We start from the raw sequence: 230,686 nt of genomic DNA on the forward strand, positions 1-230,686 counted from the left end.
TTATGCCGAACATATGCCGGATTGTCTTCAACGGTGAATTATTATACTAAAAACCAAGCGAAGTATCGAACTAAGGAATTTGTAGAGTTGAATTATAAAAATGATTTTCAGCCAGATTTTGGCTCGGAAACTGATCAAAAGAATATAATAGGAGCCGGATCGATTTGGCTGACTTATAACGCAATGGAAGAAGTGAACAGACCCGAAGGAGATGAAGCCTGGAAATTTTATGACAGTTCGTTGAAAATTGCCTGGAAAACCGGAACAAGTTTTGGAAATAGAGATGCCTGGGCAATTGGTACTAATTCGAAATATGTAGTTGGAATCTGGGTTGGAAACGCAACTGGAGAAGGAAGGCCAACTTTGACAGGAGTTACAAGTGCGGCACCCATTTTATTTGATGTTTTTAATTTATTGCCGAGGCAAAGATGGTTTGAAACACCTTATAAAGATTTAGAAAATGTTGAGGTTTGCCGTTTAAGCGGTTATTTGGCTAAAGAAGATTGTCCGAAAATCAAACAGTGGGTTTCTAAAAAAGGAAAATCAACGGTCGTTTGTCCGTATCATAAAAAGGTTCATTTAGACAAATCGGAGCGATTTCAGGTAAATAGCAGTTGTGAAAGTGTTGATAATATTGTCACTAAAAGCTGGTTTGTTTTGCCTCCGGTTATGGCGTGGTATTACAAAAGCCAGCATATTGAATATTTGCCATTGCCTCCGTTTAAGGAAAATTGTCAGGGAACACAGACTACAACTATGGATTTTATTTACCCGAAAACAAACAGTAAAATTTATCTGACGAAAAATTTTAACAGCGAAGTACAGCCTGTAATTTTGAAAGTGGCTTATTCTGAAAGGGATAAAGAGCTTTTTTGGTATGTTGATGATGTTTATAAAGCAACAACCAAAACGTTTCATGAATTGCCTATTACGCCAACTTCGGGAATACATTATGTTACAGTTGTAGATGCTTTTGGAAATGAAATCAGAAGAAAAATTGAAATTGTGAGAGAATAGAAACTGAAAAGATTGATTTTCTTATGTATAAGTAAATACTGTTTTTTTGTTTACATTTAGCATTGTTTTTACCTTTTAAATTAAAAAAAAATGACTGAGAAAATTAAATCTACTTTAATAATAAGTATAGCGCTTATTATGATGGCTTTTGTGTTTGGTGGTGCTTTTAAAAATAGAAATGAAAATTTAGATTCAATTTCCGTTATCGGTTTAGGAACAAAAGATTTTGTTTCTGATGAAATACTATGGTCGGGAAGTTTTACAACAAATAGCTCAGATATAAAAGAGGCTTATAATAAGATTGTATCAGATCAGAAAATTGTAAAAGATTTTTTTATTTCTAAAGGATTCAGCCCAAGTGAGTTTGTTTTTGGAGCTGTAAATTTTGAAAAGAAATTTAAAGAAATAAGAAGTGAAAGCAATGAGAATAGCTTTCAGACAAAAATTGAACAAGTTTTTGTGGGATATCAGGCAACACAAACAATTTCATTTTCTGCAAAGAAAAACCCTGATTTAATGAAACGTATTGAGGAAGTTTCAAGCAAAACATCAGAACTTGTTAATTCAGGTATTGAATTGGCTTCAAACACAATTCAATATACATATTCGAATTTGCCAGGTCTAAAGCAGAGTTTGATCGAAAATGCAACGAAAGATGCCAATGAAAGGGCTTCTAAAATTGTAAAAACAGCAAACGGTAGTTTAGGTAAATTAAAAACCGCCAGTATGGGAGTTTTCCAAATTACTGGCCAGGGTTCAACCGAAGATGACAGTTATGGCGGCATTAATGATACTTACAGCAAAAATAAGACAGCCAGAATTACAGTTCGATTAGCTTATCAACTGGATTAAAAAAAACAAAGGCGTCCTCTTATTTGAATTTTAAGCACAAAAAAACCGCCAATCTTTCGAAAGGCGGTTTTTGTTTATTCTGAAATAACATTTCCTTTTTTATCGTAGAAATGATATTCTAAGTACGTGTAAGCGTCACGAGGTATGATTTTCACCCATTTTTTGTGTTCAAAAAACCATTTTGAACGCAATGATGGAAAACCTTTACTGAGGTATGCAGCCACAAAAGGATGTGTGTTAAGCACAACTTTATTGTGGGTTTTTAATAGTCTTTCTAAATCCAGAGCGATTTTATCAATGATTTGAATTGGCGCTTCAATTTCGCCATTTTCATTGTTTGGATCTTCTTCTCTGGTTTTAATGTTAACTTCTGGTCTTACTCTTTGTCTGGTAATTTGGACTAATCCAAATTTACTTGGAGGCAAGATTTTGTGTTTGGCCTTATCGTCACTCATTTCTTCTCTCAAGAAGTCAAATAGGACTTTGCGATTTTCAGGATTAGACATATCAATAAAATCAACTACTATGATTCCGCCCATATCACGCAAACGAAGTTGTCTGGCAATTTCAGCGGCAGCAATCATATTAACTTCCATGGCTGTGTCTTCCTGATTAGTTGCTTTATTTGAACGATTGCCGCTGTTTACGTCTATAACGTGCAAAGCTTCAGTATGTTCTATAATAAGATAAGCGCCTTTACTCATGGAAACAGTTCTTCCAAAAGAAGTTTTGATTTGTCTCTCTATATTGTATTTCTCAAAAATCGGTGTGTCATTTGATTGATAAAACTTCACAATTGATTGTTTTGAAGGTGCAATCTCTTGCAAATAATCCTTCGTTTGATGGTACAACTCTTCATCATCTATCTGAATACCGCTGAAGGTATCATTGAAAACATCTCTTAATATTGAAGAAGCTCTGTTGAGCTCTCCTAATACTTTTGATGGATGATGAGCAGTTGGTAATTTTTTACACATTGCAGTCCATCTGCTAAGCAGGTTCTGCAAATCTTTTTCTAATTCGGCTGTATTTTTGCCTTCGGCTACTGTGCGAACAATAACACCAAATCCTTTTGGTTTGATAGATAGTACAAGTTTTTTTAGACGATCCTTTTCCTTTTTGTCTTCTATTTTTTGTGAAATAGAAACACGGTCAGAAAACGGAACGAGAACAATAAATCTTCCTGCCAATGAAAGCTCAGCGCTTATTCTTGGACCTTTGGTAGATATAGGTTCTTTTACAACTTGGACTAAAACAGATTGATTGGCACTTAAAATATCAGTAATGATGCCATCTTTGTCAATCTCTTTTTCAAACTGAAAGTTTTTTAGGGAGAAATCTTTTAGTTTACCTGCGCTTACAAGTTTTATGAATTTCAGTTGGGAAGCTAAGTTAGGTCCTAAATCATGATAATGTAAAAAGGCGTCTTTTTCGAAGCCTACATTTACAAAAGCAGCATTAAGTCCGGCAACTGGTTTTCTTATTTTGGCAATAAAAATATCACCAACCTGAAAGTTGCTTTTCTCTTCTTCTTTGTGTAATTCAATTAGTTTTCCATCTTTTAATAAGGCAAAATCTACGAAATCTGAACTTGATCGAATGATTAATTCTTTATTCATTTGTAAATTTTTATCCGAACAATGGAGTTGTTGGCTAGTTGTTGGAAATCTCCGAAAACTATCAACCATCAACTTTAGTAGGGATGGATTAAACAATATTTTTAACAGGTATTGAACCCGGGGAAAGAAGACTAATAGAGTATAGATTTAAGAAAATAGACTTTCTTCAAGTCTTTGTTCTGTTTTCTTTGCTCTTTCATCTTTTTCAATTTCAATGAACGTTTAAAAAGAAAAAAGTAGTTTAAAACTACTTTTTCTTTTTGTGACGGTTAGCTCTCGCTCTTTTCTTTCTTTTGTGAGTAGCTACCTTATGTCTCTTTCTTTTTTTACCACTTGGCATATCGTATCGATTTTATGATTAATTAATAGTATTATTTTGCTTCGTTATTTGTTTTTACCCCCTCTACAAAAACTTTTGCAGGTTTAAAAGCAGGAATGTTGTGTGCAGGAATTTTGATTGTGGTATTTTTAGAGATGTTTCTCCCTGTTTTTTCAGCTCTTGTTTTTACGATAAAACTTCCAAAACCTCTTAGATAAACATTATCTCCGGTTTCTAAAGAAGTTTTCACCTCTTCCATAAAAGTTTCTACTGTTGCTTGAACATCTCCTTTTTCAAGACCTAGTTTCTCTGAAATTTTCGCTACGATATCTGCTTTCGTCATTTTCTTTCCTATTTTTATTTTATAAATGATGTACTATTTTTTTGAGGTTGCAAATATAGGAATTAAAAAAATAATTAATCAAGCTAATTCGTTAAATTTTAATTACATAAACATTTACTTTTGTATTCTAAGTATTTTGCAATGAATTTTCATAACATATTGATAAAATGGTATTTACAAAACAAACGAGATTTGCCATGGCGGAATACGACTGATCCGTACCTGATTTGGCTTTCAGAAATTATGCTGCAACAGACTCGGGTAGCTCAGGGAATGCCTTATTTTTTTGCTTTTACAAAGGAATTTCCTACGATATTTGATTTGGCAAATGCCGAAGAAGAAAAAGTTTTAAAACTTTGGCAGGGATTAGGATATTATTCCCGTGCACGGAATTTACATAAAACAGCACAATATGTCGCAAATGAACTCAATGGAGTTTTTCCGCCTGCTTATAAGGAACTATTGAAATTAAAAGGAGTTGGTGAATATACAGCGGCAGCAATTGCTTCTTTCTCTTATAATGAAACTGTTCCGGTTGTTGATGGAAATGTCTTCAGGGTGCTTTCACGGTATTTCAATATTGAATCTGATATAGCTTCGCCGGCTACTAAAAAAGAATTTACTGAACTTGCTTATGAATTAATGTCAAAAGATAATCCGGCAATTTTTAATCAGGCTATCATGGAATTTGGTGCTTTGCAATGTGTGCCTAAAAATCCTGACTGTTCTGTTTGTGTATTTAATGAGAGCTGTGCGGCTTTGCAAAAAAAGAAGGTTGCTGTTTTGCCTGTAAAATCTAAAAAAATAAAAGTCACAAATCGGTTTTTTAATTATCTGATTTTAGAAGATGTCTTAGGAAATACTTTAATTCAAAAACGTACCTCAAAAGGAATCTGGCATAATTTATATGAATTTCCTTTGATGGAAACGGATAAAATTGTCGATTTTGATTTTGTTTCAAAAACAGTTCAGGATGGCTTTTTTTCTTATAATGTTATAGGTATAGAGGAATGTTCACATGCAGCTGTAATTCATAAACTTTCACATCAGCATTTGCATATTCAATTTTGGAAAATTAAAATAGACCAGGTGATTGAGAATGGTTTAGATTTTAAGAAATTAAAAACATTTCCTTTTCCTATTGTAATCTACAATTTTATCGAAAAATTATAAAAAAAAGACTTCTGGAGAGAAGTCTTTTTTAGTTTTATGAGCCAAGAGTAGCATATTGAATGATTCTCACCACAATACCTACAGCAAAACCTATTAAAGCCATATTACAGGCTGATTTTGCAGCAACAGGTTCTTCATTCTTTTTTACAAAATAAATGATAGCTCCAGCCAACGGAATGCAAAATGATAATACTTTTAGCCCCGTACTTAAATCTTCCTGGGACTTGTCATTTTTGTTTTCAAATTCATCAAATTTTGAGTTTTCCTCTGACATAATATTTAATTTAGTTATTAATTTAAAAAGATATACTTGAAAGAAAATACAATCCAATACGCAATAAAATCAGACAAGCCTGCCAAGCCGTAACCCGCGAGAATTCCTGAAAAAAAGCGAAGGAGATTATTGCTTTCTCTATTATAATAAGCTTGTGTGAGACCGTCGATTAATGTTGGCAGAATAGATAATAGTGCCCAGTAAATATCTATTTTAATAAACCATAAAAGTGGTATAAAAATAAAGTAACCTACATATATACCCGTACATCGGGCGCATACGGGGAATTGTTTTCCTTTATAAAAAAATGACCTTTCAGGCAGCTTATGGCAGCTGACAAATTCTATTCTTTTCATAAATCAAAAATACACTATTATTTAAATTAACAAAAATTTTATAAGACTTTACTTCAGGTATTTTTGTTTTATTTTTTTAAAATCAAAACAATTAGTAGTAAAAAGAAAAATTTATGCTTTTTCAAATATGTTTTTTTTCTGATTTTAGGCCGTAATTTTATCAAAAAGGACGAAAATAAGTGTTAAGAAAAATGTATCTTTGATATAACTACAAATGTTTATATCATGAACGGGACATTAAATAAAGTGATGTTGATAGGTCATTTGGGCGATGATGTTAAAATGCATTATTTTGATGGAGGAAACTGCATCGGTCGTTTTCAATTGGCAACAAACGAAGTTTACATCAATAAAACTACAAACGAAAAAATCACTTCTACAGAGTGGCATAATTTAGTAGTACGTAATAAAGCTGCTGAGATCTGCGAAAAATATTTATCAAAAGGGGATAAAATTTATGTTGAAGGCCGTATAAAATCAAGACAATGGCAGGCTGAAGACGGAACTACAAAATATACTACCGAAATTCAGGTAACAGAGTTTACTTTTTTGACAACCAAAAAAGAAACGGATAGTCATAAACAGCATACTCCTGAATCGTCAAAAAACACTAACTTTGAAGCTCCTAATGAAGGCTTGCCAATAAATGATTTGCCTTTTTGATTGTTTAACTAACTTTTTTTGATTTGGACCCGGAGCCCAGTTTATTTTTCTTAACACTATTTGACACCAATTTAATTATTGGTTTTGTCGGAATATTTTTTTTACTCTTTTTATCAGCAATTATTTCAGGAGCAGAAGCAGCATTTTTTTCTTTATCCGTAAAAGATATTGAAGATACGTTGCAGGAAAATAGTTCTAAGGGGAAAATAATTTCGAAACTTTTAGATAAACCTAAAAAACTTTTGGCCACATTATCAGTGGCTAATAATTTTATCAATATAGGTGTAGTTATTTTATTCTCTTTTTTAAGCAAAAACATTTTTACTAATATTGATTCTCTGTTACTTAAGTTTATTTTAGAGGTCATTATAATTACTTTTCTGATTCTGTTTTTTGGAGAAGTTTTGCCAAAAGTATATGCCAGCCGTAATAATATAAAATTTGCAAAAAGGGTTGTTTATCCAATTGCTTTTTTAGATAAATTACTTTCTCCTGTAAGCTTGCCAATGCGTGCTGTTACTTTATATTTGCACAATAAATTAGGGAAACAAAAAACCAGTTTTTCGGTAGATCAGTTGTCTCAGGCATTAGAACTTACAGATTCTGAAGGAACATCAAGTGAGGAGCAAAAAATATTGGAAGGAATTGTTTCTTTTGGAAATACAGATACCAAACAGGTAATGAGCCCAAGAATTGATATTTTTGCATTGGAAATATCAGAATCTTTCGAAGCTATTTGTCCAAAAATAATCGAAAAAGGTTTTTCAAGAATTCCGATTTACAGAGATAATATTGATCAGATTGAAGGCGTTTTATTTGTTAAGGATTTATTGCCTCATATTGACAAGACCGAATTTGACTGGACAACCTTAATCAGGGAAGCTTTTTTTGTTCCTGAGAATAAAAAATTAGATAACTTGCTGAAAGATTTTCAGAATTTAAAAAGTCATTTAGCGATTGTAGTTGATGAATACGGAGGAACATCAGGTTTGGTTTCTTTAGAAGATGTAATAGAAGAAATCGTTGGTGATATCAGCGATGAGTTTGATGATGAGCACTTAAATTTCTCTCAAATTGATGATAAAAATTATCTTTTTGAAGGGAAAATAAATATGAAAGATTTTTACAGGATTATTGATGTCGATGAAGATGTTTTTGAATCGCAGAAAGGGGAAGCGGAAACATTAGCAGGATTTATTCTAGAAATTCTTGGAAACTTTCCTAAAAAAGACCAAAAAATAGTTTTTGAAAATTGTGTTTTTACCATTGAAACAGTAGATAAAAAACGTGTGAAACAAATAAAAGTAACAATAGAATAACAATGTTAAAAAGAATAATTTCAACAGCAGTCCTATTACTGGCATTAACTGTTTTGAGCTGTAAAGATGATGTCGTGCCTAAGCCGGAAAGTTTTTTGCGATTGGATTATCCCGAAGCAAAATATGTAAATTTTCAAAATACCTGCCCTTTTTCTTTTGAAATGAATGAGGCAGCAGTAATTAAAGGCGAGAAAGACTGTGGATTTGCGATTACGTATCCAAAAATGAAAGCGACTATTTATCTGACTTATAAACCGGTAAATAACAATATTGAAAAATTATTGAAAGATGCCCAAAAATTAACTTATGAGCATGTTATTAAAGCTGATGATATATTAGAGCAGCCTTATTTGAATCCTCAAAAAAAAGTTTATGGAATGTTTTATCAGGTAGATGGAAATGCTGCGACAAACTCACAGTTTTATGTGACCGATAGTACTAAACATTTTATAACGGGGTCAGTTTATTTTTATGCAAAACCAAACTTCGATTCCATTATGCCGGCTGCCAGCTATATCAAAAATGATATGCAGCGACTTATGGAAACATTGAAGTGGAAATAAAAGATATAAAAAAAGCGTTCAAATGAACGCTTTTTTTATGTAAAAATGATTTCGATTATGATTTCATATTCGAGACTTTATATGTTTTTCCGTCTCCGGTTTCCTGAACAGTTTTAGTCAAATTTTCAGGATTTTGAACTGTTTTATCAAATGTAACAGTGGCTGTTTTTTTATCAAAATCAACTGTAGCTTTTTCTACTCCGTCAAGACCTGATAATTCCTGTTCGATGGTTTTTGCACATCCAACGGCACAAGTCATTCCTTCGATAGTAAAACTTGCTGTTTGTACATTTTCAGGAGCTATTGCAACATGTTCTTTTGTTGCTTTTGTTTCAGATGTTACTGGTGTTAAAGTTTCAGTTTCAGTTTTTTTACATCCCGTTAATACTAAACCTGCTATCGCTAAAAATGTAATGATTTTTGTAAATTTCATTATAAATATATTTTAAGTTTATTGTTGAATTTCCTTGCAAAATTAATAAAAAAGAGAAGGCTAATTCATAAAAATAGTACAATTTTGTAACAAAATACGATTTATGGATGCTAAACAATTAAAATGGTTTTATTTATTATTGCTTTCACTGATTTGGGGAAGCTCTTTTATTTTAATTAAAAGAGGCTTAGTTGGTTTAACGGCTATTCAGGTAGGTTCATTCCGAATTATTTTTGCAGCTGTATTTTTGCTTATTGTTGGATTTTCGAGTTTAAAGAAAATCTCCCGTTATCAATGGAAATTCATTGCCCTGACATCTCTTTTTGGAACTTTTATTCCGGCTTTCTTTTTTGCAATTGCAGAAACCCAGGTTGACAGCTCTATTGTGGCTATTTTAAATTCGCTTACCCCTTTAAATACATTAGTTTTAGGAATAATTGCTTTTGGGATTCAGTTTCAAAGACGTCAGGTTTTGGGTGTTTTTATTGGATTGATTGGTTGTTTGTTGCTGGTTTTAAACGGTGCTTCAGATCATTCCGGACAAAATTATTATTGCTTGATTTTAGTAGTAATTGCAACGCTTTGTTATGCTATTAATGTAAATCTGATCAAAAAATACTTATCCGATTTAAATTCATTAAGTATTACAACCGGAAATTTTGCTGTCTTGCTTTTGCCGGCTTTGATTATTTTAAGTACAACTGATTTTACACAAAAAATAAATCTGGAAGCAACACAGCATTCTATTATGTTTGTGATGATATTAGGTATTTTAGGAACCGGAATTGCAAATGTTTTGTTTTTTAAACTAATACAGATGTCTTCGCCTGTTTTTGCAACATCGGTAACGTATTTAATTCCGATAGTAGCATTTTTTTGGGGATTATTAGATAATGAAATGCTGACACCAATTCAGTTTTTTGGAGCATTTGTTATTTTAATTGGAGTTTATTTATCTGCAAAAAAGTAAAAGTTTATTTTCAACGAATGTTAGGCTGAGCGAAGTCGAAGCCCGATCCAATTGGCCTGCCCTTCGACTTTGCTTAGGGTGACAAAAATAATAGGTAAAAAAAAGCTTTGTCAAAGGTTTAAATTTGACAAAGCTTCTAAAAAAAGTCTTAGTATCCCGGTAGCTTAGCAACTCAGAACCTTTCTATAAAAAATCAGTTTCAGAAACTCCTTCGTTAATTTTGATGTCTGACATTTTGATATCTAATTCAAAACCTACGTTCTGAACAATATTGAAAGGAACTTTTACACCTTTTACTTCCTTATAATCCTTAAAGTAAGTTGTGAGTGTTGTTGATTGTCCGCTTTGTTCTTTTACTTTTAGTTTGGCAACTTTTAAACCTGATTTTACATCATAATAGTAAATAGTTTTACCGTCTTTTATCGAATAGGCGTCATTACCATTTATGGATTCTATTCCTTCTACTTTAAGATCTGTTCTCTTGCTCAGTCTTAATTCTTCAAAAGGAGTTGCGCTTGCTTTCATTTCGGACAAATCATCGCCTTTCAGATCTTTACGCTGTCCTTGTTGCTCGATATAGGCACCTTTATCATTGACTACTTGTTTCATTAAAGCCATACTTCCCATGGAAAGTGAAACCATCATTTTTCCTTTTGAATCCAGTTTTGAAGTAAAACTTAAAGGAGTTGGAGCCTGCGGAATTGTTGTTGTACCATTCATAGCAAGCGTTTTTACAGCAGAAACTGCTTTTTCTCCGCCAATTGCTTTAATATAATTATCAAAAACAGTTTTTGCTGTAATTCCGGCCGGAGCTTCTTTTTTTAAACTGGGTTTTTCAGTTGGATTTCCGTATTTATCAAAATAGAAAATAGGAATTTGAAGTTTTTCTAAACCAGGAATTACTTCTGAACCTTTCCCCACAATTACGATTCGTAAATTATCAAGGAGGAAATATTTATTGGCTACACGATAAATATCGTCAGCAGAAACATTATTTATGGTTTGAATATATTTTTCATAGAAATCAGCGGGAAGTTTTTCTGTTTCAATATTCAATGCGTAACGGGCAACAGTTTGAGGTTTTTCAACCTGCATTACAAATCTTCCGATATAACCGGCCTTTACATTTTTTAATACATCCTCAGAAACTTTTTCGGTTCGGATTCTTTTGATTTCTTTTATGAATTCAACAACAGCACTATCTGTGACACTATTTCGAACTGCAGATGTAGCTTTGAATTTGGTTACGTATTTTCCGCTTCCAATATTAGAATTTGCTCCGTAAGTCCACGCGTGCTGCTCTCTTAAATTCATATTCAGGTAACTATTGAAATCCCCTCCTAAAATTTGATTTGCAATTACTGCAGGAAAAAAATCAGGATCGCTCATTTTTAAATTAACAGTGTTTACCAATGAAATTTCAGATTGTACTGCATTTGGAACATCAACAAAATCAATTTGAAGTTTAGAAACATTTTCCGGATCCGGATATGATTTTTTTGGAGCAGTTTGCTTTTTCCACGCACCAAAAAGTTTTTCTACAGTCTTCTTTACGTCTTTAAATTTTACATCTCCAATTATAACTAAATAAGCATTTTCAGGTACAAAGTAAGTATTGTAATTAGTTTGAATATCCTCTAATGTAACATTTTTTAATGTTTCTTCAGAGATATATTCTCCCGAAGGATGGCTTTTTCCAAAGGCTAAAACATCCACTACACGATTTGCAATTGCCGGGACACTTTTTTCATCGGCTTTAAGGCTTTCAAGTAATTTTGCTTTTTCTTTATCAAATTCTGATTGTGTAAAATTTGGCTGTAAAGCACCTTCAGCCAAAAGTTCTAAAACACGTCCTGAATATTTTGACAGAGAACTTGCTGATGCACCTTGTGATGAAAAGTTAAGACTTGCTCCGTAAAAATCAATTTCTTCGTTAAAAGCTTCTTTGGTTGTTTTTTTAGAACCGTTACCGATTAAACTACTGGTCAATTCGTTAACACCTTTTTTATCGCCTTCTGTAAAAGGGGCGTTGTCTAAAGTAAGATTGAAGCTTACTCTGGGTAATTTATGATTTTCAACTACCAAAACCTTCATGCCGTTTGCCAAAGTAAAAGTTTGCGGTTTTTTAATGTTGACTACCGGGGGATTGCCTGGTTTTGGTTGTGGACGATCTTGTGCTTGCATAATTCCAGTTAGGAATAAAAAGATTAAAAATGTATGTATTTTTTTCATGATTCTATATTCTTAGTTTTGAACTTTTTTGGAAGGAATATAATCCAAAATTAAACGCTGGTTAGGGTTTAAATACTTTTTGGCAACTTCTCTGATTTCTTCTCTTGTAATAGAGTGATAAAGGTCAATTTCAGTATTAATAAGGTTTACGTCTCCATAAAGCAAATAAAAAGAAGCTAAATTTTCAGCAATTCCTTCAACGCTGGCATTTGCATTGACAAAATTATTATCGAATTTATTTTGTAATTTTTCATAATCTTTCTCAGAAATCAAATCGGTTTGAATTTTTACGATTTCTTCATCCATTTCTTTTAAAATGTCTGTAGTTGTATACGTACCCATTGGCAAACCATATAAAATGTACATTCCGTAGTCTTCCTGATTAAATCCTACAGCACCAATTTGAAGTGCCATTTTTTTATCATCGACTATTTTCTTGTACAATTTAGAACTTTTTCCGTCGCTTAAATAGGAAGAAATTAAATCTAAAACTCTTGCATCTCTTGATTTCATTGATGGTGTTCTATACGAAGCAACCACCATCGGAATCTGGATATTCGGATCTTCGTAAGTTGCTTTTATCGTTTGAGTAATAGGCTCTTCGGTAAAAGTTTGTTTTTTCACTTCTTCACCTTTCGGGATTGGACCAAAGTATTTCTGAATCCATTCTTTGGTTTTGGCTTTGTCAAAATCGCCGGCAACAACTAAAACGGCATTATTTGGAGTGTAGAATTTTTTATTAAAAGCCTGGAATTCTTCAAGAGTTGCAGCATCTAAATCTTTCATGGAGCCAATTGTAGTCCAGCGATACGGATGGTTTTTGAACATATTTTCTTTTACAACCGGCAAAATGTTTCCGTAAGGCTGATTGTCGTAACGCAGTCTTTTTTCTTCTTTTACGACTTCATTTTGTGTATCAACTCCAATTTGGTTAATAATTGGATGCATCAGTCTCTCAGATTCCATCCACAAACCAAGTTCTAAGCTGTTAGAAGGGAAAACTTCGTAATAATAAGTTCTGTCGTCAGTGGTATTGGCATTGTTGACACCGCCATTTGCAGTAACAATTTTCATCCATTCGCCTCTTTTTATGTTTTTAGTTCCTTCAAATAATAAATGTTCAAAGAAATGTGCGAAACCTGTTCGGTCCGGTCGTTCGTCTTTAGATCCTACGTGATACATTACAGATGTAATAACAACAGGAGCAGAAGGGTCGTTGTGCAAAATAACGTGCATGCCGTTATCTAAATTGTATTCTTCAAAAGCTACTTTTTGAGCATGAGCTACTCCTCCGAGCATTAATGTAGCACTTAATATCATTATTGAATTTTTCATAAAGATTAATAATTTTTATTTACCTAAAATATTATAATAGGTAGCCAAGAGTTGATTATAGTTACATCAAAAATAACTTTTTTTAATTATCATTTAAAATTTCGTCTTTATTTTGATGATATTTTAACAATCTTTCATCTCTAAATCGCTTTAAAAATGCTAAAAATGTGTTGTAAAACCGACTTTAAACAGAAAAAAATATTTTTGAAATAAGGGATTGCACAGTAAATTATTAATTGTATATTTGCAACCTTAAAAATCAATAAATCAATTTGGTATGTATGCAATCGTAGAGATAGCAGGGCAACAATTTAAAGTAAGCAAAGACTTAAAGGTTTATGTTAACCGTTTGACTAACGAAGAAGGTTCAAAAGTTTCTTTTGACAAAGTTCTTTTAGTTGATGATAACGGAAGCATAACTTTAGGCGCCCCAGCTATAGAAGGTGCTTCAGTAGAAGCTAAAGTGTTACAACACTTAAAAGGAGATAAAGTTATCGTTTTCAAAAAGAAAAGAAGAAAAGGATACAAAAAAAGAAATGGTCACAGACAATATCTTACTCAAATTGTAATTGAAGGTATTACTGCAGCAGGAGGAACTAAAAAAGCAGCAGCTAAAAAAGCGGTTGTAGCAGAGGAAGCAGTTACTGAAGAAGTAGAAGCTCCAAAAGCGAAAAAAGCAGCTCCAAAAGCAAAAAAAGAAGCTACTAAAGAATAATAACAATATTTAAACTCATACGTCATGGCTCACAAGAAAGGTGTCGGTAGTTCGAAGAATGGTAGAGAATCAGAATCAAAACGTTTAGGCGTTAAGATTTTTGGAGGACAAGCTGCTATTGCTGGGAACATCATCGTTAGACAAAGAGGTTCAAAACATAATCCAGGTGAAAACGTTTACATCAGTAAAGATCACACTCTACACGCAAGAGTAGATGGAGTTGTTAAGTTCCAAAAGAAAAGAGATAACAAATCTTATGTATCTATCCTTCCATTCGAAGCATAATCATTAGATTACTTATTACAAAACCCGTTCTGAAAAGAACGGGTTTTTTTATATAATGTTTTTTGTTTATGCGCGATTTGTCTTCCCAGGTACGATCCGTAAGAAACTAACACAAAGTTTATCTACAATCGAGCTACTTGTGGAGATCCCTCGCGCTTCGGTATGAGAAGATTATGTGTGAAGTTGTTAGAAAAAAGCCTTTGTCAAAGTTTAAAACTTTGACAAAGGCTAATTTATGTTTGGTAGAAATCGGAATCTATTACTCTGTATCCTTCGTCTCTTCGAGATCTTCAGTCTTACTTCCCACTTTTATTTTCGGATTGTCTTGTGTTCCGGTAATGGTTAACGGAATTCCAAAAATACCTAAAGGAGGCAATCCTAAACGCATTTTTAAATTTAGTTTTCCGTCTAAACTTGTAGTTCCTTCAATTCGGGGCCTGAAACCTGCAAATTTAAATTTAAAACGTTCAATCGTCATAATATTATTCCTAATGGTGCTTTTGATTTCTACTTTTGAAAGGTCAGGGTTTTTAATCGCCTCAGAATTTGTTTTTTTACTGACGGCATTAAACATTTTTAATCCTCTTACTTTTACATCTTTTATTGAAAGTGTTCCTCCTCCACTAAGTGATGGATATACAGGGTCCATATTGCCATTTAAGCGCCCTTTTAGTTGATAATCCAAAGATACAATTCCTTGAGCTTTCCCGGCAGCGCTGGCCATTTTTCTGAAAGCTTCAATTTCATTATAGGCTCTTTTTATATCAAAATCAGTTGCTTTAATGTTGTAATCAAAGTTTGCTTTTTGAGTAGTTATCGATTGATAATTTGCATTCATAGCAACATTACAGCCAATTAAATTAAAACCGGTATTTTGCATGCTCAGTTTTCCTTTGCGCAATTTTAAATTTCCACTTGCATTTTGAATATTCAATTTATCAAAACCTACTTTTTGAGCATTGGCCAGTAACTGTAAATCTAAATTGTTCGGAATTATAATAACTCCCGTTTGTGTTTCTGTTTGAGAAGTTTTATTTTGAGTTTCGGTTTGTGGTACAGCTGTGTTTGTAGTTGTATTCGACATAAATTCATCAATATTTATGTATTGTGCAGAAACTTTAAAAGAGCCTTTTAGAATTCCGGTTTTACTGGTAGCGTAGTTAAAAACGTTCTGTAAATAACCATTCATCTTAAAATCTGATTCACCGTAAGCAGCCAAAAAGTTATTGAAAGACATTTTATCCTGATTAATTTTAAAAATACCTTCCTTGATTATAAATTTTTTAGGCAAATATTCAGAAACTATTCCGATGTTCCTAAGTTCAAGGGTTCCTTTATTGTTTAATTTATTGTAATTTCCTTTTTCAGCATCACTTTGTTTGCCTTTCAAAACCAAATCAGCTTTTACGAAACCGTCTAAATCAAGTCCTTTTTGAGAGAAAACTTTATATATTTTGTTAACATCAAGTTCGCCTTTTGCTTTGATATCATAATTTAAATCATCAAAATTGCTTAAATCTGCTTGTACAAAAACAGGTTTTCCTTCAAAAGTAAATTGAGCAGGTTTCAGGTTAACTTTCAAGTCCTGAAAAGTTCCTTTTTGATTCTCAATTTTAGTTTTTACAACAATATTGGTAATCGGATTTGGATAATATTTTGTTTTTAAATAGCCATTTTTCAAGTCAATTACTCCATTTGTAACCGGGAAAAGTTTTTTCTTCTGATCAAATTTCCCTTTTGCTTTAACCTCTCCCACTAAAATTCCTTTTAATGTTAAATCAGGTATTCCGAGTCCTTTATTTAATTTTTCAAGATCCATCTTAGCTTTAAAATCACCATTAATGTCAGGAGTATTCATACCTTTCATATAAAATTTCGATTTTAAATAATCCTTGCCTATATTTAAAGATAAATTTTTGGCATCAACAATTAAAAGGTCCGGATTTAAAGAAGGAACGGTGGTTTTTATCTCAATATTTAAATTTGAAACCGGAAAAGCACTTTTGTTATAGTTTACAAATCCGTTATCGATTTTTAAATCAAGATTTAAATCGGGAGCAATATTTTGTGAAGCAATGTAATTACCCTTTAAAGTAAAAAGTAAATTAGTGTTTCCTTTTATTTCTGTCTTAGAAAGCCAGGTAATGTATTTTGGAGGGAAAGCGGTAAAAACATCATATAAATCACTATTGTCTGATTTTATGACAAAATCCATATTGTAGCCATCTTTTAAGAACTCAAATTTCCCTTTGAAATCGACTAAAAGCTGATTGATTTTTAAGTTGTTTTGTTCAAAGAAGAAGGATAAAGAGTTTACATTCACTTTAGTAATCAAATCTGCATCGATCTGCTTATTCATTAAATAGGATTCATTTTCATAGATAACATTTAATTTTTCAATTTTTGCTTTCGAATATAAATCGAAAACTGCTTTATCTAAATTTCCTTTTCCTAAGTAATTAAATCCAAATGCATCAAAATGTACTTTTGTAGATTGATCATCATAAATGATTTTACTGTTTATGATTTCGATACTTTCCAGTTTTAATGCTGTGTCAGTAGTGTCTTTAGGCTTTTCCTGAGTTGATGAAGATTTATAAATATTATAATTCGCTTCTCCATTTTTATTTACTTTTACATTAATAAACGAATCAGATAAATAAATCTGGTCAATTTTTACTGACTTACTAAAAATCAAACTCGCGACATTTATTCCAAAAGAGATTTCTTTTGCTGTTATAAATTTTTCGTTCTTATAAGGTGCAGACCCATTTAAATTTAAGTCGTTTAATGTTAAAGTTAAAGATGGAAAATGGCGAAAAAATGATACGGAAACATCAGAATAATTAAGTTCCGCACTAAGTTTTTCGTTTGCAGTTTTTTTAATTTGCTCCTTAATTTTATCAGCAAAAACAATTGGTGTTAAAAATAAAAGCCCTAAAATTACGGCAAAAGTTATTCCGGTGTATTTTGCTATTTTAAAGAAGATGGATTTTTTTTTATTTTTTGACATTACAAAAATGTTATTTTTAAATGTGGAATACGTTGATGTTTAAATTAAAAAGGTGTCAGGTTATCCGTGTACGGTTTCGCTTTTTCCATAATTACTAATGATAGAACCTTCGTATTCAATCCATTCTTTCCAGCGCTTATCAATATCTATATTGTCTGTATATTTTCGGGCAAATCCTAAAAAAGTAGTATAATGCCCTGCTTCAGAAATCATCAAATCACGATAAAATTTAGCCAATTCTTCGTCTTTTATGTTTTCAGAAAGAACTTTAAAACGCTCACAGCTTCTGGCTTCGATCATCGCAGAAAATAATAAACGATCACAAAGTGCATCTTTTCGGCTGCCATCTTTTTTCATGAATTTAAAAAGCTCATTTACATAATGGTCTTTTCTTTCACGCCCCAGCGTCAGGCCTCTTTTTTTGATTAAGTCATGAACCATTTGCAGATGCTCTAATTCTTCTCTGGCAATAACCAGCATTTCAGTTACTAATTCTTCTAATTCAGAGTTGTAAGTGACCAGACTTATTGCATTTGAAGCTGCTTTTTGCTCACACCAAGCATGATCCGTTAGAATTTCTTCAATATTTGATTCTACAATATTTACCCAGCGAGGGTCTGTGGCTAATTTTAATCCCAGCATGATTTACAGAAATTTATTTGATGCAAAATTAGTCTTTTTATAACCGAAAATTCCGAAATATCGTGTAATTACGCGTAAAAAAGCATTATTTTGTATCTTCAAACAATTAAAATGAATCAAATAAAAAAACTCTTAATCATTGGTTTTGTCTGGCCCGAACCAAATTCATCCGCGGCTGGTGGCAGAATGATGCAATTGATTTCTATTTTTAAGGAAAATGGATTTGAAATTACATTTGCAAGCCCGGCTTTAGACAGTGATTTTATGGTTGATTTGGCTGCTTTTGGAATTGAAAAACGAGCTATCGAATTAAATAATTCGAATTTTGATGATTTTGTAATTGAATTAAATCCGAACGTGGTTTTGTTTGATCGTTTTATGATTGAAGAACAATTTGGCTGGAGAGTTTCTGAAAATTGCCCAAAAGCCATAAGATTATTAGATACTGAGGATTTACATTGTTTAAGGATTGCAAGACAAAAAGCATTTAAGGAAAACAGAATTTTTGAGCTATATGATTTATTGTCGGAAGAAGTGGCAAAGCGTGAAATCGCCAGTATTTTAAGATGTGATTTATCTTTGATTATTTCAGAGTTTGAGATAAAAATTTTAATGAATGTTTTTAAAATTGATCCTAAATTGTTGTTTTATCTGCCTTTTTTGGTTGATGAAATGAATGAAAAGAGTCTTCTGGATTTGCCTTTATTTGAATACCGCGAGAATTTTGTTTTTATCGGGAATTTTCTTCATGAGCCCAATTGGAATACCGTTCAATACTTGAAAGAAACAATCTGGCCATTAATTAGAAAAGACCTTCCAGAAGCTGTTTTGCAGGTTTATGGTGCCTATCCATCGCAAAAAGTCTTGCAATTGCATCAGCCTAAAAATGGCTTTTTTATTAAGGGAAGGGCTGCTGATGCGAATGAAATTGTAAAAAGTATCAGAGTTGTTTTGGCACCAATTCGTTTTGGCGCAGGTTTAAAAGGTAAATTATTAGAAGCCATGCAATGCGGAACGCCAAGTGTAACAACAGAAATTGGAGCAGAGGCAATGCATGCTGATTTGCCCTGGAACGGATTTATTACCAATGACATGGAGATTTTTGCCAAACAAGCTGTAGAATTGTATCAAAATAAAAATCTTTGGAAACAATCTCAAAAAAACGGAATAGCAATTGTAAATAAATGCTATCAAAAAAGTCAATTTGCTTCTTTATTAATTGATGAAGTTGATGCATTAATGCTTGATTCTGAAAACCATCGTCTCCATAATTTTATGGGAAGCCTGTTGCAGCATCATACTTTAAAAAGCACAAAATACATGGCAAAATGGATTGAAGCTAAAAATAAAAATTAGGCTTGCATTTTTCCAAACCCAACTGTTTCACGATAAATTTGAGGTGAAACATCTGCATTGGTTTTAAAGAAACGGCTGAAATAATGCTCGTCGTCATAACCTAATTCGTAGGCAATTTCTTTGACCGTTTTGTTGGTCATGTATAATTCTCTTTTCGCCTCAATAATGATTCTTTCCGAAATTAAATCGGTTAGTGTTTTGTTAAAATAATTCTTGGATAATTTGGCTAATGCCTTCGGAGAAATATTTAATAAATCAGCATAATTTCCTGCTGAATGTTTGGTTTTGAAATTCAGTTCAATCGCATCTTTTAGATTTTGAAGAATAAAAGGTTCTTTAGAATCAGAAATAGAATTCATTTCTTCTAATTGTTCTGTTTTTAATCTTGAAGCTGTAATTAAAAAGATTTTCAAATATGAAATAAGCAATTCATATTGTGCTAATTCTGTATTTTTAATCTCAGCTTTCATTTGTTCTAACACCATTTTAAAAGTCTGTGCAGCTTGTTCTGTAACCTTCACATAAGGCGGCTGATAAATGTTGTTGAATAAAACACCATTGCACGAAACTTCTTTTTGGTGCATGTGAATACAATAAAAATCGGGATGAAAGTGAATCGCAATTCCTTCAATTGATTCGTTTACACAAAGCATAAAGGGTTGATACGGAGAAAAGGCGAGGAGAGAGTTTTCTTCAAAAGAATGTTCTGCAAAATCGGCTTTGACTTTGCCTTTTCCTTTGGTTATCCATATTAAAGAGTAATGATTATTGCGCTGTAAATGATCAAAATGAATGTTGTCTTCAAATGGAAGAATTTTGAATGCTAAATTATCAGTTTGCGGATTTATTAAAGTGGAAACATTTTGAGAACCCATAAAGTGCTGTTTTTAAAAATATAAAGATAGTCATGAAAAGAATTCACAACTATCTTTATAAATTGTTTTTATTATAGTGATTGCATACTTCTTAATTAAACTGCAGGAAAGTCAATTTCAGTATTGGCAACGTTGTTGAAGTAGTTTGTTAGAACATTCAATGCTACGTGAGCTATTGTTTCTGTAATTTCTGCATCAGTAACTCCGATATTTTTTACTTTATTTACATCTTCATCGTTTACTAAACCATTTTTGCTGATTAATGTTTTAGCTAATTGTAAAATAGCTTCTGTTTTAAGGTCATTTGAATTTCCTGTTCTTGCTGCTTTTAAAACTGCCGGAGCTGCTTTAACTAATTTTTCTCCAATATAAGTATGAGCTGCTAAACAGTAATCACATGAATTGCTTTCTGAAACTGCCAAAGCAATTAATTCACCTGTTTTTACGCTTAATTTTCCGTGGCTTAATGCACCGCTTAAGTTTAAATATCCTTCAAGAACTGCCGGAGAATTTCCCATCGTTCTCATCATGTTTGGAACAACGCCTAATTTTGCTTGTACAGCGTTGAATAAATCTTTAGTTTTTCCTGTTGCTTCTTCCGGGTTTAATGCTGTTAATCGTGTCATCTTTATTTTAGTTTTTAAGTTATAATTATTTGTTGTCTTTTGACATTACAAAGTTGCGACGATTACAGATTTTAGAACATGGAGAATTCACGCTATGTGATGGATAATTTTCCCTGGCACTTTTTTGAATAAAAAATCCCCAACTATACAGAGATGATTGGGGGATTTAAGAATATTAAGTTGAATATTTTTATTTCAAAATGCCTTCAACAGCCTGAATTGTTGTTGCATGGTAGCCAGATTTAGCTTTTTCGAAGATTTGTTTTGCCCAAACTTTTCCTTCGGGAGTTTTGACCATTTCTTTATAAAGCATCATTACCGATCCTGTTCTGCTGATTGAAATTAAAAATTGTTCAATCGCTGGATAAGCTGGTTTGTATTGATGAATTAATGCCTGAACAAACCATTGACGTTTGATAATGAAATTTCCGCCTTTCGTAAAGTTGAATTCATTATCTATTGCTTCCATTTCTTTTGCTGTAATATCATTAGGAAGATGATCTATAAAATGTTGCTTTTCTGCAGTTGTCGTGATTTTTTTGCTTAAACCTGCAACACCAGTTTCTCTCCAGCTTTTTTGAATTTTATCAATAGCATCAAAATCGGCAGAACTTACAGGAACAATGTTTGATGGAATCCCAGGTTTGTAAATCCAGTCTTCTAATTTGATTTTATCTTCTAAACCTTTATCGTCTTTGATAAGATTTTCATTGATATATTTAACGAAATCCTCTGTTGTAATTGATTGGAAAGCGTGAGAATCAAAATAGTTTTTGATGAACGGATCGAATTTTTCACGTCCCACAGCATTTTCAATAACTCTTAAAAAAGCATATCCTTTTACATAAGGAATCATATTGATTCCGTCATCTGGATTTCTTCCTGTCAAACTAACTTTTAGTCTTGTGTCTGGACTTGTATTACCATATTCAGCAACGTTATCAGTTAATTCTTTATTTGTGATAACATTTTGCATTTCAAATTCTTTCTTTCCGAAAATAGCTTCTCCAATTCTGTGCTCTACATAAGTAGTAAAACCTTCGTTTAGCCAAATGTCATCCCAGGTTGCGTTTGTGACTAAATTTCCACTCCAGCTGTGGCCTAATTCATGTGCCAATAAACTCGTTAACGAGCGGTCGCCGGCAATAACTCCCGGTGTTAGAAACGTTAAATTTGGATTTTCCATTCCCCCATAAGGAAAGCTCGGAGGTAAAACCAATACATCGTAACGCCCCCAACGGTAAGGCCCGTAAAGTTTTTCAGCCGCTACAACCATTTTTCCGAGTTCTGCAAACTCCCATGCTGCTTTTTTTAGCATAGATGGTTCTGCGTAAACTCCGGTTCTGTTGTCGATCGATTGAAATTCAATATCTCCCACAGCAATCGCCATTAAATAAGACGGAATTGCTTTGTTTTGTTTGAAGGTGTAAACTCCCGTATCATTTTTCTTTTGAGGATTTACAGCGCTCATTACGGCTAATAAATCTTTAGGAACTGTAACTTTTGCGTTATAGGTAAAACGAATTCCCGGTGAATCCTGGCACGGAATCCAGGTACGTGACCAAATGCTTTCTCCCTGAGAAAAAAGAAATGGTTTCTTTTTATCTGCAGTTTGTTCCGGTTTCAGCCATTGTAAAGCTACAGCATCTTTAGTTGTACTGTAATAGATATTTACTTTGGTTGTATTGGGTTCAATTGTAATATGAAGCGGTTTTCCGTGAAATTCAACTTCGGAACCAAGTTCGAATTTGGTTTCTTTTTCGTCATCACCTAATGTTACTTTTGTAATATTAAGCGTGTTTTCATCGAAAATAATTTCGTTTCCTTTGCTGATGTTATCAATTTGCCAGGAAGCTTTTCCTGAAATAGTCTGTGTTTCAAAATCAACTTTGATATCAAGATCTAAATGTTTTACAACGGCTAAATCTGGCTTAGAGAAAGTGTGCTCATCTTTGACGATTACTGTTTCTGTATTAGTTTCTTTGGTGGTTTCTTTTTTCTGACAGGCTAGTGCTGTCAAAAATAAAGTCAGGAGAAATATTTTTTTCATAGTTCTAAAAGTTGAATTATGAATCTAAATTAAATAAAAAATCCCGTTTTGAAGTTCAAAACGGGATTTTAAAATAAATATAATAATCCTGACCCTGGTCAGGCTGACAAATTACGCCAACATAGTAACCGGGCTTTCGATGTATTGTTTTAATGTTTGTAAAAATTGAGCTCCGGTAGCACCGTCAATTGTTCTGTGGTCACAAGCCAATGATAACATCATTGTGTTTCCAACTACAATCTGACCATTTTTAACAACTGGTTTCTCAACAATTGCGCCTACAGAAAGTATGGCAGAGTTTGGCTGGTTAATAATTGAATTGAATTCAGTGATACCAAACATTCCAAGGTTAGAAACTGTAAAAGTGCTTCCTTCCATCTCCTGAGGTCCCAATTTTTTGTTTTTAGCTCTTCCGGCAAGATCTCTTACTGAAGCACCGATTTGAGATAAACTCATAGCATCTGTAAATTTCAATACAGGAACTACTAATCCGTCTTCAACTGCAACAGCAACTCCAATATTTACGTGGTGGTTGATGATGATAGCATCTTCTTTCCACTGAGAGTTAATTTTTGGATGTTTTTTCAATGCTAAAGCACAAGCCTTAATTACCATATCATTAAAAGATACTTTTGTATCCGGAACAGTATTGATTGTTGCTCTTGCTCCCATTGCTTCGTCCATGCTTACTTCAATCACTAAGTTGTAGTGAGGAGCTGTAAATAAAGATTCTGCCAAACGTTTTGCGATAATTTTACGCATTTGAGAGTTTTTGATCTCTTCTGTGAAAACTTCTCCGGCAGGAACAAATACTTTTGGTGCAGCAGCAGTTTCTTGTGGTTTTGCATCAGAAGCAGCTTTAGCAGCAGGTTGCGCAGATGGAGTAAAGTTTTCGATATCGCTTTTTACGATACGTCCGTTTTCTCCTGATCCTTTAACCTGATTTAATTGAATTCCTTTGTCAGAAGCAATTTTCTTTGCCAATGGCGAAGCTATAACTCTTCCGCCTGAAGTATCAGCAACAGTTTCTGTAGCTTTTTCAGCAGCAGGTGCCGCTTTTGTTTCTTCAGCAGGAGCACTTGCAGATGTAGTTCCTCCGGCAGTATAATTTTCAGCAATTCCGGAAATATCAGTTCCTGCAGGTCCTATAATAGCTAATAAGCTATCAACCGGAGCTGTATTTCCTTCCTGAATTCCTATGTATAATAAAGTTCCTTCATTGAAAGACTCAAACTCCATAGTAGCTTTGTCAGTTTCAATTTCGGCTAAAATATCACCTTCAGCAACAGCATCACCTACTTTTTTCAACCAGGTTGCTACTGTTCCTTCTGTCATTGTATCACTCAAACGTGGCATGGTTACAACAATAACACCTTTTGGTAGTTCGGTTGCAGCTTTTGCAGGAGCAGGAGCGTCAGTTTTTGTTTCAGCAGGAGCTTCTGTTTTTGGAGCTTCAGCAGCAGGAGTATCCCCACCGGCTAAAAGAGCAGAAATATCTTCTCCTTCATTTCCAATAATTGCTAATAAAGAATCTACAGGAGCAGTTTCTCCAGCCTGAATTCCGATATGTAAAAGAGTCCCTTCGTTGAAAGATTCGAACTCCATTGTTGCTTTATCTGTTTCAATTTCAGCTAAGATATCACCTTCACTGATTTTGTCGCCTACTTTTTTTAACCAAGTCGCTACCGTTCCTTCCGTCATAGTATCGCTCAAACGAGGCATTGTTACTTTTATCGCCATAATATTTTTATAGTTTATGAGGTGTAAATGGATAGTCTTCTTGTGCGTATACTACATCGTATAATTGTTGTAATTCAGGATATGGAGATTCTTCAGCGAATTTCACACATTCTTCAACCAGGTCTTTAACTCTTTGGTCAATTACTTCAATTTCTTCTTCTGTAGCATATTTTTGATCCATAATTACATCTAAGACTTGTGTAATAGGGTCAATTTTTTTGTATTCTTCCACCTCTTCTTTAGAACGGTATAATTGTGCATCAGACATAGAGTGTCCTCTGTAACGGTACGTTTTCATTTCAAGGAAAGTTGGTCCGTCACCACGACGTGCTCTTTCAATGGCTTCTGTCATTGCTTCAGCAACTTTTACAGGATTCATTCCGTCAACTGGTCCGCAAGGCATTTCGTACCCTAAACCTAGTTTCCAGATATCAGTATGATTTGCAGTTCTTTCTACAGAAGTTCCCATAGCATAACCATTGTTTTCAACGATAAATACAACCGGAAGTTTCCACAACATAGCCATGTTAAAAGCTTCGTGTAAAGAGCCCTGACGAGCAGCGCCATCACCAAAATAGGTCATTGTTACTCCTCCTGTATTGAAGTATTTATCTCCAAAAGCTAATCCTGCACCAACTGGAATCTGACCTCCAACAATACCGTGACCTCCGTAAAAACGGTGCTCTTTTGAGAAAATGTGCATAGAACCTCCCATGCCTTTAGAAGTTCCCGTTGCTTTTCCTAAAAGTTCAGCCATTACACGTCTGGGATCAACTCCCATACCAATTGGCTGTACGTGATTTCTGTATGCAGTAATCATCTTATCTTTTGTCAGGTCCATCGCATGTAAAGCTCCCGCTAATACTGCTTCCTGGCCATTGTAGAGGTGAAGAAATCCTCTTACTTTTTGTTGAATGTATAATGCTGCAAGTTTGTCTTCAAACTTTCTCCAAAGTAGCATGTCTTCATACCACTTTAAGTAAACCTCTTTTGTAACTTCTTTCATCTGAATTCTTTCTTTTGCTAAAGTTGTTTTTTTGTGTTATCAATTATTCCTATAACGCAAAATAGTTTCCTCCCACAAATTTGCGCCCGAAGGTCGGGATGCAAAAATAAGACATTAGATTTAAGAACTAAAATTTAAAAGCTACTTTTTGGTTTTTTTTACAAGAACTTTTTGTCAAACATGAAAGGAAGCAGATTTTTAAGGGATGCTGACTGATAAATTGCGCCTATTTCGCCCATAAAATAGATTTCTATAGGGGTATCTTGTTTAATTTCGTATTCTGCAATTGATTGTCGGCAAGAACCGCATGGAGGAATTGGTGCTTTTGTCTGGTTTGTATCTGAAGCTGCCGTGATAGCAATTTTTAAAATTTTCGCTTCAGGATACCTGCTTCCTGCATAAAAAATCGCTACACGCTCTGCACATAATCCTGATGGATACGCAGCATTTTCCTGATTTGATCCTAAAACTACTTTTCCATTATCCAAAAGTAAGGCAGCACCAACTCTAAATTGTGAGTATGGGGCATAAGCTTTTTTGCGAATCTCAACAGCCTGATCCATTAAGTTTTGAACGTCTTTTGGAAGCTCATCTAACGAATCGTATTCCGAAAATGATGATGTAATGCTTATTTCTTTCATTCTTTTTATGGGAAAAAAAATCCAAATTCCTAAAAAGTAGAAATTTGGATTGTTATTATTGTTTATTTTTTTGTTTAGTATTCTTCGTATTTGTCACCAAAATTAAAGGTTAATGAGAAACGAAGTGTATTTTCTAATGGATTTTTAACTTTTGAAGCAGAGAATAAATAAGATACATCCACTTTTACTATATTATATTTAAATCCGGCTCCTAAAGAGAAGAATTTCATAGCTCCCTTTTCAGGACTTTGATGAAAATATCCTAAACGCATTGAAAATGAGTCCTGATACAAATATTCAGCCCCTACGCTATAAGTGATTTCTTTTAGTTCTTCGCTGAAACCATCCGGTGCATCACCGAAGGATTTAAAAATTCCCGGAACCCATCCTATACTGTTATAATCATTATTTGCTTCCTGAACTCCATCAGTTTCACCCGGGTCTTGAGTATCTCCATCATCATTTAAATCAACCGGTACTGGTTTTTGTTGTGTAGGAACCAATAATTTTGCAAATTCTAAACTCACAGCGACTTTATTATAATCATCCAATATAAAATCAAAACCGGCACCTAATCTTAAATTAGCAGGCAGGAAGTTTGATCCATTATCAGAATCACTTAAATCGTAATTGATTTTTGGACCAAGGTTTTGAAAATTAAAACCGGCTCTCCATCTTCCGTTAAAATCACTGTAAGCGATTTCTTCAGATTGGTAAAATCCGGCAACATCAAAAGCAAATGATCTTGCAGCAGATAAACTTTGCCCTTCTGTAGTAAGACCTAAATTTGAGCTGATGAATCTGGCGCCAACAGCCATCGAAAACATTTCGCTTAACTTTAAGGAATAAGATCCGTCGATTGCATACTCTGATGGCTTAACAACATTTGGCTGATCAGTTTGATTCTCTCTTAATTCAATATCACCAATACTAAAATATCGAACGCTTCCCGCAAAAGCACTTCGTTCGTTAATTTTATTGTAATAGGTTAACTGACTTAAAGATATGTCATTTACCAGATCTGTTAAATAAGGAGTGTAACTCACAGAGAAACCCTGTTTGTCTACTGAAAAAGCATATTTAGCAGGATTCCATTGTTGTGAAAATGCATCTGCAGATGTTGCCACACCCTGATCGGCAAGACCGGCAGCCCTTGCATCAGCAGCAACTAGCAAAAAAGGCACACCGGTAGTAATTGGCCGGTCTTGTGCTTTTGCAAACGAAATGATAAGGAAACAGGATAGTAAGAGCGATATTTTTTTCATTTATGTGGTTAATGGTTGGTTAATATGTTGTTAATTGTACAAATATATATTATAGAATGACAAGTTTTTCATACTTCTCTGCTTTTTTGTTAGTTAAATTAGATTTTACGGTAAGTTTATATACATATACCCCTTTTCCAATTTTGTCTCCAAAATCATCTTTACCATCCCAGGTGATTTCTCGGGATAAAAAGCCCTCAGTAGTAATTGTCTGGTTTTTTGTCCAGACTACTTTTCCGGTTATGGTCATTACCTGAACCTGTACTTCTAAAGGTTCGTAAGGTCTGTTGTGAGAAAACCAAAATTGGGTATAATTGGAGAACGGATTAGGATAATTAAGAACATGAGTTAAGGTTAACGATTCGTCGCCAACCACAATAAATTGTATTTCACTTGTTACGGGATTGTTATAAACATCCCATGCCGTAAAGCTTATTGTATGCATTCCGGCACTCAAATTGCGTAATGGAAAACGTAAATTGCCATTAGTGTAATCATCTAATTTTGTTTGATAGTAATCATTTAAAACATAAGGATTACTAACATCTCCATCTAAAATTGCAACAATATCATGACCAATTCCACTTGCTGTATTGATCCCATTTTCATCTTCCAGAAAAGCTAAAAGAAATGGCGCATCATTTGTAATTCCTCCTGATACAAAAGTTTCATCATTCATATATAACTGCACTTTTGGGCTAATATTGTCCTGAGGTGCATTTTGGTTAATTCCGCCAATTTTTATAATATCATTATAACCCGATTGGTTTTCTAAAACCTCATTTTTTTTGGAATAAAAGCTGATTCTTCCATTGTTAACAGGAATTCTAATATCTCGGGGTACTATAAAACTAAACTCAAACTGACCATTGGTTACAGAAGCGTTTCCTCTAAAAATAGTTTCGCCAAGAGTTTTAAATTGCATTGCAGGACTATTGCCATCGTTATTTAGTGTAATGCTTGTGATAAATTTATCAAAGATAGAAGTTGAAAGCTCACCATTATAATTGCTCAATCTGTTATTATTTTCGTCTGTAATTTCACCTGAGATTTTAATTTTTGCTAATGATTTGAAATCTTCAATTGTTCCTGAAATTGGTACGTCATTTACTTTTGTCAGGTTAATTCGAGGTCTGGGGATGGCTAGCATTAGTGCCGGATCTCCTATGTAAAAAACAACATTGCTGGAAGAACTGGGGCTGTCATTTTTTGAAATTCTAAGAGCTTCAGAAATTGTTGTGTATTTATTTGTTCCAAAGGAAAGTAAATTTCTCATTAGATTATCATTGAAATTTTCAGCATTGTATTGGCCAATAGAACGTATGGTTGTCAGCATTGCAATAGCACCGCCTTTAGGATTCCAATAGGTATATTCGCCTGCTGTTGGTCTTGCTGGGTCATCAAAGCGGGAAAACTCACAGGTTATGGTTATAAACAAAGGATATTTGTATTGATTGTTTAAATTTTGGCTATCTGATTTTTCCCAAATACGTTCAGATGATAAACCGTCTTCTCCACCATGTCCTAAATAATTAAAAACTAAAGCACCTTTCTCAAAAGCATCAAAAAAATCAGTTTTTGCTTTCGGATATCTGGAGCCACCGGCTGATGCTTCTTGTGTATAAGAATCTAAAATAATTTTATCAATATTAAAAAATGGTTTTTCTGTAGCAATTACATCTGCTAAAGCATTTTGACGTGCTTGTAATGAAACATCAGAAGCTTTATCTGAATCATCGCTAATCAAGACAAAATTATTTCTCCAGTTCCCATAAGATTTCGTGTTGTGATATTCTAAAACTTTATTGACCATTTCTTCCGCCTGAGCGTTATCAGAAACTAACATTCTTCCAGCTGCAATGTCTATTCCGCCAAAAAAATAAGTTACATTTCCTTCGTCATTATCCATTAATCCATAGAAATCATCAGAAGCAAATGAAGACTCCCCTGAACTGTTACTGGATAAAGAATGATAAATAGGTACAATGTTGGAATTATTCGATATGCGATCTTTGTAGTCGAATGAAGCATCACCAAAGAGATTCAGGTATTTTATTCTTTTATCTGATGAAGAAGCATTTTTATAAATGTACTTAACACAATTTCGGATAGCAGAAATATCTTGTTTCCCTGATGAGAATTCCTCGTAAATGTTTTCAAGTGAAACAACTTTTACGTTTAGATTAGAATTGTTTCTGTGAAAGTTTGCCAATTTTTCAGCTTGAGTAAGTAAGGACTTTGGGGTAACAATTAAATAATCGATGTCCTGAAAAATATTTTGAGTATTCTTAAAAAGTGTTCCTTTTAAATTTTGATTAGCAATTTTTGATTGTCTTTCTTTTAAAGGAGTATAATAATCTCCCGGATCAATTGCGATATATTTTCTAATTTCTCCTAAAGAAGATTTGAAGCTGAAATTAGATTGATTGTTGTTTTCTGTTTTGGTTACATTATATAGGTCAGTAATATCCCAAATTTGCGAAATTCCAGAAGCGTTTGAAATATTGTAATTTACAATTCCTGATACTGAACTGGCTAAGTCGTATTGAAACTGAAATTGCTTGCCTAGTCCCGTTAGTTTTCTTTTTGCAATTAAATTAATATAATCTAAATATCCTTTTGAGCCGGGAACACCATTATTATTGTAGATTAATTTGATTTTTACATTTTCAGATCCTGTAAAACTTGAGTTGGCAGGTAATTTTCCGGTATAAAATTTTGTATCAGAATTAGATACAATTTGGCCAAATATAATGCTCCCAACATTTTGTCCGTTCGCTGAAACGGTAAAAGAAGTATTTGTAAATGCAGCTGAAGCGCCAACCATTTCAATTTTTATTGGAGTTGTCGTTTCAAGATTTGGAAAATTAAACTCGAATTCCTGTTCCTGATCAATGTCAAAAGATTCTCCAAACCATTGACGTCCTAAATGTGCAATATTGATTTTGTCAATTTCATGAAATTGATGATCATCGAAAGTATTTAGTTCTAAAGTGCTATTTCCTGTGGGTTGATTTGTATTTGAAATTCTTTTTCCATTACCTCCTTGTGTTGTAATATAATAATAAGATTTAGTGTCGTATAAATTAATGTTAGTTTCACTTTCGGTATTCCAATTATTAGTTCCTTCAGCATAAAAAAGAATGTAATCTTCATTGTTGAAAGTACCATCGCTTTCTCCAATAACCTGAATTGCGTTTTCGATTAAATCTTCGGGATAATAAATAGCATTACTTAAAGGAAGCATCCTTCCTCCGTTTCCATAAATTTTAATTTTTTTCGGATCGCTTTTGCTTGTGTCAAAGCCCAGATTTTGTAAAAAAGATCTTGAAATTTTATAAACACCTGATTTTTCAACATAAAAACGGTACCAATCTCCGGATGCTAAAACCGAATTTGAAATAATAGCAGATTTTAAAGCAGATGCTGAATTGTTGTTTTTTGAAGTATTATTTATTGAATAGGAAAAAGATTTAATTCGTTTAAAACTATTTCCTTCTGATATAATTGGCGACAAAGAGATAAAACCTTGTTTTTGATCCCTTGAGATAGCTATTTTAAGTGTTTCGTTTGGTTGCTTTGGAATGTTTGCTAATGATAAATCTCCTAAATCACTAACTTGAACCTGCTCATATATAATATTAGTAATTTGAACACTGCTGCTGTTCGAAAAGTCAGAATAATTGGGTTTAAATAATAGCGATATACTTTTTTTAGCATTGTCATATCGAAAATTATCTCCTGTAAAGTAAGGTATGCTCGTTTTGAATTCACCAAAATTCATTTCTTTTTTGTTATGCCAATCTATCGTCAGCGTTCCATTTTTCTGAGAAAACAAGAAAAATGGAGCCAAAAAAAGGTATAAAAGTATGGTTTGTTTCATAGCTAAAGAAAACGAAATTAAATTTAATATATTTTAGTGAGTAAAAATATATTATTTAATGTAATAGTAATAATAAAAAGTATATTTTTGCGTTCGGAACTATAGGTTATTTTCTGGTAAAAAACAGCTAAATAAAATTATTAGAACAGATGTTGCTAATTAAATGTTAATTATTATATTGCAACACCTAAATTTATCACCTAAGAATGAGTATGAAAGTAAACAAAATTGTAGCCCTGCAAGTAATGATGTCAATAGTATTGATGTTTGGCACGGCTAGTTGTAGCAAAAAATCAAGTTCAAGCCGCGCTTCAAGAGCAACAGGTTGGGACGTCGATAGTCAAAACGGAACGGCTGCCAGAAATGCAGGAAAAAAACAACAGGCAGGACCTGGTTTGGTTTTTGTTGAAGGAGGTACATTTACTATGGGTAAAGTACAGGATGATGTTATGCACGATTGGAATAACACAGCAACTCAACAACACGTTCAGTCGTTTTACATGGATGAAACAGAAGTTACCAATGGTATGTATTTAGAATACCTTGAATGGTTGAAGAAAGTTTTTCCTCCTACAGAAGAAAGTTATAAAAATATTTATGCAGGAGCATCGCCAGATACTTTGGTATGGAGAAATCGTTTAGGATATAACGAAACCATGACAAATAATTATTTGAGACATCCTTCATATGCTAATTATCCGGTAGTTGGGGTTAATTGGATTCAAGCTGTTGAATTCAGTAAATGGAGAACTGACCGTGTAAATGAAGCAGTTTTAGAGAAAAATGGATATATTAAAAAAGGAGCAAAAACTCAGGATATAACTGCAGAAAGTTTATTTAATACTGAGGGATATCTAGCTTCTCCTTCTACAAGTTACGGAGGTAATGAAGAGGTAGTTTTGAAGAAAAGCCCTAATGGAAGAAGACCTAGAAAAGGAAAAGATGGTGCTGTAGAAGAACAAAAAAATGTTTATGCACAACGTTCTTCAGGGGTTATTTTACCTGAATACAGACTTCCTACTGAAGCAGAATGGGAGTATGCAGCAGCAGCAGATGTTGGGCAAAGAGAATATAATATCTATAAAGGACAAAAGAAATATCCTTGGTCCGGAGATTATACTCGTTCATCAAAACGTAAAAACAGAGGAGATCAATTGGCAAACTTTAAGCAAGGAAATGGTGATTATGGTGGAATTGCAGGTTGGTCAGATGATGGAGCAGATATTACAAATGCAATAAAAAGCTATCCTCCAAATGATTTTGGATTATACGATATGGCTGGAAACGTTGCAGAATGGGTAGCGGATGTTTACAGACCTATAATTGATAATGAAGCGAATGATTTTAATTATTTCAGAGGAAATCTTTACGGTAAAAATAAAATCGGTAAAGATGGAAAAATCGAAATAGTTACAAAAGAAAATATTAAATATGACACTTTGAGTAATGGTAAAGTTGTTGCCAGAAATCTTCCAGGTGAAATTGCTCAGGTTCCTGTTGATGAAAATGAGACCTATTTGAGACAAAATTTTAGCAAAAGCGATAATATCAATTACAGAGATGGGGATAAACAATCTTCGAAATATTATGATTTTGGAGATGCTACTGATGATAGTAAAAAGGAAGCAATGTATAATTCTCCGATGCATAATGTTACCACAGATAGTTTAGGTAACATGGTTAGAAAATATGATAATACAAGTAAAAGAACAACTTTAATAAACGATAAAACAAGAGTTTATAAAGGAGGTTCCTGGAGAGACAGAGCTTATTGGTTAGATCCTGCACAGAGAAGATATTTCCCTCAGGATATGGCAACAGACTATATCGGATTTAGATGTGCTATGTCTAGAGTAGGTGCTAAAACTGAAAGAAGAAAATCACCAAGGAATTAATTTTAGAAATTCCAATAAAAAATCCAAATTCCAAAAGCTGTTTTCAGTATGGAATTTGGATTTTTTTTTATAATTATAAAAAAAATTTATAAAATGAATATTCAGGAAATTCATGGCTTATTTTTAAAATGTAAATCTCTTTCAATTGATACACGTAAGATTGAAAAAGATTCTATGTTTTTTGCTATTAAAGGAGAAAATTTTGATGCTAATACTTTTGCGCAGGAAGCATTAGAGCGTGGCGCCTTATTTGTAATAATTGATAATCCGTCTTATTTAATTGATCATAGAACTATTCTGGTTCAAAACAGTTTAGAAACATTACAGAAATTGGCAAAATTTCACAGGTTGTATTTGAAAATCCCTATTATTGCCTTAACGGGAAGTAATGGAAAAACAACTACTAAAGAGCTTATCAATGTTGTTTTATCTCAAAAATACAATACTAAAGCTACCGTTGGAAACTTAAATAATCATATTGGAGTTCCGTTAACATTATTGTCTTTCACAAGTGAAACCGAAATTGGAATTGTGGAAATGGGAGCCAATCATAAAAAAGAAATTGAGTTTTTATGTGATATTGCACAGCCTGATTATGGTTATATTACCAATTTTGGAAAAGCACATTTAGAAGGATTTGGTGGAGTTGAAGGTGTAATTGAAGGGAAAAGTGAAATGTATAAATATCTGATAGATAACAATAAACTTGCTTTTGTTAATCTTGAAGACCCTATTCAGGTTGAAAAATCTAAGACAATAAAAACATTTACTTTTGGAATTAACAATAGTAACGCAGATGTTAAAATTAATTCAATTGAAGCTAATCCATTTGTGATTATTAGTTATGACAGCTTTATTGTAAATTCAAACTTAATAGGTCTTTATAATGCGAATAATATTAATGCGGCTGTTGCCATTGGCAATTATTTTAAAGTTGATATAAAAGATATTAAAGCCGCAATCGAAAATTATATACCAAGCAATAATAGATCACAGTTATTAAAAAAAGGAACCTTTCAGATTATTTTAGATGCCTACAATGCTAATCCGAGCAGTATGGCTGTAGCAATTACTAATTTTTTACAATTAGACAGTTCAAATAAAATAATGGTTTTAGGCGATATGTTTGAACTTGGTAATGAAAGTCAAGAAGAACATAAGATTATAGTTGATTCTTTATGCAATCAAAATGAGTCAGCTGTTTATCTGATTGGAAAATCTTTTTTCGAGAATTTTGTTCCTAATGAAAAACTCCATTTTTTTGAAACTTTTGAAGATTTTGCCGAATATTTAAAAATGAATAAATTCAAACAAGAAAGCACTATATTGATTAAAGGATCTCGTGGTATGGCTTTAGAAAGGACTTTAGATTATATATAAACCTTAAAAGTTGAGTTAAATAAAGAAGATTATGGTCTTAATTGATACTTTTAGAAAATTAGCAATGTCTTTTCCAGATGCTACTGAAGAACCTCACTTTGAGAAGACTTCTTTCCGTGTCAACAAAAAAATCTTCGCTACTTTTGATGAAAAGAATAATCGGGCAGTTTTAAAATTAAATGAAATTGATCAATCGGTTTTTTGTGCTTCGAGCGAAATGATCTTTTACCCCGTTCCAAATAGATGGGGCAAACAAGGCTGGACCATTGTAGAACTCTCAAAAGTAAGGCCGGAAATGTTCGAAGATGCGTTGATACTTTCTTATCAAAATGTTATTGCTAAAAAGAAATAATTTTATATTTCACCATTTAAGTATTCAGAAAAATTAAGAGTTAAAACTTAGTGAATCTGAATATCTAAATGGTTCAAAAAATATTCTATTTTAAATCAATAGTTCTAAATGTCAAATTTACTCTTGGCTTTGAAGTGGTTTTTGTTGAGGGCAAACGATGCAGCCAATGTGTTTGCGTAATATCTTTCATGACTAATAAACTTCCATGTTCCAGAATTAAAGAAACAGTTTCTTTGGTTTCTTTATGTTTGAAAGCAAACTTTCGTTCCGCACCAAAACTTACCGATGCAATTGCTCCGTTCTTTTTTAAGTCTTTTTCGGCATCACTATGCCATGCCATTCCTTCTTCGCCGGAATGATATAAATTCAGCAGACATGAATTGAATGTTTCTTGTGTTTTTTCTTCAATAGCAGCTTTTAATTTAAGTAATTCCTTTGTCCAGAGAAGTGCTTTTTTGGTGGTTTTGGAATAAGTATATTCAAATTCATGATCGCCATACCATGCTACTTTTCGTTTGGTTAGAATTAATTTTCCGAAGATTATGGCTTCATCGTTTTTCCATTCTATGGTATTCAATAAAATATCACGATAGAAATCGGCTTTTTCTTTCGTAAATAATTTTCCGTAATAGTTAACAGTCCCATTTTTGGGAAGCAAGTTTGCAGTTTCGTTTATTTCGGGATTAAATAAGTCCATTTTTCCAGTTTTGATATTCAGTTTTCATACAATGCCCACAAGGCCTGAAACCATTTTGTTTGGTTTCATTTTCAGATAAAAAGAATACGCGATTTTCTCTTTTCATCCTTTTTCCAGAGGAACATTTTAGCATTCCGTAGATTTTTAATTTTCGGTTTCCACCAAAACAAATTTCCGCATTTTTAATTTTAATTCGGAGATCTGAATCGGAAATTTTAATATGATAAATCATTATTTTATATGTTTGTTTATTGTAGAGGCGCACAGCAGTGCGTCTCCCGCAACAATTGTCGTCATGGATTATACGTGACGTTAGACGCACTGCCGTGCGCCTCTACAGATATATCATGCGTTGAATATTCTACATGATAACATTCTCTGCACCTTTGAACCTTAATTTAATGCATCATGAAAAATAATTCCCAATGTATGTCGTTCACCGGAATGAATTTCGCTCACACCATGTTTCATATTTACGCGATAATATCCTTTTGTTCCTTTTACAGGCCTGAAATTGGTTGTAAAAATTAAAACATCGCCTTTTTTTGGTTTTAATACAATTGCTTTAGATTGTGCTCTTGGAGTTTGCTGAGTCAATACAAATTCACCACCTGTAAAATCTCCGTCAGGCTCATTCAGGAAAAGTACAATTTGAATAGGAAAATAAATATCTCCGTATAAATCCTGATGTAAAGTATTAAAACCGCTTTTCCCATATTTTAAAATTAAAACAGTTGCTTTTAATTGATTATTGGCATGACATTGTTCCAATAATTTTTCGTGGGTTTCAGGGAAAATAGTATTGATATTAAGTGCTTTCATCCAGGTATTTGCAATTAGTGAAAGTTTTGGATAAACCGAAGTTCGAATTGTTTGAATCAAATCCGGAAGCGGATAATTGAAATATTTATATTCGCCCAAACCAAAACGATAACGTTCCATTACAACCGTTTTTCGATATAAAACGGGATTAGAATAATCTGCTTTTAAAGTTTCACATTGTTTATTATCGAGAAGATTTGGAATAATCGCAAAACCTTTCTCATGCATAGATTCAGTGATGCTTTCCCAGTCAAGAGAAGCTATTTTTTCTTTCATTATTTTGTTCTCGTTAATCCGCCATCAACTGTAAGTTCAATACCATGAATGTAAGAAGCATCATCTGAAGTAAGAAATACTACAGCTTTTGCTATTTCATATGGTTCTCCAAAACGTTTAAAAGGAAGTGTTGGGATAATCGACTCTATTGTACCTTTAATTTGTTCTTGCGAAAGACCTGTATTATTAAAAATATTAGTTTTAATATGGCCAGGACTTATGCCATTTACACGTATTTCTTTAGAAGTGCATTCAGCCGCAAATGTTTTAATAAACGATTGAACAGCAGCTTTGGCAGCTGTATAAACGGAGGTGTTAGGATGACCAACTTCGGTAAGAAATGTAGTGTTTAAAATTATTGAGCCGCCTTTTGATAGTATTGGCAGCATTTGTTGTACGGTAAAAAATGTACCTTTTACCAGCACATCAAATAACTCATCAAAATCGGTTTCAGTTACCATTTCGATAGGAGCAAATTTTCCATATCCGGCATTAACAAATAAAATATCTAATGTATTGGTATGTAAATTTATTTGATTTTTCAATTCAAAAATATCAGATAAACTTCCGGCGTTAGATACAATTCCTATTGCATTTGCTCCCAAATTACTGACCGCTTTATCTACTGTTTGCTGACTGCGTCCTGTAATAATTACTTTAGCACCATTGTCAATAAATTCTTTTGCAGTTGCAAACCCCATTCCGTTTGTGCCTCCCGTTATCAAAACGGTTTTGTTTTTAAATTTTTCCATTGTTTATTAATTTAGATTTGCAAATATTCTAAAAACAAATAAGCAGAAAAATCCGAAACTTGCGGTATTTAAATATCTGAATTAAACTGAGCACTTTCCCAACCAATTATGGCTGTTTTTCGGGTGTTTCCCCACATATAACCACCAAAAGTTCCCGATGATTGGATCACACGATGACACGGAATTAAAAATGCTACAGGATTACTTCCTATTGCAGTTCCGACAGCTCTTGAAGCATTTGGTTTTTCGATTTTTTGTGCAATCGAACCATAAGTAGACAATTGCCCCATTGGAATTTTGAGCAGCGTTTCCCAGACTTTCAATTGAAAATCTGTTCCTTTTAAATGTAGTTTTATTTCAGATAATTTACTCCAGTCATTCTGAAAAATAAATAAGGCATTTTGTTGCGCCAAATCGAGTTTTTGGGAAAATGCTGCATTAGGAAATTTATGTTTTAGATCTGCAAATCCCTTTTCTTCATTTTCAGAAAAAGCCATAAAACAAATTCCTTTTTCGGTCGAAGCCACAATGATATTCCCAAACGGACTTTTGGCAAAATTATAATTTATAAAAAGATTTTTACCTCCATTTTTGTATTCTGCGGGTGTCATTCCTTCGATATTTACGAATAAATCATGTAAACGGCTTGTACCCGAAAGCCCTGTTTCATAAGCAGCATCGAATAAAGTAGCGTGATTATTTTCTTTCAGGATTTTCTTGGCATGTTCGACACTGATATATTGTAAAAATTTCTTCGGACTTGTTCCTGCCCATTCTGTAAATAAACGTTGAAAGTGGAATGGGCTTAAATGTACTTTTTCGGCAACCTCATCAAGATTCGGTTGTTCCCGAAAGTTAGTTTTGATATAATCTATCGCTTCTGCAATGCGATTATAATTAATGTTTTCCTGTGTGTTCATTTTCATTCAATTTTATAATACAAATATCGGTTAGGTTTTGTGGTTATAAAATCCGAAACTTGCGCAAGTTTTGTGGTTTTGTACCAGTTCTGTAAAATCTAAAATTTTTTGAGTATTTAGAATTTCTTTAATGCATTGCAGTTTTAGAAAAACTATTAAAATTTACATTCACGTAAAAAGGAGGGTTGGATTACGGTTTTATTTTCTGTTTTTCCAAATTCAATTTCTCCAAAAGTTCAGCTTTGAAATTTTTTAATAAACTTTCATTAATATTAAAAGCAGTACACCAATCGATACTTTTATACAGTATATTTTCAGGTATGTAGACTGAAAGCTCTCGTATTAAATTGTCACATTCTATATCATACACATTCATTTTAAAATGAAGTATATCTTTTAGTGGATGATCTCCTGGTCCGCCTGCTGCCATGTTTTTATTTTATAAAGATGAATTGTGGATTACTTTTATTTTAATCAATTTTTCAACTATTTTAAGTCTTCATTTCCGAGTGAGATACTTATTAATTTATAACTACTTTCGGTTCTTAGAAACTCGAAATGATCTTGTTTGGCATTTTTATTTTTGGGGGTAATAACGATATTTTTTACCGGATACATCCATTCTTTTGGCTGATTGCAGTTGTTAAAATACTGCTGATATTCTTTTTCTTCGTAAATAAATTGATTCAGTCCTTCACTAAAAATGGCATAATCACAGTTTGCCGAATTCAGATCGGATAATTTCTTTTTGATTTGTTTGTAATTACGATTTAAGAATACAGTTTTTGACTCGCTTGTCCATCCGTTGGGTTCTTTCCAAAACGTTATTTTATCATTGGAAACCTGAAGAAGACTTTCTTTGGATACGTTTTTAAGCAAATTGTTTTTTACCCAGGATTTGAATTCCTTGTCAAAATTAATGAAGGAATAATATTGTCCGTCAACACCCATAAAATTATCCCGTATCGGATCCTGATTTTTTTCTTTAGATTTTTCTACCGAATAAAAATTCAATTCATCATTATAACCGAAATTTTCTATTAGAATTTTATTATTGGTGTCAATCAGATATTCTTTGCCTCCGGACCAGCTAAAGTGACCATCGTCACCAGGTTCCATTATTTTTTCTGCCCCTTTTAAGGTTATAATCATTCCGTTTCTAACTTTAGTTAAAGCACTGTATTGGGCTGGAATTATGATTTTACCATCATGATTAAATATTCCCATCTTGTCTGTTTTCGGATCTCTAAAACGGATAAAACCTTCATTCTCACAATCTGGACCATTGTCAAAAGTATACAAACTGTCAATACCTACTATTTTTCCTGTTTTGGTAAGATAATAGCTTTTCCATTTCTCATTAACTTCTTCTGTAACGGCAACAATATCATCAAATTTATTGGCAGAAGTCAATCCCATAAATTTAGGTTCAATTTTGATTTTGCCTTCCAGATCCTTAAAACCAATATGTGTAGTGTCCTTATCCCAAAAAGAAATCCAGGTGTTTTTATTTTGGGCGAATAGATTGCAGCCTGTAAAGAGAAATATATAGATAAAAATAAGTTGCTTCATTAAAAAGGTATTTCTAGTAAATATAAGACAAAGCTTTTGAAATGAAAATCCTTGCAGGAACTGAATTCATTCCAATTTTCTGTAAGAGCTTATTTGTATTATTGTGATAGTGTATATTTCGTTTTCTCCTTCTTCTTTTTCTCTTTTTCTTCTGTTTTGGTCTTTTTCTCTTCTTCGTGTTTTTTGGTTAATTCTTCTTTTTCCAGCTTAGCAGTTTCTACTTCTTTTTTTAGATCTTCAATTTTTTTAGAACGAGTTTCTATTTCAGTTTTTGTTTTACTTAATTTTTCTTCAGATTTAGCTATCTGCTTTTTAGATTTTTCGATACTTTTTTGTTGATTGTTATCTGGATTGTTTTGAAGATCGCTTAATTTATCTTGTTCATTTTTTAAATCAACTTCTTTTTCTTTTGATTTTTCTTCCAGTTTTTTCAGTCTTCGTTCTTCTGTAGTTAATTTGCTTTCTGCAGTTTCAATTCTATTTTTTGAATGCGACATCATGTACCGCATTTGTTGTTGTTGCATATTTATTTGTCGTTCACGGGCCCATTGTGCATTCTGATTGTTCATTTGTTGATGCATATTTCTTGATTGTTGTTGCTGAATTTGCATAGAATTATTTAGCGTGTTCATATTATACTGAGCTGTTGCAAGAAGTGGAAAGGTGATTAATATCATCAAAATAAGGCGTGTTCTCATAATTTGGTTTTCGGTTGTTTATTAATCAAATGTATATTTATATTTTAAAAAGTTATATAAAAAATCTGATTAATTTCAAAGTTCCTGATCACTGTTTGCGTGAGGGATAGCAGTAAGCTGCCGAAGCAGCACGAATAGCCCGACAGCATTTAAGAAAATGCCTAATGAGCACAAAGTATATTAGGCATTTTTTTAAATGGTGGCACGCCCAAATAAATTTGTAGATTCCTGATTTTAGATTAAAAGACAAAACCCGACAGGTTTTTAAAAACTGTCGGGTTTGAAATATGTATTAATTAAGAAATCCAGATTTAGAATCTAAATCTAAGATCAGAAATCTAAAATTTACTAGTATCTGTAATATTCCGGTTTGAAAGGGCCTTCCACCGGAACACCAATATAAGCAGCCTGATCATCACGCAAAGTTTCCAATTCAACTCCTAATTTAGCTAAGTGCAAAGCAGCCACTTTTTCATCTAAATGTTTTGGCAACATATAAACGTCATTGTTGTAAGCAGCGCTGTTTTTCCATAATTCGATTTGAGCCAAAGTCTGGTTTGTAAATGAGTTACTCATTACAAAACTTGGGTGACCTGTAGCGCAACCAAGGTTTACCAAACGACCTTCAGCCAAAATGATGATATCTTTTCCTGCAATAGTATATTTGTCAACCTGAGGTTTGATTTCGATTTTAGATTTACCGTGGTTTTTGTTTAACCAGGCCATATCAATTTCATTATCAAAGTGACCGATGTTACAAACAACCGTTTTGTCTTTCATTTGCTCGAAGTGCTCTCCAAGAACGATATCTTTGTTTCCTGTAGTAGTAATGATGATATCAGCAGTAGCAATTACAGTGTTTAATTTTTTAACTTCATAACCGTCCATTGCAGCTTGTAAAGCACAAATTGGGTCAATTTCAGTAACCGTTACAATAGATCCGGCACCTCTGAAAGAAGCAGCAGTTCCTTTTCCAACATCACCGTATCCGCAAACGATAACTCTTTTTCCGGCTAACATTAAGTCAGTTGCACGACGAACTGCATCTACAGCAGATTCTTTACAACCGTATTTGTTATCAAACTTAGATTTAGTAACAGAATCGTTAATGTTGATTGCAGGCATTGGCAACGTTCCGGCTTTTACTCTTTCGTAAAGTCTGTGAACACCAGTTGTAGTTTCTTCAGACAATCCTTTGATTCCAGGAACCAATTCAGGGAAACGGTCAATAACCATATTTGTTAAATCCCCGCCATCATCAAGAATCATGTTCAATGGTTTTCTGTCTTCACCAAAGAATAAAGTCTGCTCAATACACCAGTCAAATGATTCTTCGTCAAGACCTTTCCATGCATACACCTGAATTCCGGCAGCAGCAATAGCAGCAGCAGCCTGATCCTGAGTAGAGAAAATGTTACAGGAAGACCAGGTAACCTCAGCACCAAGAGCAATTAACGTTTCGATCAAAACAGCAGTTTGAATCGTCATGTGCAAACATCCTGCGATACGGGCACCTTTAAGAGGTTGTTCATCTTTATATTCAGCACGAAGCGCCATTAGACCCGGCATTTCAGCTTCAGCCAGTTCAATTTCTTTTCTTCCCCAAGCCGCTAGAGAAATGTCTTTTACTTTGAAAGCCACATAAGGCGTAGTTGTAGTACTCATTTATAGTATATTTGTATTGTAGAATTTTTTGCAAATTTACGGAATAGCTTTTGAATTTTTACTAAATTCTGTAAGATTTGTGAAATGTTTAATTTCTTAATCTTTAGAATATTAGTCGATTAGTACAATTATCATATTGGCGTAGTCGAAATAAGAAGCTAATCCTGCTGTCCGCTATATCTTTTCCCGGCTAAAGAAGCCGGAAAAAGGATGCCGTTCCCATCAGGGCTAAAAAAAAAAGACCAGACATTAAATTACAACTTAAATTTCCAAAAGAAAAATAATTCATAATTCACAACTCATAATTCATAATTAAAAGAAGTAATGCCTTTATTTAAAACCATACACTGCAACGAAACGACCAAAATTTTAATCTGGGAAATAACAGAATCTCTCGAGGAATTATTGAGCAAAGTGGTTTTAAAGGAAAAAACGCAGCGCAGGCTGGACGGAATGAAATCTCAGTCGCATCAACGTGCTTTTTTGAGCGTTCGGATGCTGATTCAGGAAATGGGTTTTACAGATAAAGATTTGCATTATGATGAATTCGGGAAACCATATTTTGATTGTCATAATTTTATTTCGATTACACACTCATACCACTTTGCAGCCATTATCATCAGTCATGAAACGGTTGGAATTGATATGGAATTACAGCGCGAAAAAATCCTCAAAATCGCTGATAAATTTGTCGATACCGAATTTGAGTACTTAAATGCAAATGTTTCAGAAGAATATGTAAAAAAACTTACTATAATCTGGGGTGCCAAAGAAGCAATTTTTAAAATCAGAAATGAAAAAGGTATCAGTTTTAAAGATCATATCAGGGTTGGAGATTTTTCTTTGGATAAAAAAGAAACCCTGGCCAGCCTTCATTTTGATGATTTGATTAAGGATTTTAACGTGTACTACGAAGAAATAAAATCCGATAATTCAGACCAGAATTTTACATTGGTTTACGCTTTCGAAAAGTAAAATTTCAATATAAAAAATTCCAAATTCCAAAACTCACGACAATCTTGTTATTTCGACCGAAGGGAGAAATGACAAAAATGAGCTTAATCTAAAAGTTCTAAAGTAGCTCATTCATTTTTTTTCGATGTTCAAACATACTCAAAAACAAAAATGTTCCCATTTTTTGGGCACGACGTTTTAGCGTTACTACATTTTCGCCTTCAAAATGTTCGTCTAAGGTTTGAAGCCAATAGTTCAGCCATATTCCAAATTCGTTTGAGGTAATTTTGCCTTCAAAATGCGCATCAACTTCATTATGAACAGCATTGGGATTTCCGCTGTATTTTTTTACTGCAAACAAATTGGTTTCCCAAAAATCAGTCAGTTTTTCTAAATGCGCGTCCCAATCTTTGATCATTGTATTAAAATAAAAACCAATTTCTTCATCGGCCCTTATTTTAGAATAGAACTGATGTACTAAAAATTCGATATCAGTTCTGTTTTCTATTTGTTTTTTCATAATATAAAACTGTTCAGAAATATAAATAAAACACTCAAAAAAGCACTTATAAGAATAAGGTTAAAAACCAATTTATGTTTCATTTGTGCCAAAATTGAAGTATTTACAAAGATACAAGCTAATACAATAATAGCCAATTGAATCATTTGACCAATTGATGTTCCGTGTGAAAGAATATACATGGCAGCTGCTGCACCCAAGCAGCTTTGGCCAATGACAGCCATTGTTGCAGAACCAATATAACTTTTGTTGAAATTTTCGAATGTTGTTTGATATAGTGTCATGATATTGAGATTTTTATATCACAAAGATACATGCACTATACCGCTGCATTTTATGACTTAAATCATAAAACAAGAACTGTTTTATCTGTATACTTTTCTATTAATTATCTTCAAAACACCTTTCTTTTCCAGAGCTTTGATTGTTCTGATTACGGTTTCTACACGTAATCCGGTCAAATCACCAATTTGTTGTCTTGTAAAATTGATGAGATAGCCATTTTCATCTTTTTTAAAGTTAAAATAAGCAATTCCGTGATCGATCAGTTTTAAAACCCGATGTTCCGGTTCCTGAGTTGACATTTCTGCCGCCATGACTGATTTATAATACAAACGCTGGGCTAAATTCTCAATTATTTTAAGGCTGACTGCAGGATTTTCTTCCAGCAGTTTCATGAAATTTGATTTTGGCAGACAAAGAATTTGTGTGTCTTCTACGGCAACCGCGCTTGCAGGATAATTTTGATTTAAAAATAACGGCGGCTCACCAAATGACTGATCTTTATAAAAAATTCCCTGAATAAATTCGCGTCCGTCATCATTGTAATTGTTCATTTTTATTTCACCGGAAACAATCTGATAATAATGTGCAGGCAGTTTTCCTTCTTCAAAAACAGTTGAAGTTTTTTCGTAAAACTTGTTTAGGGCACCATATTTTTCTAAAAGATCGACAGCAATCATACTTTGTTTCTTTGGTTATCAAAAGCTATTACGCAAATATAATTCATTCAAAATAGTTCTTCTGCATTAAAAAACTTTTACTTTTACGCCCAATTATGAGACAAAAAATATCCAATATCTACCAGCAAATTATTCAGGCCAAGATTGATGGGCAAAAACTGCTTGCCATACTTTTAGATCCGGACAAAATTGTTTGGGAAAATTTAGATCATCTTTTGCTTAAAATAAACCAATCGCCTGCAACCCATATTTTTGTTGGCGGGAGCATAGTTCAGACTACTATTTTAGAAGATTTAATGACGGAATTAAAACAAAAAACAATGTTGCCCGTTATTATATTTCCGGGAGATCCTTCGCAAATTTCATCTCAGGCTGATGCCATTTTGTTCTTGTCTTTATTGTCCGGCCGAAATGCTGATTATTTAATTGAATATCAGGTTCAGGCAGCACCAATTCTCAAAAAAACAAACCTCGAAGTTATTTCAACAGGTTATATTTTAATAGAAAGCGGTAATGAAACCGCAGTAGCAAGAATAAGCAAAACGCAGCCTCTCGATCGTCAGGATCTTGATTTGGTTTTGGCAACTGCACAGGCCGGCGAAATGTTAGGGAATAAATTAGTGTATCTCGAAGCGGGGAGTGGCGCAAAACAACCTGTTCCGTTGGAAATGATACAGCTAATCTCTCAAAATATTGAAATCCCGATAATCGTTGGAGGAGGAATTACAAATCTGAAAGGGATTCAAAAAGCATATAATGCAGGTGCGGATTTAGTGGTCATTGGAACAGCTTTTGAGAATAACAGCCATTTTTTTGAATTATAAGATTCAAAAATAACAACCAAAATAAAACCGCTAAAATGATAGATTTTTTTCTCGATAGTTATAAAAATGCACCTTTATGGCATATTGCTCTAGAGTTTTTGGTTTTTGTCTGCGGAATTTTAAGCGTTTGGTTTGCGAAAAAAGAAAATATCTGGGTATATCCTACAGGGTTAATTGCTACTGTGATTTCAGTGTATCTTTTATATGTTGCAGGTTATATAGGCGATATGATTATCAATGTGTATTTTTCTGTTATGAGTATATATGGATGGTATGTTTGGGCAAAAGGAGGAACAGCTGAGGACACTCTGCCAATTACCAGAACAAATCTTAACGAAAAAATCATAGGAGTTTTATTGTTTTTAGTCACGTTTTTTGTAGTTTTAGAAATCTATAAATATTTCGATTATGAAATTAAAACAGACAATTATGTCGATATGGTTTCATCAGGAATATTTTTTGCAGGAATGTGGTACATGGCAAGAAAAAAAATAGAAAATTGGACACTTTGGATAATAGGTGATATTATTGTAGTACCTCTTTATGCATACCGGGGCTTAGGAATGCTGTCATTTCAGTATTTAATTTTTACAATTTTGGCTATTTCAGCTTATTTAGAATGGAGAAAAATCTTAGACAGCAAAAAACAAACATTATAAAAATTGCTTTATTTGGTCCTGAAAGTACAGGTAAAACCACACTAGCAAAACAACTTGCCGCATTTTATAAAACGGAGTGGGTTCCTGAGTTTGCACGAGATTATTTGCAACAGAAATGGGAATTAAACAATCATATCTGTGTTGAAGAAGATATGATGCCGATTGCTTACGGGCAAGTAGCATTAGAAAATGAAAAGTTAGATACCGCCCAAAAATATTTGTTTTGCGATACCAATTTAATGGTGACTAAGGTATTCTCTGAAATGTATTATGGTTTTTGTAATCCATTATTAGAGAAAGCTGCCTTAGAACATGAGTATGACTTGTTTTTCCTCACAGATATTGACGTGCCTTGGGAAAAAGATGATATTCGTGACAGTCCGAATGAAAGGGAAACTGTTTTTTCAGTTTTTAAGCAAACTTTAATAGACAGCAAAAAACCATTTATTACACTTTCAGGAGATAAAGAAACCCGTCTGGCAAAAGCTACAGCTATAATTGATAATTTGGCTGTTGCTAAAAAAAAGGGATTTTCATCAAGTGACTTTGTTGAAATTTATGATCATGGAATTCCTTTTGAAAATATTCTGAAACAGCTTAAAATTTTCAAAAAAGGAATTTCGAAAAGCAATTTAATAAGCCCGGCAACAATCAATAACGGGATTTTAAGTTTGTCTGATCCTGATTTTGAAGAAAAAGCCATTTTTTTTGATGCTCATAAAGCTGATTTTAAAATATGTAAATTCATTCCGGCTTCGGGAGCAGCAACCAGGATGTTTAAGTTCTTAATTGCTTTTCTGAATAATTATGATATTCAAAAAGAAACAATCAACTCTTATATCAATAGGAAAAATGATAATGATTTGTCCATTTTTATTGTTGCAATGGATAAATTTCCTTTTTTTAAGGCAGTAGATAAAAAGCTGCGAATTATTTATCCTCATTTCGATACTTTAGACAGGGATCATAAAAATTATTATTTTATAAAATTATTACTGTCTTCAAATTATTTTGATTTTGCCAATAAGCCAAAAGCAGTTTTACCTTTCCATAAATATGAAACCCATATTGCAAATCCAATAGAAGAGCATTTAAATGAATGTGTGCATTATGCAGCTACGAATAAAACTTCGAATTTGCATTTTACAGTTTCCGAAGCTCATCTTGAATTGTTTGAAAAAGCTATTGAGGATGTCAGACAAAAAATAGAATCAGAATCCGGAACCGAAATACATATTAGTTTTTCCTATCAAAACAGGCGTACAGATTCTATTGTTGTGGATGTAAAAGATAATGTTTTCAGGAATCAAAAAGGATCATTTGTTTTTAGGCCCGGCGGACATGGAGCACTGATTGAAAATCTTAATAAAATTGATGCTGATATTATTTTTATAAAAAATATTGATAATGTAATTCAAAATCATATTAATCAAATTACATTGTATAAAAAAGGATTGGCCGGAATTTTAATAGAATTGCAGCAAAAAGTCTTTGGTTATTTAGAAGCTATAGAAAAAGAGCAGATTAAAAAGAAAGACATTGAGGAAATTGTCGATTTTTTAATGCAGAAGCTTTGTATAAAAATGACAAGTGATTTTAATAAATTTACTTTCGAAAATAAAATAAGCAAAATAAAAGAACTGTTGGACAAACCAATCCGGATTTGTGGAATGGTTAAAAATGAAGGTGAAGCTGGCGGCGGGCCATTTTGGACCAGAAATGATAAAGGCGAGGTTTCCTTGCAAATTGTAGAAACTTCACAAGTCGATTTAACGAATAAAAAGCAAAAATCAATTTTAGAAGAATCTACTCATTTTAATCCTGTCGATTTAGTCTGCAGCACTAAAAACTATAAAGGAGAGAAGTATGATCTGACTCAGTTTGTTGATCATAATACAGGATTTATTGTAGAAAAAAGTGCTGAAGGGAAAATAGTTAAAAATTATGAGCTGCCGGGATTATGGAATGGGGGAATGTCAAACTGGCTGACCATTTTTGTCGCAGTCCCATTAATAACTTTTAATCCGGTGAAAACAGTAAATGACTTATTAAAACAAGCACATCAACCACAAAAATGGATATCGGAAGAATAATAGCAGAGTTGAATTTTAAAGCCGTTAGAAGTAGCGGAGCCGGTGGACAAAACGTGAACAAAGTATCTTCAAAAATAGTTTTGACTTTTGATCTGAATGCATCTGAATATTTATCAGATGAGGAAAAACTGCTTTTAAAAACTAATCTGGCTTCACGCCTGACTTCAGAAGATATTCTGATCTTAAATTGTGACGAAGACAGAAGCCAGCTTAAAAACAAAGAGATTGTTGTGAAACGTTTTTTAGAAATTATCAAAAAAGGGCTGTTTGTTCCTAAAATTCGAAAAGCGACTAAGATTCCTAAATCAGTCATTAAAAAACGAATTAAAGACAAGAAAAATATCTCTGAGATAAAACAATCCCGTAGAAAGCCAAATTTAGAGTAACCGTTAAGAATTTGATTTTTCACATCGAATTTGATTTATTATAATTGATATTGATTTTTGCAATTGCTTTTTGATTTTTGCAATTTTTAATAGTACTTTTGCAGCGTCTCAAAGGGGTGCTCTAAATAACGAGCTGAGATCATACCCAAAGAACCTGAGCGAGTAATGTTGCTAAGGGAAAAAACGACATTTTTAGTTTGTACTATATATTGTCGTGAAACAATTTATTAATTAACAAAAGAATAATTACCCCTTTTATTCGTAATTCTTTACGGATGAAAACCATTTTTAAAGGTGCTGAGGTACTAAGTTACAAAGGTTCTAAGTTTCAAAAAACAACAAGAATCAAATCTATTTTCTTTACTCTATTCTCTATTTTCTTTACTCTGTTTTCTTTTTCACAAGAGCAGGATTCAACAAAAGTCAATCAATTGGATGATGTGTTGGTCTCGGCAGTTCGTGTTACTGCAAAAACGCCGGTAAGTTTTAATAATCTTAATAAAAAAGATATCAAATATAGAAATCTTGGTCAGGATATTCCAATCCTTATGAATTACCTGCCGTCTGTAGTTACAACTTCTGATGCAGGAAATGGAATGGGTTATACCGGAATCCGTGTGCGTGGAAGCGATGCAACGAGAGTCAATGTTACCATAAACGGAATTCCGTATAATGATGCCGAAAGTCAGGGAACATTTTGGGTAAACATGCCCGATTTTGCTTCTTCTGTCGAGAGTCTGCAATTACAAAGAGGAGTAGGGACATCGACTAACGGTTCAGGTGCTTTTGGTGCCAGTCTGAATATGCTGACCGACAATTATGCATCAAAAGCCAATGGTGAAATTTCGAATTCTTTTGGCAGTTTCAATTCACATAAACATACCGTGAAATTCAGTACAGGTTTATTAAATGACCATTTTGAATTGGCAGGACGTTTGTCGACTATAAAATCAGACGGATATGTTGACAGAGCGAGTTCTGACTTAAAATCTTATTTTTTACAGGGAACTTATGTTGGTAAAACCACTTTAATCAAAGCATTGGTTTTTGGCGGAACTGAAAAAACATACCAGTCCTGGAACGGAATTGATGCTGAAACTCTAAATACAGATCGTACTTTCAATTCTGCCGGAATGTATACGGATGAAGCTGGAAATGTTCGTTTTTATGATAATGAAACTGATAATTACCAACAAGATCATTATCAATTGCATTGGAGTGAGTCATTTTCTGATAAATGGAGTACGAACTTAGCTTTTCATTATACTAAAGGAAAAGGGTATTATGAAAATTATAAGGAAGATGCCGATATGTCTGATTACGGATTGCTTCCCGTTGGAACTGTAACTACAACCGATTTAGTACGTCAGAAATGGTTGGATAATGATTTTTACGGAGCTACATTTTCTTTAAAGTATAAGGATGAAAAATTAGACATTATTTTAGGAGAAGGCTGGAATAAATACGAAGGCGATCATTACGGAAAAGTAATTTGGGCAAGATATGCATCACAATCAGAACTGGGAGATCATTATTATGATGATTTTTCGACAAAAACAGATGGGAATATTTTCTTAAAAGCAAATTATCAGATAATCGAAAAATTAAGTTTATACGGAGATTTGCAATACCGAACAGTCCAATATAAAGCCAATAGCTGGGAAACCGGTTTGGTAAATGATACTTTTAATTTCTTTAATCCAAAAGCGGGTTTGAACTTTGAAATAAACCAAAAAAACACTTTGTACTTTTCTTACGCAAGAGCTAACCGCGAACCAAACAGGACCGATTATGAAGGCGGAAATGTAAAACCTGAAAAATTAAACGATTTTGAATTGGGATGGAGATTCAATTCAGAGAAATTTCAATTGACTTCTAATTTGTATTATATGGGATACAAAGACCAGTTGATTTTAACGGGAACATTGGACGATGTTGGATCCCCAATTCGTTCAAATAGTGAAAAAAGCTACCGTTTAGGATTTGAAGTTGATGCCACTATTAAGCTTTCAGAGAAATTTATTCTTAGACCAAATTTTACTTTAAGCAGCAATAAAAATGTTGATTTAGATGTAGAAGGTCAGAATTACGGAACAACAGATATTGCCTATTCTCCTTCAGTTATTGCAGGAAATATTATTGTGTATAGCCCGATTAAGAGTTTACATCTTTCGTTATTGCAGAAATTTGTTGGTGAGCAGTATATGAATAATATAGAATTGCCTTCAGCAAAACTAGCTGATTATTTTGTGAATGATTTTAATGTTTCGTATGAAATTCAGCCTAAATCTGTTTTCAAATCAATTATGGTTACCGGTTTAGTAAATAATATTTTAGATAAAAAATATGTTTCAAACGGATATATGTGGGATGTTTATCCATACTATTATCCACAGTCAGGAACCAATTTCTTAATTGGACTGACTTTGAAATTCTAAAAGATTCCTAAAAAATAGAAGAGCCTGAAAATTTAAATTTTCAGGCTCTTCTATTTTAGTTATAAACATGAATCACTGTTCCGCTAACTTCAACCCGATATTGTTTTAGAGGATATTCCTTTCCTCCTAATCCGGTAAATAAACTATATTCGGCCTTATCACAAGAACAAACAGCATTAATGCCATTAATAGTCATGGCAACACAAGAAGTTAATTCCTGATTTGGACATGCGGCATCAAAAGCATTATAACCACTTCCGGTATTAAAAATAATAACTCCTTTGGCCCCATAACCAGACATTATAATTCCATTGCTCGGATATTTAAGATTAGAATAAGCCGGTAAATTCATATCTATAGTAAAATTGATGCTATAATTGGGGATATAAGGATTTTTATTGTTTATGCCATTATCGCTACACGAAAAAAGTAGAGAAACAAATACGATCAGGAGCCAGATTTTTTTCATTATTTTAATAAGAATTAGTGAAACAAAAATAAATTATTTAGTTTTTGAATTTTATATGATTAACATATAATTATGTACTATAAAAAATAATAGTATATTTGTAATAAGAAATCCCGTTCCGATGGGATTTTTTGTATTTATATAAACGATGAAGTTATGAGTAAAGTATCTTATTATACAGCAGAAGGATTAAAAAAATTAAAAGATGAGTTGGAGCACTTAAAAAGTGTAATGCGTCCAAAGGCATCTCAGGATATAGCAGAAGCAAGAGACAAAGGTGATTTATCTGAAAATGCCGAATATGATGCAGCAAAAGAGGCTCAGGGTTTACTGGAAATGAGAATTTCTAAGTTAGAAGAAGTATATTCAAATGCCAGATTAATTGATGAATCACAACTGGATGTTTCTAAAGCATTGGTGCTTTCTAATGTAAAAATTAAGAACCAAAGCAACGGTATGGAAATGAAATACACATTGGTTGCAGAAAGTGAAGCTGATTTGAAAACAGGAAAAATTTCAGTGACATCTCCTATCGGCAAAGGTTTACTTGGAAAATCAGTTGGAGAAGTAGCTGAAATTACAGTACCAAATGGGGTTTTGAAATTTGAGATTTTAGAAATTTCACGTGACTAATTATTTCTAAATCGTAAATAATCGAAAAAGTTAATAAACTAAATGATGAGTTCAATTTTCACAAAAATAGTAAAGGGACAGATTCCGTGTTATAAAATAGCTGAAGATGAAAATTTTTTGGCTTTTTTAGATGTAAATCCAAATGCTAAAGGACACACGCTTTGTATTCCAAAACAAGAAATCGATAAGATTTTTGATATGGATGATGAGTTGTATTCAGGGTTAATGAAGTTTTCCAGGAAAATTGCAATTGCTCTGGAAAAAACAGTTCCCTGCAAAAGAGTAGGAATGGCAGTTGTTGGATTAGAAGTGCCTCATGCACATGTTCATTTGATTCCGTTAAACGAAATGGATGAAATGCGTTTCCTGAATAAAGTGTCACTTTCCAAAGAAGAATTTGAAACTTTGGCCAAAAGTATCCAGGCGAATTTGTAAAAAGATAATGTCAGATTTAGTAAGTCATGTCAGGCTGAGCGTAGTCGAAGCCCTTTTGTATTCAAAACATCTCGACTCCGCTCGATTTGACAATAAAAATGTAAAGTTGTAGCAAAAGCAATTTTCACTACACTTTTTTATTTAAAAGAATCTGAAAAGTCGTTCCTTTTCCTATTTCGGAATGTAAAACTTTTATTTTTCCGCTATGGTACTCCTCGACAATTCTTTTAGTTAAAGAAAGTCCAAGTCCCCAGCCTCTTTTTTTGGTAGTAAAACCGGGTTCAAATATCGTTTTAAATTGCTTTTTTGATATTCCGCTTCCGGAATCTTTTACGTTTATTTTTACGTGATGTGCGTCTTGTTCAATTTGAAGGTCTAAATTTCCTTTACCTTTCATGGCATCAATTGCATTTTTTACTAAATTTTCAATAGTCCAACTATGTAAAGTTGGGTTTATCATTGCTAAAATAGGTTCTTTTGGTGCATTATATGAAAATGCAACTTGTTTGGAAAAACGAGATTGCAAATATTCATAAGTATTCAGAGTTTCAGCAATAATATCATGTGGTTCTAAAACCGGAACAGATCCAATCTTTGAAAAACGATCTGTAATAGTCTGTAAGCGTTCAATATCTTTTTCTATTTCAGAGGTAATAGATTGGTCAATGTTTTCAGTTTTCAATATTTCAACCCATCCAATTAAAGAGGATAACGGTGTGCCAATCTGATGTGCAGTCTCTTTTGCCATACCTGCCCAAAGCTTGTTTTGGGTAGCCATTTTTGTGCTTTTGTAAAAATTATAAATCAAAGCGCCAAACAAAAAGATAATCAGTAATAAAGCAATCGGATAATATTTAAGTTTATTGAGTAATTCAGAATTTCCGTAATATAATTCCTGATATTTTCCAGGTGAATATTCAAAGATTATAGGGTCATTCTCATTTTTTAATTTTTTCAAAAAAGCCTTCGATTTTTTCTTGTCATTCAGGATTTCATCAGGAACATTCTTAGAGCTCACAATTTTATCATACATTGTCAATATCACAGGAATTGAAGTGTTATCACTGAAAATCTGAAGAGGAAGTTCTACATCAGTATTTTCGTTGGCATTCACTATCGAAATTTGGGCGTTAGCGAAAAGTTTCATTTTCAGCCGTTCTTCATTTTTAAAAATTTGAAAAAAAGTATAGGTATTCCAAAGTATCAGTGAGATGATTAAAAAGGAAATAAAAATAATAATCCATCGGGTAGTATTTCTTTTTTCAGAAAAAAGCATAAATATGATTTTGAGGTATAAATATAACGAAATAAACACATTTAATATTTTGTGTGCCTCTAAAGATTTTTTTGCTTTTAAGTCTGAAACTATTTCTTTGACTTAAACCATTTCTATACTTTTGTAGTTGCTTGAAATGAGATTCGGTTAAAAAGAAAAAAGATATGATTAGCATTAATCCAAAAGAGATATCAACGGCAAAATTACAAGGCTATTTGCAAAGTGCCATTGGACCACGACCAATTGCTTTTGCAAGTACAATCAGTGCAAAAGGAATTCCTAATTTGTCGCCTTTCAGCTTCTTTAATGTATTTAGTGCCAATCCGCCAATTTTGGTTTTTTCGCCTTCAAGACGTGTGCGCGATAATACGATTAAACACACTCTTATTAATGCTCAAGCAACACGGGAGGTTGTAATTAATGTAGTAAATTATGATTTGGTACAGCAAACTTCGCTGGCAAGTACCGAATATGGTGATGGAGTTAATGAGTTTATAAAAGCCGGATTAACGCAAATACCTTCCGATATAGTAAAACCTTATCGTGTAAAAGAATCTCCGGTACAGTTTGAGTGCAAAGTCACGCAGATTATTCCTTTAGGAGAAGAAGGCGGAGCAGGAAATCTTATTCTTTGTGAGGTAGTGAAAATTCATATTCACGAATCGATTTTGGATGAAAACGGAGCTATTGATCAGCATAAAATTGATTTGGTTTCAAGACTGGGAAATAATTGGTACTCAAGATCTAATCAGGGACTTTTTGAGGTGCAAAAACCGTTGACGACTTTAGGAGTTGGAGTAGATGTGATTCCGAATTTTATCAAAGAAAGTCCCGTTTTTAACGGAAATGATCTTGGAAAATTAGGCAATATTGAAGCCTTGCCTACAACAGAAGAAGTTAGTATATTTGTGAAAGAAAATTTTTCTGTAAAAGGGGTTTTAAGCTCCGATGATCAGGAAAAAATACATCTGGAAGCCAAAAAATATCTGAATAATGATGATATTGCATCGGCCTGGAAAGTGCTTTTAGCAAAGAAATAAGAAACGAAATAATAATTAATATAGAAGAAGATGGAAGTTATAGGAAAAGTAAAAGTGATTAACCCGGAGCAGCAGGTTAGTGCCTCATTCAAAAAAAGAGAATTAGTTGTTACTACTGATGAGCAGTACCCACAGCATATTTTAGTCGAATTTACACAAGATAAATGCGATTTATTAAATAGCTACAAACAAGGTGAAGCTGTAAAAGTTTCTATCAATTTAAGAGGAAGAGAATGGGTTAATCCACAAGGAGAAACCAAATATTTCAATAGTATTCAAGGTTGGAGAATCGAAAGGTTAGCGCCGGAAGGTCCTGGACAAACGCCTCCAATGCCGGCTGCAGAAGCTTTTGCTCCGGCGACTAATTTAAACGAAGACGAACCTGACGATTTACCTTTCTAAAAAGTAAATTTTAAGGTTGTAAATTCCAAATTCCAAATCATTAATGTGTATTTGGGATTTGGAATTTTGTTTTTTGTTTAACGAGATGAACAGACACAATATTGAGAAATTGGAATTTAATCTTATTGGAATTTAAAAAAATGCATTACATATTCAAAGATTTATTTTTTCCTCCAGTTTCAGAAGCCGATGAAGAAGGTATTCTGGCAATTGGCGGGGATTTAAGTTCAGAAAGATTGGAATTAGCTTACAAAAGCGGAATCTTCCCTTGGTTTAATGAAGGAGAACCTATTTTGTGGTGGTCACCGGACCCAAGGATGGTTTTGTTTCCGGATGAATTGATTGTTTCTAAAAGTATGCGGAATATTTTGAACCGAAATCAGTTTAAGGTTACTTTTAATCAGAACTTTGCAGCCGTAATTTTGAATTGCCAAAAAATAAAGCGTGATGGTCAAAACGGAACGTGGATTTCAAACGAAATGATCGATGCCTATTACAAATTAAATGCAGAAGGAATTGCAAAATCGGTTGAAGTTTGGCAGGATGAGGTTTTGGTTGGAGGCTTATACGGAATTGATTTAGGCCATGTTTTCTGTGGTGAAAGTATGTTTTCTAAAGTATCTAATGCTTCCAAAGTAGCTTTTATAGCTTTGGTAAATTTTTTAAAAGAGGGAAATTATAAATTGCTGGACTGTCAGGTTTATAATCCACATTTAGAAAGTTTAGGCTGTCGCGAAATTGACCGTGATGAATTTATGTCTATTTTAAAAAGTAAGTAAAATGAATGCTGTTCATGTTGTAAAAGAAATTTATATTTATCCAATTAAAAGTCTGGCCGGAATCAGCTGCCAACAAGCTTTTGCTGAAGAAATGGGTTTTGAAAACGACCGTCGATGGATGTTGCTGGATTCTGATAATCAACATATAACGCAGAGAGAATATCCCGTAATGAGCCAGTTTTATCCACAGATTTCAGAGGGAAAAATCAGAATTACTTTTAAAGATTATAAACATGAATTTTCAATTGATGAATATTTAGATCATCAGATTTACACAAAAGTGTGGGATGATAAAAGCTATGTTTTTGAAGTAAATAAAACAACTTCAGATTGGTTTAGCGAATGTCTAGGATTTGAATGTAAATTGGTTAAAATTATAAATATTGGAGATCGCAAACATGAAAGTTCAGTATCAAAAGAAACATATAATGTTAGTTTTGCCGATGCATATCCTTATTTGGTCATTGGAACGCAAAGTTTGGATTTTTTAAATGACAAACTGGAAGAAAAAATCACAATCAAAAGATTTCGTCCCAATATAGTTATCAGTAGCCAAAATCCTCATGAGGAAGACGATTTTAATACTTTTAAAATTGGAGAAGTTCAGTTTAAAAACGTAAAACCCTGTGGAAGATGTATAATGGTTAATAATGATCCGCAGAATGGAATTGTGAAAAAGGAACCGCTGAAAACCTTAAGTACTTACAGAAATGTCAACAATTCCGTTTTATTTGGAACGAATATTGTCAGTTTAAATTCAGGAATTATTAGTGTTGGAGATGAGGTTGTTTTTTAAAAATTCAATTTTGTAAAGCTATAATTCAAAGTATTAAAAAGCACCAATTCATTTTTTAAGGTTGGTAATTGTAATATCAATTTTAAAGTTTCATGCGCCATCATCGTGCCGATAATTCCGGGTAAAGTTCCAAGAACTCCGTTTAAATTACAATTTGGCACCTCTTTTGTGTCTGGCATTTCAGGAAATAAATCTCGCAGATTTTTGCCTCCGTTATGATTAAAAACAGCAAGCTGACCTTCAAATTTTAAAATACTTCCATAAACTAAAGGTTTCTGAAGTTCAACACAAGTATCGTTTACCAGATAACGGGTAGTAAAATTATCAGAGCCATCAACTACAATATCATATTGCTGAATAATTTTCGATGCATTTTCAGGTGTTAACTTTTCACGAATTGCTTCCACAGTTATCAAAGGATTAAGTTTCGAAACAACATTTTTGGCAACAATTGCTTTTTCCTGACCAATTTCGTTTTCAGTATATAAAATTTGTCGATGTAAATTATGGATTTCAATAGTGTCAAAATCCATTATTCCAATAAAACCTACGCCAGCCGTTGCTATATATTGAAGAATCGGACAGCCCAAGCCTCCGGCTCCTATTACCAAAACTTTTGCCTTTTTGAGTTTTTCCTGGCCTTCATCTCCAATTTCAGGGAGAATAGTTTGTCGGTTGTAACGTAGAAATTCTTGTATGATGCTCATTGTAAATATTAGAAGTTAAAGAGTTATGGTGTCAGGTTGAGCGGAGTCGAAACCCTAATACTGCGAAAATGATATATTAAAGCATGATAATTCAACTTGAAAATGTTAGAATTGATTACTAAAACTTTTATCCCAATCCTTCCAAACGGGTTCATAACCTTTTTTAGTAATGATTTCGGAAATTTCTCCTGCTGTACGCTCATCACTTATTTCAAATTGTTCCAGTGATTGCGGATCAACTACATAACCACCTGGATTTGTTTTAGAACCTGCACTCATACTCGTAACACCAATCGGAATAATATTGTTTCTGAATTTTTCGTTTTCACGAGTCGAAATGGAGATTTCCAGATCTTCATTCCATAAACGATAAGCACAGATTAGCTGTGTCAAATCTTTATCGTCCATAATAAAATTGGGTTCGATAATGCCTTCTGCCGGACGTAATCTGGGGAAAGAGACAGAATATTTGGTCTGCCAATATTTCTTTTGGAGATAATCGAGATGTAAGGCATTAAAAAAACTATCTGTTCGCCAATCTTCCAAACCTAACAAAACACCCAATCCTATTTTATGAATTCCGGCAGTTCCAATTCGGTCAGGAGTTTCAAGCCTGAAATCAAAATTGGATTTTTTGCCTTTCGTATGATATTTTTTGTAAACTTCCTGATGATATGTTTCCTGATAAACCAAAACTGAATAAACCCCAGCCTCATGCAAACGTCGATATTCTTCGATAGAAAGTGGCTGAACTTCGACCGAAATAATTGAAAACTGCTCTCTGATTAAATTAATTGCATTCAGAAAATAATTAATGTTTACCGTATAATTAGCCTCGCCCGTAACCAATAAAACATGATCGAAACCAACTTTTTTTAATTCTTCAACCTCGAGTTTAATCTCAGCATCAGTAAGTGTTTTTCGTTTTATTTTATTGTCCAGACTAAAACCGCAATACGTACAAATGTTCTGACATTCGTTGCTTAAATACAATGGAGCATACATTTGAATAGTTTTGCCAAAACGCTTTTTAGTAATTTCATGACATTCCTGTGCCATTTGCTCTAAATAATTTTGTGCAGCAGGAGAAATCAGAACTAAAAAATCATCCAGATTACGTTTGGTTCTAGCCAATGAATGCTCGACATCTTGTGATGAAGTCTGATATATTTTACTTTGAATGGTTTCCCAATCATATTGCTCAAAAATGGATTTGAATGTTTTCATTTTTTATTTTGTTTCCCGCAGATTTTGCAGATCGTGCAGATTAAATTTTATTAGCAACACGATGAATATTCTCAAGAATATTAGAGCAGTTGAAATTGACTAATAATCCGAGTTTTTTATTAGTTAATTTTAAATAAGTATTTAATTGTTTAAAGTGAATAGATTTTATTTGTTCTACTGATTTTAATTCTATTATTACTTTATCTTCTACTAAAATATCTAGCCTGAATGTAATGTCTAAGTAAACATCATCATATTTAACTGGCAGATCAATTTGTTTAATTACTTTTAGCCCATCCTTTTTCAATTGATAGTAAAGAGCACTTTAATATACAGATTCTAATAATCCAGGACCGAGAGTGTTATATACTTTAAAAATTGAACCCCTAACTTTATATGAAATTTCATTTTCTGACATAATTATGATTTGAGTTATTTAAATCAAATATAATGAAATTTCTTACTTTTATTAAAATGTTTTTCTCGCAGATTTTGGAGATTTAGCAGATTATTTTTGACTTGCTTATTTATATTTTTGAAATCTGCTAAATCTCCAAAATCTGCGAGAGATTAAAACTATTCATATAAAAAAGCTGTCAAAGGACTGGAGGCAACTGCTTGATTTTGCTTGTTTGCAATTTGAGCTTCAAAAGCTTTTCTTCCTGCTATTACAGCTTCTTTAAAAGCTTCAGCCATTAGTTTCGGATTTCCCGCAACAGCAATTGCAGTATTGACTAAAACGGCATCGGCACCAATTTCCATGGCTTTTGCTGCGTCAGATGGAGCACCAATTCCGGCATCTACAATTACAGGAACATTACTTTGTTCGATTATAATTTCCAAAAAATCAATGGTTTTTAAACCTTTGTTACTGCCAATTGGCGAACCTAAAGGCATGACAGCTGCTGTTCCAGCATTTTCCAAATGTTTGCACAAAACTGGATCTGCATGAATATATGGCAAAACAAAAAAACCAAGTTTTGCAAGTTCTTCAGTAGCTTTTAAAGTCTCAATTGGATCTGGCATTAAGTATTTTGGGTCCGGATGAATTTCAAGTTTGACCCAGTTGGTTTCGAGTGCTTCGCGTGCTAATTGCGAAGCAAAAACAGCTTCTTTTGCATTTCTGGCACCTGATGTATTGGGTAATAAATTGATATTGGGATGTTGTAAATGTGATAAAATAGCATCCGTATCGGTTTCGAGATCTATGCGTTTTAAGGCTACAGTAACCAATTCACTTCCTGAAGCTAAAATGGCTTCTTCCATTTGCAGGTTAGAACCGAATTTTCCTGTTCCCAGAAATAAGCGGGAAGTAAGGATTTTATCTCCAATTTTAAATAATGACGTTTGCATATAATTTGTCGTTAAGTTGTTGAACCAGTTTTTCTTTTTGAAGGCTTTTTGTAATCATTCCGGAAACGGCAATGCCATGAATACCTGTTTTTACAAGACTTTCTATATTTTCCAAGGTGATTCCGCCAATAGCGTAAACGGGTGTTAAAATGTTTTCAGTTTTCATTTTATTCAGAATTGAAGCATAACCTTCAGCACCTAAAATGGGGCTTAATTTTTCTTTGGTTTCAGTAAACTGAAAAGGCCCTAAACCAATATAATCGCAGCCGTTTTTAGATTGAAGCATAATATCTTCAAAAGTATTTGCTGTTGCACCAATAATTTTTCTGTCTCCTAAAATAGCTCTGGCTTCAGTGATGTTCATGTCGGTTAAACCCAAATGAACTCCATCTGCAGCAATTTTATGAGCGAGTAAAACATCATCATTTACGATGAAATTTGCCAGATACTCTTCGCATAAAGTTTTTACAGCTTCGGCCAAAATAAATCTTTTTTCAGGGGTTTGATTTTTGAATCGCATTTGTATCCAATTACAACCGGCATCAAGAGCCTGATGAATATTTTGTAATTGCTTTTCGACTGTTTCACCTTGTGAAATATATTGTAATTTGTTAAACATAATGATAACCAATTAGTGATGATGTGGAATTTAAATACTTTTCAATATATACTTTAGCTTCTGAACAAGCAGTTTTTATGTCATGTCCTAAAGCTAAATTTGCAGTAATTGCGGAAGATAATACACAGCCTGATCCGTGCTTCGGCTGGAAATTAATTTTTGTAGGCAAGAGTTCTATCAGATTACTTTTTAGAAATAAATAATCAGTGCCCAATGCAGTATGATTATGACCGCCTTTCAATAAAATAGCGGTTGGAAGCTCATTTTTTACCCAAAGTTTTTCTGAAATAAAATTGGGGTAAAGCTGGAGTATTTCCTCATAATTGGGCGTTATTAAATCAATTTTTGATAATGTTTTTTGTAAATCTGTTTGATTTTCAATTGTTAAAAACTCAAATTCTGTCGAAGATTTTAATACGGTATCCCAAACAATAATTGTATTTCGATTTAATTTTTTAATTAAGGAAACAACTTCATTTAAATAGAAAAAGGAAGGAACAACGCCAATTTTAACCGATTTTATAGGATAGTTTTTGAATAACTTTTTTACGGAGCGCAATACAAAATCAAGCGATGTCCATTCAATTTCGTAGAATTTACAGTCGGTTTGAATTGTATTTGCAGTGCTTATGGCTAATCCTTGTACCTGATGCTGTTCAAAAGTTTTAATATCAGCTAAAATTCCGGCACCTCCTGAAGGATCTAAACCAGCTATGCTAAGAGCGAAAGGGCGATTTTTTGACATAGTTTAAAATTTTTAATTGAATTTGGACTATTCCAGATTGTTCCTAAAAGGGCAACATCATCAAAACCATTTTGAAGTGATTTTTCAATATTGTCTGAATAAATTCCGCCTAAAGCAACTACTTTAGCATTAAAGTTTTTCCGCTTTGCTAAACCTTCAAAAAGGTTGATTTTTGGACTATAATTTTCTTTTGAAATGCTTGTAAAAACCGGGCTTAAAAAAGCATATTCAAAAATGTTTTTCAACGCATTGAAATCTTCAATTGAATGTATGGAAGTTGATAAAATCATGTTTGCAATTATTTGAAAATCATTCTTTTTTCTTTTTGTTTCTGAAAAATGTATTCTGTTAATTCCAAAATCCGCTGCTATTTCATGATGGTTGTGCAAAACCAGTTTCTTCCTATATTCATGTTTTATTTTATGAATAAATTTTGCTGTTTCTACTTCTGAGAAATCGGGTTTCCGAATGTGAAGCAAAGACAATCCTTCTTCAAATAAAGAATCAATAATGCTGATTTCATTTGCAATTGCAGAAGGATTTGTAATTACGATCATTTTTTTTGGTTTACAGTTGATGGTTTATAGTTAATAGTTTTTGTATAAGTGAAGTTATTAAGTTGATTAGGCAGAATATGATTTTGTTGTTTTTAACTAACAACTAACAACTAACAACTAACAACTAACAACTAACAACTAACTAGATATAAATCTCTTTCCCTTGCTCAATAAACTCTTCTGATTTTTCCTGCATGCCTTTTTCGGCGGCAGCCACATCACGAATTTCCTGCGATATTTTCATGGAGCAGAATTTCGGGCCACACATGGAGCAGAAATGGGCCACTTTTGCACCATCAGCAGGAAGGGTTTCATCGTGAAATTCTCTCGCGGTATCCGGGTCTAATGATAAATTAAACTGATCTTCCCAACGGAATTCAAATCGTGCTTTACTTAACGCATTGTCGCGATATTGTGCTCCCGGATGACCTTTGGCCAAATCTGCAGCATGAGCCGATATTTTATAAGTGATAACACCATCTTTAACGTCCTTTTTGTTGGGTAAACCCAGATGTTCTTTTGGCGTAACATAACACAACATGGCACAGCCATACCAACCAATCATTGCGGCTCCAATTGCTGATGTGATATGATCGTAACCTGGTGCAATATCTGTAGTTAAAGGTCCAAGTGTGTAAAACGGAGCTTCATGACAATGTTCTAATTGTTTCTCCATGTTTTCCTTAATCATGTGCATTGGTACATGTCCTGGGCCTTCAATAAACACCTGAACATCGTGTTTCCAGGCAATTTTTGTCAGTTCTCCTAAAGTTTCCAGTTCTGCGAATTGAGCAGCGTCATTGGCGTCTGCAATTGAACCAGGACGTAAACCATCACCTAATGAAAATGCAACATCATATTGTTTCATGATTTCGCAGATTTCTTCAAAATGTGTATATAAAAAGTTTTCTTTATGATGGAACAGACACCATTTTGCCATGATTGATCCACCACGCGAAACGATTCCGGTAACACGATCTGCCGTTAAATGAATGTAACGAAGTAAAACACCTGCATGAATCGTAAAATACGAGACACCTTGTTCTGCCTGTTCGATTAATGTATCGCGAAAAACTTCCCAGGTTAAATCTTCGGCTATTCCTTTTACTTTTTCCAAAGCCTGATAAATTGGCACTGTACCAATTGGAACCGGAGAATTACGAATAATCCATTCTCTGGTTTCGTGAATGTTTTTTCCTGTAGATAAATCCATGATGGTGTCGGCACCCCAGCGACAAGCCCAAACGGCTTTTTCAACTTCTTCTTCGATGCTTGAAGTCACTGCGCTGTTACCAATATTTGCGTTTATTTTCACTAAAAAGTTACGGCCAACTATCATGGGTTCACTTTCAGGATGGTTGATGTTGTTTGGAATTATGGCTCTTCCGCAGGCAACTTCGCTACGAACAAATTCTGGAGTGATTTTGCTTTTTGGCGTATTCGCACCAAAACTATGTCCTTGGTGCTGACATTGCATAGCTTTGGTTTGCTCGTTTATCAACTCAATTCGTTGGTTTTCACGAATTGCAATATATTCCATTTCGGGAGTGATAATTCCTTGTTTGGCGTAATACAATTGTGTGACATTTGCACCTTTTTTTGCTCTTTTTGGCTGGTGTAAATATTCAAATCGAAGGTGATTTAAGCTTTCGTCTTTTAAACGTGTCTGACCATAATCTGAGCTGATCTCGGTTAGGATTTCGACATCGTTTCTATTTAAAATCCATTCTTCTCTTAGTCGTGGAAGCCCTTTTCGAATGTTAATTTCAATGTTAGGATCCGTATAAGCGCCCGATGTGTCGTAAATAGTTACAGGTGGATTTTTTTCAATTCCTCCATTAGAAAGCTTGGTGTCATTTAAAATTACCTCGCGCATGGCTACTTTAATTGGGTGAATTTCGCCGTTTACGTATATTTTTCTGGAGTTTGTAAATGGTGTCCTTGATATTTGTTCTTCGTTTGTCATTGCTGATTTAGATTTGAAATTGCTATTGTTATTTTTATTGAAATTTTAAATTTTCTCGTAACCGATTTCTGCCAGGGATAGCAGTGTAAAAGCCCGTAAAGAAGGAAACCTTAGAAAACAAGGAATAAAAAAGCGACCAGCGGAAGCTTTGTTATGACTATGTTTTTGTGGTTGACGACTGCGGACTTGTAACGGATAGCCCGTTTCGTGCAGCCAAATTACCCTCCTTGTGTGGCAGAAATAATTAAAATTTCGTCAGTTTCGGATACAAAGTGTTGGCTCCAATTTGTTTTTGGAACAACGGTATTGTTAATGGCAACGGCGATTCCGTTTTGTTTGTTGGGAATTTCGAGATCAAGCAATGACTGAACGCTTAGCGATTCGGCATTGAATTGTTTGATTTGTTGGTTGATTTTTAGTTCCATTCCTTTCTAAAGTTTAGTTAATGTAGAGATGCACAGCAGTGCGTCTAAACCTTAGGAATGGCTGTAATTACGCATAAAAATGCGGTCAGAAGTCATCTTACTTTTCCCTACGCTAGTATTAACCAGATCAGGTTCAGAGGGTAAAATCTCAGCCTGCGCGATGCAGACACCCCTAAAGTGTGAAGCAAATATAGATAATTTTTGTTTAAAAGTTTCAAGTTTCAGGTTTCAAGTTGTGAAAAAACTGAAAACTGTCGTCAAATCTGAGACTGAAAACCTGATTTTATTTTATTCTTGTCCAGCAATCTTCGGCGTGATCATTGACCATTCCGGTGGCTTGCATGTGCGCGTAAACTACTGTTGAACCCACAAATTTAAAACCTCTTTTTTTTAAATCTTTACTGATTTCATCCGAAAGCGGAGTAGTAGCAACATCTTTTGAGGTTTTTGGATTGTTTATGATGGGTTTTCCGTTGGTGAATTTCCAGATATAATTTGAGAAACTTCCGAACTCTTCCTGAATTTTCATAAATGCCTGTGCGTTTGAAACGGCCGCTTTTATCTTCAGCTTATTTCGGATTATTCCGGTGTTTTGCATTAATTCTTCGATTTTGTCTTCAGAATAATCAGCAATTTTTTTATAGTCGAAATGATCAAAAGCATTCCTGAAATTTTCTCTTTTATTTAAAATCGTAATCCAACTGAGTCCTGCCTGAAAAGTTTCCAGAATCAAAAATTCGAATAGAGTAGGGTCATCATAAACCGGAACACCCCATTCTTCGTCATGGTATTTTTTATATAAATCGCTGGAAGTGCACCAGCTACATCTTACAGGACCTTGTGTCATTATTTTTAATTTTGATCATTTTTATTTTCGTCTTCTTCCAGATACTTCTTAATCAAATGATGCCCGAGATATATTAACGGAGTTAATAAAACAGCAACCGAAAGTTTGAAAACATAACCCGTTAATCCTGAAGAAATATAAGTGTTAAAATCAATTTTACCAGGCAGCCAAAAAGCAATTCCAAGAACAATAAAAGAATCGAATAATTGTGAAATTACTGTTGAACCAGTTGTTCTAAGCCATATTTTTTTATTTCCTGTTCTATTTTTGAAGAACCAAAATATCCAGACATCAATTAATTGTGAGATTATGAAAGCTATAATGCTTCCAACAATAATCCACATACTCTGACCAAAAACTGCCTGAAACTGTTCGTCGTTTACAGGGCTTATTCCTTTTGCTGCCGGAATTACAATTGCCATGAATAATATCAGGAATGCGTAAGCGATCAGGCAAGCTGTTATAAAAGAAAGTTTTTTAACTCCTTTTTCTCCAAAATATTCATTGATTAAATCTGTAGTCAGAAAAACAATTGGCCAGGGTAAAATTCCAATACTCATTACAAACGGGCCAATCTGAATTAATTTTCCTCCGATTAATTCGGCTACTACAGCATTAGTGATAAAAATTCCTGCAAGGATGACAAAAACGATTTCTTTTTTGGTTTTGAACATATTTATTTCGGTAAAGACATTTCAAATTTAAGATTTTTATATTTAAGTTGCAGATTCAGTTCATAAATAAAAAGGAGCAATTTTAAGGCAATAAAATGGTAAATTTGAATTTGATTATCTTACAGAATAAATGAACCATTTTTTAAAAAATTATGAATACAGACACTTCACTTAATTCTCAATTGGGTTATCAGAATCCATTGCTTCAAAAATGGACTGGACCTTATGGAGGAGTTCCTTCTTTTGATGAATATAAAGTTTCGGATTTTAAGCCTGCAATTGAAATTGCTATTGAGGAAAATTTACACGAATTAGATACGATTGCAAATAATAATGAAGCACCTTCTTTTGATAATACTATCACTGCTCTGGAACTTTCAGGTAAAACTATAAAAAGGATTTACGAAATCTATGAAGTTTACAGTTCAAATATTTTTACTCCGGAATTTGGAATTGTAGAAACTGAAATGTCTCCAAAATTGTCTGAGTTGAATGATAAAATGTATCAAAATCAAAAACTTTTTTTGAGAATAGAGGCTATATATAACTCAAAAGAGTACAAAGATTTAGATAGTGAACAACAGCGCCTGGTTTGGTGGTATTATACCAATTTTGTTCGTGAAGGAGCGAAATTAGATAACAGTGACAAGGAAAAAGTTGGGAAGATCAATCAGGAATTAGCAAGTCTTTTTACCAGATTTAGCCAGAATTTATTAGCGGAAGAACAAAATCAGTTTATTGAATTAACAACAGAAAATGATTTTGACGGTTTGCCGAATGAAATAAAAAATGCTGTTATTGCTGAAGCTAAAGCGAGAAAAATTGATACTTTAGGTTGTGTTGCAAATACACGGTCTTCTATTGAGCCATTTTTAACATTTTCTAATCGGAGAGATTTAAGACAAAAAGCATTTGATATTTTTGTAAAACGAGGAGATAATGGTAATGAAAATGACAATAATGCGATACTGGTTTCTATTTTGAAATTGCGTGGTGAAAAGGCAACATTATTAGGGTATTCTTCTTTTGCAGACTGGAGTCTGTCGAACAAGATGGCAAAAAGCCCCAAAGAAACATTAGAATTGATGGAATCAGTATGGAAACCTGCAGTAGAGAAGGTACATCAGGATGTTGATGCCATGCAAAAAATGGTGGATGTCGAAGGAGGTAATTTTAAAATTCAACCTTGGGATTATAGATATTATGCTGAAAAAGTTAGGAAATCCAAATATGATTTAGATCAGAATGAAGTAAAGCAATATTTGCAATTAGAAAATTTACGTGAAAGCATGTTTTGGGTAGCGGGCGAATTGTTTGATTTTAGTTTTAAACAAATTAATGATATCCCTGTATTTCATTCAGATGTGCGTGTTTGGGAAGTAAGTAATAAAGTGACAGGGAAAATTATTGGATTGTGGTATTTTGACCCATATGCAAGAGCAGGAAAACGTTCCGGAGCATGGATGAGTTCTTATCGTGATCAGCAAAAGTTAAGTGACGTACTTCCGATTGTATCAAATAATTGCAATTTTATAAAAGGAAATGCAAATGAACCTGTTTTGATTTCCTGGGATGATGCTACCACTTTATTTCACGAATTTGGACATGCACTTCATGGATTATGTTCTAATGTTACTTATCCGAGTTTGTCAGGAACAGCAGTTGCCAGAGATTATGTTGAATTTCCTTCGCAACTATTGGAGCATTGGCTTGCTACTCCTGAAGTATTGAATAAGTTTGCATTACATTATAAAACTAATGAGCCATTACCGAAATCAATGGTTGACAGAATAGAGCAAGCTGCAAATTTTAATGAAGGTTTTGCAACTGTAGAAACAATATCCAGTTCTTTTGTTGATATGAAACTTCACTTAACAACTGAAACCATAGATCCGGTTAAATTCGAAAAAGAGACATTAGAAAAGCTAAACATGCCTTCAGAAATTGTAATGCGTCACAGAATTCCACAATTTGCGCATATTTTTTCTGGTGATGGTTACGCTGCCGGATATTATAGTTATTTATGGGCGGATGTAATCAATGCAGACGCATACGAAGCTTTTATTGAAGGAAACGGACCTTATGATAAAGAAATAGCAAACAGACTATACAATACTGTTTTTAGTGTTGGAAATACGATCGACAATGAAAAGGGGTATGAAAATTTCAGAGGAAGAGCTCCTAAATCTGATGCCCTAATGAGAGCTAGAAATTTCCCGATTACAGACAAAAAGTAGAAATACAAAAATTACTTAAATACAAAAAAGCCCGAATAAATTAATATTCGGGCTTTATATTGAAATAATATATTAACCTAAAGTAACTCTTTTGAAACCTGTAATTTCAACGTTGAATCCTTTAACATAATCACTGACTTTTTTACTGTCATCTTTGATGAAGTTTTGGTCTAATAAGGCTTTCTCCTGGTCCAAAGTAGTATTGTCAGAGATGAAACGTTGAACTTTTCCTGGAATAATTTTATCCCAAATTTGTTCTGGTTTACCTTCAGCTTTTAATTCAGCTTTAGCATCTTCTTCAGCTTGTTTGATAACTTCTTCTGTTAATTGAGAGTAAGAAATATATTTAGGAACATTTTTTAAAGTTTTTCCTAAACGTTTTGCCTCTTCATTATCTTTTTCGATTACAGCAATACGAGCAGCAAGTTCAGATTCAACGAAAGCAGGATCAAAATCTTTGTAAGATAATGTATCAGCTCCCATAGAAGCAACTTGCATGGAAACATCTTTAGTTAAAACGTCAGCGTTAGGAATTGCAGCAGAAATTGCAGTTAATGCAGCAATTTTGTTAACGTGAACATACGATCCAACGAAAGCACCTTCTAAAATTTCAAAACCACCGATTTCGATTTTCTCACCGATAACACCAGTTTGCTCGATTAATTTTTCAGCAACAGTAATTCCGTTGAAATCTGAAGCTAAAAATTCTTCTTTAGAAGAGAAGTTAATAGCTCTTTCTACTAATTCTTTAGCTAACGTTACGAAAGCCTCATTTTTACCTACGAAATCTGTTTCGCAGTTTAAAGTGATGATAGCTCCTTTAGTTTTGTCAGCGTTAACAAAAGAAACAGCAGCTCCTTCAGAAGACTCACGATCAGAACGGTTAGCAGCAACTTTTTGTCCTTTTTCTCTAAGGTTTTGTATAGCTTTATCGAAATCTCCATCAGCTTCAACTAAAGCTTTTTTACAGTCCATCATTCCGGCACCTGTAGTTTGTCTTAATTTATTTACGTCTGCAGCAGTAATTGTTGCCATAATATTTTGAATTTTAATGTTAAAAGTAAAAATTCCATCTTTTAAATTCCAAAATCCAATTTTAATAAATTATCAACATAACGTTTTTAATTATTCTTGGATTTTGGAATTTAAAATTTGGAATTTAAAATTTGATTTATTCTTCAGTTGCAGGAGCAGCAGCTTCAACAGCTGGTGCATCCTCTACAGCCGGTGCAGCTTCAATAGCAGGAGCAGCAGCTTCAGTAGCAGGAGTCTCTTCTGTAAAAACGTCAGCTTCTTTTTCAGAACCTCTGTCAGAAAGACCGTCGATTACAGCAGCAGTAACTAAAGATAAAATTTTGTCAATTGATTTAGAAGCATCATCATTTGCAGGAATAACGTAATCAACCTCTCTTGGGTCAGAATTCGTATCAACCATTGCGAAAACTGGAATGTTTAATTTTTGAGCTTCTTTTATTGCGATATGTTCAGCTTTGATATCTACTACGAACAATGCAGCTGGTAGTCTTGACATGTCAGCAATTGAACCTAAGTTTTTCTCTAATTTAGCACGTAGACGATCAACTTGCAAACGCTCTTTTTTAGATAGAGTCATGAAAGTACCATCTTTCTTCATTTTATCAATAGAAGACATTTTTTTAACTGCCTTTCTGATAGTTACAAAGTTAGTTAGCATTCCACCAGGCCATCTTTCAGTGATGTAAGGCATGTTTGCAGCCTTTGCTTTTTCAGCAACGATGTCTTTTGCTTGTTTTTTGGTAGCTACGAATAAGATTTTTCTACCTGATGCAGCGATTTTTTTCAAAGCTTCATTAGCTTCTTCAATTTTTGCTGCAGTTTTATATAGATTGATAATGTGAATACCATTACGCTCCATATAAATGTAAGGGGCCATGTTTGGATCCCATTTTCTAGTCATGTGTCCAAAGTGAACACCTGCTTCTAGTAAGTCTTTTACTTCTATTTTGTTTGCCATTTTTGTACTAGTTTACGTTCTGTTGATTAGCAATGTATAAATGGCGGTTTCCCAGGCTTTATACATTTAGATGCTAAACTATTTCCTGCCTCGACAGGAGAGCAACAACAACTGTGTTTTTTAATTTCAATAAATAATTGATGATGTCCTGTACCAAATGTACAAGACAGGTAATATTAACGTTTAGAGAATTGGAATCTCTTACGAGCTTTCTTCTGACCGAATTTCTTACGTTCAACCATTCTTGGATCTCTTGTTAATAAACCTTCTGGTTTAAGGATAGCTCTGTTTTCAGCATTTACTTCACACATAACGCGTGCCAATGCCATTCTTACAGCTTCTGCCTGACCAGTTGAACCACCTCCGTAAACGTTTACTTTTACATCAAAATTGTTTACATTTTCTGTCATAGACATTGGTTGTAAAACTTTATATTGTAAAGTTGCAGTTGGAAAGTAAGTTGCGAATTCTTTTTTGTTTACAGTGATTTTTCCAGTTCCTTCAGAAACATATACACGTGCAACAGCGGTTTTTCTTCTACCGATTTTGTGAATAACTCCCATTACTTAAGATCGTTTAGGTTAACAGTTCTAGGTTTTTGAGCTCCTTGTTTGTGCTCAGATCCTACAACAACATTTAGATTTCTAAAAAGTTCAGCTCCTAATTTATTTTTAGGTAACATTCCTTTTACAGCTTTCTCTACTAATAATGCAGGGTTTTTAGATTGCAATACTTTAGCAGTTAAAGTTCTTTGTCCTCCTGGGTAACCTGTATGACGCATGTAAATTTTGTCATTCATTTTTGTACCTGTAAGGTTAATTTTTTCTGAGTTGATAACAATTACGTTATCTCCACAGTCAACGTGCGGTGTGTAACTTGGCTTGTACTTACCTCTTAAGATCATTGCAACCTTTGAAGCAAGACGTCCTAAGTTATGACCTTCAGCGTCAACAACAATCCACTCTTTCGTTACAGTGGCTTTGCTAGCTGAAATTGTCTTGTAGCTTAATGCGTCCATAATATTATTTTAATTAAACATTCCATCCCCAATAAAGGGGATGCAAAAGTACAATTAATTATTTTAAAACCAAATACCTTAAAAGATTATTTTAACTGCTGAAAATCAGGAGTTATTTTTTTATCTAAAACAATCAAAAAAACATTTTTGCTCCCTTTGGCAAAGATGGTTTAAGCAGATGATAAAAATAAATAAATTACATTATAATATATTGACTGTTTCTGCAACTTGTTGTTTGTTAAGTGATTCTTTATAATCTTCTAATTTTGTTAACTTAGGAGGTTTTGTAAAAAGCAATTTTAATCAGTGCTGGTTTTATCCTTTTTATGATTCAGTTAATATAAAGGTGACATAATAAAATTTTAATGTAGTGTTGTGTGGTTTTTGTTGTAATTTCAGTAATTCTACTATATTTGTATTAATTCCATAAATTATGATAGAATGAAAGCTAAAGCAACTTTAAAACAAATCGCGAAAGAACTCAGTGTTTCTGTATCAACAGTTTCTAAAGCGCTTAATGATAGCCCTGAAATTAGTGAGCAAACCAAAATTAAAATCAAAGAGTATGCGAAACTGAAAAATTACAAGCCAAACGTAATTGGTTTGAATTTGAAGAATCGTAAAACAAAAACAATTGGAGTTATTATACCTAATATATTAAACTCTTTTTTTGCAAAAGTTTTTAGCGGTATAGAAAAAGTAGCTGATAAAAAAGGATATAATGTTATTACATGCATTTCTAATGAATCTTTAGAGAAAGAAATACATACACTCGAAATGCTAAGCAATGGAACTATCGATGGATTTATTTTATCTGTTTCTCAAGAAGCTCAGACGTTGCAGGATTACAGTCATTTTTCAGCAATTATAAATGATGGGACGCCAATTGTTATGTTTGATCGAATTGCTGATGAGGTAGAATGTGATAAAGTTGTGGTAGATGATTTTGATTCAGCTTTAAACTCTACGCAGCATTTGATTAATTTGGGATGTAAAAACATTGCATTAATTTCTTCAGTAAATAATCTAAGTGTTGGAAAACTAAGAGCTGATGGATATCTTAAAGCTTTAAGAGATAATAATATTCCGGTAAACGAAAAAATTATTCTCCGTACCGATTCTGAAGATGATATGAAAAGTAAAATTGATGCCATTTTTGACAATAAAATTGATGCTATTTTTGCTTTGGATGAAAATGATTCAGTTGCCGCTTTACGAGTAAGTTTGAAAAAAGGATACAGAGTTCCTGAAGATATATCTATTATTGGTTTTGCTGATGGAATTTTGGCTTCAAGACGTTTGTCGCCCAGTTTAACTACTGTTAGCCAACACGGAATTGAAATTGGCGAAGTTGCTGCTAAACGATTAATTTCGAGACTCGAAGAAAAAGAAGGTGAAACCTCCGACTATGAAACTATTGTTATTAAAACAAAACTAAAAGAGAGAGAATCAACAAGGAAGCTGTAATTTTTGTAAACCGAAAATATAATTTCTCTCTGCGATATTTTTTTTCTCCAATAACAATTCAAAAGCTATTTCATTTTTTAATGCGATAGCTTTTATTTTTTCTAGTTCGCAATCTTCGGAAAGAATCATGAAAATGCTGTTTTCAGAGGTGATAAAATCAGGCAGCTGGAAAAATAGCTTTTCAAAATAATCAAAATTTTCACCGCAAAACCAAGCTTTTTCAGCAATCGTATTTGGATTTTTGGGATAATAAGGCGGATTTATTACAATGAAATCAAACGTCTGACTTTGAATATTTTCAAATAAATCTGAATGGATAATGTCTATTGAAACGGCATTGTTTAAAGCGTTTTTTCCTAAGGCTTCCAATGCAGTTGTATTGATATCAGTTGCAGTAACGATGGCTTCTTTTTTTGCTGCTAAAATTGAAATAATTCCGCATCCACAGCCTAATTCAAGCACTTTTTTTTCTTTTAATGAAATTGTTTCGAGAAATTCCAAAAGCAATTTTGTACTGAAAGTTATAAAAGGTGGAAAAACCGTAGGTTCTACCCAAACGATAATTTTTTTATAAGTATATTTTCTGGGTTTCGACAAGTAAACAGCACTCGCTTTTTTCAGAAAAGGACTGATTATTTTTTTTATTAATGTTTTCATTTGCGGCTATTATTCAGAATAAAACCCTTCGGTTTCAGGTTGACGGTATTTCCATATTTTATGTAAAACCTTGATTTCATAAGGATAATGATAAAAATTGTATTTATATCGGAAACCGGAAATGATTTTTAACAATCGTTTTTTATACCCATGAATCCTAAAATCGGAAACGGTGGGATAATAGCCATTCAAAACTGTTTCGAAATTTTTAATTGTGTCAATCATGTATGGCTTAAGCCAGGGAGTCAGTGGATTTTTTCGCAAATCAAAATTTTCCCAGGAGGGGGAGATCCATTCTTCAAGTTGTTCAGGGAATGAAAAACCGGCATCCAGAATCTGTCTATAAAGTTCCGAACCTTCTGTTGGCACAGGACTGAAAAGATAAATAATGATTTCCGCGTTTGGGTTGATGGTTTTGATTTCCTTGATGAAATTAATATCCCAAAGAATTTGATCGTAGACTTCTTTTTCGGTTTTGGCCGGCATACCCAAAACAAAAGACAGTTCAGGAATAATATCGGCATTTTTCATTCGGAGTACAAAATCTTTAATCATTTGTCCAGTTTGTGTTCCGCCTTTGTTCATTTGCTTTAGTACTGCATCATTACCTGTTTCGGCGCCAAGGAAAATCATTTTACAACCGGCTTTTCGCATCAGTTTTAATTCGTCGTCACTATACATATTGATGGTGTCAATACGACCTTCACCCCAATAACTGATATTGTCATTCATTATTAATTCTGAAAATTCCAGCACACGTTTCTTTGAAGTAAAGAAATTATTATCGTGAAATTCAATCGCATCAATGTTGTATTTTTCTTTGAAATATTTGACATCTTCATAAATTCGGGAAGCCGACATGCCTTTCCATTTAGCATTAAAGATAGGAACAATGGCGCAAAATGAACAGGAAAAAGGGCAGCCCATACTCGAATGGTAGGACAGGGTTTTATTTCCCATAAAGGTCTTAGCCAAATAATCCTGAACCGGATAAAACGAATTTAAATAGTTATACGGAAATTTAGGCAAAGTATCCTGATCCAGCAAAGCTTCGACGGCTGTTTTTACGATTTGATTTGCATTGTCTTTATAGATTAGGTTTTTAATAAGGCTTAAATTTTCATTCGCTTCCAATGCATTGACCAATTCAGGAAATGTATTGTCACCCGGGCCATTAATTACATAATCTACACAATCCGAATTTAGTGCAACCTTGTATTGATTTGAAGCAAAATAACCGCCCCAAACAGTAATTACATTTGGATAGATTTCTTTGATTTTTTTGGTGAACGGAATGGCTTGCCTTAATTGAGGTCCGGGCATAACGGTGGAGCCAAAATATTTGAATTCGCCTGTTTTTAAATAGTTTTCAATGGTGAGCCAAGGGTCTTTTTCCAGATTTCCATCGACGAAAACGTACTCGTATTTTCCATGAATGGATGCGCCAACCTGTAAAATCGAGTTGGGAATTCGATGCTTGCCATTGGCACTTCTGGGATTGAATATGATGATTTTGTTTTTCATAATTAAAAAGCACTACAACAACGGCTACAAGCTGGAAGTAATCCGCCATTTTTGATTAAATCTGATCTAAATTGTTTTAAAACAGAAGCGTTCCATATTTGTTTTAATGATTCGGTATGAATGTTTCCAAGTTTTAAGTTATAACATCTACCATGAGCAGGGATTACACTTCCGTCAGATTTGATCATAATGTTAGAAAATACATCATTGCATATTTTTCCAATTATTTTTTCTGGTTTATGATAAAATTCAAATAGTTTTTTCTGGGAAGAAATTTCAGGAGAAAAATGGATTGGGAAACTATGTTTTGTTTTTTTTATTTCTTGAATTTCACTCCAAAGCAACTTTAAATCATAGTTGTCAATAGTAATTTCTTCTATATTAGAGGCGGTGGCAGCATAGGTATCTCCCCAAATTAAATTATGTGTGTTAGCAACAGATTGAGGTGTAAAATTAGTATGCATAAAACCAATGGTTTTTAACGGATAATCTTTAAAAAAATCGGTAAATGCTCTTAAATTTCCAATATTCCATTCTGTTATAACACAAAAAATAGAAACAGATTGATTGGGGTTTAAACGATATATTTCTTCGATGCCTTCAATAGCTTTTTGAAAAGATTTTTGATGCCCTCGTATCTCATTGTGAATATCTTGTGTCCCATCTAATGAAATATATAATTCTGTTAAACCATTATTAACTAGTTTAGCTGCATTTTGTTTTAATGTAAGCGCATTAGTGGTAATAGAGGTTTTTATATTTTTACTTTTTGCATACAATAATGATTCTTCTAAATATGGGTAAACCAAAGGTTCTGTAAATGCATATCCTAATTTTGTTTTTGGGAAAAAGGTTGCTGTTTGATCGATAATTTTTTTAATCAAATCTAATGGCATATTTAACGGATGTGTACCAATAAGGTTTTGAGCAAAATTGGTTTCTATGTTTTTAGTTCCCACATCACACATTTTACAATGTAAATTGCAAACATTATTTACACCAAGAACTATCCATTCGGGTGAGAAAAAATAGTTTTTTGGAAGTATTTTTCGGTTTGTTTTTTTTAAGACTTCTATAAGCATTTGATAGATTTTATGTAAAAGTAGTGCTTTGAAAACTCAAAGAACCTTTGTTTCTTTTTTAAAACAAAATAAATATAAAGCAACAATTTGTGATAGGCAGCCACCTGATAATGCTCCGAGTATTCCATAACCTAGATACAAAAAAAGGGAACTAAAAAGCACATTGGTAATCGCACTATAAAATAAATATAAAATTACTAACTGTTCTTTCTTTGTTTTGAACTTATTTACTATTTGAATGCCATACATATAGGACGGATAAATATAGATGAATGCCAAGATATAAAACCAAACGCTTAATTTGAGTTTTAAATAGTAAAGAATGATAAAATAACAAAAAAATAATGAAATTGGAACAATGATAAGGCCTAATAAACTCAATACTTTTTCATATTTTTTGATGACGATTGTGTTATTCCTATAAATGTTTTTGGTAAATGGGGAGTAAATAAAAACAGAGATAGTGATGATGAAAACGAGTAAACTATTTAAAATTTGATAGTTGGCAGTGGTGGATTTATCACAAAAATACTGGACAAAATAGACGTCTGATTTTGAAATTAAAAAACCAAATACAGATAACAAAAGGAAAGGTAGAGCTTTTTTATAAAAGAGGTAATCAAATTGTAAATTTTTGAAGTTAATAAAACTTCTAAAAAAAAACAAAGAAATAATACCCTTAATAAATTGGTATAAGCTGTAAATAATTGATAATTCCATACTATTTAAGCGATCTTTAAACAAAAAGAGGGTGCCGAAAAAAAGCAAAAAAGTAATCATTTCAATTATTAAAAAGAGATTGAATTTTTTTTCAAAAAAAAGAAGAGGCTCTACGGAATAACTAAAATATCGCCCCAAAATCCATAAGAAAACAAAAAAAACATTTACTGTAGGAAAAACAAAAAGCGCAATTAAACTAAAAAGAAGGACTAAAGGTAATCGGGTGATCAATATTGATGAAAAATTGGTTCTGATTTTACTCGGTTCAATACTAAATAGGCGCAATAAATATTCTTTGTTTCCCCAATTGATAATTTGTAAAGTAAACAAAGTGAACAATAAAATGGACACAAATGAACCCCAAACTTCTTTCGAGGAATAATGAATTACCAGAAAAGGAATAGTCATGCCAAATGCAGAAACCAATATTTGCCGCATTGCATTTGACGAAATAAATCCGATTCTATTTATATGCTTCTTTTTCAATTAATATTGATTTTTCTCAATGTATAAAACCCAATTCCCCCTGTCATAATCCGAAAGATAAATAATTGTTTTGTTGTTTATCAATATTGGCTTTAGCTTATTGCTCTTGTCAAATGTAAACTGTTTTTTGTTATATAAAACCTGATATTTTTTTAGCAAAGATCAATAATTCAGCTAATCGATTTATTTTATGCAAAGTAATAAATCTACATTATTATTTATTTACTTTTGAAATAAAAACAATAAAAATTGAAAAAAAAAATTAAAAATACTGCCCAAGCAAACCATTACTTAATACTAATTTTTGGGTTGCTTTCTGTTTTTGTAAAACTGTATCAAATTAGTTATCGCAGTTTTTTTCAAGATGAATTGTATTCAGTTTCTGCTGCTTTTGAACCAAGCTATAATAAATTTATTGAAAATTGGGTTTTATACGATTCTAATCCACCTTTATATTACTTTTTTCTTCGTTTTTGGCTAAAAATTGTTCCTGCAACCGAGTTTTGGGTTCGTTTGCCCTCCGTTATTTTTATTTTGATAGCTTCTTTTATTTTTATAAGGGGAATAAAAAAGCGTTTCGAAAACTTCGAATGGTTTTATCTTTTATTATTTATTGGTTGCTGTTATGGTTTTTTGTTTTTTGCCCAAGAGGCAAGAGCTTATGGTTTATTATTACTTTTAACTTGTTTGCAATTGCTTCAATTTATTGATTTATTAAAATTAAATGAAGAGGAAAAAAAATTAAATCGCATTTTTGGTTTCGCTTTACTTTCAATTTTATCTTCTTATACGCATTATACGGGCATAATATTTAGTGGTATTCTATATTTTATATTGATTTTTGAGTTTAAAAATAATTTAGTTTTCTTAAAAAAGATTTTATTAGCAATTTTGATTTCATTAATGTTAGGTATATTTTGGGTAACTAACTTTTTATTTTTCTTTCGTTTAGATAAATCGTTTATCATTCATCAAAAGTTTAGCATTATAAAAAGTATTATTCCGATGTTGTTTTTTGGATATTCAACAGTTGGGAAAGTCCTTTCTATAATATGTTTTTTTCTTTTTTTGCTACTTCTTTTTTTCTTTGTTAAAAAGGAAGTTTTATTTTCAAAAGAAAATAAAGTAATAATAAGTCTAGGACTTACTTCTATTATTATACTAATCCTTTCGCCTTTTATACCCTATTTTTTTTCGTATAGACATTATATTGTTTTTATACCAATTATACTTTTATCTTTTTCTGTTTTACTCTCTAATTTGGTAAAAATTTCTGAAATTCAAAAGAGTTTTTTATTGATTATAGGAATTGTTGTTTTAGTATTTCAAAGCTTTACACATTATAAATCGGAACGAGAAAATTGGAGACAAGCTGTAAATTATTGTATTAAAATTGCAAATAATGAAAAAACAAAAGTTATTGTTATAGGTGAGCCTTGGGAAAAGACACCAAAAGAATACTTATTAAACAATCATGGAGATTTAAACCTTTCCATTAGAAGAAAAATTTATTATCTATACTATTTTAATCAACTTAATAAAAACAAAAATATTCATCTAATTGTATTGAGGTCTAACAATAAAATAATTGAGAAATATATTGAAAATGAACTTAAAACAAAGAATAAAGTTATTATATTGTCATATACAGCTGGTTTTTCTAAAGACATACAAAAACTAAATGTTCATTGTAAAGTTATTAAAAAACAGTTTTACGGACATGTAGTTTATTATTGTTTTAAAAATAAAATTATCACATTGAAGTAAAACTAATACCTATTTATGAAATAAATAAATGTTGAAATTGAAAGAACAATTGAAGCAACCAGAATATTTGTTTTTTAAGATTTTACGCATTACTAAAAACACTAATTTGGGTTTAGTAATGCGTAAAATCTTATTTTTGTAAAATTATTAATCTAAATTATAAATCAATAATGAAAAAAACAGTAATTTTATTTGTATTATTTGCAGCAAATACTGCATTTGCTCAATGGACGACAGGGACAAATATTCTTTATACAACTACACCAGTAGTTTCAATTGGAGCTACTACTATACAAGGGCAATATGGGAATCCTCCTAACGCCAGTGTTCTTGAAATTGTTTCCGCTCAAGGGTCAGCCTCATATATAAATCTAAAATCAGGAACTAAAGGATTATTTTTAAGTGCAGACTCCATTTATGGTTTGGGTATAAACATATCTGCTAACGATACGTTTGGATTTGCTTATGGAGCAACTAATGTAATGAAAGTTAACCCAATAACTACGGGTAATCCAGGAGGGAGCCTTTCTATAGGAACTAATTTAAATCCTTCAGGTTACAAACTTGCCGTTGGCGGAAAAATTATTGCCGAAGAATTAAAAGTACAGTTGCAAAGTGCACCATGGCCAGATTATGTTTTTAGAAATGATTATAAATTGCCAACACTTGAGGAGGTAGAAAAGCAAATTCAGGAAAAAGGGCATTTAATAAATATGCCTTCTGCAACAGAAGTAAAAGAAAATGGTTTTGAAGTGGGAGAAATGACACGCATTCAACAAGAAAAAATTGAAGAATTAACCCTATATATTATTAAGTTAAACCAGCAATTAGAGGCTCAGGAAAAAAGGATGCAGGCGCTAGAAGCCAAGGTTAACAACTAAACAAAATGATGTTGATTTTGAACTTGTAAGATTTTTTAAGCAATATTATCCCATAAATTGACAATGCTTTACTTTTTTTAAATTACTTTTCAAGGTTCAAATTTAATTCTCTCAAGGCATAAAACCCAATTCCCCTATCGTAATCCGAAAGATAAATAAGTTTTTTATTGTTTATTAGCATTGGCTTTAGCTTATTGCTTTTGTCAAATGTAAACTGTTTTTTGTTATAAAAAATTTGATTATTTTTTAATTCAACCTTAATTACGGTTTGTGTTTTCAGTGCAATAGATGCTGTTTTTTCGCCCTTTTCTGTCCAATAAAAATAAGTTAATTGGTTATTTAAAATTTTGTAATCATAAACCAAAATTGGAGCATTTTTATGAAGAAAATAAGTTGAATTTACAATTTCTGACTTTTTAAATAAAGCTATTAAAAGGCAGGGAACAATTGTGCTAAGTGTAATAATTTTCCGATTTACTTTTCGGTAAATTAATGATAAAAAGAGAATAAAAAATAATGCCAAAGCAAACAATCGAAGATAAGAGAACGGAAATCTATTTTCAATAAAATAGGCCAGCGGCAAATTATTTATCAGTAATAAAAGAGAAAGAAAAAAGATTTTTTTAACATTTGAAATATTACTTTTTGTCAAAACGAAAAATGGGAACAGGAGCAAAATGAAAGTATATGTACTTCCATAAGGCGAAATTAAAATTGTAGTCAAAATCCAATACGAGAAAACAAAAAGGGAATTAGATTCTCTCTTGCCAACGAAATAACCCGTGATTATTAGTCCAACTTTTAAGGCTGATGTTAATGCGAAAAATATAATGGGAGAATTAAAGAAAGCATCAGGATTTTCAATTTCATCAAAAATCATTAATCGTTTTAAAAACATAAAAACTGATTGGTAATTGTCAACAAAGACTCCGGAAATTTCTCCATTGGAAGCTTTTGTCAACACACTTTTAAAATAAAAAATCCAAATGTCAAATCTTGTAAAAAATACTGAAATTAAAAACAGCAATGAACAAGAAATCGCAATATAAATCAAGGGTTTAAATTGTTTTTTAAACAAAAAAACAAAAATTAAAAATATTGGAAACACTTTAAGAAATATTGCCAAGCTTAAAAAAAAAGCCATTTTTTTAGGCTGCTCTTTTTCGTAGGCCAACCAAAATTCACTTAATAAAAAGAAAAGTAAAAAATAAACTTGTCCAAACAGTAATTCGTTTTTTATGGGTACAAAAAATAATATTGGAACAAGTAAAACGTGCTTTGGATTTATTTTATAAAACAAAACCAATCGGTTCAAACTGTATATAAAAAGTAATACACTTATGCTGTTGAAAACCAGTTTGGCTGTGGGTAATGACAAAAAAGATATTGGGTAAAAAACTAAAGCTAAAAAAGGAGTATTTGGAGCATAACTTGTAAATAATCCGGAATATCCAAGATTCGAAATAGCTTTATTGAACTCATAAGGAAAATAGATGGTCGAATTAAATTTGCTATTGGCTAAAAACTTTCCTCCAAAATAGTAATTTGAAAAATCGTGAACAGGGAAATCAATCGCTTTGTATGTGTAAAAAGCACAAAGCAAAATCAGTGGAATTAATCCAAAATATTTTCCTGAAAAACCTTTCATAATTTTGAGAAAAGTGAAAATGAAAAAAGTTTAGTCATTTGCAAAAAGTAACACACTGAAACTCTCAAAACACCCAATCCATAAGTGATACTTCTTTTGAAATTAATGGAACTCGCTTCTTCAAAATAATTTGCCGGACATGAAATCTCGCCAATTCGGGCCTTTTTATAGCAACATTGCGCCAGAATTTCATTGTCAAAGACAAAATCATCCGAGTTGTTTTCGAAATCAATTTTTTGCAACAATTGGGTATTAAAACAACGATAACCGGTATGATATTCGGAAAGTTTTTGATTCATCAAAACATTTTGGATAAGGGTCAAAATCCTATTGGAAACATATTTATATAACGGCATACCGCCTTTTAATGCACCTTTACTTAAAATACGCGAACCCAAAACAACATCGTACAAGTCATTGGCGACTAACGTACACATTGCCGGAATGAGTTTTGGTGTGTATTGGTAATCGGGATGCAACATCACGATAATGTTGGCGTTGAGTTGTAAAGCTTTTTTATAACATGATTTTTGATTGGCGCCATAACCTTTGTTTTTATCGTGAACGATGATGTGTTTGATACCAATTTCTTTAGCGACAGCAATCGTATTGTCCTGGCTGAAATCATCGGTAATAATTATTTCATCAACAATATCAAACGGAATTTCTTCAAAGGTTTTTTGAAGTGTTTTGGCCGCATTATAGGCTGGTAGAACGACGATTATTGTTTTGTTATTTATCATCAATTCAAATGATTAACTTCAATTTCGGATTGTTCCCGAACGCTTGAAGAAACTGGCAATCCTTGAAATGGAGCAAAATTTTCGATATCTTTTCTATAATATAAATTGCCCAAGAAAGGGAATTCGGTATAAATATGGGTTGGTAAATTTGATAATAGACCTTGAACTTGCGTTATAGGCATTTTCCATTCCAGACTCAGGCGTTCTGCCGAAGGTTCCATAAATGAAATGTATAACAACTCTGTCAAGGTGTGCTGCTGTGTTTGTGAAAAATCAACACCATCGGTCAGGGCTAATTTTTGCTTTCGATTGCTTTCGCGGTAACTGATTAAAGTGTCTTGAAATTCGTTATATGTCAGGTAACCGGCATAATTATTTTGAGTACTAAACATTTGATTGATGGTTGATTCGTGACACCACATACATTTTCCCGGTTTTCCGGCATTGGAATGGGAGGGATCGGCATTGTTTTTTCGGTTGCCGTTAATATCAAAAATGCCAAAGCGTAATTGACCGTTGGGCAATAGTTCAATAGTTTCGTACTCAAAAATTTCACCCGAAACAGGATTTACTTCTTCAGATAGAAAAATCTGATTGAAACCATTTTGTTCTGAAAACTTAATGATTCTGTTTTCAAACGAAACACTCGAATTATTTATGTATCCTTTTTGTGGAAGCAGTGTATATCGATTCAGGACTTCTGTTAGAGTTTGAGGTGTTCCGATGATTTCATAATAATGTTCTGAAGCACCAAGCAACAAAGTGATATATCTTCCTAAATCTATAGTATTTGTAGTTTGATATTCTTGTGATTCTTTAATTTTAAAATTCAGTTTTGTTAGTTTTTCAATTGCACTTTCTGAAAAGCCCAGTTTGTTTATATCTATTGAAATGATATTGTTTGAAGTTGAAATTCCGTTTAATGTGGTAGGTAACATGGCACCAACATAGGACAATCCCCATTTGAGGCCAATCAAAGATTTATCAATTGTATCATCTGGATAGGCTTTGTTCCATTTTAAATGAAGAGCATCGTTGCGGTTTTGTAATTCATAATAAGTATCATTTTCACAAGATACAAATAACAGTAAAATCGAGATAAAAAGAAGTTTTTTCATAAGTCTCACTTGCTGATTTTCATCAATCCGCTTGCCAAAATCGATTTGGTTTTCAGTTTTAAAATTTTTACGAAATCCCGACTTCCTCCTTTGATTAATTCTCGGTGAAATTCAACCTCATTTACTACTTTTTTTACTGCATAATCGTAATATTTTCGACTATAACTTCTTTTGAAATCAATTTCCCTGTCGGTTGAGGTTTCCCAGTTTGGTTGTGCCGTAATGTTATTTTCGATTTCGTTATATAGCGAAGTCCCTTTTATTGGGTATGCAATCGTTATGGTATAATGTGTAGGATTTGCCTCTTTTAAATACTGAATTGTAGTAGAAATGTCTTCTTCGGTTTCGCCCGGATATCCAAGCATTATGAACGTTCCGGTTTCGATTCCGAGCGTATTTGTGTCTTGAATTACCTTTTTTACATGATTTACATCGACACGACGATCCATCAAATCGATAATTTTTTGAGAGCCACTTTCTGCACCAATCCAAATTCTAAAACATCCGGCTTCTTTCAAAAGTTGCAGAATTTCTTCGTTCAGTCGCTCTGCCCTGGTAATGCATTCAAACCGGATTTGGGCATTTTGCCTGACAACTTCTTCATGAAAAGCAATGAGCCATTTGTGGCTAATTGTGAACACGTCATCTACAAACCATATTGCGTCAGGATTGTATTTGTCTTTAAGCATTTTCATTTCTTGGGCGACCAAATGCGCCGGTCTTCGGCGGTAACTTTGCCCATAAACTGCGGTACTGCACCATTTGCAAGTATAAGGGCAACCCCTTTGAGTGGAAATGGTCATCGAGCTTTCACCATGATTTTTCTTCCAGGTTTCAAGATATTTCCCGATTGGTATTGCATCGCGGTTTGGCAATGGCAATTCATCCAATTCCCTAAATTTGGTTCTCGCCTGTGTTTGAATGACGCTGTTGTTTTCAAAAAAAGCTATTCCGTTTATTTGGTTAAAATCACCTTTATTGATGATGGCATTATACAATTCATAAGTAGTTTCTTCGCCCTCGCCAATAATAAGAAAATCGGCTCCGGATTTTAAATAGTTTTCTATATTATAAGTTATATCCGGACCACCGAGAATAATTTTTGGAAAACCATATGATGCGGTTTTTAGAATTTTTATGAGTTTTACAACTTCTATTTTCGTCATTAAATTGGTGTAAATAGAAATGACTTTTGGTTTTTTCTCTAATATATAGTTAAGTTGATCTTTTTGGGAATAAAAAGTAGTATCGTAGACATTATTAGGGATGTCTTTGCTTATTAAATATGCGGAAACATACAACAGCCCTAATGGGGGATAGGGTTTCATTATCTTTTGTTCCTTCAAATCTCCAGAGAGATAATAGGCGTGTGTAAATAGAATACTCATTTTTTTTGAAAAAGTATTAAATAATGATCGGCATATTTTGATAGAAATGAGCAGTTTTTAATTGCCGTATCCAATTTTTTTAAAATCCACAACAGTTTCAATTTATTTTTAAAAAAGGGTTCTAAATATGATGGCGGAATAAAAAAACCAATTGGTTTAATGGAAATCATTTCAAAATCATTTCCTGATAAATTTACAATATCTTTTGGATTATAATAGAAAGTGTTTACTTTTTCTCCGTCAACATTGGCAATCACACTTTCTTTTTTTCTTCTAAAAGCCAACGATAATTTTGCTTTCGCCAAAAAATAAAAGGATTCCCAAAGAGTGTTTTTAGGCATAATCGCCAAAACCAAATGTCCTTTTCCTGAAATTAGATTTGATACGTTTTCAAAAAATAATTTTAATTCTTCTTTCGATAAACAGTTCAAGCCTCCAAAATTAGAAAAGATCAAATCAAATTTTTCATCTCCAAAAGGTTTGCCGATTTCATTGATATTTAACCGTTCAAAAGTTAGGTTTGCCAATTTTTCTTTGCTTTTTGCAATTAAAATCATCTTTTCCGAAATGTCAGTTGCGACAATCTGAAAGTTTTGTTTTGCCAGCCAAATAGCATCTTCGCCAGTGCCGCAATTGATTTCGAGAATGGTTTTGGGAGTATTATTTTTTAGAAATTTCGATAAATGTAAGTAAATGACCTCACGTTGCGCTTTTCCAATAGCAGAATTGGTAAAAGTGGAGTCATAATTTGTGGCTGCATTATCAAAATCAGCTTTCATTTTTTGATAATTTTAAAATCAAACGATCAGCAAAAGAGCTTGGAACATAATATCCGAGTTTTGCAATTGATTTTATTTTTTGAAAATTTAAATTCAGAGGATTATTTAACAAGGTTCTTAAGGTGTAAATACCCTGACTTTTTCTATATTCTTTGTGGACAAATCGTTGTAGTTTTCGATAAAAATTAGAATCAAAACTTCCGTTGAACATCATTTCAAAATCGTCAGAATCTGTCCAATTGGCTTTTAATTTTAAATCTTCTTTCACTTTTTCGTAAAAAGGTGTTCCCGGCAAAGGATAAGAAATTGAAATTCCGATGTTGTCCGGCAGCAGTTCTTTTACCATTGCAATGGTTTTTCGAATATCTTCCTTGATTTCGGTTAAATAACCAAATTGCAAGAAAAAGGCAATTTTAATTTTATGAGCTTTTAATAATCGTGTTGCCTCATAAATTTCTTCCACTTTTGTGCCTTTATCCATTGCATCCAGAATTTTTTGCGAAGCGCTTTCGGCACCTACCCAAACTTCTTCGCATCCTGATTTTGCCAAGGCCTCTATCGTATCTTCTTTTAACAATAAATCTACACGACTTTGAATGTAATAACTGATTTTTAGGTCTTTCTTCTGTAATTCTGCATTGAATTCTTGAACCCAATTGGGTTTCAATCCAAAGATATCGTCACACATCCAAAAACGACTTACACCAAATTTTTCTTGTAAAACAGCTATTTCCTTCACAATATATTCTGGCGAATGAGCATTGTATCTATTCCCATAAATGGGTTTTGCACACCAATTGCATTTGAAAGGACAGCCTCGGGTGGTTGCTAAATTCAACGTGAATGATTGCTTGCTTTTAACCCAAATGTTTTTGTATGCATGCATGTCAACCAAATCCCAAGCGGGTAAAGGCAATTCATCTAAATTTTCGAGAACCGCACGTTTTGAATTAATGGTGATAATTCCTTTTGTTTGAAATACAATTCCATTAACGATTTCGATTTTATTTCCTCTTTCGATAGTGTTTATGAGTTCTAATAAGGTTAATTCACCCTCACCCTGAATGATATAATCTGCACCTTTTTCGAGATATTCTTTATAATGATCCGTCGCATCTGAACTACAAACAATCACGATACAGTTTTCTTTTTTGCCAAATGCAATCATTTCAAAACAAGCTTCACGCATCTTCGTAAGACACATTTTCGTGAGATAATTAAAGCCGTCATCATAAATTACTAAATATTTTGGTTTTTTTTCTTTTAAAACTGATTGAATTAAAAGAGGATTTTCTAATAAATTTACATCAAATAAATCCACCAAATAGTTATTTTCGCGCATTAATGAAGCCGCATACAAAGTCCCCAAAGGAGGAAAAGGTGTTTTGTTTTTCCATTGCTTAGGGTCTAGTTTATAGTAATATGAATGCGAAAAAAGAATGTCAAGCATGTTCTTCGGTTAATTCAATATTGTGGTTTTTTTGAAATTCGATGTATTTTTCGTTTAAAGCCAAGATTACTTTTTTCTGAAAATTTAAAGGATGAGACTTTGAAATATTTTGGGTTGATTTGAGTGCTATTTTAAAATCCTCCGTCGCAATATTTTTAAATTTTGATTTCCATTTTGCTATTATAATTTTTTTAAAACCAGAATCGACAAATTCGCCCATGGTATTGTTTAGGGCAAATTCTACTGTTTTAGCGAAAAATGGTTTTTTCAAATCTCCAATAGACGATAAATCGGGCTCAAATTTTGGAAAGTAATCGTTGACCCAAAGATTTTTAGTATAAAATATTTCAAAAATTTCTTTTCCCATAACTGGAACCAAGGTTTTTAATTCGGTGGCAGTAAATCTGTTTTTTTCTTCAATTTCAAGGTTGGAAGTTGAGATGAAGTAATTAATGCAGAAATATTTTCGTGAGTTTAGCAAAAATATTTTTTTAAATAACGCCAATAATGTTCGGCAAATCCATAATCTGCCTGGTTTTGTGATTACAAAAAAATCAATATCACTCTCTTCATCATGATATCCTTTTGAAAGAGAACCGGAAATGCCCACAGCTTCCACGTATGGGAATTTCGAAATTAATTTAGCTCTTTTATTGGCTTTTATCATCGCATTGGAGGCATATAAATTTCCTTTTAACCTTTTGGTTACACTGTCCAAATCGTTCCCATAAACATAGAATTCGTCTACTGTGAATAGAATTCCTTTTTCGATTAAATACTCTAATTCTTTAGCTGTATCGGCATCATTATTATGGTTTGTATAACTGTGTATTTCCTCCAGTTTTAAAGGATGACGGAAAATAGAGAAATACAGTATAGTTTTTAAGGTCTCCAAGAGGTAATGTGTTTAGAGTCTAAAGATAAAAATTAAATTTTATTAATTTTCTTTCTGCTCATTTTTTTGAGCTTCCAGAATAATATTCAAAAAGTCAGGTTGGTTAAAAATGTTTTTCTTATCAAGAAAGAAATTTAAAGGATTGAAGACTAAATTCTTTTAAAAGATAAACAGTGAGAATAACAATTCAAAAGACAGTTGCTGAATTTTGTTGTTAGGTTATAAGACTATGTTCGTGTTTTATAAATTCCCAAGTAAGTATTGAGATCTATGTGTTTGCTTTTTTTAGTTTATAAATTGATAAAGTTGCTGATAAACGATTAATTGTGCGACTAAAATCAGTCAAGTTTCTGATTATAATGCTATTGTTGGTAAATAAAGTTAAAAGAAATAGAGTCAGCCCCGAAAAGTATAAATTGAATAAAAAACCATCAGTGATACTGGTGGTTTTTTAAGTATTATAAACTATTAAGAGAATGTGTGTTTAAATTTTGAATGTTATAACCGGTCTTGCGGCATGGTTTACCAGGCCTTCGCTGATACTGCCATTAAAAAAGTGTGCAAATCCGGTTCTTCCATGTGTGCACATTCCGATAATATCAGCGTTTATGCTATTTGAGAAATTTATAATTCCTTTTTCAATATTATTGTCATTGTAAATTTGTGTGGTATAATTGGTAAGGTTGAATTCATTTATAAATTCGTTCATTGCTTTCTCAATCACATGGGTTGGCTTAAAACTGTTTGGAGTGCAAATAGTAACCAGATGTATTTTTGATTCAAAAAAGTTTGTAAAGTGTAAGAATTTTTCAAAAGGTTTTTTTGTTTCTTTTGAAAAGTCAGATGCAAATACAATATTTGCTGCGTTAAAATTTGAAGCATCTTTTTTAATAACCAAAACCGGAGTGTCTGAATTTCGAACAACTTTTTCAGTATTAGAACCAATTAAAAATTCCTGAATGCCTGAAGAGCCATGTGAGCCCATTACAATTAAATCGATGTCGTTCTCTTTGCTGACTTGTGAAATTCCATGAATTGTTTTATCGATTTTTAAGATTTCAGTCACAGGAATATCTTCGAGGTAAGGCTTTTCTGTGATTGTGTCCAGCATTTCGTTAGCTTTTTTTACGAACAAAATTGTTTCCGGAATGCTTTTTCCTCCGGTAATCGCATCATTCATCTGGGTTGGTAATTCCAGCATATGAAGCAGAACAATTTCTGAATTATGCTTTTTTGCTATTTGTGCGGCAACTTTTAAGGCGTCCTCAGCATGGTCGGAGAAGTCAGTGGGTACTAAAATTCGTTTCATAGTTTTTGGTGTTAAATAATATGAATAATCGGTTATTTTAATGCTCTTATAAAGATAAGAAATATTATTAGAGCAATCTAATTATTTTGATTATAAAAAAAACACTATATTTGCACCGTTATTTATTAAAATCTAAATAATGAGGGGACTAATTGTCCCCTCTTTTTATAAAACTATGACATTTAAAGAAAAAGTAAACACATTAATTACAGATGCTCTTTTAGAAAAGCCATCAATCTTTTTGATTGATTTAAGTATTTCTGATTCTTTTAAAATTAGTGTAGGTTTAGATGGGGATAATGGAGTAGCACTTCAGGATTGTATTGATATCAGTCGTGCAATTGAGAATAATCTGGATCGTGAAGAACAGGATTTTTCTCTTGAAGTAGCATCTGTAGGAGTAGGTTCGCCATTGAAATTTACAAGACAATACATAAAAAATATTGGTAGAACATTGATTGTTACTACAAATAGTAAAAAAATTGAAGCAGAATTAGTGGAAGCTAACGATGTTTTTATAATTTTGTCTTGGGAAGCAAGAGAACCGAAAAAAGTAGGAAAAGGAAAAGAAACAGTTCAAAAAAAGCAACAAATACCTTATACAGAAATTAAAGAGGCAATTGTTACAGTAACATTTTAATTAAAGAATTCGCATGGAAAATTTAGCATTAATCGATTCATTCTCAGAGTTTAAAGATAATAAACTTATTGATCGTGTAACGCTTATGGCAATTTTAGAGGACGTGTTTAGAAATGCATTGAAGAAAAAATACGGTTCTGATGATAACTTCGATATTATCATTAATCCTGATAAAGGAGATATGGAGATCTGGAGAAGAAGAGTAATTGTTGCTGATGAAGATCTTGATTTTGAGAACGAAGAAATTACCTTGACTGAAGCCAGAATGATTGAAGCGGATTTTGAAATTGGAGAAGAAGTTTCTGAAGAAGTTAAATTGATTGATTTAGGAAGAAGAGCTATTTTGGCTTTGCGTCAAAACTTAATATCTAAAATTCACGAACACGATAATACAAATCTTTATAAGCAATTTAAAGATATTATTGGCGATATTTACACCGCAGAAGTGCATCATGTACGTCCAAGAGTTGTTATACTTGTTGATGATGAAGGAAATGAGATTGTACTTCCAAAGGAAAAACAAATTCCATCTGACTTTTTCCGTAAAGGAGATAATGTTCGAGGAATTATTGAAAGCGTTGAATTAAAAGGAAATAAACCTCAAATTATTATGTCTAGAACTTCTGAAAAGTTTTTGGAGAAATTATTTGAACAGGAGATTCCTGAAGTATTTGATGGTTTGATTACAGTTAAAAATGTAGTGCGTATTCCTGGTGAAAAAGCAAAAGTAGCAGTAGATTCTTATGATGATAGAATTGACCCTGTTGGAGCTTGTGTTGGTATGAAAGGATCCCGTATTCACGGAATTGTTCGTGAGTTAGGAAACGAAAATATAGATGTAATCAATTATACGAGTAATATTCAATTGTTTATTACAAGAGCATTAAGTCCTGCAAAAGTTTCTTCTATCAAAATTGATGAAGAAAATAAAAGAGCCGAAGTTTTCTTGAAGTTAGAAGAAGTTTCTAAAGCAATTGGTAGAGGTGGCCACAATATAAAATTAGCTGGTCAGCTGACAGGTTACGAATTAGATGTTATTCGTGAAGGAGACGTTGCTGGTGCAACTGCAGATGAAGATGATGTTGAATTAACAGAATTTTCAGATGAAATCGAAGACTGGGTAATTGAAGAATTTGCTAAGATAGGTTTAGATACTGCAAAAAGTATTTTAAAACAAGAAGTAGAAGATTTAGTAAGAAGAACAGATTTGGAAGAGGAAACAATTCTTGACGTTATGAGAATACTAAAAGAAGAGTTTGATAGCTAGTATCTGCTCTAACAACACAACGAAAAAGGTAATAATAAAAAGGTTATATGTCTGAAGAGAGAGTAATAAGAATAAACAAGGTTTTAAGGGAATTAAATATTTCGTTAGAAAGAGCTGTTGATTATCTAAAAGATAAGGGGATTGCTATTGATGCAAATCCAAATGCGAAAATTTCTGATAGCGAATTTAATATCCTACAAAGCCAATTTGCGGGCGATAAGGGGAATAAGGAAGCTTCTAAAGAGGTAGGAGAAGAAAAGAGAAAAGAAAAAGAAGCTTTGCGTGTAGAACGTGAAAAAGAAATTGAAGACAAACGCAGACAGGACGATGAACGCCAAAAACAACAAGAAATTATAAAGGCAAAAGCCGTTGTAACTGGGCCTGTTCAGGTAGGTAAAATAGATTTAAATCCGAAGAAACCTACTGTTGCAGCGACTCCTTCTGAAGAGCCGGCTAAGGTTGTGGAAGGGCCTAAAGTGGTTGTTCCTCAGGCAGAAGTTGAAAAGCCTGTTCAAAAAGAAGAGGCAAAAGTTGAAGCTCTTGTGGTTCCTCAAGACAAAGCAGAAAAACCTATTATTACTGATAAAAAAGAAGTAAAAGTGCAAGCTCCTAAAGTGGTTCAGGAACCAGTTGTGTCAACTGATCCGGAAACTGCTGAAGAAACAATCACTACACAATATCAAAAGTTATCAGGAACTACTCTTACAGGTCAAACAATTGATTTATCTCAATTTAATAAACCTAAGAAAAAGAAAGAAGATCCTAAGATAACGCCAAATAAGCCAGGGGCTCAGGGAGCTGCAAATAACGCGAATAAAAATAAGCGTAAAAGAATTGCTCCGAAGCCAGGTACTCCGGGTGCGCCAAAACCTGCTACAGGTAATGCGCCGGGAACGCCAAACCCTAACAAAATTACACCAAATACAGGTGGTGGAGGTTTTAATGCTAACAGAAGCGCAAGACCAGGTTTCGTAAAGGGAAACCGTCCTGCTATCGTGGCTAAAGTTGAGCCAACTGAAGAGGAAGTTAAAAATCAGATTAGAGAAACTCTTGAAAAACTTCAAGGAAAAGGCGGAAAATCAAAAGCTGCTAAATACAGAAGAGATAAAAGAGATACACACCGTCAGAAATCTGATGAGGAGCAAAGAGCTCTTGACGAGGGAAGCAAAACTATTAAAGTTACTGAATTTGTTACTGTAGGGGAAATTGCCATCATGATGGATGTGCCTATTACAAAAGTAATTGGAACTTGTATGTCGCTTGGAATCATGGTTACCATGAATCAGCGTTTAGATGCTGAAACTTTAACTATCGTTGCCGATGAATTTGGTTACGAAGTTGAGTTTATCACAGTTGATATTGAAGAGGCTATTGAAGTCGTAGAGGATAAAGAAGAAGATTTAGTTACCAGAGCGCCAATTGTTACCGTAATGGGTCACGTCGATCACGGTAAAACATCTTTACTGGATTATATTCGTAAAGAAAATGTTATTGCTGGTGAGTCGGGAGGTATTACACAACATATTGGAGCCTACGGAGTAACTTTAGATAATGGTCAAAAAATAGCATTCTTAGATACACCGGGTCACGAGGCGTTTACCGCGATGCGTGCACGTGGAGCTCAGGTTACAGATATCGCTATTATTGTTGTTGCTGCGGATGATGATATCATGCCGCAAACAAAAGAAGCGATTTCTCACGCACAAGCTGCGGGAGTGCCAATTATATTTGCAATCAATAAAATTGATAAACCAAATGCTAATGTTGAGAAAATCAAAGAGCGTCTTGCTGGTATGAATTTACTTGTTGAAGATTGGGGTGGGAAAATTCAGTCACATGACATTTCTGCAAAAGTTGGTACAGGAGTAAAAGAATTATTGGAGAAAGTTTTACTGGAAGCAGAGATTTTAGATTTAAAATCTAATCCAAACAAAGCGGCACAGGGAACTGTTGTTGAAGCTTTCCTTGATAAAGGAAAAGGTTATGTTTCTACTATATTAGTACAACATGGAACTTTAAAAGTTGGAGATTATATGTTGGCTGGAAAACATCATGGTAAAATTAAAGCTATGCATGATGAAAGAGGACATATTGTTTTACAAGCAGGCCCTTCGACACCGGTATCAGTTTTAGGTTTAGATGGGGCAGCAACTGCAGGTGATAAGTTTAACGTTTTTGAAGATGAAAAGGAAGCAAAACAAATTGCATCTAAACGTTCTCAATTAATGCGTGAACAATCAGTACGTACGCAAAGGCATATTACACTTGATGAAATCGGCCGTCGTATTGCTCTTGGTCAGTTTAAAGAATTAAATGTAATTCTTAAAGGTGACGTTGATGGATCTGTTGAAGCTTTATCAGATTCGTTCTCTAAACTTTCTACAGAAGAAATCCAAATTAATATTATACATAAAGGTGTTGGAGCAATTACAGAGACTGACGTTATGTTGGCTTCTGCTTCTGATGCGATCATTATCGGGTTTAATGTTCGTCCTGCCGGAAATGCGAGACAACTTGCAGATAAAGAAGAAATTGATATCCGTTACTATTCTATTATTTACGCTGCAATCGATGACTTGAAAGACGCGATGGAAGGAATGTTAGCTCCTGAGATGAAAGAAGAAATTTTAGGAATGGCTGAGATTCGTGAGATTTTCAAAATCTCTAAAGTAGGTTCAATTGCCGGTTGTATGGTAATGGATGGTAAAATTATGAGAACTTCTAAAATTAGAGTTATCAGAGAAGGAGTAGTGGTGCATACAGGTGAGCTTGTTGCATTGAAACGTTTCAAAGATGATGTTAAAGAAGTTTCTAAAGGGTACGATTGTGGTATTCAGATTAAAGGATATAATGACATTGAAGAAAGAGATGTTATTGAAGCATACCATGAAGTTGCAATCAAAAAGAAATTGAAATAAAATTCAATAATAAATTAGATAAAATTAAAAGTCCCAATGAAAATTGGGACTTTTTTGGTTCTAATACAATTATAATGATTGTTGGAAAAGGATTAAGTTATTTTGAATGTTTTGATGTATGAAATTGATTTAAATAGATAAATAAGCTAAATCTGTCCAGATGTTGTGATATGATTTTCTTATCCTCAAGACATAAAAAGACCACTGTTAAGCGGTCTTTGAGTTTGTTATTCTGAATTTATTTGCTTGGTTTAATAAGGAAAACACTTTTGTATTTCTTTTTGATTTCTTCTAAATTTCTTTCAGCTTCTATCCTTGTTTTAAAATTTCCAACGATAACTTTATAATTTGGAGTATTGAAAATTATAGTGCCATCTATCGGATTAAATTCTCTTTTAAAATTAGATAAGGTCTTTTTTGCTTCCTCGCTTTTTCCGCTGAAAATTTGAATTTTGTAAGTGTCATTGGTACTAATTGACGTGTTAATTTTACGTTTGTCATTCAATAATTGTTCAAATTTAGGGTCTTGATTTAAGGTAATGTTTTGCTCTTGAGCATTAATATTACATGTTAAAGCAAACATTGATAGTGATAATAAAATTGTTTCTGATGGGGTTAAAATTCTCATAATGTGATGGTTTTTATGCAAAAGTAGTATTTAAACTTTATATGTGGAATGTTGTTATTATTTAGAATTGATATAAATTGATATTTAAGACTATTTTAAGGTTTTGAGAATAGCACTTAAATTGTATTTTTGTGCAGGTTTTAAAAAAAGGTATTCGGTTTTGACTGATTAGTTACAGAAAAAATCATACCAAAAATTAGTAGATAATTTTATACTATATGAAAAAGGTGGGTAACCATAATTCGATCTCAAGAAAATTGCTGCTTAGCTTATCGCTAACGCTGATTTTCTCCCTAACTTCATTTGCTCAAGATCCTGCTGCTCCTGCGGCAACTGAAACTGCTGCTGCTCCGGCCGCTACATCTGGTGGTGATCCGGTAAAAGGGAAAGAACTTTTTAATGCAAATTGCGCTGCATGTCACAAATTAGATGCTAAATCAACAGGTCCTGCTTTAAGAGGTGTTGCTGGTAAGCATGATATGGCTTGGATTTACAAGTGGGTGCATAACAGCTCTGAAGTAATTAAATCAGGTGATCCTGTTGCAGTAAAACTTTTTGAAGAAAACAACAAGTCTGTAATGACTCCTTTTCCTCAATTATCTGAAGGTGATATTGATAATATTATCGCTTATACTTCTGAAGTAAAAGCTGAGCCTGCTAAGGGAACTACGGCTACTTTGCCAACAGGTCCTCAGGAAGGTGGAAGTGGAATTTCTAATAACATTATTTTAGGCGCCCTTGCTCTTGTAATGGCTATTTTGGTTGTTATGTTGTTCATGGTGAACAAAGTATTGACTAAAGTTGCAAGTAATAATGGTATTGTGGTTGCTCCTAAAGAAGCAAGAACTCCAATCTGGAAAGCTTTTGCGAAAAATCAATTTTTAGTATTGGTTACTTCTATATTTTTGCTTTTGGCAAGTGGTTATTTTGTGTATGGCTTTTTAATGCAGGTTGGTGTTGATCAGAATTATGAACCAATTCAGCCAATTCACTATTCTCATAAAATTCACGCTGGAGATAATGAGATCAATTGTAAATATTGTCACTCTGCTGCCCGTGTTAGTAAAAATGCTGGAATTCCTTCCTTGAATGTTTGTATGAACTGTCATAAAAACATTTCTGAAGTTGCTGAAACTACAGCTACTGCTGAGTATAGTAAGGCGTTTTATGATGGTGAAATTCAAAAGTTATATAATGCTGTTGGTTGGGATAAAACTAAACAAGTGTATACTGGAAAAACTCAGCCTGTAAAATGGGTTCGTATTCATAATTTACCTGATTTTGTGTATTTCAATCACTCACAACACGTTTCTGTTGCCGGAATTGAATGTCAAACTTGTCACGGTCCGGTACAGGAATTTGAAATCATGAAACAATATTCTAAATTAACAATGGGATGGTGTGTTGATTGCCATAGAAAAACTGACGTTAAGATGGAAGGAAATGCATATTATGATAAAATTCATGCTGAACTTTCTAAAAAATACGGTGTAGAAAAATTGACTGCAGCGCAAATGGGAGGTTTAGAATGCGGTAAATGCCACTATTAATCGAATTATTAAGATTTTAATATTTATATACAATGTCATCAAACAAAAAATACTGGAAAAGTGTTGAAGAACTAGAAAATAGTTCTATTGTTGAGGCGCTTAGAAATAACGAATTTGTTGAAGAAATTCCTACTGATGAATTCTTAGGAAATGCAGATGCTTTAGCTTCATCTGGAACTTCACGTCGTGACTTTTTAAAGTACGTAGGATTTAGTACTGCAGCTGTTACACTTGCTGCCTGCGAAGGTCCTGTTCACAAATCGATACCTTATGTTTTACAACCGGAACAAATCATTCCTGGTGTTGCTGATTATTATGCAACTACCGTTTTTGATGGTTTTGATTTTGCTAACTTATTAGTAAAAACTCGTGAGGGTCGTCCAATTAAAATTGAGAACAATACTATTTCTGGAGCTAAATTTTCGGCTAATGCTAGGATTCATGCATCTATCTTATCTTTATATGATAGCATGCGTTTGAAAGAGCCTAAATTGGAAGGAAAAAATAGTAGCTGGTCTGCTGTTGATTTAAAAATTAAATCAAGTTTGGCTGATGCAAAAGCAAAAGGCGGACAAGTGGTATTGTTGACAAATACTTTAGCAAGTCCATCTACTGAGAAATTAATAGGTGAGTTTATTGCTAAAAACCCAAATGCTAAACATGTTGTTTATGATGCTGTTTCTTCATCTGAGGCATTAGATGCATTTGAAACAGTTTACGGAGAAAGAGCTTTGGTTGATTACGATTTTTCAAAAGCTTCTTTAATTGTTTCTGTTGGAGCTGATTTCTTAGGAGATTGGCAAGGGGGTAGTTATGATGCCGGATATGCTAAAGGGCGTATTCCTCAAAACGGTAAAATGTCCCGTCATTTTCAGTTTGAATCAAATATGACATTATCCGGAGCTGCTGCTGATAAGCGTGTTCCAATGACTCCGGCTAATCAAAAACAAGCTTTAGTTCAAATTTATAATATTGTTGTAGGTGCTTCTGTTCCTGTTTCTTTAGAAGGTGCTTATAAAGCGGAAGTTGTTAAAGCTGCCCAACAATTAAAAGCTGCCGGCTCAAAAGGGGTTTTAGTATCTGGAATTGAAGATAAAAACGCTCAATTATTAGTATTGGCTATCAATCAGGTATTGGCTAGTGAAGCTTTTAATACAGCAGGAATAAGACAAATTAGAAAAGGTTCTAATTTGGTTGTATCTCAATTAATAAAAGATATGAATGCTGGTAGTGTTCATACTTTAATCATGAGCGGAATTAATCCTGTTTATACATTAGCTGATTCAGCTTCTTTTGTATCTGGGTTGAAAAAAGTAAAAACTTCAGTTGCTTTTTCGTTAAAAGAAGATGAAACTGCATCAATTGCTACAATTGCTGCTCCTGCGCCTCATTATTTAGAGTCTTGGGGAGATGTTGAAATAACTAAAGGAACTTATAGTTTAACTCAGCCTACTATCCGTCCTATATTCAATACAAAACAATTTCAAGACGTTTTATTATCATTAAACGGAGTTTCTGGAAATTTCTACGATTACCTTAAAGCTAATTCAGCTGGGATTATTGCAGGTTCTTCTTGGAATAAAGTTTTGCATGATGGCGTATTTGTAATTGGTTCTACTCCTTTATCTGCTGGTTCTATTGATTATGCTTCTGCTGCAAATGCGGTTTCAAAATCAAAATCAACCGGAGAATTTGAATTAGTGTTGTATACTAAAACAGGTATGGGTGATGGACAACAGGCAAACAATCCTTGGTTGCAAGAATTTCCGGATCCAATTACAAGAGTTTCTTGGGATAACTATGTTACTGTTTCTAATGCAGATGCTAAAAAACTTGGTCTAACAAATGAAATTGTTGCAAACGGAGGTTTAAACGGAAGTTATGCTACAATTACTACTGCTGATGGAGCTAAGTTAGAAAACGTACCAGTAATTGTTCAGCCTGGACAAGCTGTTGGGACAGTTGGTTTAGCTGTAGGTTATGGTCGTAAAGCGGCTTTAAAAGATGAAATGCAGGTAGGTATAAATGCTTACGCTTTATATAAAAACTTCAATAGTGTTCAATCTGTTTCTATTGCAAAAGCAAATGGAGTTCATGAATTTGCTTGTGTTCAGGGACAGAAAACATTAATGGGTAGAGGGGATATTATTAAAGAAACTTCTCTTGAAATATTTAATACTAGAGATGCAGAACATTGGAATGAAAAACCAATGGTATCTTTAGATCACCAGGAAGTTGAAGCTACAACTGTCGATTTATGGGAATCATTTGATCGTTCGACAGGACATCACTTTAATCTTTCAATTGACTTAAACGCTTGTACAGGTTGTGGAGCATGTGTTATTGCTTGTCATGCTGAAAACAACGTGCCGGTTGTAGGAAAAGCTGAAGTAAGAAGAAGTCGTGATATGCACTGGTTGCGTATTGACAGGTATTATTCTTCTGAAAGTACTTTTGAAGGTGATAACGAAAGAAAAGAAAATATTGCAGGTTTGTCTAGTTCATTATCTACATTTAATGAAATGGAAAAAGCCGGAGATAATCCGCAGGTTTCATTCCAGCCGGTTATGTGTCAGCACTGTAATCACGCTCCATGTGAGACAGTTTGTCCGGTTGCTGCAACATCTCATGGTCGTGAAGGTCAAAACCATATGGCGTATAACAGATGTGTTGGTACTCGTTACTGTGCAAACAACTGTCCATATAAAGTGCGTCGTTTTAACTGGTTCTTGTATAACAAAAACAGTGAATTCGATTATCACATGAACGACGATTTAGGGCGTATGGTATTAAACCCAGACGTAAACGTTCGTTCTCGTGGTGTTATGGAAAAATGTTCAATGTGTATTCAAATGACACAAGCTACTAAATTGAAAGCTAAAAACGAAGGTCGCCCAGTTGCTGATGGTGAATTCCAAACAGCTTGTTCTAACGCTTGTTCTTCTGGAGCAATGATATTTGGTGATGTTAATGATACTGAAAGTAAAGTTGCTAAATTAGCTGCTGATGAAAGATCATATCACTTATTAGAGCATGTAGGAACAAAACCTAATGTGGTTTACCATGTTAAAGTTAGAAATACTTAGAAAAATTATTAATTAAGAAACAATATAAAGGATTATGTCGTCTCACTACGAAGCACCCATTAGAAAACCTTTAGTTATAGGTGATAAATCATATCACGATGTAACTGTAGATGTAGCTGCGCCTGTTGAAGGTCCTGCAAATAAGCATTGGTGGATTGTATTTTCAATCGCATTAACAGCCTTCCTTTGGGGATTAGGTTGTATAATTTACACCGTATCTACCGGTATCGGAACATGGGGATTAAATAAAACAGTTGGTTGGGCTTGGGATATCACGAACTTTGTTTGGTGGGTTGGTATTGGTCACGCAGGAACTTTGATTTCTGCAGTATTATTACTTTTCCGTCAACGTTGGAGAATGGCTATTAACCGTTCTGCAGAAGCAATGACTATCTTCTCAGTAGTTCAGGTAGGTTTATTTCCAATTATTCACATGGGACGTCCATGGTTAGCATACTGGGTTTTACCTATTCCAAATCAATTTGGATCTTTATGGGTAAACTTTAACTCACCATTACTTTGGGACGTGTTCGCAATTTCAACATATCTTTCAGTATCATTGGTTTTCTGGTGGACTGGTTTATTGCCTGATTTTGCCATGCTACGTGATAGAGCCGTAACTCCTTTTACAAAAAGGGTTTATTCTATCCTAAGTTTCGGATGGAGCGGTAGAGCAAAAGACTGGCAGCGTTTTGAAGAAGTATCTTTGGTATTGGCTGGTTTAGCTACGCCACTTGTACTTTCTGTACACACAATTGTATCGATGGACTTTGCTACTTCTGTAATACCGGGATGGCATACAACAATTTTTCCTCCGTACTTCGTTGCAGGGGCGGTATTCTCAGGATTTGCAATGGTAAATACATTGTTGATTATCATGAGAAAAGTTTCTAACTTAGAAGCTTATATTACATTACAGCATATTGAATTGATGAATATCATTATCATGATCACAGGTTCTATTGTTGGTGTAGCTTACATCACTGAGTTATTTGTGGCTTGGTATTCAGGTGTAGAATATGAGCAGTATGCATTCTTAAACAGAGCTACCGGACCTTACTGGTGGGCATATTGGTCAATGATGACTTGTAACGTTTTCTCTCCGCAATTTATGTGGTTCAAAAAACTAAGAACAAGTATAATGTTTTCATTTATTATTTCGATTGTAGTAAACATCGGAATGTGGTTTGAAAGATTCGTAATTATTGTTACTTCTTTACATAGAGATTACCTTCCATCTTCTTGGACAATGTTTTCACCAACATTTGTTGATATTGGAATTTTCATTGGAACAATTGGTTTCTTCTTTGTGTTGTTTTTATTATACTCCAGAACATTCCCGGTTATTGCTCAGGCAGAGGTAAAAACAATTTTGAAAGGAACAGGAGATAATTACATTAGAGAAAGAGCAAATAAAGATTCACATCATGAGTAATAAAGTAATATACGCCATTTATAATGACGATGATATTTTGATGGATGCAGTAAAGAAAACCAGAGCTGCTCATCATCATATTGAAGAAGTTTTTACTCCATTCCCAGTTCACGGATTGGATAAAGCTATGGGTTTAGCACCAACAAGATTAGCAATTTGTTCTTTTTTATATGGATGTGTTGGTATTTCTGTTGCAACAACAATGATGAGCTATATTATGATTCATGACTGGCCACAGGATATTGGTGGAAAACCAAGTTTTAGTTTCATTCAGAATATGCCTGCCTTTGTGCCGATTATGTTTGAGATGACTGTGTTTTTTGCTGCTCACTTAATGGTAATTACTTTTTATATGAGAAGTAGATTATGGCCATTTAAAGATGCTGAAAATCCTGATGTAAGAACAACAGATGACCATTTTTTAATGGAGGTTGCTGTAAACGATAACGAAGCAGAACTAGTTTCTTTTTTCGAAGGTACAGGAGCAGTTGAAGTTAAAGTAATTGAAAAGAATTAATTGTAGCTATGAAAAGGATATATAAAATAACACTTTTAGTTGGTATAACTATTTTAGTTTCATCTTGCCACAATAATTCGGCACCAAACTATCAGTATTTCCCTAATATGTATGAATCTGTTGCTTATGAAACTTACACAGAAGCAAAAGTATTTAAGGGTGGAAAAGAAGGACAGCTTCCTGTAAAAGGAACTATCAACAGAGGTTTTGAACCTTACGAATATGAAAATTCAACTGCAGGTTATGAATTGGCTAAGGCTAATTTAAAATCACCTTTGGATTCTATCGAAAGAAATTCTGGTAAAGGAAAAGAACTTTTCGAAATTTATTGTATCAGCTGCCATGGTGCTGCTGGTAATGGTAAAGGTAAATTGGTTGAAAGAGAAAAATTTCTTGGAGTACCTAGCTATAAAGACAGAGTAATTACTGAAGGAAGTATCTTTCACGTAGAAACTTATGGTTTAAATGCAATGGGTTCACATGCAAATCAATTAAGTGCCCACGAACGTTGGTTAGTTGCTGACTATGTTCTAAAACTAAAAAGCCAATTATAATTGTTGAACAAACTGATCGTAATAGATATGTATACATTTTCAAGTAAATTAAAAACTTTTTCTATCATTCTAATGGTTCTTGGCCTATTAGGAATTGGGTATGGTTTTTTAAGTGCGCCTAAAGATATTCAAGAAGTTGAAAAAATACTAGCAGCAGATGCTCATGGCTCTCATGGAACTGCACATGAGGAAACTGATAAGAGTTCTTTCAAAAATGGAGAGCTTCATGAAGTTACTGATGCTTCGCATGAAGGTCACAAAGTCTCAGAGCATGCAAAAGTTGATGCAGGTGATGGACATAATGAACATTTAACACATGTTTTGCACCAATTACAAAACAAACCATGGTCTGCTTTATATGTAGCTTGTATTTTCTTTTTACTGCTTTCTATGGGGGTTTTAGCATTTTATGCTATTCAACAAGTAGCTCAGGCAGGTTGGTCTCCGGTTTTGTTTAGAGTAATGCAGGGAATAACTGCTTATCTGCCTGTAGGGTCTGTAATTTTCTTTATTATTTTGGTTCTTTGCGGATTGCATTTTAATCATATTTTTGTATGGTTAGGTGAGGGGGTTACTGATCATAAAAGCCCAAACTATGATGAAATTATTGCTGGTAAGGCAGGTTATTTAAATTTCCCTTTCTGGATTGTCAGAGCTGGAATCTTTTTATTAGGATGGAACTTATATCGTTATTATTCCAGAAAAAATTGCTTGGCTCAAGACGATGCAAATGATGATTTATTCTACAAAAAGAATTTTAATATTTCTGCTGGATTTTTAGTTTTCTTTATTGTTTCTGAATCTATTATGTCGTGGGACTGGATTATGTCGATTGACCCGCATTGGTTTAGTACATTGTTTGGCTGGTACGTATTTGCTTCTTTCTTTGTAAGCGGTATTACTGCTATAGCATTGATTACTGTATACTTAAAATCTAAAGGGTATTTAGAATTTGTAAATACAAGTCATATTCATGATTTAGCTAAATTCATGTTTGGAATAAGTATTTTTTGGACTTATTTATGGTTCTCTCAGTTTATGTTGATTTGGTATGCAAACATTCCAGAGGAGGTTACTTATTTTATAACAAGAATTCAATTATACAATCTGCCTTTCTTTGGTGCAGTAGTTATGAATTTTGTTTTCCCATTATTGATATTAATCAATACAGATTTCAAGCGTCTTAGCTGGGTTATTGTAATGGCTGGTACTATTATTTTGTTAGGGCATTATGTTGACTTCTTTAATATGATTATGCCAGGTACGGTAGGAGATAAATGGTTTATTGGGGTTCCTGAAATTTCATCTATTCTTTTCTTCCTAGGATTATTCATTTTTGTAGTATTTACTGCATTGACTAAAGCTCCTTTATTGGCAAAAAGAAATCCTTTCATCGAAGAAAGTAAACATTTTCATTATTAATATTTAAAGAAATAAACAGATGACAAGTTTGTTGGTAATTATAGTTTTAGTTTTATTAGCAGTTGCATTGTGGCAATTGACCAAGATTTTTGATCTTACTCAGGTAGGGTCTTCTTCGGACGATTCGCAAGTTGCATCAGATAATGATAATAATATTCAGGGATATATTATGTTTGGCTTTTTAGCTTTCATTTATATATTTACTATTTATGGTTTACTAAAGTGGGGTCATTTGGCACTTCATACTCCTGCTTCTGAGCATGGAGTTTTAGTTGACAGTTTAATGAATATTACCTGGGTTTTAATTTTTACGGTTCAGGTTATTACACAAGGTCTATTATACTGGTTTTCTTTTAAAAATAGAGGAAATAAAGACAGAAAAGCATTATTCTTTGCAGATAGCAGTAAGTTAGAAGCAATCTGGAGTATTATTCCATCAATTGTTTTAGCCGTTTTAATTCTTTACGGATTGTATGCATGGAATAATATTATGTTTGTTGATAAAGATGAAGATGTAATTGAAATCGAAATATACGGGCAGCAATTTAAATGGACTGCAAGATATGCAGGACAGGATAATGTTTTAGGAAAAGCGAATGTTCGTTTAATCGAAGGTATTAATACGTTAGGTGTTGATATGTCTGATCCTTATGCTAAGGACGATATCATTGTTTCGGAATTGCATATACCTAAAGGTAAAAAAGTACATTTCAAAATGCGTTCTCAAGACGTTTTGCACTCAGCTTATATGCCTCACTTTAGAGCTCAAATGAATGTTGTTCCCGGAATGGTAACTGAGTTTGCTTTTATTCCTACTTATACAACTTCTGAATACAGAGAACTGCCTTTTATGGTTGAAAAAGTGTCAAATATTAATAAACTTAGAGCTGTAAAAAGTGCTGAATTAGTTGCTAAAGGCGGCACTGCTTTGGATCCTTATACATTTGATTATTTATTATTATGTAATAAAATTTGTGGTGCATCTCATTACAATATGCAAATGAAAGTGGTTGTTGATTCACCGGCTGATTACAAAAAATGGTTAAGTGAAAAAACTACTTTGGCTCAGGATATTAAAGCTGCAGCTGCAGCTGAGAAACCAGCAGAAGGAACTACTGAAACAGCCAAAGATAGCAGCATTGCTAAAGACACAGTTAAAACAGTTATCGATACTGTTGAAGCTGCTGTAGCCAAAGTTGCAGCGAAATAATATTTATTAAGAAATTTAAAGTATACATATATGTCAGCAGAACACGATCACGGACACGATCACGATCACGAGCACGAACATCACCATAAAGACACTTTCATTACTAAATATATATTTAGTATTGATCACAAAATGATTGCTAAGCAATACTTGATTACGGGTATTATAATGGGAGTAATTGGTGTTGCAATGTCCCTGCTTTTCAGAATGCAATTGGCGTGGCCTGAAGAGTCTTTCAAGATATTCAATGTTTTATTAGGAGATAAATTTGCACCGGATGGTGTAATGGCAAATGATATTTATTTGGCTTTAGTTACAATCCATGGTACTATAATGGTATTCTTTGTACTTACAGCCGGCTTAAGCGGAACTTTTAGTAATTTGCTTATTCCACTCCAAATTGGGGCAAGAGATATGGCTTCTGGTTTTATGAACATGATTTCATACTGGTTGTTCTTCTTATCAGCTGTAATAATGCTGTCTTCATTATTTGTTGAAGCTGGGCCGGCATCTGCAGGTTGGACAATTTATCCGCCATTAAGTGCATTGCCTCAAGCAATTCCAGGTTCTGGCACAGGTATGACTTTATGGTTAGTTTCAATGGCTATCTTTATTGCATCTTCTTTAATGGGATCTTTAAATTACATTGTAACAGTAATCAATTTAAGAACAAAAGGAATGTCTATGACCAGACTTCCTCTTACAATCTGGACATTTTTCGTAACAGCAATTATTGGTGTTATTTCGTTCCCGGTTTTATTATCGGCTGCTTTATTATTGATTTTTGACAGAAGCTTTGGTACTTCATTCTTCTTGTCTGATATTTATATTGCTGGAGAGGTTTTACATTATCAAGGTGGTTCTCCGGTATTATTTGAACACTTATTTTGGTTCTTAGGACACCCTGAAGTTTATATCGTAATCTTACCGGCAATGGGTCTTGTTTCTGAGATTATGGCTACGAACTCTCGTAAACCAATTTTCGGATACAGAGCGATGATTATGTCAGTTCTTGCAATTGCATTTTTATCAACAATTGTTTGGGGTCACCATATGTTTATTTCAGGTATGAATCCTTTCTTAGGATCTGTATTTACATTTACAACATTATTAATTGCAATCCCTTCTGCTGTAAAAGCTTTTAACTGGATTACAACTTTATGGAAAGGTAACTTGCAATTTAACCCTGCAATGTTATTCTCTATCGGGATGGTTTCTACTTTCATCACTGGAGGTTTAACAGGAATCATTTTAGGAGATAGTACTTTAGATATTAACGTTCACGACACTTACTTTGTAATTGCTCACTTTCACTTAGTAATGGGTATCTCAGCGCTTTACGGGATGTTTGCGGGAATTTACCACTGGTTTCCTAAAATGTACGGAAGAATGTTAAATAAAAACTTAGGTTATATTCACTTTTGGGTAACTGCAGTTTGTGCTTACGGAGTATTCTTTCCAATGCACTTTATCGGATTAGCAGGTTTACCAAGACGTTATTATACAAATACAAACTTTCCATTATTTGATGATTTACAAAATGTGAATGTTTTAATTACAACATTTGCTTTAGTTGGTGGAGCTTTCCAATTGGTATTCTTATACAACTTCTTTAGTAGTATTTTCTACGGTAAAAAAGCTGTTCAAAATCCATGGAGATCAACAACATTAGAATGGACTACTCCTGTAGAACATATGCATGGTAACTGGCCGGGCGAAATCCCTCACGTACACCGTTGGCCATATGACTATAGCAATCCGAATCATGACGTAGATTTTGTTCCACAAAATGTGCCGATGAAAGAAGGTGAAGAAGTTTTACATCACTAAAAAATATTTCAAAAAGACTGTCCGAAACGACAGTCTTTTTTGTTCTATAAAAAGTTGTTTTGCAAACTAATTAGTTTCTATATCTTTGTAGGATGAATGAAAACCTAGATCCTACTACAAAAGGATACAACCCGGAAGAATTAGATCTCGAAAAAAAATTGCGTCCCTTATCATTTGATGATTTTGCAGGACAGGATCAGGTATTGGAGAATTTAAAAGTTTTTGTTGCTGCTGCTAATCAACGAGGAGAAGCACTTGACCATACATTATTTCACGGACCTCCGGGATTGGGGAAAACAACTTTGGCGAATATCTTAGCAAATGAACTCGAGGTTGGAATCAAAATCACATCAGGACCAGTTTTAGATAAACCAGGCGATTTAGCAGGTTTGTTAACCAATCTTGACGAAAGAGATGTTTTATTTATCGATGAAATCCACCGTCTAAGTCCTATAGTCGAAGAATATCTCTACTCAGCTATGGAGGATTTCAAAATTGATATTATGATAGAATCCGGTCCAAATGCCAGAACGGTTCAAATCAATCTGAATCCTTTTACTTTAATAGGAGCCACAACACGTTCAGGATTACTAACAGCACCAATGCGAGCCCGTTTCGGGATTTCATCACGGCTACAATATTATACTACTGAACTTCTGACAACAATTGTAGAAAGAAGTGCTTCCATATTAAAAATGCCGATTGCGTTAGATGCTGCAATCGAAATTGCTGGTCGGAGCAGAGGAACACCACGTATTGCCAATGCATTATTACGCAGGGTTCGCGATTTTGCCCAAATTAAAGGTAACGGAACAATCGATCTGGTAATAGCCCGTTATGCATTAAAAGCACTCCATGTTGATGCTCATGGCCTTGACGAGATGGATAATAAAATCTTGCTGACCATTATCAATAAGTTCAAAGGAGGTCCGGTTGGACTTTCGACTCTGGCGACGGCAGTTTCAGAAAGCAGCGAAACCATCGAAGAAGTATATGAACCTTTTTTAATCCAGGAAGGTTTTATTATGCGTACCCCTCGTGGGCGTGAAGTGACTGACAAAGCCTATAAACATTTAGGTAAAATAAATACTAATATACAAGGCGATTTGTTTTAATTTTTCGAAGCTATTTCCAGTCATCCACTATATCTTTGCCTGCCTAAAGAAGGCAAGCAAAGGATGCCGTTGCTGTCTGGGCTAAGGCTTTCCTGTTAATATAATATTTTGTATTGATAAATTCAAAAGAGACATATTCTAAATTTATTAAATCTGAAGCAAAAAGACTTGGTTTTCTTTCTTGTGGCATATCTAAGGCTGGATTTTTAGAACAAGAAGCCCCACGACTTGAAAATTGGCTCAACAATAACCATCATGGGCAAATGGCCTATATGGAAAATCATTTTGACAAACGTTTAGACCCAACACTTTTGGTTGATGATGCAAAAAGCGTGATTTCGCTTTTACTTAATTATTACCCGAGTGAAACTCAAAATCAGGAGAGCTTCAAGATTTCAAAATACGCCTACGGTCAGGATTATCATTTTGTAATCAAAGAAAAACTAAAAGAATTTCTTTTTTCCATTCAGGAAAACATAGGGGAAGTTTCAGGCCGTGCATTTGTCGATTCAGCTCCCGTTCTGGATAAAGCCTGGGCTGCAAAAAGTGGTTTGGGATGGATTGGCAAAAACAGTAACCTGTTAACTCAAAAAGTAGGCTCTTTTTATTTTATTGCAGAACTTATTTTAGATCTGGATTTAGAATACGATCATGCAACCACAGATCATTGTGGTTCCTGTACTGCCTGTATCGATGCTTGCCCCACACAGGCTATTGTGGCTCCGTATGTTGTCGATGGAAGCAAATGTATTTCATATTATACCATCGAGCTTAAAGAAAATATTCCTTACGAAATGAAAGGGAAATTTGATGATTGGATGTTTGGTTGTGATACCTGTCAGGATGTTTGTCCGTGGAATAGATTCTCCAAATCTCATTCCGAACCATTATTTAATCCCAATCCGGAAGTACTTTCTTTCACCAAAAAAGATTGGATTGAAATTACTGAAGAAACTTTTCGAACTGTTTTTAAAAATTCTCCCATTAAAAGAACCAAGTTTGATGGCTTAAAGAGAAACGTTAAGTTTTTAGAGTAATTCTAAAATCTCATAATATTTTGAAATTAATTTAAGAAATATAAGCAACTAATAATAAGTAAAAATAGTCTTATAACCTCTTTTTCCTCTTTCATAACTTAGAATTTTCTTCTTGTAACATTTTTTTATTTAGAAATATTTATTTGATATAGTTTTGGGTTTTGAAAAAAACCAGCAAAAATTGTTTCCAATAATTATCAATGTATTATATAAATCTATTTAACAATCTTATTATTAACACAAAAGTTGTTACCTTGTTAAATATGAGGACCTAAGTATAAAAAAACGTATTTCGTCGTCTAATTAAGCCATTCAACGAAAAATGTAGTTAATGTTTTATGGTTTGTCTACTTTCGCTTGCCCAATATGTTGAATATTAAACCAATAAAGCTTTTTGGGCTTTTAAATTAACTTATGGGAGGTAATTTACTTTACTGTTATAAAAATCTCGTAGAAATCTTTTCGGGATTGTTATCCATTTTTTTAATTTTTTTATATAATCATTGTTTATTCTGGAATCTCTTTTAGATTTTCCAATTTTTCATTTTTAACTATTCCAATAAAAACTGTCTATGCATAACTTTACTTTCAAAGAGCTTACTTTTTTTAAGCCAACTTCTTTTAGTGTGTTTTTCATTTTCATTATAAAAATGACATTTCTGTTTTGTTCGTGTAAATTAAGAATTTTTCATTCCATAAAAACAGTTTTATTAAAAGAGTATTTCCTTGTTTTAGACTTATTGGATTTCTTACTTGTTTTTTCAAGAACAAATGATAAGAGTTCTAGGTTTTGTTTTAAGCAATAAATCACATAGGGTTACTTTAATAATGTCCATTTTATATTTTAATTATGAAAAATATTTTACTGCAAAAAAATATTTCATTTCTTTTTTTTAATATTATTTTAAAAAAAGGTTTCTTTTTAATATTGTATTTTGTTCTTTTTATCTTATCTATAAATAGGACATATGCTCAGACTCCAGGTTTAATTTATCAAAAATCCACAGGTGCAGGAGTTTTGGTTTTAGATCCAAATGGTGATGGATATACATCTGCATCAACAAGTGGTTTCGTTACTGATGATCAGTTGGAAAGTGAGATTCCTTATTCTTCTTTGGTTTTTCCAATGGTCGAGCCTAATAGTGACCTTAGTGCAGGGCCAAGTTGTAGTTTTACAGACTTTGTTGATCAAGGAGATCAGGATCCTGCTCAATCGTATCTGGATGCCAATGGCAACTGGCTTTTTAGGTTGAGAATGGGTGGTTCATCTCCTAATTCGAAAAGTTATAGTATTTTAATAGATACTGATGGTAAATTTGGAGGATCCGGACCGAATGCAGACCCTCAATATTCAAGTTCAAATCCGGGTTTTGAAATAGAAATTGTGCTGGCCACAAATTTTGGTGTTTACGTATATGATGTAAATAATAATAATTGTACTCCTGTTCTTTCATATGCAGGAACGACAAATTATCAAAAATCTGTAGCACTTACCACTAGGTGTGGTAATCCGGATTATTTTTATGATTTCTTTGTAAAAATGAGTGACTTGACCACTACATTTGCTAGTCGCCCAACGAATCCTACAACAATCAATTCCTCTACAGCAATGCGAATGGCTATTGTTGATAATATGGGGGCTCAAAAATCAACAATATGTAATCCGGCTTCTGCTTCAGATATTGCAGGTGTTGACAGTAGTTGTGGATCCCTTGAAAGCTGTTTAAACGTTATTGTTGATAATTATACTCCATGTGCTCCTGGGCAAGTGTGTCCTGATCGTTCCGTTTGTCCGACTATTAATGGGCCTATTGGTAATGGTGTTACATCTGTTAGTGTTACCACTACGGAAGCTGTTGGAACAATAATTAGAGTATACAGTGGAGTAACTTTAATAGGTACTTCAGTTGCAACTACTACCAGTCCGCAAACTTTGAATGTAACGGTATCGGCTGTTTCTAGTGGAAATGTTATAGGAGCAACTGCTCAGGCACCAGGTGAAGGGGCTTCGATAAGTAATTGTGATTTAGAAACTGTAGCATCATGTACGGGCAGTATAAATTCCCCAACTTTTACTCAGGTTAGGACAGGTGATAAAGAGATAGAATTTAAAACAGATGGTCCTGCGGGTACTATTATTAGTTTATATTCACAAACTACAAATTTATTAGCAGTTGGTTCAGGAGGCGCTTTAACAAATAATCCATATACAGTTGCAACAGCTGATGCTAACTTACTTAGAACAATAGGTCAAAATGCAGGAAGCAATTCAATATCAAATGGGGGGTATTATTTGATAGCTACTTATAATGGATGTCAATCTGCTCCAACTTATTTCTGCCACAATTCTACAAACTCAGTTGTTCCGGTAATTACGACAACTCCAATTTCTACGTCAACACTGTCTATTTCGGGTACAGGTATTACCGGATCGATAGTTTTTTTATATGCCAACGGAACTCAAATAGGATCAACTACCGTAAGTGCGGGTAATTGGTCTATTCCTGTTTCCGGGTTAATTGCTTGTCAAAGCATAACTGCTAAACAAGTTGAATCAGGAAAATGTATTTCTGCAGCCACGACGGGCATAATAGTTTCCGGAGGGGTTAGTTCAGCACCTGTTGTTACAGGTAATTATTGTGTCTCAACTACTGTAACTTCAGTGTCAGGGACTAGTTCGGAATCTAATGGAACTGTAATTCAGGTTTATAAAAATGGAATTGCACACGGTTCAACAACTACCGTTTCCGGAGGTGTATGGACGGCTTCAACAGGTATTAGTTTTGCTGTTGGAGATAAAATTACTGCAAGGGCTACAAATTCTACTACCTGTGAAACACAAAGTGTCGTTTCTAATGAAATAACTGTAAAAACCAATACAACCAATGCTGTAAGTATTTCTACTCCTGTAGTATATGAAGGAAGCACCTCTATTTCCGGAACAGGAACAAATGGAGATCTTATTCAACTTTATATAGATGATTCTTTAAGTACTTTTACAGCAGTAGTTGATGGTTCAGGTATATGGACAATTAGTGGTATTTCAAGTGATTTATATCTCAATGCAACTATTTATGTAACAGCAACTACAACTGGACGTTGTGAAGGAAATCCGTCAACAACAAAAATAGTTCAATGTGTAAATCCAATTCTCCAAACATATAGTGGTGGCAGTAAAAGTTATTGTTATGGACAAGCTGGATTTATAACTTTAAATTCATCAGAGTCAGGTGTAATTTATGAACTTGTTAATAACCTAGGGGTGAAAGTAGGTCCATCTGCTGCGGGAACAGGAGGTTCGATAAATCTATATACTTATGCATTAACGGCTAATTTGACAAATTTATTTGTAAAAGCATATAAAATATTAAATACAAGTTGTTCGATAACATCTTCTCTACAAATCAATTTTGACACTCAATTACCTTCTCCTGCTATTACTTTGGTAAGCCCAAATGTTTCAGTTTTACAAGGGGTTACAAATGCAGCATTTGCATATTCCAGTCCGACAAATTCACCAACAAATTATAGTATTGCTTTTTCAATAGCGGCAAAAAATCAAGGTTTTTTAGATGTTAATAGCACAGTACTACCTTCCAGTCCAATAAATGTCGCTGTTCCGGCAGCTGCAGCAGTTGGGTCTTATTCAGCAGTTTTAACAATAACAGGAGGATCATCCTGTTCAGGCACATATCCGATTTCAATAACTGTTTATTCTGCTTCTAGTCCACCAATAGTAAGTTCACAACCTTCAAGTGTTTCTATTTGTGCCGGAAGCAGTACTTCATTTAGTATTGGAGTTGCAAGTTCTGTTGCTCCAACCTATATATGGCAAATAAGTATAAATGGAGGATCTGTTTGGTCTACTATTTCGAATGGTGGTGTCTATTCAACTGCAACTACTGCAACATTGAATATTTCAAATGTGACTGGATTAAATGGATATTTATATAGAGCGATTGCTACAAATCCAAATGGTAGTGTTACATCAGTTGGTGCAACTTTAACAGTGTCAACAGCGCCAAGTGCAGGAACATTGTCTGGCGTGCAAGGCGTTTGTGCTGGTTTAACAACAACATTCAGTTCTACTGTTGCTGGTGGGATTTGGTCAAGTAGTGATACTGCAATAGCGACAGTTAACTTATCAACCGGAGTTGTTACAGGAGTAGCTTCAGGAACAGCAACCATTACTTATACAGTAGCAGGTACAGGAGGATGTCCTAATGAAACCAACACAAGAACAGTAACTGTGCCGGCAAATCCTGGTACATTAATCGGAAGTTGTACCGGAGTAAATAATTTGCAGTTCACCTTAAATCTTGATGGAACTACTATTGGGGCTAGCTATACTATGTCTGGAGCTACTCCTGCTACAGGTGTTTATGGAACTCCTACAATTTTTACTATAGCTTCTGGAGCAGATGGTACTAATAAGTCTGTAACAGTTACAGATGCTGCTACTTCTTTATGTACTTTGAATTTAACAGTAACAGGTTCTTCACCTTGTTTTTTTGATGTCGATAATGATACAATTGAAGATACAGTAGATTTAGACAATGATAATGATGGAATTCTGGATACGGTTGAATGTAGTACATCTGGAATAGCTAATAATATAGGTCTTGATGGCTTGACTTATTTAACTGGAACAGGTACTGCAAACAATATCAAAGTTGGTGATTATCTGTTAAAAACAAATGCTGTAAATTATTTAGGGACTATGTATGATGTAGTCGTTAAAATAGAAACAGGAAATATTCCAACTGGGGTTTTGGAAATTGTTAATGCATTACCAACGGGTTCCTTGCAATTGTTAGGAGCAAAACCAAATGAAAACCCTTATATTACTTATTCGATAAAAATAGTTCAATCGGGATCCGCTACTGTTGGAAATCCAAATGGAACATTAGCAAATATCAAAAAGTTGTGGGTTACAGCTACTGATATTGATGGAAATGGAGGTACTAATAATTTTGGGGATGTTGGAGGGTATGCAAATTCACTTGGAGCTGAATCAGTAATATTAGGTACTAACATAAATAATGCAGGTTTTCTTTCAGGAGGACCATCAGGGTTTAACAACTATAGACCTAATACTATACCAGCACCAAATGTTGTAGAAACAGATTTGTCATATGGATTTCAGATGTTGTTTAATACGTTTAGTTCGGGCCAATTTGTGTTTGGAATAACAGGTACACAAACTACTACAGTTAATAGAAAACAAGTTTTATATCTACGTTCTGAATATACCTGTGATATAGATGGTGACGGAATTCCAAATCAATTGGATTTAGATTCGGATGGAGATAATTGTTCAGATGCTAATGAATATTATAATTCTAGTACTGCAGATGGTGGAGATGATGGTGTCTATGGCACTGGAGTTCCTGTAGTAAATGGAACTGGTCAAGTAACTACTGCATCTTATACAGGAACTTATACAAATGCAGCAACCACTGGAAGTTTGAGCAGTGTGACTAATCCATCAAACCAAACTGCAACTGTTGGTGGAGCAGCTACTTTTTCAGTAACAGCTTCAGGAGGTGCAGGAACTACTACTTATCAATGGCAGAGAAGTACAAATGGAGGTGGTAGCTGGACAAATATAGCTGGTGAAACCACATCTTCTTTAAGCTTAACGGGAATAACTTGTTCGATGAATGGATATCAATATAGAATTATTGTAACAGAAAGTAATTATGTTTGCGGTAATGTGGTTTCAAACGCTGCAACATTAACAGTTCAAAATCCAACAACATACAATGTTACTGGAGGGGGAGTCTATTGTTCTGGAGGTTCAGGGGTTGCAGTTGGATTAAGTAATTCTCAAAGTGGAGTAAATTATCAATTACAAAAAGATGGTGTTAATGACGGTAGTGTAGTTGCCGGTAATGGCAGTGCAATCAGTTTTGGAAATAAAACTGCAGTAGGTACTTATACTGTTATAGCAACTAATACAACTACAACATGTAGTTCTAATATGACTGGAAGTGTTTCCGTAACAATTACAGCCCAGCCCAATGCCGGAACCAACGGCACTTTAACGATCTGCTCTGGAAGCACTGTTACATCCGCCCAGTTGTTTGCCCAGTTAGGAGGAACGCCAGCGGCAGGCGGAGCCTGGTCACCAGCACTGGCGGGAGCCGGAACGTACACTTATACGGTTGCTGCCACGGCACCTTGTACTGCTGATGCTACGGCAACGGTAGTGGTAAGCGCACAGGCACAGCCCAATGCCGGAACCAACGGCACTTTAACGATCTGCTCTGGAAGCACTGTTACATCCGCCCAGTTGTTTGCCCAGTTAGGAGGAACGCCAGCGGCAGGCGGAGCCTGGTCACCAGCACTGGCGGGAGCCGGAACGTACACTTATACGGTTGCTGCCACGGCACCTTGTACTGCTGATGCTACGGCAACGGTAGTGGTAAGCGCACAGGCACAGCCCAATGCCGGAACCAGCGGCACTTTAACGATCTGCCCTGGAAGCACTGTTACATCCGCCCAGTTGTTTGCCCAGTTAGGGGGAACGCCAGCGGCAGGCGGAGCCTGGTCACCAGCACTGGCGGGAGCCGGAACGTACACTTATACGGTTGCTGCCACGGCACCTTGTACTGCTGATGCTACGGCAACGGTAGTGGTAAGCGCACAGGCACAGCCCAATGCCGGAACCAGCGGCACTTTAACGATCTGCTCTGGAAGCACTGTTACATCCGCCCAGTTGTTTGCCCAGTTAGGAGGAACGCCAGCGGCAGGCGGAGCCTGGTCACCAGCACTGGCGGGAGCCGGAACGTACACTTATACGGTTGCTGCCACGGCACCTTGTACTGCTGATGCTACGGCAACGGTAGTGGTAAGCGCACAGGCACAGCCCAATGCCGGAACCAGCGGCACTTTAACGATCTGCTCTGGAAGCACTGTTACATCCGCCCAGTTGTTTGCCCAGTTAGGAGGAACGCCAGCGGCAGGCGGAGCCTGGTCACCAGCACTGGCGGGAGCCGGAACGTACACTTATACGGTTGCTGCCACGGCACCTTGTACTGCTGATGCTACGGCAACGGTAGTGGTAAGCGCACAGGCACAGCCCAATGCCGGAACCAGCGGCACTTTAACGATCTGCCCTGGAAGCACTGTTACATCCGCCCAGTTGTTTGCCCAGTTAGGAGGAACGCCAGCGGCAGGCGGAGCCTGGTCACCAGCACTGGCGGGAGCCGGAACGTACACTTATACGGTTGCTGCCACGGCACCTTGTACTGCTGATGCTACGGCAACGGTAGTGGTAAGCGCACAGGCACAGCCCAATGCCGGAACCAGCGGCACTTTAACGATCTGCTCTGGAAGCACTGTTACATCCGCCCAGTTGTTTGCCCAGTTAGGAGGAACGCCAGCGGCAGGCGGAGCCTGGTCACCAGCACTGGCGGGAGCCGGAACGTACACTTATACGGTTGCTGCCACGGCACCTTGTACTGCTGATGCTACGGCAACGGTAGTGGTAAGCGCACAGGCACAGCCCAATGCCGGAACCAGCGGCACTTTAACGATCTGCTCTGGAAGCACTGTTACATCCGCCCAGTTGTTTGCCCAGTTAGGAGGAACGCCAGCGGCAGGCGGAGCCTGGTCACCAGCACTGGCGGGAGCCGGAACGTACACTTATACGGTTGCTGCCACGGCACCTTGTACTGCTGATGCTACGGCAACGGTAGTGGTAAGCGCACAGGCACAGCCCAATGCCGGAACCAGCGGCACTTTAACGATCTGCTCTGGAAGCACTGTTACATCCGCCCAGTTGTTTGCCCAGTTAGGAGGAACGCCAGCGGCAGGCGGAGCCTGGTCACCAGCACTGGCGGGCGCCGGAACGTACACTTATACGGTTGCTGCCACGGCACCTTGTACTGCTGATGCTACGGCAACGGTAGTGGTAAGCGCACAGGCACAGCCCAATGCCGGAACCAACGGCACTTTGACGATCTGCTCTGGAAGCACTGTTACATCCGCCCAGTTGTTTGCCCAGTTAGGAGGAACGCCAGCGGCAGGCGGAGCCTGGTCACCAGCACTGGCGGGAGCCGGAACGTACACTTATACGGTTGCTGCCACGGCACCTTGTACTGCTGATGCTACGGCAACGGTAGTGGTAAGCGCACAGGCACAGCCCAATGCCGGAACCAGCGGCACTTTAACGATCTGCTCTGGAAGCACTGTTACATCCGCCCAGTTGTTTGCCCAGTTAGGAGGAACGCCAGCGGCAGGCGGAGCCTGGTCACCAGCACTGGCGGGCGCCGGAACGTACACTTATACGGTTGCTGCCACGGCACCTTGTACTGCTGATGCTACGGCAACGGTAGTGGTAAGCGCACAGGCACAGCCCAATGCCGGAACCAACGGCACTTTGACGATCTGCTCTGGAAGCACTGTTACATCCGCCCAGTTGTTTGCCCAGTTAGGAGGAACGCCAGCGGCAGGCGGAGCCTGGTCACCAGCACTGGCGGGCGCCGGAACGTACACTTATACGGTTGCTGCCACGGCACCTTGTACTGCTGATGCTACGGCAACGGTAGTGGTAAGCGCACAGGCACAGCCCAATGCCGGAACCAACGGCACTTTGACGATCTGCTCTGGAAGCACTGTTACATCCGCCCAGTTGTTTGCCCAGTTAGGGGGAACGCCAGCGGCAGGCGGAGCCTGGTCACCAGCACTGGCGGGCGCCGGAACGTACACTTATACGGTTGCTGCCACGGCACCTTGTACTGCTGATGCTACGGCAACGGTAGTGGTAAGCGCACAGGCACAGCCCAATGCCGGAACCAACGGCACTTTGACGATCTGCTCTGGAAGCACTGTTACATCCGCCCAGTTGTTTGCCCAGTTAGGAGGAACGCCAGCGGCAGGCGGAGCCTGGTCACCAGCACTGGCGGGCGCCGGAACGTACACTTATACGGTTGCTGCCACGGCACCTTGTACTGCTGATGCTACGGCAACGGTAGTGGTAAGCGCACAGGCACAGCCCAATGCCGGAACCAACGGCACTTTGACGATCTGCTCTGGAAGCACTGTTACATCCGCCCAGCTGTTCGCCCAGTTAGGGGGAACGCCAGCGGCAGGCGGAGCCTGGTCACCAGCACTGGCGGGCGCCGGAACGTACACTTATACGGTTGCTGCCACGGCACCTTGTACTGCTGATGCTACGGCAACGGTAGTGGTAAGCGCACAGGCACAGCCCAATGCCGGAACCAACGGCACTTTGACGATCTGCTCTGGAAGCACTGTTACATCCGCCCAGTTGTTTGCCCAGTTAGGGGGAACGCCAGCGGCAGGCGGAGCCTGGTCACCAGCACTGGCGGGCGCCGGAACGTACACTTATACGGTTGCTGCCACGGCACCTTGTACTGCTGATGCTACGGCAACGGTAGTGGTAAGCGCACAGGCACAGCCCAATGCCGGAACCAACGGCACTTTGACGATCTGCTCTGGAAGCACTGTTACATCCGCCCAGCTGTTCGCCCAGTTAGGGGGAACGCCAGCGGCAGGCGGAGCCTGGTCACCAGCACTGGCGGGCGCCGGAACGTACACTTATACGGTTGCTGCCACGGCACCTTGTACTGCTGATGCTACGGCAACGGTAGTGGTAAGCGCACAGGCACAGCCCAATGCCGGAACCAACGGCACTTTGACGATCTGCTCTGGAAGCACTGTTACATCCGCCCAGCTGTTCGCCCAGTTAGGGGGAACGCCAGCGGCAGGCGGAGCCTGGTCACCAGCACTGGCGGGCGCCGGAACGTACACTTATACGGTTGCTGCCACGGCACCTTGTACTGCTGATGCTACGGCAACGGTAGTGGTAAGCGCACAGGCACAGCCCAATGCCGGAACCAACGGCACTTTGACGATCTGCTCTGGAAGCACTGTTACATCCGCCCAGTTGTTCGCCCAGTTAGGGGGAACGCCAGCGGCAGGCGGAGCCTGGTCACCAGCACTGGCGGGCGCCGGAACGTACACTTATACGGTTGCTGCCACGGCACCTTGTACTGCTGATGCTACGGCAACGGTAGTGGTAAGCGCACAGGCACAGCCCAATGCCGGAACCAACGGCACTTTGACGATCTGCTCTGGAAGCACTGTTACATCCGCCCAGCTGTTCGCCCAGTTAGGGGGAACGCCAGCGGCAGGCGGAGCCTGGTCACCAGCACTGGCGGGCGCCGGAACGTACACTTATACGGTTGCTGCCACGGCACCTTGTACTGCTGATGCTACGGCAACGGTAGTGGTAAGCGCACAGGCACAGCCCAATGCCGGAACCAACGGCACTTTGACGATCTGCTCTGGAAGCACTGTTACATCCGCCCAGTTGTTTGCCCAGTTAGGGGGAACGCCAGCGGCAGGCGGAGCCTGGTCACCAGCACTGGCGGGCGCCGGAACGTACACTTATACGGTTGCTGCCACGGCACCTTGTACTGCTGATGCTACGGCAACGGTAGTGGTAAGCGCACAGGCACAGCCCAATGCCGGAACCAACGGCACTTTGACGATCTGCTCTGGAAGCACTGTTACATCCGCCCAGTTGTTTGCCCAGTTAGGGGGAACGCCAGCGGCAGGCGGAGCCTGGTCACCAGCACTGGCGGGCGCCGGAACGTACACTTATACGGTTGCTGCCACGGCACCTTGTACTGCTGATGCTACGGCAACGGTAGTGGTAACAGTAATTTCAAAACCAGCAGATGTAGTCACTACAGCAACTATCTGTTCAGGAGACAGCTATACTTGGTCAGCTAATGGAATAGTATACACGACCGATCAAGCAGGAACAAGAATCAATAATAATGGATGTACCGCAGATCAGGTGTTGAATTTGACAGTAGTCCCAAGACCTACTTTACCAAATACAACTGTAATCCAACCAACATGTATTTTATCTTCAGGTTCCATAACAATTACTCAACAAACGATAGGTGAAACTTATAGTTTTGATAATGGAGTTACTTTCCAAACGAGTAATGTTAAATCTAGCTTGGCAACAGGAAGTTATAATGTGATTATTAAAAGTGTTGACGGATGTGATTCTGCTGTTAATACAACAATTGTGGATGGTAAACCTAATTGTTCTCCTGTCGCGGTGGACGATACCTATACTGTTGCCGAAGAAGCAACGGTAATACTAAACCCACTGGCGCTGGACAGCGACCCTGACGGCGATACTTTGACCATTGTCTCTATCGGCGGTACCGCCCTGACCCCGGGCACTGCCCAGGTGATTGCGGTGAGCAACGGAACGGTGAATATCACGGCAGCAGGCGTGATCAGTTTCACGCCATCGGCGAATTTCAACTCCGCGACACCGCTGAGCATCCCTTATGTGATCAGCGACGGTACAGCGACGGCTACGGCCAATGAACTTATCACCGTGACAGCAGTAGATGATCCAATTGTGGCAATTAATGATGGTTTAATAACAGTCGATGGAATTAATGGTGCATTAGAATTTATTAATGTTTTAGATAATGATTCGTTATATGGATTACCGATAAATTCGTCAGATATGGTTATTTCATACCCAACGAGCCCTTATTTTGAATTTAACTCAGATGGAACAGTAAATGTAAAACCAAATACAGCTGGGGGTAATTATGCATTCACATATCAGGTGTGTGAGAAAGCAAATCCATCAAATTGTGGTTCGGCAACACTAAATGTTTTTGTAGAAGTGCCGGCAATAGCAATTATTAAAACGGCAACTTTTAATGATACTGATAATAGTGGTTTTGCAAATGCAGGAGAAACAATTACGTATAATTTCAAAGTAACAAACACAGGAAACGTTTCTTTATCAGGAATAATGATTACAGATCTTTTACCGGGAGTTGTAGTTTCAGGACAGCCAATTAGTTTGGCTGCAAACGAATCTGATGACCATACATTTAGTGCAGTATATACTATTTTGCAAAGTGATATTAATAATAAAAGTGTTACTAACCAGGCTATTGTAAAAGGTAGTAGCAGTGGAAAAGGAGTTGTTGTAGAGGATAAATCAGATAAGGAAAATAATCTTGAAGATAATCCAACAGTTACAGCTTTGGAAGGTTGTCTTATTAAAGTATTTAATGCAGTCTCTCCTAATGATGATGGAAATAATGATGAATTCTATATTCGGGGTATTGAATGTTATCCGGATAACACGGTAGAAATTTATAACCGTTGGGGTGTTTTAGTATTCGAAAAAGACCATTATGATAATATAAATAATGCTTTTAAAGGAAAGTCTGAAGGTCGTACAACAATTAAAAAATTAGAAGGATTACCTGTTGGGACTTACTTCTATATTTTGAAGTATAAGGATAGTGATGCTAAACAACATGAATCATCAGGTTATTTATATCTAAGCAATTAATAAAATAAATGGCTTGCTGTTTTTTATATGAGTAAGTCATTTAAATAAAAATAATTAAATGAAAAAGTTAGTTTTAGTTTTCATGTTTTTTTCTGCTATAGGTTTTGCGCAACAAGACTCGCAGTATACGCAATACATGTATAACACCATTACGGTTAATCCGGCATATGCAGGATCGCGGGGAATGTTGAGTATTTTTGGCTTGCATCGTTCACAATGGATTGGTTTAGAAGGTGCTCCAAGCACAAATGCATTTTCTGTTAATACGCCTTTAAATGGAAATCATTTAGGGTTAGGAATATCGATTGTAAATGATAAAATCGGGCCTATGGTTGAAAACACTTTCTCAGCAGATTTGTCATATACTGTTCCTACTTCCGAAACTTTTAAACTTTCTTTTGGAATCAAAGGAACTGCCAATTTGTTTAATATTGATATGGACAAATTGGATATAAAAGATCAGGGAGATAAACAATTTCAAAACTTAGACGGAAAATTTTCTCCAAATATTGGTGCGGGTATTTATTTACATTCGGATAAAGCCTATGTCGGTTTGTCTGTTCCTAATTTTATAGAGAGTGACCGGTACGATGATGATCAGGTCGCTATTTTTAAAGAAAAGATTAATTATTATTTTATTGCAGGATATGTTTTTGACATAAATCCGTCAATTCAGTTTAAGCCGGCATTATTGACTAAATTGGTACAAGGTGCACCATTACAAGTTGATGTTTCGGGTAATTTTATGTTTAACGAAAAATTTGTTTTAGGGTTGGGATATCGTTGGGATGCATCAGTAAGCGCAATGGCAGGATTTCAGGTTTCAGAAGGATTATATGTAGGATACGCCTATGATCACGAAACGACAAGACTTCAAAAATATAATTCAGGATCGCATGAGATTTTCCTGCGTTTTGAGTTGTTCAATAGTTACAGTAGAATTACTTCACCAAGATTCTTTTAATATCCGGATGTTATGAAAGTTAAAAAAACAGGTTTTACTGCTTTATTATCATTATTTGTTTTGACAGCCTTTGCTCAAAAAACAAGGATTGAGGATGCAGATAAAAAATATGATAAATATGCTTATATAGATGCTGTTGCTGTATATGAAAAAGTAGCAGAAAAGGGATATAAAGACGAAAAAATGTTTCAACGTCTTGGAAATGCTTATTATTTTAATGCAGAATTGACAAAAGCTGTAAAATGGTATGATCAACTTTTTGCTATGAATGCAGAACAGGAGCCGGAATATTTTTATAGATATGCACAATGTCTTAAAGCAAATGGCAACTATGAAAAGGCAGATAAAATATTGGAAGAATTCAATAGAAAAGTGAAAACTGATAAGCGTGGAATACTATTTGAAAGCAATAAAAATTATTTAGAAGAAATTAAAGCAAATTCAAATCGTTTCGAAATTGCTGATGCCGGGATAAATTCGGTTTTGTCAGATTACGGAAGTACGATTTTAAACGATAAAGTAGTTTTTGCCTCAGCCAGGGATACAGGAGGTGTTGCGAAAAAGACTTTCAAATGGACAAATAAATCTTTTACAAATTTATACAGTGCAGTTTTGATGCCGGACGGAAGCTTAGGAAAACCTGAACGCTTTCAAAAGAATATCAATTCAAAATTTAACGAATCGACACCTGTTTTTACCCATGATGGTAAAACAATGTATTTTACCCGAAATAATTTTTTGGATGGTAAAAGACGAAGCGATACAAAAAAAGTGACATTGCTTAAGCTTTACAAAGCGACTTTAGTTGACGAAAAATGGCAAAATATAATAGAGCTTCCTTTTAATAGTGATGAGTTTAGTGTAGCTCATCCGGCTTTAAGCACAGATGAAAAAACCCTATATTTTGCATCAGATATGCCGGGAGCTTTCGGACAGTCTGATTTGTTTAAAGTTAGTATAAATGAAGATGGTACTTTTGGAAAACCTGAAAATTTAGGTTCTGAAATAAATACCGAAGGAAGAGAAACTTTTCCTTATATATCAGGTGATAACGAGTTGTTTTTTGCCAGCGACGGGCGACCAGGCCTAGGGGGTCTGGATATATTTGTTTCAAAAATAAATTCTGATTTGAGTTTTGAGGAAGTTCAAAATGTTGGAGAACCAATAAATACAAAACAAGATGATTTTGCTTTTATAATTAACAGCGAAACCAGAAATGGCTTTTTCTCTTCGAATAGGGAAAACGGACATGGTTTTGATGATATTTACAAATTTAAAGAAATAAAAAAACTGATCTGCAAGCAAGAGTTAACAGGAATCGTTTCCGACTTAGGAACCGGTGAAATACTGGCAAATTCAAAAGTAGTTTTGTTTGACGAACACTTTAAATCGATAGCTGAAGTTCTGTCAGATTTAAAAGGAAATTATGTTTTTTCTGACGTTAATTGTGGAAAAAAATATTATGTAAGAGCTTCTAAAGTGGATTATGAAACTAAGGAAATTCCAATTACAGTTAATAAATCATCAGGAAATACTTCGTTGCCAATTCAATTAGAAAAAAGAATTAAACCAATTGCAGTTGGAACAGATTTGGCGAAAGTACTTGAAATTCCAATTATTTATTTTGATTTGGATAAGGCAACTATAAAAAAAGAATCTGCTTTTCAGTTAGAAAAAATAGTCGAAATATTAAATCAATATCCTGATCTTAAATTAGATATCCGCTCGCACACAGATAGCAGGCAAACTGCCAAGTACAATGAGATTTTATCAGATAAAAGAGCTAAATCTACAATAAAATGGTTAGTTGAAAAAGGAGTAAATCCAAGCAGGTTAACAGGAAAAGGCTATGGAGAAACCCAGCTTGTAAATCAATGCGCAGATGGTGTAAAATGCAGTGAGGAAGAGCATCAGCTAAACAGACGAAGCGAATTTATTATAACAAATATGTAAATTTAAATACATCTTAAAAAAGACTTTTCATATTCATGAAAAGTCTTTTTTTATTTAGTTTAATATATAAAAGCAGTAATATTGATAAAAAATGATTAAAAAATCATTCTTTTCTTCATGAGAAAATTTCAAAATTGTTAAATATGGTGTATTATATTAAAAATGAATTGATTGCGAGTTAAAAATTAAAATTTGTTGTTTTTTGTATTCATTTTTTTCTAACTTTATAGTCCTAAAATTTTTCAGATATGACTGTAAATCAAATACTAAACACAAAAGGGAAAAATGTTTATTCCGTGCTTTCGTCCACAACTGTTTATGAAGCATTGAAAGTAATGGGCGAAAAAAATATAGGTGCTATCCTGGTTATGGATGATTCTGAGTTAAAAGGTATATTGTCTGAAAGGGATTATGCCCGAAAAATTGTTTTAAAAGACAAATCTTCAAAAGAAACTTTTGTTCATGAAATCATGGAAAGTAATATTTTTACAGTAAAACTTTCAGATGATTTAGACGCATGCATGGAGCTCATGAGTACAAAAAGAATAAGACATTTACCGGTTTTAGAAGATGGCATTGTAGTGGGAATCATTTCGATTAGTGATGTTGTAAAAGCTATTATCGAAGTGCAAAAAGATACTATTAACCATCTAAATTCGTATATTTCACAATAATATATTTCACAAATAAATTTTTTAAGTATAGTCCAATCTTTTTTGGGCTATTTTTTTTGTCTTGTTTATAAATCTTTTTGGGAAAAGAATACATAAAAACATGACGTTTTAAACCAAGTCTTATATCTTTGTAAGTCAAAATAAAAGCGAAAACGAATGAATAAAGATACTAAAAGAAAAGAGGCATTATTGTATCACGCTGAGCCAACTCCAGGGAAAATCCAAGTAGTTCCAACTAAAAAATATGCGACGCAAAGAGATTTGTCTTTGGCATATTCGCCGGGTGTTGCAGAGCCATGTTTAGAAATTGCAAAAAACATAGATGATGTTTACAAATATACCGCCAAAGGAAATTTAGTTGCCGTAATATCTAACGGGACTGCTGTTTTGGGACTTGGTGATATTGGTCCGGAAGCCTCAAAACCAGTAATGGAAGGAAAAGGATTGTTGTTCAAAATTTTCTCTGATATTGATGTATTCGATATTGAAATAGGAACTAAAGATATTGAAGAGTTTATCCAGACAGTAAAAAATATTGCCCCAACTTTTGGAGGAATAAACCTCGAAGATATAAAAGCGCCTGAATCTTTTGAAATCGAAAGAAGACTGGTTGAAGAATTGGATATTCCGGTAATGCACGATGATCAGCATGGTACGGCTATTATTTCTTCGGCAGCATTAATCAATGCACTTGAGCTGGCTGGAAAAAAAGCAGAAGATGTAAAAATGGTTGTTTCCGGCGCAGGATCTGCTGCGATAGCTTGTACTGATTTATATGTTTTGTTGGGAGTAAAAGTTGAAAACATTTTAATGTTTAATAGTAAAGGACTTTTAACAAAAGATAATCCGTCATTATCAGAATTGCAATTAAAGTACGCTGTTGACGGTGCTAAAATTGATTTAGCAGAAGCTGTAAATGGTGCAGATGTTTTTATCGGATTATCTTCAGGAGATATTTTGTCGCCTGAAATGTTATTAACAATGAAAGAGAGTCCAATTGTTTTTGCAATGGCAAATCCAAATCCTGAAATCGATTATAATTTAGCCACTGAAACCCGTAAAGATGTTATTATGGCTACAGGGCGCTCAGATTTTCCTAATCAGGTAAACAACGTTTTAGGTTTTCCATATATTTTTAGAGGAGCACTGGATGTCAGAGCTACGAAAATCAACGAAGCCATGAAAATGGCTGCTGTAAAAGCGTTAGCAATATTAGCAAAAGAACCAGTTCCGGAACAGGTAAATGTGGCTTACGGAGCAACAAAATTAGGTTTCGGCAGAGACTATATCATTCCTAAACCATTTGACCCGAGATTGATTACTATAGTGGCACCAGCTGTTGCAAAAGCTGCAATGGAATCCGGAGTCGCCAAAAATCCTATTACAGACTGGGCTGCTTATGAAGATGTCCTTCGTGAGCGTATGGGAAATGATAATAAAATGGTTCGTTTGATGACGAATCGTGCTAAAATGGATCCTAAACGAATTGTTTTTGCTGAAGCAGATCAATTAAATGTATTAAAAGCAGCTCAAATAGTTTATGAAGACGGAATTGGTTTTCCAATTTTATTAGGAAATAAAGAAGTCATCTTAGAACTTAAATCAGAATTAGGTTTCGATGCTGATGTAGAGATTATTGATCCTAAAACTAATGCGGAAGAAGCAAGACGAAATAAATTTGCCAATTCATATTGGTTAACAAGAGAACGAAGAGGTGTTTCATTGCTTGATGCCCAGAAATTTATGCGTGAAAGAAATTATTTCGCTGCCATGATGGTCAATGAAGGAGAAGCAGATGCTTTAGTTACAGGTTATTCAAGAAGCTATCCAAGTGTTGTAAAACCAATGCTGCAATTGATTGATAAAGCACCAGGTGCTTCGCTTGTTGCGACAGCAAATATGATGTTGACTTCTCGCGGACCAATGTTTTTGTCTGATACGGCAATCAATATAAATCCATCTTCTGAAGATTTAGTTAATATTGCAATTATGACGGCAAAAACGGCAAAAATGTTTGGTGTTGAGCCGGTAATTGCAATGGTTTCTTTTTCAAATTTTGGTTCATCTGCCAGCCAAAGCGCTTCAAAAGTAAGAGATGCTGTTGCATATTTGCATAAAAATCATCCTGATATGATTGTTGATGGAGAAATCCAAGCTGACTTTGCTTTAAATTTAGAAATGCTTCAGGAAAAATTTCCTTTCTCTAAATTAGCAGGTAAAAAAGTAAATACCTTAATTTTTCCTAATCTGGAATCAGCGAATATTACTTATAAACTATTGAAAGAGTTGTATAAGGTAAATTCTATTGGTCCAATTATGTTAGGAATGGGCAAACCTGTTCATATATTTCAATTGGGAGCAAGTGTTGAGGAGATGGTAAATATGGCCGCAATTGCAGTTATTGATGCCCAGGAAAAGGAAATTAAAAAAAATAAACTGAATAAATAACAGATCACTAATAAAGTATCTGTTAAGATTGTCTTAATTTTATTATATTTGGCACCACAAATATTATTATGATAGCACATTTGCAAGGAAAATTAGTTGAGAAAAATCCAACAGAAGTTGTTATTGATTGTGGAGGAGTCGGATACCATATTAATATCTCTTTACACACTTTTTCACTAATTCCAAATACTGATTTTATAAAATTGTATACGCATCTTCTAATTAAAGAAGATGCGCATACTTTATATGGTTTTGCCGAAAAATCCGAAAGAGAAATATTTAGGATGTTATTGTCTGTTTCAGGTATCGGGGCTAATATTGCCCGAACAATGTTATCTTCAATTGAGCCAAAACAAATTATAAATGCGATTGCATCCGGCGATGTCGGAATTATTCAGTCTATTAAAGGAATCGGCAGCAAAACAGCTCAAAGAGTTATACTTGATCTAAAAGAAAAAGTATTAAAATTATATGATTTAGACGAAGTTTCTATTACTCAAAACAATACAAATCGAGATGAAGCGTTATCTGCTTTAGAAGTTTTAGGTTTTGTTAGAAAATCTTCTGAAAAAGTAATTGAAAAAATCGTAAAAGAAGATCCGGAAGCGACTGTAGAAACAATCATCAAAAAGGCTTTAAAAGCTTTGTAATTATATCTAAGATACTTGAATTGTATGCCTAAAATTTTACTTTTTTTACTGGTTTTACTTTGTGGTAACGTATTGCGTGCCCAAGTAGATCCGGCAATTCAGGATACAACCAAAACCGGGTTTTCTGTAGGTAAACTAGAACTGCAAAATCCGCCAAGTGTACTTTCTGCTTATAAATATGATCCTGTTACAGACCGTTATATTTATACAAGTTCTGTAGATGGTTTCTCTATTGATTATCCTATTGTCCTAACGCCTAAAGAATACGAAGATTTAATGCTGAAAGAATCCAGAAGGAATTATTTCAGACAAAAAATGAATGCCATTGACGGCAAAAAAGCGGGTAGTGAAGAAGCCAAAAAAGACTTACTGCCAAGATATTACATTAATTCAAGTCTTTTTGAATCTATTTTTGGAAGTAATACAATTGATGTAAAACCTACCGGTTCCGTTGAAATGGATTTGGGGTTACGATATAATAAACAAGATAATCCCTCATTTTCACCCAGAAACAGATCCAGCATGACTTTTGATTTTGATCAAAGAATCAGCATGAGTTTAATGGGTAAAGTGGGTACCAGATTAGAGGTAAATGCAAATTATGATACGCAGTCTACATTTGCTTTTCAGAATTTATTTAAACTTGCATACACTCCTACAGAAGATGATATTGTGCAAAAGGTGGAAGTGGGGAATGTAAGTATGCCTTTAAACAGTACTTTAATTCGTGGAGCACAGAGTCTATTTGGAGTTAAAGCACAACTGCAATTTGGAAAGACAACAGTTACAGGTGTTTTTTCCGAACAAAAATCACAAACAAAAAGTATCGTTGCCGAAGGCGGCGGAACTATTCAGAATTTTGATTTGTATGCACTGGATTATGATAACGACAGGCACTTCTTCTTATCACAATATTTTAGAAATAAATATGATGCTTCGTTAAGGAATTACCCTTTTATTGATAGCCGTGTGCAAATTACAAGACTAGAAGTCTGGGTTACCAACAAACAAAATCGAGTTAGTACAACAAGTAATAATTTAAGGAATATTATTGCACTTCAGGATTTGGGAGAGGCACAGATTACGGGTATTCCTGATGCAGAAGTTGTTGTTATTGATCCTTCAGCAGGATTTTTTAATGAACCTGTAGATTCTCCAACGGATAACAAAAACAACCAATACGATCCGGAATTAATTAATAAAGGAGGATATTTAAATTCTAATATTAGAGAAATTGTTAGTGCGAAAAGCGGCTTTACTCAAGGTAATGTAAACGAAGGGACAGATTATTCTATACTTGAAAATGCAAGAAAATTAACTACTAACGAATATACATTTAACCCTCAGTTAGGATATATTTCGCTGCAGCAACGTTTGGCCAATGATGAAATTTTGGCAGTATCGTATGAATATACTGTTGGCGGAGTAGTGTATCAGGTAGGGGAGTTTGGAAGTGATGGAGTAGATGCAACCGTTGTTACCGGAAGTGCTGCAAATAGTAACCAGGCGGTTATCACACAAAGCTTAATTTTGAAAATGCTTAAAAGCAGTTTAACGAATGTTAAAAACCCTGTTTGGAATTTGATGATGAAAAACATTTATCAAATACCCGGGGCTTATCAGGTTAAGCAGGATGATTTTAGATTTAATATTCTTTATACAGATCCTTCTCCAATAAATTATATTAAACCGGTAGTTCCATTCCCTTCTAATCCAACTCCAGATAATAAAGTTGAAGAGACACCCTTGTTAAAAGTCTTTAATTTAGATAAATTAAATTACAATAATGACCCGCAGGTTGGCGGAGATGGTTTTTTTGATTATTTGCAGGGAATCACTTTTGATGCTCAAAACGGACGAATTATTTTTACAAGAAAAGAACCTTTTGGAGAGCTTTTATTCGAAAAATTGCAGAACTCAGGTATCGAAAATTATAACGATCCTACTACCTATAATGATAATCAAAAGAAATATGTGTTTAGAAACATGTATAGAAACACACAATCGGGAGCTTTACAGGATAGCGATAAAAATAAATTTTTATTAAGAGGAAAATATAAATCTTCAGGAAGTGACGGAATCCCTATTGGGGCTTTTAACGTTCCACAGGGTTCTGTTGTAGTGACAGCAGGAGGAAGGGTTTTAGTTGAAGGAATTGACTATAGTGTCGATTATCAGTTAGGAAGGGTTCAGATTTTAGATGCATCCTTACAAGCTTCAAATACGCCTATAGAAGTTTCCTTGGAAAACAATTCGGTTTTCGGTCAACAGACCAGAAGGTTTATGGGATTCAATATTGAACATAAAATTTCGGATAAATTTGTAGTTGGTGGTACGTATTTAAAAATGACCGAAAAACCATTTACTCAAAAATCAAGTTATGGACAGGAATCTGTGAACAACACTATTTTTGGGTTTAACGGAAATTATTCGACTGAAGTTCCGTTTTTTACAAGATTGGTAAATAAACTGCCTAATATCGATACCGATGTGCCTTCTAATCTTTCGATACGCGGGGAAGTTGCGTTTTTAAGACCGGATGCTCCAAAAGCAAGTGATTTTGACGGAGAAGCCACTATTTATGTAGATGATTTTGAAGGGTCGCAATCTACGATAGATATGCGTTCAGCTTACGCCTGGAGTCTGGCATCAACACCATTTATTACTTCGGCAGGAGATCCTACTTTTAATGGACAATTTGAAGATTTAAAATACGGTTATAAAAGAGCAAAATTAGCATGGTACTCTATAGATCCTGTGTTTTATACCCAAAAGCCATCCGGAATATCAAATGATGATTTGTCCTTAAATACAACCAGAAGAATTTACAGCAAAGAATTATACCCAAATACAGATATTGCCCAAGGTCAATTGCAAGTTGTAAATACGCTGGATTTGAGCTATTATCCTTCTCAAAGGGGACAATATAATAATAATCCCAATTTTGGTTCAGAACCTGCAAATGGTAATTTTGGTGGAATTATGAGAGCCTTAAACTCAACTAATTTTGAGCAGAGTAATGTAGAATATATACAGTTTTGGGTATTGGATCCATATGTAGGAAATGGAGCAGCTCAGGCATCAAATACAGGTAAGATATATTTCAATTTAGGAGAAATTTCTGAAGATATTTTAAAAGACGGAAGAAAACAATATGAAAACGGTCTCGGACCTGATCAGATAATGGTTACGCCTCAGCCGATTTGGGGAGATGTTCCGGCTTCACAATCATTAATTTATGCTTTTGATAATAATGCAGGAAACAGAGGAAATCAGGACGTAGGATTAGATGGTTTGCCAAATGTAAAAGAAGCCACGGTTTATACCAATTATGCTTCAGAGTCAGATCCTGCCGCTGATGATTATAAATATTATTTGAATACTGAAGGTGGTGTTCAGGATCGTTATAAAAATTATAATGGCGTTGATGGCAACTCAGCTGTAGATATAAATGATGCCAACAGGGGATCAACAACTTTGCCGGATGTTGAAGATCTCAATCGTGATAATACTATGAATACCATTAATGCATATTATGAATACAGCATTGATATGAAACCAGATATGCAGGTTGGACAAAATTATATTACAGATGTCCGAGAAGTAAGTAATGTTGAATTGCCTAATGGAGGAACTACTACAGCCAGATGGATTCAATTTAAAATACCTGTTTCACAGCCACAAAACACTATAGGAAACATTTCTGATTTTAGGTCTATTCGATTTATGCGAATGTTTATGACCGGTTTTAATGATCAGGTTACAATGCGTTTTGGAGCTTTGGATTTAGTTAGGGGAGAATGGAGAAGATATGACGGTACCCTTGATGCAACTGATGTAACTCCTGATGATGACGGGACTGATTTTGACGTTCAGGCAGTAAATATTCAGGAAAATGGAACCAAATGTCCTGTAAATTATGTTATTCCTCCAGGTGTTCAAAGAGAGCAATTGTATAACAATAACACAGTAATTAATCAAAACGAACAATCATTGGCGTTACGTGCTTCAGGCAACGGATTAGAAATGCAGGATTCCAGAGCCGTTTTTAAAAACGTGAGCCTTGATATGCGTCAGTATAAAAAATTGAAAATGTTTCTGCATGCAGAATCATTAGAAGGTGAAGCAACGCTTGGAGAGAATGAAATGGTCGCTTTTATTCGTTTTGGAAATGATTTTACACAAAATTTTTATCAAGTCGAAATTCCATTGAAAGTAACTCAGCCGGCAGGATGCAAGATAAGTCCGGAATTGGTTTGGCCAGAGGAAAACGAAATGAATTTACTTCTCAGTTTGTTGACCAGAATGAAAATTAAAGCAATGAGCATCGATCCGACGACACTTCCGCTTGATGGAATTTATTATCCGGATAATGATCCTACAGTGGATGGAGGAGATGGTGATAATAAATTAACATTAGGGATTAAGGGTAATCCTAATTTTGGTTTGATTCGAAATTTAATGGTCGGTATTAAAAATGGCAATACCACTGATAAAAAAATAAAGGGTGAGGTCTGGTTTAATGAACTTCGTTTGGCTGATATGGAAAATAAAGGCGGTATGGCTGCCATATTAAGTATTGATACCAATATGGCTGATTTTGCTACAGTTTCGGCAACCGGACGAAAAAGCACTATTGGTTTTGGGGCCCTTGAAGAAGGAGCCAATGAAAGAGATCGTGAAGATATACAGCAATATAATATTGTTACAAATTTGAATTTAGGAAAATTACTGCCGCCTAAATTGGGAATCAACGTTCCTTTTAATTATGCTATCGGAGAAGAAATTATCACGCCTGAATATGATCCGTTTAATCAGGATATTAAACTGAAACAGTTGTTGGATGAAACAACCAATCAGGATGAAAAAGAGAATATAAGAAACAGGGCAATTGATTATACCAAGCGTAAAAGCATCAATTTTATTGGAGTTCGTAAAGACAGGGCACCTGAACAAAAAGCACATATTTATGATATTGAGAATTTTACATTTTCACAATCCTACAATCAGGTGCAGCGCCATGATTATGAGATTGAAGATTATGAAGATGAACAATCAAATTCATCAGCCAATTATGCTTTTACATTTCAGCCAAAAGAAGTAGTCCCTTTTAAGAAGACTAAATTCATGAAAAAAAGTGAATATTGGAAATTATTGAGTGACATTAATTTTAATTATTTGCCTTCTAATATTTCTTTTAATACCAATATTTTGAGACAAAGCAATCGTCAGCAATTTAGACAAATTGAAGATGTTCAGGGTATTGGTTTAGATCCTCTTTACAGAAGAAATTTTGCCTATAATTATCAATACGGATTTGGTTTTAATTTGACTAAGTCCTTAAAATTAAATTATACGGCTGCGTCTAATAATATTGTGAAAAATTATCTGAATGATGATAATACTCCTAAAGAAGATTTCAATATCTGGGATGATTATTTTGATGTAGGAATACCAAATCAACATTCACAACAATTGGTTTTGAATTATGATATTCCAATTAATAAATTGCCTGTTTTTAGCTTTATAAAGGCGAATTATTCTTATACGGCAGATTATAACTGGCAACGTTCATCAACTGCATTATCTGAGTATACAGAGGAAAATCCGGATGGAAGCACTACAACATATGATTTAGGTAACACAATTCAGAATGCCAGTTCAAATATATTAAGTACCACCTTTAACATGACCATGCTGTATAAGTATTTGGGATTGGTTCCGGGAGCAAAATCAGTGGCAAAACCAAAAGCGGCAGGTCCTCCAAAACCAGGTGAAAAAATAGTTAATACAAATAAAGGGGCTCCGGCCAGCAGACCATTTTATGATGGGTTGATAGGTGTTTTGACAAGCGTAAAAAATATTCAGGTAAATTATACTGAAAACAGCGGAACCGTTTTACCGGGATATACGCCAAGTATTGGTTTCCTGGGAACATCAAAACCATCGTTAGGATTTGTTTTTGGAAGCCAGGATGATGTGCGTTATGAATCTGCCAAAAATGGCTGGTTGACGACTTACGATAATTTTAATCAAAATTATACTCAGGTAAATAATAAGTTATTAAAGATTACAGCGAATATTGACTTGTTTCCTGATTTTAAGATTGATCTGAATATGGACAGATCTTATTCTGAAAATTCATCTGAACAGTATAGTGTTGTAAACGGTAATTATTCTTCTTTATCTCCTTATACTTACGGGATGTTTTCTATTTCAACGGTACTAATCAAAACCGCTTTCAAGACAAGTGATGAAAATCAATCCGCAGCTTTTGATGATTTTAGGGAAAATCGCTTAACTATTGCCAATCGTTTGGCAGAAGAGCATTATGGAGCAGTAATTCCAAGGTATGATGCTTCAGCCCTTCCTGTAGCAGATGATACTAAGCCTTTGGATGATTTAGCAAATCCTAATAATGCAGATAGAAAACGAATTATTTCAAATGATGGATATCCCGAAGGATACGGTAAAAGTAATCAGGCGGTCTTATTGCCGGCATTTTTGGCAGCTTACTCAGGAAAAGATGCATCAAGTGCTTCAACCGGTATTTTTAGAAGTTTTCCTATTCCGAACTGGAGTGTAAAATATAACGGTTTGATGCGTTACAAATATTTTAAAGACAGATTTAAACGTTTTTCATTACAGCATAATTATCGGGCTTCTTATACAATTAATCAATTTCGATCTAATTTTGATTATAACGAAAATCCGGATGGTCAGGATGTAAATAACAATTTTTTTAATAAAACAATCATGTCAAATGTCAATTTGGTAGAGCAGTTTAGTCCTTTGCTTCGGGTAGATTTTGAATTAAAAGGATCTTTAAGAGTGCTTACCGAAGTTAAAAAAGACAGAGCTTTATCGATGAGTTTTGATAATAATTTATTGACCGAAGTAAAAGGTATTGAATATGTTGTTGGTTTAGGATATCGTTTTAAAGATGTTATTTTCTCATCACGTTTAGCAGATAATCCAACCGGAATTATAAAAAGTGATATTAACATTAAAGCTGATTTCTCCTACAGGAATAATCAAACCCTGGTACGTTATTTAGATTATGATAACAACCAATTGGCTGCAGGACAAAATATCTGGTCAGTAAAGCTTACTGCTGATTATGCCTTTAGCAAAAATCTGACAGCTATTTTCTATTATGACCATTCATTTTCGAAAGCTGTAATTTCAACATCATTTCCATTAACTAATATTCGGTCCGGGTTTACAATCCGATATAATTTCGGAAATTAATTTTGAGAATCTAAACAGGATTTCATTAGAAGATTGTTACATTTGTGGCTTTAAAATTAAATTATCAATTTTCAAACATAGTATTATGAGCATACCAGCAAATTTAAAGTACACAAAAGATCACGAATGGGTTAGCATCGAAGGAGATGTTGCAACTGTAGGAATTACTCATTTTGCTCAAAAAGAGTTAGGAGATATTGTGTATGTTGAAGTAGAAACTTTGGATCAGAACCTTGAAAAAGATGAGGTGTTTGGAACTGTTGAGGCTGTGAAAACTGTTTCTGATTTGTTCTTGCCTTTAACAGGAGAAATTATTGCTTTTAATGATGCTTTAGAAAGTACTCCTGAAGCAGTAAATTCAGATCCATACGGAGCCGGATGGATGATTAAAATAAAAATTGCTAACGCTTCTGAAATCGATTCATTATTGACAGACGAAGAATATAAACAACTGATAGGTGCCTAAAAAACTTCTTTTATTGTGGGCGATAATCTGCTCTGGAGTCATTACCTATTTTTGTTTGACAGACTCCCGTAATATACCTGCAGTAAGTTTTCCGAGCATTGATAAAATAGTGCATTTTTGTTTTCATTTTGGATTTACAATTTCATGGATTTTGTTTTTCAAAAAAGAACTTAAAGGCAAAACAGCGGATGATTATAAAGCATATTTAGTTTCGTTTATTTTCTCTGTTTTTTTTGGAATAACAATCGAAATATTACAAAGTATTCTAACTAAAACCAGAACGGCAGATGTGACCGATATTCTAGCGAATACGATTGGAGCTACTGCTGCTGTTTTTACAGCAATTGCTTTTAAAAAGCAAATCGACAAAATATAACTCCCACTTCGGTGGGTTTTTTTATTGCCAAAAAATCACGCCTTAAAAAGTATGTTGTTTTCTGAATTTTAAATGTATTTTTGTTGCAATCCTTGTAATCTTAAAATCATGAATATTAAACAATATTTAGATTCGACTTACTTAAAAACTGCTTTTCAGGCCGGGCTTTCTGAAGCAGAAAATAATAGTGTTGTAAAAAATGCTATTATTGAAGCGATTACTGAAGGCTTTAAGCTCATTATGGTTCGCCCTGAATATGTCGCTACAGCTAAAGAGATGATTTTAAAAGCCAATTCTACATTACTTATTGGTACGGTTATAGATTTTCCGGAAGGTAAATCAGATATTGAAACGAAAATCCGGGAAGCAAAATTAGCGATAGAAAATGGTGCTGATGATCTGGATTTTGTTTGTAACTATGAAGCTTTTAAAAATGGCGATATTGTATTAGTTAAACAAGAGATTTTTAGAGCGACACAATTAGGACTGGCGAATAAAAAAACGGTCAAATGGATTATTGAAGTAGCTGCTCTGAACGAAAAAGAAATTATCCAGCTTTCATCTTTGATAAAAAATATCGTTATTTCGAATTTTAAAGAAGATGATTATGCTTCTGTTTTTGTGAAATCGTCAACAGGATTTTATGAAACTCAGAATAATTTACCAAATGGAGCGACAATTCCGGCTATTATTATGATGTTAGAAAATGCTTCACCTTTGCCGGTTAAAGCTGCGGGAGGAGTTAAGTCGTATCAGGAAGCAATAGAAATGATTCGTTTAGGAGTTAAACGTATCGGAACTTCATCGGCAAAAGCAATTGCAAATGGAGAAAATAGTACAACCCAATATTAATGAAAACCAAAATTATTTTGAATAAAAGTTTTTTAACTTTCGGTCTGGCATTGTCCTCACTATTTGTTTTTTCGCAGGAAACAAACACAACTTCTGTTAAGTCAGGTTTCATGGCTGAACAGTTTCCTGTTTTTTCTAATTGTGAAAACTTAGAATCAAAAAATCTGGAAAATTGTTTTTATAAAGGAGTTCAGGATTTTGTTTTTGAAAATTTTGAAATTCCTGAAAACCTGAAGCAGACAGATTATAAAGGCGAAGTCAAAGTTCTTTTTGAAGTTGATGTAAATGGAACGTTTAAAGTAATTTATGTAAGTGCGGCTAATGATGAGTTGTCTGCAGAAGCTAAACGTGTTTTTAATAAATTTCCAAATATAAAACCTTCTACTTATAATGGTGTGCCAACATATTCTAAATATACGATTTCAATAGAGTTGCCTTTAAAAAGTTCAGAGCAAATGGCTGCAGAAGCTTTGGCTGCTGCCGAAATTTTAAAACCACTAGAAAAACCAATGACTGAACTGGATAGTATTGTATATAAAAAGTACAACGGTCCGGAGTTTGACAGTCATTTAAATATTCCGTTTTCTCATAGTTATTATGCACAGTTTGATGGTGCTATGAATCAGGTTGGAAGTAATAATCATACTGCTTCAAAACCTTTTACATATGATGAGGTTTCAAGATATTATAATTTAAAAGCAGTAAATGAATCGCTTCAAAAAAATGTTTCGAGCTGGCTGGGAAGAAAATTCTGGAACGAAAATATTGTTCAGATTCAGGGTGAAGGTTATTGGTTGTCATTAAATCCTATTGTTGATTTGCAATTAGGAAAAGCTTCGGATCTTGATGCCTCATATACCTATGTAAACACACGTGCAATAAATTTTAGAGGTGGTTTAGGAAAGCAAATCAATTTTACGACAACTATTTTTGAAAGTCAGGGAAGATTTGCAGGATATTTTAATGATTATGCAGAAACCTTAAAACCTTCAGGGGGTAATCCGGCCATTATCCCGGGAATGGGAATTGCAAAGCCGTTTAAAACTGATTCATATGATTTTCCTTTAGCGGAAGCGAACATAACCTATACGCCAAGTAAGATTTTTAATTTTCAATTGGGCTATGGAAGAAATTTTATTGGTGACGGATATCGTTCTTTGTTAGAAAGCGATGGTGCAAGTCCTTACCCGTATTTTAAAATTAACACCACATTTTGGAAAATAAAATATACCAATACTTATATGTGGCTCAAAGATGTTCGTCCTGATGTAACGGCAGAGAAAACGTATGCTTCAAAATATATGGCGAACCATTATTTGAGCTGGAATGTTTCGAATAAGTTGAATTTAGGTTTTTTCGAATCAGTAGTCTGGACAGATACTAATAACAGGGGTTTTGATGTGAATTTTGTAAACCCAATTATCTTTTACCGTTCTGTTGAGTTTGCATCATCTTCTAAAAGCGGTAATGCTCTTTTAGGGATTACATCCAAATACAAATGGAATAATCAGGTTAATTTGTATGGTCAGTTGTTAATTGATGAATTTTCATTTGGAGATATAAAATCAGGAGATAATAGCTGGAAAAGTAAAATTGGCTACCAATTAGGAGCAAAATATTTCAATGCCTTCAAAATAAAAGACTTATTGCTGCAATTAGAATACAATCACGTAAGGCCTTACGTGTATTCCCATAGTAATATAATAACAAATTATGCTCATAATAATCAAAGTTTAGGGCATCAATGGGGAGGTAACTTTGAAGAACTTGTTGCTATTGGCCGTTATCATAAAGGGCGCTATTTTGCTGATGCAAAATTTACAATCGGGAAAAGAGGTTTTGATTTTGATACCGCAGAAGATGGTTATAATTATGGAGGAAATATTTATAAAGATTATGATGAAAATCGTCCGTATGATTCCGGGGTAAAAGTAGGTCAGGGTAATAAAACCAATATTTTTATTGCTGATGTTCAGGCGGGCTATTTGGTAAATCCTGCAACTAATTTAAAATTCTTTGCAAGTTTTATTTTTAGAAATTTTGATCCGACAAAAAATACCGATACTACTTTTAAGCAAAGTACAACCTGGTTTAATTTAGGATTTCGTGCAGATGTCTTTAACTGGTATTTTGATTACTAGGCTTTTTAATGCTATTTTTCGGAATAATTTAATCTGCTAAATAAAAAGCTTTGTATTTATTGATAATTCATTCAAAAAATCTAAAGGTATAGATCTGATTTCTATTATCTAATTTGTACATTTGCACCACTCAAAAATCAGACAAACAACTACCGTATTGAACGCTATACAAAATACATTTTCATTTAAATCAATATTTCTCGATTTCAAAGAAATTACTAAAGCAGGTTTAGCTATTAGTGTTTTGTTTTCTTCTATTGCCGGTTATTTGTTGGGTGTTAACGATGAGCATCCTTTTCAATGGAGTGTTTTGGCTGTTTTGTCTATTGGAGGTTATTGTATGGTTGGAGCCTCAAATGCCTTCAATCAGGTAATCGAAAAAGACATCGATTCTTTAATGGATCGTACCAAAAATCGTCCTGTTCCTTCCGGACGCATGTCTCCAAAGACAGCTTTGTTTGTGGCAAGTTTACTTACGATCATAGGTGTTACGTTACTTTATACAATAAATGCAAAGTCGGCAATGTTTGCTGCAATTTCGATATTTTTATATACGAGTATTTATACACCTTTAAAAACAGTTACTTCTTTGTCGGTTTTTGTCGGAGCATTTCCGGGAGCGATTCCTTTTATGTTAGGATGGGTGGCAGCCACAGGAGAGTTTGGTATTGAAGCAGGAACTTTGTTTTTGATTCAGTTTTTTTGGCAATTTCCACATTTTTGGGCTATTGGCTGGTTTTTGTATGAAGATTATGAAAAAGCAGGTATTTTTATGCTTCCAACGGGAAAAAAAGACAAAGGGACGGCATTGCAGGTTATTTTATATACAGTTTGGTTGATTATTGCTTCATTATTGCCTGCTTTAGGATATACGGGACAACTGTTCATTACGCCAATTGCTGCTATTTTAGTGTTTTTGCTGGGATTGTGGATGCTGTTTTTTGCGGTGCGTCTATATCAGTTACGAACTCCTAAGGCCGCAAGAACGTTGATGTTGGTGAGTGTTTCGTATATTTCGTTATTGCAAATTGTATTTATAGTAGATAAATTTTTAAGATAGTTATGGAAATGACAATGAAAATAGAGGAAGAACAGTTGAGGAAAGCAAAATCGGCAAAACTGATTTTGTTATTTGCAATGGTAAGTATGACAATGATGTTTGCAGGACTTACAAGTGCATTTGTGGTAAGTAAATCAAGAGCTGACTGGTTGAAGAATTTCGAATTGCCTACAGCATTTTATTACAGTACTTTAGTTATTATAAGCTGTAGCGTAGCTTTTCACTTGGCAAAAAAAGCAATTCAAAAAGACAACAGAAAGGCAACTTCAGGTTTTCTTTTAGCTACTTTGGTATTAGGAATTTTATTTGTGGTTTTACAGTTTGAAGGTTTTGGACAAATTGTAGAAAAAGGATATTATTTTACCGGAGAAGGAAGTTCAATTACGACTACTTTTCTATATGTAGTAACCGTTACACACCTATTACACTTGTTTGGGGGATTAATTTCACTTTTAATTGTAATTTATAATCATTTTAAACAAAAATACAATTCGACTCAAACTCTTGGTATAGAACTAGGTGCGATGTATTGGCACTTTTTAGACTTATTATGGGTCTATTTATTTTTATTTTTATATTTCTTTAAATAAGAAAAAAACGTAAATTTGGGAACTTTTTAACGAATATCTTTTATGGAAGCGACAGTTACTACTGCAAATAATGAAGAAAAAACTTGGGGCGGCGGCAATGAGCCATTAAGAGCAAGTTATGGAAAAATGATGATGTGGTTTTTTATCGTATCAGATGCCTTGACATTCTCTGGATTTCTGGCAGCTTATGGTTTTTCAAGATTTAAATTTATTGAAACCTGGCCATTGGCTGATGAAGTGTTTACTCACTTTCCATTTTTGCATGGTAATCCACAGCCAATGCTATATGTAGCCTTAATGACTTTTATTTTGATTTTCTCATCTGTAACTATGGTTTTGGCCGTTGATGCAGGTCATCATTTGAAAAAAACAAAAGTTGCGGTTTACATGTTCTTAACTATTATTGGAGGTTTGATTTTCGTTGGGTCTCAGGCCTGGGAGTGGAAAAACTTCATTAAAGGTGAATATGGTGCAGTTGAAACAAACGGAGGAAGTCTGTTGCAATTTGTTGATAAAGAAGGACACCGTGTGGCTCTTGAAAAATTTGCTGTAAAATTACCGGAACAAAAAGAAGCGCTTACAAGATCAGAAGGTAAATGGTTTATGGAAGATGCTGAATCAACACCAACTTATTCGGTTGCTGAAGTTCAGGCAGGTTTTAAAGCACATCCTGATTTATTGATAAGAACTGAAACGCTTACAAAAGAAAAGAAAAAAACGATCTTGACGAGAGCAGAGTCTGAGTCTCGTTTAAGTACTGCAAAATATGTAGTAGAAGGAGCAAACTTAACCAGAAATGAATACGGAAGTAAATTATTTGCAGATTTCTTTTTCTTCATTACAGGATTCCACGGATTTCACGTATTTTCAGGAGTAATTATTAATATCATTATTTTCTTTAATGTATTATTGGGTACTTACGAAAAAAGAAAAAGCTACGAAATGGTTGAGAAAGTTGGTTTATACTGGCACTTTGTCGATTTGGTTTGGGTATTTGTATTTACAGTTTTCTACTTAGTTTAATTTTAGATTTTAATTATTATGTCACACGAACACGTATCAAATACAAAAAGAATCTGGTTTGTTTTTGGATTGTTATCCCTTGTAACTTGTGTAGAAGTTGTTCTGGGTATTTATAAACCTGGAGTATTAGAGTTTAATCATTTTGTAGGTTTGAATTTATTGAACTGGATATTTTATATCCTGACAATATTTAAAGCATATTATATTGTATGGGCATTTATGCACATGGAAGGTGAAACCAGTAGTCTTAGATGGGCTGTTGTGTCGCCGGTTATTTTCCTGGTATTATATTTATTGTTTATTCTCTTAACAGAAGGACATTATATTTATGGGGTTTTTAAAGATTCTACTATTAAATGGAATTTTTAACATGATATTAATTCGAAAAAAAGCTCCGTTTAACGGAGCTTTTTTTATTTTTGTACCTCAATAACTTCTATTCATACAATGAAAAAAAATATAGTTCTCTTTGTACTTTTCATTTTACCAATTGTAGCCTATTTGTTTTTTGCCTCCGGAGTAAACAGTTTTACTAAACTGCCTGTGATAACCCCTAAAATTGCTGATTTTGGCAATTGGAAATCTTTAAATGGTAAAAAAATATCACTTGATAAAAAGATAACCGTTTTGGGTTTTTCAGGTTCTGAAATTTTAGATAATCGTGGTAATTATTTCAATTTAAATGAAAAAATTTACAAACGTTATCATGGCTTTGAAGATCTTCAGTTTGTGATACTTTGCCCATTGGGAACAGAAAAGGAAGCTCAGAAGGTAGTAGATGCGCTTACGCCTTTTACAGATGTTTCCGGTTGGAATTTTATTTTTGCATCACCGGATGAAATCAAAACGTTTTATGGCCAGTTACATTTAAAAGGTAAATTAGATCAGAATTTGGGAACATCAAATGTTTATATCATAGATAAAGAACGAAATTTAAGAGGAAGAAAAGATAAGGATGAATATAAAGAAGGATATAATACTTTTCACCCATCTGAATTAAGTAATGAGATGTTGGATGATTTTAAAATTATTTTGTACGAATACCGTGCAGCCCTTAAAAAAAATCATAATGCCACTAAACAACTTTAAATTACAAGTATAATGTTTAAAAATAAATCATATATCGGAATTTCATTTATCATTTTAATCTTCGGGATTTATGCTGTTCCTAAAATTGTTGACAGAATAAAAAATGGAGATGTTGTTAAAGGAAACCGTTTAGATAATGTAGGTCTCAAAACTTCTAAATCGGATGCTAAATTAGTGACAATTGGTCCTGTGCCTAAATTTGAATTGACAAATCAGGATAATCTCAAAATTTCAAATGAAACTTATAAAGGGAAAGTATATGTTTTAGAATTTTTCTTTACGACTTGTCCTTCTATTTGTCCAAAGATGAATCTGAGTATGTTAGAAATAGAAAAAACTTTTTTCGGTAATCCTAATTTCGGAATTGTTTCAATTACAATTGATCCAACTCATGATACACCAAAGGTTCTGAAAGATCATGCAAAGCTATTAGGAGCAAAATCTTCTAACTGGAATTTCCTGACCGGAGACAAAGCAACTATTATGGATTTGTCCAACAAAGGATTTAATTTGTACGCTGGAGAAAATGCTAAAGTAAACGGAGGTTTTGAACATTCCGGCTTATTTGCGCTGATTGATAAAGATGGAAATATTCGTTGCAGAAAGGATGATTTTGGAAACCCGATTTTATACTATGACGGATTAGATAAAAAAGGGGTTAGGGACATTCAGGAAGATATAAAAATATTATTAGCAGAATAAAAATGGAAGATCGTTCATTAGAGAAAAAATATAATAAATACATTGTAGCAGTTTCAATTGTAATACCAATTGCGGTAGCTGTCTTATTTGCAGTCAAATTAAAAGATTTCGGAATCAATGTTGAACCTCTTTCTTTTTTGCCACCTATTTACGCTACAATAAACGGAATTACAGCGGTAGTTTTAATAATGGCGGTATTAGCAATTAAAAACGGAAAACGTAAAGCACATGAACGATTAATGACTTTTGCGATTTCTTTGTCACTGGCTTTTTTGGTTATGTATGTAGCCTATCATATGACGGCTGATTCTGCTAAATTTGGAGATTTAAATCACGATGGAATTCTTGATGCAATTGAAAAGGCAAAAATTGGAGCTGTTAGATATTTATATTTCTTTATTTTAGCCACACATATTATTTTATCAGTAGCAATTATTCCATTAGTATTAATTAGTTATGTTCGTGCTTTGGCAAATACATTTGATAAACATAAAAAAATAGCTAAAATTACCTTCCCACTTTGGTTGTATGTAGCAATTACAGGGGTAGTGGTTTACTTAATGATTTCTCCTTATTATGCGCACTAAAAATCAAAATATTCAATTTCTAAATTCCAAATTCCAAACTTTTGTTTTTGGAGTTTTATTTTTCTTTATTGGAATTTCTTCAAATGCGCAATGTGCAATGTGTCGTGCTGCCCTTTCAGGAGAATCAAACATCAAAAAAGCAGAAGCTGTGAATAATGGAATTGTTTATTTAATGGTAATTCCGTATTTACTTGTTGGTATAATTGGTTATCTGATTTATAGAATGTACCAGTCAAAGAAGAAAAAATCCGAATAATTGATTCGGATTTTTATTTCAATCCATCTATAGAAACATTTACAGTTCCGTTTATTTTGATAAAAGCAATAATAGCCTGATTGGTTAACTGGATTCTATCAAATTGTATGTCCTCCATTTTTCCGTTTACAAAAACACCCGGAAGAGGCGAATAATTTTTCAGATAAGAAGCCATACTTTTTTTACCTTCTTCTAAGTTTGGCTGTATTGAATATCGGCAGCTTTCTTCCATTTTTCTTAAAATAAAACCTTGTGCAAGCCAGTTTGCTGTACGTTGGAGTTTACTTTTTGTGTCTAAAACATAATCAAGTTTGTCGAAATAAATTTCTTTGGTCTGAGGATTGTATTGAGGAAATCCATTTAAATAAATCGTTCCGTTTACTGAACCCAATACATCCAGTGCAATAACCATTTTTCCATCCTTATGCCAAATTTCAACGTTTTTTACGGTGACTTTTTTGCTGCCTGAACCAAATTCCTGTCCTGCAAAATTTTTAGTCATGATTTTTGAAGCATCAGCATAACTCGATATTGCGGCAATATTTGCAGCAATTTGATTTGGAATTTTAGCTATTGGTTTCAGGATAATTTTATTGGCATTGAATTTAGATTCGGGCTGTTTGCCAATGATTGTTTCCATATTGCATTTCATTCCCATGTCTAATAAAAACAGATCATTTTTAAGTTTTGCATTGGTTGAATATATTTCTACAGGTGTAATTCGCAGCCAACTTTCATATGATTCATTCATTTGAAAAGGAGTGCATATTTTTTCTAAAGCAGATAAAACATTTGGTTTGAAATCCATAGATTTTTCGATAGCATCATCTATGTTCTTTTCAATTTTCGATTTAAAAATAGAAATTGCCGGATTGGCTAAATAAGTTATCGGCATATTTTTTCCAAAAACGGTCATCGTTGGGCTTTCATTCCAGTCAAGTGATTTAAATTCAGTTTTGGTGTTGAGTTTCCAGTTAGTTAAATTGACTTCACTTGACAAAGTTATTATTCCGTTTAAATTAAACTCGCGTGTGTCATAAAGCTCAATGCCTAATTTTTTTGTACCAATTCTATATTTGATATAAACTTTTAGGGGTAAGATTGTTTTTATCCTCTTATCAGGATTTGCAGGGTCATTTTGAATTTTTATTGGAGCTTGTTTCCAAATTTTCATTTCAATGTCATCATCTTCAATAGTATTATCCTCATAAATAAGTCCATTCAAAAGAGTGTTGGTTTGATTTTCAATGTCTCTTAATTTTACCGTAATAGGTAAATTAATAAAAGACGGATTGCTTTCATAAACTAACGGACTGGCGTCGTCTGGTTCAGGTTTTAAAGTAGCTAATTTTTGAGATGTACTGCAACTAACTAATAATGTCAGTGTTATAATAAGAGAGGTGAAAGAAAAAAATTTCATTGTTTGATTTTATTAAGTAATGTAAAATTAAGAAAACAATTATATTCTCTGGAAAAAGTGTAACAATTAGTTATTTATGTAGTCTTATTCAATAGAATAAAACAAAATTATTAACTTTTTATTATCATAAATTACTTAATAAAAATATTATTATTGTTTTAAAATTTAACCTATCATGATCGAAATCAAAGATTTACATAAGTCCTATAAAATGGGGAGCTCAGAATTGCATGTATTAAAAGGTATAAATTTTAATATTGGTGAAGGAGAATTAGTTGCTATTATGGGATCATCTGGATCCGGAAAATCAACGCTTCTTAATATTTTAGGAATTTTGGACGAGGCAGATTCGGGTAGTTATATTTTAGATAAAACGCCAATAAAAAAACTTAACGAAACTATTGCTTCTAAATACCGAAATAAGTTTTTAGGTTTTGTTTTTCAGTCTTTTAATTTAATTAATTATAAAACAGCTCTTGATAATGTTGCAATGCCATTATATTATCAAGGTATAAAAAGGAAAGAACGCTACGAAATCGCAATGAAATATTTGGAAAAAGTAGGGTTGGGAACCCATTCGCATCATTTGCCTAATGAATTATCAGGTGGGCAAAAACAACGTGTAGCAATAGCAAGAGCATTGGCTTCAAATCCAAAAGTTTTATTAGCAGATGAGCCGACAGGAGCGTTAGATACTAAAACTTCGTACGAAGTTATGGAACTTATACAAGGAATTAATGATGAAGGCAAAACCATTTTGATCGTTACCCATGAACCGGATATTGCCGCAATGTGCAAAAGAAATGTTGTCCTGAAAGACGGATTAATTATAGATGATAAAATGGTGGAACAAGTTAGAGCTTCATCTTATGTTTAATATTGAACGTTGGCAGGAAATTTTTGAGGCAATCTCTAAAAACAGGTTAAGAACTTTTCTTACCGGGGTTTCTGTGGCTTCGGGTATTTTTATTTTAGTGATTTTGCTGGGTGCAGGGAAAGGACTTCAGAACGGAATTGAAAAACAATTTGAGCGGGATGCTGCAGGGATTATCGAAGTTTGGTCCGGTACAACTACAAAAGAATATAAAGGCTTAAATCCAGGAAGGCAAATTCAGTTCAGGAATAGTGATTATACACAATCTGTTCAGAAATTTGGAGATAAACTGGACAGTAAAGCATCTACCTATAATTTTTGGGGAGCTCCGTTTTCATATGGAAAAGAATCCGGAACTTATCAATACAGAGGTGTAGATCCTGATTATTCCATAATAGAAAATCTTACCGTTGTTAAAGGGCGGTATATAAATAACAATGATCTTAACAATAATGAAAAAGTTACGGTTATCGGTATGAAGGTTAAAACTGATTTGTTTAAAGACAAGGAAGCTCTTGGGAAAGAAATAATCATTAATAATATTAATTTTAAAGTGATCGGGATTTTTACAGACCCGGGAGGAGAAAGAGAAGAAGCCAGGGCCTACTTGCCTAAGACGACAGTACAAAGAACTTTTGGAGGTGGGGATAAAATAAGTAATATGTTTTTTACTTTAAATAAAACAGATAATTATGATGAAGCTTTGGCGCAGTCTAAAAAATTCACGCAGGATTTAAAAGATTTATTGAAAAGCAAGAATGTTGTAGCTCCAAATGACGATGGTGGTATTGGCGCCTATAATTCAGTTGAAGATGCCAAACAGTTTTATGATTTAAATCTCTATATCAGATTATTTTTCTGGTGGGTAGGTATTTGTACCATAATTGCGGGAGTTGTAGGGGTAAGTAATATTATGCTTATTGTTGTTAAAGAAAGAACAAAAGAAATTGGAATCAGAAAAGCACTTGGGGCTTCACCGGCTTCGATAATAGGAATGATACTTCACGAATCTATTTTTATTACCACAATTGCAGGTTTTACAGGTCTTTTAGCGAGTTTGTTATTGCTGGAATTTGTTGGGCCGATGGTAGAAAGTGAATATTTTAGGAATCCTGAAGTTGATTTTAATGTAGCCTTAACAACACTGGTTTTGTTAGTATTTGCAGGGGCATTGGCCGGATTTTTCCCGGCATACAGAGCCGCTAAAATTAAACCTATTGTAGCACTTAGAGATGAATAATTATGTTTAATAAAGATAATTGGGACGAAATTTTACAGGCCTTAACAGCCAATGTTTTCAGGACGATTCTAACGGCATTTGGTGTATTTTGGGGAATATTTATTCTTGTAATACTACTTGCAGCCGGAAAGGGACTGGAAAACGGGGTAAAAAAAGGTTTTGACGGCATTGCTACAAACACCATGTTTATGTGGAGCCAGACCACATCTAAAGCTTATAAAGGATTGCCGAAAACACGCCGTTATGATTTTAGAAACAGCGATGTGATGGCACTAAAGCAAGCATTTCCGGATTTATTATATGTCTCACCACGAAATCAGTTAGGTGATTTTAACGGAACAAACAATGTAGTCCGAGGTACAAAAACTTCCTCTTTTACGGTATATGGTGATTATCCGGTATTGATTAAACAACAGCCTATGGATATTATAAAAGGCCGTTTTATAAATCAGCAGGATATTACAGAAAGAAGAAAAATAGCAGTGATTGGTAAAGGTGTTATTAGCGAGCTTTACGGAAAAGAAGAAGAAGCTATTGGCACTTACGTGAAAATAAACGGAATTAATTTTATGGTGATTGGTGTTTATCATTCTAAGCAGCAAGGAGGAAATGCGGAGCAGGAGCAGAAAAATATTTTTATTCCGTTTACAACTTTTCAGCAGTCCTTTAATTATGGGGATAAAGTAGGCTGGATGGCACTGACGGCAAAAGACGAAACATCAATTACTTCCCTGAAACCAAAAATTTTAGAATTAATTAAATCGCTTCATTCCGTAAATCCTGAAGACGACAGAGCTGTTGGGAATTTTGATTTATACGAGCAATTCAATAAAGTACAAAGTTTGTTTGATATTTTAAAAATCATCGCTTATTTTGTAGGAACTTTAGTTTTGATTTCGGGTGTAATTGGTATTTCAAATATCATGCTTATTGTTGTCAAAGAGCGTACGAAAGAAATAGGAATTAGAAGAGCTTTAGGAGCTACGCCGGCAGCTATACGCGGACAAATTTTATCGGAATCTATATTTTTAACTATTATTTCGGGTATGTTAGGAATTGCCGTTGCAACCGGAATTATAGCAGTTCTGAATATGGCCCTGGATTCGATGCCTCCGGACAGTAATACCATGTTTGCCAACCCAAGTGTAGATTTAAGGGTTGTATTTATTGCATTATTAATATTAGTAGGGTCCGGTTTATTAGCAGGATTTATTCCGGCTCAGACTGCAATCAATGTAAAGCCTGTAGATGCTTTACGAACAGAATAAATTATCAATCAAAAAATAATCGATAAATCAAAAACGAAATGAAAAAAGGAGTAACCGTAACCATTTTAATTTTTATTACTTTAGTTTTCTTTGGCGCATTATACTATTTATACGCTAAAAATCAAGAATCTCCAATTGTCTTTAAAACTGAAAAAGCAGAAATTAAAACGATTATAAAAAGCACTATTGCAACAGGTAATATTCAGCCCGATGAAGAGGTCCTAATCAAACCAAACATCTCAGGGATTATTGAGCAGGTATATATTAAGGCAGGTGAGAAAATCAAAGCGGGAGATATGATTGCTAAGATTAAGGTTGTTGCCAATGTTTCTAATGTGAGCAGTACACAAAACCAGGTGCAGACAGCTAAGATTGCTTTAGATAATCAGGAGAAAATTTATCAGAGACAAAAAACATTATTTGATAAAGATGTTATTTCGGCAAACGATTTTGATGCGGCTCAATTAGCTTACAAACAGGCAAAACAAAATTACCAGGCAGCAAAACAAAGTTTAGATATTGTAAAAACAGGAACAACATCTTCTTTAGGAAGTTATGCCAATACCTTAATTCGTTCTACCGTGAACGGAATGGTTTTAGATGTTCCGGTAAAAGTAGGGAATCAGGTTATTGAAAGTAATAATTTTAATGAAGGAACTACGATTGCCAGTGTTGCTGATGTTGGAAGAATGATTTTTGTTGGAAAAATTGATGAATCTGAAGTTGGTAAAATAAAAGAAAAAATGCCAATTGAAATCACTGTTGGAGCTATCGAAAACAAAAAGTTTAATGCGGTCTTAACTTACATAGCGCCGAAAGGTGTAACTGAAAATGGTGCTATCCAGTTCGAAATTAAAGCTTCTTTAGAAAATAAAGACGCTACTTTTATCAGAGCCGGTTTAAGTGCAAATGCTTCAATTATCTTAGAAAAGGCAAATAAAGTTTTGGCAATCAAAGAATCGTTGGTTCAGTTTGATAAGAAAACACAAAAGCCTTATGTAGAGGTTGAAACCGCTCCTCAGAAGTTTCAAAGAAAGAATATAGTTCTGGGAGTTAGTGATGGAATTTATGTCCAGGTTAAAAGCGGAATCAAAGTTTCAGATAAAATTAAAATCTGGAATCAGGGTTTGATTAATGAAGAAGAGAAAAAAAAATAAATTAGAAAGCTGAAAAGAATTTAGATTTTTAAAATGTTAAATTTGCATGGTTTGTTTACTATGCTTTCATTCAAGATATATGAAAATAAATAAATATAATAGTTTTGTTTTTGCCTTATTATTTGGCTTTGGATTATCAGGCCAGGCGCAATCAAAACAATGGACACTGGAAGAATGCGTAAGATATGCATTGGATAATAATATCACAATAAAACTTTCGGAGCTAGATGTTAAGAGTGCTGCTATTGACAAAAAAGGGGCATTGGGAAGTTACTTGCCCTCAGTAAACGGTAGTGCCTCACATTCCTGGAATATTGGTCGGAATGTCAATCCTATTACAAATATTGCGAGTACAGAAACTACACAATATACGCAATTAGGAGTTAGTGCAGGTGTAGATATCTACAAAGGTTTGCAAAATCAAAATACTTACAGGAGAACAAAGCTTTCTATTATAGCATCACAATATCAATTGGTTAAGATGCAGGAAGATATAGCTTTGAATGTGGCAAATGCTTTTTTAGAAATTCTGTTCAATAAAGAAAATTTAAAAGTAAAAAAAGAACAATTAGCCATCGATGAAAAACGTTTTACGCGTTCAGAAGAAATGGTAAATGCAGGAACAATACCACGTGGTGATTTATTTGATTTAAAAGCAACTGTTGCAACCGATAAGCAGGCTATTATTGTTGCAGAAAACAGCCTGCTGATTTCAAAATTAAGTCTGGCACAGCTTTTACAGCTTAAAGAATTCACAGATTTTGATGTAATTGATGATACAAATGCCAAAGATGAAAATGGAATCCTATTGCAAAATCCGGTTGACATTTATAACAAAGCCAAAGAAATAAGAACAGATTTAAAAATAGCAAAAACTAATCTGGAAATCGCCGAAAAGAATGTAACTATAGCAAAAGGCGCATATCAGCCAACACTTACAGGATTTTATTCTTTTGGTACAAGTGCCAGTTACAGCGATATACTTACCGGACAAGATGCAAATGGCAATCCGGTCTATAAGTCTCCGGATCCTGCTTTTCAACAATTTAGTGATAATAAAGGACATACTTTCGGTTTTCAATTGAGTGTTCCAATTTTTAATGGATTTTCAACAAGAAATAATGTTGAACGAAACAAAGTAAGTTTAGAAAAATCTAAAATAGATTTAGAACAAAAAAGTTTAGATTTGCAACGTAACGTTTATACTGCTTTTACAGATGCAAAAGGTGCTTTAAACGCTTACGAATCTTCTACTGTAACTTTAGAAGCAAGACAGCAATCTTATAATTATGCAAAAGAAAAGTATGATGTAGGTTTAATGAACTCATTTGATTTTACTCAGGCTCAAACATTATTGACCAATGCGCAATCAGATGTTATAAGAACCAAATACGATTATATTTTTAAAATTAAAATACTTGAATTCTATTTTGGAATTCCAATTGTTCCAGTTATTACAAAATAATTTATTATGTCAAAAAAAACAATTTATTTCTTGCTGGGTGGCGCAATAGTTATTATTGCTGCATTAATTGGTCTGTCGAAGGCCGGGTTAATAGGAAATAAGGATGAAGGAAAAGAAGTGGAAATTTCTAAAGTTACAGCTTCAACTATTGTCGAAACAGTTTCGGCAACAGGAAAGATTCAACCCGAAATTGAAGTTAAAATATCGCCGGAAGTTTCAGGAGAAATTATTTTATTGAATGTAAAAGAAGGCCAGGTCGTTAAAAAAGGAGATTTACTGGTAAAAATAAACCCTGATTTATATACGTCAAGTTATAATCGCTCGGTATCAAATTTATCAGGAAGTAAAGCCGGATTAAGCCAGTCAGAAGCTTCATTCAGAGAAGCAAAATCCAATTACGAACGTAATAAGACTTTATATGACAAAGGTGTAATTTCAAAATCAGACTGGGATAAGGCCATAGCTTCTTTTGAAGTAGCGAAAGCAACCAAACAAAATGCTTATTATACGGTTCAAAGTGCTTCAGCTTCGGTAAACGAAGCCAAGGATAATTTGGGGCGTACTACAATTTATGCTCCTGCAGACGGAACTATTTCAGTATTGAACGTAGAGTTGGGCGAACGTGTTTTAGGAACACAGCAAATGGCAGGAACTGAACTTTTGAGGGTAGCAAATCTTAACAATATGGAAGTTGAGGTTGATGTAAATGAAAATGATATTGTGAAAATAAAAATTGGTGACGAAGCCAATGTTGAAGTTGATGCTTATCTGAAGAAAAAATTTAAAGGAATTGTAACCAGTATTTCTAACTCTGCAAGTACAACATTAACCTCAGATCAGGTTACTAATTTTAAAGTAAAAGTTAGAATTTTAAAAGAATCTTATCAGGATTTGTTAGCAGGAAAACCGGATACATATTCACCATTCAGACCCGGAATGACAGCTACAGTTGATATTATTACACAAACAAAAGCAAATGTTTTGGCGGTTCCAATTAGTTCTGTGGTAGTGAAATCAGATACTACTGCCGTAAAAGATTTTAAAGTTGAAGATCCTAATGAAGACAAAAAAGCAGCTCCAAAAAGTGATAAAAAATTCGAATGTGTTTTTGTAAAAACAGGTAATAAAGCTAAAATCAGAATTATTAAAACAGGTATTCAGGATGATACAAATATTGAAGTTATGTCTGGCTTAAAACCTGGAGACACTGTTATTACAGGGCCTTATACAACGGTTTCTAAAGAACTGAATTCCGGGGATAAAGTAAAACTTAAAAAGGCGGATAAACCAAAGAAATAATAGAATCATATTGTCAGGCTGAGCGAAGTCGAAGCCCTTTCCTATTAACAAGTCTTCGACTTCGCTCAGCCTGACATAGTATTTGATATTAATGATCAGATTTTTAATGATCAATGCTAATAATTAACTTTAAAAAATAAATATATTGTCTTTTATTCTCAATATTGAAACGGCGACAAAAAATTGTTCTGTTGCTATTGCTAAAAACGGTGAAACAGTTCTATGTAAAGAAATTGCGGAAGAAGGATACTCACACGCCGAAAAACTACACATTTTTATTGAAGAAGTTATTACCGAAGCCGGAATTTCAGTTCATGATTTAGCAGCTGTAGCTGTAAGTCAGGGACCTGGCTCTTATACTGGTTTGAGAATTGGCGTTTCGGCAGCAAAAGGATTGTGTTTTGCATTAAACATTCCGTTAATTGCAGTAGATACTTTAAAAACTTTAGCCTCGCAAATTAAAGTTTCAGACGGGAAAATCATTCCGATGCTTGATGCACGCCGCATGGAGGTTTACAGCGCAGTTTTTAATTCTAATTTAGAAATTGAAAGACCCACTCAGGCAGAAATCATTGATGAAAATTCTTTTAAGGAATATACAGAAACTGTTTATTTTGTTGGTGATTGTGCTGAAAAATGTAAAACGGTTTTAATCAAAGATAATTTTGTTTTTCTGGAAGAAATAAAATATCCTTCCTCAAAAGAAATGAGTAAAATCAGTTATGATAAATTTCAAATAAGCGACACTGTTGATGTCGCTTATTTTGAACCTTATTATTTAAAAGATTTTATGATAACTGCACCTTCAAAAAAACAATAAATCTATTTTATTTTTGCAATGTGTAAGGCTGAATTGCAATTCCTGCTTCATCTAAAGCTGCTTTGCAATTCTCTAATGTTTCTGAAAAAACAGCACCATAATTACTATTTTTTGCCCAAGGACGTACCGCAAATTCTACTGAACTTGCTGTCAGGTTTTTTACGAAAACCTCAGGTGCAGGGTTTTCAAGCACTTTTGGGTTTTGATTTAAAACATCTAAAAGCACTTCTTTAGCTTTTTTGATATCCGAATCATAAGAAACAGCAAAAGTCAAATCGGCTCTTCTTTCTCCCTGCATTGAATAATTAATAATGGTTCCGTTAGATAAAGCTCCATTTGGAACAAAAACAGTCTGGTTATTACCAGTCAGCATTTTGGTAACAAAAATCTGAATTTCAAGCACAGTTGCTATAACGCCCTGTGCTTCTATTGTATCACCAACTTTAAAAGGTTTAAAAACAATAATCAGCATACCGCCGGCAAAATTAGAGAGCGAACCTTGTAATGATAAACCGACTGCGAGTCCCATTGCCCCTAAAATAGCAACAAATGAAGAAGTTTCAATTCCGAGTTTCGAGATAAAAGTGATAAACAGTAAAATTCGTAAAGCCCATATTAAGATGTCCGAAAGAAATTTGGTTAACGTGGGATCTAAATTTCTTTGAACCATTACTTTTTTAATGATTTTATTGATTAATCTGATGGCATATATACCAACAAACAAAATAATAATGGCAGAAATTAATTTGAGAGAATAATCAACTAAAACGTCAGTATATTTAGTGACATAATTGCTGAGTTGGTCTGGATTGATGTTCATTTTTGCTGAATAAAAAAACCTTCCCAAAGAGAAGGTGTATTAGAAGTGCAAATATAAAGATATTTATTTGATCATAAAAAACAGTTTTTATTTCTGCGTCTTATTTTATCAATAATTTAATCTTCGTCAGTTATTGGTTTTTCACTGGTATCAACTACAGTTTCTGCTGCAAATGTTTCAGTGTCGCTGGTAAGCTCTGCAGTCTTTTCTTTTATGGAATCAATTACATCGCTAATAGAATCTGAAGCTTTTTCAACATATTCACTTACTATATCTTTTGCGTGATGTGCATATTCTACAGCGCTCTCAAATACTGGTTCTGAAGCTTCCCTGGCCTTTGCGAAAGTCTCTTCGGCAAAAGTCTCTGCTTTCTCAATATATGGTCCGGCAGTTTCTTTAGCATGTTCAAAAGTAGTTTCGGCCTGGTCAGCTATTTCATTGGCAGAATCTTTGGTTGAGCCAAATAAATTCTTAAAAAATGATGATAATCCCATAGTTTTAATATTGATTAGTTAATTATGTAATATTAAGTTTTTTTCAGGACTATATAAGTTTTTTTTTAATAGTTTATTGTAAATGAAAAAGCGCCCTGAATTGGACGCTTTTGTTATTGTGTTTTATTGTGTTTTTGTTGTTTTTAAGCATTCAAGGCTTCAACCGTAATTTTTTCATCGTTTAGCATACTTTTCAACATGTTTTCGATACCGCTTTTTAAGGTAAATGTTGATGACGGGCAGCCACTGCAGGCTCCTTGCAAAATTACTTTTACGACTTTATCAGTTTCATTATAAGAGTCAAAAGCAATATTACCCCCATCTGCTGCAACTGCGGGTTTTACATATTCTTCCAGGATGTTAATGATTTGTTGTGAGGTAACATCCAACTTATCAAAAGCTTCGTCTTTAGTAACATCGTTTTTTGTAGCAACTTCGATCAAACTTTCATCAAGAACAGTTCCTCCGTTTTCGATAAATTGCTTGATAAAAGTTCTGACTTCAAGCGTAATTTCCTGCCAGTCATTAATATCGTATTTTGTTACCGAAATATAATTTTCATCAATAAATACTTCTTTTACATATGGAAATTTAAACAACTCTTTCGCAAGCGGGGAAGAAGCAGTCTGGTCAATATTTTTATATTCAACGGCATTTTTAGTTAACATTCTGCTTACAACAAATTTCAATGCAGAAGGATTTGGAGTTGTTTCACCATAAACTGTAATAGGCTGCTTTTTTGGCGCGCTGTCGTCTGTTTTTATAATGATTCCCCCTTTATCTATAAATGCTGAAATTTGTTCAGCAACAGCATCCTGCACATCTTCCCATTCTACAATATTGAATCTTTCGATGGCAATAAAATTCCCGGAAATATAAACTGTTTTTACAAATGGAAGGTAAAACAATTGTTGTGCTAAAGGTGATGATTGTGCTTCATCAATATTTTTAAATTCAAAATTTTCATTTTGAGTAATGAAATCATCAAATTCAAATTTTATTATCGTTGGATTTTGAGTTTCTTTTATCGTGATTTTTGCCATGATGTTATATTTTTTGTAAATTTAGTAAAGTTATTTTCTACTAATAGCTATATTTGATTTTTTAATAAAATAATTAAGATTCTTTTGTGATAGATGTTGTGAAATTTGCATAATCTAAAAAGACTCAAAATATATTACTTCATGAAATTGAAAATTAAAATTTTGTTTCTTTTTATAACCACCTCATTTCATTCTTATTCACAAGAAGGTATCCCGGTATATTCTGATTATTTATCGGATAATTATTATTTAATCCACCCTTCCATGGCCGGAGCTGCAAATTGTGCCAAAATAAGATTGACTGCCAGGAAACAATGGTTTGGTCAGGATGATGCCCCAGCTTTGCAGACTTTAAGTTTTAATGGAAAAATTGGTCAAAGATCCGGTGCAGGAATTATTATTTTTAATGATAAAAACGGATATCATTCAGAAAAAGGAGTAAAGGTTACTTATGCCCATCATATTATGTTTTCAAGGGATGAGCTGGATTTAAATCAGCTTTCGTTTGGTATCAGTGCCGGATTGATTCAAAATCAGTTAGATGAAACTGCATTTGGAGGAACTTTTGACCCAATTGTTTTTGGATCGATTCAAAATGATTCTTATTTCAATATGGATGTTGGAGCATCTTACAACTATCTGAATTTTTATGCCCATGCTACTGTTCAGGGATTATTGGAAACCAGACGGAAATTATATACCGATTATGAAAGTGACAACCTCAGGAAATTTTTATTAAGCGCAGGATATGTTTTTGGAAAAAGAGAAAATATTACCTGGGAACCTTCAGTTTTATTTCAATTGTTTGATCAAACCAAAGAAAAATCAATTGACCTGAATTTGAAGGCTTATAAAAATATGGATTTTGGAAGTATCTGGGCAGGATTGTCTTACAGAAGAAGCTTTGATGGAGCTCAATACAGTTCCGGTAATGGAGTTGCAGATCAAAAATTACAATATATTACACCTTTAGTTGGATTGAATTATAAAAACTTCATGTTTGCCTATACATATTCAAATGTTACCGGTGATGTAAAATTTGATACAGGAGGCTATCATCAAATTACTCTGGGAATCAATTTATTTTGTACTAAAGAGCGTTACGATTGTAATTGTCCTGCTATTAATTAAATTTTAAGTGTGATGGTAATAAAAGCTGTAAATGGCAAATCGCCTGTAATTCCTGACGATTGTTACGTAGCCGAAAATGCAACTATTGTTGGCGACGTGACTTTTGGAGATTCGTGCAGTGTTTGGTTTAATGCTGTAATTCGTGGTGATGTAAATTTTATTAAAATTGGAAATAAAGTAAACATCCAGGATGGCGCAATTATTCATTGTACCTATCAAAAACATCCTACGATCATTGGTAATAATGTCTCTATTGGACATAATGCAATTGTTCATGGTTGTACTGTTCATGACAATGTTTTGATCGGAATGGGTGCAATTGTGATGGATAATTGTGTTATAGAAAGCAACTCAATTGTTGCAGCCGGAGCAGTTTTAACTCAAAACACGGTTGTAGCTTCCGGAAGTATTTATGCCGGTGTTCCCGCAAAAAAAGTAAAAGATATTGATCAATCAGATTTTGCAGGTGAAATCGAACGTATTTCAAATAATTATGTAATGTATTCGGGTTGGTTTAAAGACGAAGAGTGATTATAAATTAATTTTTTCGAAAAAAGCATTTTTATAACTTTCACTGATCGGGATTCGTTTGTCACTAATCAACACCTTATTTTTTTGTATTGATTTTACATGTTTAATGTTGATGATATACGATCTGTGAATTCTGGAAAACCCTTTGCTGGAAAGCAGATTTTCTAATTTTATCAGACTAATTAATGTTAAAATAAATTTATTGTCCGTAGTGTAAATTTTGACATAATCTTTTAGTCCTTCTATAAATAAAATATCCGAAAAATTCATTTTTATGTTTTCGTATTCTGCTCTTACAAACATAAAATCCTGTTCTGATTCGGGAGATACATTCTCAGAAATAGACTGAACAGCTGTTGCCGGATTAAAAACTTGCTGAGCCCGTACAACCGACTTTAAAAAACGATGAAACGGAATTGGTTTTACTAAATAATCAACAGCTCCAAGATTAAAACCTTCAACAGCATAATCAGAATAAGCAGTAGTAAAAATAATTAAAGGTTTCTTTTCGATTGTATTTAAAAACTCAATTCCGGAAAAATGTGGCATTTCAATATCCAGGAAAATCAGATCAATATTGGTTTGATTGATAAACGAAACAGCATCGATAGCATTATTAAAAGTGCTGACCAATTCGAGTGAATCTACTTTGCTGACAAAATCTTTCAGCAAATCTACCGCTAGAGGCTCATCGTCTATAATTACACATTTCATCTGTTTTGGATTAAATTTTAATAAATTGTTTCAAATCAAAAGTAGTTTTAAACTAAATGTCTGTCTTTAAAATTTAGTTAAAACTTACCAAGCCTGTTTTTATTTGTCACTTATTTTAATGAATATCTGTTTGAATTTTATCTAATTTTAAATTCAGATGTACACGATAGTATTGATGGTCTTGTGTTATTGTGAGTTCATGTGCATTCGGATATAGCAAATTCAGTCTGTTTTGAATGTTTAATAATCCGATTCCTGAATTTTCAGGGTCTTTTACATAATTTTCGATGGTATTTTCAATCCAGAAATCAAAGTTGTTCTCTAAAATGAAAATCTTAATTTTTACATGTGTTGCACCTTTATAATCGGTTCCATATTTAAAGGCATTTTCTACGAATGAAATCAATAATAAAGGTTCGATAAACTTGTTTTTTGTATTACCATGAACATTTATAATGATGTCTTCGATATTATTGAGTCTTAATTTCTGTAATTCGATGTAATTATGAATATAGTTGATTTCTTTTTCCAAAGCAACCGTTTTATTATCTGTTTCATACAGCATATAGCGCATTAATTCGGATAACGTCACGATGGCATCAGGTACCAAATCAGATTTTTTGTGAGCCAGTGAATAGATACTATTAAGAGAATTAAACAGAAAATGTGGATTAGTTTGTTTTCTTAAATAGTTTAATTCAGTATTGGTTCTGTGTGTTTCGGCTATTAATTTGTTTTGCTGATTTTGATAAAACTCCGTTAATGTTCTGATAATAGCACTGATTGCCGTAATCAGAAGATAGAAAAATGATGGGCCAATTTTAAAAAAAAGAGGTTGTCTGTGTATGATAACTTTTGCTTTTCCATCATGAAAAAACAGGTTGGCATCTGGCGGAATCATTTTAGGGGGCAGCATATTTTGCGGACGTAAATGATTAAATTCAGGAATAAAATAGTTAATTCTGATTATCATGAAAGATAAAATCAGCACCAGTACAAAAATAAAATACGACCAATATTTTTTTTCTAAAAGTAAAACAGGCACCAAATAAAAATAATTCAGATAAAACAAGATGATTCCTGTTATCCATTGTATATAGAAATCAATATTGATTCTAAATGGGCTTTCGTAAAATTGAATCAATGATGTCAATATAAAAAAAGTCCAGATGGTAACGTGAAACAAAATTTTATTTGAATTTGTGTTTTTAATGGTCCCTATATTCATTTAGATTTTTATTTTTAATAAAATTAAATCATTTTTAGTTACCGATGGCGATAGGTTCTGATGGAGTTTTTTTACTACTAAAGTAGCAACTTTTAGTGCATCTTCTTCCGAATTAAAACTTTTAGTTTCGCTGATAACAGGAATGATAGTTTGTTTTATCAGGATTTTATCTTTGTTTGCAATGGTATATCCCCAGCCGGAAGTTGTTTTTATGGATGCTATCTGAAAAGTTTCTTTTTTTGAACAAGCCGTCAAAGTCAACAGCAGGAAAAATAAAATAAAAAGTAAATTCTTCTGAAAATTATTCCAGAAGAATTTAGTGTTTTTGATATTAATTGTCATCATCATTTTGTTCTTCAAGCGGTTTAAATTCCCAGGAATCATCAAAATAGGTTGAACCAATTCTTCCTAACATTAAAAAACCTCTGTTGTTAATTGCAAAACCTACAGCATCAGTTCTTGTAGCTCCTTCAAGCGCAGTTCTTTCCACCCAAAGGTCTGTTGTTGGGTTGTATTCCCAAACAGTTTTTATTCCTTCGCCACCTACAACATATCCTAATCCGTTTATAGTAAAACTGGAAGCATTCGAGCGGGTTATTGCATAATCATCGTTGTAGCTTTCATCATCATCGTCGTCTTTATCAACATCGCGTTTTCTTGTCCAGACATCGGTTGATGGATCAAACTCCCAAAAATCTTCCTGATAAGTACCGTTGTTAATTCCTGTTCCTAAATACGCCTTGTCGTTTATAATAAATACGGTGGCATTACGTCTTTTGTTTCCGCTAAATCCACTAACAAGAGTCCAGGTATTGGCCGTGTCATCATATTGATAAAAATCTTTCAGGTAATTTCCATCATACCCCGTTCCAAAATAGGCTTTACCACCTACCTGAAAACCTAACGCACCATAACGTGCAGTTCCTGCAAAATCAGTTTTTTGTGTCCAGGTGTTGTTCGTTGGGTCATATTGATAAAAATCTTTCAGTTTATTAGTTCCATCATACCCAAGACCTACGTACCCTTTTTCATTTAATGTAAAACCTGATGCAGAGCTTCTTGCTATTCCTGTAAAATCGGCTTTTTGTTCCCAATAATCTCCATTTGAATTATAAGCCCATAAATCGTTTAAATATTCATCCCCGGTATAACCAGTGGTAACATAGGCATAATCTCCAATAACAAAACTGGCGGCACTGGACCTGGCAGGTCCGTCAAATGATGATTTTTTAATCCAGTTACCAATTAAATCCTCATCATCGTCATCGTGACTGCAGCCTATAAAAAAAAGACTGGAAAATAGTGCCGCGAATAATATTCCTTTTTTAAAATCATTCATAGTGTATTAAAATTTATTTATTGTTTGTATTTGATGCCAATGCTTAAAATGTACCCGTTGCCGGTATTAAAATCATATACTTTATGATTGTTTTCATCCAAAAGATTGTATTTTTTATCGAAATCATAACCTGCCTTAAAATTCATAAACCAGTTTTTATCGACGTTTCTTTTATATTCAATTACTGTTGTTATTTGTGACTTGCTAATTTTTGTGGCAATACCTGATAAATTGACAGGGCTATCCAAATTGTAAAAACTACCATTAAAACTGTTACTCAGACTGAACATATTCCGTTCGTTATTAGAATAAGATATTTTTGAATCCGGAAAACCAATTAAAATATTGCTTTCATTACTAATTTTGCTAAAAACGGATAAAGTAGGTATGAATTTAGCTGATCCAAAAAACGTTGCTCTTGCCACACCAACGTTTATCCCTGTTTTTGAATTTAATTGTTGAGAAAGCTGAAAACTTCCTAAAAGAGTTACATCTGAGATGCCTAAATTTTGTTCAAAATTGATTGTAGGCATAATAGACAGATTCCATTTGACAGTATTCGATACTTGATGTAAAATTTCAAGTTTATTTTGAAATCGATTAAAATGATTCAAATTTTCAAAACCGTCATGACTTTCTACTTCATACTTTATTTTAAGATTTGTGTACTCTGTTGTATTTGTAATTTCATTTTTAGCATCTGTTTTTTTAGAAATGGATATGCCGATATTAGTCTCATTAAAATTTATTTTTTCTGTTGGCTCTGTATTTAAGTTAACATCTGCAGAAAATTTTTCTTGCGCCTTTACAGTAAAAAACGAAACCAAAAAAACAGACCAGACTAAATGCTTTATTTTCATTACTTATTTATTGGTTCAAAAGTAGGAGGCTAAAGGTTTTAAAAAAAAGAAGATATATGTATCGCTATTTTTGATAGACAGACTGGCTGTTATATTCGTTCAATTGGTTATTTGATTGTTAAAACCTGTTGTAGATGAATTTTAGCTCTTTGTAGTTGAAAAATGTGAGACTGTATATGTTATAGTGTTGTCCGGAAACTTGCCTTTTATATTTGTTGAAAAAATATGATTATGCATAAATTTATATTGATATTGGTTTTTGGTCTCACAATAGTTTCCTGTGGTACAGATACAGATGCCGGTGAATTTGTTGTTGGGGCAGATTATTTGGCTGTAAACAACAAAGTGATTTTAATTGATACTCTTACGGTTGAAATGTCTACCATAAATTTCGACTCACTTGTTACGTCAAATAAGAGCAGGATTTTGATAGGAAACTATGATGATCCTCTTTTTGGGAAAGTAAAATCTAATAGTTATTTTCAATTAGCATCAGATTCATATTCTTTAATTAGTACGACAGATACAGAAACGGCTAACTATGTTTTTGATTCTATTTCGATGATTTTAAAATATGATAATTATTATTATGGAGATACTACCAAAGTCCAGACTTTTGATATTCATAGATTAACTCAAAAAGTAAAGCCAAATACAGATGATGATTCTTTTTATAATAATTCGGCTTTAAGTTATAGTTCAGAAAGCTTAGGAACGATTTCTTATAAACCAAGACCGTTAGAAAAAGACTCTATTAATATTAAAATGGACGCAGTATTTGGAGAAGCTCTTTTTCAAAAACTAAAAAAGAGAGAGATTACAGATTTTGATAGTTTCAAAGAATATCTAAATGGTCTTGTCCTTGTTCCAACAACAACTAATTCCTCAAGTGTTATCGGGTTTAATTTGTCAAGTAAAGTACGATTGTATTATTCCAAATATCAGGGTGATGCCGAAGATTCTTTTATAAAAGATTTCACCGTTACCGATGCTACTAAGCAGTTTAATGCAATTTCACTCGATAAATCCGGAACTTTGATTCAAAATTTGCCTCCTTCAAATAGTAAATTATCAAGTTTATTGACTAATAATCAAGGTTATATACAGTCCGGAACCGGTGTTGCCTGCAGGATTGATTTTCCGAACATAAAACAGCTTAAATATATATCGGACAATGGCGCTATTGTTGACGCTGAATTGATTTTGAAACCTGTTAATAATTCGTATTCCGAAAAATATCCATTATCCGATTCTTTACAGGTATATGTTGCTGATAAGTTAAACAGAATCAGCGGTACTTTGAATACCAGTGCAAGTGTACCTCTATATGCTACACTAAATAAAGCAAGTGATGAATTTAATGAAAATGTTCTCTATTCATTATCAGTTGGCAACTTTTTACAAAAAGAAATGCTTAAACAATCTGACTCCAGATCTTCTTTGGTTTTTACATTGCCAACTATTTCTAAGGCAGTTAACAGATTGGTTCTTGGAGATCAAAAACATCTGAATAATAAAATTCAACTGAAAATTTACTACATCTCTTATTAAATGAAAAATAAAATCACATTTTTAAGTTGTTTCCTTTTAATGTATGTAACCTCTTTTTCGCAAAGTATTTCAAGTTCACCTTATTCGTTATATGGAGTAGGGAGTTTGTATGATGCGGATTTTGGTTTAATTCCTTCGATCGGCTCTTCCGGGACAACATTGCCATCTGATACCTTCATTAACAACCTTAATCCGGCTTCTTTGGCATATTTGCCTCAGAATCATTTTATGTTTGAAGTTGGAGGGAAAGCTATTGCAACAACTTTTCAAAGCAGTTCTAAAACCGAAAAACGTAATAATTTTCAGTTTTCACATATCGCTTTTGCATTTCCTGTTACTAAAAAATCTGGTTTTAGCATTGCTTTGCGTCCTTATTCAAGTGCCACATTTAAAATTTCGGATTTAAAATTGCCTATTTCTAACAGTTCAGAATATTATACTTTAAATGCTGAAGGATCAGGAGGGTTAAATAGTTTTGATTTTTCATATGGTTATCGGATAAGCAAAAAATTATCCGCCGGGATTTCTGCAACTGTATTATTTGGAAATACGACTGATGACAGAAGTTATATTATTGCGAATTCATTAACGACTATTAATAAAAAAACAGATTATAATGGTTTACGGGCAACCTTGGGGACCCAATATAAAATTGACTCAACTTTTACTATAGCTTCAACTTTTAAGATGTCCTCCCGAATTAAGGCTTCAAAGGTGCAGTCGATAGAGAGTGTAAGTAATTCAAATAGTAGTACTATAGAAACAGATGTTGCTTCAGACACGGATGATTATTATATGCCTTTAGAAATTGGATTTGGCATAAGCAAACGCTTTAAAAATAACCTGAATATGATTCTTGATTATGAGAAGAGTTTATGGAATGATACCAATCAGTCAGAATTATATGGAAATTTTATAAACCAGGACCGTTTCGCTTTAGGATTTACTTATCAAAAGAATAAAAATATTAGAAGTTATTCAGACAGAATTCAATTTGCAACGGGAGTAAATTTTGATACAGGTTATCTGGAAGTTGATGGAAAAAGGGTTAACAATGCAGCAATTTCTTTTGGAGTTACTCTGCCTGTAGAAAACACTTTTTCTGCTGTTAATATTTCCTATTCATATGGACAAAAAGGCAGAATCGGGGATGGTCTGATAAAAGAAAACTATCATAAATTATCTCTTAATTTATCATTGGACGGAATTTGGTTTGCTAAGCGAAAAATAGAATAACAGCTTAAAAATCCTTATGAATCACATTGTATTTGTTTTTTAAAATTGATTTTAAAACTGAAGGATCAGAGTTGGAGAAAAATACAGACTCGCTTTTTTCAGCATTTGAGAAACCTACTTTACGCAATATATTTTGAGTTTGTCTTGCAACTGCTTCTCCGGAATCTATAATCTGAATATGCTTAGGAAGTATTTTTTTAATCTGTGGAATCAAATATGGATAATGACTGCATCCTAAAACAAGATAATCAATGTTTGCATCAATCATAGGCCGTAAATAGGACTCTAATAGCTGAGTCATTTCGGGAGAATTCAGATTACCATCTTCTATAAGCTGGACTAATCCATAACCGACTTGTTCTATTATTTTGGTTTCATGAAACATTTCGGCAGTTTTATTAAACAGCTCACTGTTCAAAGTGCCTTTGGTAGCTAAAATACCGATAATCTGTGTTTTCGAATTATTGGCAGCTGGCTTTATTGCAGGTTCAATTCCAATAAACGGAATGTCGTATTCAGCACGAAGTTCCTGAATGGCATTTGTTGTAGCGGTATTGCAGGCTACAACAATTAGCTTACAATTATTTTGAATTAAAAAATCGACATTTTTTTTACTTAGATCAACAATTTCCTCTTTGTTTTTTTGACCATAAGGAGCATTTTTACTGTCTGCTAAATAAATGGTATTTTCGTTCGGCAGCAGTTCGTGAATAGCGCTCCATATTGAAGTTCCGCCAATTCCGGAATCAAAAACGCCTATAGGATTATTGTTCGTCATAAAACAAAGTTACATTTTTTTCAGAATCTAAATTCGTACTTTTTATTGGATTTTAAACTAAATGACTTGAAATTTAACCTAATTTTTGGTTACTTTTTTACAAAACTTATCGTGAAATATTTTTTTATATTTACAGTATGAAATTAATCTGGTTTTTGTTTTCAATTTATGTAGTTTCACTATCATTGCTGCCTTGTAATGATATAGATGATTGTAGCTCTTTTGCAAAAACAGAACTTCATAAAAATCATTCTCAAGATAAAAATACAGATTCCCGGGATGATCTGTGTGCACCTTTTTGTTCTTGTACGTGTTGCGGTGTACATGGTTTTCAATTTCAAAACCACATTTTTAAAAAAGAAAAAATCATTAATTGTGCCGACCCCGGAGAACAAAATGATTTTTATGTATTTAATAATTACAAAACTATTTATTTAGGAATTTGGCAGCCGCCAAAGTTAAGTTAGATTAGTATTGACTTTTTTACCCGTGGATTTTCTTTCGGGTACTATTTAGTATTTATTTAATTTAATATCAAATGACAAAATATATTTTTATTTTAGCAATGCTTACATATTCGTTTGCATATAGTCAAAACACTTTAAAAGTTATTGTAAAAGATAGCAAATCTCATGAAAATTTAATTGGAGTTTCAGCACAGGTTCAGGAAACCGCTATTTCAGGAATCACGGATAATAATGGCTTTTTAGAATTGAATTCTATTGATAATGGAGTACAAACTATCACTTTTAACTTATTGGGTTATGAAGACTTCTCCATCAATATAAGTTTTCCCAGACAAAAAGAAGATATTTTAATAGTCGAATTATCTGGAGGAGAGGAAGAAGAATTAGATGAGGTTATCGTACAATCGACGCGAACCAGCAGAACCATAAAAAATACACCAACACGTATCGAGTCTATCGATGCCGAAGAACTGGATGAGAAAGCGAATATGAAACCGGCTAATGTCAGTATGGTTTTACATGAAAGTACAGGATTACAGGTACAGCAAACATCAGCAACAAGTGGGAATGCAAGTATTCGTGTTCAGGGGCTTGATGGCCGATATACACAATTATTAAAAGACGGGTATGCTAATTTTGGTAATTTTGCAAGCGGTCTTAGTATTCTTGAAATTCCTCCTTTAGATTTGCAGCAAGTTGAGGTTATAAAAGGCCCCTCTTCAACATTATATGGTGGTGGGGCAATTGCTGGTGTGATTAATTTTATATCAAAAAAACCTAAGGAAAAAGGAGAATATAATTTTATATTAAATCAATCGAATATTGGCCAGACAAATATTGGAGCTTATGCATCAAAACGAAAAGGTAAATTTGGATATTCAATACTCGGATTACTTAATTTTCAGGAAGCTTATGATGTAGATGACGATGATTTTTCAGAGATTCCAAGATCTCATAATTTTACTGTTAACCCAAAGTTGTTTTATTATCCATCAGAAAGTTTGAGTTTTATGATTGGAAACAGTTTTACCAAAACAACTATGAAAGGCGGAGATATGTACGTTATTGAAGAAAATGCGGATGCCAATCATGTTTATTTCGAAAAGAATAAAACAACAAGGAATACTACAACTTTTGAGATCGATAAAAAGTTTGAAAATCAAAATAGTTTTAAACTAAAACAAAGTCTGAGCATCTTTGATCGCACAATCAATATTCCGGGCTATGAGTTTTCAGGAATAAATACAAATGCTTTTACTGATGCATCGTATGTCATAAACCGGGAAAAATATAGTTTAATAAGTGGCTTAAATTTGGTTTATGATAATTTTGAGGAAAGGAATATCAATACTTTAGATGCAAAATCATTCACTGCCGGAGTTTATATTCAGCATACCTGGGATATTTCTGAAACTGTTAAGTTAGAAAATGGCTTACGATTTGATAATGTTACTTATTCAAATATAAATTTTTCAAAAAATCAAACTTTTTTCTTGCCAAAACTTTCAGCATTATTCAAAATAAATTCACAATGGAGCAGCAGAGCAGGAGTTGGTCTGGGATATAAAATTCCAACAGTATTTACAGAACAGACAGAAACAGTTCAATATCAAAATGTCCAAGCATTGCAGCATATTAGTGCCGAAAAAAGTATTGGAGGAACGGCAGATATCAATTATAAAGGTGAAATTTTTTCTGATTTAAAATTTGCGGTCAATCAAATGTTTTTCATAACAGAGATTAATAAACCATTGGTTTTGCAGAATAATTCAGGCAATCTGTTTTTTATAAATGCTTCTGATCCGGTATTAAGTAAAGGTTTTGAAACTAATCTGAAGTTTATCTATCAGGAAGATTTTAAACTTTTTGCGGGGTATACTTTTACAGATGCGAAGGCAAAATATTTAATCGAAAATCAATTTTTGCCTTTATTGCCAAAGAATAAAGTTAATCTTGCGTTGATTTATGAAAAGGAGAATAATTTTAAAATGGGTTTAGAAGGCTATTTTACTGATCAGCAATTTTTGTATAACGGAACCAAAACACCAGCTTATTGGGAATTTGGTTTCATGGCTGAAAAGACTTTATGGAATAATTTTGCGTTTTTTATCAATTTCGAAAACTTTACAGATACCAGACAAAGTAAATATAAAAGTGTTGTAAATGGACCACATAATGCTCCTGTTTTTGATGATATCTGGACACACACGGAAGGCTTTACTATTAATGGAGGTGTAAAAATAAAGTTATAAAAACAAAAAAATGGCTCAACTTATGTTGAGCCATTTTTTATAATAAGAAAATATGTTTCTTAGAATCCTAAATCTTTTTTAACATCAGCAGTAATGTTTGGACCATCAGCTAATAAAAGAGTAGAACCATCTAATACATATTGGAAACCTTTAGCTTTTCCAACTTTTTGGATAGAAGCTCTTACTTTTTCCATTAAAGGTTTTACGATATCAGTTTCTTTTTGTTGAAGTTCTTTTTGAGCATTGTCTCTGTAATCAACAATTCTTTTTTGCATGTCCTGAACTTCTTTAGAACGCTCACCGTTTACAGCTTCAGTTACAGTAGCAGCTTCAGCTTCATACTTTTTGATTTTTACCTGATATTCATCAACCATTTTTTTGTATTCAGCATCATATGTTCCACTTAATTTTTGTAGTTGATTTTGTGCATCAAGCATAGCTGGCATCTTCGACATAATCTCGCTAACATCAACATGAGCTGTTTTAGCCTGCGCATTCATTGTATTGCTTGCAGTTAAAATAAGCACTGCAGCAATTAGTAAAGTTTTGATTTGTTTCATCATTTTAAAAATATTAATTAATTATTGGTCGTATTTGATTTCTGTGTTTCTGCTTCTTTCGCTTTTTTGGCAGCTTCTCTTTCTTCTATGATTTTCTTTTTTCTTTCTTCTAATTCTTTCTTACGCTGTTCGTAAAGTTTTTGCCTTTCTTCTGCTTTGTTAACCGTAGGCTCAGCTGTCGTCGTTTGTTCTTGCGTTCCTGTTGTGACTGTTGCAGCTGGTTTTGCAGTTGTTTCTGTTTTAGCAGTTTCAGAAACCGTGCCATTTTTTTTAGCTGCTTTCTCAGCTGCTATGGCATTTCTTCTGTCTTCATACTCTTTTTTCTTGGCTTCCTGTTCTAACTTTCTGTCTGTAATTAGTTTTTCTCTTGCGGCTTTTCTTTCGTCTAAAGCTTTTTGTCTGTCTGCCATAGCCGGATTTTCATCAATGGCATTTTCAAGATTTTCTTTGGCCTCCTGTATTTTTAATTGCTTTTTACTTAACTGCTGTCTCTTATCCGTTCTGTTTAAAATACGTATAACCTGATCGCTTATGTCAAATCTTTTAGCTGAATAAAGCATGGTAAGATCTGATGATTTATCAAAAATAAAATCATAATTCTTGGCTTCTGCAATATCCTGAACAGCAGTAAAAACCTGATCTTGTATTGGTTTCACCAAAGCAGTTTTTTGATGCATTAAATTTCCGTCAACTCCAAATTGCTTTTGTTGATATAGAAGCATTTCATCTTCAAGAAACCTAATTTCTGTCTCTCTTTCATCAATAAGCTCTTTTGTAAGTAAAGCTTTTTCGGTTTTAAGACTTTCTTTGAGTTTGGTGATTTCTATTTTTTTTGTTTCAATTTCCTGCTTCCACTTAGTAGCTTTTAATTCTAACTGGGATTTAGCTTCTTTATAATCAGAAACGTTTTCTAAAATATACTCCATATCAATGTAGCCAATTCTAGTTGATCGCGTCTGACCCTGATTTGTATTTGCTACAATCAAGGCTAAAAATATAAATAAAAATTGTTTTCTCATAAACTAATTTATTTCAAAATTTTTAACCAATATCATTTTTCCTAAAACTGCTGCCCTATAATAAAGTGGGTTTCCCAACCATTTGCCTTATTGGTAACTGATCCGGGTAAAGCATCGAAACCGTAACCGAAATCTATACCTAATAACCCAAATGCAGGCATGAATACACGTAAACCAGCACCTGCTGAACGATTTAAGTCAAAAGGATTATAACCTCTAAAATCTTTATAAGACGACCCGGCTTCTAAAAATGTTAAAGCATAAATCGATGCAGAAGATTTTAATGTAATTGGGTAGCGCAATTCCATAGAGAATTTATTATAGATTGTTGCTCCAATTTGATCTCCCGCAGTATTTACAGGTGTCAATGAGTTGTTTGGATATCCTCTTAACTGAATTGTTTCCCTGCCATCCATTGAATAATTTGCCATACCGTCTCCTCCTAAATAAAAACGCTCAAAAGGTACAACACCTCTGTCCTGATTATATGCTCCTAAGAAACCGAATTCGGTTAATGTTCTTAGAACTAATTTACCATATACTTTAGTATACCAATCTGCTTTAAATTTAACTTTATAGTATTCCAGCCAATTGTATTTTTTCTGATCCACTTTTGCCGGGTCAGCCATAGCTTCCTGATAGGTACTCGCTTTATTTCCTTTTGAATCAACATAATCACCCGGACTTACAACTACTTGATCGGTACCTGTATAAGTTGTTGTTGATTTTAATTTATATTCTTCTTTATCCCCTAATGTCGCATAATCTACACCATTCCATAATGAATAAGGAGGGGTTAATTTTGCAGAAATACTAAATTCTGATCCATAAGTTGGGAATATTGGATTAACTCCCTTGTTGCTTCTTGATAGTCCAATAGTGTAAGCGATATTTCTTGATGCTCCATTTGCAAAGGTAAATAAACCAGTGCTGTAATTATTTAAATCATAATGCTGATAACTAATAGATTGTGACAATACAAAGAAATCATCCGGAACAGTTAGCCTTTTAGCTAAACCAACTTGTAGTGTCAGGATATTAAAACTTTTGTTTTTGTCAACGTTTCGTGTTATATAGTTATTTAAAAATTGTTTACTATATGAAATAGAAGAACTAAACTGTACAGGTTTTTTTCCTCCAAACCATGGTTCTGAAAATGATACACTATACGTTTGAAAGTATGTACTTCCCTGTAATCGCAGTGATACTTTTTGCCCATCTCCCATAGGCAAAGGTTTGTATGCTTCTTTGTCGAATAATTTTCGGGCTGAGAAGTTATTAAATGACAATCCTAACGTTCCTATGAATCCGCCTCCGCCATAACCACCTTGAAGCTCAATCTGGCTTGACCCTTTTTCAACTAAATTATATTCAATATCAACAGTTCCGGCCCCTGCATCTACGTTTTTAAATTTAGGATCAATTGCTTCCGGATCAAAAAATCCTAATTGCCCAATTTCACGAATAGTTCTTACCAATAGCTCTTTACTGTATTTTTCACCGGGTTTAGTTCTTAACTCACGATAAATCACACGATCGTTTGTTTTGTCATTTCCAACTACTGATATTTTGTTGAAATAAGCAATGGGTCCTTCTGTTACCCTAATTTCAAAATCAATAGTATCATTTACTGTTTTAACCTCTACGGCATTTATATTCGAAAATAAATATCCGTTATTTTGATAAAGGTTAGTGATATCTTCGGCGTCAGGTTTTGTCTTGTCGGCAATTCTCTTTTCAAGTAAAACACCATTATAAGTTTCTCCTTTTTTAATACCTAAATAACGGCTTAATACCTGATCAGAATATACAGTATTTCCTAAAAATTTAATATTTCCGAAGTAGTATTTGTTTCCTTCTTCTAAATTAATTTTAATGGCAAGCATGTTTTTTTCTTTATTATAAACAACAGAGTCGTATATAATACGTGCATCACGATATCCTTTTTCTTTGTATTTTGCAATAACTTTTTCTAAGTCACTTTTGTATTTTTCAGGAATAAATTTTGAAGATTTTAATACACGAAATAAATTTCTTTGCTTCGTATCTTTCATGGCATTTCTCAACTTGTTGTCTGTAAGTTGTTTGTTTCCTTCAAAATCAATACTGCTAATTTTTACCTTGTCTCCTTTGTCAACACGAACAAGCATGTTTACATTGTTTCCGGCTGTTGTGTCAGGAGTAGTAGTAATAGTAACTTTGGTATTGTAAAAACCTTCCTTTTTATACTTATTTTCGATGTAATTTTTTGTGGTTGTGATTAAGTTTTCGTTTACAATTTTACTTTTCGTTAAATTGTTGTCTTTTATTAATCCTTCAACTTTACTCTTTTTGACACCAACAAATTTTACTTCTTTAAGTTTTGGAAGTTCTACTATATTCAGGTCTAAATAGATACTGTCGTTTTCGACTTTATTTACATAAAAAGCAATTTCATCAAAAAGGCCAAGTTTGCCTAATTTTTTAATTGCACCGCTGATTTCTTCACCCGGAACAGTAATTTCCTGACCTTTCTGAAGGCCTGAAAATGTTACGACTGTTTGTTCATTGAAGCTTATTTTACCAACAACAGAAACTTTCGCAAGAATGTATTTTTTTCCCTGATCAAAAGGAATTCTTTCCTGCGCTTTTATTTGAGAAAAACTACCCAAAAGAACCAGGGTAAGAGCTATTTGTATTCTTTTTTGTAACACTAAAAAATTATTTAATTTGTTCACTGGTTTTTCCAAATCTACGTTCTCTTTTTTGATAACTAATGATAGCCTCATATAAATCTTGTTCTTTAAAGTCTGGCCAGAGTACATCAGTAAAATACAATTCTGCATAAGCGATCTGCCACAACAAAAAATTACTTATTCGATGTTCTCCACTCGTTCGTATTAATAAATCTACGTCGGGTAAATTTTGCGTGTAAAGATGCTCATTTATAATTGAATCGTCAAGACTGTCTATTGAAATTATATTATTTTTAACTTTATTACTGATGATTTTAATGGCATTTACCAATTCTTCCCTTGATCCGTAACTTAAGGCCAGTGTTAGGGTTAAGCGGGTATTGTTTTTTGTTTTTTCAATAACATCCATTAACTCTTTTTGAGCAGATTTTGGTAATTTTTCAAGGTTTCCAATAGCATTAAGTTTGATATTGTTTTCCTGAAGAGTGGTAAGCTCTTTCCTTAATGAATTGATGAGTATTTTCATTAATGCATCTACTTCTAATTTTGGGCGATTCCAGTTTTCTGTAGAAAAAGCATATAATGTTAGAAACTCGATGCCAATTTTAGCACAGGTTTTTATGGTCTCCTTAACCGATTTCGTGCCATTTTCATGGCCAAAAGCACGAAGAAAGCCTTGTTGTTTTGCCCAACGGCCATTTCCATCCATGATGATGGCCAGATGTTTGGGTAAATTAGCTGTGTTTATAGATTCCAATAAATTCATTTTATTCTGCACAATAGCAAGGTTTTTGTCCAAAGGTATAAGTTAATGTAGCTCCTGTAAAAACATACCAGTCTTTATTGTTTAAATTTCCGAAGCGATTATTTGTTAGCGAATCATCTTCAGGAAAACTTCCGTCTATATTATCTGTAAAAGTATAACGGGCCCCAATTTCTGCTGCCAAAACAAAACGGCGGCTTATATTTGATTTTAGTCCTAATATAATAGGTATAGCAAATGAAGAACTTGATCCGATATCTTTTTTTGTTAATCCGTTTGCAATATATAGTTTATCATATCTAAAATAGCTTAGACCTGAAAATATATAAGGTGTAATTTTTGTGTCTAAGTCATGTAGATTAAAGTCGAAGAAATTAAATTCTAATCCGGCAGAAAGCTCTTTTATGTTGTTCTTAAAGCTAAAACCTCTTTTGTTTCTTCCTCCTTCTTTTGACTCTAAATCATTTCCTGCAATGGTAGATTGGGTGTATGAAAAGCGATATGCGTGACGCGGACTCTTATTCCATTTATACAAAATTCCAAAAGCCGGTTTTTCAGGGGCCACATAAGTAGTGCTTCCGACATCTCCAACAAAGTTACTTCCGCCAAGAAAAACACCAATCTCATTTATTTGAGCATTCAGTGTAATAAAGGGGAAAAAACATAACAATAAATTAAAAATTTTCTTCATTTAATTCAAAATTGCGTGCAAATATAATAATTATCAATACGAATCAACGTTCCTTTAGCTAAATGTGTCTTTTTTTAAATTTACAATATTATTTTGAGACATTTACTGAAGATTCGATACACGAAGAACGGAAAAAAGTAGTGATATCGTATAGCTGGAATTTAGAAAAACGTTTAATTTCTTTTATCCTCTCCCCAAAGCAATTTTTTCCTGAGGGTTTTTAAGAAAGTTTCGCCTGGAATTTCAACCATTTTAATTTTAAAATTTGTTTTTTTGATGGTTAAAACCGATTCGTTTTTAATCGATGCAATTCTCGAATCTAATGATACTAAATATTGATCCTCTCTTCCCGAAACACGAAGTTTGATTTCGGTGTCATCAGGTATAACCAGTGGTCTTGCATTTAAATTATGAGGTGCAATAGGGGTAATTACAAGACTTTTTACATCAGGAGTTAATATTGGTCCGCCACAGCTCATAGAGTATCCTGTTGAGCCTGTGGGTGTTGATAAAATAAGTCCGTCTGCCCAATAGGAGTTCAGATATTCATTATTTAAATAAGTCTCAACGGTAATCATCGAAGTGGTGTCTTTTCGGCTAACAGTAACTTCGTTCATTGCAAAATTTAAATCATCTTCGATGGCATCATTTTTCGGATCACAGGTAAGACTTAACAAAGTTCTTTCGGAGATGGTGTAATTTTTATCAATAACAAACTGTAAAAACCCATCAATACTTTCTTTCGGAACAGTTGCCAGAAAACCTAATCTTCCGGCATTAATCCCTAAAATAGGCACGCCGGAATTACGAACTAAAGTGGCAGCTCTTAAAATAGTTCCGTCACCCCCGATACTGATCAACATTTCAAAACTATCGTCGAGTTCTGTTTTTGCAGAGAAAGTTTTATATTCTTTTGTAATTAATTGTTTCTCATTAAGCATTTTTAGAAAGTTCTCCTCAATGACCATTTCTACTTTATTGTTATTAAAAAACGCAAAAATATCTTTAATAATAGGTTCTGTACTATTTTGATAATATTGTCCGTAAATGGCTACTTTCATTTTTTTGAATTAGATAATGAGAAAATTTGATAATGTGCCAATGTGAAAATTATCTAATTGACCTATTATAATTATATATTAAGGTATTTGTCTAAATAATCAGAGCGTTCTTTCAGGCTGTTGATATAGGTGTCTTCCTGATGCTCTGAGATAATTTCGTAATTGTATCTTCTGAAAGTCTGGATAATTTCATTGATGGCACCCAATCCAATTTTTATAGTAATCTGAACATTTTCCAAATTCGCTTCCGAAACAAAACTGCCTAATACCTTTCCATTGTTGCTTTCTACAATCTGCGCCACTTCACTCATTGAATAATCCAGAAGGCCTTTTTGGACAATAATAATTCCTCCGGGTTCTTTTAAAAATGGAGTTTCCTGAAAAAATTTCATGATGTCTTCCATTTCATAATAACCTACATAGATATTATTTTCGTCAATAACCGGCACTGTATTGGTGTGGTTTTTTGCAAAAACTTCTAAAACATCCAGCCAGATCATCGATTTTCTGGCAAAGAAACGCTCTAAAGTATATTTGTAGTCAATGATTTTCTTATCAGTATCAAAAGTTTCAACATCATCAGAAGCAATGCTTCCAATGAAAATTCCGTTTTCTAAAACCGGGAAATGGGAAAAACTTAAATCAGCAAAAAAGTCCTGAACTGTTGCTATCGTTTCCTGACTGTCGATTGCTCTAAAATCGTTGGTGATATAGTTGGTAATTTCTGTCATAAGTTGTTTGAAGATATTTGATGCAAAATAATCAAAAAATAGCAAAAAACGCTACGTTTTACTTTGTATTTTTGTCGTTACAAATATAATGTTACTAGAATTAATAATCTATTTATATGACAAAGTTAAGTGTTAATATCAATAAAATTGCTACTCTGCGAAATGCCCGTGGCGGAAATGTTCCTGATTTATTAAGAGTTGCCGCTGATATTCAGAATTTTGGAGGGCAGGGAATCACGATTCACCCGCGTCCGGACGAGCGCCATATTCGTTATCAGGATGCCCGTGATTTAAAGGCAATCGTACATACAGAATATAACATTGAAGGTAACCCTCAGCATAATTTTATTGATTTGGTCTTAGAATGTAAACCTACGCAGGTAACGCTGGTTCCGGATGCAATTGGAGCTATTACATCCTCTGCCGGTTGGGATACAATAAAAAACCAATCTTATCTAAGCGAAGTTATTCAGGAGTTTCAACGTAACGGAATCAGAACGTCGATTTTTGTTGATCCAGTTTTAGAAATGATTGAAGGTGCGAAAAAAACCGGAACTGACAGAATTGAATTGTACACGGAAGCTTTTGCTCATGAATACGCTTTAGGAAATAAAAAGAGGATTGATCCGTATATTAAATCGGCAGAATTAGCAAATGAATTAGGTTTAGGAATTAATGCCGGTCATGATTTAAGTCTGGATAATATTCAGTTTTTCAAACAAAACATTCCGGGATTATTAGAGGTTTCTATTGGTCATGCTTTGATTGCAGAAGCTCTTTATCTTGGTTTGGATAATGTGGTTAATATGTATTTAAATAAGTTGAAGTAAGGTTTTAAACTAAAATAGTTTTGAAATGGTTATAAATCAAGCTCTATTGTTTTCTGAAATAAAAGAAATTATTCTACAATCTCGTCAGCGTGTTTTTAGGATTGCAAATTCTGCGTTACTTGAAACCTATTGGCAAATAGGAAAGTTAATTGTTGAAGATGACCAGCAAGGCAAAGAGCGTGCAGACTATGGAAAATCTGTTTTAAGGAATCTTGCAAATCAGCTTACTCTTGAATTTGGGAAAGGATTTGATGAACGGAATTTAAATAACATGCGTGCTTTTTATAAGGCTTTTCCAATTTGGAACGCATTGCGTACTGAATTGAGCTGGACACATTATCGATTATTGTCCAGATTAAATTCTGAAGAAAAAAGCCAATATTATCTGAATGAAAGTATTCAAAATAATTGGAGCAGCAGAACTTTGCAAAGACAGATAAATTCTCTGGCTTTTGAACGTGTTTTAGAACATAAAACTAAAGAAACACATCCTGAAACAATTCAAAATTTAATTAAAGACCCCTATATTTTTGAGTTTTTAGGATTGCCATCAGATATTAAAAATTCTGAACGAAATATAGAAAACTCAATAATAAATCATTTGCAACAATTTTTGTTGGAATTTGGTAAAGGTTTTGCTTTTGTTGCAAGGCAACAGCATATTGTAACTGATACTTCAGATTTTTATATTGACTTAGTTTTTTACAACTACATTCTTAAATGCTTTGTAATTATTGATCTCAAAACAGGTTCATTGTCTCATCAAGATATTGGTCAAATCGATATGTACGTGCGTATGTATGATGATTTGAAGAAAGGTGAATCTGATCAGTCTACAATTGGAATATTGCTTTGTTCAGAAAAAGACGAAACAATTGTAAAATATTCTGTTTTGGCAGATAAAAAAAGTGTTTTTGCTAGTCAATATTTGTTGTACATGCCAAAAGAGGAAGATCTGAAGGCTTTAATTGAAAGCGATATTCAGAGATTCGAATTAGATAAAGAAAATTAATTATTTTTAAATAAGAAATAATGTTATACTCAAAAATAGAAGGCGAAGGAAAACCTCTCGTTATTATGCATGGTTTTCTTGGAATGTCAGACAACTGGAAAACACTTGCCGGACAGTATGTCGATGCAGGTTTTCAGGTTCATATTTTGGACTTGCGAAATCACGGCCGCAGTTTTCATTCAGATGAATGGAGTTACGAAGCTATGGTGCAGGACGTATTCGAATATTGTCAGGGAAATCAATTAAATAAGATAGATATTTTAGGTCATTCGATGGGCGGAAAAGTAGCAATGCTTTTTGCAACGACATATCCTGAAATAGTAGATAAATTAATTGTGGCAGATATTGGTCCGAAATTTTACAAACAGCATCACCAGGATATTTTGGCAGGGTTAAATGCAGTTGATTTCTCTGTAAAACCAAGCCGAAATGATGTTGAAGCTATTTTGTCGCAATATGTTCCGGATTTTGGGACACGTCAGTTTTTACTAAAAAATCTATATTGGAAGGAACCCGGACAATTGGCTTTTCGATTTAATCTGGCAGTTTTCAATAATAATTTAGAGGCCATCGGAAAAGCTTTGGCAGATGATTTGGTTTTCGAAAAGCCAACATTATTTATCAGAGGAGGAGAATCAGGTTATATTTTAGATTCGGATTTTGATGCTATTCGCAAACATTTTCCAAACGTTAAATTCGAAACGATTCCAAATGCGGGACATTGGCTTCATGCCGAAAACCCAAAGATATTCTTCGAATTGACTACTGCATTTTTAAAAGAGTAATTGGTTTCACAAAAATTTTATTACATTTATTAAAATTTTAAAAAAGAGAATATGAAATTATTGATTAGACTTCTTGTTACTGCTGCTTTGGTTTTGTTAATTGGTCATTTTATGCCGGGTATACATGTTGTTAGTTTTACAACAGCCATAATTGTTGCGGTGGTTTTAGGATTGTTGAATGTTTTTATTAAACCGATATTAGTAGTCCTGACTTTTCCGGTAACTATCGTTACCCTTGGATTGTTTTTATTGGTTATTAATGCAGTGATAATTCTGCTTTGCACCAAAATTGTCGGAGGATTTTATGTCGATTCATTTTTGACGGCTTTATTGTTCAGTATTATCTTGTCGGTTCTTCAATCAATTGCCAATAAAATTATTGGGGAAGACTAATGATTAAAAAATATCAAGGAGCGTTTTAAACGTCTTCAAATACAATAAATTAAAAACTTGGTTGGGTTGCAAAAATTTTATAATTTTGCAACCCAATTTTATTATGTAAATTAAAGAAGAAGATGGATATTAAAAGAGTAGCAAAAGACGCTGTGAATGAAACAATTGTAATGACAGTTGTTCACATGGATTATAAAGGTCAGGTAGCAAAAAGAATAAACGAAAAAATGCCTTTGGCTACCGTTAAAGGTTTTAGAAAAGGACAAGTTCCTAAAGACCTTGTTGAAAAACAATACGGAAAAGCAATTAAGCAGGAAGAAGTAAAGAAAGTAGTTGATTTGGCTTTAGAGCGTTTTGTGCAGTCTGAGAGACTAAATCTTTTAGGAACTCCTCTTCCTAAAGTAAATGAAAACTTCGATTGGGATGCAGAAGAATTAACTTTTGAATACGAAATTGGTTTGGTTCCTAACTTTGAAATTGATTTGGAAGCAAAAAATAATATCGTAAAATATATCGTTACTGCAGATGATAAATTAATCGACGGACAAGTAGAGCGTATCCAAAAACAATTCGGAAAAGCAAATCCTGTTGAAAAAATTACCGCTGATTCTGATATTACAGGAACTTTCCTAAATGAAGAAAACGGAATTGAAAATAAAACAACTTTTTCATTGTCAGTTTTCAAAGATAAAAAAACAGCTGATTTATTTGTAGGTAAAGAAGTTGGTGATGTAGTTACTGTAAACACAAAAGGTTTATTTGAAGACGATCACCAATTGATGGATTACTTAAAAGTGGGTCACGATAATGTTCATGATTTGGCAGTTGATGTAACTTTTACAGTTGAAGCAATAAATGTTTCTGAACCGGCAGAATTAAATCAGGAATTGTTTGATAAACTTTTTGGTGAAGGAAAAGTAGCTTCTTTAGAAGATTTGAAAGCTAAAATTAAAGAAGATGCTGAAGCACAATTCGCACAACAGGCAGATCAAAAATTATTATTGGATGTTCAGGATTTCCTGATCGAAAATACAAAATTTGATTTACCGGCTGAGTTTCTTAAAAAATGGTTACAAACTGTTGGAGAAAAACAACTTTCTGCAGAAGAAGCTGAAGTTGAATATGCAAGATCTGAAAAAGGATTGCGTTTTCAATTAATCGAAGGAAAAGCAATGGCTCAAAGCAATATCCAAATTACTTTTGAAGATCTGAAAGCTTTTACAACAAGATCAATCAAACAACAAATGGCTCAATTTGGACAAACAAATCCAACTGACGAAGAAGTTCAGGGAATTGTAGCAAGAGTTTTATCTAACCAGGAAGAAGTGAAAAGACTTTCTGAGCAGGTTGTTGCAGAAAAATTATTGGAAGTGTTTAAAGAAAAAGCAAATCCAACAACCAAAGAAGTAACTTACGAAGAATTTATTGCTGCGTCTTACGGAGAATAAATTCAGTAGAAAGTTAAAAGTTGTAAAGTCGAAAGTTGTGGAGTAGAGATTTATTAATTTATTTCAAATTTTAAGATTTTATTACAGATACTGAAAGATAAAAAATAGTTATATTTGAGCGTCAAAAAGATAATTTTTGACGCTCTTTTTTTAAGTTTTAAGCTTCCGTTTTTTAAGTTTTTATTTCATAAATCTCAAAACTTAAAACTTATCAAATATAAAAGAAGACAAATTGACATCATTTATAAAAAGGTATGAACTTTGTTTAATCCGTTTAAAGTCACTTTCGGACTTTAGACTTTCAAACTTTTAAACTAAAAATATGAACTACGGTAAAGAATTCAAAAAATTTGCTACAAAGCACCAGGGAGTAAACGCAATGTACTATGACAAAATCATAGCTGCAATGAACCCAACTAATATGACACCATATATTATCGAAGAACGTCAATTGAATATTTCTCAATTAGATGTGTTTTCAAGATTAATGATGGACAGGATTATCTTTTTAGGAACAGGTATCGACGATCAGATCGCAAATATCGTTCAGGCACAATTATTATTTTTAGAAAGTGCTGATGCCTCAAAAGATATTCAAATTTATCTAAATTCTCCTGGAGGAAGCGTTTACGCAGGATTAGGAATTTATGACACCATGCAATACATCAAACCAGACGTAGCAACAATTTGTACAGGTATGGCAGCTTCTATGGGAGCGGTTTTATTATGTGCAGGAGCAGCAGGAAAACGTTCGGCTTTGCCACATTCAAGAGTAATGATTCACCAGCCATCCGGAGGAGCACAAGGAGTTGCTACAGATATGGAAATCAACTTACGGGAAATGTTGAAACTGAAAGATGAGTTATACAATATTATATCTCAACATTCAGGACAAACTTTTGAAAGAGTACACAAAGACAGTGAGCGTGATTACTGGATGAAAGCTGACGAAGCGAAAGAATACGGAATGATTGATGAAGTATTAAGAAGAGGTTAAAAATTAGTTTAAAGTTCAGGTTTCAGGTTGCAATCGTTAACTTGAAACCTGAAACATTTTAAACTTGAAACATAGAAAATGGCAAAAGTAGTATTAGAATGTTCGTTTTGTGGAAGAAAAAAGCCAGAAACCAATTTATTGATTGCAGGTATCAACGCACATATTTGTGATAAGTGTATTGAACAGGCACACGGAATTGTTTTAGAAGAATTAAAATCAAGCGGAAGTGCAAAACTGGTTGGGGACTTAATTTTAAAGAAACCAAAAGAAATCAGAGCTTTCCTGGATCAATATGTTATTGGTCAGGATCAGACAAAAAAAGTAATGTCGGTTGCGGTTTATAATCACTACAAACGTTTAATGCAACAGCAGTTAGACGACGAAGTTGAGATTGAAAAAAGCAATATCATTATGGTTGGTCAAACCGGAACAGGAAAAACATTAGTAGCAAAAACTATTGCTAAGATGTTAGACGTTCCTTTGGCTATTGTTGATGCAACGGTACTTACAGAAGCTGGTTATGTTGGTGAAGACGTCGAAAGTATTTTGACACGTTTACTGCAAGCTGCTGATTATGATGTAACCAAAGCGGAAAGAGGAATCGTTTTTATTGATGAAATTGATAAAATTGCCCGTAAGAGTGATAATCCATCCATAACACGTGACGTTTCCGGTGAAGGTGTGCAGCAAGCTTTATTGAAATTACTGGAAGGAACTGTTGTAAACGTACCACCAAAAGGAGGCCGTAAACATCCGGACCAGAAATTTGTTGAGGTAAACACACAAAATATCTTATTTATTGCCGGTGGCGCTTTTGATGGAATAGAACGTATTATTTCGAAACGTTTGAACCGCCAGGCAGTTGGTTATTCTACTTCTAAAAATGTAGATAATATCGATAAAGACAATTTACTTCAATATATTATTCCAAAAGATATCAAAGATTTCGGATTGATTCCGGAGATTATTGGTCGTCTGCCAGTTTTAACACATATGGATCCTCTGGATAGAGAAACATTACGTGCGATTTTAACACAACCAAAAAACGCCTTAATCAAACAATATCAAAAGTTGTTTTTGATGGATGAAGTGGAATTCAGTATTACTGACGAAGCTTTGGATTTTATTGTTGACAAAGCTTTAGAATACAAATTAGGTGCTCGTGGATTGCGTTCGTTATGCGAAGCAATTTTAACCGATGCGATGTATGAATTGCCAAGTTCTGACGATAAAGTACTGACAATTGACAGAGATTACGCCAAACATACTTTGAATAAAAACTTATTGAAAAGAATGGAAATTGCTTCGTAAGGAGTAATTGATTTTCTATAATTCTTAAAACCTGTTCATTTATTGAGCAGGTTTTTTTTATATCTTTTTGAAACTGATGATGATTTCCGGCTTTTTCGTGATTGTGAAAACTAAACATCTTTTTTAGCCCTGACCGAAACGACATCCTATTGTTTTGGGGTTCAAAACAATAGATATTAGTGAAGAGCAGGAGTAAAGGTGATTTTGAAAACGAAACTTCTGCTCCTGAAAAAAAATTACTGAACCCTAAACTTCTCCCGATATTCAATAGGTTTCATTCCAACCATTTTATAAAATACTTTTCTAAATGCTTTCGGATCATTATAACCTGTTTTTTCGATAATTTCCGAAATCGAAAGCTGCGTTTGTTCCAGATACTTTTTAGAACTCTCAACCCTGATGTTTTGTAAATATTCGATAGGAGGAATTCCTGTAACTTGTTTAAAACGACGCGTCATATTTCGGGTGCTTGTCGGAATATCTTTTGTGATTTCTTCTAAAGTTTCAATTGTACTGTATTCGTTTTCAATTTTTTGCTGTAATCTCGCAACTAAGGTATCATTGTGTAAATGATTCGGTCTGAAAGTACTGAAATAACTTTGTTTGTATCGGTTTAAATCGATTGAGAAGATTTTGGCAATCTGAACGGCAATTTCATTTCCGCAATATTTCTGAACCAAAAGAATCAATAAATGAAAAGTTGAGGTTGAGCCGCCACTGGTATACAAACTCCCGTCGGCGGTTAAGGTTTCTTCAGATTTTAGTTTAACTAACGGAAAAGCTTTTGTAAAAGCACTGCAGGCATCGACATGTGTTGTGGCGAGTTTTTCGTTCAGTAAACCTGAAGCAGCAAACAAAAAAGCACCTGTACAAAAACTTGCCAATTCAGCTCCTGACTGGTGCTGTTTTTGTAACCACGGAATAAAATTTTTGTTCTTCGCAATCATTTCACTCATATTATCTGTAGTAAAAGCCGGAATCAAAATCAACTCCAAATCTTCATTAGAAGTTTCTATTGATTTCACTTCATATCCAAACAAATGCTTCTGATCAATCTGTTCTGAAGATTGAAAAATCATAATATCAAAAGGTTTTTCTGTTCCTTTATGTAATTTATTGGTTGTTTCAAAAACTTCTAAAATCGCTGCGATACTCAATAATTTGTAGTCATGCGGTACAATTAAACCTGTTTTCCTGCTCATGGTTTTTCTTTTTTGGGAGATATCATTTTACAAAAATATAAATTTTGTCTCAAATGACCCTAAAGTTGACTTTTAAAGTAGCCTAAAGCGTTTTGTAATATTTTACATTTGTTTTTCAAATAATTTGTAATTTTATAAATATGAAAACAAAAATTTTCCTGAATCTTCCTGTAAAAGATTTAAATCGGTCAATTGCATTTTTTACCCAATTGGGCTTTTCATTTAATCCAAAATTTACTGATGATAAAGCAACCTGTTTGATTATTGGAGAAAATATAAATGCAATGCTTTTAGTAGAAGAGTTTTATAGAACATTTACTAATAAGCAAATTTGTAATACTGATACCACGAGTGAAGTTCTTATTGCGGTATCTGTTGAAACGCGTGAAGAAGTAGATGAAATGATGGAAAAGGTTGTTAAAGCCGGAGGATCCGAATATATGAAAAGACAAGATTACGGCTGGATGTATCAGCGTGTTTTTCTGGATATTGACGGACATCATTGGGAAGTTTTCTTTATGGATGAAAGTCAGATTCCACAGATGGGTTAGTTTTTGTAATTATATAATTAAAAGTATGATAACCGTTCAAAATACAGTGAATGCTCCAATTGATAAGATTTGGGAAATCTGGACTAAACCAGAACATATTCAGAAATGGAATATTCCTTCATCAGACTGGCATAATCCATATGCCGAGAATGATTTGAAAGTTGGCGGTAAATTCAAATTTGTAATGGCTGCAAAAAATGGAGATGGATTTGACTTTGAAGGCATATATACTAAAGTTGAAAAATTTTCATTGATAGAATATCGACTTTATGATAACAGAACAGCAAGTGTCCGTTTTGAAATTATTGATGACAAAGTGAAAATTACAGAAACATTCGAGCCTCAAAAAGAGGATTCTGAGAGCATGCAGAAAGAATGGTGCCAGGCAGTTATTGATAATTTTAAAAAGTATGTTGAAGCAAATGACAACACAAGCCATTAAAAACAGCAAAGTGACTGACTTTCTGGACGGGCAAAACCATCCGTTTAGAAAAGAGATAGAAGAATTAAGAGAGTGTATTTTATCATCAAATAAAAATTTGACTGAAAATATAAAATGGAATGCGCCTAATTATTGTTTTGAGAACGAAGACAGAATTACAATGAGGATTCAGCCAATAACTACACAAATTCAGCTAATTTTTCATAGAGGAGCAAAAAAGCAGGAACAGCCAAAAGATAAATTGATAGCAAATAATAGTAAAATGTTAGTTTGGAAAGAGAATGACAGAGCAATCATAACTTTTAAAAATAAGCAAGACATTGAAAATGGAAAAGTTGAATTGAAAAATATTATAAACGAATGGATAAACGCAACGAAAAGTTCTGTCGAACCGGGTTAAAAGCACTTTAAAGAAAATAAATGTAAGTTAATATATTTTAAACTGAACTAAAATGATAACAGTACAAACAACGATTAATGCATCAATAGACAAAGTTTGGGACTTCTGGACCTTACCGGAACATATTAAAAATTGGAGTTTTGCTTCATCGGACTGGCACACACCGCATGCTGAGAATGATTTGAAAGAAGGAGGAAAATTCAAATCGACGATGGCAGCAAAAGATGGCAGTATGAGCTTTGATTTTGAAGGCGAATATACTTTGGTGAAACAACACGAGGCCATTGAATATGTAATGGCAGATGGAAGAAAAGTTGAAATTAGCTTTAATAAAACTCCGGACGGAGTAGAGATAATAGAAAGTTTCGATCCTGAAACACAAAATTCAGAAGAAATGCAGCGTGGAGGCTGGCATGCAATTTTGGATAATTTTAAAAGTTATGTGGAGAATAATTAATTAATCTCGCAAAGGTGCGAAGTCGCAAAGTTTATCTTTATTTAGCTTCTTTGCGACTCTGCGCCTTTGGGAGCAAATAAACTTAGCATTATAAAGCAGGCTTAAATTATCTTACATAACTTATATGGTTTAACATAAAAATAATTACATGACAAAACAAATATGGTTGAATCTGCCTGTAAAAGACGTGGCAAAAGCGAAAGACTTTTTTTGGAAAATAGGTTTTTCTTTTAATGAACAACATGATACGCCAAGCTCTACCTGCATGGTAGTAGGCGAAGGGAATTTTGTAGTAATGCTTTTTGAAGAATCATTATTTAAAAGTTTTTCTCAAAATGAACTGACAGATACGCAATCAAGTTCTGAAATTTTAATTTCGATTGATACTGAAAATGCTGCAGAAGTAGATGAATTAGCTGAAAAAGTAAAAGAAGCCGGCGGAAATATTTTCGCACCGCCCGCAGAGAGTCAGGGATGGATGTATGGATTTGCTTTTGCTGATTTAGACGGACATCGTTGGAATGTCCTGTTTATGGATTTTAGTAAATTACCTCAATAAAAATTAGATATGGAAACATTAGAATTTAAAATTAGAATCAAAGCTCCGGCAGAAAAAGTTTGGTCAGTTTTATGGGATGATGAAAGCTATAAAAAATGGACAGGGGCTTTTTGTGAAGGTTCTTACGCAATAAGTGATTGGAATGAAGGTGATAAAATACACTTTATGTCTCCAAGCGGAGAAGGAATGAACAGTATTATCGAAAAAAAAATTCCAAATGAATATATGGCTTTTAAGCATATTGGAGAAATAAAAGATTTCAAAGAATTACCAATTGATGAAGAAACCAAAAAATGGAGCGGCGCAATGGAAACTTATCGATTAACTCCCGATGATGAGTTTACGGACTTAGTAGCTCAGGTTGATGTAGTCGAAAAATATATCGATTATTTTAAAGACGCTTTCCCGAAAGGGTTAGAAACAGTAAAAGAATTATCAGAAGAAAGAAAATAGGCTAAAGACTTAAAATTGAGTATAAAAATAATAACAAACAATAAAAAATAAAATATCATGGCAACATCAGTAAACCCGTATTTAATTTTCAACGGAAATTGTGAAGAAGCATTTCTGTTTTACAAATCAGTTTTTGGAGGAGAATTTCCGTATATCGGAAAATTTAAAGATATGCCTGCAGGCGAAGATGGAGGTTGTGCCGAAATATCAGAGAAAGATGCAAATCGAATAATGCACGTTTCGCTGCCAATCGGAAATACTGTTTTAATGGGAAGTGACAGCAATGAACAATCCGGAGATGTAACTTTTGGAGGAAATTTTTCAGTATCGATCAATGTCGAAAGCAAAGAAGAAGCCGATCGAATTTTTAACGGACTTTCAGCAGGCGGAAACGTTGTTATGGCAATGGATAAAACTTTCTGGGGAGCTTATTTCGGAATGTTTAAAGACAAATTCGGCATTAGCTGGATGGTGAATTTTGACGAAAATGTACCAAATAAATAACAGACAACTTTAATTTGGAGTGATTTAAAGTTATATTATTTTAATACACGAAGATTATTGTTAAATTAATTCAAAAAAGCACATTAAATTGTGCTTTTTGTGTTTAAAAAAACAAAGGATATCCTTTTTTATAAACAATAGATTACCGATTTTTGTCGCTTCTTAAAATCAATAAGGATAAAATGGCTACAGAAGATAAAGAAATTATTTTATTAAAAGTTTCAGGACATGACAAACCGGGAGTTACCGCCGGTTTAACATCCGTATTGGCTACTTATGATGCCATTGTTTTAGATATTGGTCAGGCCGATATTCACGATACATTATCTTTAGGAATTTTATTCGAAATCGAAGCGGGTTCAAGTTCAGGACCTGTCTTAAAAGATTTGCTGTTTAAAGCTTATGAATTGGAAGTGAAGGTTAAATTTATTCCGATTTCTATCGAAGATTACGAAACATGGGTAAAATCACAATCCAAACAGCGATATATTATTAATCTTTTAGGAGAAAAATTAACAGCAATCCAACTGGCAGCTGTCACTAAAATATTATCAGATCAAAATTTAAATATTGATTCTATTATCAGATTAACCGGAAGAACTTCTGTTGTCGAAAAAGAAGAATATCCGCGTTCCTGCATACAATTATCCGTAACCGGTGAAATTGTAAATAAGATCGAAATGACTGCTAATTTTATGGCAATCTCCAGAACTCTGGATGTTGATATTTCTTTTCAGGAAGATAATATTTACAGAAGAAACAGACGTTTGGTTTGTTTCGATATGGATTCTACTCTAATTCAAACAGAAGTAATTGATGAATTGGCAGAACTTAATGGTGTGGGCGACCAGGTAAGAGCCATTACAGAATCTGCGATGAACGGTGAAATTGATTTTAACGAAAGTTTCAAACAACGAATGGCTTTGCTGGAGGGTTTGAGTGAAGACGTTTTACAAAAAGTGGCCGAAAATTTGCCAATTACAAAAGGAGCTCATCGTTTAATGAAAGCTTTAAAATATTACGGATATAAAACCGCTATTTTGTCTGGTGGATTTACCTATTTTGGAGAATACCTGCAAAAAGAATTGGGTATCGATTACGTTCATGCCAATCAATTGGAGATTAAAGACGGTAAATTAACCGGTAAATATTTAGGCGATATTGTTGACGGACTCAAGAAAGCCGAACATCTTCAGGCAATTGCCGAAAAAGAAGGTATTCACATCAATCAAACTATTGCCGTTGGTGATGGTGCAAACGATTTGCCAATGCTGAATTTAGCTGGTTTAGGAATTGCTTTTCACGCAAAACCAAAAGTAAAAGAAAGTGCCTCAACATCTATTTCAAGTTTAGGTCTTGATGGTGTTTTGTATTTATTAGGATATCACGACAGGTATATCGATATGATGTAATAAACAGATAGATTGTCATTTCGTAGAGGTGCACAGCAGTGCGTCATCGCAATCAAATAAAAATAAACCTTAGTTCATTTATTGAATTAAGGTTTTTTATGGGCATGCCCCGCCGAAAAAAGCGGGTTGGGCTATCCGTTTCACCCGAGCGATAGCGAACTGACGAAATAATCTTTTATGCCGAACTCCGGCATAAAAGGATTTCCACTGCTATCCCTCATGAGATTTAAGTTTTATAAGAAGTTTCTATTTTGAATTGCCTCTTGCTTTAGCTGGAGGAATATAAATTAAAATAGGTTAAGGCTTTTAGCCAAAATTATTGGGAAACTTAAATTTGGCTAAAGCCTACATTTTGCTGATTTAGTCCAACTAGCTAAAGCTAGTGGCAAGTCAATAGTATTTTAATCTAATGTGAACATTTCTTTTGCTAGGCCTTGTGCTAGCGCGAGCGTCCCGCTCGTGTGTACAATCAAACTTCAAATTATTTTCTTTGCGGGTACGAGCGGGACGCTCGCATTAGCATGGGGATTCATTAATTAATAATTGAAACAATGTTTCTAATTCTTTTTTAGTAGTAAATGAATTATTTCTTAAGTAATAATATAAATAACTTAATTTTATAAAAAAGAGTTCATTTGTAGGGAAATATCTAAATCGAATAATTGTAAATGGAGAGTTGTTTTTTTGGACAGTAACATCTATTTTAGAGTTTAAAAACTGATTCCATTCGCCGTTTACATTGTAAATATTTTTTCCTCCGATAAAATGATTTTGCTCAGCATCTTCTTTTTCAAGAACAAATAAACCATTTGAATTGACTTGTAAATAAGAATAGTGATTGTCTTTGTTTTGTCCAAACTGAAATAAACTTTCAATACAATTGAACTTATAAATCATAGGTTCAGAGTTTAAACTTAATTTGACTCCAAAAAACTTTATTTCGTTGTTTTCAATAAAATCTGAATCCATTAATCCTTTCAGTTCTTTTGAGTCGAGATGTAATGTATTAGCCAATTTTAAATTCATAAGGTGGATATTTTAGAATTCTTAGACTATATAATTTTGTCCTACATCTCCTTCAGCTGTTCCAAATAATCCCTCTGGTTCGAAAGCCTCGGAATCTTATGCTGACCACCAAGTTTATCTCTTTCCTTTAACCAATCATAAAATAAGTTGTCTCTGGCAACATTAATCACCAAAGGATTTAAAGTCATGTTATTGTAGCGTTTGGCTTCGTAATCAGAGTTTAAAGTCTGCAAAGTTTCATCAAGCACTTTTTGGAAAAGCCCAACATCAGCCGGTTTTTTCTTGAATTCTATCATCCATTCATGAGCGCCTTTTTCTTTGTCCTGCATAAAGATAGGAGCAACAGTATAATCAATCACTTCGGTTTGGGTAATTTCGCAGGCTTTGGCAATTGCCTGATCGGTATTTTCGACCATTAATTCTTCACCAAAAACATTTATATGATGTTTGGTTCTTCCCGTAATCCGAATTCTGTACGGATTTAATGAAGTAAAACGAATCGTATCGCCAATTAAATAACGCCATAATCCGGAATTTGTAGTAATGACTAAAGCGTAGTTTTTATTCAGTTCAACATCGGCTAAACGAATCACTTTCTGGTTTGGAGTTCCAAAAGTATCCATAGGAATAAATTCATAGAAAATTCCGTAATCTAACATCAGCAATAAATCGCTTGAATTATTTAAATCCTGAATAGCAAAAAAGCCTTCGGAGGCATTATAAATTTCGTAATATTTAAAATCCTTTTTTGGCAGAATTTTTTTGTACTGCTCTTTATAAGGAGAAAAGCTGACGCCTCCATGAAAATAAACTTCAAGATTTGGCCAGACATCCAATAACGTTTCTTTACCGGTATTTTCTAAAACTTTATTCATTAAAACCAGCATCCAGGAAGGAACCCCCGCAAAACTGGTTACGTTTTCATTTTTTGTTTCATTGATAATCGCTGCAATCTTGCTTTCCCACTCTGTCATCAAAGAGGTTTTACTGCTTGGTGTACTGCTGAATTCGGCCCAAATAGGCATATTTTCAATCAAAATAGCAGACAGATCTCCAAAAAAAGTATTGTTGTTTTCGTAAATCTGGGAGCTTCCGCCTAAACGAAGACTTTTTCCTAAAAACAATTCCGAATCTTCGTTATTATTCAGATACAAACAAAGTAAATCCTTGCTTCCTTTATAATGACAATCTTCAAGAGCTTCATTACTTACAGGAATAAATTTACTTTTGGCATTGGTAGTTCCGCTGGATTTGGCGAACCATTTTATAGGTGTTTCCCAAATCACATTTTGTTCACCCTGGCGGGTTCTTTCAATCAGGGGTTGTAATTCTTCATAAGTGGCAATTGGAACTCTTTCAGCAAAAGTCTGATACGAATTAATCGATGAAAATTCATATTGTTTCCCAATAATTGTATTTTCTGAGGCTGTCAATAAGTTGTGCAGCAGTTCTTCCTGAACTTCATTAGGATATTTTAGAAAAAGTTCAATTTGATGTATTCTTTGTTTGAGAACCCAGGATGCGAATGAATTGATTATGGATAGGGGCATGGGGAATTTTTAGATTTTAGATTGCTGATTTTAGATTTTAGATTTTGTGGCTAGTGCAAAATCAGGAAATTTAAAATTTGAATATTGATAACAAATATTAACTTTGTCCTTCATATCAAAAATAGTGTTTTTTTGCAAAAAACAATTCTATTTATAGTAAGATTCGATTTTTAAAATTGAGTTTTAACAATAAAAGTTCATTATTCTGAGCAAATATAAAATTTAAAATCAGCAATCTACAATCCAATGACATATCAAGGCGTACTTACAAAAATGCAAACTGAAATCGGAAACCCAATTCAATATTATCTGGTTTTTGAGGATAGTTTTCTAAATGTAAATCAATTATTGAATAAGGAAATTGAGATTAATTTTGTTGGTTATCAATGCCTGAACTGCCAGAAAAAGAAAAAAATATTCAGACAGGGTTTTTGTTATGATTGTTTTTATTCCAGTCCTGCAGTAGGTGATTGGATTATGAGACCGGAATTGAGTACGGCACATTTAGGAATTGCAGACCGTGATTTAGATTTTGAACAAAAAGTGCAATTGCAGCCTCATGTGGTTTACCTGGCCTTGTCAAGTGAAATAAAAGTTGGGGTAACACGTAAAACACAAGTCCCGACCCGTTGGATTGATCAGGGTGCAACACAGGCTATTGCAATTGTTGAGGTTCCAAATCGGTATTTAGCTGGTATTACAGAAGTAGCTCTTAAAAATCATTATGTTGATAAAACAAATTGGAGAAAAATGCTTCAGGATACAACAGCAATTTTTGATTTGATTGCTGAAAAAGCGAAAGTAGAAAACTTGATTCCCAATGAAGTTCGGGAATATTTTTATAGTCAGAAAAATGATTTATACGAGCTTAATTATCCCGTTTTATATTATCCTGGTAAAGTCACAAGTTTGAATTTAGACAAAACCACTTCGTTTCGAGGAAAATTAATCGGGGTAAAGGGACAATATTTAATTTTTGAAGACGGAACAGTTTTTAACATCAGAGGCTCGGAAGGTTATGCCGTAACTATCGCTGTCTGAGTATTCCATTTTAAATTTTGTAATAACCAAATGCTTTGTGATTTACAAAGCATTTTTTGTTTTTAAATATTTGATATTGAAATGCTTGGTATGTGAAACCTGAAACGTTTGGTTACAATTTTATAATGATTACTTATTGGAAGGTTTTAATTTTGGAAGAATATAGAATTTAGTTTTGTATGTGCACAAGAAAAGTTCTTTTAAAACAATATAATCCAAATCTAAATTATTATAAAATGGGTATTTTAAGTAAAATAAATGTTTTTAGACGTGCTTTAATGCACGGCCTTACTAAGAATATTGGAAAACAGAATTCGGAGCAGGGAATTATTTTGGTTAATAAAAACGAAGTCAAAAGAGTTTTAATTTGCAGACCAAATGCTAGATTAGGAAATCTTTTACTAATTACGCCCTTTGTTCAGGAGATTGAACAAACGTTTCCAAATTGTAAAATTGATTTATTTGTGAAAGGAACTTTGGCCCCTGTCATTTATGAAAATTATGAACACATTTCCCAAATAATTGAACTACCCAAAAAACCTTTCAAAAATCTATTAAAATATTTTAGCGTCTGGCTTTCATTAAAAAAGCAAAAATATGATATCGCCATCAATGTAGATCAGGGTTCATCTTCAGGACGACTGGCAACAAAGTTTTCTAATTCGAAACATAAATTTTTTGGTGATTTGCCTTTTTCGGCTAATTTATATTATGGTGATTATGCTCACATTGCCAAATATCCTATTTATCATTTTAGGGATTATATAACTAAATTAGGTTTGGAGAAAAGGTATAGCAGAATTGCTCCTTTAGATCTTAAACTGACTTCTCTTGAAATTGCTGAAGGAAAAAAAACATTAAAAAATTTAGTGAACAATTCTAAAAAAACAATTTGTGTGTTTACTTATGCAACAGGAACAAAATGTTTGCCTGAATCGTGGTGGGAAGATTTTTATGCCAGTCTTAAATCTGAATATGAAAATTACAATATTGTTGAGATTTTACCCATCGAAAATGTTTCTCAAATCGGTTTTAAAGCACCCGCATTTTACAGTAAGAATGTTCGTGAGATTGGAGCAGTAATTGCCAATGCCGATTTATTTATTGGAGCAGACAGCGGAATTATGCATTTGGCAAGTGCTGTACAAACCCCGACTATAGGATTGTTTTCGGTTTCAAATCAGAAAAAATATGAGCCGTATGACAATAACAGTATTGGAATGGATGTAAATACATGTTCTGAAAAAGAGTATTTAAGAGCTATCCATACAATTCTTGATCATGACAAATCAGAGATATATTTCAAAGCAATTTAGAGATTAAAAAAAAGGTCAGTCTGTAATAGACTGACCTTTAATTTCTTATTTTTTCTTCTTGAATAAGCCATTCAACAGGTCGCTGGCTTTTGTTTTTACCTCTTCATTAGTTTTTGCTTTATCAGTAGCAGTCTTTGTAGTATCTTTTGATTTGGTATTCTTATTGAGTAAATCAGTAAGGGCAGAAGCTCCTTTTTGAGTCAGCTTTTCTTTTTGCTGATTTACTACCTGAGTCGTTAAGTTACTCACTGCTGTTTTAGTATCCAGAGCTACTTTAGGTTTTGAAAAATTACCGGTAATCATACCATTAATGGGAATGTTTTGCAACTTGGCTGCATCCGCCGAAGATAATTTTGAAAGGAAAGAATTTGCTTCTGTACCCAAATATTTTGCCGGAACATCTAATTTAACGCTGTAATTCATTACTTGGTCAAACCCATGTGTTCCGCCAATGGTGGCTTTAATGTCTTGGTATTTAATATCAAATGGTTTTACATTCACCTTTCCGTTTTCAAAAGATAATGCCATTTTCAGGTTGTCCAAATTCAATTTATTCACATCAATAAATTTTATTTTTGAACCTAATTCCTTTAATAAAGTAGAGTTTTTGGCATTTATTGTAGTAGAAAGCAATTGGCCGAATAAATCCCCGGTAAGTGATTTTAGGTCAGGAGTCAATTCTTTTGCATCTAAATTTCCGTTTAATTTTATAGTCGAATTCAATTTTCCATTGATGATTCCTGCCAAAGGAGCAATTTTTTTCATCATATCCAATTGCGTAAATGTCTGTGCAATATCAACTTGATTGAAACCTAAAGCCATATTAAAAGTAGGTACTTTTGTTTTGGTAGAAACAGCTCCGTTCAAACCGATTGTTCCGCCAAAAATGGATGTTTTAAAGTTTTCCAAAGTTGCTTTTTCATCCTTGATCAGCAATTTTCCGGAAACGGCTGTTAATTTTAAATTATCGTATAAAACTGTGTTGGCTTTAGCATTTAGTGTACAGTTTAAGAAAGCCGGAATTTTCATCGCTTCTGCCGGTTTAGCTTCTGCTTTAGTCGTTGCGGGTTCTCCTGAAGTCATAAAATCATCTACCGCCAATTGATTAGAACTCATATTGAAGTTTCCTTTCAGCTCTTGTTTTTTAAACATAAAACCATAGAAATTTTCTAAAGTTCCATTGATGCTCATATCACTTTTTCCGGTCGTCGCATTAAATTGTTTCAGATTAATTTTACTCGGATTGAACTCAACCAAAGCCGTGCTGATATTCATTGATTTATTGTTCTCATCAGTGTATTTAAAACCAGATAAGCTCATTGTTCCGGCATTTTTAATATTTTGATATTGGCTGTTTTCTACAGATGCCATATCAAAATTTGTTGTAACATCAGCTTTTAAAATACCTGACAAAGGTTTGTCAATTTTAATTGGATATGCTTTTGAAAGGTTTGCCAGATTGATGGTCCCTTTTAATGCAGCATCTACAATTGGGTTTACAGTTATGTTTTTTACATTCGCTTTAGCGCTGAAAACATCCTGATCAATTTTAAAAGAAAGTTTGTCCAGATTAACGTAGGTGTCATTCAGGATACCGGTTTCATTGATGATTTTAGTATCGATTACAATGTTCTGAACTGATTTTGGTAAGTTCGGATATTGAAAAGAAGCATTATTAGACGCAATTGCAATATTGAATTTCGGAACAGTTGTATCTGTTAATTCTCCTTTTGCAAATCCTGCTATTGTAAAGTCTCCGGTAGTTTTTACACCATCTAAACCTGAAGCATACGCTGACGGAATTAATCCTAAAAAGTTAGTAAAAGATGAGGTCGGTGTTTTGAATTTTAAATCATAAATCTGACCTGCTTCTACCATCTGAATAAATCCGTCAAATTCTAAAGGTAATTGGTTAATCAAAGCTTTATTTTCTTTAAAAGTATATTTGCTTTGGGCTAAATCAATTCCTAATACCGCATCCAAAGTCAAAGAGATGTTTTTCATATAATTGACTTTATCCATGTCTAAAGAAACTTTAGCCGTTGATTTTGTTGTTAAATCAAGTTTTGAATTGGTAAAATCTCCGGTTCCTTCATGATTTAAACTATCAATAACCATTTTTATTTTCGAACCCTGATCAATATATCTGAAAGTGAAATTTTCAATTTTATAGTTCTGAATTTTTAAAGAAAGCGGCTTGCTCTTATCATCAGTCTTTGTTTCTTTTTTGTCTTTTAGGGCAATATCAAAGTTTCCAACTCCATCTTTGTTGAAAATAATATTGATTAAGCCGTTTTGAGAACTGATTCCTTCAATGTTCATAGGTTCATCTTTTCCTTTAAAAAGTTCTTTGATACTCATCTTCAGATTTAATTCTCCTAATGAAACCAAAGTATCACCTTCAAAAGGAGCTTTGTTGATAATCACCAGTTTCTCAATTCCAACCGTTGCATCCGGAAAGTTTTTAAACAAACTTAAGTCGGCATCAGCGAAACTCACTTTAGCATCAACACTTTCATTGATAGCTTCTGTAATTTTATTTTTAATCTGGTCTTTGAAAAAGTAAGGGATTGCAAATAATGCAGCAATGAAAACTACGATTACAATTCCTGTGATTTTTAGAATTTTCTTTAACATAATAAATTTTAGTTATTTGGGGTTAAAACAGAGAAAATTGATATATTATCGCCACAAAAATAGCTTTTTATACTGGAGATTTTTTGTAATTTTTTCATAAAAAGCAATAAAAAAAATCCGCTTGAAAATTAATTCAACGGATTTTTCAGTGCAGCTCAATTATTTTTGAATAAAAGAGACTATTTTATTAGTCATTACTTCTGAAATTGGTAATGTCTCATTGTTGTAGCTCGCCATGTTTGCCTGCATATCACCATCGACTATTTTCATTATATGATTCATTTTGTCAACAATTAATAATTCGGCTTTTTTATTGGATTGCACTAAACTTTCAGCATCTTTTACAGTTACCTGCAAATCATTGTTTCCCTGTACAATTAAAACAGGGATATTCAATTTTTTAATTTCTGCCTGTGGATTGTATTTAAACCAGGAAATTAAATAAGGCTGAATACTGGCCCTAAAAAGAGAATTAAGAATTGGATCGACTTTTTTTACCGTATTTCCGTTTTTTAAACTGTCAATAATTGGAAAAGTCAAATCTTCAATCTGCTTGTTTGATTTCGATGCAATTTGTGTTTTTATCAGCTTATCCGCTGATTCTCCGGCTCCGGCAATAGAAATAAATTTATCTGCTTTTACACTCGCAATCATTCCGATTAATGATCCTTCACTATGACCGATAATGATTATTTTAGAAAATCGGCTGTCTTTTTTTAATAAATCTACCCAACTTTTGACATCCTCTATATAATTTTCAAATCGTAAATTTTCTTCAGATTTAGCCGATGCTTTGCTTGCAGCAATTCCTCTTTTGTCAAATCTTAAAGAAGCAATTCCGTTTTTTGCTAAAACTTCGGAGAGCATTTTCAGCGAATTGTTTTTCATTATCGCATTGTTCCCGTTTCGATCTGTTGGTCCCGAACCCGAAATTAGCAAGGCAATGGGATATTTTTGAGATAAATCGGGAGCTGTTAATGTACCAAATAGCTCTTCTGAATTAATTTTTAAAGTTAAATCAGATTCTTTATAAGTTATCAGGCTTTTGTTTTGGGCATTTACAAGATTGAAAAATACCACAAAGAGGACAACATATATTTTTTTCATTTTCTTCCGGGATTATTTAATGTTTATCCCAAAAGGAATCATCGCCTGAACTCCTTTTTGTTTTTGAAGTTTTTTTACCTGCTCAATCAAAAGGTAATTTTCTTCACCAATTTCTTCCTTGATAAAAGCTTCTTTTGATTTTGCGAAAGGAAGGCCGGACAAAATATCATCAAAATTTTTCTCGTATTCCGGATAATTTTGTGTGCTGTATGATTTTATTTTTGCAATTTTTGCTGCTTCGGCAATCGCGTCATCTAATCCTCCAATTTTATCCACTAAACCAATTTTTAAAGCTTGTGTGCCCGTCCAGACTCTTCCCTGAGCAATTGAATCTACCTGGGCAAAAGTCATTTTTCTGCCTTCAGCTACATGCGTAACAAAAGTTTTGTAAATGTGTTCTACGCTTTCTAATGTAAAAGCTTTAAATTTCTCATCAATTGGTAGAAATGGGCTATAATTGGCTGCGTTTTCATGCGTTTTTACCTGTTCTGTGTTTATTCCTAATTTATTTGCCAACGGAGAAAAATTCGGCAAAATACCAAATACACCAATAGAACCTGTGATAGTGTTGTTTTCGGCATAAATTTTATTGGCATTGCAGGCAATGTAGTAACCGCCTGAGGCTGCATAATTCCCCATAGAAACGACAACAGGTTTTACTTTTTTGGTAATTTCAATTTCTCTCCAGATTAAGTCAGAAGTCATTGCACTTCCGCCTGGGCTGTTGATTCGTAAAACTATTGCTTTTACATCTTCATTTTTTCTGGCTTCCTGTAGTGAACGGCGCATTGAACCCTCACCAATTTCATTTACATCACCTTCACCACTGCCAATTTCTCCCTGAGCATAAATAATTGCAATTTGATCAGTTGTTGTGTTTGCTAAAGCTGTAGTTATGTTATTTTGAGTATAATCAGCAATCGAAATTTTATTATAATCTTCATCGTCGGTTACTTTCAGTGCTTTTTTTATGGCATTATGATAAACGTCTTCGTAGGCAATAATATCAATCAAATGTTCTGTTTTTGCCATTTCCGGAGTTCTCGCCAATAATCCGTTTGCAATTTCATTTAGTTTGGCTACAGGAATATTTCGGCTTTTTGAAATATCGGTTGAAACAGTTGTCCAGATTGAGCTTAAAAGAGCAGTCATTTGTTCTCTGTTGGCATCGCTCATTTTGTTTTCTAAAAATGGTTCAACGGCACTTTTGTATTTTCCATGGCGGATTACTTCCATGTGGATACCCGATTTATCCTGAAAATCCTTAAAGAACATTACTTCAGCCGAAAGTCCTTTGAAATCTAAATCGCCGGCAGGATTCAAATAAATGGTATTGGCAACGGAGTTTAGATAATATTCTTTTTGAGAATAAGCATTGGCGTATGCCCAAACAAACTTGCCTGATTTTTTGAAACTTTCGAGTGCGTTTCTTAAATCTTTATATTGTGCCAGACCTAATGAAGATTCATCATTTAAAATAGAAATTCCTTTAATTTTATCATCCGTTTTTGCTGCTTCTATCGCGTTAATGACATCGGTTAAACCAATTCCTTTTTTATCAGAAAAAAATGTTACTAAAGGATCTTTATATTTTCCTGCATAGTCGTTTTGTATTTCTTTTAAATTTAATTCTATTACAGAATCTGATTTTACAGAAACCGTTTCGTCTCCTCCAAAAATGGCCCCAATAAGGATTACACCAAAAAAGAATAGCATAATGAATACAAAAATACCAATCACAGTGGCAATAACATTTCCTAGAAATTTCATAAATATGTTTTTTTAATAAGTATCAAAAAAGGTTGGTTTGTTACAAATTTAGTTTTTTAAATTTAACCTGATTGATCTGTTCTTGGGGCAAATATATTGTTAATTCTAAAATAGTTTTAGTTAATTTGCATTAATTATGAAGTCACAGCATCAAGTCGTTTTATCAATAGGCAGTAACCAGGGAAATCGGTTAGAAACCATCGAAACTTGTATTGATTTAATACATCGGGAAGTTGGGACTGTTATTCAGGTTTCAAAACTATATGAAACTCCCGCATGGGGATTCGAAAGTGATGCTTTTTACAATTGTGCACTGCTTTTGCACAGTAACCTATCGGCGCAAAAAATACTAAGTCAGATTTTAAAAGTTGAAAAAAAATTAGGCAGAATCCGCTCTGATCAGCAAGGGTATCAATCGAGGATTATTGATATAGATCTGATTGTTTTTGACGATGAAATAATTGATTCTGAAAAGCTTCAGATTCCACATCCGTTAATGCAGAACAGGAAATTTGTATTACTGCCGATGCAGGATTTGAAATTAGACTGGAGACATCCCGTTTTTCAAAAAACAATATCCGAATTAATTGCGATTTCACCGGATGACAGTATTTGTACAGTTGTTCAGGATTTAAAAAAACCATTGCGGGAAATTCCGTTGGAACGGTTTAATTATATTGCTCTGGAAGGAAATATTGGAGCAGGAAAAACGACACTGGTACATAAAATTGCCGAAGATTTTAATGCTAAAACAGTTTTGGAACGGTTTGCCGATAATCCGTTTTTACCTAAATTTTATAAAGATCAAAACCGCTATGCTTTTCCGCTTGAAATGTCTTTTCTGGCGGATCGTTATCAGCAATTATCAGATGACCTGGCACAATTTGATTTGTTTAAAGATTTTATCGTTGCCGATTATCATATTTTTAAGTCTTTGATTTTTGCTAAAATTACGCTGGCAGAAGATGAATATCGTTTGTACAGGAATTTATTTGATATTATTTACAAAGAAATGCCAAAGCCGGATTTGTATATTTATTTGTATCAGAATACGGAAAGGTTACTTCAGAATATCAAAAGAAGAGGACGAAATTACGAGCAAAATATTTCGGCAGATTATTTAGATAAAATCAATAATGGTTATTTAGAATATATTAAATCTGAAACTGATCTTAATGTTTTAATAATTGATGTTTCGGATCGTGATTTCGTAAAAAATCACGATGATTATCTTTTTATTTTGGGTGAAATTCAGAAAGTAATTAGATAATGTGTCAATTTGAGAATTAGAAAATTTTTAAAGTTTTTTTACATTCCAACAACAGCTACAAAGTTTATCTTTTTTGCATAGATAATCTTCTCATTTTCTAATTAACAAATTTTCTAATTAAAAATTACCTCTTCAAAGAAAAATGACCTCTGAAAACAGGCATAGTATTGTCAATTTTTAAGGTATACCAATAATCGGATGCCGGGAGTGATGCTTTATTAAAAGTACCGTCCCAACTCATTTTGGAGCCATTGAGTTTTATGATTAGTTTTCCATAGCGGTCAAAAATAGTAGCTTCGGCGTGAGGATAATTTTCCATTCCGGTCACTTCCCAAAAATCATTGTAGGAATCGTTATTTGGTGTGAAAAAAGCAGGAAAAATCAAAACAATAAAATTCTGATTAACTTCATTAATATTGCATAGATTGTTTTTTGCTCTCACATATGCAGTTTGCAATCCACCGGGCACATCATAAAAAATATTTGAAGACTGGTAATTTTGACCATCTACCGAAAATTCAAAATAATCTTCGGTATTTGCCAGATTAATACTGATAGTTCTTTCATTGACATTAATATTTTTGATAATTGGTTTTTTATATTCAATTACTGTAATTGTTTTTGTGCTGGTACAATTTTCAGGTGCCGGACTGGTTACTTCTACAGTATGAGTTCCGGAAGCCGAAACGGATATGGTTTGTGTTGTTTCTCCTGTTGACCATTTATAAGTAACTCCGGTTATTTTAGCATCCAGCAAAACTGTTTGGTTTTCACATAAAACAACTTCTTCATCTGTAACTACAGGAGGAGTATATACAATTATATCCACAGGAGTACGAATAGGATTAATACAGCCGTTATTTGATGCTTCGGCGTAGTAGGTTGTATTTGTCGAAAGTACAGGTGTTTTAAAATTATTTCCATTATATAAACTTGTGCCGCCAGTTGAAGTGGTAAACCAATTTATAATGCCAATATTTGAAGTAGCTTGTAAAGTGACACTTGCCGAACCACAAATATAAACAGGAGAAGAAGTAATTGGAATTTCAGGTGTAACATTTATTGTAGCAACAACAGGTTTTCTATTGAATTCGCAGCCTGCATTTACATAATAAGTTGTAGTTGTACTTATTACAGGAGTTGAAAAAGAGTTTCCGGTGGCCAATAAATTACCCCCGGTTGCGGCATCATACCAGCTAATTGTTCCTGCGTTAGCAGTAGCTGTGAGGGTTAATATTCCCGAATCACATCTTGAATTTGGAGTTGTGCCGGTTATTTGAGGAATTGTAATTGTTGTACTCGCCGAAATTTGTAGAGTTGGATCTCCGGGCATTCCTCCGTATTCCACGATATATCCTTTAGGGTAGTAGTTTCCCGGTGGATCTCCTTGTTCTGGAAGATCGTTCCAGGTTCCTGGGTTTCCTACTGCCGAAGAAGTTATGTGAGCATAATCTTCACCGTTTGGCTTGGTTGAATTTGTAGTGTCGTTAGGTTCATTAGGAGCATTCCAATTCGCATAATAAAAAGGAGCTGTTGTTGTTCCGTTAGTTTTTCCCATCCAGAAAGTAGTTCCTGCTTCTGGTCCGGTAACCCATTTCCACACTCCTTCTGTTTCGGCATCACTTCCACCAATCCATCCTGTTCCTGGCGCTTGCGCTCCGGCTAACTGTGCTTCATCAGCGGCTGTTAAAGTGGCTAAATAGCCTTGTAAGCCATAATAGCTTCTGGCTGCAGCTTCGTTTTTAGCTTTTGTCCAATTAATACCTGAAGATGCAATATATTCATAATAATGACCATTGCTGGGTAAATAACTAAGTTGTCCCGCACCTAAGGTAATCGAAAAATTTCGGGTTCCGGAAGGTGAAGCAGACGAATTATTGAATTCTACATCTTTAATGGCAGCTATAAAATCGAGATAGCTAATTGGTACACCGGTTGGACTGTATAATTTCAGTTTTCCTGCATTAATATCCCAACTTGTTGTAATGGTAGGATGTGACAAAGGATTAGCAAGTGTTAATACATCCTGTCCGTTTACATAACCAGTTGAAATTTGAATATAAGTAGCATCGGTATCGGGCTCAGCGGGATCATTTGTAATAGAAATGGTTTCGACTATTTTTAAGGACGTTCCTTGGCAATAGGTCTGATTTCCTGTTGCGGTAATTACTGGAGGATTAATCACATTGGTGGTTTTGGTATAGTCTTCAGAAAAACTTGATGCGGCATCTTTAGATATTGACCAATTGACATCAGAATATGCTTTATTATCGACTTGTATACAGGTTAGGTTTGGGTTGAATTTTGAACTAAAACCTGCTATAATACTGTTATTGCCGTTTTTTAAATTAAGAGAGGTTAGTGAATTGTTACCACAATATAAATAAGTCAAAGCCGTATTTTTAGTAACATCCAAACTACTTATTTGATTTTGACTACAATTTAACTCCATTAATGCCAAAAAATCCTGTATGCCTGTTAAATCAATAATAGCTTTATTTGGAACATCCAAATTAGCAATCCCACTCACCTTGGCTGTAAGTACCCTGCCATCAATAGTGCCGCTATCAATCCCTAAATCAATCAATGCTTGTTCAAAATTTGGATCAGAAATCAATGTATATTGAGATAAACAAAAAAAACTGGATAAAAATAAAAACAGCAAAAACGTTTTTTTCATGGCAAATTAATTTTGGAAACTCTTTTTAGTAAAAGTAGCGAAGAGATTTCTAAAATAAGTGCTGTGAATTGGCTTTTTTGTTTAAAAAATCATAATTTTTACAGATATCACAAATTCCAATTGATTTTTTTAAATAAATCCCAAACAACTATCCCGGCGCTTACGGAAATGTTTAAAGAGTGTTTGGTGCCTAATTGCGGAATTTCAATACATCCGTCACAAATAGCAACGGCTTCCTGAGAAACTCCATAAACTTCATTTCCAAAAACTAAAGCATATTTTTGATTTTTTTCCACTTTAAAATCCTGAAGAAAAATGGAACTTTCCACTTGCTCGATGGCTAAGGTTTGTACTTTTTCTTTTTTTAGATTTTCAATAACTTCCAATACGCTCTCATGATGTTCCCAAATTACAGTTTCGGTTGCGCCAAGAGCAGTTTTGTTTATTTCTTTATTAGGAGGAGTAGCTGTAATACCGCATAAAATTATTTTTTCAATCAAAAAAGCATCAGCAGTTCTAAACACAGATCCAATATTGTGCAGGCTGCGGATATCATCCAATACTAAAATTAGAGGTGTTTTTTCAGATTTTTTAAAATCTTCAATAGACTTTCTGTCTAACTCGTTATTTTCAAGTTTTCTCATTTGTGTTGAATTCTGGTCATAAAAAAAGCTTCCAAAGATAAGGAAGCTTTTTCGATTATTTTATTTTGTTCAGATTAGCTTTTTGCCGGATCCGGTAAAACTGTACCTTTAATTGTTAATGTTTTTGTAGGCTGTCCTTCAGCATTAGAAGTAACAGTTACTGTTTTTGTAAATGCACCAACTCTGTCAGTAGCATATTTTACACCAATCACACCTTTTGCTCCCGGAGCAATTGGTTCTTTTGGAGTTGTTGGCACAGTACAACCACAAGATCCTTGCGTGTTAGTAATGATTAATGGTTTTGTTCCGTTGTTTACAAAAACAAACTGGCGGTTACCATCAGCATTGTGAGCAATAGTTCCGTAATCAATTGTTTCGTTTTCAAAAACCATTCCGGCTCCCTGAACTTTAGCAACTTTTGCCGTAACAGCTTTTTTAGTGCTTTGAGCGTTAGAAGCTGTAATTCCAACTACAGCTAACATAGCGAATAAAATTATTTTTTTCATCTTTAAAGAGTCTTTTTAAATTATGAACAAATCTATATAAAAATCTTATATCAGAACTTAAAATATTCTTAAAATATTTTAATTTTTGAAGCTCTTCTATATTCTTTTAAAATATTATAAATTCGCTGTCATAATTTTCATTTAAAAACATACTAATTTGGGAGCGAAAGAGAAAGTGGTGAAGGAAACACCCTTGATGAAACAGTACAACGAAATCAAGAGAAAATATCCTGATGCATGTCTGCTTTTCAGGGTAGGGGATTTTTACGAAACCTTTGGAGAAGACGCTGTCAGGGCTTCTAAAATTCTCGGAATAACATTAACCAAAAGAGGGGCAGGTTCTGAAACTGAAACCGCATTGGCAGGTTTTCCGCATCATTCTATCAATACGTATTTGCCAAAACTGGTCAAAGCCGGACTCCGTGTAGCAATCTGTGATCAGCTTGAGGATCCGAAAATGACCAAAACTATCGTTAAACGTGGTGTTACCGAATTGGTTACACCGGGAGTTTCCCTGAATGATGAGGTTTTGCAATCTAAATCCAATAACTTTTTAGCGTCAGTTTATTTTACTAATAAAAATATCGGAATTTCATTTTTAGATGTTTCCACAGGTGAATTTTTAACGGCTCAGGGAAATGCAGAATATATTGATAAATTACTGCAGAATTTCAATCCGAGTGAAGTTTTAGTTCCGAAAAATAATAAAAGTGATTTTAAAGCTGCTTTTGGAGATGATTTTCATAGTTTTTATTTGGAAGACTGGATTTATAAAGAAGATTATGCAGTAGAAACTTTAACCAAACATTTTCAGACGGTTTCCTTAAAAGGCTTTGGCATCGAAGAATTAAAAGAAGGAATTGTTGCTTCAGGAGCTATTTTGTATTATTTATCAGAAACACAGCATAATCGTGTGCAGCATATCACTGCCATTCAGCGAATTGCCGAAGATGCCTATGTCTGGATGGACCGTTTTACGATTCGAAATTTAGAATTATATCACAGTTATAATCCAAACGCAGTAACACTTTTAGATGTTATTGATCGTACGCTTTCGCCAATGGGAGGACGTTTACTGAAACGCTGGCTGGCCCTTCCTTTAAAAGATCACAATAAAATAAAAGGACGTCATGACGTGGTTTCCTATTTGAAATCGAATTCGGAAGTTTTGCATAATATCCAATATCAAATTAAACAAATTTCAGATTTAGAACGTTTGATTTCTAAAATTGCTGCCGGAAAAGTTTCGCCCCGTGAAATTGTTTATTTAAAAGAATCCCTGGATGCTATTATTCCAATCAAAACCCTGGCGCTCGAAAGTCCTCAGGAAGCTGTAAAAGTTATCGGCGATAGTTTGCATGCCTGTGATTTGTTAAGAGAAAAAATCAAAACAACCTTAAATCAGGATGCGCCGGTTGCGATTGCAAAAGGGAATGCAATTGCAAAAGGGATCAGCGAAGAATTAGATGATTTACGGGCTATTTCTACTTCAGGAAAAGAATATTTAGAAGGAATCGAAAAAAGAGAATCGGAGAATACGGGGATTTCTTCTTTGAAAATATCATTTAATAATGTTTTTGGATATTATATTGAAGTTCGAAATACCCATAAAGATAAAGTGCCGGCAGAATGGATCCGTAAGCAGACTTTGGTAAATGCTGAACGTTACATTACCGAAGAATTAAAAGAATATGAAACGAAGATTTTAGGTGCTGAAGAAAAAATCCATAAAATTGAAACAGAGCTTTTTGAGCAATTAGTTGCCTGGATTGCAACTTATATCAAACCGGTTCAGATGAATGCGTATTTAGTAGCGCAGCTGGATTGTTTGTGCTCGTTTACACAGTTAGCAATCGAAAATCAATATGTATGTCCTGAAATTGATGAAACTTTTGAGCTTGAAATAAAAAACGGCAGACATCCGGTTATTGAAAAACAACTGCCTGTTGGAACTCCTTATATTGCCAATGATGTTTTCTTAGATAGGGAAACACAGCAGCTTATTATGATTACAGGACCAAACATGTCTGGTAAGTCAGCTATTTTGAGACAAACGGCTTTAATTGTTTTATTGGCTCAAATGGGAAGTTTTGTTCCTGCAGATAGTGTCAGAATGGGGATTGTTGATAAAATCTTTACGAGGGTAGGGGCTTCGGATAATATTTCGATGGGAGAATCTACTTTTATGGTTGAGATGAACGAAACGGCTTCTATTCTGAATAATATTTCAGATCGAAGTTTGGTATTGCTTGATGAGATCGGAAGAGGAACCAGTACCTATGACGGAATATCTATCGCCTGGGCTATTGCCGAATTTTTGCACGAGCATCCATCAAAACCGAAAACCTTATTTGCAACGCATTATCATGAATTGAATGAAATGACAGAATCACTGCCGAGAATTCAGAATTATAATGTTGCAGTAAAAGAATTAAAAGATACGGTTCTGTTTATCAGAAAGCTGGTAAAAGGGGGAAGTGCACATAGTTTTGGAATTCACGTGGCAAAAATGGCAGGAATGCCTCAAATTGTAATTTTAAAAGCACAGAAGCTGTTAAAGAAATTAGAGAAGAACCATTCAAGTGATGCATTAAACGGAATAAAACCTGCAAATGATGAAATGCAAATGAGTTTCTTTAATTTGGATGATCCTTTATTAGAAGAGATAAAAGAAGAGATTCTGAGCCTCGATATAAATGCGATCACACCTGTCGAAGCACTCATGAAGCTGAATGAGATTAAAAGAATGCTAAACAGGAAATAGTTTTTAGTTTTAAAGTTTAGGTTATCAGAAGGTTATAAAATAAGTGTGATTTTTTTTCAAAAAAGACTTGTTTAATTGAATAAATGTCCTAAATTTGCATCCGCAATACAGAACAAGTCAAGTGTTGCAGTTCTTATCAGAATTTGAAACGCGAAAATAGCTCAGTTGGTAGAGCGCGACCTTGCCAAGGTCGAGGTCGCGGGTTCGAGCCCCGTTTTTCGCTCAAAACCAAAACACTCGGATGGTGTTTGATTTAATTAATTTTTTTAAAAAATTAGCTAAAAAAAATACTGAAAGATATAATGCTCGGATGGTGAAATTGGTAGACACGCTGGACTTAAAATCCAGTGAACAGCAATGTTCGTGCGGGTTCAAGTCCCGCTCTGAGTACTAAAGCCTCTTCTTTTTGAAGAGGCTTTTTTTATTGTATAAAATCTCAGTTCTAAAGAATATATTTGCAAAGCAAATTTCAAGTAAATCTTAGTTAGTCTAAAATCAACAATCTAAAATCTAAAATTGTAAATGGGTGCTTTTGTAATTAGTAAAAGATTTAATGATGAATATAAATTTGTATTTACTTCCAGGAAGGGGAAAGTAATTTTTACAAGCCTGAGTTATGAATTAAAGTTTGAATGCGAAGAGGATATTGAAAAGTTTAAAATAAATACAGAGCAGGCTAAGTTTTTAAAATTTAAAGGCTCGGGAGGAAAGTATTTTTTCAAATTAATGTTGGGCGAGGTTCATTTCGCGACAAGCCGTAAATACACAACAGAATTGCTTTTACAGAAAGGAATTAAGGAAATTGTATTGTATGCTTCAAAAGCGGAGATTTTGGACTTCTCATCGGGTGATTTGATTTTTGAAGACGAAATAGTCAATAACGAAGAAGTTGTTGAATAAAAAAAGAGCATTTTGATTTAAATCAAAATGCTCTTTTTTTTATTACTACTGATAAAATTAAATTTTTATCAAAAAAAAAACCATCGCATTGATGGTTTTAAAATCTTTAGAACCGGGTTCTAATTATTTTTTTACTTCTTTAGCAGCTTCTTCAACTTTTGCAGCAGCAGAATCAACTTTTGCAGCAGCAGAGTCAACAGTTGCAGCAGCAGAATCAACTACAGCAGCAGCAGAGTCAACAGCAACAGCAGTAGAATCTACTGGAGTTTCAGCTGCAGCGTCAGCTTTTTTACAAGATACAACAGTTAAAACAGCAACAACAGCTAAACTTAAAAATACTTTTTTCATCTTACTTTATTATAAAAGGTTAATTATTAATTCGAGGCAAAGATATAAATTTTTTAATATGTAAAATATTTTTTTATTTTTTTTTTAAAATATTTTCCTTCGCCTTCGATTACGCTAATTATCAAATAACATGCCAAAAGAAGGGAAATTTGCTATTTTATTGTATTTTTCGTGTAAATTAATTTCTGTTGAATATCGCTGAATAAATTGGCAATTTTTGTTCTTCGATTTGTGATTTATTTTGCTTTTGCCTAAATATTCTGTAATGCAATGAAATAAAATTGAGCTTATGTTGTTCGTTTTTTTAAATAAAGCAACGTTTATAGAATGGTTTTTCTTGTTTTTTAGATTAGGAAATTACTTTCATAATGCGATTTGTAGCTCCTTTGTTGTCTTGTATATATGATTTGCAAATTTGTCCTTTCTCCTTTAAGGAAATTTGATCAGTAATAAGGTGGTTAAAAGCTTCCTTTAATTCTTTCTGGTCCGAAATAACAATACAGCCGCCAAGATTTACCAATTCAGTTGCTTCTGCAAAATTTGAATAATTAGGTCCGATAACAATTGGAATTCCAAATGCAGCCGGTTCTAAAATATTGTGGATACCCGGATTTCCAAACCCCCCACCGACGTAAGCAATGGTTCCATAGCTGTAAATTTTGGTCAGCAGGCCAACGGTATCAATGATAAAAACAGTGTAATCAGCGGGATTTTTATTTTCTTTTTCGGAGAATAATAATGTTGATTTTGTAATTTGAGATTTGAGATTCAGTATTTGATCCGATTTTATATTGTGAGGAGCAATGATGAATTTTATATTTTCAGAAGCCTGATTGATATAATTAATCAGCAAAGCTTCGTCTTTGGGCCAGGAACTTCCAATGATAATTGTTGTTTGATTGTTTTTAAAAGTGTGTATAAAATCTAATGAATTGTCTCTTTCTAAAATGGCATTTACACGATCAAAACGTGTGTCTCCCGAAACAATTACATTATGAAATCCGATTGCTTCAATTTTTTCTTTTGAACTTTGATTCTGAACAAAGAAATAGGTAAAAGTCTTCAGTGCTTTTCTGTAGAAACCGCCATACCATTTAAAGAACATTTGATTATTTCTAAAAATTCCTGAAATTAAATAGACAGGGATTTTATTTGTTTTAAGTTCTTCTAAATAATTGAGCCAAAATTCATATTTGATAAAGAAAACTAACTCGGGATGAACTAATTTAAGAAAACGTTTTGCATTCTTTTTTGTGTCTAAAGGCAGATATACAGTTACCTCAGCGACAGTATTGTTTTTGCGGACTTCATAACCTGACGGGGAAAAAAAAGTAACAATAATTTTATGTGAAGGAAATTTTTCTTTGATTTTTTCGATGACCGGCAAGCCTTGTTCGTATTCACCCAATGATGCGGAGTGGAACCAAATTGTTTTGTCCGAAGGTTTAATTCTTTCTTCAAGAACAGCAAAAACATTTTTTCGGCCTTCCACAAAAAGTTTGATTTTCGGACTAAAAAGTGCTATGATTTTTAGAAAAAAACCGGCAATAGAAATGACTAAATTGTATAAAAAAAGCATCTGTTTAATTTTGCTGCTAAATTACATTTCTTTCGATTATTTTCATTGGTTTGAAGGTATTAAATAACTATTTTTGTTCTTCGTTTTAAAGATTAGGTTCTGAATCTAAATCTTTAGTTTTAAATAAAGAAAGATAAATGAAAAAAATTCAAATGGTTGACTTAAAGAGTCAATACGAAAAAATAAAAACTACTGTTGATGCTTCGATTCAGGAAGTTTTAGATACAAATACTTATATAAACGGGCCGTTGGTTCATCAATTTCAAAAAAATCTTGAAGATTATTTAGGGACAAAACATGTAATTCCGTGTGCAAATGGCACTGATGCTTTGCAGATTGCCATGATGGGATTGGATTTGAAACCTGGAGATGAGGTTATTACGGCTGATTTTACTTTCGCGGCTACTGTAGAGGTAATTGCTTTATTGCAGTTAACGCCTGTTTTAGTCGATGTTGATATGGTTAATATGAACATCGATATCGATGCAATTAAAAAAGCAATTACACCAAAAACCAAAGCAATTGTTCCGGTGCATTTATTTGGCCGTGCTGCCAATATGGATGCTATTATGGAAATTGCCGCTGAACATAATTTATATGTTATTGAAGATAATGCACAGGCAATTGGAGCTGATTATATTTCTAAGACAGGGACAAAAAGCAAAGTTGGTATTATAGGCCATATTGCAGCAACTTCATTTTTTCCATCTAAAAACTTAGGCTGTTATGGAGATGGAGGAGCAATTTTTACGAATGATGATAAGCTGGCACATAGTATTCGCGGAATTGTAAATCATGGAATGTACGAGCGTTATCATCATGATGTTGTGGGTGTAAATTCACGTTTAGATAGTATTCAGGCCGGAGTTTTAAATGCAAAATTACCTTTGTTGGATGAATATAATGCAGCTCGTCGTTTAGCAGCTACTAAATATAATACAGCTTTTGCAGGCCATAAAAATATTATTACGCCAAAATTTGATGCAAACGAAAATGATCACGTTTTTCATCAGTATGTTTTACGAATTGTTGATGCTGACCGTAACGGATTAATGCAATATTTGCTTGATAAGGGTATTCCTTGTGCAATTTATTACCCAATTCCGCTGCATTCGCAAAAAGCATACGCAGATTCTCGTTATAAAGAAGAGCAATTTCCGGTAACGAATCAATTGGTTCAGGAAGTAATTGCTTTGCCTATGCATACGGAATTAGATGATGAACAAATTAAATTTATTACTGATTCTGTTTTGGAATTTTTAAGTAAGTAAACGAAAAGTTCCTCCATAATATTAAAAACCCAAATTATCAGTTTTGATGATTTGGGTTTTTGTTTTTAATCTACTTTTTTAAAAGTTAAAAGTTTTCCGGATGAATTCGAAAGTATCAATCGATTGTCTTTGATTGAATATGTGGTGGTATTTTTAAGTGTTTTTACAAATTCATCTTCCTTATTGTTTGTACAAGCCATTAAAGTAGAAGTTATATTATCGAATCTAAGTAAATCTTTCTCAAAAAATAAACTTCCGCTAATCGAATTACAGCCTCCAAATCCCATGAATTTGTTTTCTTCAGCATGAATCTCAATTCTTGGTAATTCTTTTTGATAATCAGTAACAAAAACTTTGTATCCGTTTAATTCTTCCAAAACCCAGATATCATGCAGTCGGTAATCGGTAATATATTTTCCGCAGCCATCGGTTTTCTTAAAATCAGTATCGGAGTCATTTTTAATTTCAATGGAAACTTTATAAGGAAAAATTACTCCGGACATAGAATTCTGGCAATCAATTTGCTGAATAGAAATTGTTGCCTTTGAAGCTGCATTTTTTACTTTGTACATTTTTACATTAGCATCCGTTACCCTTGTGGATTTAACGGACGAAAAAACAAGCTTTTCTTTTCCTTTTATCAGAGAAGTAAAAACAATTTCGTCATTTCCGATTTTCAATTCCCAGAAAGGTTCGTTTCCGGTTGCCTTAAAATAATTTGTTGCATCGGTATCGTCTGATTTATTTTCAGAAGAGATGTCTGCTTTTATTTGAGGATTTTTTGCGGCTTTGGATTTGCAACTACATATTAAAGAGATTATTATCAATAAAATTAGATACTTTTTCATAACAGATATGTTTTAGTTGTAGAAAAGTTTTAGTGGTATTAAACTTCATTTAATGAAATGCTTTGAAGTCTGTTATTCAAATTTAAGAAAAATAATACATTCATCATAAGGAGCTGAAAATTCAAAAATATAAAAAAGTGAAGTACTTATTAGTGTTACGATAAAATACGTATTTAGAAAAATTCTAATTAGTGAAAAAAAATAAATAAATAAGTATTTTGTATAAGTATAAATACTTATATTTGCGTAGTAATACTTAATTAAAGAAGTCATGATTAAAGTAATAGTAGTTGGAAACGGGATGGTTGGATATAAATTCTGCGAAAAATTTATAGCAAAATCGGGACAGGAAAATTGTCAAATTACCGTATTTGGAGAAGAGCCAAGACGTGCTTATGACCGTGTTCACCTGAGTGAATACTTTGGAGGAAAAACGGCGGATGATTTGTCATTGTCAACAAGTGATTGGTACGTAGAAAATAATATTACTTTGAATACTTCTGAATTAATTACAGATATTAACAGAGAAGAAAAAACTATCCATACACATTTAGAAAAAACGCATAAGTATGATTACTTAGTACTTGCTACCGGATCATCTGCTTTTGTTCCTCCAATTGACGGGGTAGAAAAAGAAGGTGTTTTTGTGTATCGTACCATTGAGGATTTGGACGCTATTATGGCGTATGCAAAAAAAATCAAACAAAAAGGTGCTACAGAAGCGGCCGTTTTAGGTGGAGGTTTATTGGGTCTTGAAGCTGCAAAAGCAGTTCGCGACCTGGGATTGAATCCACATGTAGTGGAATTTGCACCTCGCTTAATGCCAAGGCAACTTGATAAGGGGGGCAGTGATATGCTGCAGTCCAAAATTGAAGAGCTGAATATTGGTATTCACCTTAATAAGGCAACGCAATATATAGACGGAAAAGAATGTATTACGGGAATGATGTTTGCAGATGAGGAATTGTTAAAAGTAGACATGTTGGTTATATCTGCCGGAATTAAACCGCGTGATGAACTGGCCAGAGTTTCAGGACTTGAAGTTGGTTTGCGTGGTGGGGTTGTGGTTAACAATCAGATGCAAACATCAGATCCTTCTATTTATGCTATTGGAGAAGTAGCTTTATATAATCAAAATATTTATGGTCTCGTAGCACCGGGTTACGAAATGGCTGATGTTGCTGCCGAGCAAATCTTGAATGGTTCTAAAACCATGAGAGAAACTATCGATATGTCGACACAATTAAAATTAATTGGAGTTGAAGTGGCCAGTTTTGGTGATCCTTTTATCGAAAATGATGATGTAACTGCTATTATTTATGAAAATAAATTATCCGGAGTTTATAAAAGAATCAATGTAACTAAAGATTCTAAAACATTATTAGGTGGAATTTTAGTTGGAGATTCAAGTGATTATAATTCACTTTTTCAGATTTACAGTAATGCTATGGCATTGCCAAAAAATCCTGAAGATTTGATTTTAGGTTCAAGAGATGGTTCTGAAGGTTCAGCTATGGGTGCAATGGATTTGCCGGATACTGCTGTAATCTGTTCTTGTGAAAATGTAACTAAAGGAGCAATCTGCTGTTCTATTTTAGACGAAACTTGTTCCAGTTTTTCTGATGTTGTAAAACTTACCAAAGCAACTTCGGGCTGTGGTGGTTGTAAGCCAATGGTTTCAGACCTGGTAAAAGCGGCTCAGAAATCTATGGGTAAAGAAGTAAAAGATGTTATTTGTGAACACTTTAGCTATACGCGTCAGGAATTATTTGATTTAGTAAAAATTAATAAATATGAGAATTTTTATGATGTAATCGATCATCATGGAAAAGGTGATGGCTGCGAGGTTTGTAAACCTGTAATTGCTTCGATTTTCTCCAGTATTTATAATGATACAGCCAATAAGCACTTAACTACACAAGATACCAACGATAGATTCCTGGCGAATATTCAGCGTAACGGAACTTATTCTGTTGTACCAAGAGTTGCCGGTGGAGAAATTACTGCCGAAAAATTAATTGTCATTGGTGAAGTTGCCAAACAATTTGATTTATATACTAAAATCACAGGAGCACAACGTGTTGACTTATTTGGAGCACATTTAGATGATTTACCAAAAATCTGGAAAGTATTAATTGACAATGGTTTTGAAAGCGGTCATGCTTACGGGAAATCTTTACGAGCTGTAAAAAGCTGTGTCGGAAATGCCTGGTGTCGTTACGGAATGGATGACAGTGCCGGTTTTGCAATTGAATTAGAAAACAGATATAAAGGTATTCGTTCTCCGCATAAATTAAAAGGAGGAGTTTCGGCTTGTATTCGTGAATGTGCCGAGGCAAGAGGAAAAGATTTTGGTTTGATAGCTGTAGAAGGCGGTTGGAATTTATACATCTGCGGAAATGGTGGTGCGAACCCTAAACATGCTGTTTTATTGGCAGAACAAATTGATAAGGAAACGGTTATCAAATATATGGACCGCTTTTTAATGTATTATATTCGTACAGCCGGTCCGTTAGTGAGAACTTCTACATGGTTAGAAAAATTAGATGGTGGTTTGGATTATTTGAAAGAAGTAATCATCGAAGATAGTTTAGGGCTATGTGAAACATTAGAAGCTGAAATGCAGACTTTAGTAAATACTTTTGAGTGTGAATGGAAACAAGCGTTGGAAAATCCAAGATTGTTAAAACGTTTCAGTCACTTTATAAACTCTGACGAAAAAGATGATAATATCGCTTTTGTTCCGTTAAGAGATCAAAAAATGCCAAAAGCCTGGTCATAACCAATTCAATTAAAAAATAAAACATTAACGTTTGCTGTCCTCTTACCCTCTTTTTTACTGCGCCATCAAACTCTCTTGATTGTAAAGGGAGGGATAAGAACACAAATTAAAAATACAATCCAATGGAAGAAATTTTAAATCAATACGAAACAGTTCATCCAAGTGATGCTAAAATATGGTTCAAAGCTGGTAATGTAAGTGATTTTCCAACAAATCGTGGTGGGTGCATCAAATACAAAAACAAACAGATTGCCATTTTTAATTTTACACGCCGTAACGAATGGTACGCTTGTCAAAACGCCTGTCCTCATAAAATGGAAATGGTATTGTCAAGAGGAATGACAGGATCTGCTGAAGATATTCCTAAAATAGCATGCCCTATGCATAAAAAAACGTTTTCATTAGTTGATGGTTCTAACCTGAATGGTGATGATGATTTAAAAATTGCAACCTACCCAATTAAGATAGTTGAAGACGAAGTATTCGTTGGCTTTTTAGATTAATTATGTATATTTGAAGATATATTTTCAAAAAAAATGAATACACCTTTTCAAAAAGCAAGCGAGTGGATTGATGCCGAAAATGCTCAGGATCCAAATATTGAAACTGATCAGAATACGGAATATCCAAAGGAGCTTTTGTACTCAAACAGAATGTACGATAAACTGATGCAGTTTTATCCTGAAGCTTCAGAAGAAGTTCAGATTGCTTCAAAAGCACAGCATATTTGCCGATGGAAAGTAGCACGCGAATCTTACCCAATGGATCGTGTAGGTTATTTAAAATGGAGAGAAGACCTAAAAAAATTTCATGCTAAAACTACTGCCGAAATTTTAGAAAAAGCAGGGTATGAGCAAGCTTTTATTAATCGGGTGTCTTTTTTAATTGAAAAGAAACTGCTTAAAAAAGATGCTGAAACCCAATTACTCGAAGATGTAATTTGTCTGGTGTTTCTGGATTATTATCTTGAACCTTTTGTTGAAAAACATGATGAAGATAAACTTAAAAATATCATCAAAAAGACCTGGGATAAAATGTCTGAAAAAGGTCATCAGGAAGCCTTAAAAATCAACTATTCCGAAGAAAATTTAAATTTGATAAAAGCATCTTTGGGTTTGTAATCTGATTTATGAGCATAAGCCTAAATTTGTCGAAATAAAAATGAAAATATGCGATCCAAACGTTAGCGGAATAGGGAAGCAATTTCAACATATTCCGATTAAAACAAATATTTTCTTCATATGAAAAAGAGCAATCAGGAAGTTGCAGAGAAAATCACATTCAAAAATTTACGTCGTTGGTATCTTTTTGCACTCTGGACTATTGCTATAACCATTATTTTAAGTCAGCTTTTAATTCAGTATAATTTAAAACAACAGCTCAGCGATTCTAAAATCATCAACATCTCAGGTAAACAAAGGATGTTGAGTCAAAGGATTACCAAAGAGGTTTTAATTTTAAACTTTGTTTCTGATACTTCTCAAAAAAAAGGAATCTCTCATCTTCGAAATGTGTTGTCACTTTGGGTAACCAATCAAAATGCATTAGAAAATGGTAGTGACAGCCTGGCTTTTCCAAAAGAAAAAAGCGAAGAACTTTCTAAATTATATCAGGAAATTAAACCTAGTTTTAATATTATCGTTGAATCGGTTAATTTGTTTATTTCAAATTTAGAACAAAAAAAGAGCTATTCCGAGAACCAAACCCTGGTACAAAAAATTCTGAAAAATGAAGGTTCTTTTCTTTCGAAAATGAATGAAATTGTTAGCCAATATGATAAGGAAGCACATGAAAAAGTAACAGAACAGCGCAAGACAGAATATTGGATTTTTGCATTTACATTATTAGTCTTGCTTTTGGAGTTCATTTTTATCTTTAAGCCTACCAATAAAAAGATTGAAAAACTAATTGCAAAACTTTTATCCTCTGAGAAAAAAGCCTTAAAACTGGCTTATGATACTGAAATTATAAGCGAAATAAAGGAAAACTCAGTAAAAGAATTAAAATCGCTTAATTATGCTATGGAAAATACGCTGCTTTATTGCCGTATTGCACCCGATGGCTCAATTATTCATATTGGTGAAAAATTCGCAAAGCTTTTAAATTATACGAAGTTCTCTTCACACAAAACTTTCTCTCAGGTCTTAACAACTGATGAAAAAGAACAACTCAATATCGATCGTATCATTTTTGAGAAACAGCGAAGCGGCTGGCAAGGCGAAATTAATATCATAAATCGTGAAGGTCAAAATATTTGGCTGGATTTATCAATGGTTCCGGTAACAATCAAAAAGGAAGAATCAGAACTTTTGATTGTTTGTTTTAATATTACCGAGCGTAAAAAAGCACAGCGGGAAGTCGAACGTTTGAATATTGAAAACAGTACCGAAAAAATAAATCAGCAGAAGATTATTTCGAGTAAAATTGTTGAAAATCAGGAAAACGAACAAAACCGAATCGCCAAAGAAATTCATGACGGAATCGGTCAGATGCTTACTGGACTGAAGTTTAGTCTGGAAAGCATCAATTTGGATGACAAGGAAAAATCAGCTCAGAAAATAGAATATCTTAAAAAATTATCGCTTGATATTATAAAAGGTGTCCGTACAGCAACTTTTAATCTGATGCCGCCCGAATTAAGTGATCACGGAATCGTTTCGTCAATTGCAAAACTGACACAGGAGCTTTCTAAATTAACCGGAAAAGAAATCCTGTTTTACAACAAAACTGATTTTAACCAGCGTTTGGATTCATTGATTGAGATAAATATTTATCGTCTGACCCAGGAAGCCATCAATAATGCTATAAAATATGCAGAGTCATCACATATTATTGTCCAGCTTTCTCATAGTGAGACTTTGTTAAGTGTCATTGTTGATGATAACGGTAAAGGTTTTGATATGGCAAGCGTAGATAAAAAACGAAACAGTGAATCCGGAATGGGCTTGTTGTTTATGAAAGAAAGAATCCAGTATATCAACGGGCGCGTATTTTTCAATTCGATTCCCGGTGAAGGAACAAGGATAACTTTCAATATTCCGATTTAACAATGGCAATAACAATTGCAAAATCAATATCAATTAAAATACTTAAATGAAAATCAGAAATTGATATTGAAATCTTTTTTTGTTTGTTATTGAAATTGAATTTTGCTATTGAAATTAAATTTAAAAATTACGTATCTTAGCAGTTCCTTATAGATGAATATACGTAAAATTTTAGAATCAAAATTAAGTAATATATGAGTGATATTATTCGTGTTGTATTGGCAGATGATCATGTTTTTGTAAGAGACGGGATCAAATCTTTACTTGAAAATGAAGCAAACATTGAGGTTGTTGGTGAAGCGATTGATGGTGCAGATGCACTTGAAGTTGTTGCCGACAAGAAACCTGATTTACTTATAGTAGATATTCGTATGCCTAACTTAACAGGCATCGAAGTAGTAGAAAGACTTAGAGCTGATAATAACAATGTGAAAATCATCATGCTTTCAATGCATGAGTCAGAAGAATATGTGTTAAAATCTATAAAAGCCGGTGCCGACGGGTACTTATTAAAAGGTTCCAGTAAAGATGAATTTTTGAAAGCTTTGCATACCATTGCTAACGGCGGGAAATATTTTAGTGGTGATATTTCTTCGATATTAATAGGTCAGTTAACCAGTACATCACTTTCTGCCGAGCCAAAACAAAATTTTGGTGAAGAAATGATGATTACAAAAAGAGAAAAAGAAATTTTGACACTTTTATTATCCGGAAAAGGAAATAAAGAAATTGCTGAGGCTTTAGAGATTAGTAAACGTACTGCAGAAGTACATCGTTTTAACTTAATGAAAAAGCTAAAAGTCAAAAATTTGATGGAACTTTCCAATAAAGCAGCTGAATTTTCCTTATTATAAATGATTCTACGTATAATTACGTAATTATTTTTATAAAACTGCGTTTTCGCAGTTTTTAACTACGTCATAGTACTTATTTTTACCAAAAAAAATATAAGTATCATGGAAAATTCAAATTCATTATCTCAATCACACAAGATTTTATTTTTAAATACACTGGCTTTTACAGTGTGTTTTGCATGTTGGACTTTAAACGGGGTTTTAGTAACCTTTTTAGTAGATAACGGTATCTTTCACTGGAGCGTTGTTCAGGTTGGCTGGTTACTCGGAATTCCTATTCTTACCGGTTCAATAATGCGTTTACCAATAGGTATGCTTACAGATAAATTTGGTGGGAAGTATGTGTTTTCATTATTACTGTTACTTTGCTCAATTCCATTGTTTTTATTGCCTTTTGCAGATAGCTTCGGAATGTTTGCCTTATTGAGCTTTTTGTTTGGTATGGTAGGAACCAGTTTCGCTGTCGGAATTGGATATACTTCGATCTGGTACCCAAAAGAATGGCAGGGGCGTGCTTTAGGAATTTTCGGAATGGGTAATGCAGGTGCTGCAATCACTACTTTTTTAGCTCCTTCATTATTAAATCATTTTTCTATAGAAGATCCGCAAAATGGCTGGAAAATACTTCCTGTTATTTATGCTGTAGCATTGGTTGTTATTGGACTTGCCTTTTTAATATTTGCAAAAAATAAAAAAATAGAAAATAATACAAAATCTGTTTCGCAGATGCTTCAATCTTTAAAATCTGCCAGAGTTTGGCGTTTTGGTGCTTACTACTTTTTAGTTTTCGGATGTTTTGTGGCTTATTCACAATGGCTTTTGCCAAATTTTATGAATGTTTATCAAACCAGTTTGGTAATGGGTGGGTTATTTGCTACTATGTTTAGTTTGCCATCTGGTGTAATCAGGGCTTTTGGGGGGTATTTGTCAGATAAATACGGTGCCAGAAAAGTAATGTACTGGGTATTGAGCTCATCAGTAGTTTTAAGTGCTTTACTGATGGTTCCGAAAATGGAAATTACAACTACAGGCCCTGGCGTTCTGGCTACTAAAAAAGGAATCGTGACTTCGGTTTCAAATGAAAATGTTAAAATCGGAGAGACTGATTTTGCGGTAGCTCAGAAAAAGGAAAACAATGCAGGAAGTACTATTTTTCCAACCAGCACATCATGGCAGCAAGTTGTAGTTGAACAAAATCAGCCGGTAAAGAAAAAAGAATTGCTTGCGAAAGGAATTACCGTAATTAAATTTGATGCCAATATGTGGGTTTTCTTAGTGTTGGTGATTCTAATTGGAATTTCATGGGGAATAGGAAAAGCGGCAGTTTACAAACATATTCCTGAATATTTCCCGACAGAAGTGGGTGTAGTAGGAGGAATGGTAGGTATGATTGGTGGTTTGGGCGGTTTCTTCGGACCAATTATTTTTGGTTACTTATTAACTGCAACCGGAATCTGGTCAAGTTCCTGGATATTTATTTTGATATTCTCAATTATTTGTTTGATTTGGATGCATTACACCATCACCAAAATCATGAACGAAAAGCAACCTGTTTTGTCTAAAGTAATTGACAGACAATAAATTATAATATTTTTAATTTTAGTTATTTGAATTAGGCTAAAGCCAAAACTGTTCTAATTTTCCCTTTTAACAGTGATTAAAAGGAATCCGAAAAAGAGTTTTTGATTAATTTCATAAACTCTTTTTTGTAAAAATTATTTGCTTAACGATTATTGTAGTTGTTTATATGAATACGATTATTTTTTCATACAGGGAATGATTTACAATTCTTCACTTTTTATTGCAAGTGAAAAAATCCATAAAATTATTATTAACCATAAATATCAGCCAGTATGAAATCAATATTACTCAAACTCTCTTTGCTTATCATGATATCCTTTGTTATTTTTAGTTTTAAAGGGGAAAATGCAAACAAAACTTTTTTTAAAACTAAAATAACAGATCCTCCAACCAAAAGATTAGTTTTAGAAAAACCTAATATAACTATAGGATTTATTAAACTTACAGACATGGCTCCTTTGGCAATTGCTAAACATCTTGGTTTTTTTGAAGCTGAAGGGTTGAATGTAAAACTGGAAGTACAGGCCAATTGGAGGGATATTTTAGATAAAGTAATAGATGAGCAGATAGATGGCGCACAAATGCTGGCAGGACAGCCAATAGCTGCAGCAATTGGCTGTGGACGTCAGGGTGCTTTGGTTACTCCTTTTTCTATGGATTTGAATGGTAATGCGATCACAGTATCAAAAGATGTCTGGTCAAAAATTGTTGACAGTATTCCACAGGAATATGGAAGACCTGTACATCCGATACCTGCAAATGCTTTGATGCCAGCCTTGCATATTTACAAAAAATTAAATAAGCCTTTTGTAATTGGAGTTGTTTCTCCCTATTCTAATCATAATTACCAGTTGCGTTACTGGCTTGCTGCCGGCGGAATTAACCCAGGTTTTTATAGTAATAATAATATTCAGGGAAATAAAGGAACTATCGGCGGAGATGTATTGTTAAACATAACGGCACCACCGCAAATGCCGGAAACATTGCAGGCAGGAACCATAAATGCTTATTGTGTAGGAGAACCCTGGAATCAGCAGGCTGTTGATCAGGGAATCGGAGTGCCAATCATAACAAGTAAAGAAATTTGGAAAAATCATCCCGAAAAAGTATTTGTTATGACTAAGGCATTTGTAGAGAAATACCCAAATACAGCTATTGCTATTACAAAAGCCCTGATTAAGGCGGGAAAATGGCTGGACGATCCTCTTAATAGAAAAGAAGCAACCCGTATTTTATCAAAATCGGCTTATGTTGATGGAGAAAAAAGAGTGATAGATAATTCGATGTTGGGAACATTCGAATTTGAAAAAGGAGATGTAAGATCTATTCCTGATTTCAATGTGTTTTTTAGATATAATGCAACGTATCCGTATTATTCGGACGGAATTTGGTTTTTGACGCAAATGAAACGCTGGGGACAAATTGCAGAACCAAAAACAAATGACTGGTATCATGCTAAAATCAAAGAGATTTATAAACCTGAAATTTGGATGAGTGCAGCAAAAATATTACTGGAAGAAGGTTTTTTGACAAAAGCAGAAATTCCCGTAACAGATGGCTATAAACCTGCTACTACCGAGTTTATTGATAACATGCTTTATGATGGGAAAAAACCTGTAGAATATATCAAAGGGTTTAAAATTGGAATTAAGGATTAGTTGCGTTGTTTTAGTCTTAAAAGGAAGAAATAGCTGAAAATCCGCATTACTTTAAAACTATTTAAAGTAATGCGGATTTTTTTTACTTCAATATAACTTTTTTAACAGTAGTTGTTCCTTTGGTTTCCAGATAAATGTAATAAATACCGCTTAACGAACCTTGCAGTTTTTATTAATTTCCCAAGTACATCAGAAACAAGAGTAATTTATTTTCATGAGTAAAATATTATTTTAAGAAATGCCAAATGTATAGAATATAGTTTATTCCTGTTATTTTATCTTCTGGAATGTATTAAAAAGGTTTAAAATAGGAATAAGGATTAGTTACATATGTTATTTCTATGAATTCAGGAATTTTTAGCTGGAAAAATAGTTTTCCTTAAGATTAGCTCATATATTTTACCCTTTTACTTATTTCATAAAGGGTGTTTTTTTTTGACTTACAGAAAACGTATTATATGTTTTAATTAGTTATATTTGAAACGATTATGAACCCAAATTCTATCCTAATGAAACAATTTTTAAAATTATCTATGGTAACCTTTTTTGTAACTCAAACTGATATTGCCGAAAAATTCAATGATGCTTTAATTTCAAAAAACTCAGAAATAAATTTTGCAAAAACACAAAAAAGAGGAATTAAAAAAAACAACATTATTTATTATGTTGAAAACGATCTACAAACAATATCTGCCTACAAAAGGAGCAAATTGAAATGGCAAACAAATGTAATTTCTGTTTGCGGAAAACCAAAAGTGGGAGAACCTCAAATAAGATATGTAGGATATAACACAAACAAACTACTTATCGTTATCGGAAAACATAATTTTGCAGAAATTGACGTAAATAGTGGTATAACAACACTTGTTGGTTGAGATTAAAATGTACCAAGCGATATTTAATCTAAATTGCATATAATATTTAATCTAATGAAACTCATAGCTTGAAATTGCAATATAGGAGAAATAAACATTGGCAATAGTACTCTTGAAAAAGCAACTGTGTATGATGTACTTAGGAAATTAATAAAAACGACAAGATTTGCTAATAATTCAAAATCATAACACTATTAATTTAACTGGTTCGCCAGATGGCATTTATTACATCTATCTGGAAAGCGAAGGAACAACTATTGTCAAAAAAATTATAGTCGAGTAAATTTAATAAGGTATGTAGAAGTAGAATCTAAATTAAGAGGACAAAATAAAAACGAATAGAGACGCACAATTGTGCGTCTCCACCATACTAAACTAAATAACTAAATTAATTTTTATCGACTATTCCCATATCTTAGAAAAAAATATGTCTGTTATGCAGTATGATTTTCAGTCATTGAAATCTAATCAAAAACAATTTCAATTATAACTGTGCTTTTTTTAAACGAATATCAATTTCTCTATTAACATACGTCCATTCTTCTGTTTTTCGTAGCGAATCCAGAAGCTCTTCGAAAGCATCAGCATAGGCAGGAGCATATTCAAACCATGTCAAAAAATCAAATGCTCCGCCAATATCCCTGGAATGAAATAATTTTCGGGCAATAGCAGGCAGGTATTTCATCCCGGTTTGTGTATGCTGTGATTTGCTTTCCATTATTTTTCTGCGTTCGTCCTGAGCCAGATTCCACCAGACTTCTGATTTTTGAATCGGAATAAAGGCTGCAAGGGTAGAATTTTTTCTGCCAAGATCTTCCTGAAGGGCAGTTAATTTGTCTTTCTCTTCTTTTTCGGTGTAACGCAAATTGCTGATGATTCCTTTAAAAGACCAAATCCCTGTTTTAGATTGAATCAAATCGCTTTGAGGAACTTTAGTCAAATGGGAAACCGATTCTATAGGATTGCCTTTAAGAGCAGTCATTGAAGTAACTTCCCATTCGCCATAATTGTCTCCAACGAAATCAAAAATTGTATTTGTCATAGTTTCCGGATTTAATTGTTGATTTGGAAACTAGCTTTTATAGACCATTCCCATATCTTCAATGGAGAATTTATCTGTCAATAAATGCAATAATTTATCTCTCAGGGCAATATATTCAGGCATTTTTACGATTTCAATTTTATTTCTTGGTCTTGGCAGATGTACTTCTACAATTTCTTTGATTGTTGATGCAGGACCGTTATTCAAAACCACAACTCTGTCAGATAAAAACAACGCTTCTTCGATATCATGCGTTATCATAACAATGGTTTTTTCGCGGTTGTTTAAGTTCCATAATTTTAGAACTTCCAATTGCATTGAACCTTTTGTTAAAGCATCCAAAGCACCAAACGGTTCATCTAAAAGCAGTACACCCGGATTTATGGCAAAAGCTCTTGCAATAGCAACACGCTGTTTCATTCCGCCGGAAAGCTGCCCAGGTAATTTGTCTTTATGTTCAAATAAATTAACCATTTTAAGGTTCTCAATCACAATTTCATGCTTTTCTTTTTTAGAGCAATTCATTACCGAATCAACAGCCTGAAAAATATTCTCTTCAACAGTTAACCAAGGCAAAAGCGAATAATTTTGAAAAACGATTCCACGGTCAGGTCCCGGACCTTTTATTTTTTCATTGGCCAATTCAACTGTTCCTCCCGTTGGAGTTAACATTCCGCCAATAGCATTCATGATAGTCGATTTTCCACAACCTGAATGTCCGATAATCGAAATAATCTCTCCTTTTTGAATGGACAAATTGATGTCCTGAACTGCAATATATTTTCCTTTTGGTGTTGGGAATGATATTTCTAAATTTTTTATTTCTAAATAACTCATGATGTTTAATTTTAGATTGTTGATTTTAGATTGTTGGAAGTTTCAGCTTTATGTTAAGTTTTAAGCTTTCAAAAAACTTAGAATCTCAGCCACTTAGAAACTCAGTAACTTTCTTTTACGCTTTATAAGCTACTTTGTTCTCAATAAAAGTGAAGAATTTGTCAAATAGCAATCCAACAATTCCGATAATAATAATTGCCGAAATTACTTTTTCTAAACTAAGGGCATTCCAGCTGTCCCAAACAAAAAATCCAATTCCTGCTCCTCCCGAAAGCATTTCTCCGGCAACAATAACCAGCCAGGCAACACTAATACTTAAACGCAATCCTGTAATTATATGTGGTAAACTATACGGTATTAAAATTTTGGTCAGATAACGCATTTTAGAAAAGCCGAAAGCTTTTGCTACATTCTTATGATCTTGCGGAATTGAAGCAACTCCAAAAGAAGTATTGATCAAAGTTGACCAGAGTGATGTAATGAATACAATAAAAATAGTCGCCATTCCTGTATCTTTAAAAACAACCAGTCCGATTGGGAACCATGCCAAAGGCGAAACCGGTTTTAAAAGCTGCACAATCGGATAGAAAATTTGTTTGCAAAAAGTACTGGCTCCCATCAAAATACCAATTGGAATAGCTACTAAGGATCCTAATAAAAATCCGGATAAAACAGTTTTTATTGAATTAAACAATTGCAATCCGATTCCTTTATCATTCGGGCCATAATCATAAAACGGATCGCTTAACATTTCTTTCAGAACCTTAAAAGTGGCTAAAGGTCCTGGAAGTGCATCTTTGGTATAAAGGCTGAGTAAACTCCAAAAACCTATGAATATTAAGACTCCAATTCCTGCTAATACAGTCGATTTTAGTTTTGCTGTAAATGCGCTGATTATTAATTTGAATTTGTCGCTTTTTACAGAGTCGTTGGTAGTGCCGGGAGTCAAAACTTCAGCTTGACTGGAAATAGCACTTAATGTTAATGTATCTTTATCTGACATGGCATTATGATTTAATTTGATTTTTTTTTTTGAATACCGTAACGAATAAGAAAATTAATTTTACCACAGATTAAAGATTTTTAGAAATTAAAATCTGTGGTGTAAATAAACTTATGTACGGAAAGTAAAGAACTTTATTTTTTAACTGCTTTTAAATAAGCTGCCGGATTTGAAGGGTCAAAAACCGTTTTGTCCATTGTTAATGAAAATGGTTTCATATCATCATTTGGGATTTTTACTTTTAAGCTTTTGGCTACGTCTTCGTATAGATCCTGTAAAATCAATTTGTCTGCAATTGCTTTATAATCTGGTGCTTCTTTTAGCATACCGAATCTAACATATTGTGCCATTGCCCAAATTGCGTATGATTTACGAGGATAATTTACCGTTCCGCCTTTATAAAAAAGCATATAATCCTTGTCATAAATTTCAGTTCCCTGATTACAGCCTAAATCGTAATTACCCATTAATCTGTTTTCGATGACATCTGCAGGAGCATTTACATAAGGTGCTTTTCCGATTATAGCGGCTGCTTTTTTACGATTTGCAGGATTGTCCAACCAGATACAAGCTTCTAAAACTGCTTTCATTACTTTTACAAGATCAGTTCTGCGTTTTTCACTAAACTCTTTATTAACAACCAATGCTTTTTCAGGATGGTCTTTCCAGATATCTTGTGAAGCAACCTGGGTAAATCCAATTCCCTGTTTTACAGCAACACCACCCCAAGGCTCTCCAACACAAAACCCATCCATGTTGCCAACTTTCATGTTGGCTACCATTTGCGGAGGCGGAATTGTAATGATTTTAGATGTTTTTTGACTCACACCTGCAATTGCCATCCAGTTACGCAACCATAAATCGTGTGTTCCTCCGGGGAAAGTCATTGCAAAAGTTACTTCTTTTTCGGCTTTTAATTTTGCTGCTACAACCGGTGCAACTTTATTCATTTGTTTGAAGCCTACTTTTCCACAAAAATCTTTTGAAAGTGTAATAGCCTGACCATTTACGTTTAGCATCATGGCGATTTTCATTTCAGAACCTGCTTTTCCTCCTACCCCTGTGTAAACCGAGAATGGCATAGAATACAGACAGTGCGCTCCGTCTAATTCTCCGGTTAAAATTTTATCACGAACATTTGCCCATGAAGATTCTTTTGTAACTACGACTTCAACGCCGTATTTTTTGAACAATCCCAATTCTTTTGCCATTACGATTGGGGAGCAATCTGTTAGCGGAATAAATCCGAGTTTTACGGGATCATTCTGTGCTGTTATTTCCGAAAAAGAAGCAACCAGAACCAGTAACAAAGCCAATAAAGATGTTTTAAAAATCTTAGTTGTATGTAAAAGTGATTTTTTCATTTTAGATAGTTTTAAAAGTTTATTTTTTTTAATTATTTCTTAGCAAGGAAATTTGGTTTGATGTTTAGCATCACATAAGCAAATTGTGGAGTTAAATCAGCATTTGTCACATTTTTAACAGCTGCAGAAGCCATAGAATTAGTTGCTTTCATGATTGAATAACCAGCTTCGATATTGATGATTTTTGTTAGATTGTATTTTACCTGTAAATCGATTTCAGTTCCTAAATAAGAGCTTAGTTCTCCACCTGCACCATTAGATAATGTATTGGCAGCTTCAAAACCGTGGATGTCTAAAAGTAAACTTAGATTGTCTTTGGCATTGTATTTCATTTTAAAGAAGTAATTAAGCAATCCTTGTTTTCCAAAACCGTTGGCTGCATAAAAATAATCCATACTTCCCCAGAATTTGTGCGGTGTTCCGTATAAAGGATCAAAACGATTATTTTCAGAATTAGTAGTTTTAGTTCCATCATCACCAGATAGATAATCAATTCCGGGACCAACAAATAATTTTCTTCCAATTTGTAAAGTTGATGTAATTGAGGCCATATTAGCATTTAAAGCTTTTCCGTCTTTATCATGGCTGCTTTGATGATAAGCGCTTCCTGTGAAATTTAATTTTCGGGTTATGTTAGTATTAAAATAAATCCCTGCAGTATTTCTGTTCCAGGTTCCTTCTCCATTTACTTTAGTTGTTACGGCTGGTGTTCCTGAAGTTACCATTCTGTATTTGTTAAAATCATCTTTGAAGAATAAGAAAGATAAATCACCAAAGAAGAACTTTTTACCTACATAAGCATATTGAAATGATTTGTACATTGTTCCAATTCCGTTTGTTCCGGCGCCATATGCAGGGTTAGTACCATTATAAATTGTACCGGTATTGTTCTCTTTATTTTGATTAAAAGCAGCTCCAACATCTACAGTCCAGCCTTTATTTGCAAATTTAAAAACGACTGCATCATGACGTCTTCCTTGTTGTAACCAATCTAAGCTTCCTAAAACTTTCTGGTCATCATAAGCAATTTCCTGGCGTCCTGCTTTTATAGATAAGTTCTGAATAGTACTTAGTGTGTCTATTAATGAAACCTCAGCCCATGCTTCATGCAGTAAAAGACCATTATTCGCTTCTGTAGTTGTTCTGTTGATTGAAGAAGCATCCTGTCCCCAAACTCTCACATCCTGCAAGGCTGTAAAAATTTTGAACCTGTATCCTGTGTACCCTAAATTTAATCTTGTTCTTTGACTTGAAAATAAGGCTGCTTTATCCCCTTCTTTTTGTAAGGTTCCTTGTCCGGCACGTACTTCAACACGATTTCTTATTTGACCTGTAGCCGTAAATTGTGCTTTGGCTTCATATTGTGTCAGGCATGTAATGGCAAATCCTAATAAAATTGATTTTGAAAGCTTCAAATTAAAAGCGCCTCCTTTTTTTAAGTTTTGATTCATTAGTGTAAAATTGGTTAATTTTGACATGATATTTGTTTTTGGATTAGTATGAAGCAAACTTACATACGTATTAATACTTAAGTATTATGTTTATGCCATGTTCAAACATTTTTTTTTACCTGAAAAAAACGTTTTAAAATCAATTTAAAAACTGCGTTATCGCATGAATTTTAAAATTTATACAGTAAAATAAGGGGTTTTTGAATGCTGCCTTTTTATACGTAGACTAACATTCGAAAAGGAAATAAAATTTTATAAAAGGAAAACAGATCTTTTTAAGTGGTTTTTAGAAGAAAAAGATCAAAATAAATTTGAAAATATACGTAGAGATACATCTAAGTGCCTGTTTGAAGCAGGAAAGATTCTTAAATGAAAGAGAAGATTATATAAAGGTATTTGGAAGGCCGAAAATTCTTTAAAAATATTTATGCTCCATAATTTCAGACTGTAATTTAGGAAGAACCAATAAGCCAATTCTTTTTCCAACGGTTTTTATAAGGGCTTCTTTTTTAAGGCTTGAAAGTACGCGAATTACCTGTTCCTCAGTTGTTCCTGCAAAATCAGCTATTTCTTTTCGGGAAAGTTCGATTTCTATTAAACCATTGCTTTGTCCAAATTTGCGATGAATATATAGGAGTACGTCAATCACGCGTTCACGAACATTCATGTGTGCAATTTTCCGAATATTGTTTTCGCTTTTATTAAGTTCATCAGCATAAAACAGCATTAAATCATACGTAAATTCCGGAACATTTTTAAGGATTTCCATCATTGTTTCATTGCTGAAATTGCATAAGAGAGTGTCCTCCAGGGCATATGCACCGATTAAATATCGCTTACTGGTTCCAAAACCCCTAAAGCCGATTGTATCTCCGTTTTTGGTTAGCCGTACAATTTGTTCACGGCCATTGATACCTGTTTTTACAGTTTTTACTTTTCCTTTACAAATAAAATAAAGTCCCTGAATAGGAGCACCTTCAATAATAAACTGATGAGATTTTTTGCAAATAAAACTGTGCTTTTTTGACACATATTGTTTCATTTGCTCCAAATGTAAGTGTTTTTTTATGAAACAATTTTCATTTGTACACGTATAGCAAATAGCCAATTCTTCTTTCATAGGACAATTTTTTATATGATTTACAAATGAATTTACCGTTCCTTATTTATTTTGAATCAAAAATATAAAAATAAATTGATAAAATACGTATTTATACGTAAAAATACTTATTTTTGTATAGCTTTACATAAGTGTCTTTCCCGATCCTTATCAAAAGATTATAATTGTAGTATTTAAAAGATAACTAGAATGCAAAGTACAAAAATCAAAACTACCTGTTCATATTGTGGCGTTGGCTGCGGAATTATCGTTACAAATGATGCGAAGAATGGTGTAATGGTTGAAGGGGACAAAGACCATCCTGTAAATAAAGGGATGTTGTGCTCTAAAGGAATGAATTTGCATTATGTAGTCAACGATACTTCAGACAGGATTCTTTATCCACAAATGCGCGGAAGTAAAACGTATCCTTTGGAACGAGTAACCTGGGATACTGCGATTGACCGTGCTGCAGCAGTTTTTTCTTCTATAATAAAAAAACACGGACCGGATAGTGTAGGTTTTTATATTTCAGGCCAGTGTTTGACGGAAGAATATTATTTGGTAAATAAATTAGTAAAAGGTTTTTTAAAGACTAATAATATCGATACCAATTCCAGACTTTGCATGAGTTCGGCTGTAGTTGGATATAAAAAGACATTTGGTGAGGATTCTGTGCCAATTGCATATGATGATATCGAACTGGCAGATACTTTTTTAATTACAGGGGCAAACCCTGCATGGTGTCATCCGATTTTATTTAGAAGAATCGAGAAACACAAAGAGAATAATCCCAGAGTAAAAATTATCGTTATTGATCCAAGAAGAACGGATACGGCAGCTTTTGCCGATTTGCACCTGCAGATTATTCCGGGCTCTGATATTATTTTGTATCATGCGATGGCAAAACGCATTATCGAAAAAGGATATGTGGATCACGATTTTGTAAAAAATCATGCCGAAAATTTTAAAGAATATAAAGATTTAGTTTTAGGAACTTCGCTTGAAAAAGCTTCAAAGTTATGTGGAGTTTCCGTAAACGATATTAAACTGGCAGCAGATACTATTGGAAAAGCCAAAGGATTTATTTCACTTTGGGCAATGGGACTTAACCAAAGTGCGGTTGGAGTAGATAAAAATACAGCTTTATTGAATTTGTCCTTATTAACGGGACAAGTAGGGAAGCCGGGTTCAGGACCGTTTTCGTTAACAGGTCAGCCAAATGCGATGGGTGGGCGAGAAGTGGGCGGAATGGCAACTTTGCTTGCTGCTCATAAAGACATTGCTAATCCCGAACACCGAAAAGAAGTAGCTGATTTTTGGGGAGTTGATTCAATATCAGACAAACCGGGTTTAACGGCAACCGAAATGTTTGAAGCAC

Annotated in this window: 198 protein-coding genes, 2 tRNA genes, 1 pseudogene and 1 riboswitch (2 of these 202 cut by a window edge); of the genes and pseudogenes, 107 read left to right on the forward strand and 94 right to left on the reverse strand. The window is 33.9% G+C overall.

All coding sequences use genetic code 11. The features are described 5' to 3' along the window. A protein-coding gene (gene pbpC, locus ACEN92_RS17235; RefSeq protein ID WP_495639568.1) for a penicillin-binding protein 1C crosses the window boundary here: on the forward strand, positions 1–1,017 show its end. Its footprint begins 1,359 nt before the window's first position; 1,017 of the gene's 2,376 nt are visible here — the last part of the coding sequence; its start codon lies off the left edge, out of view; its stop codon occupies positions 1,015–1,017. 90 nt (positions 1,018–1,107) lie between these two features. Further along, a complete protein-coding gene (locus ACEN92_RS17240; RefSeq protein WP_495639569.1) occupies positions 1,108–1,869 on the forward strand; it encodes an SIMPL domain-containing protein in 762 nt (253 codons plus the stop codon). A 74-nt stretch (positions 1,870–1,943) separates the two neighbouring features. On the opposite strand, the gene ACEN92_RS17245 is transcribed toward ACEN92_RS17240, so the two are convergent. Then, positions 1,944–3,488 (reverse strand): Rne/Rng family ribonuclease, encoded by a 1,545-nt coding sequence (locus ACEN92_RS17245; RefSeq protein WP_495639570.1) that lies wholly within the window; start codon positions 3,486–3,488, stop codon positions 1,944–1,946. A gap of 371 nt (positions 3,489–3,859) precedes the next feature. Further along, complete coding sequence (locus ACEN92_RS17250; RefSeq protein WP_255347995.1) at positions 3,860–4,162, reverse strand: HU family DNA-binding protein; 303 nt, start codon at positions 4,160–4,162, stop codon at positions 3,860–3,862. A gap of 129 nt (positions 4,163–4,291) precedes the next feature. Here ACEN92_RS17250 and mutY point away from each other — a divergent pair, with 129 nt between their 5' ends. Continuing rightward, complete coding sequence (mutY, locus tag ACEN92_RS17255; protein ID WP_495639571.1) at positions 4,292–5,323, forward strand: A/G-specific adenine glycosylase; 1,032 nt, start codon at positions 4,292–4,294, stop codon at positions 5,321–5,323. A 34-nt stretch (positions 5,324–5,357) separates the two neighbouring features. Here the strand turns inward: mutY and ACEN92_RS17260 are convergent, their stop codons facing one another. Together ACEN92_RS17260 and ACEN92_RS17265 are read right to left on the reverse strand one after the other, a co-directional pair. After that, positions 5,358–5,597, reverse strand: coding sequence for a hypothetical protein (locus tag ACEN92_RS17260; RefSeq protein ID WP_495639572.1), 240 nt, complete (start codon positions 5,595–5,597; stop codon positions 5,358–5,360). A 17-nt stretch (positions 5,598–5,614) separates the two neighbouring features. Then, complete coding sequence (locus tag ACEN92_RS17265; protein WP_495639573.1) at positions 5,615–5,953, reverse strand: DUF2085 domain-containing protein; 339 nt, start codon at positions 5,951–5,953, stop codon at positions 5,615–5,617. Positions 5,954–6,178: 225 nt separating this feature from the next. Between ACEN92_RS17265 and ACEN92_RS17270 the strand changes: the two genes are divergently transcribed. The 3 genes from ACEN92_RS17270 to gldD are packed head-to-tail and all read left to right on the forward strand — an operon-like array spanning position 6,179 to position 8,498. Further along, a complete protein-coding gene (locus ACEN92_RS17270; protein ID WP_495639574.1) occupies positions 6,179–6,616 on the forward strand; it encodes a single-stranded DNA-binding protein in 438 nt (145 codons plus the stop codon). A 23-nt stretch (positions 6,617–6,639) separates the two neighbouring features. After that, a complete protein-coding gene (locus tag ACEN92_RS17275) occupies positions 6,640–7,935 on the forward strand; it encodes a gliding motility-associated protein GldE (protein WP_495639575.1) in 1,296 nt (431 codons plus the stop codon). Between the two features lie 2 nt (positions 7,936–7,937). After that, complete coding sequence (gene gldD, locus ACEN92_RS17280; protein ID WP_495639576.1) at positions 7,938–8,498, forward strand: gliding motility lipoprotein GldD; 561 nt, start codon at positions 7,938–7,940, stop codon at positions 8,496–8,498. Positions 8,499–8,553: 55 nt separating this feature from the next. Here gldD and ACEN92_RS17285 read toward each other — a convergent pair whose 3' ends face one another. Next, on the reverse strand, positions 8,554–8,931 hold the full coding sequence (locus ACEN92_RS17285) for a heavy-metal-associated domain-containing protein (protein WP_495639577.1): 378 nt from the start codon (positions 8,929–8,931) through the stop codon (positions 8,554–8,556). A gap of 103 nt (positions 8,932–9,034) precedes the next feature. Here ACEN92_RS17285 and ACEN92_RS17290 point away from each other — a divergent pair, with 103 nt between their 5' ends. Further along, positions 9,035–9,901: a DMT family transporter gene (locus tag ACEN92_RS17290; protein ID WP_495639578.1), complete on the forward strand. Its 867-nt coding sequence runs from the start codon at positions 9,035–9,037 to the stop codon at positions 9,899–9,901. 183 nt (positions 9,902–10,084) lie between these two features. On the opposite strand, the gene ACEN92_RS17295 is transcribed toward ACEN92_RS17290, so the two are convergent. Both ACEN92_RS17295 and ACEN92_RS17300 read right to left on the reverse strand, forming a co-directional pair. Then, positions 10,085–12,133 (reverse strand): insulinase family protein, encoded by a 2,049-nt coding sequence (locus ACEN92_RS17295; protein ID WP_495639579.1) that lies wholly within the window; start codon positions 12,131–12,133, stop codon positions 10,085–10,087. A gap of 12 nt (positions 12,134–12,145) precedes the next feature. Further along, positions 12,146–13,468: a M16 family metallopeptidase gene (locus ACEN92_RS17300; protein ID WP_495639580.1), complete on the reverse strand. Its 1,323-nt coding sequence runs from the start codon at positions 13,466–13,468 to the stop codon at positions 12,146–12,148. A 277-nt stretch (positions 13,469–13,745) separates the two neighbouring features. Between ACEN92_RS17300 and rplU the strand changes: the two genes are divergently transcribed. Further along, positions 13,746–14,183 carry a 50S ribosomal protein L21 gene (gene rplU, locus ACEN92_RS17305; RefSeq protein WP_495639581.1) on the forward strand — a complete coding sequence of 146 codons (438 nt, stop codon included), beginning with the start codon at positions 13,746–13,748 and terminating at the stop codon, positions 14,181–14,183. A 24-nt stretch (positions 14,184–14,207) separates the two neighbouring features. Further along, positions 14,208–14,468: a 50S ribosomal protein L27 gene (rpmA, locus tag ACEN92_RS17310; RefSeq protein WP_007805051.1), complete on the forward strand. Its 261-nt coding sequence runs from the start codon at positions 14,208–14,210 to the stop codon at positions 14,466–14,468. A gap of 259 nt (positions 14,469–14,727) precedes the next feature. Here the strand turns inward: rpmA and ACEN92_RS17315 are convergent, their stop codons facing one another. Together ACEN92_RS17315 and ACEN92_RS17320 are read right to left on the reverse strand one after the other, a co-directional pair. Further along, positions 14,728–17,481: an AsmA family protein gene (locus tag ACEN92_RS17315; RefSeq protein ID WP_495639582.1), complete on the reverse strand. Its 2,754-nt coding sequence runs from the start codon at positions 17,479–17,481 to the stop codon at positions 14,728–14,730. 60 nt (positions 17,482–17,541) lie between these two features. Next, positions 17,542–18,123, reverse strand: a complete 582-nt coding sequence (locus tag ACEN92_RS17320; protein ID WP_495639583.1) for a MiaE family protein — start codon at positions 18,121–18,123, stop codon at positions 17,542–17,544. A gap of 111 nt (positions 18,124–18,234) precedes the next feature. On the opposite strand from ACEN92_RS17320, the gene ACEN92_RS17325 reads away from it, so the two are divergent. Next, complete coding sequence (locus tag ACEN92_RS17325; protein WP_495639584.1) at positions 18,235–19,479, forward strand: glycosyltransferase; 1,245 nt, start codon at positions 18,235–18,237, stop codon at positions 19,477–19,479. Here the strand turns inward: ACEN92_RS17325 and ACEN92_RS17330 are convergent. The 8 genes from ACEN92_RS17330 to porU all read right to left on the reverse strand — a co-directional run bounded on the left by ACEN92_RS17330 (position 19,476) and on the right by porU (position 31,565). Beyond that, positions 19,476–20,354 carry a helix-turn-helix domain-containing protein gene (locus ACEN92_RS17330; protein WP_495639585.1) on the reverse strand — a complete coding sequence of 293 codons (879 nt, stop codon included), beginning with the start codon at positions 20,352–20,354 and terminating at the stop codon, positions 19,476–19,478. The genes ACEN92_RS17325 and ACEN92_RS17330 overlap by 4 nt on opposite strands. 95 nt (positions 20,355–20,449) lie before the next feature. Beyond that, positions 20,450–20,980 (reverse strand): carboxymuconolactone decarboxylase family protein, encoded by a 531-nt coding sequence (locus ACEN92_RS17335; RefSeq protein WP_495639586.1) that lies wholly within the window; start codon positions 20,978–20,980, stop codon positions 20,450–20,452. Positions 20,981–21,170: 190 nt separating this feature from the next. Then, positions 21,171–23,030 carry a hydrolase/aminopeptidase gene (locus ACEN92_RS17340; protein ID WP_495639587.1) on the reverse strand — a complete coding sequence of 620 codons (1,860 nt, stop codon included), beginning with the start codon at positions 23,028–23,030 and terminating at the stop codon, positions 21,171–21,173. A 111-nt stretch (positions 23,031–23,141) separates the two neighbouring features. Then, positions 23,142–24,770 (reverse strand): dihydrolipoamide acetyltransferase family protein, encoded by a 1,629-nt coding sequence (locus ACEN92_RS17345; protein WP_495639588.1) that lies wholly within the window; start codon positions 24,768–24,770, stop codon positions 23,142–23,144. A gap of 7 nt (positions 24,771–24,777) precedes the next feature. Beyond that, positions 24,778–25,776, reverse strand: a complete 999-nt coding sequence (gene pdhA / locus ACEN92_RS17350; protein ID WP_007805064.1) for a pyruvate dehydrogenase (acetyl-transferring) E1 component subunit alpha — start codon at positions 25,774–25,776, stop codon at positions 24,778–24,780. 158 nt (positions 25,777–25,934) lie between these two features. Further along, positions 25,935–26,417 carry a cytidine deaminase gene (gene cdd, locus ACEN92_RS17355; RefSeq protein WP_495639589.1) on the reverse strand — a complete coding sequence of 161 codons (483 nt, stop codon included), beginning with the start codon at positions 26,415–26,417 and terminating at the stop codon, positions 25,935–25,937. 74 nt (positions 26,418–26,491) lie between these two features. After that, positions 26,492–27,682 carry a type IX secretion system outer membrane channel protein PorV gene (porV, locus tag ACEN92_RS17360; RefSeq protein ID WP_495639590.1) on the reverse strand — a complete coding sequence of 397 codons (1,191 nt, stop codon included), beginning with the start codon at positions 27,680–27,682 and terminating at the stop codon, positions 26,492–26,494. A 49-nt stretch (positions 27,683–27,731) separates the two neighbouring features. Continuing rightward, positions 27,732–31,565, reverse strand: coding sequence for a type IX secretion system sortase PorU (gene porU / locus ACEN92_RS17365; protein WP_495639591.1), 3,834 nt, complete (start codon positions 31,563–31,565; stop codon positions 27,732–27,734). 212 nt (positions 31,566–31,777) lie between these two features. Between porU and gldJ the strand changes: the two genes are divergently transcribed. The 3 genes from gldJ (at position 31,778) to ACEN92_RS17380 (ending at position 35,192) form a co-directional block, all read left to right on the forward strand. Further along, on the forward strand, positions 31,778–33,460 hold the full coding sequence (gene gldJ, locus ACEN92_RS17370) for a gliding motility lipoprotein GldJ (RefSeq protein ID WP_495639592.1): 1,683 nt from the start codon (positions 31,778–31,780) through the stop codon (positions 33,458–33,460). A 93-nt stretch (positions 33,461–33,553) separates the two neighbouring features. Then, on the forward strand, positions 33,554–34,840 hold the full coding sequence (locus ACEN92_RS17375; protein WP_495639593.1) for a UDP-N-acetylmuramoyl-tripeptide--D-alanyl-D-alanine ligase: 1,287 nt from the start codon (positions 33,554–33,556) through the stop codon (positions 34,838–34,840). 31 nt (positions 34,841–34,871) lie between these two features. After that, the gene (locus ACEN92_RS17380; RefSeq protein WP_495639594.1) at positions 34,872–35,192 is read left to right on the forward strand and encodes an MmcQ/YjbR family DNA-binding protein; all 321 of its coding nucleotides are present in this window, start codon (positions 34,872–34,874) and stop codon (positions 35,190–35,192) included. 85 nt (positions 35,193–35,277) lie between these two features. On the opposite strand, the gene ACEN92_RS17385 is transcribed toward ACEN92_RS17380, so the two are convergent. The 9 genes from ACEN92_RS17385 to ahcY form a co-directional block, all read right to left on the reverse strand. Next, positions 35,278–35,889 carry an alpha-ketoglutarate-dependent dioxygenase AlkB family protein gene (locus tag ACEN92_RS17385; protein ID WP_495639595.1) on the reverse strand — a complete coding sequence of 204 codons (612 nt, stop codon included), beginning with the start codon at positions 35,887–35,889 and terminating at the stop codon, positions 35,278–35,280. After that, a complete protein-coding gene (locus ACEN92_RS17390) occupies positions 35,876–36,121 on the reverse strand; it encodes an Ada metal-binding domain-containing protein (RefSeq protein WP_495639596.1) in 246 nt (81 codons plus the stop codon). The genes ACEN92_RS17385 and ACEN92_RS17390 overlap by 14 nt, the downstream gene beginning before the upstream one ends. A 161-nt stretch (positions 36,122–36,282) precedes the next feature. Continuing rightward, the gene (locus tag ACEN92_RS17395; protein WP_495639597.1) at positions 36,283–36,987 is read right to left on the reverse strand and encodes a 2OG-Fe(II) oxygenase; all 705 of its coding nucleotides are present in this window, start codon (positions 36,985–36,987) and stop codon (positions 36,283–36,285) included. Next, on the reverse strand, positions 36,987–37,739 hold the full coding sequence (locus tag ACEN92_RS17400; protein WP_495639598.1) for an SDR family oxidoreductase: 753 nt from the start codon (positions 37,737–37,739) through the stop codon (positions 36,987–36,989). Before ACEN92_RS17400 ends, ACEN92_RS17395 begins: the two co-directional genes overlap by 1 nt. A gap of 68 nt (positions 37,740–37,807) precedes the next feature. After that, positions 37,808–38,659 (reverse strand): bifunctional helix-turn-helix domain-containing protein/methylated-DNA--[protein]-cysteine S-methyltransferase, encoded by an 852-nt coding sequence (locus ACEN92_RS17405; protein ID WP_495639599.1) that lies wholly within the window; start codon positions 38,657–38,659, stop codon positions 37,808–37,810. A gap of 190 nt (positions 38,660–38,849) precedes the next feature. Next, a complete protein-coding gene (locus ACEN92_RS17410; RefSeq protein ID WP_495639600.1) occupies positions 38,850–39,089 on the reverse strand; it encodes a hypothetical protein in 240 nt (79 codons plus the stop codon). Positions 39,090–39,145: 56 nt separating this feature from the next. Next, a complete protein-coding gene (locus tag ACEN92_RS17415; protein WP_495639601.1) occupies positions 39,146–40,231 on the reverse strand; it encodes a WG repeat-containing protein in 1,086 nt (361 codons plus the stop codon). 98 nt (positions 40,232–40,329) lie between these two features. Further along, a complete protein-coding gene (locus tag ACEN92_RS17420) occupies positions 40,330–40,929 on the reverse strand; it encodes a hypothetical protein (RefSeq protein ID WP_495639602.1) in 600 nt (199 codons plus the stop codon). Between the two features lie 348 nt (positions 40,930–41,277). Next, positions 41,278–42,594, reverse strand: a complete 1,317-nt coding sequence (ahcY, locus tag ACEN92_RS17425) for an adenosylhomocysteinase (protein ID WP_495639603.1) — start codon at positions 42,592–42,594, stop codon at positions 41,278–41,280. A 324-nt stretch (positions 42,595–42,918) separates the two neighbouring features. On the opposite strand from ahcY, the gene ACEN92_RS17430 reads away from it, so the two are divergent. Beyond that, positions 42,919–43,569, forward strand: a complete 651-nt coding sequence (locus tag ACEN92_RS17430) for a 4'-phosphopantetheinyl transferase family protein (protein WP_495639604.1) — start codon at positions 42,919–42,921, stop codon at positions 43,567–43,569. Between the two features lie 97 nt (positions 43,570–43,666). Here the strand turns inward: ACEN92_RS17430 and ACEN92_RS17435 are convergent, their stop codons facing one another. The 3 genes from ACEN92_RS17435 to ACEN92_RS17445 all read right to left on the reverse strand — a co-directional run bounded on the left by ACEN92_RS17435 (position 43,667) and on the right by ACEN92_RS17445 (position 45,030). Further along, on the reverse strand, positions 43,667–44,068 hold the full coding sequence (locus ACEN92_RS17435; protein ID WP_495639605.1) for a group III truncated hemoglobin: 402 nt from the start codon (positions 44,066–44,068) through the stop codon (positions 43,667–43,669). Beyond that, on the reverse strand, positions 44,065–44,352 hold the full coding sequence (locus ACEN92_RS17440; protein WP_495639606.1) for a hypothetical protein: 288 nt from the start codon (positions 44,350–44,352) through the stop codon (positions 44,065–44,067). The genes ACEN92_RS17435 and ACEN92_RS17440 overlap by 4 nt, the downstream gene beginning before the upstream one ends. 81 nt (positions 44,353–44,433) lie before the next feature. Next, positions 44,434–45,030: a Crp/Fnr family transcriptional regulator gene (locus tag ACEN92_RS17445; RefSeq protein WP_495639607.1), complete on the reverse strand. Its 597-nt coding sequence runs from the start codon at positions 45,028–45,030 to the stop codon at positions 44,434–44,436. Between the two features lie 95 nt (positions 45,031–45,125). Between ACEN92_RS17445 and ACEN92_RS17450 the strand changes: the two genes are divergently transcribed. The 5 genes from ACEN92_RS17450 (at position 45,126) to ACEN92_RS17470 (ending at position 51,430) form a co-directional block, all read left to right on the forward strand. Continuing rightward, positions 45,126–45,854, forward strand: a complete 729-nt coding sequence (locus tag ACEN92_RS17450; protein WP_495639608.1) for a phosphoglycerol geranylgeranyltransferase — start codon at positions 45,126–45,128, stop codon at positions 45,852–45,854. Between the two features lie 35 nt (positions 45,855–45,889). Then, positions 45,890–46,513 (forward strand): nicotinamide riboside transporter PnuC, encoded by a 624-nt coding sequence (gene pnuC / locus ACEN92_RS17455; RefSeq protein WP_495639609.1) that lies wholly within the window; start codon positions 45,890–45,892, stop codon positions 46,511–46,513. Beyond that, positions 46,474–48,606 carry a DUF4301 family protein gene (locus ACEN92_RS17460; RefSeq protein WP_495639610.1) on the forward strand — a complete coding sequence of 711 codons (2,133 nt, stop codon included), beginning with the start codon at positions 46,474–46,476 and terminating at the stop codon, positions 48,604–48,606. Before pnuC ends, ACEN92_RS17460 begins: the two co-directional genes overlap by 40 nt. Further along, the gene (arfB, locus tag ACEN92_RS17465; RefSeq protein ID WP_495639611.1) at positions 48,588–48,992 is read left to right on the forward strand and encodes an alternative ribosome rescue aminoacyl-tRNA hydrolase ArfB; all 405 of its coding nucleotides are present in this window, start codon (positions 48,588–48,590) and stop codon (positions 48,990–48,992) included. Before ACEN92_RS17460 ends, arfB begins: the two co-directional genes overlap by 19 nt. Before the next feature lie 275 nt (positions 48,993–49,267). Then, positions 49,268–51,430, forward strand: a complete 2,163-nt coding sequence (locus ACEN92_RS17470) for a TonB-dependent receptor (RefSeq protein WP_495639612.1) — start codon at positions 49,268–49,270, stop codon at positions 51,428–51,430. A gap of 55 nt (positions 51,431–51,485) precedes the next feature. Here ACEN92_RS17470 and ACEN92_RS17475 read toward each other — a convergent pair whose 3' ends face one another. Further along, the gene (locus ACEN92_RS17475) at positions 51,486–51,899 is read right to left on the reverse strand and encodes a Rieske (2Fe-2S) protein (protein ID WP_495639613.1); all 414 of its coding nucleotides are present in this window, start codon (positions 51,897–51,899) and stop codon (positions 51,486–51,488) included. A 156-nt stretch (positions 51,900–52,055) separates the two neighbouring features. Between ACEN92_RS17475 and greA the strand changes: the two genes are divergently transcribed. Then, positions 52,056–52,532, forward strand: a complete 477-nt coding sequence (gene greA, locus ACEN92_RS17480) for a transcription elongation factor GreA (protein ID WP_035623677.1) — start codon at positions 52,056–52,058, stop codon at positions 52,530–52,532. 45 nt (positions 52,533–52,577) lie between these two features. Then, positions 52,578–52,967 (forward strand): HIT family protein, encoded by a 390-nt coding sequence (locus ACEN92_RS17485; protein ID WP_495639614.1) that lies wholly within the window; start codon positions 52,578–52,580, stop codon positions 52,965–52,967. 127 nt (positions 52,968–53,094) lie between these two features. On the opposite strand, the gene ACEN92_RS17490 is transcribed toward ACEN92_RS17485, so the two are convergent. Then, a complete protein-coding gene (locus ACEN92_RS17490; RefSeq protein ID WP_495639615.1) occupies positions 53,095–54,243 on the reverse strand; it encodes a sensor histidine kinase in 1,149 nt (382 codons plus the stop codon). Between the two features lie 164 nt (positions 54,244–54,407). Between ACEN92_RS17490 and ACEN92_RS17495 the strand changes: the two genes are divergently transcribed. The 4 genes from ACEN92_RS17495 to ACEN92_RS17510 all read left to right on the forward strand — a co-directional run bounded on the left by ACEN92_RS17495 (position 54,408) and on the right by ACEN92_RS17510 (position 57,260). Continuing rightward, positions 54,408–55,283, forward strand: a complete 876-nt coding sequence (locus tag ACEN92_RS17495) for a flavin reductase family protein (RefSeq protein ID WP_495639616.1) — start codon at positions 54,408–54,410, stop codon at positions 55,281–55,283. A 30-nt stretch (positions 55,284–55,313) separates the two neighbouring features. Beyond that, positions 55,314–55,685 (forward strand): DUF3127 domain-containing protein, encoded by a 372-nt coding sequence (locus ACEN92_RS17500; RefSeq protein ID WP_495639617.1) that lies wholly within the window; start codon positions 55,314–55,316, stop codon positions 55,683–55,685. A gap of 140 nt (positions 55,686–55,825) precedes the next feature. Next, a complete protein-coding gene (gene aat, locus ACEN92_RS17505) occupies positions 55,826–56,464 on the forward strand; it encodes a leucyl/phenylalanyl-tRNA--protein transferase (RefSeq protein ID WP_495639618.1) in 639 nt (212 codons plus the stop codon). Between the two features lies 1 nt (position 56,465). Beyond that, entirely contained in the window at positions 56,466–57,260 is a 795-nt protein-coding gene (locus ACEN92_RS17510) for an MOSC domain-containing protein (protein ID WP_495639619.1), read from the forward strand. On the opposite strand, the gene ACEN92_RS17515 is transcribed toward ACEN92_RS17510, so the two are convergent. The 11 genes and pseudogenes from ACEN92_RS17515 to ACEN92_RS17565 all read right to left on the reverse strand — a co-directional run bounded on the left by ACEN92_RS17515 (position 57,257) and on the right by ACEN92_RS17565 (position 66,380). Beyond that, positions 57,257–57,967, reverse strand: a complete 711-nt coding sequence (locus ACEN92_RS17515; RefSeq protein WP_495639620.1) for a HesA/MoeB/ThiF family protein — start codon at positions 57,965–57,967, stop codon at positions 57,257–57,259. The two genes, ACEN92_RS17510 and ACEN92_RS17515, sit on opposite strands and share 4 nt — an antisense overlap. A 105-nt stretch (positions 57,968–58,072) precedes the next feature. After that, entirely contained in the window at positions 58,073–59,194 is a 1,122-nt protein-coding gene (gene thiH / locus ACEN92_RS17520; RefSeq protein ID WP_495639621.1) for a 2-iminoacetate synthase ThiH, read from the reverse strand. Positions 59,195–59,234: 40 nt separating this feature from the next. Next, a pseudogene (locus tag ACEN92_RS17525) lies at positions 59,235–59,612 on the reverse strand (GxxExxY protein). 158 nt (positions 59,613–59,770) lie between these two features. After that, positions 59,771–60,547, reverse strand: a complete 777-nt coding sequence (locus ACEN92_RS17530) for a thiazole synthase (RefSeq protein ID WP_495639622.1) — start codon at positions 60,545–60,547, stop codon at positions 59,771–59,773. After that, positions 60,528–61,166 carry a thiamine phosphate synthase gene (locus ACEN92_RS17535; protein ID WP_495639623.1) on the reverse strand — a complete coding sequence of 213 codons (639 nt, stop codon included), beginning with the start codon at positions 61,164–61,166 and terminating at the stop codon, positions 60,528–60,530. Before ACEN92_RS17535 ends, ACEN92_RS17530 begins: the two co-directional genes overlap by 20 nt. Next, positions 61,159–61,911 (reverse strand): hydroxymethylpyrimidine/phosphomethylpyrimidine kinase, encoded by a 753-nt coding sequence (locus tag ACEN92_RS17540; RefSeq protein ID WP_495639624.1) that lies wholly within the window; start codon positions 61,909–61,911, stop codon positions 61,159–61,161. The genes ACEN92_RS17535 and ACEN92_RS17540 overlap by 8 nt, the downstream gene beginning before the upstream one ends. Then, entirely contained in the window at positions 61,878–62,468 is a 591-nt protein-coding gene (locus ACEN92_RS17545) for a thiamine phosphate synthase (protein ID WP_495639625.1), read from the reverse strand. The genes ACEN92_RS17540 and ACEN92_RS17545 overlap by 34 nt, the downstream gene beginning before the upstream one ends. A gap of 142 nt (positions 62,469–62,610) precedes the next feature. Further along, complete coding sequence (thiC, locus tag ACEN92_RS17550) at positions 62,611–64,434, reverse strand: phosphomethylpyrimidine synthase ThiC (RefSeq protein ID WP_495639626.1); 1,824 nt, start codon at positions 64,432–64,434, stop codon at positions 62,611–62,613. A 218-nt stretch (positions 64,435–64,652) separates the two neighbouring features. Then, positions 64,653–64,859, reverse strand: a complete 207-nt coding sequence (thiS, locus tag ACEN92_RS17555) for a sulfur carrier protein ThiS (protein ID WP_495639627.1) — start codon at positions 64,857–64,859, stop codon at positions 64,653–64,655. Between the two features lie 87 nt (positions 64,860–64,946). Continuing rightward, a riboswitch (TPP riboswitch) is annotated at positions 64,947–65,043 on the reverse strand. Positions 65,044–65,142: 99 nt separating this feature from the next. Then, on the reverse strand, positions 65,143–65,706 hold the full coding sequence (locus ACEN92_RS17560) for a DNA-3-methyladenine glycosylase I (RefSeq protein ID WP_495639628.1): 564 nt from the start codon (positions 65,704–65,706) through the stop codon (positions 65,143–65,145). A 5-nt stretch (positions 65,707–65,711) separates the two neighbouring features. Further along, positions 65,712–66,380: a queuosine precursor transporter gene (locus ACEN92_RS17565; protein ID WP_495639629.1), complete on the reverse strand. Its 669-nt coding sequence runs from the start codon at positions 66,378–66,380 to the stop codon at positions 65,712–65,714. Positions 66,381–66,532: 152 nt separating this feature from the next. Here ACEN92_RS17565 and ACEN92_RS17570 point away from each other — a divergent pair, with 152 nt between their 5' ends. Further along, a complete protein-coding gene (locus ACEN92_RS17570) occupies positions 66,533–68,617 on the forward strand; it encodes a M3 family metallopeptidase (RefSeq protein WP_495639630.1) in 2,085 nt (694 codons plus the stop codon). 72 nt (positions 68,618–68,689) lie between these two features. Here ACEN92_RS17570 and tsf read toward each other — a convergent pair whose 3' ends face one another. The 4 genes from tsf to rplM all read right to left on the reverse strand — a co-directional run bounded on the left by tsf (position 68,690) and on the right by rplM (position 71,628). Then, complete coding sequence (gene tsf / locus ACEN92_RS17575; protein WP_495639631.1) at positions 68,690–69,652, reverse strand: translation elongation factor Ts; 963 nt, start codon at positions 69,650–69,652, stop codon at positions 68,690–68,692. 136 nt (positions 69,653–69,788) lie between these two features. Beyond that, positions 69,789–70,610, reverse strand: a complete 822-nt coding sequence (gene rpsB, locus ACEN92_RS17580; protein ID WP_495639632.1) for a 30S ribosomal protein S2 — start codon at positions 70,608–70,610, stop codon at positions 69,789–69,791. A gap of 176 nt (positions 70,611–70,786) precedes the next feature. After that, positions 70,787–71,173 (reverse strand): 30S ribosomal protein S9, encoded by a 387-nt coding sequence (rpsI, locus tag ACEN92_RS17585; RefSeq protein ID WP_007808909.1) that lies wholly within the window; start codon positions 71,171–71,173, stop codon positions 70,787–70,789. Further along, entirely contained in the window at positions 71,173–71,628 is a 456-nt protein-coding gene (gene rplM / locus ACEN92_RS17590) for a 50S ribosomal protein L13 (protein WP_007808911.1), read from the reverse strand. The genes rpsI and rplM overlap by 1 nt, the downstream gene beginning before the upstream one ends. Positions 71,629–72,069: 441 nt before the next feature. Between rplM and ACEN92_RS17595 the strand changes: the two genes are divergently transcribed. Continuing rightward, on the forward strand, positions 72,070–73,095 hold the full coding sequence (locus ACEN92_RS17595; RefSeq protein ID WP_495639633.1) for a LacI family DNA-binding transcriptional regulator: 1,026 nt from the start codon (positions 72,070–72,072) through the stop codon (positions 73,093–73,095). Here ACEN92_RS17595 and ACEN92_RS17600 read toward each other — a convergent pair. The 4 genes from ACEN92_RS17600 to ACEN92_RS17615 are packed head-to-tail and all read right to left on the reverse strand — an operon-like array spanning position 73,078 to position 77,564. After that, the gene (locus ACEN92_RS17600; protein WP_495639634.1) at positions 73,078–73,752 is read right to left on the reverse strand and encodes a methyltransferase; all 675 of its coding nucleotides are present in this window, start codon (positions 73,750–73,752) and stop codon (positions 73,078–73,080) included. The genes ACEN92_RS17595 and ACEN92_RS17600 overlap by 18 nt on opposite strands. Before the next feature lie 9 nt (positions 73,753–73,761). Then, positions 73,762–75,276, reverse strand: a complete 1,515-nt coding sequence (locus ACEN92_RS17605) for a B12-binding domain-containing radical SAM protein (RefSeq protein ID WP_495639635.1) — start codon at positions 75,274–75,276, stop codon at positions 73,762–73,764. 2 nt (positions 75,277–75,278) lie between these two features. Continuing rightward, a complete protein-coding gene (locus tag ACEN92_RS17610) occupies positions 75,279–76,358 on the reverse strand; it encodes a radical SAM protein (RefSeq protein WP_495639636.1) in 1,080 nt (359 codons plus the stop codon). Positions 76,359–76,394: 36 nt separating this feature from the next. Beyond that, positions 76,395–77,564 carry a polysaccharide biosynthesis protein gene (locus tag ACEN92_RS17615; RefSeq protein ID WP_495639637.1) on the reverse strand — a complete coding sequence of 390 codons (1,170 nt, stop codon included), beginning with the start codon at positions 77,562–77,564 and terminating at the stop codon, positions 76,395–76,397. A 249-nt stretch (positions 77,565–77,813) separates the two neighbouring features. Here ACEN92_RS17615 and ACEN92_RS17620 point away from each other — a divergent pair, with 249 nt between their 5' ends. Both ACEN92_RS17620 and ACEN92_RS17625 read left to right on the forward strand, forming a co-directional pair. After that, positions 77,814–79,331, forward strand: coding sequence for a hypothetical protein (locus ACEN92_RS17620; protein WP_495639638.1), 1,518 nt, complete (start codon positions 77,814–77,816; stop codon positions 79,329–79,331). Positions 79,332–79,501: 170 nt separating this feature from the next. After that, the gene (locus ACEN92_RS17625; protein ID WP_495639639.1) at positions 79,502–80,212 is read left to right on the forward strand and encodes a hypothetical protein; all 711 of its coding nucleotides are present in this window, start codon (positions 79,502–79,504) and stop codon (positions 80,210–80,212) included. Between the two features lie 82 nt (positions 80,213–80,294). On the opposite strand, the gene ACEN92_RS17630 is transcribed toward ACEN92_RS17625, so the two are convergent. The 8 genes from ACEN92_RS17630 to ACEN92_RS17665 all read right to left on the reverse strand — a co-directional run bounded on the left by ACEN92_RS17630 (position 80,295) and on the right by ACEN92_RS17665 (position 89,542). Next, positions 80,295–81,860 carry a glycosyltransferase family 87 protein gene (locus ACEN92_RS17630; RefSeq protein WP_495639640.1) on the reverse strand — a complete coding sequence of 522 codons (1,566 nt, stop codon included), beginning with the start codon at positions 81,858–81,860 and terminating at the stop codon, positions 80,295–80,297. Next, complete coding sequence (locus ACEN92_RS17635; RefSeq protein WP_495639641.1) at positions 81,857–82,603, reverse strand: glycosyltransferase family 2 protein; 747 nt, start codon at positions 82,601–82,603, stop codon at positions 81,857–81,859. The genes ACEN92_RS17630 and ACEN92_RS17635 overlap by 4 nt, the downstream gene beginning before the upstream one ends. Further along, entirely contained in the window at positions 82,603–83,721 is a 1,119-nt protein-coding gene (locus ACEN92_RS17640; RefSeq protein ID WP_495639642.1) for a hypothetical protein, read from the reverse strand. Before ACEN92_RS17640 ends, ACEN92_RS17635 begins: the two co-directional genes overlap by 1 nt. A 5-nt stretch (positions 83,722–83,726) precedes the next feature. Then, positions 83,727–85,109 carry a B12-binding domain-containing radical SAM protein gene (locus ACEN92_RS17645; RefSeq protein ID WP_495639643.1) on the reverse strand — a complete coding sequence of 461 codons (1,383 nt, stop codon included), beginning with the start codon at positions 85,107–85,109 and terminating at the stop codon, positions 83,727–83,729. Continuing rightward, positions 85,106–85,888, reverse strand: coding sequence for a class I SAM-dependent methyltransferase (locus ACEN92_RS17650; protein WP_495639644.1), 783 nt, complete (start codon positions 85,886–85,888; stop codon positions 85,106–85,108). The genes ACEN92_RS17645 and ACEN92_RS17650 overlap by 4 nt, the downstream gene beginning before the upstream one ends. Further along, a complete protein-coding gene (locus tag ACEN92_RS17655; RefSeq protein ID WP_495639645.1) occupies positions 85,878–87,338 on the reverse strand; it encodes a B12-binding domain-containing radical SAM protein in 1,461 nt (486 codons plus the stop codon). The genes ACEN92_RS17650 and ACEN92_RS17655 overlap by 11 nt, the downstream gene beginning before the upstream one ends. Further along, a complete protein-coding gene (locus tag ACEN92_RS17660; RefSeq protein WP_495639646.1) occupies positions 87,331–88,233 on the reverse strand; it encodes a nucleotidyltransferase domain-containing protein in 903 nt (300 codons plus the stop codon). Before ACEN92_RS17660 ends, ACEN92_RS17655 begins: the two co-directional genes overlap by 8 nt. Before the next feature lie 484 nt (positions 88,234–88,717). Then, entirely contained in the window at positions 88,718–89,542 is an 825-nt protein-coding gene (locus ACEN92_RS17665) for a universal stress protein (protein WP_495639647.1), read from the reverse strand. Between the two features lie 175 nt (positions 89,543–89,717). Here ACEN92_RS17665 and rimP point away from each other — a divergent pair, with 175 nt between their 5' ends. From rimP to infB, 3 genes are read left to right on the forward strand one after another with little or no spacing between them, the layout of a single operon-like run. Beyond that, positions 89,718–90,182: a ribosome assembly cofactor RimP gene (gene rimP, locus ACEN92_RS17670; RefSeq protein WP_495639648.1), complete on the forward strand. Its 465-nt coding sequence runs from the start codon at positions 89,718–89,720 to the stop codon at positions 90,180–90,182. Between the two features lie 13 nt (positions 90,183–90,195). Next, the gene (nusA, locus tag ACEN92_RS17675; RefSeq protein WP_007808951.1) at positions 90,196–91,449 is read left to right on the forward strand and encodes a transcription termination factor NusA; all 1,254 of its coding nucleotides are present in this window, start codon (positions 90,196–90,198) and stop codon (positions 91,447–91,449) included. Between the two features lie 47 nt (positions 91,450–91,496). Continuing rightward, positions 91,497–94,367 (forward strand): translation initiation factor IF-2, encoded by a 2,871-nt coding sequence (infB, locus tag ACEN92_RS17680; RefSeq protein WP_495639649.1) that lies wholly within the window; start codon positions 91,497–91,499, stop codon positions 94,365–94,367. 238 nt (positions 94,368–94,605) lie between these two features. On the opposite strand, the gene ACEN92_RS17685 is transcribed toward infB, so the two are convergent. After that, entirely contained in the window at positions 94,606–94,995 is a 390-nt protein-coding gene (locus ACEN92_RS17685) for an SPOR domain-containing protein (protein ID WP_495639650.1), read from the reverse strand. Between the two features lie 218 nt (positions 94,996–95,213). Here ACEN92_RS17685 and ACEN92_RS17690 point away from each other — a divergent pair, with 218 nt between their 5' ends. The 29 genes from ACEN92_RS17690 (at position 95,214) to ACEN92_RS17830 (ending at position 144,212) form a co-directional block, all read left to right on the forward strand. After that, positions 95,214–96,545, forward strand: a complete 1,332-nt coding sequence (locus tag ACEN92_RS17690; protein ID WP_495639651.1) for a cytochrome c3 family protein — start codon at positions 95,214–95,216, stop codon at positions 96,543–96,545. 32 nt (positions 96,546–96,577) lie between these two features. Then, positions 96,578–99,631, forward strand: coding sequence for a TAT-variant-translocated molybdopterin oxidoreductase (locus ACEN92_RS17695; protein ID WP_495639652.1), 3,054 nt, complete (start codon positions 96,578–96,580; stop codon positions 99,629–99,631). 34 nt (positions 99,632–99,665) lie between these two features. Beyond that, positions 99,666–101,066, forward strand: coding sequence for an NrfD/PsrC family molybdoenzyme membrane anchor subunit (gene nrfD, locus ACEN92_RS17700; protein ID WP_495639653.1), 1,401 nt, complete (start codon positions 99,666–99,668; stop codon positions 101,064–101,066). After that, on the forward strand, positions 101,059–101,583 hold the full coding sequence (locus tag ACEN92_RS17705; RefSeq protein ID WP_495639654.1) for a DUF3341 domain-containing protein: 525 nt from the start codon (positions 101,059–101,061) through the stop codon (positions 101,581–101,583). The genes nrfD and ACEN92_RS17705 overlap by 8 nt, the downstream gene beginning before the upstream one ends. A gap of 8 nt (positions 101,584–101,591) precedes the next feature. Then, positions 101,592–102,137 carry a c-type cytochrome gene (locus ACEN92_RS17710; protein WP_495639655.1) on the forward strand — a complete coding sequence of 182 codons (546 nt, stop codon included), beginning with the start codon at positions 101,592–101,594 and terminating at the stop codon, positions 102,135–102,137. Between the two features lie 27 nt (positions 102,138–102,164). Further along, entirely contained in the window at positions 102,165–103,559 is a 1,395-nt protein-coding gene (locus ACEN92_RS17715) for a quinol:cytochrome C oxidoreductase (protein ID WP_495639656.1), read from the forward strand. Between the two features lie 19 nt (positions 103,560–103,578). Further along, entirely contained in the window at positions 103,579–104,769 is a 1,191-nt protein-coding gene (locus tag ACEN92_RS17720) for a cytochrome c oxidase subunit II (RefSeq protein ID WP_495639657.1), read from the forward strand. 30 nt (positions 104,770–104,799) lie between these two features. Next, a complete protein-coding gene (locus ACEN92_RS17725; RefSeq protein WP_495639658.1) occupies positions 104,800–106,599 on the forward strand; it encodes a cytochrome c oxidase subunit I in 1,800 nt (599 codons plus the stop codon). Positions 106,600–106,691: 92 nt separating this feature from the next. Continuing rightward, positions 106,692–107,714 carry a Holliday junction branch migration DNA helicase RuvB gene (gene ruvB, locus ACEN92_RS17730; RefSeq protein ID WP_495639659.1) on the forward strand — a complete coding sequence of 341 codons (1,023 nt, stop codon included), beginning with the start codon at positions 106,692–106,694 and terminating at the stop codon, positions 107,712–107,714. A gap of 113 nt (positions 107,715–107,827) precedes the next feature. Continuing rightward, complete coding sequence (gene queG, locus ACEN92_RS17735; protein WP_495639660.1) at positions 107,828–108,751, forward strand: tRNA epoxyqueuosine(34) reductase QueG; 924 nt, start codon at positions 107,828–107,830, stop codon at positions 108,749–108,751. Positions 108,752–109,601: 850 nt separating this feature from the next. Next, positions 109,602–121,130 carry a T9SS type B sorting domain-containing protein gene (locus tag ACEN92_RS17740; protein WP_495639661.1) on the forward strand — a complete coding sequence of 3,843 codons (11,529 nt, stop codon included), beginning with the start codon at positions 109,602–109,604 and terminating at the stop codon, positions 121,128–121,130. A gap of 58 nt (positions 121,131–121,188) precedes the next feature. Beyond that, positions 121,189–122,094: a PorP/SprF family type IX secretion system membrane protein gene (locus ACEN92_RS17745; RefSeq protein ID WP_495639662.1), complete on the forward strand. Its 906-nt coding sequence runs from the start codon at positions 121,189–121,191 to the stop codon at positions 122,092–122,094. 12 nt (positions 122,095–122,106) lie between these two features. Then, on the forward strand, positions 122,107–124,047 hold the full coding sequence (locus ACEN92_RS17750; protein ID WP_495639663.1) for an OmpA family protein: 1,941 nt from the start codon (positions 122,107–122,109) through the stop codon (positions 124,045–124,047). Between the two features lie 248 nt (positions 124,048–124,295). Continuing rightward, positions 124,296–124,721, forward strand: a complete 426-nt coding sequence (locus ACEN92_RS17755; protein WP_495639664.1) for a CBS domain-containing protein — start codon at positions 124,296–124,298, stop codon at positions 124,719–124,721. Between the two features lie 156 nt (positions 124,722–124,877). After that, positions 124,878–127,169, forward strand: a complete 2,292-nt coding sequence (locus ACEN92_RS17760) for an NADP-dependent malic enzyme (RefSeq protein WP_495639665.1) — start codon at positions 124,878–124,880, stop codon at positions 127,167–127,169. A gap of 68 nt (positions 127,170–127,237) precedes the next feature. Continuing rightward, positions 127,238–127,819, forward strand: a complete 582-nt coding sequence (gene ruvA / locus ACEN92_RS17765; protein WP_495639666.1) for a Holliday junction branch migration protein RuvA — start codon at positions 127,238–127,240, stop codon at positions 127,817–127,819. A 24-nt stretch (positions 127,820–127,843) separates the two neighbouring features. Continuing rightward, a complete protein-coding gene (gene sov / locus ACEN92_RS17770) occupies positions 127,844–135,070 on the forward strand; it encodes a T9SS outer membrane translocon Sov/SprA (protein ID WP_495639667.1) in 7,227 nt (2,408 codons plus the stop codon). 85 nt (positions 135,071–135,155) lie between these two features. Then, a complete protein-coding gene (gcvH, locus tag ACEN92_RS17775; protein WP_495639668.1) occupies positions 135,156–135,536 on the forward strand; it encodes a glycine cleavage system protein GcvH in 381 nt (126 codons plus the stop codon). After that, entirely contained in the window at positions 135,529–135,912 is a 384-nt protein-coding gene (locus ACEN92_RS17780) for a VanZ family protein (RefSeq protein WP_495639669.1), read from the forward strand. The genes gcvH and ACEN92_RS17780 overlap by 8 nt, the downstream gene beginning before the upstream one ends. Positions 135,913–136,020: 108 nt before the next feature. Continuing rightward, positions 136,021–136,764, forward strand: coding sequence for a deoxyribose-phosphate aldolase (gene deoC, locus ACEN92_RS17785; protein ID WP_495639670.1), 744 nt, complete (start codon positions 136,021–136,023; stop codon positions 136,762–136,764). Beyond that, positions 136,764–138,905, forward strand: a complete 2,142-nt coding sequence (locus ACEN92_RS17790) for an energy transducer TonB (RefSeq protein WP_495639671.1) — start codon at positions 136,764–136,766, stop codon at positions 138,903–138,905. The genes deoC and ACEN92_RS17790 overlap by 1 nt, the downstream gene beginning before the upstream one ends. 157 nt (positions 138,906–139,062) lie before the next feature. Further along, positions 139,063–139,965, forward strand: a complete 903-nt coding sequence (gene cyoE / locus ACEN92_RS17795) for a heme o synthase (RefSeq protein ID WP_495639672.1) — start codon at positions 139,063–139,065, stop codon at positions 139,963–139,965. Between the two features lie 2 nt (positions 139,966–139,967). Then, positions 139,968–140,555, forward strand: a complete 588-nt coding sequence (locus ACEN92_RS17800; protein ID WP_495639673.1) for a cytochrome c oxidase subunit 3 — start codon at positions 139,968–139,970, stop codon at positions 140,553–140,555. A gap of 42 nt (positions 140,556–140,597) precedes the next feature. After that, complete coding sequence (locus tag ACEN92_RS17805) at positions 140,598–141,578, forward strand: cytochrome c oxidase subunit 3 (protein ID WP_495639674.1); 981 nt, start codon at positions 140,598–140,600, stop codon at positions 141,576–141,578. 18 nt (positions 141,579–141,596) lie between these two features. Continuing rightward, the gene (locus ACEN92_RS17810; RefSeq protein WP_495639675.1) at positions 141,597–141,947 is read left to right on the forward strand and encodes a cytochrome C oxidase subunit IV family protein; all 351 of its coding nucleotides are present in this window, start codon (positions 141,597–141,599) and stop codon (positions 141,945–141,947) included. A gap of 78 nt (positions 141,948–142,025) precedes the next feature. Continuing rightward, entirely contained in the window at positions 142,026–142,667 is a 642-nt protein-coding gene (locus ACEN92_RS17815) for a hypothetical protein (protein ID WP_495639676.1), read from the forward strand. A 12-nt stretch (positions 142,668–142,679) separates the two neighbouring features. Beyond that, complete coding sequence (locus ACEN92_RS17820; RefSeq protein WP_495639677.1) at positions 142,680–143,369, forward strand: SCO family protein; 690 nt, start codon at positions 142,680–142,682, stop codon at positions 143,367–143,369. A 2-nt stretch (positions 143,370–143,371) separates the two neighbouring features. After that, positions 143,372–143,956, forward strand: coding sequence for a DUF420 domain-containing protein (locus tag ACEN92_RS17825; RefSeq protein ID WP_495639678.1), 585 nt, complete (start codon positions 143,372–143,374; stop codon positions 143,954–143,956). Next, complete coding sequence (locus ACEN92_RS17830) at positions 143,946–144,212, forward strand: hypothetical protein (protein WP_495639679.1); 267 nt, start codon at positions 143,946–143,948, stop codon at positions 144,210–144,212. Before ACEN92_RS17825 ends, ACEN92_RS17830 begins: the two co-directional genes overlap by 11 nt. A gap of 13 nt (positions 144,213–144,225) precedes the next feature. On the opposite strand, the gene ACEN92_RS17835 is transcribed toward ACEN92_RS17830, so the two are convergent. Further along, positions 144,226–145,632 carry a DUF4403 family protein gene (locus ACEN92_RS17835; RefSeq protein ID WP_495639680.1) on the reverse strand — a complete coding sequence of 469 codons (1,407 nt, stop codon included), beginning with the start codon at positions 145,630–145,632 and terminating at the stop codon, positions 144,226–144,228. 175 nt (positions 145,633–145,807) lie between these two features. Between ACEN92_RS17835 and ACEN92_RS17840 the strand changes: the two genes are divergently transcribed. From ACEN92_RS17840 to tsaB, 7 genes are all read left to right on the forward strand, one after another. Beyond that, positions 145,808–146,509, forward strand: coding sequence for an ABC transporter ATP-binding protein (locus ACEN92_RS17840; RefSeq protein ID WP_495639681.1), 702 nt, complete (start codon positions 145,808–145,810; stop codon positions 146,507–146,509). Continuing rightward, positions 146,502–147,746, forward strand: coding sequence for an ABC transporter permease (locus ACEN92_RS17845; RefSeq protein WP_495639682.1), 1,245 nt, complete (start codon positions 146,502–146,504; stop codon positions 147,744–147,746). Before ACEN92_RS17840 ends, ACEN92_RS17845 begins: the two co-directional genes overlap by 8 nt. A 2-nt stretch (positions 147,747–147,748) precedes the next feature. Beyond that, positions 147,749–149,014, forward strand: a complete 1,266-nt coding sequence (locus tag ACEN92_RS17850) for an ABC transporter permease (protein ID WP_495639683.1) — start codon at positions 147,749–147,751, stop codon at positions 149,012–149,014. A gap of 38 nt (positions 149,015–149,052) precedes the next feature. Continuing rightward, positions 149,053–150,171, forward strand: coding sequence for an efflux RND transporter periplasmic adaptor subunit (locus tag ACEN92_RS17855; RefSeq protein WP_495639684.1), 1,119 nt, complete (start codon positions 149,053–149,055; stop codon positions 150,169–150,171). Positions 150,172–150,250: 79 nt separating this feature from the next. Next, entirely contained in the window at positions 150,251–151,636 is a 1,386-nt protein-coding gene (locus ACEN92_RS17860; protein ID WP_495639685.1) for a TolC family protein, read from the forward strand. Between the two features lie 6 nt (positions 151,637–151,642). Next, positions 151,643–152,935 carry an efflux RND transporter periplasmic adaptor subunit gene (locus tag ACEN92_RS17865; protein WP_495639686.1) on the forward strand — a complete coding sequence of 431 codons (1,293 nt, stop codon included), beginning with the start codon at positions 151,643–151,645 and terminating at the stop codon, positions 152,933–152,935. Between the two features lie 145 nt (positions 152,936–153,080). Continuing rightward, positions 153,081–153,755: a tRNA (adenosine(37)-N6)-threonylcarbamoyltransferase complex dimerization subunit type 1 TsaB gene (gene tsaB, locus ACEN92_RS17870; RefSeq protein WP_495639687.1), complete on the forward strand. Its 675-nt coding sequence runs from the start codon at positions 153,081–153,083 to the stop codon at positions 153,753–153,755. A 7-nt stretch (positions 153,756–153,762) separates the two neighbouring features. On the opposite strand, the gene ACEN92_RS17875 is transcribed toward tsaB, so the two are convergent. The 3 genes from ACEN92_RS17875 to ACEN92_RS17885 form a co-directional block, all read right to left on the reverse strand. Next, complete coding sequence (locus tag ACEN92_RS17875; RefSeq protein WP_495639688.1) at positions 153,763–154,575, reverse strand: mechanosensitive ion channel family protein; 813 nt, start codon at positions 154,573–154,575, stop codon at positions 153,763–153,765. Between the two features lie 116 nt (positions 154,576–154,691). Further along, entirely contained in the window at positions 154,692–155,069 is a 378-nt protein-coding gene (locus tag ACEN92_RS17880; RefSeq protein ID WP_495639689.1) for a YtxH domain-containing protein, read from the reverse strand. Between the two features lie 143 nt (positions 155,070–155,212). Next, positions 155,213–156,112: a NifU family protein gene (locus ACEN92_RS17885; RefSeq protein WP_495639690.1), complete on the reverse strand. Its 900-nt coding sequence runs from the start codon at positions 156,110–156,112 to the stop codon at positions 155,213–155,215. Positions 156,113–156,253: 141 nt separating this feature from the next. Between ACEN92_RS17885 and ACEN92_RS17890 the strand changes: the two genes are divergently transcribed. Further along, positions 156,254–157,243, forward strand: a complete 990-nt coding sequence (locus tag ACEN92_RS17890) for a PorP/SprF family type IX secretion system membrane protein (RefSeq protein WP_495639691.1) — start codon at positions 156,254–156,256, stop codon at positions 157,241–157,243. A gap of 12 nt (positions 157,244–157,255) precedes the next feature. Further along, the gene (locus ACEN92_RS17895) at positions 157,256–157,774 is read left to right on the forward strand and encodes a gamma carbonic anhydrase family protein (RefSeq protein WP_495639692.1); all 519 of its coding nucleotides are present in this window, start codon (positions 157,256–157,258) and stop codon (positions 157,772–157,774) included. On the opposite strand, the gene ACEN92_RS17900 is transcribed toward ACEN92_RS17895, so the two are convergent. From ACEN92_RS17900 to ACEN92_RS17920, 5 genes are all read right to left on the reverse strand, one after another. Then, on the reverse strand, positions 157,775–158,488 hold the full coding sequence (locus ACEN92_RS17900; protein WP_495639693.1) for a LytR/AlgR family response regulator transcription factor: 714 nt from the start codon (positions 158,486–158,488) through the stop codon (positions 157,775–157,777). A gap of 115 nt (positions 158,489–158,603) precedes the next feature. Continuing rightward, complete coding sequence (locus ACEN92_RS17905; protein WP_495639694.1) at positions 158,604–159,716, reverse strand: sensor histidine kinase; 1,113 nt, start codon at positions 159,714–159,716, stop codon at positions 158,604–158,606. Beyond that, entirely contained in the window at positions 159,717–160,061 is a 345-nt protein-coding gene (locus ACEN92_RS17910) for a DUF4907 domain-containing protein (RefSeq protein WP_495639695.1), read from the reverse strand. It lies immediately after the preceding gene. Next, the gene (locus ACEN92_RS17915) at positions 160,048–161,055 is read right to left on the reverse strand and encodes a Kelch repeat-containing protein (RefSeq protein ID WP_495639696.1); all 1,008 of its coding nucleotides are present in this window, start codon (positions 161,053–161,055) and stop codon (positions 160,048–160,050) included. Before ACEN92_RS17915 ends, ACEN92_RS17910 begins: the two co-directional genes overlap by 14 nt. Positions 161,056–161,072: 17 nt before the next feature. Next, a complete protein-coding gene (locus ACEN92_RS17920; RefSeq protein WP_495639697.1) occupies positions 161,073–161,915 on the reverse strand; it encodes a DUF6268 family outer membrane beta-barrel protein in 843 nt (280 codons plus the stop codon). Positions 161,916–162,146: 231 nt separating this feature from the next. On the opposite strand from ACEN92_RS17920, the gene ACEN92_RS17925 reads away from it, so the two are divergent. Both ACEN92_RS17925 and bamG read left to right on the forward strand, forming a co-directional pair. Beyond that, entirely contained in the window at positions 162,147–163,466 is a 1,320-nt protein-coding gene (locus ACEN92_RS17925) for a DUF4270 family protein (protein WP_495639698.1), read from the forward strand. Next, a complete protein-coding gene (gene bamG / locus ACEN92_RS17930) occupies positions 163,467–164,702 on the forward strand; it encodes a BamG family beta-barrel-assembly machinery protein (protein ID WP_495639699.1) in 1,236 nt (411 codons plus the stop codon). A 4-nt stretch (positions 164,703–164,706) separates the two neighbouring features. Here bamG and murI read toward each other — a convergent pair whose 3' ends face one another. Next, a complete protein-coding gene (murI, locus tag ACEN92_RS17935) occupies positions 164,707–165,480 on the reverse strand; it encodes a glutamate racemase (RefSeq protein WP_495639700.1) in 774 nt (257 codons plus the stop codon). 137 nt (positions 165,481–165,617) lie between these two features. Between murI and ACEN92_RS17940 the strand changes: the two genes are divergently transcribed. Together ACEN92_RS17940 and ACEN92_RS17945 are read left to right on the forward strand one after the other, a co-directional pair. Beyond that, positions 165,618–165,947 (forward strand): DUF6660 family protein, encoded by a 330-nt coding sequence (locus tag ACEN92_RS17940; protein WP_495639701.1) that lies wholly within the window; start codon positions 165,618–165,620, stop codon positions 165,945–165,947. 71 nt (positions 165,948–166,018) lie between these two features. Then, a complete protein-coding gene (locus ACEN92_RS17945; protein WP_495639702.1) occupies positions 166,019–168,199 on the forward strand; it encodes a TonB-dependent receptor in 2,181 nt (726 codons plus the stop codon). Positions 168,200–168,258: 59 nt separating this feature from the next. Here the strand turns inward: ACEN92_RS17945 and ACEN92_RS17950 are convergent, their stop codons facing one another. From ACEN92_RS17950 to ACEN92_RS17980, 7 genes are all read right to left on the reverse strand, one after another. Then, a complete protein-coding gene (locus ACEN92_RS17950) occupies positions 168,259–168,762 on the reverse strand; it encodes an OmpH/Skp family outer membrane protein (RefSeq protein WP_495639703.1) in 504 nt (167 codons plus the stop codon). Positions 168,763–168,776: 14 nt separating this feature from the next. Next, positions 168,777–169,778, reverse strand: a complete 1,002-nt coding sequence (locus ACEN92_RS17955; RefSeq protein ID WP_495639704.1) for an OmpH/Skp family outer membrane protein — start codon at positions 169,776–169,778, stop codon at positions 168,777–168,779. 41 nt (positions 169,779–169,819) lie between these two features. Next, positions 169,820–172,546: an outer membrane protein assembly factor BamA gene (bamA, locus tag ACEN92_RS17960; protein ID WP_495639705.1), complete on the reverse strand. Its 2,727-nt coding sequence runs from the start codon at positions 172,544–172,546 to the stop codon at positions 169,820–169,822. Beyond that, positions 172,479–173,219 carry an undecaprenyl pyrophosphate synthase gene (gene uppS / locus ACEN92_RS17965; protein ID WP_495642359.1) on the reverse strand — a complete coding sequence of 247 codons (741 nt, stop codon included), beginning with the start codon at positions 173,217–173,219 and terminating at the stop codon, positions 172,479–172,481. The genes bamA and uppS overlap by 68 nt, the downstream gene beginning before the upstream one ends. Position 173,220: 1 nt before the next feature. After that, positions 173,221–173,907: a type IX secretion system protein PorG gene (gene porG, locus ACEN92_RS17970; RefSeq protein ID WP_495639706.1), complete on the reverse strand. Its 687-nt coding sequence runs from the start codon at positions 173,905–173,907 to the stop codon at positions 173,221–173,223. 173 nt (positions 173,908–174,080) lie between these two features. After that, on the reverse strand, positions 174,081–174,968 hold the full coding sequence (locus tag ACEN92_RS17975) for an NAD kinase (RefSeq protein WP_495639707.1): 888 nt from the start codon (positions 174,966–174,968) through the stop codon (positions 174,081–174,083). Positions 174,969–175,039: 71 nt separating this feature from the next. After that, on the reverse strand, positions 175,040–175,699 hold the full coding sequence (locus ACEN92_RS17980; protein ID WP_495639708.1) for a CBS domain-containing protein: 660 nt from the start codon (positions 175,697–175,699) through the stop codon (positions 175,040–175,042). A 116-nt stretch (positions 175,700–175,815) separates the two neighbouring features. Between ACEN92_RS17980 and ACEN92_RS17985 the strand changes: the two genes are divergently transcribed. The 7 genes from ACEN92_RS17985 (at position 175,816) to clpX (ending at position 182,475) form a co-directional block, all read left to right on the forward strand. Then, positions 175,816–176,529, forward strand: coding sequence for a pyridoxine 5'-phosphate synthase (locus ACEN92_RS17985; RefSeq protein WP_495639709.1), 714 nt, complete (start codon positions 175,816–175,818; stop codon positions 176,527–176,529). A gap of 25 nt (positions 176,530–176,554) precedes the next feature. Next, entirely contained in the window at positions 176,555–177,541 is a 987-nt protein-coding gene (locus ACEN92_RS17990) for a PDDEXK nuclease domain-containing protein (RefSeq protein ID WP_495639710.1), read from the forward strand. A 20-nt stretch (positions 177,542–177,561) separates the two neighbouring features. Beyond that, complete coding sequence (locus ACEN92_RS17995; protein WP_495639711.1) at positions 177,562–178,326, forward strand: alpha/beta fold hydrolase; 765 nt, start codon at positions 177,562–177,564, stop codon at positions 178,324–178,326. Positions 178,327–178,377: 51 nt separating this feature from the next. After that, a complete protein-coding gene (locus ACEN92_RS18000) occupies positions 178,378–178,719 on the forward strand; it encodes a phage holin family protein (RefSeq protein WP_495639712.1) in 342 nt (113 codons plus the stop codon). A 122-nt stretch (positions 178,720–178,841) separates the two neighbouring features. Further along, on the forward strand, positions 178,842–180,167 hold the full coding sequence (locus ACEN92_RS18005; protein WP_495639713.1) for a trigger factor: 1,326 nt from the start codon (positions 178,842–178,844) through the stop codon (positions 180,165–180,167). Positions 180,168–180,489: 322 nt separating this feature from the next. Further along, positions 180,490–181,164, forward strand: a complete 675-nt coding sequence (clpP, locus tag ACEN92_RS18010) for an ATP-dependent Clp endopeptidase proteolytic subunit ClpP (protein WP_495639714.1) — start codon at positions 180,490–180,492, stop codon at positions 181,162–181,164. A gap of 78 nt (positions 181,165–181,242) precedes the next feature. Then, a complete protein-coding gene (gene clpX, locus ACEN92_RS18015; protein ID WP_495639715.1) occupies positions 181,243–182,475 on the forward strand; it encodes an ATP-dependent Clp protease ATP-binding subunit ClpX in 1,233 nt (410 codons plus the stop codon). A 236-nt stretch (positions 182,476–182,711) separates the two neighbouring features. On the opposite strand, the gene ACEN92_RS18020 is transcribed toward clpX, so the two are convergent. After that, positions 182,712–183,677: a GlxA family transcriptional regulator gene (locus ACEN92_RS18020; protein ID WP_495639716.1), complete on the reverse strand. Its 966-nt coding sequence runs from the start codon at positions 183,675–183,677 to the stop codon at positions 182,712–182,714. A 140-nt stretch (positions 183,678–183,817) separates the two neighbouring features. Here ACEN92_RS18020 and ACEN92_RS18025 point away from each other — a divergent pair, with 140 nt between their 5' ends. The 8 genes from ACEN92_RS18025 (at position 183,818) to serB (ending at position 188,455) form a co-directional block, all read left to right on the forward strand. Continuing rightward, positions 183,818–184,228, forward strand: coding sequence for a VOC family protein (locus ACEN92_RS18025; RefSeq protein ID WP_495639717.1), 411 nt, complete (start codon positions 183,818–183,820; stop codon positions 184,226–184,228). Between the two features lie 25 nt (positions 184,229–184,253). Further along, positions 184,254–184,670 carry an SRPBCC domain-containing protein gene (locus tag ACEN92_RS18030; protein ID WP_495639718.1) on the forward strand — a complete coding sequence of 139 codons (417 nt, stop codon included), beginning with the start codon at positions 184,254–184,256 and terminating at the stop codon, positions 184,668–184,670. Continuing rightward, the gene (locus tag ACEN92_RS18035; protein ID WP_495639719.1) at positions 184,651–185,070 is read left to right on the forward strand and encodes a DUF1801 domain-containing protein; all 420 of its coding nucleotides are present in this window, start codon (positions 184,651–184,653) and stop codon (positions 185,068–185,070) included. The genes ACEN92_RS18030 and ACEN92_RS18035 overlap by 20 nt, the downstream gene beginning before the upstream one ends. A 52-nt stretch (positions 185,071–185,122) precedes the next feature. Beyond that, a complete protein-coding gene (locus ACEN92_RS18040; protein ID WP_495639720.1) occupies positions 185,123–185,527 on the forward strand; it encodes an SRPBCC family protein in 405 nt (134 codons plus the stop codon). Between the two features lie 148 nt (positions 185,528–185,675). Then, on the forward strand, positions 185,676–186,086 hold the full coding sequence (locus ACEN92_RS18045) for a VOC family protein (RefSeq protein WP_495639721.1): 411 nt from the start codon (positions 185,676–185,678) through the stop codon (positions 186,084–186,086). Positions 186,087–186,095: 9 nt separating this feature from the next. Further along, the gene (locus tag ACEN92_RS18050; RefSeq protein ID WP_495639722.1) at positions 186,096–186,539 is read left to right on the forward strand and encodes an SRPBCC domain-containing protein; all 444 of its coding nucleotides are present in this window, start codon (positions 186,096–186,098) and stop codon (positions 186,537–186,539) included. 57 nt (positions 186,540–186,596) lie between these two features. Then, positions 186,597–187,043, forward strand: a complete 447-nt coding sequence (locus tag ACEN92_RS18055; RefSeq protein ID WP_495639723.1) for a VOC family protein — start codon at positions 186,597–186,599, stop codon at positions 187,041–187,043. A 182-nt stretch (positions 187,044–187,225) separates the two neighbouring features. Beyond that, positions 187,226–188,455 carry a phosphoserine phosphatase SerB gene (serB, locus tag ACEN92_RS18060; RefSeq protein WP_495639724.1) on the forward strand — a complete coding sequence of 410 codons (1,230 nt, stop codon included), beginning with the start codon at positions 187,226–187,228 and terminating at the stop codon, positions 188,453–188,455. 516 nt (positions 188,456–188,971) lie between these two features. Here the strand turns inward: serB and ACEN92_RS18065 are convergent. Both ACEN92_RS18065 and ACEN92_RS18070 read right to left on the reverse strand, forming a co-directional pair. Next, positions 188,972–189,481: a hypothetical protein gene (locus tag ACEN92_RS18065; protein ID WP_495639725.1), complete on the reverse strand. Its 510-nt coding sequence runs from the start codon at positions 189,479–189,481 to the stop codon at positions 188,972–188,974. Positions 189,482–189,522: 41 nt separating this feature from the next. Continuing rightward, positions 189,523–191,031 carry a GH3 auxin-responsive promoter family protein gene (locus ACEN92_RS18070; RefSeq protein ID WP_495639726.1) on the reverse strand — a complete coding sequence of 503 codons (1,509 nt, stop codon included), beginning with the start codon at positions 191,029–191,031 and terminating at the stop codon, positions 189,523–189,525. 246 nt (positions 191,032–191,277) lie between these two features. On the opposite strand from ACEN92_RS18070, the gene ACEN92_RS18075 reads away from it, so the two are divergent. Then, positions 191,278–192,072, forward strand: a complete 795-nt coding sequence (locus tag ACEN92_RS18075) for a DUF2797 domain-containing protein (protein ID WP_495639727.1) — start codon at positions 191,278–191,280, stop codon at positions 192,070–192,072. Between the two features lie 236 nt (positions 192,073–192,308). After that, positions 192,309–193,388 (forward strand): glycosyltransferase family 9 protein, encoded by a 1,080-nt coding sequence (locus ACEN92_RS18080; RefSeq protein WP_495642360.1) that lies wholly within the window; start codon positions 192,309–192,311, stop codon positions 193,386–193,388. A gap of 45 nt (positions 193,389–193,433) precedes the next feature. Here ACEN92_RS18080 and ACEN92_RS18085 read toward each other — a convergent pair whose 3' ends face one another. From ACEN92_RS18085 to sppA, 3 genes are all read right to left on the reverse strand, one after another. After that, complete coding sequence (locus tag ACEN92_RS18085) at positions 193,434–196,025, reverse strand: AsmA family protein (RefSeq protein WP_495639728.1); 2,592 nt, start codon at positions 196,023–196,025, stop codon at positions 193,434–193,436. Positions 196,026–196,184: 159 nt separating this feature from the next. Further along, positions 196,185–197,132 carry an alpha/beta hydrolase family protein gene (locus tag ACEN92_RS18090; protein ID WP_495639729.1) on the reverse strand — a complete coding sequence of 316 codons (948 nt, stop codon included), beginning with the start codon at positions 197,130–197,132 and terminating at the stop codon, positions 196,185–196,187. A 12-nt stretch (positions 197,133–197,144) separates the two neighbouring features. Beyond that, positions 197,145–198,902, reverse strand: coding sequence for a signal peptide peptidase SppA (gene sppA, locus ACEN92_RS18095; protein WP_495639730.1), 1,758 nt, complete (start codon positions 198,900–198,902; stop codon positions 197,145–197,147). Between the two features lie 136 nt (positions 198,903–199,038). Here sppA and folK point away from each other — a divergent pair, with 136 nt between their 5' ends. After that, positions 199,039–200,172 (forward strand): 2-amino-4-hydroxy-6-hydroxymethyldihydropteridine diphosphokinase, encoded by a 1,134-nt coding sequence (folK, locus tag ACEN92_RS18100; protein WP_495639731.1) that lies wholly within the window; start codon positions 199,039–199,041, stop codon positions 200,170–200,172. Positions 200,173–200,296: 124 nt separating this feature from the next. Here the strand turns inward: folK and ACEN92_RS18105 are convergent, their stop codons facing one another. From ACEN92_RS18105 to ACEN92_RS18115, 3 genes are all read right to left on the reverse strand, one after another. After that, the gene (locus ACEN92_RS18105) at positions 200,297–202,852 is read right to left on the reverse strand and encodes an Ig-like domain-containing protein (protein WP_495639732.1); all 2,556 of its coding nucleotides are present in this window, start codon (positions 202,850–202,852) and stop codon (positions 200,297–200,299) included. Positions 202,853–202,959: 107 nt separating this feature from the next. Then, positions 202,960–203,496, reverse strand: a complete 537-nt coding sequence (locus ACEN92_RS18110; RefSeq protein WP_495639733.1) for an RNA methyltransferase — start codon at positions 203,494–203,496, stop codon at positions 202,960–202,962. Positions 203,497–203,570: 74 nt separating this feature from the next. Continuing rightward, on the reverse strand, positions 203,571–204,002 hold the full coding sequence (locus ACEN92_RS18115; protein WP_495639734.1) for a DUF1573 domain-containing protein: 432 nt from the start codon (positions 204,000–204,002) through the stop codon (positions 203,571–203,573). Between the two features lie 157 nt (positions 204,003–204,159). Here ACEN92_RS18115 and mutS point away from each other — a divergent pair, with 157 nt between their 5' ends. From mutS to ACEN92_RS18135, 4 genes are all read left to right on the forward strand, one after another. Then, complete coding sequence (mutS, locus tag ACEN92_RS18120; protein WP_495639735.1) at positions 204,160–206,766, forward strand: DNA mismatch repair protein MutS; 2,607 nt, start codon at positions 204,160–204,162, stop codon at positions 206,764–206,766. A gap of 150 nt (positions 206,767–206,916) precedes the next feature. Continuing rightward, a tRNA-Gly gene (locus ACEN92_RS18125) sits at positions 206,917–206,989 on the forward strand. Between the two features lie 81 nt (positions 206,990–207,070). Further along, positions 207,071–207,156 (forward strand) — tRNA-Leu (locus tag ACEN92_RS18130). 132 nt (positions 207,157–207,288) lie between these two features. After that, a complete protein-coding gene (locus ACEN92_RS18135) occupies positions 207,289–207,666 on the forward strand; it encodes a DUF1508 domain-containing protein (RefSeq protein WP_495639736.1) in 378 nt (125 codons plus the stop codon). Positions 207,667–207,789: 123 nt separating this feature from the next. Here ACEN92_RS18135 and ACEN92_RS18140 read toward each other — a convergent pair whose 3' ends face one another. Next, entirely contained in the window at positions 207,790–208,014 is a 225-nt protein-coding gene (locus ACEN92_RS18140; RefSeq protein WP_495639737.1) for a PG1828 family lipoprotein, read from the reverse strand. A 349-nt stretch (positions 208,015–208,363) separates the two neighbouring features. Next, the gene (locus ACEN92_RS18145) at positions 208,364–209,593 is read right to left on the reverse strand and encodes a 3-deoxy-D-manno-octulosonic acid transferase (RefSeq protein ID WP_495639738.1); all 1,230 of its coding nucleotides are present in this window, start codon (positions 209,591–209,593) and stop codon (positions 208,364–208,366) included. Positions 209,594–209,730: 137 nt separating this feature from the next. On the opposite strand from ACEN92_RS18145, the gene ACEN92_RS18150 reads away from it, so the two are divergent. Next, the gene (locus ACEN92_RS18150) at positions 209,731–210,864 is read left to right on the forward strand and encodes a DegT/DnrJ/EryC1/StrS family aminotransferase (RefSeq protein WP_495639739.1); all 1,134 of its coding nucleotides are present in this window, start codon (positions 209,731–209,733) and stop codon (positions 210,862–210,864) included. 65 nt (positions 210,865–210,929) lie between these two features. Here the strand turns inward: ACEN92_RS18150 and ACEN92_RS18155 are convergent, their stop codons facing one another. Then, positions 210,930–211,712 carry an META domain-containing protein gene (locus ACEN92_RS18155; RefSeq protein WP_495639740.1) on the reverse strand — a complete coding sequence of 261 codons (783 nt, stop codon included), beginning with the start codon at positions 211,710–211,712 and terminating at the stop codon, positions 210,930–210,932. A 271-nt stretch (positions 211,713–211,983) separates the two neighbouring features. Here ACEN92_RS18155 and nirB point away from each other — a divergent pair, with 271 nt between their 5' ends. From nirB to ACEN92_RS18200, 9 genes are all read left to right on the forward strand, one after another. Next, positions 211,984–214,494: a nitrite reductase large subunit NirB gene (gene nirB / locus ACEN92_RS18160; protein WP_495639741.1), complete on the forward strand. Its 2,511-nt coding sequence runs from the start codon at positions 211,984–211,986 to the stop codon at positions 214,492–214,494. Between the two features lie 122 nt (positions 214,495–214,616). Further along, positions 214,617–214,997, forward strand: a complete 381-nt coding sequence (nirD, locus tag ACEN92_RS18165; RefSeq protein WP_495639742.1) for a nitrite reductase small subunit NirD — start codon at positions 214,617–214,619, stop codon at positions 214,995–214,997. A 33-nt stretch (positions 214,998–215,030) separates the two neighbouring features. Next, complete coding sequence (locus tag ACEN92_RS18170) at positions 215,031–215,615, forward strand: DUF4202 domain-containing protein (RefSeq protein WP_495639743.1); 585 nt, start codon at positions 215,031–215,033, stop codon at positions 215,613–215,615. A 120-nt stretch (positions 215,616–215,735) separates the two neighbouring features. Continuing rightward, on the forward strand, positions 215,736–217,541 hold the full coding sequence (locus tag ACEN92_RS18175; RefSeq protein ID WP_495639744.1) for an ATP-binding protein: 1,806 nt from the start codon (positions 215,736–215,738) through the stop codon (positions 217,539–217,541). Between the two features lie 194 nt (positions 217,542–217,735). Then, positions 217,736–218,395 (forward strand): response regulator, encoded by a 660-nt coding sequence (locus ACEN92_RS18180; RefSeq protein ID WP_495639745.1) that lies wholly within the window; start codon positions 217,736–217,738, stop codon positions 218,393–218,395. Positions 218,396–218,497: 102 nt separating this feature from the next. Next, a complete protein-coding gene (locus ACEN92_RS18185; RefSeq protein WP_495639746.1) occupies positions 218,498–219,976 on the forward strand; it encodes an MFS transporter in 1,479 nt (492 codons plus the stop codon). Positions 219,977–220,248: 272 nt separating this feature from the next. Continuing rightward, a complete protein-coding gene (locus ACEN92_RS18190; protein ID WP_495639747.1) occupies positions 220,249–221,634 on the forward strand; it encodes a CmpA/NrtA family ABC transporter substrate-binding protein in 1,386 nt (461 codons plus the stop codon). Positions 221,635–222,143: 509 nt separating this feature from the next. Beyond that, positions 222,144–222,509 (forward strand): hypothetical protein, encoded by a 366-nt coding sequence (locus ACEN92_RS18195; protein ID WP_495639748.1) that lies wholly within the window; start codon positions 222,144–222,146, stop codon positions 222,507–222,509. 166 nt (positions 222,510–222,675) lie between these two features. Beyond that, the gene (locus ACEN92_RS18200; RefSeq protein WP_495639749.1) at positions 222,676–222,792 is read left to right on the forward strand and encodes a T9SS type A sorting domain-containing protein; all 117 of its coding nucleotides are present in this window, start codon (positions 222,676–222,678) and stop codon (positions 222,790–222,792) included. Between the two features lie 201 nt (positions 222,793–222,993). Here ACEN92_RS18200 and ACEN92_RS18205 read toward each other — a convergent pair whose 3' ends face one another. From ACEN92_RS18205 to ACEN92_RS18230, 6 genes are all read right to left on the reverse strand, one after another. Further along, a complete protein-coding gene (locus ACEN92_RS18205; RefSeq protein ID WP_495639750.1) occupies positions 222,994–223,551 on the reverse strand; it encodes a chlorite dismutase family protein in 558 nt (185 codons plus the stop codon). A 30-nt stretch (positions 223,552–223,581) separates the two neighbouring features. Continuing rightward, positions 223,582–224,388 carry an ABC transporter ATP-binding protein gene (locus tag ACEN92_RS18210; protein WP_007803305.1) on the reverse strand — a complete coding sequence of 269 codons (807 nt, stop codon included), beginning with the start codon at positions 224,386–224,388 and terminating at the stop codon, positions 223,582–223,584. A 115-nt stretch (positions 224,389–224,503) separates the two neighbouring features. Next, positions 224,504–225,391 carry a nitrate ABC transporter permease gene (gene ntrB / locus ACEN92_RS18215; RefSeq protein ID WP_495639751.1) on the reverse strand — a complete coding sequence of 296 codons (888 nt, stop codon included), beginning with the start codon at positions 225,389–225,391 and terminating at the stop codon, positions 224,504–224,506. A 134-nt stretch (positions 225,392–225,525) separates the two neighbouring features. Then, positions 225,526–226,755: a CmpA/NrtA family ABC transporter substrate-binding protein gene (locus ACEN92_RS18220; protein WP_495639752.1), complete on the reverse strand. Its 1,230-nt coding sequence runs from the start codon at positions 226,753–226,755 to the stop codon at positions 225,526–225,528. A gap of 32 nt (positions 226,756–226,787) precedes the next feature. Then, a complete protein-coding gene (locus tag ACEN92_RS18225) occupies positions 226,788–228,233 on the reverse strand; it encodes an alginate export family protein (protein WP_495639753.1) in 1,446 nt (481 codons plus the stop codon). A gap of 388 nt (positions 228,234–228,621) precedes the next feature. Then, positions 228,622–229,326 carry a Crp/Fnr family transcriptional regulator gene (locus tag ACEN92_RS18230; protein ID WP_495639754.1) on the reverse strand — a complete coding sequence of 235 codons (705 nt, stop codon included), beginning with the start codon at positions 229,324–229,326 and terminating at the stop codon, positions 228,622–228,624. 189 nt (positions 229,327–229,515) lie between these two features. Between ACEN92_RS18230 and ACEN92_RS18235 the strand changes: the two genes are divergently transcribed. Then, on the forward strand, positions 229,516–230,686 hold the 5' end (the start) of the coding sequence (locus tag ACEN92_RS18235; protein ID WP_495639755.1) for a molybdopterin-dependent oxidoreductase. 2,348 nt of this gene lie beyond the right edge of the window; only the first 1,171 of its 3,519 coding nucleotides appear in the window; the start codon lies at positions 229,516–229,518; its stop codon lies off the right edge, out of view.

This window comes from Flavobacterium sp. Flavsp81 (assembly GCF_059491325.1).

Coding starts and splice junctions, on each gene's coding strand:
- porV (WP_495639590.1), bottom strand. CDS start 27,682: ATGAAAAAAATATCGCTCTTACTATCCTGTTTCCTTATCATTTCGTTT.
- ACEN92_RS17375 (WP_495639593.1), top strand. CDS start 33,554: ATGAATATTCAGGAAATTCATGGCTTATTTTTAAAATGTAAATCTCTT.
- ACEN92_RS17805 (WP_495639674.1), top strand. CDS start 140,598: ATGGAAGCGACAGTTACTACTGCAAATAATGAAGAAAAAACTTGGGGC.
- ACEN92_RS17895 (WP_495639692.1), top strand. CDS start 157,256: ATGGTAATAAAAGCTGTAAATGGCAAATCGCCTGTAATTCCTGACGAT.
- ACEN92_RS17260 (WP_495639572.1), bottom strand. CDS start 5,597: ATGTCAGAGGAAAACTCAAAATTTGATGAATTTGAAAACAAAAATGAC.
- gldD (WP_495639576.1), top strand. CDS start 7,938: ATGTTAAAAAGAATAATTTCAACAGCAGTCCTATTACTGGCATTAACT.
- sppA (WP_495639730.1), bottom strand. CDS start 198,902: ATGAAATTTCTAGGAAATGTTATTGCCACTGTGATTGGTATTTTTGTA.
- ACEN92_RS18055 (WP_495639723.1), top strand. CDS start 186,597: ATGGCAACATCAGTAAACCCGTATTTAATTTTCAACGGAAATTGTGAA.
- ACEN92_RS17380 (WP_495639594.1), top strand. CDS start 34,872: ATGGTCTTAATTGATACTTTTAGAAAATTAGCAATGTCTTTTCCAGAT.
- ACEN92_RS17315 (WP_495639582.1), bottom strand. CDS start 17,481: ATGTCAAAAAATAAAAAAAAATCCATCTTCTTTAAAATAGCAAAATAC.
- ACEN92_RS17395 (WP_495639597.1), bottom strand. CDS start 36,987: ATGAAAGAAAAAATAGCTTCTCTTGACTGGGAAAGCATCACTGAATCT.
- ACEN92_RS17345 (WP_495639588.1), bottom strand. CDS start 24,770: ATGGCGATAAAAGTAACAATGCCTCGTTTGAGCGATACTATGACGGAA.
- rpsB (WP_495639632.1), bottom strand. CDS start 70,610: ATGGCAAACAAAATAGAAGTAAAAGACTTACTAGAAGCAGGTGTTCAC.
- ACEN92_RS17290 (WP_495639578.1), top strand. CDS start 9,035: ATGGATGCTAAACAATTAAAATGGTTTTATTTATTATTGCTTTCACTG.
- ACEN92_RS17450 (WP_495639608.1), top strand. CDS start 45,126: ATGAGACAAAAAATATCCAATATCTACCAGCAAATTATTCAGGCCAAG.
- ACEN92_RS17340 (WP_495639587.1), bottom strand. CDS start 23,030: ATGAAAAAAATATTTCTCCTGACTTTATTTTTGACAGCACTAGCCTGT.
- ACEN92_RS17740 (WP_495639661.1), top strand. CDS start 109,602: ATGAAAAATATTTTACTGCAAAAAAATATTTCATTTCTTTTTTTTAAT.
- ACEN92_RS17865 (WP_495639686.1), top strand. CDS start 151,643: ATGTCAAAAAAAACAATTTATTTCTTGCTGGGTGGCGCAATAGTTATT.
- ACEN92_RS17745 (WP_495639662.1), top strand. CDS start 121,189: ATGAAAAAGTTAGTTTTAGTTTTCATGTTTTTTTCTGCTATAGGTTTT.
- ACEN92_RS17440 (WP_495639606.1), bottom strand. CDS start 44,352: ATGACACTATATCAAACAACATTCGAAAATTTCAACAAAAGTTATATT.
- nirB (WP_495639741.1), top strand. CDS start 211,984: ATGATTAAAGTAATAGTAGTTGGAAACGGGATGGTTGGATATAAATTC.
- ACEN92_RS17900 (WP_495639693.1), bottom strand. CDS start 158,488: ATGAAATGTGTAATTATAGACGATGAGCCTCTAGCGGTAGATTTGCTG.
- ACEN92_RS18020 (WP_495639716.1), bottom strand. CDS start 183,677: ATGAGCAGGAAAACAGGTTTAATTGTACCGCATGACTACAAATTATTG.
- rpsI (WP_007808909.1), bottom strand. CDS start 71,173: ATGGGAGTTATTCACAAAATCGGTAGAAGAAAAACCGCTGTTGCACGT.
- ACEN92_RS18135 (WP_495639736.1), top strand. CDS start 207,289: ATGGGTGCTTTTGTAATTAGTAAAAGATTTAATGATGAATATAAATTT.
- rpmA (WP_007805051.1), top strand. CDS start 14,208: ATGGCTCACAAGAAAGGTGTCGGTAGTTCGAAGAATGGTAGAGAATCA.
- ACEN92_RS17630 (WP_495639640.1), bottom strand. CDS start 81,860: ATGAAAGGTTTTTCAGGAAAATATTTTGGATTAATTCCACTGATTTTG.
- ACEN92_RS17985 (WP_495639709.1), top strand. CDS start 175,816: ATGACAAAGTTAAGTGTTAATATCAATAAAATTGCTACTCTGCGAAAT.
- ACEN92_RS18175 (WP_495639744.1), top strand. CDS start 215,736: ATGAAAAAGAGCAATCAGGAAGTTGCAGAGAAAATCACATTCAAAAAT.
- ACEN92_RS18070 (WP_495639726.1), bottom strand. CDS start 191,031: ATGCCCCTATCCATAATCAATTCATTCGCATCCTGGGTTCTCAAACAA.
- ACEN92_RS17655 (WP_495639645.1), bottom strand. CDS start 87,338: ATGCTTGACATTCTTTTTTCGCATTCATATTACTATAAACTAGACCCT.
- murI (WP_495639700.1), bottom strand. CDS start 165,480: ATGACGAACAATAATCCTATAGGCGTTTTTGATTCCGGAATTGGCGGA.
- ACEN92_RS17415 (WP_495639601.1), bottom strand. CDS start 40,231: ATGAAGCAACTTATTTTTATCTATATATTTCTCTTTACAGGCTGCAAT.
- ACEN92_RS17665 (WP_495639647.1), bottom strand. CDS start 89,542: ATGAAACGAATTTTAGTACCCACTGACTTCTCCGACCATGCTGAGGAC.
- ACEN92_RS18075 (WP_495639727.1), top strand. CDS start 191,278: ATGACATATCAAGGCGTACTTACAAAAATGCAAACTGAAATCGGAAAC.
- ahcY (WP_495639603.1), bottom strand. CDS start 42,594: ATGAGTACTACAACTACGCCTTATGTGGCTTTCAAAGTAAAAGACATT.
- ACEN92_RS17490 (WP_495639615.1), bottom strand. CDS start 54,243: ATGCTTTTTTCTGAAAAAAGAAATACTACCCGATGGATTATTATTTTT.
- ACEN92_RS18040 (WP_495639720.1), top strand. CDS start 185,123: ATGATAACAGTACAAACAACGATTAATGCATCAATAGACAAAGTTTGG.
- ACEN92_RS17890 (WP_495639691.1), top strand. CDS start 156,254: ATGAAATTGAAAATTAAAATTTTGTTTCTTTTTATAACCACCTCATTT.
- ACEN92_RS17725 (WP_495639658.1), top strand. CDS start 104,800: ATGTCAGCAGAACACGATCACGGACACGATCACGATCACGAGCACGAA.
- ACEN92_RS18105 (WP_495639732.1), bottom strand. CDS start 202,852: ATGAAAAAAACGTTTTTGCTGTTTTTATTTTTATCCAGTTTTTTTTGT.
- cdd (WP_495639589.1), bottom strand. CDS start 26,417: ATGAAAGAAATAAGCATTACATCATCATTTTCGGAATACGATTCGTTA.
- ACEN92_RS17705 (WP_495639654.1), top strand. CDS start 101,059: ATGAGTAATAAAGTAATATACGCCATTTATAATGACGATGATATTTTG.
- ACEN92_RS17690 (WP_495639651.1), top strand. CDS start 95,214: ATGAAAAAGGTGGGTAACCATAATTCGATCTCAAGAAAATTGCTGCTT.
- porU (WP_495639591.1), bottom strand. CDS start 31,565: ATGAAACAAACCATACTTTTATACCTTTTTTTGGCTCCATTTTTCTTG.
- ACEN92_RS17600 (WP_495639634.1), bottom strand. CDS start 73,752: ATGAAAACATTAATAAAAAAAATAATCAGTCCTTTTCTGAAAAAAGCG.
- pdhA (WP_007805064.1), bottom strand. CDS start 25,776: ATGAAAGAAGTTACAAAAGAGGTTTACTTAAAGTGGTATGAAGACATG.
- rplU (WP_495639581.1), top strand. CDS start 13,746: ATGTATGCAATCGTAGAGATAGCAGGGCAACAATTTAAAGTAAGCAAA.
- ACEN92_RS17885 (WP_495639690.1), bottom strand. CDS start 156,112: ATGGCAAAAATCACGATAAAAGAAACTCAAAATCCAACGATAATAAAA.
- greA (WP_035623677.1), top strand. CDS start 52,056: ATGAGTAAAGTATCTTATTATACAGCAGAAGGATTAAAAAAATTAAAA.
- ACEN92_RS17265 (WP_495639573.1), bottom strand. CDS start 5,953: ATGAAAAGAATAGAATTTGTCAGCTGCCATAAGCTGCCTGAAAGGTCA.
- ACEN92_RS18045 (WP_495639721.1), top strand. CDS start 185,676: ATGACAAAACAAATATGGTTGAATCTGCCTGTAAAAGACGTGGCAAAA.
- ACEN92_RS17915 (WP_495639696.1), bottom strand. CDS start 161,055: ATGAATGATTTTAAAAAAGGAATATTATTCGCGGCACTATTTTCCAGT.
- infB (WP_495639649.1), top strand. CDS start 91,497: ATGTCTGAAGAGAGAGTAATAAGAATAAACAAGGTTTTAAGGGAATTA.
- ACEN92_RS17635 (WP_495639641.1), bottom strand. CDS start 82,603: ATGATAAATAACAAAACAATAATCGTCGTTCTACCAGCCTATAATGCG.
- thiS (WP_495639627.1), bottom strand. CDS start 64,859: ATGGAACTAAAAATCAACCAACAAATCAAACAATTCAATGCCGAATCG.
- ACEN92_RS17645 (WP_495639643.1), bottom strand. CDS start 85,109: ATGAGTATTCTATTTACACACGCCTATTATCTCTCTGGAGATTTGAAG.
- ACEN92_RS17295 (WP_495639579.1), bottom strand. CDS start 12,133: ATGAAAAAAATACATACATTTTTAATCTTTTTATTCCTAACTGGAATT.
- ACEN92_RS17825 (WP_495639678.1), top strand. CDS start 143,372: ATGGAAGATCGTTCATTAGAGAAAAAATATAATAAATACATTGTAGCA.
- arfB (WP_495639611.1), top strand. CDS start 48,588: ATGGATATCGGAAGAATAATAGCAGAGTTGAATTTTAAAGCCGTTAGA.
- pnuC (WP_495639609.1), top strand. CDS start 45,890: ATGATAGATTTTTTTCTCGATAGTTATAAAAATGCACCTTTATGGCAT.
- ACEN92_RS17570 (WP_495639630.1), top strand. CDS start 66,533: ATGAATACAGACACTTCACTTAATTCTCAATTGGGTTATCAGAATCCA.
- ACEN92_RS17385 (WP_495639595.1), bottom strand. CDS start 35,889: ATGGACTTATTTAATCCCGAAATAAACGAAACTGCAAACTTGCTTCCC.
- ACEN92_RS17810 (WP_495639675.1), top strand. CDS start 141,597: ATGTCACACGAACACGTATCAAATACAAAAAGAATCTGGTTTGTTTTT.
- ACEN92_RS17790 (WP_495639671.1), top strand. CDS start 136,764: ATGAAAACCAAAATTATTTTGAATAAAAGTTTTTTAACTTTCGGTCTG.
- ACEN92_RS18080 (WP_495642360.1), top strand. CDS start 192,309: ATGGGTATTTTAAGTAAAATAAATGTTTTTAGACGTGCTTTAATGCAC.
- ACEN92_RS18170 (WP_495639743.1), top strand. CDS start 215,031: ATGAATACACCTTTTCAAAAAGCAAGCGAGTGGATTGATGCCGAAAAT.
- ACEN92_RS17530 (WP_495639622.1), bottom strand. CDS start 60,547: ATGCAAACGTCATTATTTAAAATTGGAGATAAAATCCTTACTTCCCGC.
- ACEN92_RS18035 (WP_495639719.1), top strand. CDS start 184,651: ATGACAACACAAGCCATTAAAAACAGCAAAGTGACTGACTTTCTGGAC.
- ACEN92_RS18190 (WP_495639747.1), top strand. CDS start 220,249: ATGAAATCAATATTACTCAAACTCTCTTTGCTTATCATGATATCCTTT.
- ACEN92_RS17940 (WP_495639701.1), top strand. CDS start 165,618: ATGAAATTAATCTGGTTTTTGTTTTCAATTTATGTAGTTTCACTATCA.
- ACEN92_RS17640 (WP_495639642.1), bottom strand. CDS start 83,721: ATGAAAAAACTTCTTTTTATCTCGATTTTACTGTTATTTGTATCTTGT.
- rimP (WP_495639648.1), top strand. CDS start 89,718: ATGACATTTAAAGAAAAAGTAAACACATTAATTACAGATGCTCTTTTA.
- ACEN92_RS17605 (WP_495639635.1), bottom strand. CDS start 75,276: ATGAAAAACAAAATCATCATATTCAATCCCAGAAGTGCCAATGGCAAG.
- ACEN92_RS18085 (WP_495639728.1), bottom strand. CDS start 196,025: ATGTTAAAGAAAATTCTAAAAATCACAGGAATTGTAATCGTAGTTTTC.
- ACEN92_RS18000 (WP_495639712.1), top strand. CDS start 178,378: ATGAAATTATTGATTAGACTTCTTGTTACTGCTGCTTTGGTTTTGTTA.
- ACEN92_RS17460 (WP_495639610.1), top strand. CDS start 46,474: ATGGAGAAAAATCTTAGACAGCAAAAAACAAACATTATAAAAATTGCT.
- ACEN92_RS17330 (WP_495639585.1), bottom strand. CDS start 20,354: ATGGGTTCTCAAAATGTTTCCACTTTAATAAATCCGCAAACTGATAAT.
- ACEN92_RS17400 (WP_495639598.1), bottom strand. CDS start 37,739: ATGGAAAAATTTAAAAACAAAACCGTTTTGATAACGGGAGGCACAAAC.
- ACEN92_RS17300 (WP_495639580.1), bottom strand. CDS start 13,468: ATGAAAAATTCAATAATGATATTAAGTGCTACATTAATGCTCGGAGGA.
- thiC (WP_495639626.1), bottom strand. CDS start 64,434: ATGACAAACGAAGAACAAATATCAAGGACACCATTTACAAACTCCAGA.
- ACEN92_RS18210 (WP_007803305.1), bottom strand. CDS start 224,388: ATGAGTTATTTAGAAATAAAAAATTTAGAAATATCATTCCCAACACCA.
- ACEN92_RS17980 (WP_495639708.1), bottom strand. CDS start 175,699: ATGACAGAAATTACCAACTATATCACCAACGATTTTAGAGCAATCGAC.
- porG (WP_495639706.1), bottom strand. CDS start 173,907: ATGAAGAAAATTTTTAATTTATTGTTATGTTTTTTCCCCTTTATTACA.
- ACEN92_RS17485 (WP_495639614.1), top strand. CDS start 52,578: ATGAGTTCAATTTTCACAAAAATAGTAAAGGGACAGATTCCGTGTTAT.
- ACEN92_RS17945 (WP_495639702.1), top strand. CDS start 166,019: ATGACAAAATATATTTTTATTTTAGCAATGCTTACATATTCGTTTGCA.
- clpP (WP_495639714.1), top strand. CDS start 180,490: ATGAACTACGGTAAAGAATTCAAAAAATTTGCTACAAAGCACCAGGGA.
- ACEN92_RS17950 (WP_495639703.1), bottom strand. CDS start 168,762: ATGATGAAACAAATCAAAACTTTACTAATTGCTGCAGTGCTTATTTTA.
- ACEN92_RS18110 (WP_495639733.1), bottom strand. CDS start 203,496: ATGAGAAAACTTGAAAATAACGAGTTAGACAGAAAGTCTATTGAAGAT.
- ACEN92_RS17610 (WP_495639636.1), bottom strand. CDS start 76,358: ATGCTTATAGAAGTCTTAAAAAAAACAAACCGAAAAATACTTCCAAAA.
- ACEN92_RS18150 (WP_495639739.1), top strand. CDS start 209,731: ATGAAAAAAATTCAAATGGTTGACTTAAAGAGTCAATACGAAAAAATA.
- ACEN92_RS17860 (WP_495639685.1), top strand. CDS start 150,251: ATGAAAATAAATAAATATAATAGTTTTGTTTTTGCCTTATTATTTGGC.
- ACEN92_RS18005 (WP_495639713.1), top strand. CDS start 178,842: ATGGATATTAAAAGAGTAGCAAAAGACGCTGTGAATGAAACAATTGTA.
- nrfD (WP_495639653.1), top strand. CDS start 99,666: ATGTCGTCTCACTACGAAGCACCCATTAGAAAACCTTTAGTTATAGGT.
- ACEN92_RS17845 (WP_495639682.1), top strand. CDS start 146,502: ATGTTTAATATTGAACGTTGGCAGGAAATTTTTGAGGCAATCTCTAAA.
- ACEN92_RS17800 (WP_495639673.1), top strand. CDS start 139,968: ATGGAAATGACAATGAAAATAGAGGAAGAACAGTTGAGGAAAGCAAAA.
- ACEN92_RS17925 (WP_495639698.1), top strand. CDS start 162,147: ATGCATAAATTTATATTGATATTGGTTTTTGGTCTCACAATAGTTTCC.
- ACEN92_RS17240 (WP_495639569.1), top strand. CDS start 1,108: ATGACTGAGAAAATTAAATCTACTTTAATAATAAGTATAGCGCTTATT.
- ACEN92_RS17535 (WP_495639623.1), bottom strand. CDS start 61,166: ATGTTTAACAAATTACAATATATTTCACAAGGTGAAACAGTCGAAAAG.
- mutY (WP_495639571.1), top strand. CDS start 4,292: ATGAATTTTCATAACATATTGATAAAATGGTATTTACAAAACAAACGA.
- folK (WP_495639731.1), top strand. CDS start 199,039: ATGAAGTCACAGCATCAAGTCGTTTTATCAATAGGCAGTAACCAGGGA.
- ACEN92_RS17510 (WP_495639619.1), top strand. CDS start 56,466: ATGAATGCTGTTCATGTTGTAAAAGAAATTTATATTTATCCAATTAAA.
- ACEN92_RS17320 (WP_495639583.1), bottom strand. CDS start 18,123: ATGCTGGGATTAAAATTAGCCACAGACCCTCGCTGGGTAAATATTGTA.
- ACEN92_RS18205 (WP_495639750.1), bottom strand. CDS start 223,551: ATGACAAATACAATTTTTGATTTCGTTGGAGACAATTATGGCGAATGG.
- ACEN92_RS17830 (WP_495639679.1), top strand. CDS start 143,946: ATGCGCACTAAAAATCAAAATATTCAATTTCTAAATTCCAAATTCCAA.
- ACEN92_RS17990 (WP_495639710.1), top strand. CDS start 176,555: ATGGTTATAAATCAAGCTCTATTGTTTTCTGAAATAAAAGAAATTATT.
- uppS (WP_495642359.1), bottom strand. CDS start 173,219: ATGAATTTATTGGAATCTATAAACACAGCTAATTTACCCAAACATCTG.
- ACEN92_RS18225 (WP_495639753.1), bottom strand. CDS start 228,233: ATGTCAAAATTAACCAATTTTACACTAATGAATCAAAACTTAAAAAAA.
- ACEN92_RS18185 (WP_495639746.1), top strand. CDS start 218,498: ATGGAAAATTCAAATTCATTATCTCAATCACACAAGATTTTATTTTTA.
- ntrB (WP_495639751.1), bottom strand. CDS start 225,391: ATGTCAGATAAAGATACATTAACATTAAGTGCTATTTCCAGTCAAGCT.
- serB (WP_495639724.1), top strand. CDS start 187,226: ATGGCTACAGAAGATAAAGAAATTATTTTATTAAAAGTTTCAGGACAT.
- ACEN92_RS18140 (WP_495639737.1), bottom strand. CDS start 208,014: ATGAAAAAAGTATTTTTAAGTTTAGCTGTTGTTGCTGTTTTAACTGTT.
- ACEN92_RS18115 (WP_495639734.1), bottom strand. CDS start 204,002: ATGAAAAAAATAATTTTATTCGCTATGTTAGCTGTAGTTGGAATTACA.
- ACEN92_RS17875 (WP_495639688.1), bottom strand. CDS start 154,575: ATGAACATCAATCCAGACCAACTCAGCAATTATGTCACTAAATATACT.
- ACEN92_RS17835 (WP_495639680.1), bottom strand. CDS start 145,632: ATGAAATTTTTTTCTTTCACCTCTCTTATTATAACACTGACATTATTA.
- ACEN92_RS18180 (WP_495639745.1), top strand. CDS start 217,736: ATGAGTGATATTATTCGTGTTGTATTGGCAGATGATCATGTTTTTGTA.
- ACEN92_RS17325 (WP_495639584.1), top strand. CDS start 18,235: ATGAATCAAATAAAAAAACTCTTAATCATTGGTTTTGTCTGGCCCGAA.
- ACEN92_RS17755 (WP_495639664.1), top strand. CDS start 124,296: ATGACTGTAAATCAAATACTAAACACAAAAGGGAAAAATGTTTATTCC.
- ACEN92_RS17430 (WP_495639604.1), top strand. CDS start 42,919: ATGCCTTTATTTAAAACCATACACTGCAACGAAACGACCAAAATTTTA.
- ACEN92_RS18195 (WP_495639748.1), top strand. CDS start 222,144: ATGAAACAATTTTTAAAATTATCTATGGTAACCTTTTTTGTAACTCAA.
- ACEN92_RS17710 (WP_495639655.1), top strand. CDS start 101,592: ATGAAAAGGATATATAAAATAACACTTTTAGTTGGTATAACTATTTTA.
- bamA (WP_495639705.1), bottom strand. CDS start 172,546: ATGAGGCTATCATTAGTTATCAAAAAAGAGAACGTAGATTTGGAAAAA.
- ACEN92_RS17815 (WP_495639676.1), top strand. CDS start 142,026: ATGAAAAAAAATATAGTTCTCTTTGTACTTTTCATTTTACCAATTGTA.
- ACEN92_RS18145 (WP_495639738.1), bottom strand. CDS start 209,593: ATGCTTTTTTTATACAATTTAGTCATTTCTATTGCCGGTTTTTTTCTA.
- ACEN92_RS17595 (WP_495639633.1), top strand. CDS start 72,070: ATGAAAGCTAAAGCAACTTTAAAACAAATCGCGAAAGAACTCAGTGTT.
- bamG (WP_495639699.1), top strand. CDS start 163,467: ATGAAAAATAAAATCACATTTTTAAGTTGTTTCCTTTTAATGTATGTA.
- nirD (WP_495639742.1), top strand. CDS start 214,617: ATGGAAGAAATTTTAAATCAATACGAAACAGTTCATCCAAGTGATGCT.
- ACEN92_RS17685 (WP_495639650.1), bottom strand. CDS start 94,995: ATGAGAATTTTAACCCCATCAGAAACAATTTTATTATCACTATCAATG.
- thiH (WP_495639621.1), bottom strand. CDS start 59,194: ATGAAAACATTCAAATCCATTTTTGAGCAATATGATTGGGAAACCATT.
- ACEN92_RS17840 (WP_495639681.1), top strand. CDS start 145,808: ATGATCGAAATCAAAGATTTACATAAGTCCTATAAAATGGGGAGCTCA.
- ACEN92_RS18025 (WP_495639717.1), top strand. CDS start 183,818: ATGAAAACAAAAATTTTCCTGAATCTTCCTGTAAAAGATTTAAATCGG.
- gcvH (WP_495639668.1), top strand. CDS start 135,156: ATGAGCATACCAGCAAATTTAAAGTACACAAAAGATCACGAATGGGTT.
- ACEN92_RS17435 (WP_495639605.1), bottom strand. CDS start 44,068: ATGAAAAAACAAATAGAAAACAGAACTGATATCGAATTTTTAGTACAT.
- ACEN92_RS17695 (WP_495639652.1), top strand. CDS start 96,578: ATGTCATCAAACAAAAAATACTGGAAAAGTGTTGAAGAACTAGAAAAT.
- tsf (WP_495639631.1), bottom strand. CDS start 69,652: ATGGCAACAATTACTGCTGCAGACGTAAATAAATTAAGACAAACTACA.
- ACEN92_RS17420 (WP_495639602.1), bottom strand. CDS start 40,929: ATGAGAACACGCCTTATTTTGATGATATTAATCACCTTTCCACTTCTT.
- ACEN92_RS17720 (WP_495639657.1), top strand. CDS start 103,579: ATGACAAGTTTGTTGGTAATTATAGTTTTAGTTTTATTAGCAGTTGCA.
- ACEN92_RS17955 (WP_495639704.1), bottom strand. CDS start 169,778: ATGAGAAAACAATTTTTATTTATATTTTTAGCCTTGATTGTAGCAAAT.
- ACEN92_RS18050 (WP_495639722.1), top strand. CDS start 186,096: ATGGAAACATTAGAATTTAAAATTAGAATCAAAGCTCCGGCAGAAAAA.
- ACEN92_RS17495 (WP_495639616.1), top strand. CDS start 54,408: ATGATTAGCATTAATCCAAAAGAGATATCAACGGCAAAATTACAAGGC.
- ACEN92_RS17920 (WP_495639697.1), bottom strand. CDS start 161,915: ATGAAAATAAAGCATTTAGTCTGGTCTGTTTTTTTGGTTTCGTTTTTT.
- ACEN92_RS17975 (WP_495639707.1), bottom strand. CDS start 174,968: ATGAAAGTAGCCATTTACGGACAATATTATCAAAATAGTACAGAACCT.
- rplM (WP_007808911.1), bottom strand. CDS start 71,628: ATGGACGCATTAAGCTACAAGACAATTTCAGCTAGCAAAGCCACTGTA.
- ACEN92_RS17540 (WP_495639624.1), bottom strand. CDS start 61,911: ATGTCAAAAAATCGCCCTTTCGCTCTTAGCATAGCTGGTTTAGATCCT.
- ACEN92_RS18090 (WP_495639729.1), bottom strand. CDS start 197,132: ATGAAAAAAATATATGTTGTCCTCTTTGTGGTATTTTTCAATCTTGTA.
- ruvA (WP_495639666.1), top strand. CDS start 127,238: ATGATAGCACATTTGCAAGGAAAATTAGTTGAGAAAAATCCAACAGAA.
- ACEN92_RS17995 (WP_495639711.1), top strand. CDS start 177,562: ATGTTATACTCAAAAATAGAAGGCGAAGGAAAACCTCTCGTTATTATG.
- ACEN92_RS17245 (WP_495639570.1), bottom strand. CDS start 3,488: ATGAATAAAGAATTAATCATTCGATCAAGTTCAGATTTCGTAGATTTT.
- ruvB (WP_495639659.1), top strand. CDS start 106,692: ATGAATGAAAACCTAGATCCTACTACAAAAGGATACAACCCGGAAGAA.
- ACEN92_RS18230 (WP_495639754.1), bottom strand. CDS start 229,326: ATGAAAGAAGAATTGGCTATTTGCTATACGTGTACAAATGAAAATTGT.
- ACEN92_RS17545 (WP_495639625.1), bottom strand. CDS start 62,468: ATGATCGTAATTACAAATCCTTCTGCAATTGCAAATGAAATCAGCATT.
- gldJ (WP_495639592.1), top strand. CDS start 31,778: ATGAAAGTAAACAAAATTGTAGCCCTGCAAGTAATGATGTCAATAGTA.
- ACEN92_RS17410 (WP_495639600.1), bottom strand. CDS start 39,089: ATGGCAGCAGGCGGACCAGGAGATCATCCACTAAAAGATATACTTCAT.
- nusA (WP_007808951.1), top strand. CDS start 90,196: ATGGAAAATTTAGCATTAATCGATTCATTCTCAGAGTTTAAAGATAAT.
- ACEN92_RS17515 (WP_495639620.1), bottom strand. CDS start 57,967: ATGAGCATCATACAAGAATTTCTACGTTACAACCGACAAACTATTCTC.
- ACEN92_RS17285 (WP_495639577.1), bottom strand. CDS start 8,931: ATGAAATTTACAAAAATCATTACATTTTTAGCGATAGCAGGTTTAGTA.
- ACEN92_RS17445 (WP_495639607.1), bottom strand. CDS start 45,030: ATGATTGCTGTCGATCTTTTAGAAAAATATGGTGCCCTAAACAAGTTT.
- ACEN92_RS17855 (WP_495639684.1), top strand. CDS start 149,053: ATGAAAAAAGGAGTAACCGTAACCATTTTAATTTTTATTACTTTAGTT.
- ACEN92_RS18155 (WP_495639740.1), bottom strand. CDS start 211,712: ATGAAAAAGTATCTAATTTTATTGATAATAATCTCTTTAATATGTAGT.
- aat (WP_495639618.1), top strand. CDS start 55,826: ATGCATTACATATTCAAAGATTTATTTTTTCCTCCAGTTTCAGAAGCC.
- ACEN92_RS17470 (WP_495639612.1), top strand. CDS start 49,268: ATGAAAACCATTTTTAAAGGTGCTGAGGTACTAAGTTACAAAGGTTCT.
- ACEN92_RS17850 (WP_495639683.1), top strand. CDS start 147,749: ATGTTTAATAAAGATAATTGGGACGAAATTTTACAGGCCTTAACAGCC.
- ACEN92_RS17560 (WP_495639628.1), bottom strand. CDS start 65,706: ATGACACAAGGTCCTGTAAGATGTAGCTGGTGCACTTCCAGCGATTTA.
- ACEN92_RS17750 (WP_495639663.1), top strand. CDS start 122,107: ATGAAAGTTAAAAAAACAGGTTTTACTGCTTTATTATCATTATTTGTT.
- ACEN92_RS17715 (WP_495639656.1), top strand. CDS start 102,165: ATGTATACATTTTCAAGTAAATTAAAAACTTTTTCTATCATTCTAATG.
- ACEN92_RS17405 (WP_495639599.1), bottom strand. CDS start 38,659: ATGAACACACAGGAAAACATTAATTATAATCGCATTGCAGAAGCGATA.
- ACEN92_RS17650 (WP_495639644.1), bottom strand. CDS start 85,888: ATGAAAGCTGATTTTGATAATGCAGCCACAAATTATGACTCCACTTTT.
- ACEN92_RS17500 (WP_495639617.1), top strand. CDS start 55,314: ATGGAAGTTATAGGAAAAGTAAAAGTGATTAACCCGGAGCAGCAGGTT.
- ACEN92_RS17625 (WP_495639639.1), top strand. CDS start 79,502: ATGAAAAAAACAGTAATTTTATTTGTATTATTTGCAGCAAATACTGCA.
- ACEN92_RS17270 (WP_495639574.1), top strand. CDS start 6,179: ATGAACGGGACATTAAATAAAGTGATGTTGATAGGTCATTTGGGCGAT.
- ACEN92_RS18030 (WP_495639718.1), top strand. CDS start 184,254: ATGATAACCGTTCAAAATACAGTGAATGCTCCAATTGATAAGATTTGG.
- ACEN92_RS18065 (WP_495639725.1), bottom strand. CDS start 189,481: ATGAATTTAAAATTGGCTAATACATTACATCTCGACTCAAAAGAACTG.
- ACEN92_RS18220 (WP_495639752.1), bottom strand. CDS start 226,755: ATGAAAAAATCACTTTTACATACAACTAAGATTTTTAAAACATCTTTA.
- sov (WP_495639667.1), top strand. CDS start 127,844: ATGCCTAAAATTTTACTTTTTTTACTGGTTTTACTTTGTGGTAACGTA.
- ACEN92_RS17565 (WP_495639629.1), bottom strand. CDS start 66,380: ATGTTCAAAACCAAAAAAGAAATCGTTTTTGTCATCCTTGCAGGAATT.
- ACEN92_RS17390 (WP_495639596.1), bottom strand. CDS start 36,121: ATGATTTATCATATTAAAATTTCCGATTCAGATCTCCGAATTAAAATT.
- ACEN92_RS17760 (WP_495639665.1), top strand. CDS start 124,878: ATGAATAAAGATACTAAAAGAAAAGAGGCATTATTGTATCACGCTGAG.
- clpX (WP_495639715.1), top strand. CDS start 181,243: ATGGCAAAAGTAGTATTAGAATGTTCGTTTTGTGGAAGAAAAAAGCCA.
- ACEN92_RS17910 (WP_495639695.1), bottom strand. CDS start 160,061: ATGATGACAATTAATATCAAAAACACTAAATTCTTCTGGAATAATTTT.
- ACEN92_RS17880 (WP_495639689.1), bottom strand. CDS start 155,069: ATGGGATTATCATCATTTTTTAAGAATTTATTTGGCTCAACCAAAGAT.
- ACEN92_RS17820 (WP_495639677.1), top strand. CDS start 142,680: ATGTTTAAAAATAAATCATATATCGGAATTTCATTTATCATTTTAATC.
- ACEN92_RS17475 (WP_495639613.1), bottom strand. CDS start 51,899: ATGAAAAAAATCTGGCTCCTGATCGTATTTGTTTCTCTACTTTTTTCG.
- deoC (WP_495639670.1), top strand. CDS start 136,021: ATGAATATTAAACAATATTTAGATTCGACTTACTTAAAAACTGCTTTT.
- ACEN92_RS17335 (WP_495639586.1), bottom strand. CDS start 20,980: ATGACACGATTAACAGCATTAAACCCGGAAGAAGCAACAGGAAAAACT.
- ACEN92_RS17905 (WP_495639694.1), bottom strand. CDS start 159,716: ATGAATATAGGGACCATTAAAAACACAAATTCAAATAAAATTTTGTTT.